At 55.0% G+C, this 180,709-nt stretch carries 190 protein-coding genes, 2 tRNA genes and 1 other annotated feature (1 of these 193 running past the window's edge); of the genes, 79 read left to right on the plus strand and 113 right to left on the minus strand.

The features are described from left to right. Window positions 1–586, plus strand: partial view of a GntP family permease gene (locus FU672_RS10030; RefSeq protein ID WP_148243146.1) — the 3' end only. It extends 806 nt beyond the left edge of the window; the window shows 586 of its 1,392 coding nt (coding positions 807–1,392); its start codon lies beyond the left edge, outside the window; the stop codon is at window positions 584–586. Window positions 587–596: 10 nt separating this feature from the next. Beyond that, window positions 597–1,367, plus strand: coding sequence for a 3-hydroxybutyrate dehydrogenase (locus tag FU672_RS10035; protein ID WP_023335380.1), 771 nt, complete (start codon window positions 597–599; stop codon window positions 1,365–1,367). A gap of 42 nt (window positions 1,368–1,409) precedes the next feature. On the opposite strand, the gene selO is transcribed toward FU672_RS10035, so the two are convergent. The 14 genes from selO to thrS all read right to left on the minus strand — a co-directional run bounded on the left by selO (window position 1,410) and on the right by thrS (window position 14,060). Then, the gene (gene selO / locus FU672_RS10040) at window positions 1,410–2,852 is read right to left on the minus strand and encodes a protein adenylyltransferase SelO (RefSeq protein ID WP_148243147.1); all 1,443 of its coding nucleotides are present in this window, start codon (window positions 2,850–2,852) and stop codon (window positions 1,410–1,412) included. Between the two features lie 61 nt (window positions 2,853–2,913). Further along, window positions 2,914–3,630: an EAL domain-containing protein gene (locus FU672_RS10045; protein ID WP_148243148.1), complete on the minus strand. Its 717-nt coding sequence runs from the start codon at window positions 3,628–3,630 to the stop codon at window positions 2,914–2,916. A gap of 294 nt (window positions 3,631–3,924) precedes the next feature. After that, on the minus strand, window positions 3,925–4,389 hold the full coding sequence (locus FU672_RS10050) for an NlpC/P60 family protein (protein WP_008500650.1): 465 nt from the start codon (window positions 4,387–4,389) through the stop codon (window positions 3,925–3,927). Window positions 4,390–4,462: 73 nt separating this feature from the next. After that, a complete protein-coding gene (btuD, locus tag FU672_RS10055; protein WP_148243149.1) occupies window positions 4,463–5,218 on the minus strand; it encodes a vitamin B12 ABC transporter ATP-binding protein BtuD in 756 nt (251 codons plus the stop codon). Continuing rightward, window positions 5,218–5,769, minus strand: a complete 552-nt coding sequence (locus FU672_RS10060; RefSeq protein ID WP_148243150.1) for a glutathione peroxidase — start codon at window positions 5,767–5,769, stop codon at window positions 5,218–5,220. Before FU672_RS10060 ends, btuD begins: the two co-directional genes overlap by 1 nt. A 34-nt stretch (window positions 5,770–5,803) precedes the next feature. Further along, complete coding sequence (btuC, locus tag FU672_RS10065; protein WP_148243151.1) at window positions 5,804–6,784, minus strand: vitamin B12 ABC transporter permease BtuC; 981 nt, start codon at window positions 6,782–6,784, stop codon at window positions 5,804–5,806. A gap of 103 nt (window positions 6,785–6,887) precedes the next feature. Beyond that, window positions 6,888–7,187: an integration host factor subunit alpha gene (ihfA, locus tag FU672_RS10070; protein ID WP_003857805.1), complete on the minus strand. Its 300-nt coding sequence runs from the start codon at window positions 7,185–7,187 to the stop codon at window positions 6,888–6,890. A gap of 4 nt (window positions 7,188–7,191) precedes the next feature. Next, the gene (gene pheT / locus FU672_RS10075) at window positions 7,192–9,579 is read right to left on the minus strand and encodes a phenylalanine--tRNA ligase subunit beta (RefSeq protein WP_148243152.1); all 2,388 of its coding nucleotides are present in this window, start codon (window positions 9,577–9,579) and stop codon (window positions 7,192–7,194) included. Window positions 9,580–9,594: 15 nt separating this feature from the next. Continuing rightward, entirely contained in the window at window positions 9,595–10,578 is a 984-nt protein-coding gene (pheS, locus tag FU672_RS10080; RefSeq protein WP_010426091.1) for a phenylalanine--tRNA ligase subunit alpha, read from the minus strand. A gap of 62 nt (window positions 10,579–10,640) precedes the next feature. Next, window positions 10,641–10,765 (minus strand) — a sequence feature (Phe leader region). Continuing rightward, a complete protein-coding gene (pheM, locus tag FU672_RS24860; RefSeq protein ID WP_001386830.1) occupies window positions 10,716–10,760 on the minus strand; it encodes a pheST operon leader peptide PheM in 45 nt (14 codons plus the stop codon). Its footprint overlaps the feature before it by 45 nt. Before the next feature lie 117 nt (window positions 10,766–10,882). Beyond that, complete coding sequence (gene rplT / locus FU672_RS10090; RefSeq protein ID WP_000124850.1) at window positions 10,883–11,239, minus strand: 50S ribosomal protein L20; 357 nt, start codon at window positions 11,237–11,239, stop codon at window positions 10,883–10,885. A 51-nt stretch (window positions 11,240–11,290) separates the two neighbouring features. After that, complete coding sequence (gene rpmI / locus FU672_RS10095; RefSeq protein ID WP_003030583.1) at window positions 11,291–11,488, minus strand: 50S ribosomal protein L35; 198 nt, start codon at window positions 11,486–11,488, stop codon at window positions 11,291–11,293. Window positions 11,489–11,585: 97 nt separating this feature from the next. Further along, window positions 11,586–12,128 carry a translation initiation factor IF-3 gene (gene infC, locus FU672_RS10100; RefSeq protein ID WP_014069901.1) on the minus strand — a complete coding sequence of 181 codons (543 nt, stop codon included), beginning with the start codon at window positions 12,126–12,128 and terminating at the stop codon, window positions 11,586–11,588. Window positions 12,129–12,131: 3 nt separating this feature from the next. Next, complete coding sequence (gene thrS / locus FU672_RS10105; protein WP_148243153.1) at window positions 12,132–14,060, minus strand: threonine--tRNA ligase; 1,929 nt, start codon at window positions 14,058–14,060, stop codon at window positions 12,132–12,134. A 324-nt stretch (window positions 14,061–14,384) separates the two neighbouring features. On the opposite strand from thrS, the gene yncL reads away from it, so the two are divergent. Beyond that, window positions 14,385–14,477 (plus strand): stress response membrane protein YncL, encoded by a 93-nt coding sequence (yncL, locus tag FU672_RS10110; RefSeq protein ID WP_021241082.1) that lies wholly within the window; start codon window positions 14,385–14,387, stop codon window positions 14,475–14,477. Window positions 14,478–14,575: 98 nt separating this feature from the next. Next, window positions 14,576–14,683, plus strand: a complete 108-nt coding sequence (gene yniD, locus FU672_RS10115) for a small membrane protein YniD (RefSeq protein ID WP_008500658.1) — start codon at window positions 14,576–14,578, stop codon at window positions 14,681–14,683. Between the two features lie 69 nt (window positions 14,684–14,752). Here yniD and FU672_RS10120 read toward each other — a convergent pair whose 3' ends face one another. After that, window positions 14,753–15,511 (minus strand): DUF481 domain-containing protein, encoded by a 759-nt coding sequence (locus FU672_RS10120; RefSeq protein WP_148243154.1) that lies wholly within the window; start codon window positions 15,509–15,511, stop codon window positions 14,753–14,755. Window positions 15,512–15,806: 295 nt separating this feature from the next. Between FU672_RS10120 and pfkB the strand changes: the two genes are divergently transcribed. From pfkB to FU672_RS10135, 3 genes are all read left to right on the plus strand, one after another. Further along, entirely contained in the window at window positions 15,807–16,739 is a 933-nt protein-coding gene (pfkB, locus tag FU672_RS10125) for a 6-phosphofructokinase II (RefSeq protein WP_148243283.1), read from the plus strand. A 106-nt stretch (window positions 16,740–16,845) separates the two neighbouring features. Beyond that, window positions 16,846–17,136: a type V toxin-antitoxin system endoribonuclease antitoxin GhoS gene (gene ghoS / locus FU672_RS10130; protein ID WP_148243155.1), complete on the plus strand. Its 291-nt coding sequence runs from the start codon at window positions 16,846–16,848 to the stop codon at window positions 17,134–17,136. 105 nt (window positions 17,137–17,241) lie between these two features. After that, window positions 17,242–18,102 (plus strand): fructosamine kinase family protein, encoded by an 861-nt coding sequence (locus FU672_RS10135; protein WP_148243156.1) that lies wholly within the window; start codon window positions 17,242–17,244, stop codon window positions 18,100–18,102. Window positions 18,103–18,138: 36 nt separating this feature from the next. Here FU672_RS10135 and FU672_RS10140 read toward each other — a convergent pair whose 3' ends face one another. Next, window positions 18,139–18,675, minus strand: coding sequence for a YniB family protein (locus tag FU672_RS10140; RefSeq protein ID WP_023311291.1), 537 nt, complete (start codon window positions 18,673–18,675; stop codon window positions 18,139–18,141). 148 nt (window positions 18,676–18,823) lie between these two features. On the opposite strand from FU672_RS10140, the gene hxpB reads away from it, so the two are divergent. The 3 genes from hxpB (at window position 18,824) to FU672_RS10155 (ending at window position 21,706) form a co-directional block, all read left to right on the plus strand. Then, a complete protein-coding gene (gene hxpB, locus FU672_RS10145) occupies window positions 18,824–19,495 on the plus strand; it encodes a hexitol phosphatase HxpB (protein WP_148243157.1) in 672 nt (223 codons plus the stop codon). Window positions 19,496–19,596: 101 nt separating this feature from the next. Further along, a complete protein-coding gene (locus FU672_RS10150) occupies window positions 19,597–20,187 on the plus strand; it encodes a metal-dependent hydrolase (protein ID WP_148243158.1) in 591 nt (196 codons plus the stop codon). Window positions 20,188–20,314: 127 nt separating this feature from the next. Continuing rightward, window positions 20,315–21,706, plus strand: coding sequence for an L-cystine transporter (locus FU672_RS10155; RefSeq protein WP_148243159.1), 1,392 nt, complete (start codon window positions 20,315–20,317; stop codon window positions 21,704–21,706). A gap of 48 nt (window positions 21,707–21,754) precedes the next feature. On the opposite strand, the gene cedA is transcribed toward FU672_RS10155, so the two are convergent. Next, a complete protein-coding gene (gene cedA, locus FU672_RS10160; protein WP_316043722.1) occupies window positions 21,755–22,147 on the minus strand; it encodes a cell division activator CedA in 393 nt (130 codons plus the stop codon). A 50-nt stretch (window positions 22,148–22,197) separates the two neighbouring features. Here cedA and katE point away from each other — a divergent pair, with 50 nt between their 5' ends. Then, on the plus strand, window positions 22,198–24,447 hold the full coding sequence (katE, locus tag FU672_RS10165) for a catalase HPII (protein ID WP_148243160.1): 2,250 nt from the start codon (window positions 22,198–22,200) through the stop codon (window positions 24,445–24,447). A gap of 123 nt (window positions 24,448–24,570) precedes the next feature. Here the strand turns inward: katE and chbG are convergent, their stop codons facing one another. The 7 genes from chbG to osmE all read right to left on the minus strand — a co-directional run bounded on the left by chbG (window position 24,571) and on the right by osmE (window position 30,421). Continuing rightward, window positions 24,571–25,320 carry a chitin disaccharide deacetylase gene (chbG, locus tag FU672_RS10170; RefSeq protein ID WP_148243161.1) on the minus strand — a complete coding sequence of 250 codons (750 nt, stop codon included), beginning with the start codon at window positions 25,318–25,320 and terminating at the stop codon, window positions 24,571–24,573. Between the two features lie 11 nt (window positions 25,321–25,331). Further along, window positions 25,332–26,687: a 6-phospho-beta-glucosidase gene (locus tag FU672_RS10175; RefSeq protein WP_148243162.1), complete on the minus strand. Its 1,356-nt coding sequence runs from the start codon at window positions 26,685–26,687 to the stop codon at window positions 25,332–25,334. Window positions 26,688–26,796: 109 nt separating this feature from the next. Continuing rightward, complete coding sequence (gene chbR / locus FU672_RS10180) at window positions 26,797–27,639, minus strand: transcriptional regulator ChbR (protein ID WP_148243163.1); 843 nt, start codon at window positions 27,637–27,639, stop codon at window positions 26,797–26,799. 5 nt (window positions 27,640–27,644) lie between these two features. Continuing rightward, on the minus strand, window positions 27,645–27,992 hold the full coding sequence (gene chbA, locus FU672_RS10185; protein ID WP_148243164.1) for a PTS N,N'-diacetylchitobiose transporter subunit IIA: 348 nt from the start codon (window positions 27,990–27,992) through the stop codon (window positions 27,645–27,647). Window positions 27,993–28,039: 47 nt separating this feature from the next. Then, window positions 28,040–29,398, minus strand: a complete 1,359-nt coding sequence (chbC, locus tag FU672_RS10190) for a PTS N,N'-diacetylchitobiose transporter subunit IIC (RefSeq protein ID WP_063142894.1) — start codon at window positions 29,396–29,398, stop codon at window positions 28,040–28,042. A gap of 79 nt (window positions 29,399–29,477) precedes the next feature. Then, window positions 29,478–29,795 carry a PTS N,N'-diacetylchitobiose transporter subunit IIB gene (chbB, locus tag FU672_RS10195; protein WP_008500676.1) on the minus strand — a complete coding sequence of 106 codons (318 nt, stop codon included), beginning with the start codon at window positions 29,793–29,795 and terminating at the stop codon, window positions 29,478–29,480. A 281-nt stretch (window positions 29,796–30,076) separates the two neighbouring features. After that, entirely contained in the window at window positions 30,077–30,421 is a 345-nt protein-coding gene (gene osmE / locus FU672_RS10200) for an osmotically-inducible lipoprotein OsmE (RefSeq protein WP_010430142.1), read from the minus strand. A gap of 232 nt (window positions 30,422–30,653) precedes the next feature. Between osmE and nadE the strand changes: the two genes are divergently transcribed. Together nadE and cho are read left to right on the plus strand one after the other, a co-directional pair. Further along, a complete protein-coding gene (nadE, locus tag FU672_RS10205) occupies window positions 30,654–31,481 on the plus strand; it encodes an NAD(+) synthase (protein ID WP_148243165.1) in 828 nt (275 codons plus the stop codon). Window positions 31,482–31,648: 167 nt separating this feature from the next. Then, window positions 31,649–32,539 (plus strand): excinuclease Cho, encoded by an 891-nt coding sequence (gene cho, locus FU672_RS10210; protein WP_187360796.1) that lies wholly within the window; start codon window positions 31,649–31,651, stop codon window positions 32,537–32,539. Here the strand turns inward: cho and ves are convergent. From ves to astC, 7 genes are all read right to left on the minus strand, one after another. Beyond that, window positions 32,517–33,074 (minus strand): environmental stress-induced protein Ves, encoded by a 558-nt coding sequence (gene ves / locus FU672_RS10215; RefSeq protein WP_148243167.1) that lies wholly within the window; start codon window positions 33,072–33,074, stop codon window positions 32,517–32,519. The genes cho and ves overlap by 23 nt on opposite strands. Before the next feature lie 297 nt (window positions 33,075–33,371). Next, entirely contained in the window at window positions 33,372–33,866 is a 495-nt protein-coding gene (gene spy / locus FU672_RS10220; RefSeq protein WP_023311279.1) for an ATP-independent periplasmic protein-refolding chaperone Spy, read from the minus strand. Window positions 33,867–34,204: 338 nt separating this feature from the next. Next, window positions 34,205–35,170, minus strand: a complete 966-nt coding sequence (astE, locus tag FU672_RS10225) for a succinylglutamate desuccinylase (RefSeq protein WP_148243168.1) — start codon at window positions 35,168–35,170, stop codon at window positions 34,205–34,207. A 10-nt stretch (window positions 35,171–35,180) separates the two neighbouring features. After that, window positions 35,181–36,506, minus strand: a complete 1,326-nt coding sequence (gene astB, locus FU672_RS10230; protein ID WP_148243169.1) for an N-succinylarginine dihydrolase — start codon at window positions 36,504–36,506, stop codon at window positions 35,181–35,183. Further along, window positions 36,493–37,980, minus strand: a complete 1,488-nt coding sequence (gene astD, locus FU672_RS10235; RefSeq protein WP_148243170.1) for a succinylglutamate-semialdehyde dehydrogenase — start codon at window positions 37,978–37,980, stop codon at window positions 36,493–36,495. The genes astB and astD overlap by 14 nt, the downstream gene beginning before the upstream one ends. Beyond that, window positions 37,977–39,011, minus strand: coding sequence for an arginine N-succinyltransferase (astA, locus tag FU672_RS10240; protein ID WP_023311275.1), 1,035 nt, complete (start codon window positions 39,009–39,011; stop codon window positions 37,977–37,979). Before astA ends, astD begins: the two co-directional genes overlap by 4 nt. Then, a complete protein-coding gene (astC, locus tag FU672_RS10245; RefSeq protein ID WP_148243171.1) occupies window positions 39,008–40,228 on the minus strand; it encodes a succinylornithine/acetylornithine transaminase in 1,221 nt (406 codons plus the stop codon). The genes astA and astC overlap by 4 nt, the downstream gene beginning before the upstream one ends. Before the next feature lie 433 nt (window positions 40,229–40,661). Between astC and xthA the strand changes: the two genes are divergently transcribed. The 6 genes from xthA to FU672_RS10275 all read left to right on the plus strand — a co-directional run bounded on the left by xthA (window position 40,662) and on the right by FU672_RS10275 (window position 46,837). Then, window positions 40,662–41,468 (plus strand): exodeoxyribonuclease III, encoded by an 807-nt coding sequence (gene xthA, locus FU672_RS10250; protein WP_148243172.1) that lies wholly within the window; start codon window positions 40,662–40,664, stop codon window positions 41,466–41,468. A 6-nt stretch (window positions 41,469–41,474) separates the two neighbouring features. After that, window positions 41,475–42,158 carry a TVP38/TMEM64 family protein gene (locus tag FU672_RS10255; protein ID WP_148243173.1) on the plus strand — a complete coding sequence of 228 codons (684 nt, stop codon included), beginning with the start codon at window positions 41,475–41,477 and terminating at the stop codon, window positions 42,156–42,158. A gap of 15 nt (window positions 42,159–42,173) precedes the next feature. Then, on the plus strand, window positions 42,174–43,334 hold the full coding sequence (locus FU672_RS10260; protein WP_410053329.1) for an ABC transporter substrate-binding protein: 1,161 nt from the start codon (window positions 42,174–42,176) through the stop codon (window positions 43,332–43,334). Further along, a complete protein-coding gene (locus tag FU672_RS10265; RefSeq protein WP_148243175.1) occupies window positions 43,307–44,836 on the plus strand; it encodes an ABC transporter permease family protein in 1,530 nt (509 codons plus the stop codon). Before FU672_RS10260 ends, FU672_RS10265 begins: the two co-directional genes overlap by 28 nt. Further along, window positions 44,836–45,456: an ATP-binding cassette domain-containing protein gene (locus FU672_RS10270; protein ID WP_148243176.1), complete on the plus strand. Its 621-nt coding sequence runs from the start codon at window positions 44,836–44,838 to the stop codon at window positions 45,454–45,456. Before FU672_RS10265 ends, FU672_RS10270 begins: the two co-directional genes overlap by 1 nt. A gap of 73 nt (window positions 45,457–45,529) precedes the next feature. Beyond that, the gene (locus FU672_RS10275; protein WP_148243177.1) at window positions 45,530–46,837 is read left to right on the plus strand and encodes a sulfurtransferase; all 1,308 of its coding nucleotides are present in this window, start codon (window positions 45,530–45,532) and stop codon (window positions 46,835–46,837) included. On the opposite strand, the gene FU672_RS10280 is transcribed toward FU672_RS10275, so the two are convergent. Beyond that, a complete protein-coding gene (locus FU672_RS10280; RefSeq protein WP_148243178.1) occupies window positions 46,834–47,451 on the minus strand; it encodes a CDP-alcohol phosphatidyltransferase family protein in 618 nt (205 codons plus the stop codon). The two genes, FU672_RS10275 and FU672_RS10280, sit on opposite strands and share 4 nt — an antisense overlap. Continuing rightward, entirely contained in the window at window positions 47,444–48,013 is a 570-nt protein-coding gene (locus FU672_RS10285) for a carboxymuconolactone decarboxylase family protein (protein ID WP_148243179.1), read from the minus strand. The genes FU672_RS10280 and FU672_RS10285 overlap by 8 nt, the downstream gene beginning before the upstream one ends. A gap of 75 nt (window positions 48,014–48,088) precedes the next feature. Between FU672_RS10285 and FU672_RS10290 the strand changes: the two genes are divergently transcribed. Continuing rightward, window positions 48,089–48,505, plus strand: a complete 417-nt coding sequence (locus FU672_RS10290) for a pyrimidine (deoxy)nucleoside triphosphate diphosphatase (protein ID WP_148243180.1) — start codon at window positions 48,089–48,091, stop codon at window positions 48,503–48,505. Here FU672_RS10290 and FU672_RS10295 read toward each other — a convergent pair. After that, on the minus strand, window positions 48,465–48,743 hold the full coding sequence (locus FU672_RS10295; protein WP_148243181.1) for a DUF1496 domain-containing protein: 279 nt from the start codon (window positions 48,741–48,743) through the stop codon (window positions 48,465–48,467). The genes FU672_RS10290 and FU672_RS10295 overlap by 41 nt on opposite strands. Window positions 48,744–48,971: 228 nt before the next feature. Between FU672_RS10295 and gdhA the strand changes: the two genes are divergently transcribed. After that, window positions 48,972–50,315: an NADP-specific glutamate dehydrogenase gene (gdhA, locus tag FU672_RS10300; RefSeq protein ID WP_148243182.1), complete on the plus strand. Its 1,344-nt coding sequence runs from the start codon at window positions 48,972–48,974 to the stop codon at window positions 50,313–50,315. Between the two features lie 71 nt (window positions 50,316–50,386). Here the strand turns inward: gdhA and FU672_RS10305 are convergent, their stop codons facing one another. The 3 genes from FU672_RS10305 to FU672_RS10315 all read right to left on the minus strand — a co-directional run bounded on the left by FU672_RS10305 (window position 50,387) and on the right by FU672_RS10315 (window position 54,010). Further along, on the minus strand, window positions 50,387–52,294 hold the full coding sequence (locus FU672_RS10305; RefSeq protein ID WP_148243183.1) for a DNA topoisomerase III: 1,908 nt from the start codon (window positions 52,292–52,294) through the stop codon (window positions 50,387–50,389). Window positions 52,295–52,298: 4 nt separating this feature from the next. Further along, the gene (selD, locus tag FU672_RS10310) at window positions 52,299–53,342 is read right to left on the minus strand and encodes a selenide, water dikinase SelD (protein WP_148243184.1); all 1,044 of its coding nucleotides are present in this window, start codon (window positions 53,340–53,342) and stop codon (window positions 52,299–52,301) included. Window positions 53,343–53,458: 116 nt separating this feature from the next. Next, the gene (locus FU672_RS10315; RefSeq protein WP_148243185.1) at window positions 53,459–54,010 is read right to left on the minus strand and encodes an NAD(P)H nitroreductase; all 552 of its coding nucleotides are present in this window, start codon (window positions 54,008–54,010) and stop codon (window positions 53,459–53,461) included. Window positions 54,011–54,177: 167 nt separating this feature from the next. Here FU672_RS10315 and sppA point away from each other — a divergent pair, with 167 nt between their 5' ends. From sppA to chiD, 4 genes are all read left to right on the plus strand, one after another. Continuing rightward, on the plus strand, window positions 54,178–56,034 hold the full coding sequence (gene sppA / locus FU672_RS10320) for a signal peptide peptidase SppA (RefSeq protein ID WP_148243186.1): 1,857 nt from the start codon (window positions 54,178–54,180) through the stop codon (window positions 56,032–56,034). 63 nt (window positions 56,035–56,097) lie between these two features. Next, entirely contained in the window at window positions 56,098–57,114 is a 1,017-nt protein-coding gene (gene ansA / locus FU672_RS10325) for an asparaginase (RefSeq protein WP_008500705.1), read from the plus strand. Window positions 57,115–57,123: 9 nt separating this feature from the next. After that, window positions 57,124–57,765, plus strand: coding sequence for a bifunctional nicotinamidase/pyrazinamidase (pncA, locus tag FU672_RS10330; RefSeq protein WP_148243187.1), 642 nt, complete (start codon window positions 57,124–57,126; stop codon window positions 57,763–57,765). Window positions 57,766–57,982: 217 nt separating this feature from the next. Next, window positions 57,983–59,239 carry a chitinase ChiD gene (chiD, locus tag FU672_RS10340; protein ID WP_148243188.1) on the plus strand — a complete coding sequence of 419 codons (1,257 nt, stop codon included), beginning with the start codon at window positions 57,983–57,985 and terminating at the stop codon, window positions 59,237–59,239. A 60-nt stretch (window positions 59,240–59,299) separates the two neighbouring features. Here chiD and FU672_RS10345 read toward each other — a convergent pair whose 3' ends face one another. Next, on the minus strand, window positions 59,300–59,563 hold the full coding sequence (locus FU672_RS10345; RefSeq protein ID WP_196239757.1) for a YeaC family protein: 264 nt from the start codon (window positions 59,561–59,563) through the stop codon (window positions 59,300–59,302). A gap of 56 nt (window positions 59,564–59,619) precedes the next feature. Further along, window positions 59,620–60,033, minus strand: coding sequence for a peptide-methionine (R)-S-oxide reductase MsrB (msrB, locus tag FU672_RS10350; RefSeq protein WP_148243189.1), 414 nt, complete (start codon window positions 60,031–60,033; stop codon window positions 59,620–59,622). Window positions 60,034–60,374: 341 nt separating this feature from the next. Between msrB and gapA the strand changes: the two genes are divergently transcribed. Both gapA and FU672_RS10360 read left to right on the plus strand, forming a co-directional pair. Continuing rightward, window positions 60,375–61,370, plus strand: a complete 996-nt coding sequence (gene gapA / locus FU672_RS10355) for a glyceraldehyde-3-phosphate dehydrogenase (protein WP_023311257.1) — start codon at window positions 60,375–60,377, stop codon at window positions 61,368–61,370. Between the two features lie 73 nt (window positions 61,371–61,443). Next, entirely contained in the window at window positions 61,444–62,328 is an 885-nt protein-coding gene (locus tag FU672_RS10360) for a D-hexose-6-phosphate mutarotase (RefSeq protein WP_148243190.1), read from the plus strand. A 96-nt stretch (window positions 62,329–62,424) separates the two neighbouring features. On the opposite strand, the gene FU672_RS10365 is transcribed toward FU672_RS10360, so the two are convergent. After that, window positions 62,425–63,171, minus strand: a complete 747-nt coding sequence (locus FU672_RS10365; protein WP_148243191.1) for a MipA/OmpV family protein — start codon at window positions 63,169–63,171, stop codon at window positions 62,425–62,427. A 431-nt stretch (window positions 63,172–63,602) separates the two neighbouring features. Here FU672_RS10365 and yeaG point away from each other — a divergent pair, with 431 nt between their 5' ends. The 3 genes from yeaG (at window position 63,603) to FU672_RS10380 (ending at window position 67,493) form a co-directional block, all read left to right on the plus strand. Further along, window positions 63,603–65,537, plus strand: coding sequence for a protein kinase YeaG (yeaG, locus tag FU672_RS10370; protein WP_148243192.1), 1,935 nt, complete (start codon window positions 63,603–63,605; stop codon window positions 65,535–65,537). A 73-nt stretch (window positions 65,538–65,610) separates the two neighbouring features. After that, a complete protein-coding gene (locus FU672_RS10375) occupies window positions 65,611–66,894 on the plus strand; it encodes a YeaH/YhbH family protein (RefSeq protein WP_148243193.1) in 1,284 nt (427 codons plus the stop codon). Between the two features lie 98 nt (window positions 66,895–66,992). Then, a complete protein-coding gene (locus FU672_RS10380) occupies window positions 66,993–67,493 on the plus strand; it encodes a YbaK/prolyl-tRNA synthetase associated domain-containing protein (protein WP_047651996.1) in 501 nt (166 codons plus the stop codon). Between the two features lie 21 nt (window positions 67,494–67,514). Here the strand turns inward: FU672_RS10380 and yoaI are convergent, their stop codons facing one another. Further along, window positions 67,515–67,619 (minus strand): small membrane protein YoaI, encoded by a 105-nt coding sequence (gene yoaI / locus FU672_RS10385; protein ID WP_010430055.1) that lies wholly within the window; start codon window positions 67,617–67,619, stop codon window positions 67,515–67,517. Window positions 67,620–67,764: 145 nt separating this feature from the next. Between yoaI and FU672_RS10390 the strand changes: the two genes are divergently transcribed. Next, the gene (locus FU672_RS10390) at window positions 67,765–68,211 is read left to right on the plus strand and encodes a DUF441 domain-containing protein (RefSeq protein ID WP_059346515.1); all 447 of its coding nucleotides are present in this window, start codon (window positions 67,765–67,767) and stop codon (window positions 68,209–68,211) included. Here FU672_RS10390 and FU672_RS10395 read toward each other — a convergent pair. Further along, entirely contained in the window at window positions 68,195–68,986 is a 792-nt protein-coding gene (locus tag FU672_RS10395; RefSeq protein WP_148243194.1) for an AraC family transcriptional regulator, read from the minus strand. The two genes, FU672_RS10390 and FU672_RS10395, sit on opposite strands and share 17 nt — an antisense overlap. A 99-nt stretch (window positions 68,987–69,085) precedes the next feature. Between FU672_RS10395 and FU672_RS10400 the strand changes: the two genes are divergently transcribed. Beyond that, complete coding sequence (locus FU672_RS10400; RefSeq protein ID WP_148243195.1) at window positions 69,086–70,273, plus strand: CynX/NimT family MFS transporter; 1,188 nt, start codon at window positions 69,086–69,088, stop codon at window positions 70,271–70,273. Window positions 70,274–70,394: 121 nt separating this feature from the next. Here FU672_RS10400 and FU672_RS10405 read toward each other — a convergent pair whose 3' ends face one another. Then, complete coding sequence (locus FU672_RS10405) at window positions 70,395–71,105, minus strand: CTP synthase C-terminal region-related (seleno)protein (RefSeq protein ID WP_148243196.1); 711 nt, start codon at window positions 71,103–71,105, stop codon at window positions 70,395–70,397. Window positions 71,106–71,206: 101 nt separating this feature from the next. Here FU672_RS10405 and FU672_RS10410 point away from each other — a divergent pair, with 101 nt between their 5' ends. Further along, a complete protein-coding gene (locus FU672_RS10410) occupies window positions 71,207–71,551 on the plus strand; it encodes a DUF488 domain-containing protein (RefSeq protein ID WP_148243197.1) in 345 nt (114 codons plus the stop codon). Here the strand turns inward: FU672_RS10410 and FU672_RS10415 are convergent, their stop codons facing one another. Beyond that, the gene (locus FU672_RS10415; RefSeq protein WP_063142864.1) at window positions 71,552–71,857 is read right to left on the minus strand and encodes a nuclear transport factor 2 family protein; all 306 of its coding nucleotides are present in this window, start codon (window positions 71,855–71,857) and stop codon (window positions 71,552–71,554) included. It lies immediately after the preceding gene. 80 nt (window positions 71,858–71,937) lie between these two features. Beyond that, entirely contained in the window at window positions 71,938–72,192 is a 255-nt protein-coding gene (locus FU672_RS10420) for a putative hemolysin (RefSeq protein WP_024908585.1), read from the minus strand. Window positions 72,193–72,763: 571 nt separating this feature from the next. Here FU672_RS10420 and FU672_RS10430 point away from each other — a divergent pair. Continuing rightward, window positions 72,764–72,862 (plus strand): YoaK family small membrane protein, encoded by a 99-nt coding sequence (locus FU672_RS10430; protein ID WP_029739841.1) that lies wholly within the window; start codon window positions 72,764–72,766, stop codon window positions 72,860–72,862. A gap of 129 nt (window positions 72,863–72,991) precedes the next feature. Here FU672_RS10430 and FU672_RS10435 read toward each other — a convergent pair whose 3' ends face one another. The 3 genes from FU672_RS10435 to pdeG all read right to left on the minus strand — a co-directional run bounded on the left by FU672_RS10435 (window position 72,992) and on the right by pdeG (window position 76,642). After that, window positions 72,992–73,240, minus strand: coding sequence for a GlsB/YeaQ/YmgE family stress response membrane protein (locus FU672_RS10435; RefSeq protein WP_008500746.1), 249 nt, complete (start codon window positions 73,238–73,240; stop codon window positions 72,992–72,994). 283 nt (window positions 73,241–73,523) lie between these two features. Beyond that, window positions 73,524–75,008: a sensor domain-containing diguanylate cyclase gene (locus tag FU672_RS10440; RefSeq protein WP_410053327.1), complete on the minus strand. Its 1,485-nt coding sequence runs from the start codon at window positions 75,006–75,008 to the stop codon at window positions 73,524–73,526. Window positions 75,009–75,121: 113 nt separating this feature from the next. Continuing rightward, window positions 75,122–76,642, minus strand: a complete 1,521-nt coding sequence (gene pdeG, locus FU672_RS10445; protein WP_148243198.1) for a cyclic di-3',5'-guanosine monophosphate phosphodiesterase PdeG — start codon at window positions 76,640–76,642, stop codon at window positions 75,122–75,124. 235 nt (window positions 76,643–76,877) lie between these two features. Here pdeG and FU672_RS10450 point away from each other — a divergent pair, with 235 nt between their 5' ends. Beyond that, window positions 76,878–78,377 carry an EAL domain-containing protein gene (locus FU672_RS10450; RefSeq protein ID WP_148243199.1) on the plus strand — a complete coding sequence of 500 codons (1,500 nt, stop codon included), beginning with the start codon at window positions 76,878–76,880 and terminating at the stop codon, window positions 78,375–78,377. Window positions 78,378–78,667: 290 nt separating this feature from the next. Here the strand turns inward: FU672_RS10450 and FU672_RS10455 are convergent, their stop codons facing one another. From FU672_RS10455 to icd, 3 genes are all read right to left on the minus strand, one after another. Continuing rightward, entirely contained in the window at window positions 78,668–78,913 is a 246-nt protein-coding gene (locus FU672_RS10455) for a DUF2543 family protein (RefSeq protein ID WP_063440335.1), read from the minus strand. 74 nt (window positions 78,914–78,987) lie between these two features. After that, on the minus strand, window positions 78,988–79,335 hold the full coding sequence (locus FU672_RS10460) for a DUF1304 domain-containing protein (protein WP_032650890.1): 348 nt from the start codon (window positions 79,333–79,335) through the stop codon (window positions 78,988–78,990). 77 nt (window positions 79,336–79,412) lie between these two features. Continuing rightward, window positions 79,413–80,663 carry an NADP-dependent isocitrate dehydrogenase gene (gene icd, locus FU672_RS10465; RefSeq protein ID WP_032657958.1) on the minus strand — a complete coding sequence of 417 codons (1,251 nt, stop codon included), beginning with the start codon at window positions 80,661–80,663 and terminating at the stop codon, window positions 79,413–79,415. Window positions 80,664–80,780: 117 nt separating this feature from the next. On the opposite strand from icd, the gene rluE reads away from it, so the two are divergent. The 8 genes from rluE (at window position 80,781) to FU672_RS10505 (ending at window position 88,589) form a co-directional block, all read left to right on the plus strand. Then, complete coding sequence (gene rluE / locus FU672_RS10470) at window positions 80,781–81,434, plus strand: 23S rRNA pseudouridine(2457) synthase RluE (RefSeq protein WP_148243200.1); 654 nt, start codon at window positions 80,781–80,783, stop codon at window positions 81,432–81,434. A gap of 9 nt (window positions 81,435–81,443) precedes the next feature. Continuing rightward, on the plus strand, window positions 81,444–81,917 hold the full coding sequence (locus tag FU672_RS10475; protein WP_148243201.1) for an NUDIX hydrolase: 474 nt from the start codon (window positions 81,444–81,446) through the stop codon (window positions 81,915–81,917). 40 nt (window positions 81,918–81,957) lie between these two features. Next, window positions 81,958–83,070, plus strand: coding sequence for a tRNA 2-thiouridine(34) synthase MnmA (gene mnmA, locus FU672_RS10480; RefSeq protein WP_032657963.1), 1,113 nt, complete (start codon window positions 81,958–81,960; stop codon window positions 83,068–83,070). A gap of 27 nt (window positions 83,071–83,097) precedes the next feature. Continuing rightward, on the plus strand, window positions 83,098–83,727 hold the full coding sequence (gene hflD, locus FU672_RS10485) for a high frequency lysogenization protein HflD (protein WP_148243202.1): 630 nt from the start codon (window positions 83,098–83,100) through the stop codon (window positions 83,725–83,727). A gap of 19 nt (window positions 83,728–83,746) precedes the next feature. Continuing rightward, window positions 83,747–85,117, plus strand: coding sequence for an adenylosuccinate lyase (gene purB / locus FU672_RS10490; RefSeq protein ID WP_148243203.1), 1,371 nt, complete (start codon window positions 83,747–83,749; stop codon window positions 85,115–85,117). A 123-nt stretch (window positions 85,118–85,240) separates the two neighbouring features. Further along, window positions 85,241–85,912 (plus strand): two-component system response regulator PhoP, encoded by a 672-nt coding sequence (phoP, locus tag FU672_RS10495; RefSeq protein WP_028019015.1) that lies wholly within the window; start codon window positions 85,241–85,243, stop codon window positions 85,910–85,912. Then, window positions 85,913–87,376, plus strand: a complete 1,464-nt coding sequence (gene phoQ / locus FU672_RS10500; protein ID WP_148243204.1) for a two-component system sensor histidine kinase PhoQ — start codon at window positions 85,913–85,915, stop codon at window positions 87,374–87,376. It abuts the gene before it with no gap. Window positions 87,377–87,467: 91 nt separating this feature from the next. Next, window positions 87,468–88,589 (plus strand): ribosomal protein uL16 3-hydroxylase, encoded by a 1,122-nt coding sequence (locus FU672_RS10505; protein WP_148243205.1) that lies wholly within the window; start codon window positions 87,468–87,470, stop codon window positions 88,587–88,589. A 92-nt stretch (window positions 88,590–88,681) separates the two neighbouring features. Here FU672_RS10505 and FU672_RS10510 read toward each other — a convergent pair whose 3' ends face one another. Together FU672_RS10510 and pepT are read right to left on the minus strand one after the other, a co-directional pair. Next, window positions 88,682–89,173: an REP-associated tyrosine transposase gene (locus FU672_RS10510; protein WP_148243206.1), complete on the minus strand. Its 492-nt coding sequence runs from the start codon at window positions 89,171–89,173 to the stop codon at window positions 88,682–88,684. A gap of 98 nt (window positions 89,174–89,271) precedes the next feature. Next, the gene (pepT, locus tag FU672_RS10515) at window positions 89,272–90,495 is read right to left on the minus strand and encodes a peptidase T (RefSeq protein ID WP_148243207.1); all 1,224 of its coding nucleotides are present in this window, start codon (window positions 90,493–90,495) and stop codon (window positions 89,272–89,274) included. Between the two features lie 237 nt (window positions 90,496–90,732). Here pepT and potA point away from each other — a divergent pair, with 237 nt between their 5' ends. The 4 genes from potA to potD are packed head-to-tail and all read left to right on the plus strand — an operon-like array spanning window position 90,733 to window position 94,541. Further along, complete coding sequence (potA, locus tag FU672_RS10520; protein ID WP_187360801.1) at window positions 90,733–91,881, plus strand: spermidine/putrescine ABC transporter ATP-binding protein PotA; 1,149 nt, start codon at window positions 90,733–90,735, stop codon at window positions 91,879–91,881. After that, window positions 91,865–92,722 carry a spermidine/putrescine ABC transporter permease PotB gene (gene potB / locus FU672_RS10525; RefSeq protein ID WP_148243209.1) on the plus strand — a complete coding sequence of 286 codons (858 nt, stop codon included), beginning with the start codon at window positions 91,865–91,867 and terminating at the stop codon, window positions 92,720–92,722. Before potA ends, potB begins: the two co-directional genes overlap by 17 nt. Continuing rightward, a complete protein-coding gene (potC, locus tag FU672_RS10530) occupies window positions 92,719–93,510 on the plus strand; it encodes a spermidine/putrescine ABC transporter permease PotC (protein WP_014169603.1) in 792 nt (263 codons plus the stop codon). The genes potB and potC overlap by 4 nt, the downstream gene beginning before the upstream one ends. Continuing rightward, on the plus strand, window positions 93,507–94,541 hold the full coding sequence (gene potD / locus FU672_RS10535; protein WP_148243210.1) for a spermidine/putrescine ABC transporter substrate-binding protein PotD: 1,035 nt from the start codon (window positions 93,507–93,509) through the stop codon (window positions 94,539–94,541). Before potC ends, potD begins: the two co-directional genes overlap by 4 nt. Window positions 94,542–94,588: 47 nt before the next feature. Here potD and FU672_RS10540 read toward each other — a convergent pair whose 3' ends face one another. After that, window positions 94,589–95,818 (minus strand): EAL and HDOD domain-containing protein, encoded by a 1,230-nt coding sequence (locus FU672_RS10540; protein WP_148243211.1) that lies wholly within the window; start codon window positions 95,816–95,818, stop codon window positions 94,589–94,591. Between the two features lie 237 nt (window positions 95,819–96,055). Between FU672_RS10540 and FU672_RS10545 the strand changes: the two genes are divergently transcribed. Continuing rightward, window positions 96,056–97,987: a methyl-accepting chemotaxis protein gene (locus FU672_RS10545; RefSeq protein ID WP_148243212.1), complete on the plus strand. Its 1,932-nt coding sequence runs from the start codon at window positions 96,056–96,058 to the stop codon at window positions 97,985–97,987. A gap of 45 nt (window positions 97,988–98,032) precedes the next feature. Here the strand turns inward: FU672_RS10545 and cobB are convergent, their stop codons facing one another. From cobB to lolC, 5 genes are read right to left on the minus strand one after another with little or no spacing between them, the layout of a single operon-like run. Next, window positions 98,033–98,854 (minus strand): Sir2 family NAD+-dependent deacetylase, encoded by an 822-nt coding sequence (gene cobB, locus FU672_RS10550; RefSeq protein WP_148243213.1) that lies wholly within the window; start codon window positions 98,852–98,854, stop codon window positions 98,033–98,035. Between the two features lie 14 nt (window positions 98,855–98,868). After that, the gene (gene nagK / locus FU672_RS10555) at window positions 98,869–99,780 is read right to left on the minus strand and encodes an N-acetylglucosamine kinase (RefSeq protein ID WP_148243214.1); all 912 of its coding nucleotides are present in this window, start codon (window positions 99,778–99,780) and stop codon (window positions 98,869–98,871) included. Between the two features lie 53 nt (window positions 99,781–99,833). Beyond that, window positions 99,834–101,078 (minus strand): lipoprotein-releasing ABC transporter permease subunit LolE, encoded by a 1,245-nt coding sequence (gene lolE / locus FU672_RS10560; RefSeq protein WP_148243215.1) that lies wholly within the window; start codon window positions 101,076–101,078, stop codon window positions 99,834–99,836. Further along, the gene (lolD, locus tag FU672_RS10565) at window positions 101,078–101,779 is read right to left on the minus strand and encodes a lipoprotein-releasing ABC transporter ATP-binding protein LolD (RefSeq protein ID WP_010429765.1); all 702 of its coding nucleotides are present in this window, start codon (window positions 101,777–101,779) and stop codon (window positions 101,078–101,080) included. The genes lolE and lolD overlap by 1 nt, the downstream gene beginning before the upstream one ends. After that, complete coding sequence (gene lolC / locus FU672_RS10570) at window positions 101,772–102,971, minus strand: lipoprotein-releasing ABC transporter permease subunit LolC (protein WP_187360797.1); 1,200 nt, start codon at window positions 102,969–102,971, stop codon at window positions 101,772–101,774. Before lolC ends, lolD begins: the two co-directional genes overlap by 8 nt. 256 nt (window positions 102,972–103,227) lie before the next feature. Here lolC and FU672_RS10575 point away from each other — a divergent pair, with 256 nt between their 5' ends. From FU672_RS10575 to ldtC, 3 genes are all read left to right on the plus strand, one after another. Continuing rightward, entirely contained in the window at window positions 103,228–104,301 is a 1,074-nt protein-coding gene (locus FU672_RS10575) for an acyltransferase family protein (RefSeq protein WP_148243217.1), read from the plus strand. A 149-nt stretch (window positions 104,302–104,450) separates the two neighbouring features. Next, entirely contained in the window at window positions 104,451–107,897 is a 3,447-nt protein-coding gene (mfd, locus tag FU672_RS10580; protein WP_148243218.1) for a transcription-repair coupling factor, read from the plus strand. Window positions 107,898–108,045: 148 nt separating this feature from the next. Then, window positions 108,046–109,011 (plus strand): L,D-transpeptidase LdtC, encoded by a 966-nt coding sequence (gene ldtC, locus FU672_RS10585; RefSeq protein WP_148243219.1) that lies wholly within the window; start codon window positions 108,046–108,048, stop codon window positions 109,009–109,011. Window positions 109,012–109,085: 74 nt separating this feature from the next. On the opposite strand, the gene bhsA is transcribed toward ldtC, so the two are convergent. After that, window positions 109,086–109,343, minus strand: coding sequence for a multiple stress resistance protein BhsA (gene bhsA / locus FU672_RS10590; RefSeq protein WP_023616599.1), 258 nt, complete (start codon window positions 109,341–109,343; stop codon window positions 109,086–109,088). Between the two features lie 244 nt (window positions 109,344–109,587). Between bhsA and comR the strand changes: the two genes are divergently transcribed. Then, window positions 109,588–110,223 carry a TetR family copper-responsive transcriptional repressor ComR gene (comR, locus tag FU672_RS10595; RefSeq protein ID WP_148243220.1) on the plus strand — a complete coding sequence of 212 codons (636 nt, stop codon included), beginning with the start codon at window positions 109,588–109,590 and terminating at the stop codon, window positions 110,221–110,223. 59 nt (window positions 110,224–110,282) lie between these two features. On the opposite strand, the gene FU672_RS10600 is transcribed toward comR, so the two are convergent. The 22 genes from FU672_RS10600 to yceD all read right to left on the minus strand — a co-directional run bounded on the left by FU672_RS10600 (window position 110,283) and on the right by yceD (window position 128,943). Next, the gene (locus tag FU672_RS10600) at window positions 110,283–110,822 is read right to left on the minus strand and encodes a glycine zipper 2TM domain-containing protein (RefSeq protein WP_008500779.1); all 540 of its coding nucleotides are present in this window, start codon (window positions 110,820–110,822) and stop codon (window positions 110,283–110,285) included. 193 nt (window positions 110,823–111,015) lie between these two features. Further along, complete coding sequence (locus FU672_RS10605) at window positions 111,016–112,320, minus strand: NAD(P)/FAD-dependent oxidoreductase (protein WP_023335290.1); 1,305 nt, start codon at window positions 112,318–112,320, stop codon at window positions 111,016–111,018. Window positions 112,321–112,557: 237 nt separating this feature from the next. After that, window positions 112,558–113,100, minus strand: coding sequence for an alpha/beta hydrolase YcfP (gene ycfP, locus FU672_RS10610; protein WP_008500781.1), 543 nt, complete (start codon window positions 113,098–113,100; stop codon window positions 112,558–112,560). A 34-nt stretch (window positions 113,101–113,134) separates the two neighbouring features. Further along, window positions 113,135–114,160 carry a beta-N-acetylhexosaminidase gene (gene nagZ / locus FU672_RS10615; protein ID WP_148243285.1) on the minus strand — a complete coding sequence of 342 codons (1,026 nt, stop codon included), beginning with the start codon at window positions 114,158–114,160 and terminating at the stop codon, window positions 113,135–113,137. An 11-nt stretch (window positions 114,161–114,171) separates the two neighbouring features. Next, a complete protein-coding gene (gene thiK, locus FU672_RS10620) occupies window positions 114,172–114,996 on the minus strand; it encodes a thiamine kinase (protein WP_148243221.1) in 825 nt (274 codons plus the stop codon). Then, a complete protein-coding gene (lpoB, locus tag FU672_RS10625; RefSeq protein WP_148243286.1) occupies window positions 114,977–115,621 on the minus strand; it encodes a penicillin-binding protein activator LpoB in 645 nt (214 codons plus the stop codon). Before lpoB ends, thiK begins: the two co-directional genes overlap by 20 nt. A gap of 13 nt (window positions 115,622–115,634) precedes the next feature. After that, the gene (locus tag FU672_RS10630; RefSeq protein ID WP_063144624.1) at window positions 115,635–116,009 is read right to left on the minus strand and encodes a YcfL family putative periplasmic lipoprotein; all 375 of its coding nucleotides are present in this window, start codon (window positions 116,007–116,009) and stop codon (window positions 115,635–115,637) included. A gap of 1 nt (window position 116,010) precedes the next feature. Continuing rightward, window positions 116,011–116,370: a purine nucleoside phosphoramidase gene (gene hinT / locus FU672_RS10635; RefSeq protein WP_006809243.1), complete on the minus strand. Its 360-nt coding sequence runs from the start codon at window positions 116,368–116,370 to the stop codon at window positions 116,011–116,013. Window positions 116,371–116,617: 247 nt separating this feature from the next. Then, on the minus strand, window positions 116,618–118,051 hold the full coding sequence (gene ptsG, locus FU672_RS10640) for a PTS glucose transporter subunit IIBC (RefSeq protein WP_148243222.1): 1,434 nt from the start codon (window positions 118,049–118,051) through the stop codon (window positions 116,618–116,620). 297 nt (window positions 118,052–118,348) lie between these two features. Beyond that, complete coding sequence (locus FU672_RS10645; protein WP_148243223.1) at window positions 118,349–119,143, minus strand: metal-dependent hydrolase; 795 nt, start codon at window positions 119,141–119,143, stop codon at window positions 118,349–118,351. A 10-nt stretch (window positions 119,144–119,153) separates the two neighbouring features. After that, on the minus strand, window positions 119,154–120,158 hold the full coding sequence (gene holB / locus FU672_RS10650) for a DNA polymerase III subunit delta' (protein WP_148243224.1): 1,005 nt from the start codon (window positions 120,156–120,158) through the stop codon (window positions 119,154–119,156). Next, window positions 120,155–120,796: a dTMP kinase gene (tmk, locus tag FU672_RS10655; protein WP_148243225.1), complete on the minus strand. Its 642-nt coding sequence runs from the start codon at window positions 120,794–120,796 to the stop codon at window positions 120,155–120,157. The genes holB and tmk overlap by 4 nt, the downstream gene beginning before the upstream one ends. Continuing rightward, window positions 120,786–121,808, minus strand: coding sequence for a cell division protein YceG (gene yceG, locus FU672_RS10660; protein ID WP_148243226.1), 1,023 nt, complete (start codon window positions 121,806–121,808; stop codon window positions 120,786–120,788). The genes tmk and yceG overlap by 11 nt, the downstream gene beginning before the upstream one ends. A gap of 2 nt (window positions 121,809–121,810) precedes the next feature. Beyond that, on the minus strand, window positions 121,811–122,620 hold the full coding sequence (pabC, locus tag FU672_RS10665; protein WP_148243227.1) for an aminodeoxychorismate lyase: 810 nt from the start codon (window positions 122,618–122,620) through the stop codon (window positions 121,811–121,813). 120 nt (window positions 122,621–122,740) lie between these two features. Continuing rightward, window positions 122,741–123,982 carry a beta-ketoacyl-ACP synthase II gene (fabF, locus tag FU672_RS10670; RefSeq protein WP_148243228.1) on the minus strand — a complete coding sequence of 414 codons (1,242 nt, stop codon included), beginning with the start codon at window positions 123,980–123,982 and terminating at the stop codon, window positions 122,741–122,743. A gap of 91 nt (window positions 123,983–124,073) precedes the next feature. Further along, a complete protein-coding gene (gene acpP / locus FU672_RS10675) occupies window positions 124,074–124,310 on the minus strand; it encodes an acyl carrier protein (RefSeq protein ID WP_003857954.1) in 237 nt (78 codons plus the stop codon). A gap of 154 nt (window positions 124,311–124,464) precedes the next feature. Next, a complete protein-coding gene (gene fabG, locus FU672_RS10680; RefSeq protein ID WP_148243229.1) occupies window positions 124,465–125,199 on the minus strand; it encodes a 3-oxoacyl-ACP reductase FabG in 735 nt (244 codons plus the stop codon). Window positions 125,200–125,211: 12 nt separating this feature from the next. Beyond that, a complete protein-coding gene (gene fabD, locus FU672_RS10685) occupies window positions 125,212–126,141 on the minus strand; it encodes an ACP S-malonyltransferase (RefSeq protein WP_148243230.1) in 930 nt (309 codons plus the stop codon). A 15-nt stretch (window positions 126,142–126,156) separates the two neighbouring features. Continuing rightward, window positions 126,157–127,110, minus strand: coding sequence for a beta-ketoacyl-ACP synthase III (locus FU672_RS10690; RefSeq protein WP_148243231.1), 954 nt, complete (start codon window positions 127,108–127,110; stop codon window positions 126,157–126,159). A 6-nt stretch (window positions 127,111–127,116) separates the two neighbouring features. Next, window positions 127,117–128,151: a phosphate acyltransferase PlsX gene (plsX, locus tag FU672_RS10695; RefSeq protein ID WP_148243232.1), complete on the minus strand. Its 1,035-nt coding sequence runs from the start codon at window positions 128,149–128,151 to the stop codon at window positions 127,117–127,119. A gap of 80 nt (window positions 128,152–128,231) precedes the next feature. Beyond that, a complete protein-coding gene (gene rpmF / locus FU672_RS10700; protein ID WP_003857964.1) occupies window positions 128,232–128,405 on the minus strand; it encodes a 50S ribosomal protein L32 in 174 nt (57 codons plus the stop codon). A 16-nt stretch (window positions 128,406–128,421) separates the two neighbouring features. Beyond that, entirely contained in the window at window positions 128,422–128,943 is a 522-nt protein-coding gene (gene yceD / locus FU672_RS10705; RefSeq protein WP_014883375.1) for a 23S rRNA accumulation protein YceD, read from the minus strand. A 140-nt stretch (window positions 128,944–129,083) separates the two neighbouring features. Here yceD and FU672_RS10710 point away from each other — a divergent pair, with 140 nt between their 5' ends. Next, a complete protein-coding gene (locus FU672_RS10710) occupies window positions 129,084–129,668 on the plus strand; it encodes a Maf family protein (RefSeq protein ID WP_148243233.1) in 585 nt (194 codons plus the stop codon). A gap of 66 nt (window positions 129,669–129,734) precedes the next feature. Here FU672_RS10710 and rluC read toward each other — a convergent pair whose 3' ends face one another. Then, entirely contained in the window at window positions 129,735–130,682 is a 948-nt protein-coding gene (gene rluC, locus FU672_RS10715) for a 23S rRNA pseudouridine(955/2504/2580) synthase RluC (RefSeq protein WP_148243234.1), read from the minus strand. A 572-nt stretch (window positions 130,683–131,254) separates the two neighbouring features. Here rluC and rne point away from each other — a divergent pair. Further along, entirely contained in the window at window positions 131,255–134,377 is a 3,123-nt protein-coding gene (gene rne / locus FU672_RS10720; RefSeq protein WP_148243235.1) for a ribonuclease E, read from the plus strand. A 40-nt stretch (window positions 134,378–134,417) separates the two neighbouring features. On the opposite strand, the gene FU672_RS10725 is transcribed toward rne, so the two are convergent. After that, window positions 134,418–135,320 (minus strand): LysR substrate-binding domain-containing protein, encoded by a 903-nt coding sequence (locus tag FU672_RS10725; protein WP_410053328.1) that lies wholly within the window; start codon window positions 135,318–135,320, stop codon window positions 134,418–134,420. 145 nt (window positions 135,321–135,465) lie between these two features. Here FU672_RS10725 and FU672_RS10730 point away from each other — a divergent pair, with 145 nt between their 5' ends. After that, on the plus strand, window positions 135,466–136,680 hold the full coding sequence (locus FU672_RS10730) for an MFS transporter (RefSeq protein WP_148243237.1): 1,215 nt from the start codon (window positions 135,466–135,468) through the stop codon (window positions 136,678–136,680). A gap of 75 nt (window positions 136,681–136,755) precedes the next feature. Here FU672_RS10730 and flgL read toward each other — a convergent pair whose 3' ends face one another. The 11 genes from flgL to flgB form a co-directional block, all read right to left on the minus strand. Beyond that, window positions 136,756–137,709 (minus strand): flagellar hook-associated protein FlgL, encoded by a 954-nt coding sequence (gene flgL / locus FU672_RS10735; RefSeq protein ID WP_148243238.1) that lies wholly within the window; start codon window positions 137,707–137,709, stop codon window positions 136,756–136,758. 14 nt (window positions 137,710–137,723) lie between these two features. Further along, window positions 137,724–139,364, minus strand: a complete 1,641-nt coding sequence (gene flgK, locus FU672_RS10740; protein ID WP_148243239.1) for a flagellar hook-associated protein FlgK — start codon at window positions 139,362–139,364, stop codon at window positions 137,724–137,726. Between the two features lie 75 nt (window positions 139,365–139,439). Next, window positions 139,440–140,393 (minus strand): flagellar assembly peptidoglycan hydrolase FlgJ, encoded by a 954-nt coding sequence (flgJ, locus tag FU672_RS10745; protein ID WP_148243240.1) that lies wholly within the window; start codon window positions 140,391–140,393, stop codon window positions 139,440–139,442. Further along, window positions 140,393–141,490 carry a flagellar basal body P-ring protein FlgI gene (locus FU672_RS10750; RefSeq protein WP_148243241.1) on the minus strand — a complete coding sequence of 366 codons (1,098 nt, stop codon included), beginning with the start codon at window positions 141,488–141,490 and terminating at the stop codon, window positions 140,393–140,395. The genes flgJ and FU672_RS10750 overlap by 1 nt, the downstream gene beginning before the upstream one ends. A 12-nt stretch (window positions 141,491–141,502) precedes the next feature. Beyond that, window positions 141,503–142,201 carry a flagellar basal body L-ring protein FlgH gene (flgH, locus tag FU672_RS10755; RefSeq protein ID WP_148243242.1) on the minus strand — a complete coding sequence of 233 codons (699 nt, stop codon included), beginning with the start codon at window positions 142,199–142,201 and terminating at the stop codon, window positions 141,503–141,505. Window positions 142,202–142,258: 57 nt separating this feature from the next. Beyond that, the gene (gene flgG / locus FU672_RS10760) at window positions 142,259–143,041 is read right to left on the minus strand and encodes a flagellar basal-body rod protein FlgG (protein WP_008500810.1); all 783 of its coding nucleotides are present in this window, start codon (window positions 143,039–143,041) and stop codon (window positions 142,259–142,261) included. An 11-nt stretch (window positions 143,042–143,052) separates the two neighbouring features. Then, complete coding sequence (locus FU672_RS10765; protein ID WP_029740347.1) at window positions 143,053–143,808, minus strand: flagellar basal body rod protein FlgF; 756 nt, start codon at window positions 143,806–143,808, stop codon at window positions 143,053–143,055. A 20-nt stretch (window positions 143,809–143,828) separates the two neighbouring features. Continuing rightward, window positions 143,829–145,037, minus strand: a complete 1,209-nt coding sequence (flgE, locus tag FU672_RS10770; protein ID WP_148243243.1) for a flagellar hook protein FlgE — start codon at window positions 145,035–145,037, stop codon at window positions 143,829–143,831. A gap of 26 nt (window positions 145,038–145,063) precedes the next feature. After that, window positions 145,064–145,774 carry a flagellar hook assembly protein FlgD gene (gene flgD, locus FU672_RS10775; protein WP_148243244.1) on the minus strand — a complete coding sequence of 237 codons (711 nt, stop codon included), beginning with the start codon at window positions 145,772–145,774 and terminating at the stop codon, window positions 145,064–145,066. Window positions 145,775–145,785: 11 nt separating this feature from the next. Then, entirely contained in the window at window positions 145,786–146,190 is a 405-nt protein-coding gene (gene flgC, locus FU672_RS10780; RefSeq protein ID WP_008500814.1) for a flagellar basal body rod protein FlgC, read from the minus strand. Between the two features lie 3 nt (window positions 146,191–146,193). Continuing rightward, window positions 146,194–146,610 carry a flagellar basal body rod protein FlgB gene (gene flgB / locus FU672_RS10785; RefSeq protein WP_148243245.1) on the minus strand — a complete coding sequence of 139 codons (417 nt, stop codon included), beginning with the start codon at window positions 146,608–146,610 and terminating at the stop codon, window positions 146,194–146,196. A gap of 157 nt (window positions 146,611–146,767) precedes the next feature. Here flgB and flgA point away from each other — a divergent pair, with 157 nt between their 5' ends. The 3 genes from flgA to flgN all read left to right on the plus strand — a co-directional run bounded on the left by flgA (window position 146,768) and on the right by flgN (window position 148,244). Continuing rightward, window positions 146,768–147,427 carry a flagellar basal body P-ring formation chaperone FlgA gene (flgA, locus tag FU672_RS10790; RefSeq protein WP_148243246.1) on the plus strand — a complete coding sequence of 220 codons (660 nt, stop codon included), beginning with the start codon at window positions 146,768–146,770 and terminating at the stop codon, window positions 147,425–147,427. Window positions 147,428–147,520: 93 nt separating this feature from the next. Then, window positions 147,521–147,814 (plus strand): flagellar biosynthesis anti-sigma factor FlgM, encoded by a 294-nt coding sequence (gene flgM, locus FU672_RS10795; RefSeq protein WP_023335261.1) that lies wholly within the window; start codon window positions 147,521–147,523, stop codon window positions 147,812–147,814. 4 nt (window positions 147,815–147,818) lie between these two features. Beyond that, the gene (gene flgN / locus FU672_RS10800; protein WP_008500818.1) at window positions 147,819–148,244 is read left to right on the plus strand and encodes a flagella biosynthesis chaperone FlgN; all 426 of its coding nucleotides are present in this window, start codon (window positions 147,819–147,821) and stop codon (window positions 148,242–148,244) included. Window positions 148,245–148,303: 59 nt separating this feature from the next. Here flgN and murJ read toward each other — a convergent pair whose 3' ends face one another. From murJ to rimJ, 4 genes are all read right to left on the minus strand, one after another. Then, window positions 148,304–149,839, minus strand: a complete 1,536-nt coding sequence (gene murJ, locus FU672_RS10805; protein ID WP_148243247.1) for a murein biosynthesis integral membrane protein MurJ — start codon at window positions 149,837–149,839, stop codon at window positions 148,304–148,306. A 129-nt stretch (window positions 149,840–149,968) separates the two neighbouring features. Further along, window positions 149,969–150,892 (minus strand): Gfo/Idh/MocA family protein, encoded by a 924-nt coding sequence (locus tag FU672_RS10810; RefSeq protein ID WP_148243248.1) that lies wholly within the window; start codon window positions 150,890–150,892, stop codon window positions 149,969–149,971. Window positions 150,893–150,894: 2 nt separating this feature from the next. Continuing rightward, the gene (locus FU672_RS10815) at window positions 150,895–151,545 is read right to left on the minus strand and encodes a YceH family protein (RefSeq protein ID WP_148243249.1); all 651 of its coding nucleotides are present in this window, start codon (window positions 151,543–151,545) and stop codon (window positions 150,895–150,897) included. A gap of 9 nt (window positions 151,546–151,554) precedes the next feature. Further along, window positions 151,555–152,139 (minus strand): ribosomal protein S5-alanine N-acetyltransferase, encoded by a 585-nt coding sequence (gene rimJ / locus FU672_RS10820; RefSeq protein ID WP_008500822.1) that lies wholly within the window; start codon window positions 152,137–152,139, stop codon window positions 151,555–151,557. Between the two features lie 236 nt (window positions 152,140–152,375). On the opposite strand from rimJ, the gene mdtH reads away from it, so the two are divergent. The 9 genes from mdtH (at window position 152,376) to FU672_RS10865 (ending at window position 159,055) form a co-directional block, all read left to right on the plus strand. Further along, window positions 152,376–153,584 carry a multidrug efflux MFS transporter MdtH gene (gene mdtH, locus FU672_RS10825; protein WP_148243250.1) on the plus strand — a complete coding sequence of 403 codons (1,209 nt, stop codon included), beginning with the start codon at window positions 152,376–152,378 and terminating at the stop codon, window positions 153,582–153,584. A 123-nt stretch (window positions 153,585–153,707) separates the two neighbouring features. Beyond that, the gene (locus FU672_RS10830) at window positions 153,708–154,268 is read left to right on the plus strand and encodes a lipoprotein (protein WP_148243251.1); all 561 of its coding nucleotides are present in this window, start codon (window positions 153,708–153,710) and stop codon (window positions 154,266–154,268) included. A gap of 127 nt (window positions 154,269–154,395) precedes the next feature. Further along, window positions 154,396–155,442, plus strand: a complete 1,047-nt coding sequence (pyrC, locus tag FU672_RS10835) for a dihydroorotase (protein WP_033145198.1) — start codon at window positions 154,396–154,398, stop codon at window positions 155,440–155,442. A 74-nt stretch (window positions 155,443–155,516) separates the two neighbouring features. Next, the gene (dinI, locus tag FU672_RS10840; RefSeq protein ID WP_008500826.1) at window positions 155,517–155,762 is read left to right on the plus strand and encodes a DNA damage-inducible protein I; all 246 of its coding nucleotides are present in this window, start codon (window positions 155,517–155,519) and stop codon (window positions 155,760–155,762) included. A gap of 274 nt (window positions 155,763–156,036) precedes the next feature. Further along, window positions 156,037–156,291, plus strand: coding sequence for a biofilm formation regulator BssS (gene bssS, locus FU672_RS10845; protein ID WP_008500827.1), 255 nt, complete (start codon window positions 156,037–156,039; stop codon window positions 156,289–156,291). 116 nt (window positions 156,292–156,407) lie between these two features. Further along, window positions 156,408–157,526 (plus strand): N-methyl-L-tryptophan oxidase, encoded by a 1,119-nt coding sequence (gene solA, locus FU672_RS10850; protein ID WP_148243252.1) that lies wholly within the window; start codon window positions 156,408–156,410, stop codon window positions 157,524–157,526. Between the two features lie 60 nt (window positions 157,527–157,586). Then, the gene (locus FU672_RS10855) at window positions 157,587–157,700 is read left to right on the plus strand and encodes a YceO family protein (protein ID WP_032638658.1); all 114 of its coding nucleotides are present in this window, start codon (window positions 157,587–157,589) and stop codon (window positions 157,698–157,700) included. Window positions 157,701–157,908: 208 nt separating this feature from the next. Next, a complete protein-coding gene (locus FU672_RS10860) occupies window positions 157,909–158,475 on the plus strand; it encodes a cytochrome b (protein ID WP_148243253.1) in 567 nt (188 codons plus the stop codon). A gap of 1 nt (window position 158,476) precedes the next feature. After that, the gene (locus FU672_RS10865; protein WP_148243254.1) at window positions 158,477–159,055 is read left to right on the plus strand and encodes a YceI family protein; all 579 of its coding nucleotides are present in this window, start codon (window positions 158,477–158,479) and stop codon (window positions 159,053–159,055) included. Between the two features lie 41 nt (window positions 159,056–159,096). On the opposite strand, the gene trhO is transcribed toward FU672_RS10865, so the two are convergent. After that, window positions 159,097–160,146: an oxygen-dependent tRNA uridine(34) hydroxylase TrhO gene (gene trhO / locus FU672_RS10870; RefSeq protein ID WP_148243255.1), complete on the minus strand. Its 1,050-nt coding sequence runs from the start codon at window positions 160,144–160,146 to the stop codon at window positions 159,097–159,099. A gap of 221 nt (window positions 160,147–160,367) precedes the next feature. Here trhO and FU672_RS10875 point away from each other — a divergent pair, with 221 nt between their 5' ends. The 3 genes from FU672_RS10875 to FU672_RS10885 all read left to right on the plus strand — a co-directional run bounded on the left by FU672_RS10875 (window position 160,368) and on the right by FU672_RS10885 (window position 163,124). Then, a complete protein-coding gene (locus FU672_RS10875; RefSeq protein WP_148243256.1) occupies window positions 160,368–161,294 on the plus strand; it encodes a Kdo(2)-lipid IV(A) acyltransferase in 927 nt (308 codons plus the stop codon). Window positions 161,295–161,434: 140 nt separating this feature from the next. After that, on the plus strand, window positions 161,435–162,652 hold the full coding sequence (gene mdtG / locus FU672_RS10880) for a multidrug efflux MFS transporter MdtG (protein ID WP_148243257.1): 1,218 nt from the start codon (window positions 161,435–161,437) through the stop codon (window positions 162,650–162,652). A gap of 97 nt (window positions 162,653–162,749) precedes the next feature. Next, window positions 162,750–163,124: a MysB family protein gene (locus FU672_RS10885; RefSeq protein WP_023311118.1), complete on the plus strand. Its 375-nt coding sequence runs from the start codon at window positions 162,750–162,752 to the stop codon at window positions 163,122–163,124. Window positions 163,125–163,130: 6 nt separating this feature from the next. Here FU672_RS10885 and FU672_RS10890 read toward each other — a convergent pair whose 3' ends face one another. From FU672_RS10890 to mdoG, 3 genes are all read right to left on the minus strand, one after another. Next, on the minus strand, window positions 163,131–163,358 hold the full coding sequence (locus FU672_RS10890) for a YceK/YidQ family lipoprotein (protein ID WP_024908995.1): 228 nt from the start codon (window positions 163,356–163,358) through the stop codon (window positions 163,131–163,133). An 84-nt stretch (window positions 163,359–163,442) separates the two neighbouring features. After that, on the minus strand, window positions 163,443–165,971 hold the full coding sequence (gene mdoH / locus FU672_RS10895; protein ID WP_148243258.1) for a glucans biosynthesis glucosyltransferase MdoH: 2,529 nt from the start codon (window positions 165,969–165,971) through the stop codon (window positions 163,443–163,445). Beyond that, window positions 165,964–167,517, minus strand: a complete 1,554-nt coding sequence (gene mdoG / locus FU672_RS10900; protein ID WP_187360798.1) for a glucans biosynthesis protein MdoG — start codon at window positions 167,515–167,517, stop codon at window positions 165,964–165,966. Before mdoG ends, mdoH begins: the two co-directional genes overlap by 8 nt. Before the next feature lie 254 nt (window positions 167,518–167,771). Here mdoG and mdoC point away from each other — a divergent pair, with 254 nt between their 5' ends. Further along, the gene (gene mdoC / locus FU672_RS10905; protein WP_148243259.1) at window positions 167,772–168,911 is read left to right on the plus strand and encodes a glucans biosynthesis protein MdoC; all 1,140 of its coding nucleotides are present in this window, start codon (window positions 167,772–167,774) and stop codon (window positions 168,909–168,911) included. Between the two features lie 33 nt (window positions 168,912–168,944). On the opposite strand, the gene ymdB is transcribed toward mdoC, so the two are convergent. The 5 genes from ymdB to csgB form a co-directional block, all read right to left on the minus strand. Continuing rightward, entirely contained in the window at window positions 168,945–169,487 is a 543-nt protein-coding gene (ymdB, locus tag FU672_RS10910) for an O-acetyl-ADP-ribose deacetylase (RefSeq protein WP_148243260.1), read from the minus strand. A 105-nt stretch (window positions 169,488–169,592) separates the two neighbouring features. Continuing rightward, window positions 169,593–169,913: a YmdA family protein gene (locus tag FU672_RS10915; protein WP_148243261.1), complete on the minus strand. Its 321-nt coding sequence runs from the start codon at window positions 169,911–169,913 to the stop codon at window positions 169,593–169,595. A gap of 164 nt (window positions 169,914–170,077) precedes the next feature. Beyond that, window positions 170,078–170,410 carry a curli assembly chaperone CsgC gene (csgC, locus tag FU672_RS10920; protein WP_148243262.1) on the minus strand — a complete coding sequence of 111 codons (333 nt, stop codon included), beginning with the start codon at window positions 170,408–170,410 and terminating at the stop codon, window positions 170,078–170,080. 61 nt (window positions 170,411–170,471) lie between these two features. Further along, complete coding sequence (csgA, locus tag FU672_RS10925) at window positions 170,472–170,924, minus strand: curli major subunit CsgA (protein WP_148243263.1); 453 nt, start codon at window positions 170,922–170,924, stop codon at window positions 170,472–170,474. A 41-nt stretch (window positions 170,925–170,965) separates the two neighbouring features. Then, window positions 170,966–171,421 (minus strand): curli minor subunit CsgB, encoded by a 456-nt coding sequence (gene csgB / locus FU672_RS10930; RefSeq protein WP_148243264.1) that lies wholly within the window; start codon window positions 171,419–171,421, stop codon window positions 170,966–170,968. A 765-nt stretch (window positions 171,422–172,186) separates the two neighbouring features. On the opposite strand from csgB, the gene csgD reads away from it, so the two are divergent. From csgD to csgG, 4 genes are read left to right on the plus strand one after another with little or no spacing between them, the layout of a single operon-like run. Next, a complete protein-coding gene (gene csgD / locus FU672_RS10935) occupies window positions 172,187–172,837 on the plus strand; it encodes a biofilm master transcriptional regulator CsgD (protein WP_148243265.1) in 651 nt (216 codons plus the stop codon). A 4-nt stretch (window positions 172,838–172,841) separates the two neighbouring features. Continuing rightward, complete coding sequence (gene csgE / locus FU672_RS10940) at window positions 172,842–173,231, plus strand: curli production assembly/transport protein CsgE (RefSeq protein WP_148243266.1); 390 nt, start codon at window positions 172,842–172,844, stop codon at window positions 173,229–173,231. A 23-nt stretch (window positions 173,232–173,254) separates the two neighbouring features. Then, window positions 173,255–173,668, plus strand: coding sequence for a curli production assembly/transport protein CsgF (gene csgF, locus FU672_RS10945; RefSeq protein WP_148243267.1), 414 nt, complete (start codon window positions 173,255–173,257; stop codon window positions 173,666–173,668). A gap of 26 nt (window positions 173,669–173,694) precedes the next feature. Next, entirely contained in the window at window positions 173,695–174,528 is an 834-nt protein-coding gene (csgG, locus tag FU672_RS10950; RefSeq protein WP_148243268.1) for a curli production assembly/transport protein CsgG, read from the plus strand. 43 nt (window positions 174,529–174,571) lie between these two features. Here the strand turns inward: csgG and FU672_RS10955 are convergent, their stop codons facing one another. The 4 genes from FU672_RS10955 to ghrA form a co-directional block, all read right to left on the minus strand. Continuing rightward, on the minus strand, window positions 174,572–175,054 hold the full coding sequence (locus FU672_RS10955) for a DUF1097 domain-containing protein (RefSeq protein WP_148243269.1): 483 nt from the start codon (window positions 175,052–175,054) through the stop codon (window positions 174,572–174,574). A gap of 96 nt (window positions 175,055–175,150) precedes the next feature. After that, entirely contained in the window at window positions 175,151–175,705 is a 555-nt protein-coding gene (locus FU672_RS10960; protein ID WP_033145180.1) for a TorD/DmsD family molecular chaperone, read from the minus strand. Between the two features lie 21 nt (window positions 175,706–175,726). Beyond that, a complete protein-coding gene (locus FU672_RS10965; RefSeq protein WP_148243270.1) occupies window positions 175,727–176,464 on the minus strand; it encodes a phosphatase in 738 nt (245 codons plus the stop codon). Between the two features lie 84 nt (window positions 176,465–176,548). Further along, window positions 176,549–177,487, minus strand: coding sequence for a glyoxylate/hydroxypyruvate reductase GhrA (gene ghrA / locus FU672_RS10970; RefSeq protein ID WP_148243288.1), 939 nt, complete (start codon window positions 177,485–177,487; stop codon window positions 176,549–176,551). Window positions 177,488–177,719: 232 nt separating this feature from the next. On the opposite strand from ghrA, the gene FU672_RS10975 reads away from it, so the two are divergent. Next, a tRNA-Ser gene (locus FU672_RS10975) sits at window positions 177,720–177,807 on the plus strand. Window positions 177,808–177,893: 86 nt separating this feature from the next. Here the strand turns inward: FU672_RS10975 and FU672_RS10980 are convergent. Next, complete coding sequence (locus FU672_RS10980; RefSeq protein WP_148243271.1) at window positions 177,894–178,799, minus strand: LysR family transcriptional regulator; 906 nt, start codon at window positions 178,797–178,799, stop codon at window positions 177,894–177,896. A gap of 109 nt (window positions 178,800–178,908) precedes the next feature. On the opposite strand from FU672_RS10980, the gene FU672_RS10985 reads away from it, so the two are divergent. The 3 genes from FU672_RS10985 to FU672_RS10995 all read left to right on the plus strand — a co-directional run bounded on the left by FU672_RS10985 (window position 178,909) and on the right by FU672_RS10995 (window position 180,702). After that, the gene (locus FU672_RS10985) at window positions 178,909–179,769 is read left to right on the plus strand and encodes a pirin family protein (RefSeq protein WP_148243272.1); all 861 of its coding nucleotides are present in this window, start codon (window positions 178,909–178,911) and stop codon (window positions 179,767–179,769) included. 20 nt (window positions 179,770–179,789) lie between these two features. Next, complete coding sequence (locus FU672_RS10990; RefSeq protein ID WP_032638688.1) at window positions 179,790–180,467, plus strand: isochorismatase family protein; 678 nt, start codon at window positions 179,790–179,792, stop codon at window positions 180,465–180,467. A 147-nt stretch (window positions 180,468–180,614) separates the two neighbouring features. Next, window positions 180,615–180,702: transfer RNA gene (locus FU672_RS10995), tRNA-Ser, on the plus strand. Window positions 180,703–180,709 lie beyond the last annotated feature (7 nt).

A 180,709-nucleotide genomic window follows, 5' to 3' on the forward strand; every position in this document is an offset into this window, starting at 1 on the left:
ACCGATTGTGACCGAGGTGGGCAAGATCACCGCCATCTGGGCCGTGGAAGCGGCGCTGATCTCCGGTATCGTGCTGGTGCTGATTTTTGGCTTTCGCAATATCCGAGGGCGTCTGGCTGAAGGTAGCCGGACCGCGGTAAGCGGTGCCATTCTGGCGGCGATGAATACCGCCTCGGAATACGGTTTCGGCGCGGTTATCGCCGCCCTGCCCGGGTTCCTGGTGTTATCCAACGCGCTGGCGGCCATCCCGAATCCGCTGCTGAATGAGGCCATCAGCGTGACCGTCCTCGCGGGGATCACCGGCTCGGCGTCCGGCGGGATGAGTATTGCGCTCGCCGCCATGGCCGACACGTTTGTCGCCGCCGCCCACGCCGCCAATATCCCGCTTGAGGTGTTGCACCGCGTGGCTTCAATGGCGAGCGGGGGGATGGATACCCTTCCCCATAACGGCGCGGTGATTACCCTGCTGGCTATCACCGGTCTGAGCCATCGTCAGGCCTACGGCGGCATTTTCGCTATCACGATCATTAAAAGTCTGGCAGTGCTTTTTGTCATTGCCGTGTTCTATCTGACCGGCATTGTGTAAGGAGAGAAAGATGAACCTGAACGGTAAGACCGCCCTGGTGACAGGCTCGACCAGCGGCATTGGCCTGGGGATCGCCCGCGTACTGGCGAAGGCCGGAGCACAGTTGATTCTCAACGGTTTCGGCGACAGCGAATCAGCAAGAGAAGAGATTGCGCAACAGGGCAAAAAGCCGGGCTATCACGATGCGGACCTGCGTGACGTGCTGCAAATAGAAGCCATGATGCGCTACGCCGAATCGCAGTTTGGCGGCGTGGACATTCTTGTCAACAACGCCGGGATTCAGCATGTCGCCCCGGTTGACGCGTTTCCGGTGGAGAAATGGAACGACATTATCGCCATTAATCTCTCCTCGGTATTTCACACCAGCCGGCTGGCGCTGCCCGCCATGCGCGAGAAAAACTGGGGGCGCATCATTAATATCGCCTCCGTTCACGGGCTGGTCGCGTCAAAAGAGAAGTCAGCCTACGTGGCCGCCAAGCATGGCGTAGTGGGCTTTACGAAATCGCTGGCGCTGGAAACCGCCCGCACCGGTGTTACCGCCAATACCATCTGCCCAGGCTGGGTACTGACGCCGCTGGTGCAACAGCAAATTGATAAGCGTATCGCTGAGGGCGTGCCGCCGGAGCAGGCTCGCGATCGGCTTCTGGCAGAGAAACAGCCTTCGGGCGAGTTTGTCACCCCGGAGCAACTGGGTGAACTGGCGCTGTTTTTGTGCAGCGACAGCGCCGTGAACGTTCGCGGCGCCGCGTGGAATATGGATGGCGGATGGGTTGCGCAGTGATTTCCAGGCCGGGTAAGGCGAAACCGCCACCCGGCCAAAAGACTAGCTTGAGCAGCTGACCTCCAGCCGCTTGCCCCAGTCAGGTGGGCGGCTGACGTAGTCATCATCCCGGTCGGCAAACGGCGTGCGCAGCGCCACATGCAAACGGTGTAGCTCGTCATATTCACCCTGCTCTGCCTGCTCAATCGCCCGCTGCGCCAGCCAGTTACGCAATACCATCGCGGGATTCGTCGCGTTCATCTGCGTCTGTCGGGTAGCGTCATCCACCTGCTCCTGCTGCAGCCGCGTGCGGTACTGTGCAAACCAGTCGTCAAACGCCTGCCTGTCAATAAACTCGTCGCGCAGCGGGGAGGCCGCGCTGTGCTGCTCCGTCTGGCTCAGCATCCGGAAGGTACGGGTATAATCGCTGCCCTCACGCGCCATCAGGGCAAACAGGCCGTTGAGGATGTCGTTATCGCCCCTCTCCTGCGTCATCAGCCCCAGCTTGTTGCGCATCAGCGTGCCATATTCTCGCAGCAATATGTCCTGATAGCTGTCGAGCGCATCATTGAGGGCATCAACGTCGATAAACGGCGACAGGGTTTGCGCAAGCCGCTGCAGATTCCACAGGCCAACCGCTGGCTGATTGTCAAAGCTGTAACGTCCCTGATAGTCAGAATGGTTGCAGATATAGCCAGGCTGATAATCGTCCAGAAAACCAAACGGACCGTAATCAAAGGTCAGCCCGAGGATCGACATGTTGTCCGTATTCATGACGCCATGCGCAAAGCCCACCGTTTGCCAGCGGGCAATCAGGGTTGCGGTACGGGCAACCACATCCCTGAACCAGAGAACATATTTGTCCGCCTCGTCCTGCAAATGCGCCCAGTGGTGACGAAGGGCAAAGTCAGCCAGCTGGCGAACCTTGTCCGGCTCGCGGCGATAGTAAAAGTGCTCAAAATGACCGAAGCGCAGATGGCTTTGCGCGATGCGCATCAGCATTGCCCCCTTTTCCACCGTTTCGCGCACTATCGGCGTATCGCTGGTGACAATCGACAGCGCGCGGGTGGTGGGGATACCCAGGGCATGCATCGCTTCGGACGCCAGGCTCTCGCGAAGCGTTGAACGCAGTACCGCCCGCCCGTCGCCCATTCGCGAATAGGGAGTAAGGCCTGCGCCTTTCAGGTGCCAGTCAACCGTCTCCCCGTTGGGAAGCTGTTGTTCACCGAGCAGGATCCCTCTGCCGTCGCCCAGTTGCCCCGCCCAGACGCCAAACTGATGTCCGCTATAGACCTGAGCCAGGGGTTGCATACCGGCGAGAAGCGTTTCACCGCCCCAGACGCCAGCGCCCTCTGAACGCTGAAACAGCTCAGGCGGAATGGCCAGCTCTTCTGCCAGCAAATCGTTATGCCAGATAAGGCGTGAATTTTGTAACGGTGTTGGTTTGAGTGCGGTATAAAAGCCAAGCAACTCGTCATGCCAGTGAGCAGTAAAAGACAGGGTCATAAGTCCTCCTGCTTTTAGTGTAGAGGGTTTACCCGGACTTAAACACGGGCGAAAGCAAGGGTTATCGCTGCTGAACCAACGTAGTGACGTGTTCTGCAGTGACGGCTGGCCAGAGTGCCCCCTGCATTGCGCCGAAATTGAAGGACAAAACGCGTTGCAACAGGCCGTGGTCGTCAATGCCCGAGACGATAACTGACTGGCAGTGCGGCGTGATTTGCCAGAGGATAGCGCGCATAAAAGGCTCAAAAGAGAGCTCCGGAGCACGCTGCTGAATGAATCCTTTATCGAGAATGACCCGCTTAAATAATCCATCATAGACCGCTTTGAGCGATGCGGCGCCTGCGCCAAAGTTTGCCAGGACCAACGGGAAATGGATTGCCATTCTCGCCAGTTGCAGATCGTCCTTTCCGTTATTTAAACCTGGATAATTCTCATTAACAGTAAACTCAAGAAACGGATAACGCTCAAGGATTGAAACAGCGTTTCCATTACTTAATAAAAACTCAACTATTGCAGGTGTAATATTGATCCATGCAATTAACTGATGCTGAATAAAAAACAGTTTACAGGTATCAAGCAATTGCAGTTTTTCGTTAAACAGCACTAACTCTTCAGCCGCTGAAAGCCGAGGGATAACAAGCTCAGCGGGGATCCGCACATCGCTGCCGACGCCAGTAAAGTTAACCAGAATTTCTAAACCTTTAAGCTCACCTGCGCTATTACGGGCAGGCAGAAGCAGCAGTTCAGACTGGTAAGCATTATCTAGCGTAATAATCATTGCACTCGCCCCGCATTAAAGATGAGAGAGGACATCCTGGAGCAATTGCCGACACAATTCCACTGTCTTGATTTTAATAAGATTAATTTCATTAGTTCCGTATTAATTTTCAGATTTATCCCTGAATCTAAAATAATTTTATCCTGGTTGCAGAATAATAGCCAGTTTTAGATAAAACAGACACATGCCGGATTCGCTAATTTTCGGTAAATTTAACTTTAAGCATCTTATTTGAGAAAAAACGGCATGATTTATTACTGACCATGCCGTCATAAGAGAAGTATCCGACAAAGACTATATACGTCGTGCCTGCCAGAAATTTTTACGCCAGTAAACATTATCAAGAGAAGAGCGCATCACGCCGCGGCTGGTCGAGGCATGAATGAACTGATTGTCTGTATCATATATGCCCACATGAAGACCGCTTTCACCCGATCCGGTTTTGAAGAAAACCAGGTCCCCGGGCAGAAGATCGTCTTTATCAATTTCAGTACCAATTTCTGCCTGTTTGCGCGTTTCACGCGGAAGCTGTAAATCAAACTTGTCGCGAAACGTCATCAGAACAAAGCCAGAACAATCCACACCGCCGCGGCTCATGCCGCCGTATCGATAAGGCGTGCCGCGCCAGTTGCTCAGCTGATCGTTAAGGCTGGCAATAACGGTGATCGAATCTGAAAGCCGTGGGTTAGGCGGCGGTGCACGATGGCTACTGCATCCCGCAAGAAAGAGTGCGGCCATCAGGAGAAACCAGAATCGCATTTCAGACGAATCCTCTGCTTTTTTTGTTCTTTTCGTAATTTAGCGTGCAATTGTGCTATCAGGCAAGAAACGGTTACGCCTGCCCGGTTGAAATCAGCATCTTATGTCCCTCAATATCCAGCCTGCGGAACGACATGTTGTATGCGCGGGCAAGATGGGGCGGCGTAAGAACCTGATCCCGCGCACCGCTGGCAATCATCTTTCCCTGCGACAGCAGCCACACCCGGTGGGCATGACGCAGGGTGTGGTTGAGGTCATGACTGCTCATCACCACGGCGATGCCTTTTCGGCTCAGGGCGCTTAGCAGCGTATCCAGTGCCGCCTGCTGCGCCACATCCAGACCGCTCATGGGTTCATCGAGAAGCAGCATCCGCCCGTGAGGATTACCTGCCGGGTGGATCTGAAGGATGACAGCCGCCAGGCGCACCCGCTGCCACTCTCCGCCGGAAAGCTGGCTGGCATGCCGGGACAGTTTATCTTCCAGTCCCAGGGCCGCGGCCACCTCCGTCAGCAGTGACGTATGTTGTTTGTCGTGCAGATGCAGCATCAGATAGTGCCAGACCGGCATCGCAAAGGGCGGCACCTGCTGCTGCACGAGGTAACTGCGACGATGCGCCAGCGAGACCGGTGACCAGTCGGCGAGCGTATGCTCCAGTAACGTTATCTGCCCTTCTCCGTCGGTCATGCCTGCCATCCGTGCCAGCAGCGTGCTCTTCCCTGCACCGTTTGGCCCGACAAGATGCAGGATTTCTCCCGCATTGACGGCACCGGTTATCGGCTCCAGACGTCCCTTCTCGGCAACGTCCGTGAGCTGCATCAGCAACGACATTATTTCGCCAGCGCCAGCTTGATCGATTCCATGAGGATCGGATCCTCAGGGGCCATATCCGGCGAAAAACGCTGAACGACCTGACCGTCGCGACCAATCAGGAATTTTTCAAAATTCCACAGGATATCGTCCGGGTAAAGCGGCGCGCGGCCTTTGCTGGCCATGCGTTCATAAAAACCGCTTCCTTCCGGCGCAACGGCCTTCGGCGCGGCAGCGATCAGCTTCGCATACAGCGGATGGCGGTCTTCACCGTTGACATCGATTTTGCTGAACATCGGGAACGTCACGCCATAGGTGGTGCTGCAGAAGGTTTTGATCTCCTCTTCGCTGCCCGGCTCCTGGCCGAGGAACTGGTTGCACGGGAAGCCCAGCACGGTGAAGCCGTCTTTCTCCCAGGCCTTCTGAATGTTTTCCAGCTGCTCGTACTGCGGCGTCAGGCCACATTTGGATGCCACATTGACGATAAGCAACACGTTGCCTTTGTAGCTTTCCAGCGTGGTGTTATCACCATCAATGGTGGTCACTTCGGTATTCAGAATATCAGTCTGCATAGCATTCCCTCAGATTGTCTTACGGCTAGTTGATTTAACGTCCAGCTTTTAATAGTAGCCAGATAAATACCGGCGCGCCCAGCGTGGCGGTCACCACGCCAATCGGCAGCTCTGCAGCCGTCAGGGCAAGCCGGGCGATGATATCGGCCACCAGCAGCGTGACGGCCCCGGCAACCGCCGAGGCCGGAAGCAGGGTTCGATGGTCCGTGAGACCACACAGGCGCAGCATGTGCGGAATAACCAGCCCGATAAAACCGATCGCGCCCGCCAGAGCCACACTGACACCGACCAGCCAGCCAATGACGATCACCAGCACATTACGCCAGAACCCAAGCGGCATGCCGAGCTGGCGGGCAGAGGTTTCACCCAGCGCGAGCATATTCAGCGGCTGCGCCTGCAGGGTGGCCCAGACGATGACCGGTACCAGCAGCGCCATCAGCCAGCCCTGGTGCCAGTCAACGCCCCCAAAGCCGCCCATCATCCAGTACATCAGCTGACGCAAGTCAAAAGATGTTGAGAAGTAGACCGCCCAGGTCATCAACGCGCTACAGATGATCCCCAGTGCCACGCCGGCAAGCAGCAGACGGCTGGTCGATAAGTGTCGTCTGGCGAAGCGAAGAAGGATTGCTGTGATCAGTAATGCGCCGAGAATAGCGCTCAGGCTAATACTCCATCCGGAGAGTTCTCCCCCGCCCAACATCACCGCCGCAATCAGACCCACGCCTGCTCCGTTCGACACGCCGAGCAGCCCGGGCTCCGCCAGAGGGTTATCAAACAACGCCTGCATAATAGTGCCGCACAGCGCCAGCGCGGCACCCACCAGAATTACCGCGACGGTGCGCGGCAGGCGAATTTGCCAGACGAAGAGCTGCCCGTCAGGCCCCCACCAGCTTTCAGGCCCAATCCATCTGTCTCCGGCGCAGAGGCTCACGCCCGCGGCGACAATGAGCAACAGCACCAGCAAAAGCAGGCGACGCTGATCGGAACGGTGCTGGCGATGGGCATAATCAAGCATGTGTACGGTTTTAGTAGCGTGAGATGTAATTGATTTTACGGCGGGTTTGCCGGAGAGCGCAAAGAAAAAAGGCCGCGTGAGCGGCCTTTTTAGTTAGTTCATATTACTCTGCTTTGGGCGTTGCGTTTTCGACACGGCTTTTTAACTTCTGGCCGGGTCTGAAGGTCACCACGCGGCGGGCTGTAATGGGAATATCTTCCCCCGTCTTCGGGTTGCGGCCCGGACGTTGGTTTTTGTCTCGCAAATCAAAATTGCCAAAACCGGAGAGTTTTACCTGCTCACCATTTTCCAGAGCACGACGGATCTCTTCGAAAAACAGCTCTACCAGCTCTTTGGCATCCCGTTTGCTAAGCCCAAGCTTATCAAACAGATATTCTGACATTTCAGCTTTTGTAAGCGCCATAGGTTCAATCCCTCAATGATGCCTGGAATCGCTCTTTTAATGCCTCTACACATTTGGCGACGGTAGCGGCAATCTCCTCTTCTTCGAGTGTACGGCTGGTATCCTGAAGGATAAGGCTAATAGCGAGGCTCTTGAAACCTTCTGCTACGCCCTTGCCGCGGTACACGTCAAACAAGTTTACGCCAACTACCTGATTTACGCCAACTTTCTTACATTCGGCCAAAATATCTGCTGCGGGCACATTTTCAGCGACCACAACCGCGATATCACGGCGGTTTGCCGGGAAGCGGGAGACGTCCTGAGCCTGAGGAATAACGCGGTCAGCCACCGGGTTCCATTCCAGCTCGAACACGATGGTACGGCCGTTCAGGTCCAGCTTGCGCTCCAGCTCAGGGTGAACAACTCCAATAAAACCAACGCGTTTGCCGTCTAAATAGATGGCTGCGCTCTGGCCCGGATGCAGGGCCGGGATGGCTTCTGCGCGGAATTCAATTTCAGATAATTTACCGGTCAGATCCAGAATTGCTTCCAGATCGCCTTTCATATCGTAGAAATCAACCGTGCCTTTTGCCAGGTCCCAGTGCTCTTCATAGCGGTTGCCGCTGATGGCGCCAGCCAGCATGAGATCCTGACGGATGCCTAAATTTGCCTGATTATCCGGTACAAAGCGCAAACCGCTTTCGAAAATTCGCACGCGGTTTTGCTGACGATTCTGGTTATAAACGACAGTGCCCAGCAGGCCCGTCCACAGAGACAGACGCATCGCGGACATTTCGCTGGAGATTGGGCTTGGCAGGATCAGCGCCTCCTGGCCCGGGTGGATCAGTTGCTGCAGCTTTGGATCAACAAAGCTGTAGGTGATCACTTCCTGGTAGCCTTTGTCGTTCAGCATGGTTTTCACACGCTTCAGGGACAGGTCGGCTTCACGGTGGGTGCCCATTACCAGACCTGCCTGGACAGGTTCGTCAGGAATGTTGTTGTAGCCGTAAACGCGGGCCACTTCTTCCACCAGGTCTTCTTCAATTTCCATGTCGAAACGCCATGATGGCGCAACGGCTTTCCACTCGTTCTGGCCTTCGGTCACTTCGCATCCCAGACGCGTCAGAATGTCGGTCACCTGCGCATCGGCAACGTGATGGCCAATCAGGCGATCCAGCTTGCTGCGACGCAGGGTGATGGTCGCACGCTTCGGCAGGGTCGCTTCGTTGGTGACGTCGATAACCGGGCCCGCTTCACCGCCGCAGATGTCGATCAGCAGACGGGTCGCACGTTCCATCGCTTTATACTGCAGCGCCGGGTCAACGCCGCGCTCGTAGCGGTGAGAGGCATCGGTATGCAGGCCGTGACGGCGTGCGCGACCGGTGATAGAAAGCGGGTTGAAGAACGCGCATTCCAGCAGGACGTTTTGCGTCTCGTCGTTCACGCCCGAATGCTCGCCCCCGAAGATACCGCCCATTGCCAGCGCTTTGCTATGGTCAGCAATCACCAGGGTGTCGACGTTCAGTTTCGCTTCGCTGCCGTCCAGCAGAACCAGGGTTTCGCCCTCTTTCGCCATGCGCACAACGATGCCGCCGTCGATACGATCTTTATCGAACGCGTGCATTGGCTGGCCCAGCTCCAGCAGAACGTAGTTGGTCACGTCAACCACGGCGTCGATAGAGCGGATACCGCAGCGGCGCAGCTTCTCTTTCATCCACAGCGGGGTTGGCGCTTTAACGTTGATGCCTTTCACTACGCGACCGAGGTAGCGCGGGCACGCGTCAGCCGCATCAACCTGGATAGGTAGCGTATCGCTGACGGTCGCTTCAACCGGCGCAATTTCAGGTGCGTTCAGCTCAGTCTGGTTCAGCACGGCCACGTCGCGCGCCACGCCGATGATACCTAAGCAGTCGGCGCGGTTTGGCGTGACGCTGATTTCGATGGTGTTGTCATCAAGCTTCAGGTATTCGCGGATATCGGTGCCGATTGGCGCATCCAGCGGCAACTCAATGATGCCGTTGTGATCGTCGGAAATACCCAGCTCGGAGAAGGAGCACAGCATGCCTTCAGACGGCTCGCCGCGCAGCTTAGCCGCTTTAATTTTGAAATCGCCCGGCAGCACTGCACCGACGGTCGCCACGGCCACCTTCAGGCCCTGACGGCAGTTTGGCGCACCGCAGACGATATCCAGCAGACGGTCACCGCCCACGTTCACTTTTGTTACGCGCAGTTTGTCAGCGTTAGGGTGCTGGCCGCACTCTACCACTTCGCCGACGAACACGCCGTTGAAGGCACCGGAAACCGGCTCAACGCCGTCCACTTCCAGACCCGCCATGGTGATCTGGTCAGAAAGCGCGTCGCTGTCCAGCGTGGTGTTCACCCACTCGCGTAACCACAGTTCACTGAATTTCATTGTTCTGTCCTGCCCTTATTTAAACTGTTTGAGGAAACGCAGATCGTTTTCGAAGAATGCACGTAAGTCGGTCACGCCGTAGCGCAGCATAGTCAGACGCTCCATGCCCATGCCGAAGGCAAAGCCGGAGTAAACTTCCGGATCGATACCCACGTTGCGCAGTACGTTTGGATGCACCATGCCGCAGCCCAGCACTTCCAGCCATTTGCCGTTTTTACCCATCACGTCAACTTCCGCGGACGGTTCGGTGAACGGGAAGTAGGACGGACGGAAACGAACCTGCAGATCTTCCTCAAAGAAGTTGTTCAGGAAATCGTGCAGCGTGCCCTTCAGGTTGGTGAAGCTGATGTTTTTATCAACAATCAGACCTTCCATCTGGTGGAACATTGGGGTATGGGTCTGATCGTAGTCGTTACGATAGACGCGGCCCGGCGCGATAATACGGATTGGCGGCTCCTGATCCTTCATGGTACGGATCTGAACGCCGGAGGTCTGAGTACGCAGCAGACGCGTAGCGTCGAACCAGAAAGTGTCGTGGTCAGCGCGTGCCGGATGATGGCCAGGAATGTTCAGGGCGTCGAAGTTGTGGTAATCATCTTCGATTTCCGGGCCAGTCGCCACGGTAAAGCCGAGCTCACCGAAGAAACTTTCAATGCGATCAATGGTGCGGGTAACCGGGTGCAGACCACCGTTTTCGATACGGCGACCCGGCAGAGAAACGTCGATCGTCTCTGCGGCCAGACGCGCATTCAGCACCGCGCTTTCCAGCTCGGCTTTGCGCGCGTTCAGCGCCTGCTGCACCTGCTCTTTGGCTTCGTTAATCACCGCACCCGCTGCCGGGCGTTCTTCTGGCGGCAGCTCACGCAGGGTTGTCATTTGAAGGGTCAGATGCCCTTTCTTCCCAAGATATTCGACGCGGACATTGTCTAACGCGGCAACATCTGAGGCCTGATTGATGGCGGCTGTTGCACTGGCAACCAGCTCTGCGAGATGTGACATGATTTTCCTCATTATGTCGGTGCAGACACCGATTTGGTGGAGTTATTCTCTCAAATTCAGGCACAAAAAAAGCCTCCATCGGGAGGCTTATCTGGCGCTGTTTTTCGTTTCATCTTTCACGCGCTAGCCTCCTGAAATCAGGTGCTAAAGTAAAAGAAGAAGCGGAAAATAGCAGCATTCATGCTTGCGTTACCTTGTCTGGTAAAAACCGTTAAGACCTTATTGAAAAGCCTGGACGGGTAAAAGTCAATGTTCTGATGATGTTAAAACAAAAGAGGGAGCAAAGCTCCCTCTCTCAACTGGCTTATGCCAGTGCTGCTTTCGCTTTTTCGACCAGAGCGGTGAACGCTACTTTGTCGAATACTGCGATGTCAGCCAGGATCTTACGGTCGATTTCAACAGAGGCTTTTTTCAGGCCGTTGATGAATTTGCTGTAAGAAATACCGTTCTGACGTGCTGCTGCGTTGATACGCGCAATCCACAGTTGACGGAACTGACGCTTACGCTGACGACGGTCACGGTAAGCGTACTGACCTGCTTTGATAACAGCCTGGAAGGCAACGCGGTATACGCGTGAACGCGCACCGTAGTAGCCTTTAGCTTGTTTCAAAATTTTCTTGTGACGTGCACGTGCAATTACACCACGTTTTACGCGAGCCATATGTGCTCTCCTGTATCTATATTCTTAGTAAAAAAATTAAACGTTAACGGCTTATGCGTACGGCAGGCACGCGATAACCAGACCCAGATCGCCTTTAGAAACGAGGCCTTTTGGACGCAGGTGACGTTTACGCTTAGTAGATTTTTTGGTCAGAATATGACGCAGGTTTGCGTGCTTACGCTTAAATCCACCACCACCGGTTTTTTTGAAGCGCTTAGCAGCACCGCGTACGGTCTTAATTTTTGGCATCTTAATAACTTCCACTTCGCATTGTTAAATAAACGAAACATAGGCGAACAAAACCTATGAAACCCGAAGGCTCCACAGATTTTGCTGCTTGAAGGCCTTACTGTTTCTTCTTAGGAGCGAGCACCATGATCATCTGGCGGCCTTCGATCTTCGTAGGGAAGGATTCGACTACTGCCAGTTCACTCAGATCGTCACGGACGCGGTTAAGCACTTCCATACCAATCTGTTGGTGGGCCATCTCACGACCGCGGAAACGCAGTGTGATCTTGGCCTTATCGCCATCTTCCAGAAAGCGAATCAGGCTGCGGAGTTTTACCTGATAATCGCCATCGTCGGTACCAGGACGGAATTTGATTTCCTTAACCTGGATAACTTTTTGCTTCTTCTTCTGTTCCTTAGAAGACTTACTCTTTTCATAAAGGAACTTGCCGTAGTCCATGATACGACAAACTGGCGGTTCGGCGTTAGGGCTGATTTCAACTAAATCTACTCCAGCTTCTTCAGCTTTTTCGATCGCTTCTCTCAGACTCACAATCCCCAGTGGTTCACCTTCAAGATCTGTTAAGCGAACTTCCTGGGCGCGAATCTCGCCATTGATACGATTCGGACGTGCCGTTTGAACTCGTTTTCCGCCTTTAATACCTTATTCCTCCAGTTGTTGAAGACTGCGGCTGCGAATCTCTTGTTGCAGCTTCTCAATCACTTCACTTACGTCCAGGCTCCCCAGGTCTTTACCACGGCGGGTGCGAACGGCAACTTTGCCTGATTCCACCTCTTTATCACCACAGACCAACATATACGGGACACGACGTAAAGTGTGCTCGCGGATTTTAAAGCCAATCTTCTCATTTCTCAAGTCTGCTTTTACGCGAATGCCCGCATTTTGCAGTTTCTGCGTCAATTCTTTAACGTAATCCGCCTGAGAATCAGTAATGTTCATCACCACGACCTGCACTGGCGCAAGCCAGGTTGGGAAGAAGCCAGCGAACTCTTCGGTCAGGATGCCGATGAAGCGCTCCAGAGAACCGAGAATTGCACGGTGAATCATTACCGGTACCTGACGCTCGTTGTCTTCGCCAACATAAGAGGCGCTTAAACGCTGCGGCAGGGAGAAGTCCAGCTGTACAGTACCGCACTGCCATGCGCGATCGAGGCAGTCATACAGGGTAAATTCAATTTTCGGACCGTAGAATGCGCCCTCGCCCAGCTGGTATTCAAACGGAATACCGTTCTCTTCCAGCGCCACGGCGAGATCCGCTTCTGCACGATCCCAGGTCTCATCGCTACCGATACGTTTTTCCGGACGCGTTGAGAGTTTGACCACGATCTTCTCGAAGCCAAAGGTGCTGTACATATCGTAGACCATACGAATACAGGCGTTAACTTCGTCACGGACCTGATCTTCAGTACAGAAGATATGCGCATCATCCTGAGTAAAGCCACGAACACGCATCAGACCGTGCAGCGCACCTGATGGCTCGTTACGGTGGCAGCTACCGAACTCCGCCATACGCAGCGGCAGGTCGCGGTAGGATTTCAGACCCTGGTTGAAGATCTGAACGTGGCCCGGACAGTTCATTGGCTTGATGCAGTATTCACGGTTCTCAGACGAGGTGGTGAACATCGCATCTTTGTAGTTGTCCCAGTGGCCGGTTTTTTCCCACAGCACACGGTCCATCATGAACGGGCCTTTCACTTCCTGATACTGGTACTCTTTCAGCTTGGAGCGTACGAAAGTTTCCAGTTCACGGAAGATGGTCCAGCCGTCGTTATGCCAGAACACCATACCCGGCGCTTCTTCCTGCATGTGGTACAGGTCAAGCTGCTTACCGATTTTACGGTGGTCTCGCTTCGCCGCCTCTTCCAGGCGCAGCAGGTATGCGTTCAGGGCTTTTTTATCGGCCCACGCGGTACCATAGATACGCTGCAACATCTTGTTGTTGCTGTCGCCACGCCAGTAGGCGCCTGCGATCTTCATCAGTTTAAAATGATGGCAGAAGCGCATGTTCGGCACGTGCGGGCCACGGCACATGTCGACGTATTCTTCGTGATGGTACAAGCCAGGCTTGTCATCATGCGAAATGTTTTCGTCAAGAATAGAGACTTTGTAGCTCTCGCCGCGCTTCACGAAGGTTTCACGCGCTTCGTGCCAGCTGACTTTCTTCTTGATGACGTCATAGTTCGTTTCGGCGAGCTCGTGCATACGTTTTTCGAGCGCGTCGATATCTTCCTGAGTCAGGGTGTGGTCAAGGTCAACGTCGTAGTAGAAACCATTGTCGATAACCGGACCGATCGCCATTTTGGTGTTTGGCCACAGCTGTTTGATGGCATGGCCTAACAGGTGCGCGCAGGAGTGACGAATGATCTCCAGACCTTCTTCGTCTTTCGCGGTGATGATTGCAAGCGTCGCATCGTTTTCGATCAGATCGGAGGCATCCACCAGCTCACCGTTAACACGGCCAGCGATAGTCGCTTTCGCGAGACCAGGACCAATGTCCAGGGCAACATCCATTGGGCTAACAGCACGGTCGAAATGGCGTTGACTGCCATCAGGAAGAGTAATTACAGGCATTTTATATCCTTATTTGCAGTGATGCCCCACACATAAGAGCATATACAAAGAAAATAATCGTGATTTGACAATAGATTACGACACCATCTGACCAACAATCGTCAAATTGGTTCGCCATCATTCATCTGCCGGAAAATCAGACAACGTCGGATTTACGGTAAGCCCTGCAATGTTAACACTAACAAAAGGGAGATTGCACCCTCTGCTGGCAGATTGATGGGCTGGCACTTTCGCATGAATTTGCAGGTCGCATATTCCCGTCGCTCGCATTCCAGAGATGCTGGGCTACTCTTGAACAGGTCCTTAAACCCAAAGGTGCATACCATGAACGTATCCAGTAGAACGGTTGTGATATTGAACATCCTTTCCGCCACAGGTTTATTGTTGATTCTCGCCGAACGATTCCACTGGTTCTGAGCCGAACCCTACGCTGGCATAACTCAATCGATCCTGAGAAGGGGCATATTTCGGCCCTGTTTGGTAGACTGTGGATATCAACGAACAAGGATTAGGTTATGCCAACAAAACGATTTGCCGTAAAACACTGGAAAATGGTGCTGGTGCTGATTGCCATCTGCGGCGCAATGCTGCTACTCCGTTGGGCGGCAATGATTTGGGGCTAGGGTCATCAGAAGGGACGTCAAAAAGCCACAGACAATAAACGGGCCGACATCATCATCGGCCCGCTTTCATTACATTCTATAACCCAGTGAAACCGTGGTTCTGCGGTCGGTATGATCCGGCGCAGATTCTGGTGGTGAAGAGTTCCAGGTCACGTTGTAGGCGACTTTCAGACCAAAGTGTTCGTTGATAGCCACGTTCAGCGCCGTCTCAGAGTTCAGCGTCGTGTCGTCGGCACCAAATACAGAAACACCCTGGGTAAATTTGGTGTTGTCAGTCATCTGCCAGGCATAGGTACCGGAAGCGTAACCGAGCGGTTGGGTTTTGGTATCGCCATTGGTGTACTCGTCATAACGTACACCCGGACCGAATTCAAAACGGAGGCTGTGTACCGGACCGTTCAGGAACTGGCGACCATAACCGGCGGTGAACACATCGCGCTGGCGATAACCGTTGTAACGGTCGGTTAACCAGCTTGCCTGTCCAAACAGGTAGTCATAGTCGGTCATGTTGTAACGGCTACGTCCGCCTACCGCATACTTCTCGGAAGAACGTTCGTCATTAGCGGAAGTGTTGCTGGCATTACCCCACAGAGACCAGGCGGTGGTGTTGCCGTACCAGGTGAGCGTAGTGTCCGCCGTCAGAGAAGAGCTTTTCGTGTTACCGGATTGTGCCAGGTACCCGGCGTTCAGGTTACCTTCAAACGGCTTTTTCGCGGTGGAAGGATCGTCCATGACAGTAAAAACGGTATCATCAGCGGTCGCGTTCATAGCCGCAAACACGCCACCCGCCAGCATCAGTGCAGCGGGCACTGTCTTTAAAAGCTTCATTTTATTAAGGAGTCCGTACAACAAAAAAAGAGACCACACGGTCCCGGAATCTTTCTTGAGGATCAATGACAAGGCGTCCAGAGAAAGGTAACAAATTATAAAAAGCCGCAAATAACATAGCAATGTTTTCTTATTTCATTTTTTGAATAAGAACGATCTCAAAAAGCGTTTTATTTTATATATCCCCCGCCTCACTTTTTGTCAGTATTCATATTTAAAATCATACTGTTATTTACATTGCCTTCCTGACAAATGGTGCCAGACTAATAAGAACCCATGCTAAAAGGAGGTAATGATGGTTTCTATCTACACCCTGACGCTCTCCCCTTCCCTGGATTCCGCCACCCTGACGCCGCAGATTTACCCGGAAGGTAAATTGCGCTGTAGCGCCCCGGTCTTTGAGCCCGGCGGCGGCGGGATCAACGTGGCGCGCGCCATTACCCACCTCGGCGGCAAAGCCACGGCAATTTTCCCCACGGGCGGTGCCACCGGTGAACACCTGGTCTCTCTGCTGGCAGATGAACAGGTGGCCGTTGAGACCGTCGAGGCCAAAGACTGGACGCGGCAAAACCTGCATGTCCACGTGGAGTCCAGCGGCGAGCAGTACCGTTTTGTCATGCCGGGCGCGAAACTTAGCGATGACGAGTTTCGTCAGCTTGAAGAGAAAGTGCTGACGATAGAAAGCGGCGCGCTGCTGGTGGTCAGCGGCAGCCTGCCGCCCGGCGTAAGCACGGAAAAATTAACGGCGCTGATTCAGGCGGTACAGCAACGCGGTATCCGCTGCATTGTCGACAGCAGCGGCGAGGCCCTGCAGGCGGCCCTGGTGCCGGGCAATCTGGAGCTGGTCAAACCCAACCAGAAAGAGTTAAGCGCGCTGGTCAACCGCGAACTGACGCAGCCTGATGATGTTCGCACCGCCGCGCAGGAGCTGGTACGCAGCGGCAAAGCGCGACGCGTAGTGGTCTCCCTTGGACCTCAGGGGGCGCTGGCAGTCGATGAATCATCGTCCGTTCAGGTTGTCCCACCGCCGATGAAGAGCCAGAGCACGGTTGGCGCTGGCGATAGCATGGTGGGCGCGATGACGCTAAAACTGGCGCAGGGTGCGTCTCTGCTGGAAATGACACGCTACGGCGTGGCGGCGGGTAGCGCCGCAACCATCAACCAGGGCACGCGTCTCTGTTCACTTGCCGATACGCAAAAAATCGTCGATTACCTGTCCCGAAATTAGCGTCTGTTCCCCTTCGTCTTTATGGAGGGGAATGTCCTCTCTGAGTCGCCAAACGCAAACTATCGACTATGCTAAGAAAACTTCCATGATAACAATGAGGTGAATTATGAGCAGTGGTGACATCACACGTTACGTCGTGACCATCAACCTTCATGAAGCATCGCTGACCGAGCTGAATGAGCTCAACAATGCCTTCACCCGGGCTAATTTTCTCCTCACGCTGACGGATGACGAGGGCAATATTCATGATTTAGGCACCCTGTCATTTGGTCTGATCGGCGCCCTGGGCCAGGAAGAGGTTCATGCGCTGGCCGCCAGTCTGGTGGAGAGTGTGACCGACAAGCCTGCCGATATTGACGTGGATACCTGGGAAAGCTGGCGGAAAAAAGAACAATAAGTGCGCTGCATGAATTTAAACCGCTCAGGTGTGCGTTAGTTCGTATTTTTTTACCGCACTTATGCGCTAACTTTATGATCTGGCAGACAACATGGGAGAGACAACATGTGGCAGGCTATCAGTCATCTTTTACGTGAGCAACTGGGTGAAGGTGAAATTGAACTGCGTAACGAACTGCCAGGCGGTGAGATCCACGCCGCGTGGCATTTACGCTACGCAGGGCGCGATCTTTTCGTTAAATGCGATGAGCGGGAACTGCTTCCAATATTTACCGCCGAAGCCGACCAGCTGGAGCTGCTGTCGCGCAGTAAAACGGTGACGGTCCCGCAGGTTCTGGCCGTAGGGAGCGACCGCGACTACAGTTTCCTGGTGATGGAGTATCTCCCTGCCCGACCGCTGGATGCCCATAATGCGTTCATCCTCGGCCAACAGTTAGCGCGCCTGCATCAATGGAGCGACCAGCCGCAGTTTGGTCTCGATTTTGACAACGATCTCTCTACCACGCCACAGCCCAATACCTGGCAACGTCGCTGGTCGACATTTTTTGCCGAGCAGCGCATTGGCTGGCAGCTTGAGCTGGCCGCCGAGAAAGGGCTGGAATTTGGCAATATTGATGCCATCGTCGAGCACGTTCAACAGCGTCTGGCATCCCACCAGCCTCAGGCGTCTCTGCTTCACGGCGATTTGTGGTCTGATAACTGCGCGCTGGGTCCCAACGGCCCCTACATCTTCGACCCGGCCTGCTACTGGGGTGACAGAGAGTGCGATCTTGCCATGCTGCCGCTTCATCCTGAGCAGCCGCCGCAAATATACGACGGATACCAGTCTGTTTCCCCCCTGCCGTCCGGTTTCCTCGACCGCCAGCCGGTGTATCAGCTTTATACGCTGATAAACCGCGCCATTCTCTTTGGCGGAGAACACCTTGTTAACGCGCAGCGGGCACTCGAGCGCATGCTTGCCGCCTGAGAAGAGAACGGGTGGCCTTGCCGCCACCCTTATCGCTTACAGAAAACCGAGCAGTGAGAAGAAGAAGTATCCCGCCACAATGATGATCACGGGAAGGATATAGAGCGGGAAAATTTGCAGGAAAATGGTGTGACGCGGCACAACAATGCGGGATTCAATCTGCTCCCGACTCATTCCTTCCGGGCCTTTGGCCTGCTCCAGAATCAACTGATCCTCAACGCCTTCGCGTAAAAAGCGCGTCTGACGACTCATTCTTGCGCCAGAGGCCTGCAATGCCAGCGCGACAAAGATCAGGGCGTATATCACCCAAAAGCCGATATTCAGCTGTTGATGAAAATCCGGGGTGGGTGAGTTAAACCAGAAGACATTCAAAAATGGCGTATTAAAACGCATCATCTCAATCATGACATGAGCGAAATCAAGCATTACCGCATTGATACCCGGCTGTTTTTCGCTATGATCGTACATAAATTTGAGTACAGAAATCAGCGTAGAAATGACGGCAGGAATAAAAATCACCCAGCCAGCAATACGTTTTAAGACCGCAATGCGTCCAGCTTGTTGATACGTCATCAGTTCCTCTTCATAAAGACGCGTTATTTGTGCCTAAGTCTACCTGCTGGTCATCAATTTCGCCCGCTCTTTAAAAGCAATATGCTAAATTGCAGATTGTGCTTAGCACGTATCGTCTGTCGAACACCCTGGATAAGGAGACGTTGTGATGTCGACACCGCGCCAAATTCTTGCCGCAATTTTTGACATGGATGGATTACTGATCGATTCCGAACCGATGTGGGATCGCGCCGAACTGGATGTTATGGCCAGCCTGGGCGTGGATATCAGCCGCCGTAATGAACTTCCCGATACGCTGGGCCTGCGCATCGATATGGTGGTCGACCTGTGGTTTGCCCAACAGCCGTGGGTGGGTCCCGACCGCGACGAGGTAACCGCACGCATTATCAGCCGCGCCATTTCGCTGGTGGAAGAGAGCAGGCCGCTGCTGCCCGGCGTACGTGAGGCTGTCGCGCTGTGTAAAGCTCAGGGGCTGAAGGTTGGCCTGGCCTCGGCTTCACCGCTGCATATGCTGGAAAAAGTGCTCACGATGTTTGAACTGCGCGACAGTTTCGACGCGCTGGCGTCGGCTGAAAAATTGCCTTACAGCAAGCCGCACCCGCAGGTCTATCTGGACTGTGCCGCAAAGCTGGGCCTTGATCCCCTCAACTGCGTTGCGCTGGAAGATTCCGTTAACGGTATGGTGGCGTCGAAGGCTGCACGGATGCGCTCCATTGTGGTGCCCGCAGAAGAAGGCCGTCACGATCCCCGGTTTGCCCTTGCCGATGTGAAGCTTCATTCACTGGCAGAACTCACGGCGCATCACCTGCAGGGCGGTTAATGTCCTTCGCCGGTTTGTGACAAACAGTTACACCGTCACCTCTTCCGCCTACTGTATAAAAACCCTATACTGTATGAATTGACAGTTTCGTGGGTTTTATCATGACGGCGGAAGGCCACCTGCTTTTTTCTATTGCGTGCGCAGTATTTGCCAAAAACGCTGAACTCACCCCCGTGCTGGCACAGGGGGACTGGTGGCATATTGTTCCTTCCGCCGTATTGACCTGTCTGCTCCCCGACATTGACCATCCCAAATCCTTCCTCGGACAACGCCTGAAGTGGGTGTCGAAACCCATCGCCCGCGCGTTCGGCCACCGGGGGTTTACGCACAGTCTGCTGGCCGTGTTTGGCCTGCTGACGCTTTTCTATTTAAAAGTACCCGAAAGCTGGATAGTCCCCGCCGATGCCATCCAGGGGATGGTGCTGGGCTATTTAAGCCATATTCTCGCCGATATGCTGACGCCCGCGGGCGTGCCGCTGCTTTGGCCCTGCCGCTGGCGTTTCCGTTTTCCCATCCTGGCACCGCAGAAAGGTAACCAGCTTGAGCGCGTATTGTGCATGGCGCTGTTTGCTTACGCCATCTGGATGCCGCAAACATTGCCCGAAAACAGTGCAGTTCGTTGGTCATCCCAGATGATTAATTCGCTGCAATTTCAGTTTAATCGCTTTATTCATCACCAGATTGAACAGTAAACCGACAAAATTATCCCATTTGTCATAACCCATTCCATTTGGATATAAGCGCTACATCACACTTCTGCTAACCTTCCGCCAACAGGATCGGTAAAAACCGACCCAATAATAAATCAGGAGAACGGGGATGAATTTTCCACTCATCGCGAACGTCGTTGTGTTCGTTGTATTGCTATTGCTTCTCGCGCAGGCGCGCCACAAACAGTGGAGCCTGGCGAAAAAAGTGCTGGTTGGTCTGGCCATGGGTGTCGTTTTTGGTCTGGCATTACAGGCAATTTATGGCTCCGATAATCCAGTTCTGAAAGATTCTATTCAGTGGTTCAACATTGTCGGTAACGGCTATGTCCAGCTGCTGCAGATGATCGTTATGCCGCTAGTGTTCGCCTCTATTCTGAGCGCCGTTGCCCGCCTGCATAACGCGACCCAGCTGGGAAAAATCAGTTTCCTGACCATTGGTACGCTGCTGTTCACCACGCTGATTGCCGCACTGGTGGGTGTGCTGGTCACCAACCTGTTTGGCCTGACCGCAGAAGGTCTGGTTCAGGGAACTGCTGAAACGGCGCGTCTCACCGCGATTCAAACCAACTACGTCGGTAAAGTGGCTGACCTGACCGTGCCGCAGATGGTGCTCTCCTTCATTCCGAAGAACCCGTTTGCTGACCTGACCGGTGCGAGCCCAACCTCCATCATCAGCGTGGTTATTTTCGCCGCGTTCCTGGGTGTAGCGGCGCTGAAGCTGCTGAAAGACGACGCGCCAAAAGGCGAACGCGTGCTGACCGCGATTGACACCCTGCAAAGCTGGGTGATGAAGCTGGTTCGCCTGGTCATGCAGCTTACCCCTTACGGCGTTCTGGCGCTGATGACCAAAGTGGTTGCCGGCTCTAACCTGCAGGACATCATTAAGCTGGGCAGCTTCGTTGTCGCCTCTTATCTGGGCCTGGGCATTATGTTTGTGGTGCACGGCCTCCTGCTGGGCGTGAACGGCGTCAGCCCGCTGAAATACTTCCGTAAAGTCTGGCCGGTACTGACCTTTGCTTTCACCAGCCGTTCCAGCGCCGCGTCTATTCCGCTGAACGTTGAAGCGCAAACCCGTCGCCTGGGCGTGCCTGAATCCATCGCCAGCTTCTCTGCCTCCTTTGGTGCCACCATTGGTCAGAACGGCTGTGCAGGTCTGTACCCGGCGATGCTGGCCGTGATGGTCGCCCCCACGGTGGGTATCAACCCGCTGGATCCGGTATGGATCGCCACGCTGGTTGGGATTGTTACCGTAAGCTCCGCAGGCGTTGCGGGTGTTGGCGGTGGCGCAACCTTCGCCGCGCTGATCGTGCTGCCTGCGCTGGGTCTGCCCGTGACGCTGGTCGCACTGCTGATCTCTGTTGAACCGCTGATCGACATGGGTCGTACCGCGCTGAACGTGAGCGGCTCCATGACCGCTGGTACGCTAACCAGCCAGTGGCTGAAGCAGACCGACAAAGCGATTCTGGAAAGTGAAGACGACGCCGAGCTGGCGCACCGTTAATCACGGTAGAAATAAAAAAACCGCCTGATGGCGGTTTTTTTATAGCTGTTATTCTTCAACCTCTTCATCCTGGCGGATCTGCATCGCCCACCGCTGCGCTGACTCCGGTACCGTAAACGTGGGAGAGCGGCGGAAATGTTCGCCGATCAGCACAAAGGCCACGTATTTCCCCCGCAGCTGCCAGACATCGCGAAAACCCTCCACTTTCAGGGCATGGTCAGGCGGCGCGGGCTCAACGCGGGGCACATAGCTAATAACCTGGCGGTTTTGTTGACGAAGAGGTTTCATAAGCGACTGGTTCACTAAAGCAAATTCTTGAAGCAGGAAAATTCTATGATAGCCGATCCTGCTGCCTTCCGTCGCGCTCCGAGTGGGCGAGAAGGCTCCTTTCGTCAATGACGGCATGTGAAAACTCTTAGTTAGCGAGCCATCTCGCGACATTGTTCTATCCTTAATAGGGTTTTTAGCAATGGATAAAGGAGAAACGTGCAATGTCGAACAAAGATAAAACACATCAATCACCGATTCATGGCACTGAAGAATCTCAACCGGGTATGGACTCTCTCGCCCCTGCTGACGGCTCTCACCGCCCCTCACCTGGCCCTTCCGCCCCAGGCGAACAGCCTACCGCACCGGGAAGCATGAAATCTCCGGACACGGGAAACGAGAAGCTGAAAGCTCTTGAGCCACACCGTAAAGGCGGCGAAGGTTTTGCGCTCACCACTAATCAGGGCGTGCGCATTGCTGACGATCAAAACTCCCTTCGCGCAGGCGCGCGCGGGCCAACCCTGCTGGAAGACTTTATCCTGCGGGAAAAAATCACCCATTTCGACCATGAGCGAATTCCGGAACGCATCGTTCACGCGCGCGGTTCCGCTGCGCACGGCTACTTCCAGCCATACAAGAGCCTAAAAGCGATCACCAAAGCGGATTTCCTCTCCGACCCGAATAAAATTACCCCGGTGTTTGTGCGTTTCTCCACCGTGCAGGGCGGCGCCGGTTCGGCAGACACCGTACGAGATATCCGCGGCTTTGCCACCAAGTTTTATACTGAAGAGGGTATTTTCGATCTGGTGGGCAATAACACCCCGGTATTCTTCATTCAGGACGCGCATAAATTTCCTGACTTTGTCCATGCGGTAAAACCGGAGCCCCACTGGGCCATACCGCAGGGACAAAGTGCGCACGACACCTTCTGGGACTATGTCTCCCTGCAGCCTGAAACCTTACACAACGTGATGTGGGCGATGTCAGACCGCGGCATTCCGCGCAGCTATCGCACCATGGAAGGGTTTGGCATCCATACCTTCCGTCTGATCAATGCCGAGGGTAAAGCCACGTTTGTCCGTTTCCACTGGAAGCCGGTGGCGGGCAAAGCCTCGCTGGTGTGGGACGAGGCGCAGAAGCTCACCGGGCGCGATCCGGACTTCCATCGCCGCGAGCTGTGGGAATCTATTGAAGCAGGCGACTTCCCGGAATACGAACTGGGTCTGCAGCTCATTCCGGAAGCGGACGAATTTAAGTTCGATTTCGATCTTCTTGACCCGACGAAGCTGATCCCGGAAGAGCTGGTGCCGGTTCAACTGGTGGGTAAAATGGTGCTTAACCGCAACCCGGATAATTTCTTTGCCGAAAACGAACAGGTCGCGTTCCACCCAGGGCATATCGTGCCGGGGCTGGACTTCACCAACGATCCGCTCCTGCAGGGACGTTTGTTCTCGTATACCGATACGCAGATCAGCCGTCTTGGCGGGCCGAACTTCCACGAAATTCCGATTAACCGCCCAACCTGCCCGTACCACAATTTCCAGCGCGACGGGATGCACCGTCAGGATATTGATACCAACCCGGCTAACTATGAGCCGAACTCCATCAACGATAACTGGCCGCGTGAAACCCCTCCTGGGCCGAAACGCGGTGGATTCGAATCGTACCAGGAGCGTATCGACGGCAACAAAATTCGCGAGCGCAGCCCTTCGTTCGGCGAGTATTACGCCCACCCTCGCCTGTTCTGGAACAGCCAGACGCCGATTGAGCAACAGCACATTATAGGCGGCTTCAGCTTTGAACTGAGTAAAGTGGTGCGTACCTACATCCGCGAGCGGGTGGTCGATCAGCTGGCGCGCATTGATATTCAGCTCGCCCAGAGCGTGGCGGACAATCTGGGTATTACGCTGACCGATGAGCAGCGCAACCTTGCGCCGCCGAAAGAGGTTAACGGCGTGAAGAAAGATCCGTCGCTGAGCCTGTATGCCGTGCCGGGTGGCTCGATTAAAGGCCGCGTGGTCGCCATCCTGCTGAACGACAACACCCGCGCCAGCGACGTGCTGGGGATCATGCAGGCGCTGAAAACCCAGGGCGTGCATGCGAAACTGCTTTATTCCCGCATGGGGGAAGTGACCGCCGATGACGGCTCCGTGCTGCCGGTGGCGGCAACCTTTGCCGGGGCGCCATCGCTGACCGTCGATGCGGTGATTGTGCCGTGCGGGGATATTGACAGCCTGCTGAGCAACGGCGACGCCGTCTATTATCTGCTGGAAGCCTATAAGCACCTTAAACCGATCGCGCTGTCCGGCGACGCGCGACAGTTTAAGGCGCAGCTAAAGGTTGCAGCTCAGGGAGAGGACGGCATTGTCGAGGGCGACAACGTTGACGATGCCTTTATGACGAAGCTGTTTGATTTGCTTTCCGCGCACCGCGTCTGGTCACGCAGTAGTAAGATTGACCAGATCCCAGCGTAAAACCATTCCCGGTTGTGCGGCCTGATGCCCTCACCCCGCCCCTCTCCCACGGGAGAGGGAGAAAACAATAAAAACGGTAACCCAGGTTACCGTTTTGCTTTTACCTCGCCACCGGGCTTTATCTCAAAGATCCCCAAAAGTCCCCAGACGATACCCACGCTCCGCAATCGCGTACTTCAGCGACGCCGACGTCAGCACGTCCAGTTCCGCCAGGCGCGGCCAGCAGTAAGCGCTTTTCCGCACGGTGTTATCGACAAAAGCAGGATGCGCCATGACCTCCAGCGACCGTTCCCCTCGCGCGGCGGAATCATCCAGTACCTTCAGGAACAGCGCTTCGTCGATCTCGTCGCCGTAAAATGCACTGCTGAACCCCTCTGTGGTTTCCACGGCGCAGTCCGGGACTCCACGCACCTCTCGATCCACGCGCATCCCCACGCTTTTGCGCTGTGCAAACTCTGCGACAATCGGGAAAATTGCCGGGATCATATGCACGTGGTGATGGCTGTCGATGTGCGTGGGTGCCTTACCAAACACATCAACAAAGCGGTTGAACTGACACCCCAGCTCGTGGGTAATCTCTTCGAGCGGCAGAGCGCCCTGCTCCGCCAGTTCCCAAATCCATTTTCCCAGTTGGCCGTCGCGCGTCAGACCCGGCATTGGCGAAAGCGGCATCCCGAGCGTCAGCACAAAATGCATGCCAACGCCCAGCTCCGGCACCTCGCGGCTCAGCTGCGCCGCGTGTTCAACCGCCTCACCATTCACCAGTGCCGTGGTAGAGGTCACAACCCCCCGGCGACAGGCTTCAATAATGCCGTAGTTCTGGCCTTTCGAGAGGCCAAAATCATCAGCATTAACGATCAGCAGGTTTTCCATTGTGCGTCCTCTTAGTGATGTTTGAACTTCAGCTTCTCGATCGTGGCGGCAAAGTTCGGCAACCATTTTTCATGTGCCAGGATCATCTCACTGGCCAGCTGCTCCGCATCGCGGTCGGAATGCACCAGCGGGCTGAGGTTCAGCGCCAGAAGCACGTCATTGAGTTCGCCACTCAGCGCCGCATTGCTTGCCGCCACTTCAAAGCCTTTGATGGTGTGGATCAGACCCATGACCTTATCATCGAAGTGGGTGATGCGTGGATGCGGTTTAGCACCCTCGCGTCCCAGGATGCAGGTCATCTCGACGGCCCAGTCCGCCGGGATATTGTCGATATGGCCGTGGTGCGGCACGTTAACATAGTGCTCCGCCTGCTTGTCGTTGTAGATGGCGTTAATCACTTCACACGCCGCATCGGAGTAGTAGGCCCCACCGCGCTGCTCCAGCTCTTTCGGTTTGACGTTCAGGTTCGGATCTTTATACAAATCGAACAGTTGCTTCTCGACTTTCTGAACGATTTGCGCGCGCGCGCCGCCCTTATAGTACTCGCCCATTTCGATGGCCAGCATCTCTTTCTGCTTGAAGTAGTAAAGCAGGTACGAGCACGGCAGCAGGTTCAGCGAGCGGATCAGCCCTTCGCTGAACGGCAGGTCAAAGATGTTTTTCACCGATGCCGCCGTCAGGCGACCGGAGGCCACGCCATCGAGCAGTTCGGCGAAACGCGATTTTCCGTTCACGATAACGTCTTTAATGAACACCATGTGGTTCAGGCCGAACAGGTCGATGGAGAGGTCGTCGCTGTCGGTCAGCGCCAGCACGTCGCGGATAAACATCTTCATACCGATCGGAATATTACAGACGCCAATAAAGCGTTTGAAATCGGTATGACGATAGACCGCCTCGGTCACCATCCCGGCCGGATTGGTGAAGTTAATCACCCACGCGTTCGGGCAAATCTCCTGCACGTCTTTGACGATGTCGAAAATGACCGGGATGGTGCGCAGGCCTTTAAACAGCCCACCCGCACCGTTAGTTTCCTGCCCGAGATAGCCGTGGCTCAGCGGAATACGCTCGTCCAGCTCACGCGCTTTCAGCTGGCCGACGCGCAGCTGAGTGGTCACGAAATCCGCATCTTTCAGCGCCAGACGACGATCGAGGGTTTTATGCACCGTCAGAGGCACGCCCGCTTTCTCCACCATGCGCTTGCACAGGTCGAAAATAATATTCAGCTTTTCCTGACCTTCCTCAACGTCCACCAGCCATAATTCGCTGACCGGTAATTCATGATAACGTTTCAGGAAACCTTCAAGTAATTCCGGGGTATAGCTGCTGCCGCCACCAATGGTTACGACTTTTAATTTCTTCTGCATAATATCTCCCTTAGCGTATCAGGTTAATCGCCTGCAAGGTATAGCGTACTCTTCCCGCTATTTGGGCAAGCCATTAAAGCAATATTTGTGGCGGGTAATCCGCCGAAAGTTAATTCATTACCGTTAAATTCTTCCGGTAACTGTTCGGTGTGAATGAAGTCAATTTCTTAAAGGTCTTAATAAACAGGCTGGGACTGCTGTATCCTGACTCGTACGCAATATCGGTAACGGAGTAGTTGGTAATTTCCAGCTGTTTTTTGGCAAAATTAATGCGGATTTCATTAATAATTTGCACGGGTGTTTTACGATAATAGCGCTGCGTCGCGCGGGTCAGATATTCCTGGGATTTTCCCGACAGAGACACCATATTTTCCAGCGCATTTTCGCTGAACTGGCCTTTATCATGCATCAGCTCAACGGTGCTGCGCAGCCATTGCGGAATATCATCCATCACCTGCTGCTCTTCACGATGATGGCGCAGCCGGTTCATCACGTAGAAGGTCACCGTTTCAATAAACTCATCAAATTCATTGTCGCGGAAGTTAAGCGAGGCGATAACCGTTTCAATCCAGGTCATAAACTCGTTTTTGACCCGATAGACCTGGGAGGCCACAAAGCAGAACGGCACCAGCGGCAGATAGTGTTTCTCAAAGAAGCGTCTGCTGACGCCCACATTCAGAATACGGGTGGCACCAAACTCGTAAAAGCTCTGGTGATAAGAACCCATCGGCAGGAAGACAAAATCCCCTCGCTCAAGCAGGACGCGCTTACCGTTGATCTCCTGGTAGTAGCGACCGGTCAGAACAATCGTGAACTCGTAGTAGTCATGCTGGTGCAGACCACTGGCGCTCTCCGTCTTGTTGTAGATAACCACGTGAAAATTTTTGCCGTTAAACAGCTGCTGTTCAAGTGCGGTTTTAATTTCCATCGTGCTGACCTCCTGCTGCGAAATCCGACTCAGTGCATTTTCTCGTGAAGCTCGATTAGCTCCGCCACCAGCTCACGCGCCAGCATCGAGGTCATCAGGTGATCCTGCGCGTGGACCAGCACCAGGCTGACCTTCATCTTCCCTTCGCCCTGATCGCTTTCAATCAGCTTTGTCTGCACCAGGTGCGCTTCGTTCAGCGCCGTGCGGGACTGGTCCATCATGGTTTTCGCCGCGGCGAAATCTCCCTGCTTGGCCTGCTTCAGTGCGGCATAGGCCAGGCTGCGGGCCTGTCCGGAGTTGATGATAAGCCCCATCACCACTTCTTCGAGATCGTTCTCGACGGCTTCGTCTGCGACAATACTATCCAAATCTAACATTTTTAAGCTCCTTGTGGCTGGCGCGGGTTTCCCCGCGCCGGTCAATCTTAGAATTTCAGTGAGAGGGCAATATCCTCTTCGCTCTCTTCTTCATCAATAATAGTGGCGGCTTTGTTGGCAATCGCCACGAACGGCATGTACAGCAGGGTGGCAATCCCGAGGTTGAATATCGCCAGCAGGAAGGCCGCGACGCTACCATTGGTGTTGAAGAAGGCGCCCAGACCCGCCGGCATGGTCCACGGTGCAATGTTGGTGACCGGTGGAATGATGCCCAGGTAATACGCCGTCAGGGTAATGGCGGCCAGCAGCGGCTGAATCAGGATGAACGGAATGAACATTACCGGGTTCATGATGATTGGCAGACCGAACAGAATCGGTTCGTTAATCTGGAAGATGCCTGATGGCAGCGCCAGCTTCGCCACCTGACGGTAGTCAGCACGACGAGAGACAATAAAGACCGCGATGATCAGACCCAAGGTCGCCCCGGTACCGCCCAGGAAGATATAGGAGTCAAGCATCGGCTTCGCCCACACATGGAAGGTTTTACCCGCTGCCAGCGCCGCGTCAACGGAGCCGTACTGCTGGTAAAGCGCAACGTTTTCCAGTGCCCAGGGGGTCATAATCCCGCTGTCCAGCGCGGCCAGTGCCAGTGAACCATGCACGCCAAAGAACCACAGCAGAGAGGTGAAAATCACATACGCCCAACCGACCACGCCACCCATCGACGCCAGCGGCGTAGAGATAGAGTCCATGATGATCTGGTGGAAGTTTGTGCCCCAGTGGGAGAGCGCCCAGGCGATAATCCCCATGATGGAGAGAATAATGAAGCCTGGAATCAACGCGGAAAATGAACGAGATACGGAAGCAGGTACGCTATCCGGCAGGCGGATAACCCAGTTGCGACGAATAATAAAGGTGAACATTTCTGCCACCACCAGGCCAATCACAATACCGGAGATGATGTTGGCCCCACCCAGCCAGTTGGCACCGACGGCATAGGCTTCACCCACGCTGTATGGCGTTACGGTCATAAAGGCGGCAACGGATAATAACCCGGCAGCCAGCGGATCCACTTTACGCTCTTCTGCCAGTGCCATCCCAATAAAGAAAGGCGCCATCAGCGACATAATCCCCAACGTACCGTTATAGACGTTGCCGCCGATGGCTTTAAAACCATTAAGGGTTTCAATAGTAGAAGCGTCTAACCGAATTCCTAATGAATAAAAGAAAGAACCTTCACCAAAGCTCAGAAAAACGTTGTTAATTAAAACGAACATGGCCCCGGCCAGCGTCAACGGCATTAATTTAATAAAGCCGTTTTTGATGGCATTAACGTGAGGCTGCTTTCCTATTTTAACAGCAAAAGGAAGGAGTACCTTTTCAAGTGAAGCGATGACTTTACTCATAGGAAAATACCCTTAAATGCCGTAACGCATGTTACGGCGTATTGTGTGTGAAATAACTCTTTGACGGGAAAAATAAAAATTAATTAGCAGCTTTTTTAATGGCTGCCACAGCAGCTTTAAGAACACCTAAACCATCAATCTTGCCGTACAGCCCCGAGTCGATCACTTCGACCGGTTTATTCGGTAACAGTCGTTGAATTTCGGGTAACATATAGGCAATTTGCGGCCCCAGTAAAACGACATCGGCTGTCTGGCCTTTTTCGCCCGCCAGCGTCTCTGGAAACGCTTCAATCACCACAGGGACTTCATACTTTTCAGCCTGCGCACGCATCTTTGACACCAGAAGCGACGTAGACATGCCCGCTGAGCAGAACAGGTAGATATGTTTCTTTTCCATCGTGATTTCCCTCTTGTATGACTACCTGCCATCGCGCTATCACTCGACTTGCTGTCCCGGCAGACAGGTAGCTTGCGTACTGTTGTTTATCGTTAGAGTGAGTATACGCAATGGTACAGACAGGGGATAATTCTGGATAGACTCAAATTGTCTCTCATTGACCTGGCTTGTTGACTCCCTTCACATTTCGGGTAAATAATTCGCGCAAATAAATAAGATTTTCTGATACATAAAAAAACCGGCCCATGGGCCGGTTTGTTAACATCCTCAGGCAAGCAGGGTTACTGCGCCTTAGGTGCCTGGGGATCGGTATCGTATTCAGCACAGGTCTGATAGCCGGAGTTGATCACATGACCGGTATCATCCAGAGCGACAAAGTAGGTTTCAGCCTTACCATCACGTTGACCCAGGATATAGGTCTGGCAGGTCCCCTTCGCATGAATCATTGTCACTTCAGAAGAAGGTTTACCGGCAATCGCAGCCACCTGCGAACGGGTCATCCCTTTTTTAACGTCTTTTACTACGGGCTGCGTAAACTGATCCTTAGTGCGATCGTAAGCCGTACACCCTGCCAGCATAGTCAGTACCGCCGCTGCGCTAAGAATTCCTGCTACGTTCTTGTTCATATTCCGTCCTCTTGTTTATCAGCGTGTTATCTAAGCATGGGATAAAAAGTACTATTGTTCAACTTTGTGAGTTACGCCAGACGAATTTCGGAAAATTCTAATAAAACAACGATAACCTGCTAAATCGGCGCAAATTAGCGCACTCAAAACTGTGATCCTTGTCGTTTCTCGCCCAAAGGGTTAATTTTAACAGCTAACACATTCTGTTTATGTACTGCATATGGAGGGCGTGATGGCTCTGCAACAAGAGATTATTCAGGCACTGGGCGCGAAGCCCACGGTAGATGCACATGAAGAGATCCGCCGCAGCGTGGATTTTTTAAAATCGTACTTAAAAACGAACGCTTTCCTGAAATCCCTGGTGCTGGGCATCAGTGGCGGCCAGGACTCTACCCTGACCGGTAAACTCTGCCAGATGGCGATTTCAGAGCTTCGCGAAGAGACGGGCGATGAGACGCTGCAGTTTATCGCGGTGCGTCTTCCTTATGGCCAACAGGCGGACGAGCAGGATTGCCAGGATGCCATTGCATTCATTCAGCCTGACCGCGTGCTGACCGTTAATATTAAGGGCTCAGTGCTGGCAAGCGAGCAGGCGCTTCGCGAAGCGGGCATTGAGCTGAGCGATTTTGTTCGCGGCAACGAGAAAGCCCGCGAACGCATGAAAGCGCAGTACAGCATCGCCGGAATGACCAAAGGCGTCGTCGTCGGTACCGACCATGCGGCAGAAGCGATCACCGGTTTCTTCACCAAATATGGCGACGGCGGCACCGACATTAACCCTATCTTCCGTCTCAACAAGCGTCAGGGTAAGCAGCTACTTGCCGCGCTGGGCTGTCCTGAACATCTGTATAAGAAAGCGCCGACAGCGGATCTGGAGGACGATCGCCCTTCCCTGCCGGATGAAGCGGCCCTTGGCGTCACCTATGACAACATTGATGATTATCTGGAAGGCAAAAAGCTGGATGAAGGTACCGCGAAAATCATCGAAAGCTGGTACCTGAAAACCGAGCACAAGCGCCACACGCCAATTACGGTGTTTGACGACTTCTGGAAGAAATAAAGCAAAACGGTAACCCAGGTTACCGTTTTTTGTGTTTGCTCCCTCTCCCGTGGGAGAGGGTTGGGGTGAGGGCATCAGACCGCACGTCCTGGCCGGGTAAGGCGTAGCCGCCACCCGGCTCTTTTTTAACCGCCACACTCCTGTTACACTGTATACATGAACAGTATATGGAGCAGTATGTGAGCAGGCGTCAATCCGCCCCGCGTCTTGAGTTTGAAGCGGCGGCAATCTACGAATATCCCGAGCACCTTCGCCCCTGGCTTGAGGCGCTGCCTAAACAGCCTGGCGTGTACATCTTTCACGGTGAAAGCGACACCCTGCCGCTGTATATCGGCAAGAGCGTTAACATTCGCAGTCGGGTGTTATCCCATCTGCGTACGCCGGACGAGGCCGCTATGCTGCGCCAGTCGCGACGCATTACCTGGTTCCAGACGGCGGGAGAAATGGGCGCGCTGTTGCTGGAGGCACGGTTGATAAAAGAACAACAGCCGCTGTTCAATAAACGCCTGCGCCGCAACCGTCAGCTCTGCTCCCTGCAGATCAACGATGGCAAGCCGCAGGTCGTCTACGCGCGCGACGTCGATTTTTCTCATGCCCCGAATCTCTACGGGCTGTTCGCCAATAAACGTGCCGCACTCCAGGCGCTGCAGTCGCTGGCGGACGAGCTACAGCTTTGCTACAGCCTTCTGGGTCTGGAGGCGACCACCCGCGGACGCGCCTGTTTTCGATCCGCGCTGAAGCGCTGCGCCGGTGCCTGCTGTGGGAAAGAGAGCGTTGAGGCGCATCACGCCCGGCTCCTCACCGGTCTGGCGGCCATCAGCGTGAACTGCTGGCCGTGGGAAAGCGCCGTTGCGCTAAAAGAAGTGGGAGAGGCAATGACCCAGTATCACATCGTCAACAACTGGCTCTGGCTGGGCGCTGTCGACGACATCAACGACGCGGCAACCCTGCTGCGCACGCCCGCCGGATTTGACCACGATGGCTACAAAATTCTCTGTAAACCGGTCCTGGCCGGAAAGTTTGAGATCATTGTGCTCAATGACCAGGCAGCCACGTGATTTCGCTGAACAATAAGGTGCCCTGAGCCTCCAGCAGACGCAGCGTATGGGTTCCCTCCTCCCAGCTAGCCCCCTGATCGGCCGTCAGCAATTTATCACCCAGCTGCCACGCACCGCTTAGCACAAACACCACGCCCCCGCGTGAGCCAAAGGTGGTAAAGGTACGGTCAGCAACGCGCACCTTCGCCCGGCAGCAGTCGCGCCGGGTCATGATGTTAAAGTCCATTGCCATCCGCCCATCACAAAGCAGCGCTTTCACCGGCAAATCGCCGGCAAAACTGTAGGGCTGATGATGCTTCAGGGTATGGAAGAACGCCTGACCCGCATCCAGCGTCACCTCTCCCCCTTCCAGCAAGGTAATCACCCGATCGACACCGGGAAACGAGGAGAATTCGCCGTTGCTGGCGATAGTCGCGATACTGGCACGCCAGTGAAAATCGCGCGTCGCGGGAGGGAAGCAGCAAATCTCACGCGTTTCGCCAGCACCATTGCGCCAGAGGCTGACCGGCATCTTACGGATATCAAAGAACTCCATCACCACTCCTGAATGGCACAACCCGTGCCAGGGCAAGGATATCGCTATCGTTGCTGTCTTGTTTGTTATCGTTGGGTATTCACAGACACAGTATCGGCAGCAGAGCGGACAGGCCTTAGCGGAACGTTAATAAAAATTCTAACGCCATGACTCTACAAACATTCTCTGAAGCGACTACAGGAGGATACCGCGCTGGCGGCGGCAGGCAAGAGGGCAGGAAAGAAAAACCGCCGGTCCTGTCCACAGCGATTGCGCTTTTGTGGACAGGATCCCGGCGGTCTTAAGAGAGTGAACCGATTATTCGGTTGGTGCTGGCATTTTACCTTCCATCGCCGGACGTTCTGTCAGACGCTTCTCAAAATTCGCATTAAATTGTTTTTTCTGTTCCGGGGTCAGAATGTTGTAGATCTTGTTCTGGGTTTCCATGTGAGCCAGCATGCGGGCTTTGTGCTGCTCGGCCATTTTGTCGATCTGCGCTTCGGCTTTCGCCTTATCGAAGCTGTCGCTGGCGATGATGTCATGCATCGCACGGCGCTCTTCAAGCGGAGGACGTTTCATCTGGTCGCGTTCACCTTTTCTGATGTCGCGGATCTGCTGCTTCTGTGCATCCGTCAGGTTGAGATCCTTAAACATCATCATCTCGTTGTGCATACCCGGACCTTTATGATGCATCATCATTTTGCCTTCAGCAGGCGCGGCAGTCGTAGTGGTCGCAGTATCTGCGGCGAACGCCATGCTGGTAGCGCCCAGAGCCAGGGTAGAAGCAACAAACAGTGCAGTAAACTTACGCATAATTTATTTCCTTTCTTTCAGTTATTCTTCGGCGCTATGCCGTGTTGACGAGATTAACTTTACGGGGTTTATCGTCAATTAGTCAGAGCAACGGTAAAACAATGAAAGTGTAAAAAACAAATTTTCGCCAAATGTGGAGGAAATAAGGATAAAGCGTGGAGAGTTGCAACAAAAAATATTCAATACGATGATTTTAAAGCGATTTAGCGGAAGTATAGCGAAGTGGAGATGAATAATAAAGCAATTCACCAGGAATATTCTGCAAAACAAGTGCAAACGCTTTAATCGTTAAGAAAAGTTTTTTACTTCCCCCTCCCGGATGATGAGAGGGGAAAGGTTCAGGATATTTTTTCCAGCATCAGCCCGGCCCGCAGACCAAACGCGACGGTGGGGTTAGGGAATAAAACATACTCGGTGGTTTTCTGCACCTCGTAACGTTCCTCGCCATCTTCAGCCAGCAGCGCCCCTTTGCGGAACGGTGTGAAGTTCAGGGTGTGCGCGGCCATATGAAGCAGGAAGGCATCGCTGCGGCGCGTGATCTGCTGTACGACCCGATACCGCTCAACGGGCTGATGCGCGTGCTCGGGAGCCGTTCCTCCCAGCAACGCCCGAAGAGCGAGATGCGTAGGCGCAAAGCGGGTCAGATCGTTCTGCCCAAACGGGAGCGCTTTTCCCAGCTCCAGCGTGCAGGCCAGCGCTGCGAAATGTTCACAGGTGAAATGGGTAAACGTTCCGCCCGGCGACTGATGAAATACCAGCGCCTCAAGCCCGGCGTCACCCAGCCAGCTCAGGAACGCTTCATCCCACGGCTGATTACGCTGCGGCAGAACGCCGAAGCGAACATGGTAAGACGCGCGGATTGCCGTATGCAGATCCAGGTGCCAGCGCGCCGGTCCCGCGGCGGTAAAAAACGCGGTCACGACGTTCTCCAGCCACTCTGCCCGCGCCGTTTCATCGCTCTGCGGAAACTGCGACCAGCGGCCGCCGAACATGCGGTTAATGTCACTCACCAGATACCGTTTGTTTTGCGCCAGCGCTGGTGGATTGCCGAGCACCACCAGCACGCGGCACTTCAGGGCAATCTCATTGCGGTACAGCGCACGCAGCAGCAGATCAACGATCTCAACGGGTGCGGTTTCATTCCCGTGGATACCCGTTGAAAGCAGCAGCGACAGATCGCTTTTTACGGTCGGCGTGAGCTCAAGCACCCCGCGCCCCAGCCACCGCCAGCGAAATGAGGGGCCGTCCCCCTCTTTCTGTTCCGGCGTCTCATCGGCCAGGGTCAGCGCCAGTAAATTTTCCATATCCACTCCTTTAGCGCTGGAACGGGTAAACCGATCCCAGCTGCAGGATTGTCGATAACGCGTCCAGCGCCTCGCGCCCTTCACGCAGAAGCTGCGGGTCAACCAGATCCGCCTGCGTTAGCCGATCGCGATAGTAGCGTTCAACCCAGTCATTCAGCCGCGTAAAGAGCGTATCGTTCATCATGACCGCCGGGTTTACCGCCTGCATTTCGTCCTGGGTCAAGACCACGCGCAAACGTAAACAAGCGGGACCACCGCCGTTGGCCATGCTTTCGCGCAGATCAAACACGCGCAGTTCGTCAATCGGGTTATCGGCCTTCACCAGCTCCGTCAGGTAGCGCCACACGCCTTTATGATCCCGGGATTCCTGCGGCAGGACCAGCATCATGCTGCCATCGTCACGGCTTAGCAGTTGGCTATTAAACAGATACGTTTCTACCGCGTCCTGCACGCTCACCGCCTCCGTTGGCACCTGGATTGGCGTAAAGCCGCGCACACGCTCATGCAGCGTGGCGAGCAGCTTATCCTGATGGGCAAACGCCTGCTCGTGGCAGAACAACACCTGGCGGTTAGAGACGGCAATCACGTCGTTATGGAACACGCCCTGGTCAATCACATGCGGGTTTTGCTGGGCAAAAACCACCTGGGAAGGATTGACCTGGTTCAGTCGAGCAACCGCCTGGCTGGCCGCCAGCGTCTGACGAGCAGGATAACGGGTGGGCGCGGCGTGGCCCCCCTCTTCTCGCCCGTAGATAAACAGCTGCAGGCCCGGGTCGCCATAATCGCCCCCCAGGCGGTTATGGTTGGCCGCGCCTTCGTCGCCAAACATCGCCACCTGCGGCAGGGCCTGATATACCTCAAAATGGGCGTCATGGTTGAAAATGGCGCGCAGCACGCGCCCGGTGGTTTCCGCTTCGGTGGCGCGGTGGAATTTATTGTTCAGGTTCGCCACCGTCAGATGAACTTTGCCATCCAGCGTATCGGCTGACGGCGCGACGGTCGCGGCGTTTGCCACCCACATAGAGGAGGCAGAGCTTGCAGCGGAGAGCAGGTGCGGCGTCTGCGTACCCGCTTTTTCGACGACCTGCTCATCAGTACCGCTAAAGCCGAGCTGACGAAGGACTGCCACGTTCGGGCGTTCCTGCGGCGGGATCACCGCCTGCGGGAAACCGGCATCCGCCAACGCCTTCATTTTTAGCAGGCCCTGCTTCGCCGCCAGCTTCGGGTTCGAGACCTGAAAACGGTGCTTCGTCGAGGCTTCATTACCAAAAGAGAGACCGGCATAGTGGTGCGTCAGCCCCACCAGCCCGTCAAAGTTAACTTCACGCGCTTTCATGACGATCCCCTCCGGTAAAATCCAGCCCCGGATTCAGCGTGTCCGGCAGCGTCAGCGCCGGGGTTTCCAGGCTCGCCATCGGCCACGCGCAGTAATCGGCGGCATACCACGCGCTGGCGCGATGGTTGCCCGACGCGCCCACGCCGCCGAACGGCGCGGTGCTCGCGGCGCCGGTCAGCGGTTTATTCCAGTTCACAATCCCGGCGCGCGCTTCCAGCAGCAGTTGATCAAACTTCTCGCGATGCGGTGAAATCAGACCGCTCGACAGGCCATAGCGGGTGTTATTCGCCATCGCAATGGCCGCATCAAAATCGTCATAGCGCCAGACGCACAGCAGCGGGCCGAAGACCTCTTCATCCGGCACGTTGCTCGCGCCGCTCATCTCTACGATGCCAGGCGTCAGCAGCGAGGTACCCGGCTGAATCTGCTTTGGCTCCAGCAGGGTTTTCGCGCCGCGCGTGACGTGGTCCTGCCAGGCCTTCAGCACGTTCAGCGCGGCCTGTTCAGAAATCAGACCGCCGATAAACGGCTGCGGGTCGGCATCCCACGCGGCAGGCACCAGACGCGCACTGACTTCTACCAGACGTTTCAGGAAGGCATCCCCCTGTGCGCCCCGTTTCACCAGCAGACGGCGGGCACAGGTGCAGCGCTGTCCGGCGGTAATAAAGGCGGACTGAATCATCAGGTGCACCGCGGCGTCGATATCATCAGGGTCTTCCACAATCAGCGGGTTGTTGCCGCCCATCTCCAGCGCCAGAATTTTCTCCGGCTGCCCTGCCAGCTGGCGGTGCAGCTGATAGCCCGTTCCGGCGCTGCCGGTAAACAGCAGGCCGTCAATATCGCTCAGCGCGCTCAGCGCCTGACCGGTTTCCCGACCGCCCTGCACCAGGTTCAGCACGCCCGGCGGCAAACCGGCCTGTTCCCACAGCTTAACCACCGCCTCGCCGGTTAATGGTGTGAGCTCGCTCGGTTTGAAGATGACGGTATTGCCCGCCAGCAGCGCAGGCACGATGTGACCATTTGGCAGATGCCCCGGGAAGTTATACGGGCCAAACACCGCCAGTACGCCGTGCGGGCGGTGGCGCAGCGTGGCCGCGCCGTCCGGCATGTCGGCATGCTGTTCGCCAGTGCGGGTATGGTACGCCTTGACCGAAATAGCGATTTTGTTGATCATCGCCGTCACTTCGGTTGTCGCTTCCCAGCGCGGTTTACTGGTTTCAGACGCAATAATGCGCGTCAGTTCGGCTTTGTTCGCCTCCAGCAGCCCGGCAAACTTTTCAACCATCGCCTGACGCACGGCGAAAGGCTGTTTTGCCCACGCCGGAAACGCGCGGCGCGCGGCATGGCAGGCCTCTTCTACCTGCGCGGCGCTGGCGTCATGCCCCTTCCAGAGCACCTCTTTTCCAACCGGATTGGTCTTTACGCGCTCTTCGCCTTCGCCCGTTACCCAGTCACCGTTAATCCATAATGTCATGCTGTTTTCTCCTCAGGGCAGAGACGCACCAGGCGAACCGTATCGCCGGCGTTACATTTCAGGGCATCCAGTTCTGCAGCCGTCAGCACCAGACGTTCACATTTCGGGTTGGTACGCACCAGCATGGCGCGGAAATTGGCGTAATTTTCGTTCGACACCAGACAGGCCGGCCAGTCACCCGGCGCGGGCTGACCTTCAGAGACTTCAACCAGACGGCTTTTACGGATCGCGCGTACGCGGTCGATATCGCACTCAAGCGTAGGTCCGCCGTCAAAGATGTCGACATAGTTACGGTAGCGGAACCCCTCTTTCTCCAGCACCGCGCGGGCGGGCGCGGTCTGCGGATGGACTTCGCCAATCACCGCCTGCGCTTCCGGGCTGAGGAAATGGGTATAGATAGGATGCTTCGGCATCAGTTCGGCAATAAAGGCTTTCTGGCCGGTGCCGCAGAGATAGTCCGCCCGGCTGAACTCCATCGAGAAGAAGCGCTCGCCCAGGCTCTCCCAGAACGGCGAGTAGCCGGTGTCGTCGATAACTCCACGCATCTCAGCGACCACTTTCTCGTTAAAGCGATCGCGGAAGGCGGCCATAAACATAAAGCGCGATTTGGAGAGCAGATAGCCGTTGCCCTCTTTGCGCCACGCCGGGTCGAGGAACAGCGTGCAGAGCTCGCTGGCACCCGTGTGGTCATTGCAGAGAAACAGCGTGGGCAGCGCGTTATAGACGTTCAGCTCTTTCGAGGCGTGAACCATGGTGCCGACGCGATAGTTGTACCACGGGTCGTTAAGCCCGACGGCCACTTCAATGGCGCAGATCCCGGCCACGGTCCCCGTGTCGGTGTCTTCCAGCACGAATACATACCCCTGTTCACTCTTTGGCAACGTCCCCTGCCAGGTTTGCAGGGCGCGCTCAATGCGCGCCGACAGCGTTTTTTCATCGGCAGGAAGCGAGGTCAGCCCGCCTCCCGTCTTACCGGCAAGCTGCATGAGCCCGGCGAGATCGCCGCGCTCAACGGGACGGATGACCATCATGATGACACCCCGGATTTCACCTTTTCACACGCCAGCGCAAAACGGTCCAGACCGGTTTGCACCTCTTCCTCGCTGACAATCAGCGCGGGAGCAAAACGCACCACGTTGGCACCGGCAATCAGCACCATCACGCCCATTTTTGCCGCTTCCTGTGAAATAAGTTTAGCTTTTCCGGCAAACTCAGCGGTGAGTTCGCAGCCAATTAACAGTCCCAGGCCGCGAATTTCTTTAAACATCCCCGTTTTGCTGTTGATGGCATTCAGACGCTCAACAAACCAGTCGTGACGCTGCTTAACGCCTTTCAGCACCTCAGGGGTGTTAATGATGTCGAGAACCTGCCCGGCGACGGCGGTGGCCAGCGGGTTGCCGCCGTAGGTAGTGCCATGGGTGCCCACGGTCATCACGCTGGCGAATTTATCGGTGGTCAGCATCGCCCCAATCGGGAAGCCACCGCCCAGCGCTTTGGCGGTCGAAAGCACGTCCGGCGTCACACCGTAGTGCATATAGGCATACAGTTCGCCGGTGCGGCCCACGCCGGTCTGCACTTCGTCGAAAATCAGGACCGCGTTGTGACGATCGCACAGCTCGCGCAGCCCCTGCAGGAAGGCTTTTTGTGCCGGAAGCACGCCGCCCTCGCCCTGCATCGGCTCGACGATCACCGCGCAGGTGGTGTCGTTAATCAGCTCGCTGGCGGACTGCAGATCGTTATAGATCCCGTGGCGAATATCCGGCGGCAGCGGTGCGAAATCCTGTGAGTATGACGGCTGGCCGCCCGCGCTGACGGTAAAGAGCGTGCGCCCGTGGAAGGCATTTTTAAACGCCACGATACCGCTCTTGTGGGTACCAAATTTATCGTGCGCGTATTTGCGCGCCAGCTTCAGCGCCGCTTCGTTGGCTTCCGCCCCCGAGTTACAGAAAAAGACTTTTTCGGCAAACGTCGCGTCGATCAGTTTTTTGGCCAGGCGCAGCGCAGGCTCGTTGGTAAAGCCGTTGCCGGTATGCCAGAACTTCGCCGCCTGGTCATTCAGCGCCTGACGCAGCGCAGGGTGCGCATGCCCCAGCGCGTTGACCGCAATCCCACCTGCAAAGTCGATATACTCTTTACCCTGCTGATCCCACAGGCGCGAGCCTTCCCCACGAACCGGAATAAAAGCCGCCGGAGCGTAAACCGGCATCATCCATTCATCGAAATTTTCACGCGTAATTGACAGAGACATAGCGACCTCATCCGGTAAATAAAAGGTTATTTGAATGTTAAATAATTGAGTGTTTGCACTGTGAATGTAGATTGCAGCCTTCGTGCCAGCCAGCAATAAAAATGCATAAACGGATTGGAGCATCAGAATATCAATGAGTTACAATATGGAGTTATTCACTGTTACTGCATAAAAAGTGAATATTTTTACGACAAGCGGCGCTTTGCCGCATGAAAATCAGAAAGAGTATGCACGGGCCAAATATAATTCTGGAATTGTGATCGCTCGCGAAATTTATCGGTCATTTACGCCCTGTTTGGGGGCGAAGCGCGTCAGAATGGTGCAAATATTGCACCACCGACATTATCTGTCGCAGTTATTGGTCGAACCCGGTAACAGTTGACGCAAATTCTGCTACCATCCTTGCACTATTCACCTTGCACTGGCAGCGACTATGAAATTTGTCTCTTTTAATATCAACGGCCTGCGCGCCCGCCCTCATCAGCTTGAAGCTATCGTTGAACAACATCAGCCAGATGTGATCGGCCTGCAGGAGACAAAGGTTCACGACGACATGTTCCCCCTCGAAGAGGTGGCGAAACTCGGCTACAACGTTTTTTATCATGGGCAGAAAGGCCATTACGGCGTTGCGCTGTTGACCAAAGAGACGCCAGTTTCCGTGCGCCGTGGGTTTCCCGGCGATGACGAAGAAGCACAACGCCGCATCATCATGGCGGAGCTGCCTTCCCCGCTGGGTAACATCACCGTGATCAATGGTTACTTTCCCCAGGGCGAAAGCCGCGACCATCCGACCAAATTCCCGGCTAAGGCCAAGTTTTATCAGGATCTGCAGGACTATCTGACCACCGAACTCAACAAAGACAATCCGGTGCTGATCATGGGTGATGTGAACATCAGCCCGACGGATCTCGATATTGGCATCGGTGAAGAGAACCGCAAACGCTGGCTGCGTACCGGCAAATGCTCCTTCCTGCCGGAAGAGCGTGAGTGGATGGAGCGCCTGCTGGGCTGGGGCCTGGTGGATACGTTCCGCAATGCCAACCCGGAAACGCAGGACCGCTTCTCCTGGTTTGACTACCGCTCAAAAGGTTTTGACGACAACCGTGGCCTGCGTATCGACCTTCTGCTGGCCAGTTCGCCGCTGGCAGAGCGCTGCATCGAAACCGGGATCGACTATGAGATCCGCAGCATGGATAAACCGTCTGACCACGCGCCGGTGTGGGCTAAATTCAAGCTGTAATGACGCGTGAACATTCGAAAAATCGCTTTCCTGTGCGCCCTTCTGGGCGCATTTATTCTGACGTTTGTCATACTTCCCCCTGGTACACTCTCCCTGGAAGGGATTAAAACTCACCAGCAGGCATTACTCTCCCATGTTGACCACGAACCGCTACGAAGCGCGCTGATCTTTTTTGCGCTCTATGTGGTGGTCTCCGCCCTGTCAATACCCGGCGCGGCGATCCTGACCCTGCTGGGCGGGGCGTTATTTACCCTGTGGGAAGGCACCGTGCTGGTCTCGTTTGCCTCCACGCTCGGGGCCACGCTTGCGATGCTCGCCAGCCGTTATCTGCTGCGTGACTGGGTTCAGCGGCGGTTTGCTCAGCAGATGAAAACGGTGAACGCGGGTATGGCGCATGACGGCGCGGGCTATCTTTTTGCCCTGCGCCTGATGCCGCTGTTCCCGTTTTTCCTGGTGAATTTGCTGATGGGGCTAACCCGCATTGGCGTATATCGCTATTGGTGGGTCAGCCAGGTCGCCATGCTGCCCGCGACGGTTGTGTTTCTGAACGCCGGGCGCGAGCTGGGAAAAGTGGCATCGCTGCGCGATATTTTGTCGCCGGGTATGCTATTCGCCTTTACACTACTGGGGGTATTACCGCTGGTTACGCGCCGGCTGTTTTCCCGTTATCTCCCGTCTGCTAAAAAGTGAGGCATTATGCGCCGTGTGCGTTTTTGCGCGTTTCTGACCGGTCTGCTGCTGGCAGCCCCCCTGTGTGCCGCCGAGGGCTGGCACGCTATCCAACAACAGGCCAAAGGCCAGACCGTGTGGTTTAACGCCTGGGGCGGCGATCCGGCGGTCAACCGCTACCTTGAGTGGGTCAGCGGTGAGATGCAAACGCACTATGCCATTACCCTGAAAATCGTCCCGCTGGCGGATGCCGCCGATGCGGTAAAACGTATTCAGACCGAAGCCGCCGCAGGGCGTAAGACCAACGGCTCCGTTGACCTGCTGTGGGTCAACGGCGAAAACTTCCGCACGTTAAAAGAGGCAAACCTGCTGCAAACCGGATGGGCGCAGTCGTTGCCAGACTGGCGCTATGTCGATACCCGTAAACCCGTCACGGAAGATTTTGCGATTCCCACAGACGGGGCGGAATCGCCGTGGGGAGGCGCGCAGCTGACCTTTATCGCCCGCAAAGCCAGCATGCCGACGCCGCCGGAGGATCCTCAGGCGCTGCTGGCGTACGCGCAGCAGCACCCGGGCAAGGTGAGCTATCCTCGCCCGCCGGATTTTACCGGCACGGCATTTCTTGAGCAGCTGCTTCTGACGCTCACCGATCGCCCTGAGGCTTTACAAAAAGCGCCCGATGAAACGTTTGCCCACGTTACCGCGCCGCTCTGGGCCTACCTCGATAAGCTGCACCCGCTGCTGTGGCGCGAAGGAAAAGACTTCCCTCCCACCCCTGCGCGAATGGATGCCCTGCTTGCCAGCGGCAGTCTGAACCTGTCGCTGACCTTTAACCCGGCGCATGCGCAGCAAAAAGTGGCGAGCGGCGAACTGCCTGCCGACAGCTATAGCTTTGGTTTCCATAGCGGGATGCTCGGCAACGTTCATTTTGTGGCTATCCCGGCCAATGCCAGCGCGAGCGCGGGTGCAAAAGTGGTCGCTAATTTCCTGCTGTCACCGCAGGCGCAAATCCGCAAGGCCGACCCGGCCATCTGGGGTGATCCGAGCGTACTGGATGCGAAAACACTGCCCGAAGGTGAAGCGAAACAGCTGTTGACCCATACGCCTCAGGGGCTGCCGAAGGTGCTTGCAGAGCCGCAGTCCGCCTGGGTGAGCGCGCTGGAGCAGGAATGGCTGCGTCGTTACGGCACCCGCTGAGCGGGCTTGTCTGGCTGGCGATGGCGGTGATTTATCTGCCGATCCTGCCCGCCGGCGTCATGCTGTTCGCACCGGCGTTTTCTGTGACAAACTGGCAGCGGCTGCTGAACGATCCGCAGCTGCCGCAGGCGACCGTCGCCACGCTGGTCTCAACGCTCATCGCCACGCTGGGGGCGTTGTTGATTGCCCTTTTCCTCGTCAGCCTTTTGTGGCCCGGTAAACGCTGGCGCCGTCTCACTACCCGCCTGCCGTGGTTACTGGCGATCCCCCATGTGGCGTTCGCCACCAGCGCGTTACTGCTGTTTGCCGAGGGCGGGCTGTTTTATCAGATCTGCACCGTCTGTTCGCCGCCGTTTGACCGCTACGGTACCGGGCTGGGCCTGACGCTCGCGGTCAAAGAGAGCGCGTTTGTACTGTGGGCCATTTACGCCGTACTGCCGGAAAAACGGCTCGCACAGCAGAAGATCGTCCTGCAAACCTTTGGCTACGGGCGTATTCAGACGCTCAGCTGGCTGATCCTTCCGGCGATCGCGCCTGTCCTCGGCGCGGTGATGCTGGCGGTGCTGGCGTGGTCGCTCTCGGTCGTGGATGTAGCAATCGTTCTCGGGCCCGGCAACCCGCCCACCCTGGCCGTGCTGGCCTGGCAGTGGCTAAGCCAGGGTGACGCGCAGCAGCAGGCAAAAGGAATGCTGCTGTGCCTGCTTCTCCTTCTGCTGCTGGCTGCGCTTGCTGCCCTCGGGTACGGCCTCTGGAAGGTATGGCGTCGCACGCTTCCGGACCTCGCGGGGACGCGTCCCCGGTCTCCGCGCGTCCTGCCTGAGCGGGCAGTCAGCGGGTTACTGCCCGCGTGCGGCGTCCTGTGCACCGCGATACTGCTGATGCTGGCGCAAGGGGACGATGTGGGTCCCGTGGGTACCAGCCTCTCTTTCGGTCTGCTTTCGAGCCTGATCGCCCTGGCTGTTAGCCTTCTCTGGCTGGAATGGGGACCGCAGCGCGGCGCAGTGTGGGTGTGGTCACCGCTCGCCCTTCCGGCGCTGCCGCTCGTCGCCGGGCAATACTTTATTGCTTTGCGTCTGGGATTCGACGGGCACTATGCCGCCGTGCTCTGGAGCCATCTGCTGTGGGTGTTACCGTGGATGCTGCTGGTTCTGCAACCCGCCTGGCGGCGGATCGATCCCCGGCTTATCCTTACCGCCAGAACGCTCGGCTGGCGACGGGCAAAAATATTCTTATTGCTGAAATGCCCCCTGCTGGTGCGCCCTGCGCTGCTGGCTTTTGCCACCGGCTTTTCCGTCAGCATGGCGCAATACATGCCGACGCTCTGGCTTGGCGCGGGGCGTTTCGCCACGCTGACCACCGAAACCGTCGCGCTCAGCAGCGGGGGCAGCATCCCGATTCTCGCTAACCGGGCGCTCGGATTACTGCTGATGACGGGCACGGTGTTCGGTCTTGCCGCACTGTTATCCCGGCTCGTGGGCCGCTACCGTCAAGGATTACGATAATGCTGAAGGTAAACCATCTCACCATCGAACCGCTTTTCCGCGAGGTCAATTTTTGCGTTCCTCGCGGGGAGATCGTTACCCTGATGGGGCCGTCCGGCAGCGGCAAATCGACCCTTTTTGCGTGGATGGTCGGCGCGCTGTCAGACGATTTTCAGGCGCAGGGCGAGCTGTGGCTCGACGCGCGTCGCTGCGACGGCCTTCCCGTCGAATCCCGCGGACTGGGTATTCTCTTTCAGGACGCGCTGCTGTTTGACCCGTTTAGCGTCGGGCAGAATTTGCAGCTGGCCTTGCCTGAGCGGATCGTCGGACGCGCGCGTCGGGAAGCGGTCGAGCAGGCGCTGAATTCCGCCGGGCTGAGCGGTCATTACGCCAGCGATCCGGCCACCCTTTCCGGCGGAGAGCGTGCCCGGGTCAGCCTGCTGCGCGCCCTGCTTGCTGAACCGCAGGCGCTGCTGCTGGACGAACCGTTCAGCCGCCTTGATAAAACGTTACGGGCGTCATTTCGGGCATGGGTATTTGACGCCGTCCGCGCGCGCAATATCCCGGTGGTGCTGGTCACGCACGATGAGGACGATATTCCGCCGGGCGGCGAGCTGATTGAGATTTCTCGCTGGCAATAATGTGCTAACGCAATGTTTTCCGTTTCGGGAGAGACGACAATGCCCCCCTCTTTTACTGACGTCAGGTTATTCGATGAAACGTGTTTCTCAACTGACCGCGCTGGCCCTGCTCTGCGGCCTCGCTTCCTTTTCCTCTCTGGCAGCTGATATGCCCAACGCGATGACGCTGTCTCAGCTTCAGGCACAGCACGGCACGCCTGTCGACACCCGCGCCAGCGCGTTCTATAACGGCTGGCCGCAGACGCTCAGCGGCCCGTCCGGGCATGAACCCGCCGCACTCAACCTTGCTGCCGCCTGGCTGGGCGCAATGAGCGACGAGCAGATTGCGAGCTGGGCAAAACAGCATCAGCTTACGCCTGCAACGGCCATCGCGCTGTACGGCGACGAGAACGATAACCTGGCGGTGAAATCCCGCCTGGAGAAAGCCGGATACCGCCACGTCTCGCTGCTCAGCGACGCACTGCAGACGCCCGACCGCCTTCAGCGCCTGCCGCACTTTGAACAGCTGGTTTATCCGCAGTGGATCCACCAGCTTCAGCAGGGCAAACCGGTCACGGCCGCCCCGACTGGCGACTGGAAAGTGATCGAGGCCGCCTGGGGCGCACCGAAGTTTTACCTGCTGAACCACATTCCCGGTGCGGATTACATCGACACCAACGAGGTGGAAAGCGAGCCGCTGTGGAATAAAGTCTCCGACGACAAGCTAAAAGCGATGCTGGCGAAGCACGGGATCCGTCACGACACCACCGTTATTTTGTATGGCCGTGACGTTTACGCCGCCGCGCGCGTGGCGCAGATCATGCTGTATGCGGGCGTGCAGGATGTGCGTATTCTCGATGGCGGCTGGAAAGCGTGGTCAGATGCAGGCCTGCCGGTTGAACGCGGCACGCCCGGCAAAGTGACGCCAGCCCCCGATTTCGGCGCGCCGATCCCCGGCCAGCCGCAGCTGATGGTCGATATGGAGCAGGCGCGCGGGATGCTGCACCGTCAGGATGCCTCCCTGGTCAGCATTCGTTCGTGGCCGGAGTTCATCGGCGAAACCAGCGGCTACAGCTACATCAAGCCAAAAGGTGAAATAGCTGGTGCCCGCTGGGGTCATGCGGGCAGCGACGCGACCCATATGGAGGACTTCCATAACCCGGATGGCACCATGCGCAGTGCGGACGATATCGCCGCCCAGTGGAAGCGCTGGAATATTCTGCCGGAACAGCGCGTCGCGTTTTACTGCGGCACCGGGTGGCGGGCGTCAGAAACCTTTATGTACGCCCGGGCGATGGGCTGGAAGAATGTCGCCGTCTATGACGGCGGCTGGTACGAATGGAGCAGTCACTCGCAGAACCCGGTCTCCACCGGAGAGCGCGGGCCAGAGAGTGCTCTCTAAGGGTTAAGTGACTTCAGCGTCATATAACCGCTCCAGATGCGCGTTGTGGTGGTCAGCCAGCACAGCGCGCCGAATACCCACGCGAATAGCGTAAAGTGCGCCGGGAACAGGCAGCACAGCACAAACAGCGCAATGGTCTCCGTCCCTTCCGTTAACCCACCGATGTAATAAAACGACTTGTGCGCATAGCCGGGGTTGTCGATGTCGTGCTTCGCGGCCAGCGCCGCAAACGCCAGAAAGCTGCTGCCGGTACCGATAAACGCAAACAGCAGCCAGGCGGCCGCCAGCGCATTCTCTGCGGGAGCAGCAAGCGCAAAGCCAAACGGTACCAGGGCGTAGAACAGAAAATCGAGCGCGATATCAAGAAATCCCCCCGCATCGGTCAGCCCTCTCCGGCGTGCCAGCGCGCCGTCCAGACCATCCAGCAAACGGTTAAGCACGATGGCGACCAGCGCCGCCGGATACCAGCCGAGGGCCAGAAACGGCAGCGCCAGCACGCCGACGGCAAACCCGGTCAGCGTTAATCCGTCGGGCGTGATGCCCGGCTTATCCAGCACGGAAACCAGACGATTCAGAACGGGCTTTACCCGCGGGTGCAGGTGACGGTCAAGCATGGGGAGTCTCGTTAAACGTGGCGCACAGCCCCTGAGCCGGAATGTCCAGGGCGGCGTTAAAGCGGGCCGAGAGATTCTGAAACGCAATGAGCGCCGTCATCTCGGTAATAGCATCATCCGTGAAGTGGCGTTTCAGCGCCGTTCTGATTGCCTCATCTGCCCGGGGCGGCGTGGCGGTTACCGCCTCGGCGTAGGCCAGCGCCGCGCGCTCTTGCTCAGTGAATAAGTCCGAATCATGCCAGCTCCCCACAGCCTGAACTTTATCCAGCGCACCGCAGCGCTCGGCCAGCCGCAGGCTGTTGGCATCAATACAGAAAGCGCAGTGACAGAGCTGGGACACCCGCGTCATGAGCAGCGAACGCAGCACGGGCGTCAGGCGTGCGTGACGGCGCTCCAGAAAACCGACAAACAGCGCCACCAGCCAGAACAGACGCGGCATGCGCCCCCACCAGCGGGTGGGATTCAGCACCGCGCCAAAATGCTTTTTCTGCATGGCGGCAATCGGTTTAAGGCTGGCGGGAAGGGATTCAATGGGGGCAACCCAGGCGGTGGTCTCTTTCACCTGATTCTCCTGTTTACTGGACTCTGAGAAAGGGCACGATAATATGTCTTTTTTCGCTATCAATTATTGACGACCATGCTGAAAACACTCGATGTCGTTGCCGCCATCATCGAAAAAGACGGCAACATTTTACTGGCGCAGCGCCCTGCCCATGCCGACCAGCCGGGAATGTGGGAATTTGCAGGCGGTAAAGTCGAGGCCGGCGAAACCCAGCCAGAAGCGCTTATCCGCGAGCTGCGTGAAGAGTTGGGCATTGACGCCCTGCCGGGGCAATACGTGGCAAGCCACCAGCGGGAAGTCTCGCTGCGGCTGATCAACCTGCATGCCTGGCACGTTCCTGCTTTTCGCGGCGAGCTCACGGCGCACTACCACAGCGCGCTCGCGTGGTGTACGCCGGAAGAGGCGTTTGGCTACGCCTTAGCCCCTGCGGATATTCCGCTGCTGGAAGCGTTTATTGTTTTACGCGACGCCAGACCAGCGGGTTCGTGCTGATGGCGCGCTCGTCGCGCTGGCACTGCAGCAGAATGCCGTCCGCTTTCACAACGGCCCCTTCCGAGTAGTTCTGATTCTGATAGATACAGCACTGATTACAGGGCTGCACCGTTTGATTCTGGCCGCTGGAGCTGAACACTTCCGGCGGCACATTCACTTCCACGTCCGGGAGAATGGGGTTAGCCTGCACGCCTGCGGTAAAGATCACACATAACGCGGTGAGTAGATAACGGTTCATAGATACATCTTCCTGTAGTTCCTTGATAATGACTATAACGGTAAACCAGAGCGGAACCTTTAATTTATCTCTTCATCGCTTTTGGTTATGACGCCCGCGCTCTCATTAATTTCCCTTTCGGCATCCATTTCTGCTTGCCTTGCAAAGCGGTGCGGGTGGTATAGTCAAAAAAACAACACAAATCGCATAAGTAATACACATAAAATACGATAAGAGGTTCTTATATCTATGGATCAGACACGCTCTCTGGAAAGTTTCCTTGCCCATGTTCAGCAACGCGACCCGCACCAAAGCGAGTTCGCGCAGGCCGTACGAGAAGTTATGACCACCCTGTGGCCCTTCCTTGAACAAAACCCGCGTTATCGCCAGATGTCGTTGCTTGAACGCCTTGTCGAGCCAGAGCGCGTGATCCAGTTCCGCGTGACGTGGGTTGACGATCGCAATCAGGTGCAGGTTAACCGCGCGTGGCGCGTACAGTTTAACTCGGCCATTGGCCCGTTTAAGGGCGGCATGCGTTTTCATCCGTCCGTGAACCTGTCGATCCTGAAATTCCTCGGCTTCGAGCAGACCTTTAAAAATGCCCTCACCACGCTACCGATGGGCGGCGGGAAAGGCGGCAGCGATTTCGACCCGAAAGGCAAAAGCGAAGGCGAAGTCATGCGCTTCTGCCAGGCGCTGATGACCGAACTCTATCGCCACCTTGGCCCGGATACCGACGTTCCTGCCGGTGATATCGGCGTGGGTGGACGTGAAGTGGGCTTTATGGCCGGGATGATGAAAAAGCTCTCCAACAACAGCGCCTGCGTCTTTACCGGCAAGGGGCTGTCGTTTGGCGGAAGTCTGATCCGCCCGGAAGCGACCGGATACGGCCTGATTTACTTCACCGAGGCCATGCTCAAGCGTCGCGGTTTAGGCTTTGAAGGCATGCGCGTCGCGGTGTCCGGCTCCGGTAACGTGGCGCAGTATGCTATTGAGAAAGCGATGCAGTTTGGCGCACGCGTGGTGACCGCCTCTGACTCCAGCGGCACGGTGGTGGATGAAGCGGGCTTCACGGCGGAGAAACTGGCGCGCCTGTGTGAAATCAAAGCCAGCCGTGATGGCCGCGTGGCGGATTATGCCCGCGAGTTTGGCCTGACCTACCTGGAAGGTAAACAGCCGTGGGGCGTGCCGCTGGATATCGCCCTGCCGTGTGCGACCCAGAACGAACTGGATGTTGAAGCCGCGCGTACATTGATCAGCAACGGCGTAAAAGCGGTGGCCGAAGGGGCGAATATGCCGACCACAATCGACGCGACGAATCTTTTCCTGGAAGCGGGCGTGCTGTTTGCGCCGGGCAAGGCCGCTAACGCGGGCGGCGTGGCGACCTCCGGCCTCGAGATGGCGCAAAACGCTGCACGTATGGGCTGGAAGGCGGAAAAAGTGGATGCGCGTCTGCACCACATCATGCTGGATATTCACCATGCGTGCGTGGAGTATGGCGGCGAGGCATCGCAAACCCACTACGTACGCGGGGCGAATATCGCCGGGTTCGTGAAGGTGGCGGATGCGATGATTGGGCAGGGTGTGATTTAAGGTTTATATCGTGCGGCCGGATGCCCTCACCCCGGCCCTCTCCCACAGGGAGAGGGAGAAAACCGGGCGTATCAGGCCGCGCTCTTTTTCTTCTTGAACGGTTTCTTCGCGCCGCTACCGGGTGCAACCATCCCTTTGAACGTTTTCACTGGCGTACTGCGCGCCTGATCGATCAGCTGATAAAGCGTTCCGACAAGCGGCTGCATAAAGTCCTGATAGCGGCACTGTTTCTCGCTGATTTGCGTCAGCACCGATTCCCAGTGCGCGGTCATGTCGGGCCTTGCGGCCAGCTCAGGCAGAGAATGAATCAGTGCCCGGCCCGGTTCCGTTGAGTGGATGTAGCGTCCCTTTTTCTCCAGGAAGCCACGCTTAAAGAGCAGCTCAATAATCCCCGCGCGGGTCGCTTCCGTCCCCAGACCGTCGGTGGCGCGCAGGATCTTCTTCAGATCTTTATCCTGCACAAAACGGGCAATCCCGGTCATTGCCGACAGCAGCGTCGCATCGGTGAAATGGCGCGGCGGCTGAGTCTGACGTTCAACCACTTCGCCCTTCTCACACAGTAACTCGTCATCTTTTGCCACCACCGGCAGCGGCGTACCGTCGTTCTCTTCGTCGCGCTCTTTATTCCCCAGCAACGTGCGCCAGCCTGCTTCTGCGAGGAAACGCGCTTTGGCGATAAACTTGCCTTTGGCAATCTCAAGCTCAATAACGCACTTGCGGAATACTGCGTCCGGGCAGAACTGCATCAGATACTGACGGGCGATCAGGTTGTACACCTTCGCTTCGTTCTCGGTCAGATTGACGTTGCTGGCACGCGCCGTCGGGATAATCGCATGGTGGGCGTCCACCTTTTTATCGTCCCAGCAGCGGTTATGGGTGTCCGGGTTAATGACCGACTGCGGCAGGAGATCCGCCGCGTGTACGCCAATCGCGTTCATCACCGAATGGCGTCCGGCAAAGTGTTCTTCCGGCAGATAACGGCTGTCTGAACGCGGATAGGTGATCAGCTTATGGGTTTCATAGAGCTTCTGGCAGATATCCAGCACGTTCTGCGCGCTCAAGCCAAACTTTTTGGCGGCCTCAATCTGCAGTGCTGAAAGGGAGAACGGCAGCGGCGCGGGTTCTGATTCCCGTTTATCGTTATAGCTGGTGACGATAGCGGGCTGGCCGGTAATGCGGTTGACCACATGCTCCGCCAGCGGGCGATGCAGCAAACGCCCCTCTTCATCCTGGTAGGATTCACAGGCGTCGCTCGGCTGCCAGACGGCGGTAAAGCGTTCGTCTTTAGGCGTGACGATATGCGCTTTCACTTCAAAGAAATCTTTAGCGACGAAGTTCTCAATCTCTTCATCACGACGCACCACCAGCCCCAGCACCGGCGTCTGCACGCGCCCCACTGAAAGTACGCCCTGATAGCCCGCATTACGCCCAAGAATGGTGTAGGCGCGGGTCATGTTGATGCCGTACAGCCAGTCCGCACGCGCACGCGCCAACGCGGAGACGCACAGCGGAATAAACTCGCTGTTAGAGCGCAGACGCGAGATCGCGCGCTCAACCGCCTGCGGGTTGAGGTCGTTGATCAGGCAGCGCTGAACCTGCTGGCGCTTTTCCGGCGCCAGCTCCAGGTAGTCCAGCACCTCATCCACCAGCAGCTGACCTTCCCTGTCCGGGTCACCCGCGTGCACAATTTCAGCGGCATCATGCAGGAAGCGCTTGATCACGTTGAGCTGTTTGGTGACCGAAGGCCGGGGCTGCAGGCGCCATTTTTCCGGCACGATGGGCAGATCGTTCAGGTTCCAGCGGGCGTAGCGGCTGTCATAGACATCCGGCTGCGCCTGCTCAAGCAGGTGACCGATACACCAGGTGACCACCTGCCCGTTACCGCATTCGATAAAACCGTCGCCTTTGCGATGCGGCTTAGGCAACACATCAGCGATAGCACGCGCCAGACTCGGCTTTTCGGCAATAAACAACCGCATCGAATTAACGGATCTCAATCATCGGTCGGCCACCGCGCGCGGTGACCAGTTCGCCGATCGCCGTCAGGGTGATACCAAACTCGGCGGCAGTGGCCTGAACCTCGGCTTCGGATTCCGGCGTGACCGCCAGCAGCAGGCCGCCGGAGGTTTGCGGATCGCACAGCAGGTTGCGCCACGCTTCGGGCATTTCGCCCATCAGGTGACCGTAGCTGGCGAAGTTACGCTGGGTACCGCCCGGGACCGCGCCCTGAGCAATATACGCTTCCACGCCCGGCAGCTTCGGCACGTCCTGATACCAGACCTGCGCCTGCACGCCTGCGCCCTGACACACTTCGGACAGGTGCCCCAGCAGACCAAAACCGGTGACGTCGGTCATCGCCTTCACGCCGTCAATATTGGCGAAAGCCGCACCGGCGAGGTTCATCTGGCACATGACTTCCGTTGCCAGACCTTTGTGCTCCGGTTTCAGCAGAGATTTTTTCTCGGCGGTTGTCAGCACGCCAATGCCCAGCGGCTTGGTAAGGAACAGTTTGCAGCCCGCCTGCGCGGTGCTGTTGCGCTTCACGCGTTCGGTCGGCACTACGCCGGTAACGGCCAGGCCAAAGATAGGCTCAGGCGCATCAATAGAGTGACCACCGGCCAGTGCAATCCCCGCCTGCTGGCAGGCAAAACGACCGCCATCAATCACTTCACGGGCAACTTCCGGCGGAATGGTGTTGATCGGCCAGCCCAGAATGGCAATCGCCATGATCGGCTTACCGCCCATGGCGAAGATATCGCTGATGGCGTTAGTGGCCGCAATGCGCCCAAAATCGAACGGGTTGTCGACAATCGGCATAAAGAAGTCGGTGGTACTGATAATGCTGGTGCCGTTACCTAAGTCATAAACTGCCGCATCGTCACGCGTTTCATTGCCGACAAGCAGGTTCGGGTCGACAAACTTCGCCTGTTCACTGTGGAGGATAGTCTCCAGCACTTTCGGGGAAATTTTACAACCGCAACCGGCTCCGTGGCTGTACTGCGTTAAACGAATGGTTTGCTCGCTCATGGACGTCTCCTGTCATCTCAATCGCGCTATGGTAGCGCTCATTCCATAAAGAGGTAAGTATGACTGTCTGAATTCTGCGGCAGATGCTCAGAATCCAGACAGTTTAGCGTGCGTTATCAGAAATGGCTGACGAAAGGCGTGGTGTCCGGCACGCTGATGGTGCTGGAGGCCTTAAGCTGCGGGGTACCGAGATAGAGGAATCCGACAATTTTATCGTGCTCACCACAGCCAAAACCGTCACGCACCGTCGGGCTGTCGGTCAGCGGTCCGGTGCGCCAGATACCGTTGAAACCCTGTGCGACGGCGGCCATTTGCATCGCCATCACCGCGCAGCCCGCAGACATTTCCTGTTCCCAGACCGGCACTTTATGTTCAGCCTGGCATTTGGCCACGACGGCGATGATCATCGGGGCGCGGAACGGGGCATTGCGCGCCTTGTCGATACCTTTCTCATCCTGCCCGGCGGCAACCGCGCCCTGCTCCAGCAGCTGGCTGAAACGATCGCGGCCTTCGCCTTCAATCACAAAGAAGTGCCACGGCTGCAGTGTGCCATGATCGGGGGCACGCATGCCGGCACGCAGAATATTCTCCAGCTGCTCGCCTGCCGGGGCAGGTTCGGCCAGACGGGAAGCGCTACGGCGGTTAACAAGCAGTTCGAGTGCGTCCATTGGTTAACTCCTTTCTTGAAATTTACTCACAAAATTAACACGACGGCAGATTTTGTTACAGCCTGGCAGGCGATTCCTGCTGACAAGTGGCGGTTGGGTCATTACGATAACCCAACATTACCGTCCAGTGGCGACGGAAACAGTCATTTTCTGGTTAGGGAGAATACATGCGAACCCTTTGGCGAATCATTGCCGGTTTCTTTAAATGGACGTGGCGACTGCTCAACTTCGTCCGCAACCTGGTGATGAACATCTTCTTCATCCTCCTGGTTCTGGTTTGCGCGGGCATCTGGATGCATATCAGCAACGCGAATCAGGCGCAGCATTCAACGCGCGGCGCGCTATTACTCGATATCACTGGCGTGATTGTTGATAAGCCGTCCACCAGCAGTCGCCTGAGCGTGATTGGTCGCCAGCTGTTTGGCGCAACCTCAGACCGCCTGCAGGAAAATTCCCTGTTCGATATCGTCGATGCCATCCGTCAGGCCAAAAACGACCGTAACATCACCGGGATCGTGCTGGATCTGAAAGATTTTGCCGGAGGCGATCAGCCTTCAATGCAGTACATCGGTAAAGCGCTGCGCGAATTCCGCGACAGCGGCAAGCCGGTGATTGCCGTGGGCGACAGCTACAGCCAGGGGCAATATTATCTGGCAAGCTTCGCCAATAAAATCTGGCTCTCCCCGCAGGGGACGGTCGATCTGCACGGCTTTGCCACCAACGGCCTGTACTACAAATCTCTGCTCGACAAGCTGAAGGTCACCACTCACGTCTTCCGCGTCGGGACCTATAAGTCTGCGGTTGAGCCGTTTATCCGCGACGACATGTCCCCTGCCGCCCGCGAAGCGGACAGCCGCTGGATTGGCGAGCTGTGGCAGAACTATCTGGGCACCGTTGCCGCTAACCGCCAGATTACGCCTGAGCAGGCATTCCCTGGCGCGCAGGGCGTGCTGGAAGGCCTGCGTAAGGTTGACGGTGATACCGCGAAATATGCGCTTGATAACAAACTGGTTGATGCCCTGGGCACCAGCGCCGAGATTGAAAAATCCCTGAGCAAACAGTTTGGCTGGAGCAAAGAGGATAAAAATTACAGCGCCATCAGCATGTATGATTACTCGACGAAAAAACCGGATGATAGCGGTAACAGCGTCGCGGTGGTGTTTGCCAATGGCGCGATCATGGACGGTCAGGAGACCCCGGGGAACGTGGGCGGTGACACTACCGCGTCACAAATCCGCGATGCTCGCCTGGATCCGAAAGTGAAAGCGATTGTCCTGCGGGTGAACAGCCCTGGCGGCAGCGTCAGCGCCTCCGAGGTGATCCGCGCTGAACTGGCTGCGGCGCGTGCCGCTGGCAAGCCGGTCGTCGTATCAATGGGCGGAATGGCAGCCTCCGGTGGTTACTGGATCTCAACGCCAGCCAACTACATCGTGGCCAACCCAAGCACGCTGACCGGTTCGATTGGCATCTTCGGGGTGATCAACACCGTGGAAAACAGCCTGGATTCTCTGGGCGTGCATACCGATGGCGTTGCCACCTCTCCGCTGGCAGATGTGTCGGTGACCAAATCTCTGCCGCCGGAAGTCTCTGAGATGATGCAGCTCAGCATTGAGAACGGCTATAAACGCTTTATCACCCTGGTCGCGGACTCGCGTCAAAAGACGCCTGAGCAGATCGACCAGATCGCACAGGGCCACGTCTGGACCGGCCAGGACGCGAAGAGCAACGGTCTGGTCGACAGTCTGGGTGACTTCGATGACGCGGTGAAGAAAGCCGCCGAACTGGCGAAACTCAAGCAGTGGCATATCGAGTATTACCAGGACGAGCCGTCGTTCTTCGATATGGTCATGGACAGCATGTCCGGCTCGGTACGCGCCATGTTGCCGGAAGCGATGCAGGCTTACCTGCCTGCGCCGGTCGCCACGGCAGCGAAAGCGATGAAGGCGGAGAGCGATAAGCTCGCGGCCTTTAACGATCCACAGAGTCGTTACGCGTTTTGCCTGACCTGCGCGAACGTCCGTTAAAAACCGTCCCCTCTTCCCGCGAAGAGGGGATTTTTTTCTTTTGAAGAACAAGAACTCACTACCATGCAGAAGAAATCGATTTATGTAGCCTACACTGGCGGTACCATCGGTATGCAGCGCTCTGAAAACGGCTATATCCCTGTCTCCGGCCACCTGCAGCGTCAGCTTGCGCTGATGCCTGAATTCCACCGTCCGGAAATGCCTGACTTCACCATCCACGAATACGAGCCGCTGATGGACTCCTCCGACATGACGCCGGAAGACTGGCAGCACATCGCGGATGACATTAAAGCCCATTACGACCAGTACGACGGCTTCGTGATCCTGCACGGCACCGACACCATGGCGTTTACCGCCTCGGCGCTCTCCTTCATGCTGGAGAACCTGAGCAAGCCGGTTATCGTCACCGGGTCGCAAATCCCGCTGGCGGAGCTGCGCTCAGACGGGCAGATCAACCTGCTTAACTCCCTGTACGTTGCGGCGAATTACCCGATCAACGAAGTGTCGCTGTTCTTTAATAACCGTCTGTATCGCGGCAACCGCACCACCAAAGCCCATGCCGACGGTTTTGACGCCTTCGCCTCCCCTAACCTGCAGCCGCTGCTGGAGGCCGGGATTCATATCCGTCGTCTGGGCACGCCGCCTGCGCCGAACACCGCCGGCGAGCTGATTGTGCATCCGATTACTCCGCAACCGATTGGCGTGGTCACTATCTATCCGGGTATCTCTGCGGACGTGGTGCGTAACTTCCTGCGCCAGCCGGTGAAAGCGCTGATTCTGCGCTCTTATGGCGTAGGCAATGCGCCGCAGAACGGCGAATTCCTGAAAGAGCTTCAGGAAGCCAGCGAGCGCGGAATTGTGGTTGTGAACCTGACCCAGTGTATGTCCGGAAAGGTCAACATGGGCGGCTATGCCACCGGTAACGCGCTGGCGCACGCGGGGGTGATCAGCGGCTTCGATATGACCGTTGAGGCAACGCTGACTAAACTTCACTATTTACTGAGTCAGGATCTGGACATTCAGTCCATTCGCAGCGCGATGATGCAAAACCTGCGCGGCGAGCTGACCCCGGACGAATAAGGAGTGCTCATGAAGCAACGCGCCCTGCTACTGGTCGATTTGCAAAATGATTTCTGCGCGGGCGGTGCGCTGGCCGTCGCCGAAGGTGACAGCACCGTTGACGTGGCAAACACGCTGATTGACTGGTGCAAAGCCCACGGCGAAGCGGTTGTCGCAAGCCAGGACTGGCACCCGGCGAACCACGGCAGCTTTGCCAGCCAGCACGACGTCGAGCCTTTCACTCAAGGGGAACTCGACGGGCTGGCGCAAACCTTCTGGCCCGATCACTGCGTACAGCAGACCGAAGGCGCGGCGCTGCACCCGCTCCTGGATCAGAAATCCATCGACGCGGTGTTCCACAAAGGGGAAAACCCGGCTATCGACAGCTATAGCGCGTTTTTTGATAACGGGCATCGTCAGAAAACCGCTCTCGATGCGTGGTTACGTCATCACGAAATCACGGAGCTGATTGTGCTGGGCCTGGCAACGGATTACTGCGTGAAGTTTACCGTGCTGGACGCGCTCCAGTTAGGTTATACCGTCAGCGTCATTACCGACGGCTGTCGCGGGGTGAACATTCACCCGCAGGACAGCGCTCAGGCGTTTATGGATATGGCTGCGGAAGGCGCGACGCTGTATACGCTCGAAGACTGGCTGGAAACGCAGGCGTAGTCTTTTAAGCCGGGTGGCGGCTGCGCCTTACCCGACCTACTTTCTCTGGTTTTGTAGGCCGGGTAAGCGCAGCGCCACCCGGCATTTCTTCCCCAATCCCCATAAAGTGAACTCCCTCGCATCCTCAGCGAAGCGGCAATGCTATTCTCGTCAGGTTGTTTTTTCGCCACGCTTTTTCTGTGGCGTGGTCGTTTTGTTTAGTCAAAGAGGAACTTGTATGAAACGTTTGCCCTTGCTGGCAGCATTACCCTTGCTTTGCGCGTCAGTTGCCTCCGCCAGTACCCTCATGTCCGTGGGCTACTTTAACGGGGGTGGCGATGTCACCGCCGGACCGGGTGGCGATATCAATAAACTGGACGTCCGCCAAATCACCCACCTGAACTACTCGTTTGGTCTTGTTTATAACGACGAGAAAGACGAAACCAACGCCGCGCTGAAAGATCCGGCCAGGCTGCATCAAATCTGGCTGTCACCAAAAGTGGCGTCCGACCTGGCGTTGATCCCGACCCTGCGTAAACAGAACCCGAACCTCAAAGTATTGCTTTCCGTGGGCGGATGGGGAGCGCGTGGCTTCTCTGGCGCAGCGGCCACCAAGGAGACGCGCGCGGTGTTTATCCGCTCCGCGCAGGAGATTGTCGACAAATACGGCCTGGACGGGATCGATCTCGACTGGGAGTATCCGGTCAACGGTGCCTGGGGGCTGGTCGCAAGCCAGCCTGCCGACCGGGATAACTTCACCGCCCTGCTGAAAGAGATGCGTGCGGCGTTCGGGCATAAAAAGCTGGTTACCATTGCGGTAGGCGCCAATGCGGAAAGTCCGAAAAGCTGGGTGGATGTCAAAGCCGTCGCTCCCCTGCTCGACTACATCAATCTGATGACCTACGACATGGCGTACGGTACGCAATACTTCAACGCCAACCTGTATGACTCCCGCGCATGGCCGACGGTGGCCGCCGCAGACAAATACAGCGTGGATTTTGTGGTGAACAACTATCTGGCCGCCGGGCTGAAGCCGCAGCAGATGAACCTCGGGATTGGTTTCTATGGCCGCGTACCGAAACGCGCTGTAGAGCCTGGCATTGACTGGACCAAACCCGACGCGCAAAAAAATCCGGTCACGCAGCCCTACTTCGGGCCTCAGGAGATCGGGTTGTTCAAGTCACTTGGCTATGACCTGACCAAAGATACCTACGTGAAGTACAACGATATCGTCAAAAAGCTGCTCAACGATCCGCAGAAGCGCTTTACCGAGCACTGGGACGACCAGGCGAAAGTGCCGTGGCTCTCGGTGAAGGGTGCCGATGGCAACGCGCTGTTTGCGATTTCGTATGAGAACCCACGTTCCGTTGCGATCAAAGCGGACTACATCAAAGAGAAAGGTCTCGCCGGGGCGATGTTCTGGGAGTACGGCGCAGACGACAATAACCAGTTAGCCAAACAGCTGGCGGAGTCGCTGGGGATCCCGCATAAGTAGTAAGACAATCAAGCCCTCTCCCCGTGGGAGAGGGTTGGGTGAGGGCATCAACCCGCACGGTTATTGCATTTTCATCGTCGCTATCGGCTTCGGCGTGATACCAAAGTCTTCTTTCAGCTCGCGCTTGCTTTTCATCACCATCTGTCCCTGAGTGTCGATGGTCATGTGCTGCGCATCAGTGTTGTTGCGCGCCTGCCAGAGCATAACCAACTGAAGGCTGTTCTCTTTTTGCTCCGGCGTCAGTGCGACGCCATCGGGCCATTTTCCCAGCTCTACGGCGGTCACCAGACGCTGATAAATCTCCGGCGTCATACCGCTAATCATGTCATCAATATTCACAATCGCGCCCTTTTAAAGGAATAATTTGCTGAATCGTTTTTTCAACCCTTCACCTGGTCGCCGTTTTCGTCGTCAGTGAAGCTCATTGAGGCTGAGTTCACGCAGAAACGCTCGCCCGTGGGCTGAGGGCCATCCGGGAAGACGTGACCAAGGTGCGCATCACAGTTGCCGCAGCGAATTTCCGTGCGCACCATGCCGTGCGACGAGTCGGTCAGGTAGCGGATAGCCTCATCGCTCACCGGCTCGTAGAAACTCGGCCAGCCGCAGCCAGAATCAAATTTCGCTTGTGAATTGAACAGGGGCGCATCACAGACCAGGCAGTGGTAGACGCCGTCTCGCTTGTTGTGCAGTAAACGCCCGGTAAATGGCGGTTCCGTCCCGTGATTCTGCGTCACGTAAAACTGCATTTCTGTGAGGTTTTTTTTCAAATCTTCAGGGTTACGTTGGTTCGACATATGCTTACATCTCGCTGTGGAAACAGACATCTTTTAACCCGGATTCTAACAAAACATTAACACCCTTGCGTGCACTTTTGATCTAAACTTATGTGTCGCGAAAAGGCGGTCAGGCAATTGTGATCATGCTCACATTTTTATCCTGCGAGGACTTTAAAATCCCGGGCGCAGCCCCCATTTGGTTGCAAGCTCAAAGGGAAAGTGAGGCGAGTCAGTCGCACAAACGTTAGTCACAGGATTGATTTGTCGCAATGATTGACACGATTCCGCTTGACGCTGCGTAAGGTTTTTGTAATTTTACAGGCAACCTTTTATTCACTAACAAATAGCTGGTGGAATATATGACTATCAAAGTAGGTATCAACGGTTTTGGCCGTATCGGCCGTATTGTTTTCCGTGCTGCTCAGAAACGTTCTGACATCGAAATCGTTGGTATCAACGATCTCCTGGACGCTGAATACATGGCGTACATGCTGAAGTACGACTCAACTCACGGTCGTTTCGACGGCACCGTTGAAGTGAAAGACGGCCACCTGGTTGTTAATGGCAAAACCATCCGCGTTACTGCTGAAAAAGACCCAGCTAACCTGAAATGGAATGAAATCGGTGTTGACGTTGTTGCTGAAGCAACCGGTATCTTCCTGACCGACGAAACTGCACGTAAACACATCACTGCGGGTGCGAAGAAAGTTGTTCTGACTGGTCCTTCCAAAGACAACACCCCAATGTTCGTTCGTGGTGCAAACTTCGAAACTTACGCTGGCCAGGATATCGTGTCTAACGCATCCTGCACCACCAACTGCCTGGCACCGCTGGCTAAAGTTATCAACGACAACTTCGGCATCATCGAAGGTCTGATGACTACCGTTCACGCAACCACCGCTACTCAGAAAACCGTTGATGGCCCGTCTCACAAAGACTGGCGCGGCGGCCGTGGCGCGGCTCAGAACATCATCCCATCCTCTACCGGTGCTGCTAAAGCTGTAGGTAAAGTACTGCCAGAACTGAATGGCAAACTGACTGGTATGGCGTTCCGCGTTCCAACTCCTAACGTATCCGTTGTTGACCTGACCGTTCGTCTGGAAAAAGCTGCTTCTTATGAAGAAATTAAGAAAGCAATCAAAGCTGCTTCCGAAGGCGCAATGAAAGGCGTTCTGGGCTACACCGAAGACGACGTTGTATCTACCGATTTCAACGGCGAAATCTGCACTTCAGTATTCGATGCTAAAGCAGGTATCGCACTGAACGACAACTTCGTTAAACTGGTATCCTGGTACGACAACGAAACCGGCTACTCTAACAAAGTACTGGACCTGATCGCTCACATCTCCAAATAAGTTGAGATGAGTGCTTGATCCAAAAAGGCGACTTCGGTCGCCTTTTTTTATTTATAAGACAGAGGATTGCTTAATGATTAATAAAATTTTTGCACTTCCGGTAGTCGAACAACTTACCCCTGTGCTCTCCCGCCGTCAGATTGACGGTGCCGACGTTATCGTCGTTGACCATCCGCGCGTCAAAGCGTCCGTGGCGCTGAACGGCGCTCACCTGCTCTCCTGGAAACCAGAAGGCGAAGCCGAAGGTTTGTGGCTGAGCGATGCGACCTCCTTTAAAAAAGGGGCGGCGATCCGCGGTGGTGTACCGATCTGCTGGCCGTGGTTCGGCCCCTCCGCACAGCCGGGTTTACCGTCTCACGGTTTTGCCCGTAACCAGCAGTGGACCCTGAAAGCGCACAACGAAGATGACAACGGCGCAGTGCTGACCTTTGAGCTGCAGGCTAATGATGAAACCCGCGCCCTCTGGCCGCACGATTTCACCCTGTACGCCCGTTTCAAACTGGGTAAGACCTGTGAAATTGAACTGGAAGCCCACGGTGAGTTTGAAACCACCGCAGCCCTGCATACCTACTTCAACGTGGGTGATATCGGCGCAGTGAAGGTGAGCGGTCTTGGCGATACCTTTATCGACAAAGTGGATAACGCCAAAGAAGGTAAACTGAGCGACGGAGTACAAACGTTCCCTGACCGTACCGACCGTGTCTACCTGCACCCGGAAGCGTGCAGCGTGATCCACGACGGCGCGCTGAACCGCGGAATTGAAGTGGTCCATCATCATCACAGCGACGTGGTAGGCTGGAACCCGGGTCCGGCGCTGTCCGTCAGCATGGCCGACATGACGGATGAAGGGTATAAAACGTTTGTCTGCGTGGAAACCGCCTGCGTGAGCAGGCCGCAAAAAGCGAGCGACGAAAAACCATCTCGTTTAGGGCAGACAATTAAGATTGTGAAACGCTAAGGCATTTCACCTCCCCCGCTTCACTGCACCACATTAAAGCAAACGGGGCGCAAGCGCCCCGTTTTAATGCACGAATTGCACAGCATTAGTGCACAATCAGAACTTGTAGCTCACGCCGACAGAGAAAATACCTGCCCAGGATTTGTCGACCATCGGGCTATCCTTCACTTCATCGCTCAGACGCTCATAACGGCCGGTACCGTACACGCTCCAGTCGCCAAGGAAGTTGTAGCTCGCGGTCAGCTCCAGGTAAGGATCCCAGCCGTCATCTGCACTATAACTTTTCAGACCACTGCGGCGGGACTCGTTTTTAGACACGCCGTAGTAGTAGTCGTTGTAGTTCTCGCTGTTGTATTGCACACCAATACCTGGCGTCAGGGTGAGTCCACCGTTGGTATAGCGGTACAACCACGCCAGGTCCCAGATAAAGCCGTTGCTGTTATCCAGCGTATCACCCGCCAGGGCCGTACGCAGGAAGCCATACTCGGTGTTATGTACGTATGAGAGCCCGGCCATCATCGAGCTTCTGCGCTTGTCGAGCTGGCGAAGCGCGTGGCTGTCGCTGTCACCCGGCTTGAAGTGCGTTGGATCGTAGTAGGCCATGATGGAGAGCTTATCGGCCTTATCGTTCCAGAGATAATAGCCGCCACCGAGCCCGCGGAACCAGACGTTATCGCCTTCATAGGTGATAACGGGAACAGGATAAACATCACGGTCATACTGTTTGTACGGGCTGTTAATGACGCCAACACCCGCGCCAACCGTCCACTGACTTTCCGCCTGTGCGGTGTTCACTGCGGTCGCGGCAAGGATGCTCAATGCCAGAAGTTTGAGTTTGGTCACAATCCATTCTTTCCTGTAGTCAAATAATCAGCGGATGAAGTGTAACCGCCATTCCCGTACATCCCAAAATTTTTTGCCTGCTAATCAGTCTGATTAACCCGTTATTTTTAACTTTTCAGATGACACCCCGCTTTCATTTATATGACCGCTGAATGAAAAACGTGCTTTTGTCTTATAACGACAGTGGAAATTTTTGGATGAGTTATTGATATGTCATTGAAAGTAGATTTTATGGGCATGCAAGTTTTGCAAATGCCATCTACGCTTTAATTTAAGAAGAGTTTTCCTGAACACCCTGCGGTTCTAAGCGTCTGACCTGGCACACAGGTTGCTGCTCTGGCAGTGAGGTGCGAGAGATTCTCTTCCGGGAGCCTCCACTACTCATACGAACGGCTCTTATCCTGTGCTAAAAAACGAAAGGACGGCATGCCATGAATATATTCGATCACTATCGCCAGCGCTATGAAGCTGCCAAGGACGAAGAGTTCACACTGCAGGAGTTTCTTACCATCTGTCGGCAAGATCGCAGTGCCTATGCCAATGCGGCAGAACGGCTATTGATGGCTATTGGTGAGCCAAACATGGTTGACACTGCCCTGGAGCCTCGGCTTTCCCGTCTCTTTTCGAATCGGGTGGTCGCCCGATACCCGGCGTTTGAAGAGTTCTATGGTATGGAAGATGCCATCGAACAGATTGTCTCCTATCTGAAGCATGCCGCTCAGGGTCTGGAAGAGAAGAAACAGATCCTCTATTTACTCGGCCCGGTGGGTGGCGGTAAATCCTCGCTGGCTGAACGCCTGAAGTCGCTGATGCAGCGCGTCCCTATCTATGTGCTGAGCGCCAACGGTGAACGCAGCCCGGTGAACGACCATCCGCTGTGCCTGTTCAATCCGCATGAAGATGCGCAGATTCTGGATAAAGAGTATGGCATCCCGCGTCGCTACCTCGGTACCATCATGTCGCCGTGGGCGGCAAAACGCCTGCACGAGTTTGGTGGCGACATCACCAAATTCCGCGTGGTGAAAGTCTGGCCATCTATCCTTGAACAGATCGCCATCGCCAAAACCGAACCCGGTGATGAGAACAACCAGGACATTTCGGCTCTGGTGGGTAAAGTCGACATCCGTAAGCTGGAAAACTTCGCGCAAAACGATCCGGATGCCTACGGTTACTCAGGTGCGCTGTGCCGTGCGAACCAGGGGATTATGGAATTCGTCGAGATGTTTAAAGCCCCCATCAAAGTGCTGCATCCTCTGCTGACGGCTACCCAGGAAGGAAACTACAACGGGACGGAAGGTATCTCCGCCCTGCCGTTTAACGGGATTATTCTCGCCCACTCGAACGAATCTGAATGGGTGACCTTCCGTAATAACAAAAACAATGAGGCCTTCCTTGACCGCGTGTACATCGTCAAGGTGCCTTATTGCCTGCGGATCTCCGAAGAGATCAAAATTTACGAGAAACTGCTTAACCACAGTGAGCTGGTGCATGCTCCCTGCGCGCCGGGCACGCTGGAAACGTTGTCACGCTTCTCCATCCTTTCGCGTCTGAAAGAGCCGGAAAACTCCAGCATCTATTCGAAAATGCGCGTCTATGACGGTGAAAGCCTGAAAGATACCGACCCGAAAGCGAAGTCGTATCAGGAATATCGCGACTATGCCGGGGTTGATGAGGGGATGAACGGTCTGTCCACGCGTTTCGCGTTTAAGATCCTCTCCCGCGTCTTTAACTTCGACCATGCGGAAGTGGCGGCCAACCCGGTTCATCTGTTCTACGTGCTGGAGCAGCAAATCGAACGTGAGCAGTTCCCGCAGGAGCAGGCTGAACGCTACCTTGAGTTCCTGAAAGGCTACCTGATCCCGAAATACGCCGAGTTCATTGGCAAAGAGATCCAGACGGCCTACCTGGAATCCTATTCAGAATACGGGCAGAACATTTTCGACCGTTATGTCACCTATGCTGACTTCTGGATCCAGGATCAGGAGTACCGCGACCCGGATACCGGCCAGCTGTTTGACCGTGAATCCCTGAACGCGGAGCTGGAAAAAATCGAGAAGCCTGCCGGGATCAGCAACCCGAAAGACTTCCGTAACGAGATTGTGAACTTTGTCCTGCGCGCAAGAGCGCATAACAACGGGCGCAATCCGAACTGGACCAGCTACGAGAAACTGCGCACGGTTATTGAGAAGAAAATGTTCTCCAATACCGAAGAGCTGCTGCCGGTGATCTCGTTTAACGCCAAAACCTCAACCGATGAGCAGAAAAAGCACGACGATTTTGTCGACCGTATGATGGAAAAAGGCTACACCCGCAAGCAGGTCCGCCTGCTCTGCGAATGGTATCTGCGCGTGCGTAAATCGTCTTAAAACAAGTGCCCGGTGGCGTTAGCGCTTACCGGGCCTACAAAATGCAAGTTGGCAAATGCAGTACGGGGGGTATATGACCTGGTTTATTGACCGGCGTCTTAACGGCAAAAACAAGAGCACGGTGAACCGCCAGCGCTTCTTGCGTCGTTACAAAGCGCAAATTAAACAGTCTATCTCCGAGGCCATCAACAAACGCTCGGTGACCGACATCGACAGCGGCGAATCTGTCTCCATCCCCACCGATGACATCAGCGAACCGATGTTTCATCAGGGACGAGGCGGACTGCGCCATCGCGTACACCCAGGTAATGACCACTTCGTTCAGAACGACAGAATTGAACGTCCTCAGGGCGGCGGCGGTGGTTCAGGAAGCGGTCAGGGACAGGCCAGCCAGGACGGTGAAGGTCAGGACGAGTTTGTCTTCCAGATTTCGAAAGATGAATATCTCGACCTGTTGTTTGAAGACCTGGCGCTGCCGAATCTCAAAAAGAATCAGCATCGTCAGCTTAATGAATATAAAACCCATCGCGCGGGCTATACCGCCAACGGCGTGCCCGCCAATATTAGCGTCGTGCGTTCGTTGCAGAATTCACTGGCGCGACGCACGGCCATGACGGCAGGCAAACGTCGCGAACTGCGCGAGCTGGAAAGCAGCCTGAAGGTCGTGGAAAACACGGAACCGGCGCAACTGCTGGAAGAGGAGCGCCTGCGTAAAGAGATTGCAGAGCTAAGGGCGAAGATCGAACGGGTACCGTTTATCGACACCTTTGACCTGCGCTACAAGAACTACGAAAAACGCCCTGAGCCCTCCAGCCAGGCGGTGATGTTCTGTCTGATGGACGTGTCCGGCTCGATGGACCAGGCCACCAAGGATATGGCGAAACGTTTTTATATTCTGCTCTACCTGTTCCTCAGCAGAACCTATAAGAACGTGGAGGTGGTCTATATCCGCCACCACACTCAGGCGAAAGAGGTGGATGAACATGAGTTCTTCTACTCGCAGGAGACCGGCGGGACCATCGTATCAAGCGCCCTGAAGCTGATGGATGAAGTGGTGAAAGAGCGTTACGACCCGTCGCAGTGGAATATTTATGCCGCGCAGGCGTCGGATGGTGATAACTGGGCCGACGACTCACCGCTGTGTCACGAGATTCTGGCGAAGAAAATTCTGCCGGTGGTGCGTTACTACAGCTATATCGAAATCACCCGTCGCGCGCACCAGACCCTGTGGCGGGAGTATGAACATCTGCAATCGATGTTCGATAATTTTGCCATGCAGCATATCCGTGACCAGGATGATATTTATCCGGTGTTCAGGGAGCTGTTCCACAAGCAATCTGCTACCAGCAACGCATAATCCAACAGCCAGCGAACCCGCTGGCTGTTTTCTTTCGACCCCGTTCATCCCGTGCTAATGTAGAACGCTGCATACTGGATTATCACCGGGAAATCGTTATGACTGACGACGTTATTGGGGCAGGAACCCACCAGCAACTGATTACCTTACTCACCGAGCAGGGCGCGCGGTTTCGCGTCATGGAGCACGAGGCGGTCGGGAAATGTGAAGCGGTAAGTGAAATTCGCGGGACCGATCTGCGGCAAGGCGCAAAAGCCCTGGTCTGCAAGGTGAAGGGAAACGGCGTAAAAAAACACGTTCTGGCGATCCTGGCCGCCGATCTGCAGGCTGACCTGAGCCAGCTTGCCAGCCATTTTGGCGGGCTGAAAGCCTCCCTCGCCAGCCCGGCCGAGGTCGATACCCTGACCGCCTGCGTTTTCGGCGCTATCCCGCCCTTTAGCTTCCATCCTGATTTGGCACTGGTTGCCGACCCACTGCTGTTCGAGCGTTTTGACGAAATCGCATTTAACGCCGGCCTGCTGGAGAAATCCGTGATTATGGATACCCAGGATTACCTGCGCATCGCTCGTCCTGAGCTTGTGACCTTCCATAAAGCGTAACCGCGGTGGCTGGCGACCCTGTCAGCCTTTTCTTTCCAGGAACAACACGGAGGCGACGAGAATAACGGCAATAGCGAAAAACGATGAGGAGATAATCAGCGTTTCAACAAACATGTGATCGTTCATAATGGCGACCCCTTTTGCGATATCTGCCTTCGTTTTAATCCGTGTAAATGACAAGGTTATGACAACAATAAAATTTTTTTAAAACTGCCCTGCGTCGCGTTTGCGCGTACTGTAAGCAGGATCATTATTTTGGCAAGGATTCCCTATGTTTGACCCTACTCTGCTCATTCTTCTGGCACTCGCCGCGCTCGGCTTTGTCAGCCATAACACCACCGTCGCCATCTCGATTCTGGTGCTTATTATTATTCGCGTGACCCCGTTAAATACCTTTTTCCCGTGGATAGAAAAACAAGGCCTCACCATCGGGATAATCATTTTAACCATCGGGGTAATGGCGCCCATCGCCAGCGGCACGCTTCCCGCATCAACGTTGCTGCACTCGTTTGTAAACTGGAAATCGCTGGTGGCGATCGCGGTGGGGATTTTTGTTTCGTGGCTGGGCGGGCGCGGCGTTACGCTGATGAGCAGCCAACCCTCGCTGGTGGCGGGTTTGCTGGTGGGCACCGTGCTGGGCGTGGCGCTCTTTCGTGGCGTTCCGGTGGGGCCGCTGATTGCGGCAGGCCTTGTCTCTCTGTTTATCGGGAAGTCGTAGTCAGGCTGGCCATATAACGCGCCGGCGTCTGACCCAGTCCCTTCCTGAACATGGTGATAAACGCGGTGGTAGAGTCATATCCCAGTGACTGTGCCACCTGCTGTACCGATTTCCCACTAATCAAATGCTGTAACGCCACTATCAGCTGCAACTGGTGACGCCAGCGGCGAAAGCTTAAACCGGTCTCTTTCACCACCAGCCGCGCCAGGCTGCGTTCGCTCATGGCAAAATGGCTCGCCCACTGCGCCAGCGTCTGCCAGGCGGCAGGCTCTTCCGCCATTTTCTCGCTCATCAGCCGAATTTTAGGATGGGGCGAGACGGGCAGCTGCAGATGCTCCTGACGCTGGAGCGGCAGCTCGTCAAACAGAACGTCCACCAGGCGCGATGTCGCCGCAAGAGGGAGTTGTTCACGCGATTTTTCCGCCAGGGATAAAATCAGCTCCCGCACCAGGGGAGAGATTTTCAGGGTGCAGCAGCGGTCGGGCAAGCTTGCCGCCCCCGGTTCAATGAACAAAAAGCAGAGCTGCGCGCCCGGCGTGGCCCTGTTGCTGTGCGGCATTTGACCGGGGATCCAGACGGCATACTGGGGCGGAACCATCAGCATGGCATTATCCACTTCGCAGGTGATCGCGCCGCCGAGGGCCAGAATCAGCTGCCCCTTACGGTGATGATGTCGGGGAATATATTGTTCCTCCGCCACCACGCGGATGCGAAATGCGACGGCCGCATCGTGCTGGCTATCAGGATCGTAACCGTCCAGTCCCAGACCAATCATCAGTTTGTCCGATATTAGCGATAAACTGTCATTTTAGCCTGATTTCAACCGCTGAGAAAATCGGTATTGTGTGCGCTCGCTTGAACGTATGAGAACATAATGACTACTGCTATTCGCACCTCAGGAAAACACGGCGCGCTGTTGATTGCAGGCATCCTGATGATTGCCACTACGCTTCGCGTCACCTTTACCGGAGCAGCCCCGCTGCTCGATACTATTCGTCTTGATTATGGTTTAAGCACGGCGCAAACCGGTATGCTGACCACCCTGCCCCTGCTGGCTTTCGCCCTGGTCTCGCCGCTCGCCGCAGGCGTTGCCCGACGTATCGGCATGGAGCGCAGCCTGTTTATCGCCCTGCTGCTAATTTGCGCCGGAATTGCACTTCGCTCTCTGCCTTCCGCCGCTCTGCTTTTCATCGGAACGGCGGTCATCGGCTGCGGTATTGCACTCGGGAATGTGCTGTTACCCGGATTAATTAAACGTGACTTCCCGGGCCAGGTAGCCCGACTCACCGGGGCCTATTCCCTGACAATGGGCGTCTCGGCGGCGTTTGGTTCAGCGATGATTGTTCCCCTGGCGCAGGGTAGCGCGGGCTGGCATGGCGCGCTGCTGATGCTGATGGCGTTTCCACTGGTCGCGCTGCTGCTCTGGCTACCCCAGTGGCGTCAGAAACACGTTGCGACGGTAACGGGTGCTGGCGCGTTGCATAATCACGCCATCTGGCGTTCGGCCCTCGCCTGGCAGGTGACGCTCTTTTTGGGGATTAACTCGCTGATTTACTACGTCATCATTGGCTGGCTGCCGGCGATACTGCTTAGCCACGGCTACAGCGAAGCGCAGGCCGGCTCGGTGCACGGGCTGTTGCAGCTGGCCACGGCCGTACCAGGGCTTGCCGTTCCGCTGATCCTCCACCGTCTGAAAGATCAGCGGGCGATCGCCGGCGGGGTGGCGCTGTTATGCGCGGTAAGCGCAGCGGGGCTATGGTTTATGCCTGACATGGCGGTGATGTGGACGCTGGTGTTTGGCTTTGGCACCGGGGCAACGATGATCCTCGGCCTGACGTTCATCGGGCTGCGCGCCAGCTCCGCGCACCAGGCTGCGGCACTGTCCGGCATGGCGCAGTCGATTGGCTATCTGCTCGCCGCCTGCGGTCCTCCACTGATGGGGAAAATTCACGATAGCGCGGGAGACTGGCGGATCCCGCTACTGGGCTGCGCCCTGGCCGCCGTGATAATGGCTATTTGCGGCGTGCTCGCCGGGCGAGACCGGGAGATTGCCCCCCGCTAAACAGTGTGGCAGACCAGAGTTTCGCCCGGCGGCGCTACGCTTGCACGGGCCTACATTGAATTGTGCAATCGGAATGTAGGCCGGGTAAGCGCAGCGCCACCCGGCAAGAAAAGCGACGACGTTATGAATCGCGCGCCGCGCGCAGCATCGCCTGTACCAGCACGACCGGGCGTCCTTCCAGCGCAGAGCGCTCATGCTGGAATAAGGTGATCACGAAGAATGGGTGGGTAACCAGTTCTGCGGCGCGAATCTCCCCCTGTTCGTCCCAGCCCGTAACATGCATATCACCGCTTTCCAGCGCCTCTGCAAACGCCGGCGACACGCCATAGTTACAGTGATACCCCTCTTCAATTTCCGGCTTGCCGTACGCCTTCGCGATCAGCGTATTTTTGCGCAGCTCAATCGCATCGGTTTTTTCCACCAGCGAGCAGGTCAGCGGCGAAATCACCATGGTGCCTTCGGTATCCGTCTCAGCATGTGCCGCATCAGCCCAGCCCAACACATTACGGGCATACTCAATAAGCGCATGCTGGAATCCACCGCAGGTGCCAAGGAACGGAATGCTGTTTTCACGGGCATAGCGCGCGGCGATAAAAGCGGCCTCCGTGTTTTTATAGGGGCTGGCGGGAACCAGCCAGATGGCATCGTAGCCCACCAGATCTTCAGGGCTTGTCAGCTCCGTGGTGGCAAGCCAGTCGTAATCGGCGGTGAGGTCAAGGACTGCGGCGGCGTCGTCAATGGCCAGCGGGATCGCCTGATGCGCAATAACATTGGGATTGTAATCGCCAACCAGCGCAATGCGCAGCGTCGTTTTAACCGGGAGGTGTTCCATGAAAGGTTCCTTATGCCAGAGTATTATCAGATAACATAAGGAACCTCAGACTACCGATCTTCTGCAATTATCACAATACCTTAAATTGGGAGGGTGGAAGCATGATTCAATGCAAACGCGTTTACGAACAGGCAGGTCCGGACGACGGCTATCGGGTGCTGGTGGACAAGCTGTGGCCGCGCGGGGTTAAAAAAACGGACCTCGCATATGATGAATGGTGTAAAGCGCTCACGCCCTCGAATGAATTACGCAAGGCCTTTCATAGCGAAACCATTGATTTCGCCGCCTTCAGCAAAGCCTATCGGGAAGAGCTGGCGCAACATGCTGACGAGGGAAGGCGTCTGGCGACGCTGGCGAACGGGCAGACCGTCACCCTGCTCTTTGCTGCCAAAGACACGAAGCAAAATCACGCCCTGGTATTAGCCGACTGGCTGCGCCATCTCTGATCAGCCGATCGCCATCTCATCGAGGATTTGCGGCGCTTCATCGGGTGTGAGCGGCATCAGATGTTCGGCGCGGACAAACGCAAAGCCGTGCTGATTGTCAAAGGCGTAGACATCACCTGTCACCAGCCAAAGCGCGCGATCGGCGGTTGCGGGTAATTGCGTCATCACACCGTTGACCGGGTTAACGAAACGCAGACCAGGCTGGCACAGGCCAAACAGCTCAACAGATTTACCAATATTGCGACGGCCTGACGCCGTGCGGGCACCCACGATCATCGCCATGCTGCCCGGTTTAAGCTGGAACATACTTCTCTCACGATAACGGTAGCCAGGGACTGACTAAGAATAATCCTAAAGAGAAGTGTATCGCAGGCAATATACGTCTGTCACCTGGTGGGTTGCGGATGATCGCGACGATAGAGCGTCCATTCATCAATCACTTCGCCACCCGGTAGTTTGCACTCCGTGCGTACGCCCTGCGGGCTTTGAACCGGGATCTGTTCCCCGCCTTTTTCCAGGCAGTAGACGGAGGCCGGGTTCGCCATACCGATAACGTGCGGCGGTTTCGGTGCATCGGGTGGGGTCGTTTTTGCGGTGCAGGCCGCCAGGGGAAGCGCCAGCGCCAGAAGCAGAAATCTCATCTCATTGATCCTTGTGACATCATTAGAGTCTAAGGGTAACGGGTCACCGCCGCTTTCTCCATGATTTCTCCATTTTAACTGCACTTTTCAACACTATAGTGAGGCGTGTTCTCGATATGACCAGAGAACATCATTCCGTAATCAAGATGTCTTTGCCCCGGTCTCAACAACGGGGCCTTTTTTTCTCAGCGGCTGCCCTCTCCCTCGCATATATTCAATTTTCTATATTCATGTTTTACTATGCCTGAAGTCTAAAAACTCAGCATAACAAGCAGATGACAATCCCGGAGGGTCTGAACGTCCCGTGGGATGAAACGCTGTGTAAGCGCTCGGCATTACGACCTACATCGCCGGACTGATTGTCCAGTCCATTCAGAAAGAGTCGCAGGTCACCCAGCTCAAAACGCGCCTCAGCGCCTGTATTGCCGGTGAATACTGGCTGGGAAGCGCATTACGCGCCGCGGATGCCGCGATGTATCAGGATAAGAAAGGAAAAAGCAAAACACGCTTTCTCACTCTGGATTAACCCCGTACACTCTACGGCGTTATAGAAACAGAAACAGGTGATGGTATGAGAATAGGAATCCTCTTCCCGGTCGTTATTTTTATTACGGCGGTGATTTTTTTAGCGTGGTTTTTTGTCGGTGGTTACGCGGCACCAGGGGCATAAATGAGAAAAACGACCCTCATTATGCTGATCGTTGCCATCGCGGCGTTTGCCGGCACGCAGCTAGGCTGGTGGTAAACCCGCCACGTAAAAAAGGCCGCCATCTGGCAGCCTTTTTCAATGCGTTTCGAATTAGCTTTTGATTTTTCTGTAGATAAACAGAACAACCAGCGCACCGATCACCGCGACGGCGAAACTGCCGAAGTTAAAACCATCGACTTTGCCAAAACCGAACAGCGTACTGATCCAGCCGCCAACTACCGCGCCGACAATACCCAGTATTACGGTGACGATAAACCCACCGCCATCTTTGCCCGGCATGATCCACTTCGCCAGAATACCCGCAATAAGCCCAAAGATAATCCAGGATAAAATTCCCATAACTTTCCTCTCTGTATGGTTTTTGTCATTAAATCAACGACACAAAAAAGAATAGCACAGGATTTCAGAAAGGAAATTTGTGATTGGCATCACAATGAGAGAGTGCGTAATTATTCATCAACAAAAAGAGTGTGCCACATAAACTGTGGGGTTGCATCTTTTGTTGAGAAAGATTATCTTTCTCAACACTGAATAGTTGAGAGAAACACTCAGGTATTCAGTACGACATTGCTCACATTGCTTCCAGTATTTCTTGCCCACTTCTGAGTGGGCTTTTTTTTGTTCATACCCCAACGAAGGCGTACCGGTTACGCCCTGCGCGTTTTGCCTGGTAGAGCGCCTGGTCAGCGGCAATAATGATATTCTGCTGGCTGCCCGCGATGTCGACGGCACGTGCGGTAGAAATTCCGACGCTTACCGTCACCCGCCCGAAGGGGCTAAAAGCATGCGCGATTTGCAGGGAAAACACATTGCGTATAATCGTCTGCGCCAGTCGAAGCGCCTCCTGGATATCCGTATCAGGCAATATCAGCGCAAACTCCTCTCCGCCGTAGCGCGCCACGATCTGATTATCACGGGTAAGGCTCTCCCTGAGACTGTTTCCCAGCAGCGCCAGACATCGGTCCCCTTCCGGATGGCCGTAGTTATCGTTGTATTTTTTGAAGAAGTCCACGTCCACAATCAGTATCGAAATTGGGGCATCATGTGCGGCACAAAGCGCGATTTCCGAGAGGATTTTTTCATCAAAAATGCGACGGTTGTAAAGCCCGGTCAGCGCATCCTCAGAGGCGATAATCTTCAGCGCCTTGTTATCTCTGGTTTTTCTGGATAAATCGGAATACAAGAAGTATGACGCGACGATGAGTATCGCAGTGAAAACGAAAATGAGTACCGCCAGTTGAATGGCCTGCTTGCGCCACGGTGAGAGGGCTTCATCAATGCTGACGGCCACGGTGGTGACCAGCCCGTAGCGTCTGTTTTTCTCATAGGCATAAATGCGTTCGATTTTATCAAACCGCGAAACGGAGCTGGCTATCCCGGTATTTTGTACCTTGAGGTATTTCCTGAAAAGAGGTGAATCAGAAACAATCGTGCCGATATAGGTATTTTTAAAAGGATAACGGACCAGCAGCACGCCTGACTCAGTTGTTAAGCCAATGACGCCCGCGTGACCAATATTAATCTGCCCGTAGAGCGCGAGAAAATTCTCGATACCCAGCGTCACCACCACCACACCATTAAATGCCCCGGTGTGGGTGTCAAGGCGCCGACTAATGGTGATGACCCATTTACCATTGGTTCTGCTTACTACGGGCTCGCCAATAAAAATCTGCTGATTTTTATTTTCCTTGTGATAGACAAAAAATGACCTGTCCGATCCTTTGCGTGGGCCGGTAAAACTTTCGTGCAAAGCGGTAAAGATATCGCCCCTGGCATCGTAAACAACCACATTATTAATCTGGGTAAGAAGATTATCCTGATTATTTATCATCCGCTGAATATGGGTCGCCTGCTGCGGGGTCATGCCATAAATTTCGATTATGTCGGAAACGGTAGTAATTAACATTTCACTCTGGCGCATGATCCCCTCCGTATAGACATCAAGGGTATGGCTCAGGTTAGCAACGCTGGTATTAATTTGCTGGACTGACTGCTGCCTGGACGTGGCAATTTGGACAGCAAGCGACAGCGAGATGATCAATGAGACAATGATGACGGTAATGGTTGTTGTGTAAAAAGTATTTTTCACATGCACGAGCTTTTCCACCTTATCACGCCTGACATCCCTGGCTGACAACTCTTGTCACTGTAACAAAGCTCAGGATAAGAGGAAAATGAATTGCACTTAAGCATACAACAGAAGCTCGTCTTAATTTCGTTTTATAAACTTACCGTCTCCCGGGGCTTAGATAAAATGACTTTAATAAAATCAGTATAGGAGACAGGCTTACCAAAATAATAACCCTGCAACAGAGTTATCTCATTACGGTTGAGATACTCCAGTTGCGCTTTCGTTTCTACGCCTTCAGCCACAATGCGTAATGAGAGTTTTTTCGCCAGGTCAATGACGCAGTCCAGCAGGAGCGTTGAGTCCTTTTGATCTGAAACCCGGTTCACAAAGCTTTTATCAATTTTAATATAATCAATGGCAAGCGCATTAAGGCAAGACAGCCCTGAATAGCCTGTACCAAAATCATCCAGCGCAATGACAAAGCCAGCGTTATGCAGCATGTTAAGGTTTTCCACCAGGTGAGGATTATCGATCAGCGGTTCACGCTCGGTCACCTCGAGAACCAGTTTGACTTCTTTACCCTGAAATCCCTTTCCGAAGACGCGACAGTCACCGATGAAGGAAGGCGCATTGATGTGTCTGGCGCTGATGTTCACCCCGATATGAAACCCGTCCGGTAGCTTAGGCAAAAGCGGTTTAAGCTGTGTAACGACTTTCGCCATCAGCCCTTTGGTTAGCGGAATAATCAAACCGCTACGTTCGGCAATCGGAATAAAGACATCCGGCGGGATAAAGCCTGATTTTGGATGCTTCCATCTTGCCAGGACTTCAACGCCATACAACCCGCCGGTATCACCGTTCACGATCGGCTGGTAATAAGGCACGATCTCCCCCTGCAAAATGGCCTTACGTAAGTCGTCTTCAAATGAGGTGCTTTTCCCCTTGTAACGGCGGATCAAAATGCCCACAGCCACCGATAGCGCGAGAATAAGCAGTATCAGGCTCCATCCCTGTTGCAGTAGCCGCGTCAGGCTAAAAAAGGCAGGAGGTTGCCATGCCAGGCTAAAGGGAAACAGCGTTGATGCCGTAAGCGCCCCTGCCCACGAGGCAGCTTTCCAGCCTGTCACATCACCGTTGCGAACCAGCATGCTTTCGCCGACAACCAGTCCCAGTTCAACGCTGTTTGCTGCGCTTGCAATGACGTCCTGCAACTGCGCGTCACTGATGCTGACGATGACGCGCCCTCCCGCGATAGGCATCTGGAAGACAAGTACCGGAATGCCATTCACCAGCCGATTGCCGGGTAACAGCATCAATTTTTCGCCGGGTAGCGTCTCCGGATGAATAATCAATACGCCATTCCCGGGAAGGGAAGTACAGATGATTTTATCCTGCTGCTGGATCATGATGGCGCGCAGATGCGGTTTTAGCGCGGCTTCTGTCCCCAGCGCCAGCTGCACACTACTGGTACACCCTTCGGCCGCAACGCGCTTCGCCGTGTTGGCCGCACTGGCCGCTTCAGCAAGAATGTTTTCTATTTTTTGAGTGCTTGCCGTGGCGGCATGGCTATTATTAAGCTTCGCCATCTGCCATAGCTGCCAGTTAATAATCAGAATGCCGCTCAGAAAAAGAAACAAGGCACTAAGAATAGGGATCATCACGTTGCGCACGATGTTTTCCTTAATAGAAAAAACAAGCATGGATGTTCTGGAAGAAGAGCCTGTGCTAACCCGGTATTGCTTATAACAATGAAAATAGCTTAGCTGAGAATTGTCTTAAAAAACTGATACTTTCGTATGAGTTCACCTGCCTGCATTTACTCACATGACGTGACTATCAGGCTTGTTCCTTGCCCTGCCTGTGTTAAGATTTGTGAAATCAGGGAGCGGACTGGATATCTGGAAAATGAAAAAGCTCATTGCCGTTGCTATCGTTTCAACGCTTCTGGTCTTCCTGTCTCTTTATGCGGTCAATGCTGTAATCATAGGTCAGCAGAAGAGCAAACAGCGTGAAATATCCCGCACCCTTTTACATTATTCAGAAGACGTGTCCCAAAGCGTGGCGCTGGGTCTCAAAAGCATCACGACGCAGGGATGTGATAAAACCAGCCTTGATCGCTACAGACAAATCAAGCTTAATAATCTTTATTTCGCCGATATCGGTTTTATTGAGAAGGGAAAAATTGTCTGTACCGCTTTTTGGGGGAAACTCTCGACGCCCGTTGCACTTCCTGCAGAACTGCATAAAACGCCGAGAGGCTTTCTCCTGGCCCAGTTCTCGCGAAAAGACTTTTTCACGGGCAATGCGGCAATTTATAACAATATTATTATCTTCACCTCCCGCTATGCTTACGATAAATTCACCCCGGTTACCGCAAGCTATTCGCTCAGTGCTACCACCAAAGACTTCGGCAGAGTCTTTTTTTCGGCCGCCACGGCGCTAAATCAGCAGAGCTGGCTGCATTCGACGTTGTTTACCCTGACCCTGACACAGTGCAGCGCCTTCTGGGACCTGTGCGTCATCGTGAAGCATCACAACGCCGGGCTGGCCTCGTTACCTCCGTTTATCTTTGCGCTTCTCGCGGTCATTCTCTGTTTTATCTGGGTCGCAATAACGTTATTTATCTTCCGCATCTATGAAGACCGTTTTTCTCTGGAACGTACGCTGATCAAAGCCGTCATCACGAATACCATCAGCGTTAACTATCAGCCCATTATTCGCCTTCACGATCAAAAAATCGTGGGCGTAGAAGTTCTGTCGAGATGGCGCGATCAAAAGCACGGGGACGTCTCTCCGGAGCTGTTTATTCCATTAGTTAAGAAGATCGGTCTGTATAAAAAATATTATAATAATATTATCGGAAAATCCCTTTCAGAAATTGCCCCGCTGGCGATTAAACATCAGCTGATAGTCTCCATTAACGTTGGGCGGACGGAAATTGAAGATGGACAGTTCATAAACATTTTGCGCCGTGAGTGTTTAGCCAATAACCTTCCCCTTTCCCTGATGAAGGTCGAACTTTCTGAGAAAGCCGTTTCCACGGCAGATATCCTCGAGGGGTTCTGTCAGGAACTCAAATCGCTCGGCGTTAAAATATCAATAGATGATTTTGGCGTGCAAAATTCAAACCTCGCCCGCCTGTCGCTGCTTGAATATGATGAGATCAAAATCGATAAGTCGCTGGTGGATGGCATCAGCGAGCATTATAAGCAAAACATCTTTGCTATCTTCAGCGATGCCCTCGCGAGATTGAATAAGACCCTTGTTTTCGAGGGCGTGGAAAATGAAATTCAATATCGCTTTATTGCGAGCAGATATCCCGATGCGCTGATTCAGGGATGGTATTTTTCAAAAGCACTCACCCGCAGCGAGCTGGCGAAGCGACTCACCGGTGTCACACCGTAATCAGAAGCCTTGCGTATCCGTTTTTTTCCAGTCGGGCATTTCCATTTTTTACGCAAAAACATATAGTCGTCACAATCAGGCGGTAGATTACCCTGAAGCACACTCTTATTTTGGTTAAAAACGTGAAATTATCCTTACTATTACCAGTGGTACTCTTTTGTCTGACCGTTATTTTCGCGTTGTTTATCGACGCCCCCGCTTCGCATATTCTGCGGAAAAAATGCATGTGGTCCGATAGCGTGATGCTGAGCTGTATTGCAAAGCATCAGCATAACGGTTTTTGAAGCAGACTATTCATTTCCCCACTGATTGAGGAAATTCGCAATATCATCAATGCGACCCGCACGGATCCCGGCCTCAGTGGCCATCTCCTGCTGAGCCTCCTCGCTGATCTCCTCATTATTCGATAAACGGGTGAGCAGCAGCTGGAAATAATGCGCCAGCGCGTCGCGCTCCGACTCCGCGACTTGCTCTGCGGCTTCCGTCGCATACTCATCGGCAATGTCATAATATTTCAGTGGGATATCGTTGTTCATAACAGTCTCGTCGCTAACCTGTAAAGGTAAAGCCATCAGTATATCGGACGCCTTACCTCAACCAAAGCATTGCTTCAGATGAGTAACGCAAGCAGCGCTGCGAGCGCGGGCACGGCCTGTACATACAGAATTTTTCGGCTGGCGGTGGCTGCGCCAAAGAGCCCGGCGATCAGTACGCAGGCCAGGAAGAAGATAGCCACCTGAATACCCTTTTCGCCGAGCCAGAGGCTCCAGAGCAGACCGGCCGCCAGAAAACCGTTATACAGCCCCTGGTTTGCGGCGAGCACGCGGGTGTCGCGCGCAAAATCAGGACGCAGATTAAAGGCCTTATGCCCTGTTTTGGTATTCCACAGGAACATTTCCAGCACAAGAATGTAGAGATGGATGAGTGCAACGACAGCGATAAGGACAGTGGCTAACATCGTGTTGTCTCCCGCAGGCAGAGGCAAAAAAAACGGGAACCCTCAGGCCCCCGCTCTTGTTTAACCCAGAATCTGGATTACATGTTCGCGATAATCGCGTCGCCAAACTCTGAACATTTCAGCAGCTTAGCGCCTTCCATCAGACGTTCGAAATCGTAAGTTACGGTTTTCGCGTTAATCGCGCCTTCCATACCTTTAACGATCAGGTCTGCGGCTTCGAACCATTCCATATGACGCAGCATCATCTCTGCGGACAGGATGATAGAGCCTGGGTTCACTTTGTCCTGACCTGCGTATTTTGGTGCAGTACCGTGGGTCGCTTCGAACAGGGCGCACTCGTCACCGATGTTCGCGCCAGGGGCGATACCGATACCGCCAACCTGTGCTGCCAGGGCGTCAGAGATGTAGTCACCGTTCAGGTTCATACAGGCAATCACGTCGTATTCTGCAGGACGCAGCAGGATCTGCTGCAGGAACGCATCGGCGATTACATCTTTAATGATGATCTCTTTGCCGGTGTTCGGGTTTTTGATCTTCTGCCATGGGCCGCCGTCGATCAGCTCACCGCCGAACTCTTCTTTCGCCAACTGGTAGCCCCAGTCTTTGAACGCGCCTTCGGTGAACTTCATGATGTTGCCTTTGTGAACCAGGGTCACAGAGTCACGGTCGTTGGTGATTGCATATTCGATGGCTGCACGCACCAGACGTTTGGTTCCGTCTTCGGAGCACGGCTTAATGCCGATACCGCAATGCTCAGGGAAGCGAATTTTCTTCACGCCCATTTCTTCGCGCAGGAATTTAATCACTTTTTCTGCGTCAGCAGAGTCCGCTTTCCATTCGATGCCCGCGTAGATGTCTTCTGAGTTTTCGCGGAAGATAACCATGTCGGTCAGTTCAGGGTGCTTAACCGGGCTTGGGGTGCCCTGATAGTAACGAACCGGACGCAGACACACGTACAGGTCCAGCTCCTGACGCAGTGCCACGTTCAGGGAACGGATACCGCCGCCAACTGGCGTCGTCAGTGGGCCTTTAATAGCAACGCGGTAGTCGCGGATCAGGTCCAGCGTTTCTGCTGGCAGCCAGACGTCCTGGCCATAAACTTGAGTAGATTTCTCACCGGTGTAAATTTCCATCCAGGAAATTTTACGCTCGCCTTTGTAGGCTTTCTCAACAGCGGCATCAACCACTTTCAGCATCGCCGGGGTAACGTCTACACCGATACCGTCACCTTCAATGAACGGGATAATCGGATTGTGAGGAACGTTAATCTTGCCGTTTTGCAGGGTGATCTTTTTACCTTCCGCCGGAACAACTACTTTGCTTTCCATTAACCTCTCCTTCGAGCGCTTCTGGTTGTTACTGATCTTATGTTAATAAATTGTAATGAGCCCTTCGATAGTACCTGATTGTCCTGCGCCATGAAAGGTCTTCGTTATTAGGCTATAATGCGGCAATTGATAACGCCTGAAAATACCATGAAGAAAACTTCTTTTACAAAACACCGGGTTGAGCGATTCAGCTCGCGACAAGCCGCCAGAAGACCGCAGGAAACCCAGCCGAAGCGGGTTATTTTGTTCAATAAACCCTACGATGTTTTGCCGCAGTTTACCGATGAAGCCGGGCGCAGCACGCTGAAGGACTATATTCCTGTTCAGGGCGTCTACGCAGCCGGGCGTCTGGACCGCGACAGCGAAGGCCTTCTGGTCTTAACCAACGACGGCGCTTTACAGGCGAAGCTTACGCAGCCCGGAAAACGCACCGGTAAAATTTACTTCGTACAGGTGGAAGGCGAGCCGGATGAAGCGACGCTGGCAACATTACGCAGCGGCGTGACGTTGAACGACGGTCCAACCCTGCCCGCAGTTATTGAACGCGTGAATGAACCGGAGTGGCTGTGGCCGCGTAACCCGCCGATTCGCGAACGCAAATCCATTCCGACAAGCTGGCTCAAAATTACCCTTTATGAAGGCCGCAACCGCCAGGTTCGCCGCATGACCGCGCACGTCGGCTTCCCTACCCTGCGTCTGATTCGCTATGCCATGGGTAGCTACACCCTGGAAACGCTGGCAAACGGCGAATGGCGCGACGTTACCCCTTAAGGAGTCACTATGTTTAAACCTCATGTCACGGTTGCCTGCGTGGTCCACGCCCGGGGTAAATTCCTTGTTGTCGAAGAGAGCATTAACGGCAAAGCGCTGTGGAACCAGCCTGCCGGACACCTTGAAGCCAATGAGACCCTGCTGCAGGCAGCGAAACGCGAGCTGTGGGAAGAGACCGGCATTCACGCTGAGCCCCAGCACTTCATCCGTCTGCACCAGTGGATCGCACCCGATCACACCCCGTTCCTGCGCTTTTTATTTGCCGTTGAGCTTAGCGAAACGTGCGCCACAGAGCCGCAGGATGACGATATCGACCGCTGTCTGTGGGTCACTGCCGACGAAATCCTGAACGCGCCAAACCTGCGCTCGCCGCTGGTTGCGGAAAGCATTCGCTGCTGGCAGTCTGCTGGCCGCTTACCGCTGGATGTTATCGGCGCATTTAACTGGCCGTTTACAGAGGGTGTCAATGGTGGGGGGGCGTGATAGAATACGCCGCCTTGAAGTTCAATGTCGTGAGTATTCCATGTCAGATAACAGCCAGAAAAAAGTGATCGTCGGCATGTCCGGCGGTGTCGATTCCTCCGTTTCCGCCTACCTGTTACAGCAACAGGGCTATAAGGTGGAGGGCCTGTTCATGAAGAACTGGGAGGAAGATGATGGCGAGGAATACTGCACTGCTGCCGCGGATCTCGCCGATGCGCAGGCCGTATGCGATAAGCTCGGCATTGAACTGCACACCGTTAACTTTGCCGCAGAATACTGGGACAACGTTTTTGAACTCTTCCTCGAAGAGTACAAAGCGGGCCGTACGCCGAACCCGGATATTCTGTGCAACAAAGAGATCAAATTTAAGGCCTTCCTGGAATTCGCCGCAGAAGATTTGGGCGCTGACTACATTGCGACCGGTCACTACGTGCGTCGTGCAGACGTGAATGGCAAAAGCCAGCTGCTGCGCGGTCTGGACGGCAACAAAGATCAAAGTTATTTCCTCTATACGCTGAGCCACGAGCAAATCGCCCAGAGCCTGTTCCCGGTCGGCGAGCTGGAAAAGCCGCAGGTGCGTAAAATCGCCGAAGAGCTGGACCTGATCACCGCGAAGAAAAAAGACTCTACCGGCATCTGCTTCATCGGCGAGCGCAAATTCCGCGATTTCCTGGGCCGTTACCTGCCTGCGCAGCCGGGTAAAATTGTCACCGTCGACGGTGAAGAGATTGGCCAGCATCAGGGGCTCATGTACCACACTCTCGGCCAGCGTAAAGGGCTGGGTATCGGCGGGACCAAAGAAGGTAGCGAAGATCCGTGGTATGTTGTCGACAAAGACGTCGAAAACAATATTCTGGTTGTTGCCCAGGGTCACGATCATCCGCGTCTGATGTCCGTTGGCCTTATCGCGCAGCAGCTGCACTGGGTCGATCGTGAGCCGCTGAAAGGCACGCTGCGCTGCACGGTGAAGACACGCTACCGCCAGACCGATATTCCTTGCACCATTACCGCGCTCGATGACGACCGCATTGACGTGCGTTTCGACGAGCCGGTCGCAGCCGTTACCCCGGGTCAGTCTGCTGTCTTCTACAGCGGTGAGATCTGCCTGGGCGGCGGGATCATTGAACAGCGCCTGCCGCTGCCTGCTGTTTAATACGATTGCACACATAAAGGAGACCGTGTGGCGAAGAACTACTATGACATCACCCTGGCGCTGGCGGGAATTTGCCAGTCAGCCCGTCTGGTGCAACAGCTGGCTCATCAGGGTCATTGCGACGCTGATGCCCTGCACGTTTCACTGAACAGCGTTATCGATCTCAACCCCGGCTCGACCCTGGGTGTGTTCGGCGGCAGTGAAACCAATCTTCGTCTCGGTCTTGAAACCCTGCTTGGCGTGCTTAACGCCAGCAGCCGTCAGGGATTAAACGCAGAGCTGACCCGCTACACGCTGAGCCTGATGGTGCTGGAGCGTAAGCTGAGCGCAGCAAAAGGCGCGCTCAATACCCTGGGCGAACGTATTGCCGGGTTACAGCGTCAGCTCGACCATTTTGACCTGCAGTCCGAAACGCTGCTCAGCGCCATGGCCGGCATTTATGTTGACGTCATCAGCCCGCTGGGTCCGCGTATTCAGGTCACCGGATCCCCTGCCGTGCTGCAAAGCCCGCAGGTACAGGCAAAGGTGCGCGCGTCTCTGCTGGCAGGGATCCGCGCCGCCGTACTGTGGCACCAGGTTGGCGGTGGCCGCCTGCAGTTAATGTTTTCTCGTAATCGCCTGACCACTCAGGCAAAACAAATTCTTGCTCATTGTTAACCTCCCGGAGTTGCGAATTATGGAATTATCCTCACTGACCGCCGTATCCCCTGTCGATGGACGCTACGGCGATAAAGTCAGCGCGCTGCGCGGGATCTTCAGCGAATATGGTTTGCTGAAGTTCCGTGTTCAGGTTGAAGTACGCTGGCTGCAAAAGCTGGCCGCCCAGGCAGCAATCAAGGAAGTTCCTGCTTTTGACGAAAAGGCAAACGATTACCTTGATAAAATCGTTGCTGAGTTTAGCGAACAAGACGCCGCGCGCATTAAAACCATTGAACGCACCACCAACCACGACGTGAAAGCGGTTGAGTACTTCCTGAAAGAGAAAGTGGAAAGCGTCCCTGCGCTGCATGCCGTGTCTGAGTTCATTCACTTCGCCTGTACCTCTGAAGACATCAACAACCTCTCTCATGCGCTGATGCTCTCCACCGCGCGCAAAGAGGTGCTGCTGCCTTACTGGCGTAAAATCATCGACGCGGTAAAAGCGCTGTCCGTGGAATACCGCGACCTTCCGCTGCTCTCCCGTACCCACGGCCAGCCAGCCACCCCATCCACGATGGGTAAAGAGATGGCCAACGTCGCGTACCGTATGGAGCGCCAGTACCGTCAGCTGGAGCAGGTTGAGATCCTCGGCAAAATCAACGGTGCGGTCGGTAACTATAACGCCCACATCGCCGCTTATCCGGAAGTGGACTGGCACCAGTTCAGCGAAGCGTTCGTGACCTCTCTGGGCATTCAGTGGAACCCGTACACCACCCAGATTGAGCCGCACGACTATATCGCCGAACTGTTTGACTGCATCGCCCGCTTCAACACCATCCTGATCGACTTCGATCGTGACGTGTGGGGTTACATCGCCCTGAACCACTTCAAGCAGAAAACCATCGCCGGTGAAATCGGCTCTTCTACCATGCCGCATAAAGTGAACCCAATCGACTTCGAAAACTCCGAAGGCAACCTGGGCCTGGCGAACGCCGTGCTGCAGCATATGGCGAGCAAACTGCCGGTATCCCGCTGGCAGCGCGACCTGACCGACTCCACGGTACTGCGTAACCTGGGCGTGGGTATTGGCTACGCGCTGATCGCGTACCAGTCCACCCTGAAAGGCGTAAGCAAACTGGAAGTGAACCGTGACCGTCTGCTGGACGAGCTGGATCACAACTGGGAAGTGCTGGCGGAGCCAATCCAGACCGTGATGCGCCGTTACGGCATCGAAAAACCGTACGAGAAGCTGAAAGAGCTGACCCGCGGCAAACGCGTTGACGCCGAAGGCATGAAGCAGTTTATCGACAGTCTGGCGCTGCCGGAAGAAGAGAAAACGCGCCTGAAGGCGATGACCCCGGCGAACTACATTGGCCGCGCGATCACCATGGTCGACGAGCTGAAGTAACGCCCCTCTCCCCCTTTTCGCCCGAAAAGGGGGATGCTTTTCCCCGGTTTACTCAATGTTTATCCCCACAACAACATAATCAGCGTTAAACTATTCATACCAATTATTTAGGGAGAAGAGATGATGCGCGTACTGGTTGTTGAGGATAACGCATTGCTACGTCATCACCTGAAGGTGCAGCTTCAGGAGATGGGACATCAGGTGGACGATGCTGAAGATGCAAAAGAAGCCGATTATTATCTCAATGAACACCTGCCGGATATCGCCATTGTCGATTTAGGATTGCCTGACGAAGACGGTCTGTCGTTAATTCGCCGCTGGCGCAGCCACGATGTCTCCCTGCCGGTTCTGGTTCTGACCGCCCGTGAAGGCTGGCAGGATAAGGTTGAAGTGCTCAGCGCGGGTGCAGATGATTACGTCACCAAGCCGTTTCATATTGAAGAGGTGGCGGCGCGCATGCAGGCGCTGTTACGCCGCAACAGTGGGCTGGCTTCACAGGTTATTTCCATCCCGCCTTTCCAGGTCGATCTCTCCCGCCGGGAATTAGCGATCAATGATGAAGTGATCAAGCTCACCGCCTTCGAATACACCATTATGGAAACGCTGATCCGTAACAATGGCAAAGTGGTGAGCAAAGATTCCTTGATGCTCCAGCTCTATCCTGATGCTGAACTGCGCGAGAGCCATACCATTGATGTGCTGATGGGACGTTTGCGTAAGAAAATTCAGGCGCAGTATCCGCAGGATGTGATTACCACCGTCCGTGGCCAGGGCTACCTGTTCGAATTACGCTAAATGAGACGGATTTTACGCCACATTCTGCCCCTCTCGCTGCGGGTTCGTTTCTTACTGGCGACAGCCGCCGTTGTGCTGGTGCTGTCGCTCTCCTACGGCATGGTCGCCCTGGTAGGCTACAGCGTCAGCTTTGATAAAACCACCTTTCGGCTGTTGCGTGGCGAAAGCAATCTGTTTTATACCCTGGCGAAATGGGAAAACAACCAAATCACCGTCGAAATGCCGGAAAACCTCAACCAGCAGAGTCCGACGCTGGCCCTGATTTATAACGAAAAGGGGAAATTACTGTGGGCACAGCGTGACATCCCCTGGCTGGTCAAAAGCATTCGTCCGGACTGGCTCAAAACCAACGGGTTTCATGAAATTGAAGCCGATCTCAACACCACGAGCTCGCTGATCCGTGAAGATCGCTCCCTGCAGCAAAAGCTGAACGAGATCCGTGCCGACAACGCCGAAACGGAGATGACGCACTCCGTCGCGATTAACCTTTACCCGGCGACGCTGAACATGCCGCAGCTGACCATCGTGGTGATAGACACCATTCCGGTCGAGCTGAAGCGTTCTTATATGGTCTGGAACTGGTTCATCTACGTTCTGGCGGCGAATCTCCTGCTGGTGATCCCGCTGCTGTGGGTGGCGGCGTGGTGGAGCTTGCGCCCGATTGAATCACTGGCGAAAGAGGTTCGTGAACTGGAAGAGCATCATCGCGAGAAGCTGAACCCGGAAACGACCCGGGAGCTCACCAGCCTGGTGCGTAACCTCAACCGCCTGTTGAAAAGTGAACGCGAACGCTACGACAAATACCGTACCACCCTTACCGACCTGACCCACAGCCTGAAAACCCCGCTGGCCGTCATGCAAAGTACCCTGCGTTCAATGCGCAGTTCGAAGCTGAGCGTCGATGATGCCGAGCCGGTGATGCTGGAACAGATCAGCCGTATTTCACAGCAAATTGGCTATTACTTACACCGCGCCAGCATGCGTTCAGGCAGCGCGCTCCTGAGCCGTGAACTGCACCCGGTAGCCCCGCTTCTGGATAATCTTACGTCCGCCCTCAACAAAGTGTATCAGCGTAAAGGGGTGAACATCAGCCTCGATATCTCGCCAGAGATCAGCTTTGTGGGTGAAAAAAATGACTTCATGGAAGTGATGGGTAATCTGCTGGATAACGCCTGCAAATACTGCCTGGAGTTCGTGGAAGTATCTGCGCGTCAGACGGAAAACGAACTGCATATTATCGTTGAGGATGATGGCCCGGGGATCCCGCGCAATAAACGTGATGTGGTGTTCGATCGCGGTCAGCGCGCCGATACGCTACGTCCTGGCCAGGGCGTAGGATTAGCCGTCGCCCGTGAGATTGTCGACCAGTACGACGGAAAAATCGAAACCAGCGAAAGCTTGCTGGGCGGCGCCAGAATGGAGGTCATTTTTGGCCGCCAGCAGCCCACATTGAACGATAGTTAACCCGTTATGTGAAAAATGCGAGGATCTCGCAGCCGGGGGCCTGAGCTTCCGTTATAATCCCAGTCAGTAAGAGCCTGCGGAATAAAAAAATATGGATTATCACTTAACGCTTAACTGGCCCGAGTTTATTGAACGTTACTGGCAAAAACGCCCGGTGGTTCTGAAACGCGGGTTCAGCAATTTTGTCGACCCTATCTCGCCTGACGAATTGGCCGGTCTGGCCATGGAAAACGAAGTCGACAGCCGTCTGGTCAGCCACCAGGACGGGAAATGGCAGGTCAGCCACGGTCCTTTCGAAAGCTACGATCACCTCGGTGAAAACAACTGGTCGCTGCTGGTGCAGGCGGTCAACCACTGGCACGAGCCAACTGCCGCCTTAATGAGCCCATTCCGCGCCCTGCCCGACTGGCGCATGGACGATCTGATGATCTCCTTCTCCGTTCCTGGCGGCGGCGTGGGTCCGCATCTGGACCAGTACGACGTGTTTATCATTCAGGGTACGGGCCGCCGCCGCTGGCGCGTGGGCGAAAAAGTGCCAATGAAGCAGCACTGCCCGCATCCGGACCTGCTCCAGGTTGACCCGTTTGAAGGGATTATCGACGAAGAGCTGGAGCCGGGTGATATTCTCTACATTCCGCCGGGATTCCCTCACGAAGGCTACTCCCTGGAAAACTCACTCAACTACTCCGTGGGGTTCCGCGCGCCAAGCGGCCGCGAGATGATCAGCGGATTTGCCGACTATGTTCTGCAACGCGAGCTGGGCAGCTATCGTTACAGCGACCCTGATGTGCCTGCACGCGAGCATCCTGCGGATATTCTGCCAGAAGAACTGGATAAGCTGCGCAGCATGATGCTGGATCTGATTAACGAGCCGGAGCACTTCAAACAGTGGTTTGGTGAGTTTGTTAGCCAGTCACGCCATGAGCTGGACGTTGCGCCACCGGAGCCGCCTTATCAGGCTGACGAGATTTATGATGCGCTTCAGCAGGGCGACAAGCTGACGCGTCTGGGCGGGTTGCGCGTGCTGCGCATTGGTGAGGAGGTGTTCGTCAACGGCGAGAAGCTGGATTCCCCACACCGTCCGGCGCTGGAAGCCATTGCCAGCCATCTGGTGCTGACTGCCGACACCTTTGGCGATGCGCTGGAAGACCCGTCCTTCCTCGCAATGCTGGCCGCGCTGGTCAACAGCGGGTATTGGTTCTTTGAGGACTGAGTCGTGATATTTGCCGGGTGGCGGCTTCGCCTTACCCGGCCTACAAAAGCGCGATCCCGTAGGCCCGGTAAGCGTAGCGCCACCGGGCGTTTTTATCTCCGCTCCCCCGCTGCAAAATCTTCAATTTCCCCCGCCCAATCCTCCGGATACAACCCTTCCCGCACATCGCGATGAAACGTTGAATACGGCCAGTCGATGACTTTGCTGACATAGCCATGCTTCAGCGGATTGATGTAGACGTAATCCATATGCCGCCGGTAGTCTTCTTCGTTACGGATGGTGTGCTCCCAGAAGCGTGGCTGCCATATGTGGCGCATGTCGATGTTGCGGCTAAATGTCTTTTTGATATCCCGCCAGCGAGCCGAAAAGTCACTGTCGCTTTCCGGTAAGGTCCAGATACAGTGCATATGTTCAGGAAGGATTACCCATGCGTTGATGGTGAAGGGCTTCGCACGCTTAACCGTTGAGGTGGCGGAACGCAGGGTATCAATATGACGGGTAAGCAAATCGCTCTGGCGGTTTTGCAGGTTGACGGTGAAGAACCATGTACCGCCTGGGACGTAGTGGCGACGATAGTTTGACATGGGCATTCCTTGCCTTAATGCCGGGTGGCGGCTGCGCCTTACCCGGCCTACATTCTGATCGTAGGCCCGGTAAGGCGCAGCCGCCACCGGGCTTTTTCTTAGCGTTTAGCGGTCAACTCCGCTATCCGCACTATCACCTTCACCGCTTTTTCCATCCCTTCCAGCGTCACAAACTCATGCTTACCATGGTAGTTGTAGCCACCGGTAAACAGGTTCGGGCACGGCAGCCCCATAAACGACAGCTGAGAACCGTCGGTACCGCCGCGAATCGGCTTCAGCTGCGGTTCAATATCGCAGTCGCGCATCGCCTGCTGGGCGATATCGAGAATGTGCGGATGCGCCATCACCTTATCGCGCATGTTGTAATAGCTGTCTTCGATGATCAGCTCGATATAGCAGTCAGGGTGTAACCCTTTGCCCACCTTCTTCGCAATTTCCATCATCTTACGCTTGCGCGCCTCAAAGGCTTTGCGGTCGAAATCACGGATGATGTAGTGCATCTGCGCGCTGTCCACGGTGCCTTTGATGCTGGTCAGGTGATAGAAACCTTCATACCCTTCGGTCTGTTCAGGGCTCTCTTCCGCCGGGACTTCCGCATGAATACGCGACGCCAGCGACAGCGCGTTCACCATGACGCCTTTCGCCGAACCGGGGTGAACGTTGTTGCCGACAATTTTGATCGTGACAGACGCGGCATTGAAGTTTTCATACTCCAGTTCACCGACGCCGCCGCCGTCAACGGTATAGGCCCACTGCGCGTTAAAAGCTTCCACGTCGAAGTGCTTCGCGCCCTTGCCGACCTCTTCGTCCGGCGTGAAGGCCACGCGGATATCCCCGTGCGGGATGTTTTTATCCTTCAGTACCGCCAGCGCCGTCATGATCTCCGCAATGCCCGCCTTGTCATCCGCCCCCAGCAGCGTTTTGCCGTCGGTGGTGATCAGCGTCTGGCCCAGCAACTGGTGCAGCACCGGGAACATCACGGGCGAGAGCACTTCGTCGCCAATGCCCAGCGCAATATCGCCGCCGCGGTAATTTTCCACAATCTGCGGGTTCACATGTTTACCGCTAAAATCCGGAGAGGTGTCGACATGGGAGATAAAGCCAATCGCCGGAATATCACCCTGGACATTCGCCGGCAGCGTTGCCATCACAGTGCCTTTCTCGCTTAACGTGACGTTGACCAGCCCCATGGCGCCAAGCTGCTCTTTAAGCAGGTTTAATAACTTCCACTGGCCTTCGGTGCTCGGCACCTGGCGGACACCCGCTTTAGATTGGGTATCCAGCGAAACGTACTGTAAAAAACGCTCAAGTAATTTATCCATGCAGTCACCCTCACTTTTTGTGACAACATTATCAATAAGCATCAAAACGCAAATATTGCGTCAGGTCACTTTTATCCCGCAAACGAGAATATTTTCCGTTTATATCGTTATGCGCTAATAAATGTAGCTTATGAATCAGTGACAAGGATTGGCGATTGCAGGGGATTGCCGTAGAATGTCCGCCCTCATTACGAGTCACCAAGGTGGTTACACACAAACCCCGCTTCAGTCTGCTGCCTGAGGCGTCTATATGGGACAGCGCAAAAATTGAATACACAATCCCGTTCACGTTCGCCGCTGGTGCAACTGGAACGAATTCGTAAAAGTTTTGATGGTAAAGACGTTATTTCCGACCTCACTCTCACCATCAATGACGGTGAGTTTCTGACGCTGCTTGGCCCCTCTGGCTGCGGCAAAACAACCGTACTGCGCCTTATCGCCGGGCTGGAAAACGTCGATAACGGCCATATCCATCTTGAAAACCAGGACATCACCTGGGTTCCTGCCGAAGATCGCCACGTCAATACCGTCTTTCAGAGCTATGCCCTGTTCCCGCACATGACCGTGTTTGAAAACGTGGCGTTTGGTCTGCGGATGCAAAAAACCCCGGCGAACGAGATCGAACCGCGCGTCACCGAAGCCCTGCGTATGGTGCAGCTTGAGACGTTTGCCCAGCGTAAACCCCATCAGCTTTCCGGCGGCCAGCAGCAGCGCGTGGCCATCGCCCGCGCCGTCGTCAATAAGCCGCGTCTGCTCCTGCTGGATGAATCCCTCTCGGCGCTCGATTACAAGCTGCGCAAGCAGATGCAGAATGAGCTCAAAGCCCTGCAGCGCAAGCTCGGCATTACCTTTGTTTTTGTGACCCACGATCAGGAAGAAGCCCTGACCATGTCCGACCGCATCGTGGTGATGCGTGACGGCAAAATCGAGCAGGACGGCACGCCGCGCGAAATCTACGAAGAGCCGAAGAATCTGTTTGTCGCCAGCTTCATTGGCGAGATCAATATCTTCGACGCTACGGTGATTGAGCGTCTGGATGACCAGCGCGTGCGCGCCAGCGTCGAAGGACGCGAGTGCAATATCACGGTGAATTTCCCCGTCGAAAAGGGACACAAGCTCAACGTTCTGCTGCGTCCGGAAGATCTTCGCGTCGATGAAATTCACGGCAATACCGAGGCCGAAGGGTTAATCGGCTATATCCGCGAGCGCAACTACAAAGGGATGACGCTGGAATCTGTCGTCGAGCTGGAGAACGGCAAAATGGTGATGGTCAGCGAGTTCTTTAACGAAGACGACCCTGACTTCGACCACTCTCTCGATCAGAAAATGGTTATCAACTGGGTAGAAAGCTGGGAGGTTGTGCTGGCTGATGAAGAACACAAGTAAATTCCAGAATGTGGTGATCGCCACGATCGTCGGTTGGCTTGTGCTGTTCGTCTTTTTACCCAACCTGATGATCGTTGCCACCAGCTTCCTGACCCCCGACGACGCTAACTTCGTTTCGCTGGTCTTTACGCTGGATAACTACGCACGCCTGCTCGATCCGCTCTATTTTGACGTGCTGCTGCACTCGCTCAATATGGCGCTGATTGCCACCCTTGCCTGTCTGGTGCTGGGTTATCCTTTCGCATGGTTCCTCGCGGGTCTGCCGCAAAAGGTGCGGCCCCTGCTGCTGTTTTTACTGATTGTTCCCTTCTGGACGAACTCGCTTATCCGTATTTATGGCCTGAAGATTTTCCTCAGCACAAAGGGCTACCTCAATGAGTTTCTGCTGTGGCTCGGGGTGATTGATACGCCGATCCGCATCATGTTCACCCCGAGCGCGGTGATTGTGGGTCTGGTCTATATCCTGCTGCCGTTTATGGTGATGCCGCTCTACTCCAGCATTGAGAAGCTGGATAAACCACTGCTGGAAGCCGCAAAAGATCTGGGTGCCAGTAAGTTGCAGACCTTTATCCGCATTATCATCCCGTTGACGATGCCGGGTATCATTGCGGGCTGTCTGCTGGTGATGCTCCCGGCGATGGGCTTGTTCTATGTGTCGGATCTGATGGGCGGCGCGAAAAACCTGCTGATCGGTAACGTGATCAAAAGCCAGTTCCTGAACATCCGCGACTGGCCGTTCGGGTCCGCGACCAGCATTACGCTGACGGTGGTAATGGGCCTGATGCTGCTGGTCTACTGGCGCGCCTCACGCTTGCTGAATAAAAAGGTGGAACTCGAATGATCGGTCGACTGCTTCGCGGCGGTTTTATGACCGCCATTTATGCCTATCTCTATATCCCGATCATTATTTTGATCGTGAACTCGTTCAACAGCTCGCGGTTCGGGATCAACTGGCAAGGGTTTACGACCAACTGGTACAGCCTGCTGATGAACAATGACAGCCTGCTGCAGGCCGCTCAGCACTCGCTGACGATGGCGATCTTCTCCGCCACCTTCGCCACGCTGATCGGCTCCCTCACCGCCGTGGCGCTGTACCGCTATCGCTTTCGCGGCAAACCGTTCGTCAGCGGCATGCTGTTCGTGGTGATGATGTCACCGGACATCGTGATGGCCATTTCGCTGCTGGTGCTGTTTATGCTGCTGGGCGTACAGCTTGGCTTCTGGTCGCTGCTGTTTTCCCATATCACCTTCTGCCTGCCGTTTGTGGTGGTGACCGTCTTCGCGCGCCTGAAAGGGTTCGACGTGCGCATGCTGGAGGCGGCGAAAGATCTGGGCGCCAGCGAGATGACAATCCTGCGCAAAATCATCCTGCCGCTGGCGATGCCTGCCGTGGCGGCCGGATGGCTACTCAGCTTCACCCTGTCGATGGATGACGTGGTCGTGTCCTCCTTCGTCACCGGTCCGAGCTATGAAATTCTGCCGTTGAAGATCTATTCGATGGTGAAAGTCGGCGTCTCACCTGAGGTGAATGCGCTGGCGACCATTCTGCTGGTGTTTTCGCTGGTTCTGGTGATCGCCAGCCAGGTTATTGCTCGTGATAAAACAAAATCTCAGGGGACAATGAAATGAAAAAAATGCTCGCCGCTGCGGCACTGGTGCTTGGCATGGGTGCCGCGCATGCTGATGACAGCAAAACGCTCTACTTCTACAACTGGACCGAATACGTGCCGCCGGGCCTGCTGGAACAGTTCACAAAGGAGACGGGCATCAAGGTTATCTACTCGACCTACGAGTCGAATGAAACCATGTACGCCAAGCTGAAAACCTACAAAGACGGCGCGTACGATCTGGTCGTTCCTTCCACCTACTTTGTCGACAAAATGCGCAAAGAGGGGATGATTCAGAAGATCGATAAAACAAAGCTAACCAATTTTTCAAACCTCGATCCAGAGATGCTTAACAAGCCGTTCGACCCGAATAATGACTACTCCGTGCCGTATATCTGGGGTGCGACCGCTATTGGCGTGAACAGCGAGGCCATCGATCCGAAAACGGTGACAAGCTGGGCCGATCTGTGGAAACCTGAGTACAAAGGGAGCCTGTTGTTAACCGACGACGCGCGTGAAGTGTTCCAGGTCGCGCTGCGCAAGCTGGGCTACTCAGGCAACACCACGGATCCAAAAGAGATTGAAGCGGCGTATAACGAGCTGAAAAAGCTGATGCCTAACGTGGCGGCATTCAACTCTGATAACCCGGCAAACCCGTATATGGAAGGCGAAGTGAATCTGGGGATGGTGTGGAACGGCTCCGCGTATGTGGCCCGCCAGGCCGGTACGCCGCTTGAGGTGGTCTGGCCGAAAGAAGGTGGGATCTTCTGGATGGATAGCCTGTCGATTCCGGCCAACGCGAAAAACGTGGAAGGGGCGCTTAAGCTGATTAACTTCCTGCTGCGCCCTGACGTGGCGAAACAGGTTGCCGAGACAATTGGCTACCCGACACCAAACCTCGCCGCACGTAAGCTGCTGAAGCCTGAAGTGGCTAACGATAAATCGCTCTACCCGGATGCCGAAACCATCAGCAAAGGTGAATGGCAGAACGATGTCGGTGACGCGAGCCGCCTCTACGAAGAGTATTACCAGAAATTAAAAGCGGGCCGATAAACGGTATCGCGTTCTTCCTCACGCCGTCTGTACGGCGTGAGGAAGGATTAACTGACCGCATTCTCCCCTGCCCAGATCGTCGCCTTTCTCATCGCCTCAACCACATCCTCATCCGACAGACCCAGCGCCTGACGAACTCTGGTCGCCTCGTCCCACTGCTGCTGTTCATAGTAATGGCAAAGGCTCACCATATCGGCTAACCGTCCTTCCTGGTGGCACAGCGCATTGCTCACGCTCTGCGGCACCGCAATTTGCTTCATCAACTCTGTCATCGGCAGCTCAAGGAGAGTATCGAGCAGAGAAAACAGGCCGCACATGAAGGCATTTTCAGCCAGCGCCGGTTCGTTCATCGTCTCTGCGATCAGCTCGCAGAACTTACCGCGCATCATACTCAACGGGTAAAGCTCGCTGACGGTGTCATTGCCCGCACTCGCGAGGACCACGACGGCAACAAACCGTCTCAGCTGGTTTTCCCCGAGGTATCTGAGCACTTCACTCAGGGTTAACTTGCTGAAATTACAGGCGCCAATATGTTTAAATGCGGTGTGCTTCATGTAGCGCATGATTTTCCAGGACAGCGTGAGATCGGTTTTAATCAACGACTCGACGATCCGAAAATCAGGTTTATTGCGTCCGACCTCCATTTGCAGCCGAAAAATCGCCAGCTGATTTTGCGAGAGCCGTTTATATTTAATGACCTCCGGACGGCAGAAAAAATAGCCCTGAAACAGCGAGAATCCCTCTTCCCTGTATTGGTTGAATTCCTCTTTAGTCTCAATTTTTTCAGCGAGATATTTAATATGCCCGGTCAGATGTTTACGCTCTTTCAGATACGCTTTAATTTGCGCTAAGGTGTAATTTCTGACGTCGAATTTCAGTATTGAAATATAGGGTAAAAAAGCATCCCATTCTGGTGCAAGGGTGAAATCATCAAGCGCAAATTGATAACCGTGCGCATTCATCTCCCTGACGGCCTGCAGCAGTTCAGCCCCTGGCACAGCATCTTCAAGGATCTCAATGACCACGCTCTCTTTATCCAGCGCTTCTCCACTGCGGTCAATGACCATTCGTGACGGGAAATTAATAAACGACGTGTGCGCCCCGGCGATGCGCTGGGACGGCACGCATAAAAACTGATCTGATATCATTCTGGAAGTGGCATATTCCGCCGACACATCCGGAAAACGGTTTGTCATCCCATCTCTGAAGAGCAGCTCATAGGCCACCGTCTTCATCTCAGGGTTAAAAATGGGTTGTCGCGCAATAAATCCGTACATATCCCATCCTCCTCTACACCTTTATATTTATTAGCATCCTCTTTCTACACGACGATAACGAGCATTATCGAGCACTATTTTGATTGAATGCACAAAATAAAAGCATCCACACTAATTAACAGGATTTATATGTGCAGGATTTAAATTAAATATACCTGGCGATCTACAGAAAGAGGAAAAAATATCCGATAAGGAATATGTGCCTGCCCGACATGCACAATATTACGGGAGAAGAGAATGAAAGACGCCATGGTCCGAAGACAAAAAATAAGAGTCAAGACGTTGATGCTATTGTCCATTTTCCTCACCGTGACGGTGGGCTTTACGGCAACGATCGGGTTTATGATGTGGCAGTGGATGGCGCAGCAAGAGGTTCTGGCCAAAAAACATATCCGCCAGATTGCCGAGGTGCAATCGTTACAGGTCAGCAAACAACTGGATTCTGCCCTGACTGCCGCACGGGATATGGGCAACAGCGCCCTGGCGCTGCGCGAGGCGGGCGTATCCGATCGCCAGAGCCTGAACCAGCTGCTCATCCACTATCTTTCGGCCCATCCACAGTTTCTCTCTATGTCGATGGCCTTTGAGCCCAACGCGTTCGACGATAAAGATGCCGCCTGGGCCGGTCAGAGCGGTGAAGATCCTGCCGGACGTTACGCCCGCTACGTTGACCGGGACGCCACCGGCAAACCGGCATTACACCTGCTGACGGACATCGAAACCCCCGGCAGCGGTGATTATTATCTGCTGCCGAAACAACGGCATAAAGATGTGATCATCGAGCCCTATATTTATCCCTACAACGGGGTGGACGTGATGCTCACCTCGATTGCCGCCCCCATCATGCGTGACGGTCAGTTTCTGGGCTCGGTCACCTCTGACTTCTCCCTCGCCACGCTGCAATCGACGATCGGCGCAATTAAACCGTGGAACGGCACAGGCTACGCTCTGCTCCTCTCTGCGGGTAATAACGTGGTGTCCAGCCCGGACAAACGCGCGGCAGGCAAACCTTACACAGGTCAGATTGCCGGTCATGATGTCAGCCGGGTAAACGATCCGCTACTGAAGGAGGACGTGTTCATCACCTGGCAGGACATCGCCGTCGGTAATAGCCAGACGCCGTGGAAACTCGCCATAATCACCCCGGTCAGCGAAGTGATGGCCGAAGCGCGCGCATTTTTACTGAAAGCCATCGTCCTGATGGTGTTAAGCATCGTGGCGGTTAGCCTGGTCATGGCACAGATCTTCACCCGCAAAGTTGACCGTCCGGTTGGAGGGGAACCTTCGGAAGCTGCCGGGATCGCCCTGGCCGTTGCCCGGGGGGATCTGAACAACACCATCCCGGTTCGTTCCGGGGATACCCACAGCATCTTTTATGCCCTGCACACCATGCAGATGCAGCTCAAGCGCATCGTCGATAATATCAGCGAAGCCAGCCATTCCGTGCACGGCGGCACCAGCGAAATTTCGGCGGGCAACCTTGACCTCGCCTCGCGAACCGAGGAACAGGCGGCTGCGATTGTTGAAACGGCAGCCAGCATGGAAGAGATTTCGGTCACGGTGAAGAATAATGCCGACAACGCCCATAAGGCGACCACGCTGACCGATCGCGCCGCGAGCCTCGCCGGGCATGGCGAAACGCTGGTAAACGACGTGGTTGTGGTGATCGGGGAGATTGATGAGAGCGCGCGTAAGATCGGTGAGATTAACAGCATTGTCGATGGCATCGCCTTCCAGACCAATATCCTGGCGCTGAATGCTGCCGTTGAAGCAGCACGGGCTGGCGAACAGGGGCGCGGCTTCGCGGTAGTCGCAGGGGAAGTGCGCAATCTTGCCCAGCGAAGCGCTAACGCGGCAAAAGAGATCTCTCAGCTGATAGCCGAGTCCTCAGGACGCGTAAGCAAAGGCGTTGAGCTGGTCAATGAAACCGGTGTGATGATGAAACAGGTGATTGAAGCGGTGTCGCATGTGCATCTGGTCATCAACGATATCGTTCAGGCGCTGGACGAGCAAAATCGGGGGATTAGCCAGGTGAGCACCGCCGTTAACCAGATGGACAGCACGACCCAGCAGAACGCCTCTCTGGTTCAGCAGATCTCTGCGGCAGCACTCTCGCTGGATGAGCAGGCTAAATCGCTGGAGAAGACGCTGGCATTCTTCCATTCATAAATAAACAGGCACCCGCTGGACGGGTGCCTGTTTACTCTCTTACCGTTACAGCCCTTTCAGCAACTTGTCGACAAACTCCGGGACGACCGTGCTTGCCAGACCGTAGTGTTTCTCTTCAAACTCGCTGCCCACCTGGCTTGGCTCAAGATTGAGTTCTACCGTATGCGCACCGTGCAGTCGCGCTTCGTGGACAAACCCCGCCGCCGGGTAAACATGGCCGGATGTGCCGATGGCGATAAACACGTCGGCCATCGCCAGCGCACTGTAGATCTCATCCATTCCCAGCGGCATTTCGCCGAACCAGACCACGTGCGGACGCAGGCGCGACGGAAACTGGCAGCAGTGGCACTTATCCTCTGGCAGTACATCGTCTTTCCAGTCCAGCACCTGGCCGCTCCAGGCGCAGCGAACCTTGAGCAGCTCGCCGTGCATGTGGATGATGTTCTTGTTACCGGCCCGCTCGTGGAGGTTGTCGATATTCTGCGTCACCAGCAGAAAACGATCGCCCAGCGCCTCTTCGAGCTTCGCCAGCGCCAGATGCGCCGCATTCGGCGCGACTTCAGGCTGCTGAAGCTGACGACGGCGGGCGTTGTAAAACGCCTGCACAAGATCCGGATCGCGGGCAAAGCCTTCCGGCGTGGCCACATCCTCCACGCGGTGCTCTTCCCACAACCCGTCCGCCGCGCGGAAGGTTCGAATTCCTGACTCGGCGGAGATCCCCGCCCCGGTCAGCACCACCACTCTGGGTTTATCCATCGCTTCTGGCATCATTCTGTCTCTGAAAAAAATCCGCTGGCGCAAGCGCTCGCGTAAGCGGCGTTTGTTTTTGCGAAAACGGCTGAGTCGACCCTGGCGACGCGACAGCATAGAAACCTCGTAAACTAATCGGTGAGATGAAGGAATGCGGCTCCGCGCATGCCTCCTGCGTCCCCGTGTCGCGCGCGTTCAATACGCGTCACGCGGGCAACCGGCAATAAATGTCGGGGCAAACGCCCGGACAACCGTTCCGTAATTGTTGTAAAGTTTGAAAGCCCTCCCCCGATCACCAGCAGATCCGGGTCGACGATGGTGAGAATATTTCCCAGACACACCGCCAGCAGATCCAGATAGCGCTCGACGTGCTCACGCGCCTGCGCATCCCCTTGCTCCCACAGAGTAATGATTTGAGGGGCCTCAAGTTTCTGATGATAGAAGTGTTCGTAAAGCCATGCAAACCCGCGGCCGGAGAGGTAGTTCTCAATACAGCCGTGCTGGCCGCAACCGCAGCGGGTCAGCGGGAAATCACGCCCCACCACTTCCAGGGCATCCACCGGCAAGCGAATATGGCCAAACTCTCCGGTGATGTAGTTGCGGCCGGTAATCGGCTTACCGTTGATCACAATCCCCCCGCCGACGCCGGTGCCGAGGATCAGCCCCATTACCAGCGGATAGTGACGGAATTCATCATCCCAGGCTTCAGAGAGCGCAAAGCAGTTGGCATCATTGTCTAAACGCACGTCGCGTTCAAGGAGGGCAGAGAGATCGGCGCGGAGCGGTTTACCGCTGGCGGCAGGCACGTTGGCGGCATACAGCGTGCCATCGTCGGTTTCGGGCATCCCGGGAATGCCGATGCCGACGCTGCCTTTCACGCCAAAGCGTTCATCGGCTTGCGCCACCAGCGCGGCAATCGCGGTTAAAAATTCGTCGTAGCTTTCGCGCGGCGTGGGAACGCGAGTTTCCCACTGCAGTTTGAGGTCTTTATCAAACACGCCGAGCGCAATCTTGGTGCCGCCAATATCAAATCCGTAATACATAACGCATTCCTCTTTTAACCTGGCGGCCCGAAAGCCGCTAGATCATGACGTAATTACTGGCCACTTAATACCCTCGCCGGATCAATTCGGCTTGCGCGACGCGCCGGATACCAGCTTGCCAGCAGACTCAGTAAAAGTGCTGTAACCAGCACATAAAAAACATCCAGCCAGTGCAGCTCAGACGGCAGGAAGTCAATAAAATAGATATCACCCGACAGGAACTGATGACCGATAAGCTTTTCAATCCCGTTGATAATTGGGGTCAGCTGCAGGGAAACCACCACGCCAATCACCACGCCGCACAGGCTGCCGAACAGCCCCGCCAGCAAACCGTACCAGACGAAGATGGCGCGAATAAGACCGTCTTTCGCCCCCAGCGTACGCAGCACGGCGATGTCGCCGCTTTTGTCCTTGACCGCCATCACCAGCGTCGAGACGATATTAAAGCACGCCACACCAATCACCAGCACCATCGCCAGATACATGATGGCGCGGATCATCTGGATATCACGGTACATATACCCGTAAGTGCCGATCCAGCTTTTGATGTAGACATAGTTATTGGTCACGCTGCCCGCGTCGCGTACCAGTTTGTTGGCGTTAAAGACGTCGTTCACCTTAATGGCAATACCCGTCACGCTGTCACCCATATCGAGATACTGACGCGCATCTTCCATCGGCACCATGGCGAAGCTGTGATCGAGCTGACCGCTCAGTTGAAGAATACCGGTGACGTGCAGGCGCACGCGTTTAGGCTGCTGCAGTTTGTGGTCGGCGCTGGCGTTGGGGATCATGATTGACACCCAGTCGCCCTGCTTCACCTTCAGGGCATCGGCAACGCCTTTACCCATGATGATCTGCTGCTCGCCAGCCTTAAAGTTGGCCCACGCGTCGTTCTGCACATAGTCTGGCAGCGCGCTGAGACGCGCCTCCTGAGCGGGGTTGACCCCTTTCACCTGAATGGCGCGCAGGTTTACCCCGCTTTCCACCAGCCCGGTAAAGTTGATGTAGGGCGCGGCCGCGGCAATGCCCGGTACTTTTTCGACTTTGATGAGCGCATCGCTCCAGTTCGTCCACGGCTGGTTAACCGGTTCGATCTCCCCGTGCGGCACCACCGCCAGAATGCGGTTATTCAGCTCGCGCTCAAAGCCGTTCATGGCGCTTAAGCCGACAATCAGCACCGCCACGCCCAGCGCAATACCGATGGTCGAGATGACGGAGATCAGCGACACCATGCCGCCGCGACGGCGGCCACGGCTAAAACGTAAACCGATGAGTAACGATAACGGTGACGCCATTACTCTGCTCCCATCAGGGTCAGTTCCGCGTTCAGATGGCCGTCGCGCATCTCAAGCTGACGCCCCATGCGTTTTGCCAGTTGCAGATCGTGGGTTACGACCAAAAATGCGGTCCCCTGCGAGGCGTTCAGCTCGCCCAGAAGCTGGAAAATACTGTCCGCATTGCGCGCGTCGAGGTTACCGGTAGGCTCATCCGCCAGCACCAGACGCGGGTTGTTGACCAGCGCACGGGCAATCGCCACGCGCTGGCGCTCGCCGCCGGAAAGCTCCGACGGACGATGGTTACCGCGATGACCCAGCCCTACCGCTTTCAGCATGTCGCTGGCGCGAGCGTTAATTTCTGCCGGTTTCTTTTTGCCAATCAGCAGCGGCATCGCCACGTTTTCCAGCGCCGTGAAATCCGGCAGCAGGTGGTGGAACTGGTAGATAAAGCCCAGCTCGCGGTTGCGCAGCTCGGCCTTCGCCGCTGAGGACATTTTGCTCATCGGCTGGCCGGAGAAAATCACGTCGCCCTCGGTTGGCGTATCCAGCCCGCCCAGCAGATGCAGCAGCGTACTTTTGCCCGAGCCGGAGCTGCCGACAATCGCCATCATCTCGCCTTCACCTACGCTAAAGCTCACATTGTGCAGCACGTCGGTTTGCACAGTGCCTTCCTGATAGCGTTTGGACAGGTTGTCGCATTGCAACAGGATCTTATTCATAACGTAAAGCCTCAGCGGGTTGAGTGGCGGCAGCGCGCCAGGAAGGATAAAGCGTAGAAAGCAGCGCAATGGCCATCGCGGCCAGCGCAATACCGACCACCTGCAGTGGCTCGATAGCCACCGGCAGCGCCGCGCCATCAAGCAGGGCGCCGATGATCGGCATTAAGTTATTAAGCTGGCTGGCAAGCAATGCCCCCAGCACGGCGCCGAGCAGCGCGCCGATGATACCGGCACTGGCCCCCTGCACCATAAAGACCGCCATGATCTGACGCGGCGTAAGCCCCTGAGTTTGCAGAATGGCGACTTCGCCCTGCTTCTCCATGACCATCAGGCCCAGCGAGGTGATGATGTTAAATGCGGCCACGGCCACGATCAGGCTCAGCAGCAGCCCCATCATGTTTTTTTCCATCCGCACGGCCTGGAACAATTCGCCTTTACGCTCGCGCCAGTCCTGCCATTTGGTGCCGTCCGGCAGTTTTTGCTGGCTGAGGGTATCGACCTTCAGCGGCGCGTCGAGCCACAGACGCCAGCCGGTGATATTCCCTGCCGGGTAGCGCATCAGGCGTGAAGCGTCCTGGATGTTAACCAGCATCTGGTAGCCATCGACTTCGCTGTTGGCGGCAAAGGTACCAATCACGTTGAACAGGCGCTGGCTTGGCAGGCGCCCCATCGGCGTAAACTGGCTGGCTGAAGGTACCATCACGCGCAGCTGGTCACCACGGTTGACGCCAAGCTGGCCGGCAAGCTGCTCACCCAGAATCACGTTGTATTTTCCGGCTTCCAGATCGGTCTGCTTCACGTTAACCAGATACGGCGTCAGCGGATCGTTTTGCGCCGGGTCGATACCCAGCATCACGCCGACCGCCACGCTGCGGGCGCTTTGCAGCACCACGTCGCCGGTCGTCAACGGCGCTACGCGCGTGACACCCTGTAACTTCGCCGCGCTTTCGGGCAGCTGTTGCGGGTTTACCGAACCGTTGGATGATGAGAGAAGGGCCTGCGGCATCAGCCCCAGGATATTGTTTTGCAGCTCGCGTTCAAAGCCATTCATGACGGAAAGCACCGTCACCAGTGCCATCACGCCAAGCGTAATGCCAATAGTCGAAAGCCAGGAGACAAAGCGACCGAAGCGGTCCGCGGCGCGCCCACGCATATAACGTAAGCCTATGAAGAGTGCGACAGGTTGATACATGAAATCCGTCTGTTTGCTGATAGCAGACCCACGAGTATATAAGCGAATCCGTTAAGCGTAAATGACTGAAACAGTAAGCTTTGGTAATCATTTTTCTGAAAAATTCAGATAAATCAGAGTGCTATTGTCTGAATGCTCGCCTCGCAACCTCCACCTTTTCCGAAAAACCTCCTGATACAGACTGTTACCCATTACATCCTGGTTTCGTTTTACAACAATTGCTCGTTCGTTTATGGCAATAAGGTAGTGGCGAACAATGAAGCAAAAAGCATTATGGATTAACCAGATAAAGGGGCTGTGTATCTGCCTGGTGGTTATCTATCATTCGGTTATCACATTTTATCCGCATCTGATCGGGCTGCAACACCCGCTCTCCGGCCTTCTCGCCAAATGCTGGGTCTATTTTAACCTCTATCTCGCACCGTTTCGTATGCCGGTCTTCTTCTTTATCTCCGGTTACCTGATCCGTCGTTATATTGACGAGGTGGACTGGCGAACCAGTCTCGACAAACGGATCTGGAGCATTGTCTGGGTCCTGGCGCTGTGGGGCGTCCTGCAATGGCAGGCGTTGACCCACCTGAACGCCTGGCTGGCGCCCGAGCGTGAGCTTGCCACCTCGTCGAACGCGGCCTACGCCGACTCGTTCTCAGGATTTGTGCTGGGGATGGTCACCGCCAGCACCAGCCTGTGGTATCTGTATGCCCTGGTGGTCTACTTCACGCTGTGTAAACTGCTGAGCCGCTGGAAGCTGCCGGTACTGGGACTGCTGGCGCTAGCAAGCATCGTGATTAACTTCCTGCCGCTGCCGTGGTGGGGGATGAACAGCGTGGTACGCAACATGATCTACTACAGCCTCGGGGCGTGGTATGGCGCTGAGCTGATGGCGTGGATGAAAAGCGTCAACCTGCGCCGCATCTGGCTGGCAAGTGGCGCTTTCGCCGCCGTCTCCGTGGTGCTGTGGTTTGCTAACGTTCCGCTGCTGCTCTCATTGTTGTCGATTGTGTTGATCATGAAACTGTTCTACAGCCTTGAGCTGCGCTATGCCGTTCACCCGAACAATCTGCTGAATGTGATTGGCTCAAATACCATTGCGATTTATACCACCCACCGTATCTTAATTGAGGCTTTTAGCCTGTTCCTGATTGGCGAGATGAATGCCGCCTGGTGGCCGGTCTGGGCAGAGCTGGGCTTGATTCTGGTCTACCCGTTTGCCAGCCTGCTTATCTGTACCCTTGCCGGGCTCGGGGTGCGTAAAATCTCCACCGCGCTGTTTGGGGACGTTTTCTTCTCTCCTCCGTCTACGCTGACCCTGTCACCTTCGACGCGTTAATGCCCTCTCCGCCCCCGTTTCGGGGGCGTATCGTCCCGCCGTGCGGTTACGATTTGCTTATGTAAAACGATCGAGGATAATAAAGACATTGCGTATCAGTGATATGCCCCAATACTGTTGGTATATCCATAAGAGACTCTGACATAGCCATGCCTGAACACTATCGTTATTCCTTGCCTGTCAAAGCGGGCGACCAGCGCCAGCTGGGTGAACTCACGGGCGCGGCGTGCGCCACACTGGTGGCGGAAATCGCCGAGCGTCATCCAGGACCGGTGATTCTGGTTGCCCCGGATATGCAAAACGCTCTGCGCCTGCACGATGAAATCCGCCAGTTTACCGATAGCCTGGTGTTCAGCCTGGCCGACTGGGAAACGCTGCCCTATGACAGCTTCTCTCCGCATCAGGAGATCATCTCCTCGCGCCTGTCGACGCTCTATCAACTCCCGACCATGCAGCGCGGCGTGCTGATTGTGCCGGTGAATACCCTGATGCAGCGCGTCTGTCCGCACAGCTATCTGCATGGTCACGCACTGGTGATGAAAAAAGGCCAGCGCCTGTCCCGTGATGCCCTGCGCGCGCAGCTTGACGGTGCTGGTTATCGCCACGTCGACCAGGTGATGGAGCACGGGGAATACGCGACCCGTGGCGCGCTCCTCGATCTTTACCCAATGGGCAGCGACCAGCCGTATCGTCTGGACTTTTTCGATGATGAAATCGACAGCCTGCGCGTATTCGACGCCGACACGCAGCGCACGCTGGAGGAAGTTGAGTCCATCAATTTACTGCCCGCGCATGAGTTCCCCACGGACAAAACCGCTATCGAACTGTTCCGCAGCCAGTGGCGCGATAAGTTCGAGGTGAAGCGCGACGCGGAACATATTTATCAGCAGGTCAGCAAAGGCACGCTTCCTGCCGGGATCGAATACTGGCAGCCGCTGTTCTTCAACGAGCCGCTGCCAGCCCTGTTCAGCTACTTCCCGGCGAATACGCTAATTGTAAACACCGGGGATATCGACGCCAGCGCCAGCCGCTTTGAAAGCGAAACCCGCGCCCGCTTCGAAAACCGTGGCGTTGATCCGATGCGTCCGCTGCTGCCGCCAGAAGCACTGTGGCTGCGCACCGACGAGCTCAACGCCGAGTTGAAGCGCTGGCCGCGCATCCAGCTTAAAACCGATTCGCTTACCGATAAGGCCGCTAACACCAACCTCGCCTTCCGGACGCTGCCGGACCTGGCCGTTCAGGCGCAGCAGAAATCCCCTCTCGATAATCTGCGCAAGTTCCTGGAATCCTTTACCGGTCCGGTGGTGTTCTCCGTTGAGAGTGAGGGCCGCCGCGAAGCGTTAGGTGAGCTGCTGGGACGCATTAAAGTGGCGCCGAAGCGCATCCTGCGTCTGAGCGAAGCGACCGGAAACGGTCGTTACCTGATGATTGGCGCCGCCGAACACGGGTTCATCGACACGCTTAACAACCTGGCACTGATTTGCGAAAGCGACCTGCTGGGTGAGCGCGTCGCGCGCCGTCGTCAGGACAGCCGTCGGACCATCAACCCGGACACGCTGATCCGTAACCTGGCCGAGCTACACCCGGGCCAGCCGATTGTTCACCTGGAACATGGCGTTGGGCGCTATCAGGGGATGACCACGCTGGAGGCCGGTGGCATCAAAGGTGAATACCTGATGCTGACCTACGCTAACGACGCCAAACTGTATGTTCCGGTGTCGTCCCTGCATCTGATCAGCCGCTATGCGGGGGGCGCTGAAGATAATGCGCCGCTGCACAAGCTGGGCGGCGATGCCTGGGCGCGCGCGCGCCAGAAGGCTGCGGAAAAAGTGCGCGACGTGGCAGCCGAGCTGCTGGATATCTACGCCCAGCGCGCGGCCAAACAGGGCTTCGCCTTTAAGCATGATAAAGAACAGTACCAGCTGTTCTGCGACAGCTTCCCGTTTGAAACCACGCCGGATCAGGCCCAGGCCATCAACGCCGTACTGAGCGACATGTGCCAGCCGCTGGCAATGGACCGCTTAGTCTGCGGCGACGTCGGCTTCGGCAAAACCGAAGTGGCGATGCGCGCCGCCTTCCTTGCGGTGGAAAACAACAAGCAGGTAGCGGTGCTGGTGCCGACCACCCTGCTCGCTCAGCAGCACTTCGACAACTTCCGCGACCGTTTCGCCAACTGGCCGGTACGTATCGAGATGCTCTCGCGTTTTCGCAGTACCAAAGAACAGACCCAGATTCTGGAACAGGCCAGCGAGGGTAAAATCGATATTCTGATCGGCACCCACAAGCTGCTGCAAAGCGATGTGAAGTGGAAAGATCTGGGGCTGTTGATCGTCGACGAAGAGCACCGCTTCGGGGTGCGTCATAAAGAACGCATCAAAGCGATGCGCGCCGACGTCGATATCCTGACCCTGACCGCCACGCCTATCCCGCGAACCCTGAACATGGCGATGAGCGGCATGCGCGATCTGTCGATTATTGCCACGCCACCGGCGCGCCGTCTGGCGGTAAAAACCTTTGTCCGCGAGTACGATAATCTGGTGGTGCGTGAGGCCATTTTGCGTGAGGTTCTGCGCGGTGGCCAGGTCTATTACCTCTACAACGACGTGGAAAACATCCAGAAAGCGGCGGACAGGCTGGCGGAGCTGGTGCCGGAAGCGCGCATAGCTATCGGTCACGGGCAGATGCGCGAGCGCGAGCTGGAACGGGTAATGAACGACTTCCACCACCAGCGCTTTAACGTGCTGGTGTGCACCACCATCATTGAGACCGGGATCGATATTCCGACAGCGAACACCATCATCATTGAACGCGCGGATCACTTTGGTCTGGCGCAGCTTCACCAGCTGCGCGGCCGCGTCGGGCGTTCGCACCATCAGGCCTACGCCTGGCTGCTGACACCGCATCCGAAAGCGATGACCACCGACGCGCAAAAGCGTCTGGAAGCCATCGCCTCGCTGGAAGACCTCGGCGCAGGCTTTGCGCTGGCCACACACGATCTTGAGATCCGCGGTGCCGGCGAGCTGCTGGGTGAAGACCAGAGCGGCTCCATGGAAACCATCGGCTTCTCGCTCTATATGGAGCTGCTGGAAAACGCGGTTGATGCCCTGAAGGCCGGACGCGAGCCGTCGCTGGAAGATCTCACCAGCCAGCAGACCGAGGTTGAGCTGCGTATGCCTTCCCTGCTGCCGGACGATTTCATTCCGGATGTGAATACCCGACTCTCATTCTACAAACGCATCGCCAGCGCGAAGAAGGAGAACGAGCTGGAAGAGATCAAGGTTGAGTTGATCGATCGCTTTGGTCTGCTGCCCGATGCGGCGAGAAATTTGCTGGATATCGCAAGACTGCGCCAGCAGGCGCAAAAGCTGGGGATTCGCAAGCTCGAAGGCAGTGAAAAAGGCGGCGTGATTGAATTCGCCGAGAAGAATCACGTCAACCCAATGTGGCTAATCGGCCTGCTGCAAAAACAGCCGCAGCATTTCCGTCTGGATGGTCCAACCCGTCTGAAATTTACCCAGGAGCTGACGGAGCGCAAAATCCGTATGGAGTGGGTGCGTAACTTTATGCGTCAGCTGGAAGAGAACGCGATCGCATAACCTTCCTTCCCCCTGTTAGCCCTGCGCTACGGGGGGACAATTTACAAACTCTTTGCACTTCCCCCGATCTTCCCGACACATCCATTCGCCATAATTATATTTAACGCCTTATAAAACAATAACCTTATCATTTATATGGATTATAGTGATGATGACTTCTTCGCGTTTTACTCGCTGGATGACCCTGTTTGCGCTGGCAGCCACCGTCGCGGTTGCGCTTCCCGCTCGGGCAAACACCTGGCCCCTTCCCCCTCCCGGCAGCAAGGTGGTGGGAGAAAACCGCTTTCATGTGGTTGAAAATAATGGTGGTTCACTGGAAGCCATTGCCAAAAAATATAACGTCGGTTTTCTGGCCCTGCTGCAGGCGAACCCTGGCGTCGACCCGTATGTCCCGCGCGCGGGCAGCGTACTGACCATCCCGTTACAGACTATCCTGCCGGACGCCCCGCGCGAGGGGATGGTCATAAACCTGGCCGAACTGCGTCTGTACTATTACCCGCCGGGTAAAAACGAAGTGACCGTCTACCCTATCGGTATTGGTCAGCTGGGCGGCGACACCCTGACGCCGACGATGATCACCACCGTCTCGGACAAACGCGCGAATCCAACCTGGACCCCGACGGCCAACATTCGTGCCCGTTATAAGGCCCAGGGCATCGATCTTCCTGCCGTAGTGCCGGCAGGCCCGGATAACCCGATGGGGCACCACGCGATCCGCCTGGCGGCATACGGCGGTGTCTACCTGCTGCACGGCACGAATGCGGACTTTGGCATCGGCATGCGCGTCAGCTCCGGCTGTATTCGTCTGCGCGATGACGATATCAAAACGCTGTTTAACGTCGTTACGCCGGGAACCAAAGTGAATATTATCAATACGCCGATTAAAGTTTCAGAAGAGCCCGGCGGCGTGCGACTGGTTGAGATTCACCAGCCGTTATCAAAAAACATTGGCGATGATCCGCAGACGCTGCCCATTAACCTGAATGCCGCGATGGTAAGCTTCAAAACGAATGCGAATACCAATAGCGTGGTAATGGAGCGGGCGATGGAAGCGCGGTCAGGCATGCCGACCGATGTCACCCGGCATCACGACGTCGTCCAGCAGTCGATGTAAATCAGAAATAAAAAACGCCCTGCTCAGCAGGGCGTTTTTTATTGCAGTGGCATAAATGAGGGTTTATGCCCGGCTTATTTGTAGATGACAGCAGTACCGTGCAGAGTGTTAGGACCGGTCACAGAGGTGATGCGGTAAGATTTTGCACCCATCTCTTGCGCTTTTTGTGCCAGCTGATCTTCCAGGGAACCCAGGTTAGTACCGGCAGACGCCGAGATTGTCCCAACTTTATGCTGGTCAGCAGGAGTGGATTGCACTTGTACAGCAGCAAAGCTTGCGAAAGAGAGTGAACTCAGGACAGCGGCAGCGATGAGGGTTTTTACGTTTTTCATGATGTTTACCTTTAGCAGATGAATTTGGAGGTCGTTAATCATTTAGTTAACGATCGATAGGTAAATCATAAATGTGATCCAGCTCACGCGTCAACATAATTTTATAACGAGCGTTAACTTAATTTTAAATTTGTTATTTTTCATACATATATGATTAATTTATTTTTAAGCATTCTGCACTGGTGGTGGGTTGCGTTTATTTTTATAATGGTCATTCACCAAACCAACTGAGGACCAACGGCAAATGACAACCGACGTCACGAGTTGTGCGAAGAAAAGCCGTGGCCGACCAAAAGTGTTTGACAGGGATGCAGCGCTTGATAAGGCCATGACTCTCTTCTGGCAACATGGGTATGAAGCAACCTCGCTTTCCGATCTGGTAGAAGCCACCGGAGCCAAAGCGCCGACGCTGTATGCCGAATTTACCAATAAAGAGGGGCTGTTCAGGGCGGTGCTGGACAGATACATTTCGCGGTTTGCGGCGAAACACGAAGCCCAGCTGTTCTGTGAAGAAAAAAGCGTTGAACAGGCGCTTCGCGACTATTTCACCGCCGTCGCGACCTGTTTCACCAGTAAAGAGACGCCTGCGGGCTGCTTTATGATTAACACCTCTGCCACCCTTGCGGCGTCCTCTAAAGAGATTGCCAATACGGTGAAATCGCGACATGCCATGCAGGAGGAGACGCTCAGCGCATTTCTGGCGCAGCGCCAGCAGCGCGGTGAAATCCCCGCGCAATGCAACCCTCAGCTGCTGGCGCAATACCTGAACTGTATTTTGCAGGGGATGTCGATCAGCGCCCGTGAAGGGGCCACGCTGGAAAAACTGCAGAACATTAGCGAAACCACGCTGCGGCTGTGGCCTGAGCTACTGAAAATCTGACGCAAAAAAAAGCTCCTCAGCCTGAGCGCATGAGGAGCTAAATTCAGAGAACATCTTTTTTACACTTTGTTATTCAGAACCAGCTGGCCATTTCCATCCAGTGGAATTTGCGTGCCCGGGTCTTTATCCATGCGGATTTTGCCCTGCTGATCGCCAATTTTGTACGTCACGTCATAACCCAGCATTTTTTCCGACTTGTCATAGACGGTTTTGCAGCGTTGCTGAGTCGTGGTGTAGGTATCATTATCCTGCATCGCGCCCTGCACCTGGTTACCGGCATAGCCGCCACCCAGCGCGCCGACCACGGTCGCCACGTCTTTACCCCGGCCGCCGCCAAACTGGTGACCAATCACGCCACCCGCTACCGCACCCAGAACAGAACCGGCAATGCGGTTTTCATCCTGTACCGGACGACGGTGCGTCACGGAGACGTTGCGGCACTCCTGACGAGGGGTTTTCACGGTTTCTTTAATCGGTGTAGCAGAAACCACCTGTGCATACTGCGGGCCGCGATCTAATACGTTGAGACTGGCAACGGCAGCCACACCTAACGCAGCCGCGACGCCAATCCCTATACCCGCCAACATTGATTTATTCACGGGACTTCCTCCTTTGTTGCTATTGGTAACAATTTTGCAATGGAGGCAACGCTTCGCCAATAAGATAAAGGATCAAAAAAGGAGCATTGGGAGGAGATATATTGTATTTAGGAGAACTCTTAAGCACTCAAACTGTGATCTACAGCATGAAATGCTAAAAACTCCCTCCGGAGGGTCCGGAGGGAGTGAAAGATTAGTGAAGCTTCAGACGCGGACGGATCACGCGGTTGATTCTGCCCACCAACATCATCAGCCCGGTTTTGAAGTAGCCGTGCAGTGCAATCTGGTGCATACGGTACAGGGAGATATATACGAAGCGGGCAATGCGCCCTTCTACCATCATTGAGCCACGCATCAGGTTACCCATCAGGCTGCCGACGGTAGAGAAGTTTGACAGCGACACCAGTGAACCGTGGTCTTTGTAGACATAGGCTTTCATTGGCTTGCCTTTGTACTGCGCCAGAATGTTGTGCAGCACCAGGCTTGCCATCTGGTGTGCGGCCTGGGCGCGCGGCGGCACGAATCCACCTTCAGGACGCGCGCAGGAGGCACAGTCACCGATAGCAAAGATTTCAGGGTCACGCGTGGTTTGCAGCGTTGGCTCGGTTACCAGCTGGTTAATGCGGTTCGTTTCCAGACCACCGATCTCTTTCATAAAATCAGGCGCTTTGATACCTGCCGCCCAGACCATCAGATCCGCTTTGATATACTCGCCGTCTTTGGTGTGCAGACCGCCTTCGTCGGCGCTGGTCACCATGGTCTGCGTCAGCACCCGCACGCCCAGTTTAGTGAGCTCATTGTGCGCCGCACCGGAAATACGTGGAGGCAGCGCAGGCAGAATGCGTTCACCGGCTTCAACCAGCGTGACGTTCAGCGCCTCGTTAGTTAACCCTTTATAACCGTAGCTGTGCAGTTGCTTCACCGCATTGTGCAGCTCCGCTGACAGCTCAACGCCCGTCGCACCGCCGCCGACAATGGCGATATTAACCTTACCGTTCGCACCCATATTGCTGGTGTACTTCAGGAACAGGTTCAGCATTTCCTGATGGAAACGACGCGCCTGGTGCGGGTTATCGAGGAAGATACAGTGCTCTTTCACGCCCGGCGTGTTGAAATCGTTGGAGGTACTGCCCAGCGCCATGACCAGCGTGTCATACGCCAGTTTACGCTCAGGAACCAGCAGTTCCCCTTTTTCATCACGCAGCTCTGCCAGGGTGATGGTTTTGCTTTCACGGTTGATGTCCACCACCGATCCCAGCTGGAACTGGAAATGATGGTTGCGCGCGTGCGCCAGATAGCTGAGCGCGTCCACGCCCTCGTCCAGAGAGCCGGTCGCCACTTCGTGCAGCAGCGGTTTCCACAGGTGGCTGTGGTTACGATCCACCAGCGTAATTTTGGCTTTTTTACCGCGACCCAGCTTCTTGCCCAGCTGTGTAGCCAGCTCCAGCCCGCCAGCACCACCGCCTACAATCACTATCTTTTTCAATGGCGTAGTCAACGTGACCCCCTCAAATTATTAACCAATTGTTAATTAAAAGTTATAAAAATAACCCTTAATTAACAACAGGTTACAGCACTGAAACCATTCAGGTGCATTGAGAATACCACGTCAGGCGCATTGGTCATACCAAAATTGATATGCATCAAGTTTTGATGGCTTAAAAGTAGACAATTCTGGTCAAAAAGAAAGCCCGGCACGCTTTCGCGGCCGGGCTTTGATGCCTGCGGGTAAGGATTAACCCAGCGTTTTAAACGCTTTGATACGCTGCAGATGCGGGGAGATGTTTTTGAACTTGTGGGTCTGTTCTTCGTCCCAGACGATCTCATAGTAATGATGCAACAGCTCTGCTGCCCGATGGCTGTTGAGCGCTTCATCATTACGTGAAAGGATCACCAGGCAGCGGTCGCGGTTTTTCTCACGAAAATTGCTGACGCACTTAGTCGCAATATCGACATACTCTTCCGGGCGGTCAATTTTGCCTTCCATGTTCTCGTTCGGGAACAGGTTAGGATTGAACACCACCTGGCGAATGTCGCACAGGAAGCCAATCCGCTCCGCCCAGTAGCCGCCCAGCCCCACGCCGCAGATCAACGGGCGGTCGTCGACGTTGAGCTGCAACATCTTGTCCACCTCTTTGAGCAGATGCTGCATATCATGCTTCGGATGGCGCGTGCTGTAGCTGATCAACCGTACATCCGGATCGATAAACTGCAGCTGCAGCACCTTCTCATGATTACCAGGACTGTTTGAGTCAAAACCGTGTAAATAGATGATCATCGTCTTCTCACCACGCTACGCCTTCCGGGAGGGTTTACAGGCTGGCTTTATGTGCCTGCCAGCGCTCATTCAGGTCTTCAAGCCGGGCGTTGACCGTCTTCCAGCGCGCCGAATCCATCAGCTCCTGACGGCTAAATGAACCTTTATGATACAATTGTGTAACACGCTCTGCATTGATCGGCGACAGGTTATCCAGCACGCTAACGGCACCTTTACGATTATTGCAGACCAGGATCATATCGCAACCTGCATCCAGCGACGCCTGACCGCGCTCAGCGTAGCTGCCCATGATCGCGGCCCCTTCCATCGATAAATCGTCAGAGAAAATCACGCCGTTGAAGCCCAGCTCCTGACGCAGAACGGTTTTGAGCCAGTGCGGAGAGCCGCTGGCCGGACGCGGGTCGACGTCGCTGTAAATGACGTGCGCGGGCATAATGGCATCCAGCTTGTTATCGGTGATAAGCGACTGGAAAACCGACATATCTTTGGCGCGGATCTCCGCTTCCGGGCGCGGATCGCGCGGGGTCTCTTTGTGAGAATCCGCCGTCACCGCCCCGTGCCCCGGGAAGTGTTTCCCGGTGGTTTTCATCCCGGCATCGTGCATGCCGTCGATGAACCGGGTCGCCACTGCCAGCGCAATACGCGGATCTTCATGGTATGAGCGCTCGCCAATGGCAGCGCTGATATGCCCGACATCCAGCACCGGGGCAAAGCTGATGTCGATATCCATGGCAATCATTTCGCTGGCCATCAGCCAGCCGGCCTCCTGCGCCAGTTTGCCCCCCTCTTCCGTGCCTAACAGCGCGGCAAAAGATTGGGCTGCGGGCAGGCGGGTAAAACCGTCGCGAAAACGCTGCACGCGTCCGCCTTCCTGATCGACGGCCACCACCAGATGATTGTGCGACGCGGCGCGGATCTGACGCACCAGTTCACGCAGCTGCGCCGGATCGTGATAGTTGCGGGTAAACAGGATCAGGCCACCCACCAGCGGATGCGCCAGAATTTCGCGCTCCTCCGCATCCAGCTCAAACCCTTCAACATCCAACATGACTGGACCCACATCCACCTCTCTTATCCTTTAGTTTGTAACTGACGCCAGGCATCGTCTGCCAGCGCAATAAATTGTTTGTCTCTGGACTGCCGATAGCGCATTTCAAACCAGCCAGCCATTAACATGACGACCCAGGGTCGCCAGCGTCTGACCTGACGCCTCAGCGCGTCGGGGTCAATATGTGCCACCCGGGCGTAGTCCCTGATGAGCATCTTCCGCGCGGCTTCACTCTCCGTCCAGACTGCCGCCAGCTCCAGCGCCACATCGCCATCTCCGGCATACTCCCAGTCGATAAGCCTGATGCCCGCTGACGTATGAACAATATTCCCGGCATGAACATCCATGTGCAGCGGCGCGAGCCGAATCGGCTGCGGTTCGCCCGTTTTACGCAGCCGCTTGAGATGTGCCAGCCACACTGGAGTACGCCTGTCAGGCAGGGCTTGCTGCCAGTAATGTTCAAGCAGCGGGAATAACGTAATTCGCCATCCCAGACGTGGCTGCCGGTGCAGATGATACAGCATCGCCGCAAGCTCCGGCGTGTCCGGCAGCGCGCTTTTAACGTCACCGTCCAGATAGTCGACGGCCATCCAGCCCTGTCTGAAAAAACGAGGGGCTGGCACGAAATCTGACGGAAGACGTCTCAGGGCACGAAACTGACGACGAAAATGGGAGGCAGGCGCATCGGGGTCGTGATTTTGCCGCAAGACCAGACGTCGTTCGCCCTGCTCTATAATGCAACTCGCGCCGCCAAGCCCGGAGTGGGCCTGCGGCGCGATAAGGCAGTACTGAGGAAAATAGCGCGTCAGAATCTCTTCACGCGTGCTGTCATTGTTGCGTAACCGCACCTTTACCTGACCAGATAATTTCGCCTGTCTGAACCAGCATCAGCTGCATCTGCAGGGCTGGGGTATTCACGTTACCGGTGGCGTTAGAGTAAAGCACATACTGTGCGCCAACGTTACGGGCAATGCCGATCGCCTTGCTGCGTGTGCCAAGGCTATCCTGCGGCGACAGGCCCAGCTGCTGTTTGGCTACCGCGAGCTGCTGAGCCGAGACCAGCGTAAACTTGCCGTTGTTAGCCAGGGCATTGCGCAGGGTTTCCGTCGCTTCACCCGCGTTCAGCGAACCGTTGGTACGGTTGTTCACGCTGTCGACCAGCAACACGCTGCCCGCCGTCACGCCCTGCGCCTGCAGCATTTTGCCTACCATCGGCTGCATTGCCCCATTCCAGTCGTAATGGCGTACGCGCGGCGCGGGCTGTGACGTCTGGTCCGGATGCTCAATCGGGCCTGGCTGCGCCGGAATAGACGGTACAGACGGCACGGTTGGCTGCTGCTGCGTTGGCGGTGCCGGCTGTTCAGTACCCGGTTTAGCCTCTTCCACAGGCGCAGGCTGTTCAGTACGGGTCACACACCCTGCCAGGAACAGAGCGAAAGCTGTCACGAGCGCATAGCGGCTCAAATTTTTAATCAAGGTTCACCCCTCAGAGATAAAGATAAAGTCTCACCTTATGTGCACCCAGATAGTTGGCGCTGCCATAGAGCGTTACCGACGACCTGGCCGGAATGGTGACGCTGCGTGGCGCCTCCAGCGGATGCATTTCAAGACCTCTTACGTCATACCAGAAAAAACGGTAGTGCACCGTCACTGGTTCATGTCTTTCATTAAAGAGCGTAGAGGAGGCAGATGAGTTGATTTCACTGATGGTCAACGCGGGTTGTTGCGCCGTGATGCCCGCGGCGAGCACGGAGGATTCCATTACCAGCGTCTGTTCATCATTCACGGGGATCGCCGGACGCGAACTGCATCCCACAATCATCATCGTCATTACCAGCGCTGCAATACGCCCTTTAAGCATGTCAAAGACCTTTATGTGCCAGCATCGGCCCCAGAGGACGTCCACCCAGCAGATGCATGTGAATATGATAAACTTCCTGGCCACCGTGACGGTTGCAGTTCATGATCAGACGGTAACCGTCTTCTGCAATCCCTTCCTGTTCAGCGATTTTCGCGGCCACCGTCAGCATACGACCTAACGCCACTTCATGCTCGGTTTTTACGTCGTTTACAGTCGGAATCAGAATATTGGGAATGATAAGGATGTGCGTCGGGGCCTGAGGGGAAATGTCCCGGAAAGCCGTCACCAGTTCATCCTGATAGACGATATCCGACGGAATTTCGCGGCGGATAATTTTACTGAAAATCGTTTCTTCAGCCATGACCTTTTCCTTTTTTGTTTAATCTGGCGCAATGCGTCCGCTGTAAACACACTCCCGGGATCGGTGTGTGACACAATTCAAGAGTATGAGCGAGTTTCTCCTGTCCTTTCAACCTCCTCCCTCGATTTCTTTCCTGAATGTTCATCAGCTGAGTGAAGAGTGACCGCTCGCGCGTCTAAGTGGCGTTTTTTAAGACACAAATAAAAAAGGCAGCCATTCGGCTGCCTTAGTCTCCCCAGGTCACAACTTAGTTGCCGCGGATGTACTCATCCATTTCGGTTTTCAGGTTATCGGATTTGGTACCGAAGATTGCCTGTACACCAGAACCTGCAACAACTACGCCCGCTGCGCCCAGTTTTTTCAGACCCGGCTGGTCTACTTTCGCTACGTCGGCAACGCTCACACGCAGACGAGTGATGCATGCGTCCAGGTTAGTGATGTTCTCTTTACCACCAAACGCTGCGACCAGAGCCGGAGCCATTTCGCTGGTAGCGCCTGCTTTGCTGTCTTCTGTCGCATCTTCACGGCCTGGGGTTTTCAGGTCCAGTGCTTTAATCAGCACGCGGAAGATGGTGTAGTACGCAACGGCATAGCATGCACCCACGATTGGGAACAGCCACAGTTTGCTGCTGTTACCGGACAGAACGATGAAGTCGATCAGGCCGTGAGAGAAGGACGTACCATCACGCATACCCAGCAGAATACAGATTGGGAACGCCAGGCCCGCCAGAATCGCGTGGATAACGTACAGGATCGGCGCAACGAACATGAAGGAGAACTCGATCGGCTCGGTGATACCGGTCAGGAACGAGGTCAGCGCTGCGGAGATCATGATACCGCCCACTTTTGCACGGTTCTCTGGCTTAGCAGAGTGCCAGATAGCAATCGCTGCAGCTGGCAGACCGTACATTTTGAACAGGAAGCCACCAGACAGTTTACCTGCAGTTGGGTCACCCGCCATGTAACGTGGGATATCGCCGTGGAATACCTGACCTGCTGCGTTGGTGAATTCACCAATCTGCATCTGGAATGGAACGTTCCAGATGTGGTGCAGACCGAATGGCACCAGGCAACGCTCGATGAAGCCGTAGATACCAAACGCCACAACCGGGTTCTGGTAAGCCGCCCACTGAGAGAAGGTCTGGATAGCAGAGCCGATTGGTGGCCAGATGAAGGACAGGATCACGCCAGTGAAAATCGCTGCCAGACCAGAGATGATCGGAACGAAACGCTTGCCCGCGAAGAAGCCCAGATACTCAGGCAGCTTGATGCGATAGAAGCGGTTAAACATATACGCTGCAATCGCACCGGAGATGATACCGCCCAGAACACCGGTGTCCGCCAGGTGTTTCGCGGCGATCTCTTCTGCCGGTAAGTGCAGAACCAGCGGCGCAACCACAGCCATGGTTTTCACCATGATGCCGTAGGCAACCACTGCAGCCAGCGCAGAAACGCCGTCGTTATTGGTGAAGCCCAGAGCCACACCGATCGCGAAGATCAGTGGCATGTTAGCAAAGACAGAACCGCCTGCTTCGGCCATCACGTGGGACACTACGGCTGGCAGCCAGCTGAAGTTAGCAGAACCGACACCCAGCAGGATACCTGCGATAGGCAGTACGGATACTGGCAGCATCAGCGATTTACCGACCTTTTGCAGGTTAGCAAATGCATTCTTAAACATAATTGAGAGTGCTCCTGAGTATTTGTGCTTTTTTTACGCTTTCACGCATTGGCCCGGGGGGAGTACCGTGCCGTGGACAGGACATCTAAGCGCCCTTTATTTATTACACAGAGTAAAATAATTCCCTCTGAGTTTGTTTGACGGCTATCACGTTTCAGCTTAAGACGGTCGAAAAACTTTCAGTTATTTACAAAAAGCATGTCTGGATGTGTCTAAAAACACCTTCACCGCCCCAAATGAGGCGGTGAACTTTACTCGCTTTACTTATTAATTACGAGCCTAAAAAAAACAGGTGTATCAGACAGATTGCAGGCGGGCGGGGTCGATATGGAACAGCGTGGAGAAGTTTTCCGTCGTCACGCGGGCCAGCTCATCGATGCTGACGCCCTTCAGTACGGCCATGTACTCAGCCACATCTCTCGTCATTGCGGGCTGGTTCTCTTTACCGCGATGCGGCACCGGTGCGAGATATGGAGAATCTGTCTCCACCAGAATGCGATCGAGCGGAACATAACGTGCAGCATCACGCAGCTGCTCAGCGTTACGGAACGTCACGATCCCCGAAAACGAGATATAAAACCCCAAATCAAGCAGCTTACCCGCCGTTTCTCTGTCTTCTGTGAAACAGTGTAGTACGCCACCGCAATCCGTCACGTTTTCTTCCCGGAGGATCGCCAGGGTATCCGCACGCGCGTCGCGGGTGTGGACGATAACCGGCTTGTTCAGTTCCCGGCCTATGCGAATATGGTTGCGGAAGGACTCCTGCTGACGCGGTTTGGTTTCCGGCGTGTAAAAATAGTCCAGCCCGGTCTCTCCCATCGCCACCACGCCCTCTTCTGCTGCCAGTCGGCGCAGATCCTCAACGTCGTACGCCTCGTCCTGATTCAGCGGATGCACGCCGCAGGAGAACACCACGTTATCGCGAACGCCCACCAGCTCACGCATAGTGCGATAACCCGGCAGCGTCGTCGCCACCGCAAGACAGAATTTCACATCGCGGGCAGCGGCCTTTGCCAGCACGTCATCCACGTTTTTATGCAGGGATTGATAATCCAGGCCATCAAGATGGCAGTGTGAGTCGACTAAAAACATAATGTCTCTCTCAGAGATGGGAAACAGGCGGTGTGACGCCGGGTTGCAGGTAATGTTCAATACGCAGTAACTGGTCGGTCAGTAAAAGCTCGCGATTAAGACCCGTCACGGTTAAGAGCTGTTCACGACTCTGGCATATTTCATGGAGCATCACATGAAGAACCGTGCCTGAAAGGCGGTTCGCCAGCGTATTCACCAGTGGCCACGCATCCGGGTTGGTCAGCAGCGTTGCCCCTTGCTGGATTTTGAGCGCATCCAGCAGTAAGGAGGCCAGCCAGTGCAGACGCTCAACGGCCCGATCGCTGTTAAGCGCAGGCAGTAAACTTAGCCAGTCGTGGCTGTTCAGTGAAGCGTCGACGGCCCGGCAGAGCGTTTCTCGCTCAGACCAGACGTCAGGTTGCAGTAATGCCAGCGCCGCAGCTGGCGCACCGCTGCTCAGACGCAAGGCGGACAGCGCACTCTCAGGTGACGTTGTCACCTCTCGTTCAAGCCAGCTTAACGCCCACGATTCCTGAGGCACCGCAAGGTGATGAAGACGACAACGACTGCGCAACGTCGCCAGTAATCGTCCCGGGTCACGGCATGAGAGGAAAAACCACGTTTTTACCGGCGGCTCTTCCAGGGTTTTAAGCAGAGCGTTCGCCGCCGCCTCGGTGAGCAGCGTGGCGTCTTTAAGCCAGACCACTTTAGCGCCGCCCAGCCGCGCGTGTTCATACAATTTTTCACTGACTTCACGCACGGCATCAATGCCGAGCGCACTTTTGCCCTTCTCGGGCTCAAGGGTGTAGTAGTCAGGATGCGTGCCCGCCTGCATCAGCTGACAGCCACGGCATTTACCACAGCTCTTGTGCCCTTCCGGCTGCTGACACATCAGAAAACGGGTGATGGCATAAATCAGCGCATCATCACCCATCCCTGGCAATGCCTGAATCAGTAACGCATGATGCCCCCGACCCGCCTGATAGCTGCCGATCAGCTGTTCAAAGTGTGGGCGCAACCATGGATACCATTTCATGCCTGCTGCTCCTGCACCCACCGCGTAATGGTTTGCTGAATGTCACGCGTGACGTCGTCCAGGGATTGCGTCGCATCGATGGTACAAATTGAGCTGTCCTGCGCGGCCAGTTCAAGATAGCGCGCACGGGTGCGGTTAAAGAAATCAAACGACTCTTGTTCAATGCGGTCCAGCTCACCGCGCGCGCGCGCACGTTTGAGACCTACTTCCGGGGTCACATCCAGATAGAGCGTCAGGTCGGGGCGAAAATCCCCCAATACGGCATTACGCAGCGTGGCCAGCATTGTCTGGTCGATACCGCGTCCTCCGCCCTGATACGCCTGAGTCGACAGATCGTGACGGTCGCCGATCACCCACTTGCCGTCGGCCAGGGCAGGTTTGATAACCGTCTCAACCAGCTGAACGCGCGCCGCGTAGAACATCAGCACTTCGGCTTTGTCAGTGATAACTTCGTCGCCGACGGATTTAATATCCAGCACCAGGCTGCGCAGCTTTTCAGCCAGCTGCGTGCCGCCCGGCTCGCGGGTAAATACCATGTCCGCCACGCCAAGTGCTTTGAGCGTATCCACCACCACGTTGCGGGCGGTGGTTTTACCCGCCCCTTCGAGTCCCTCAATGACAATGTATTTACTGCGCATTTTTTTCCTTAAGTGCCTTCAGATAGTCCTGAACAGAGCGATTGTGGCTGGCAAGGTTGGTGTTAAAGGTATGCCCCCCTTTTCCATCAGCCACAAAATAGAGATACGGTGTTTTAGCCGGATGCGCGGCAGCTTTGAGCGACGCGTCACTCGGCGTGGCAATCGGGCCTGGCGGTAAACCGCTAATCACGTAGGTATTATACGCCGTTGGCGTCTCCAGATCTTTTCTTGAGATCTTGCCGGTATAGCTCTCGCCCATGCCGTAGATAACGGTAGGGTCGGTTTGCAGACGCATGCCGATACGCAGACGGTTGATAAATACCGATGCCACCCGATCGCGCTCAGCAGCGACGGCCGTCTCTTTCTCAATGATCGAGGCCATGGTCACAAACTGGTTTGGATCGCTGTAAGGCAATCCTTCCATTCGCCCTTCCCAGGCGGCATCCACGGCGGCGACCATTTTTTTGTGCGCCCGCTTCAGGATGGACACATCGGTCGTGCCTGCCGTGTACATCCAGGTGTCTGGCCAGAACCAGCCTTCCACCCATTCCGGATGTTCAAGCTTCAGTGCTTCAGCCACCGTCTGATAGCTATCGTCTTTTAACGTATGTTTGATATACGGCGCGTCACGCAGCTGTTTGAGGTAATCGCTCAGGCGCATCCCTTCCACAAACCGTAAGGGGAACTGGGCTTCTTTGCCGCTTTCCAGCAGCTGCAGCATCTCTCTGACGCTCATTCCCGGCGTAAAGCGATAGGTACCGGCTTTGAAATGTGACAGCTCAGGTTCCACGCGCAATAGCCACTGGAATACACGTGGACGATTAATAATCTTGTCGCCATAGAGCTGTTCCCCAAGCGCCTGACGGCCGGTTCCCGCTTTCAGGGTAAAGATCGTTTCATCTTTAACCAGGATCTTACTGTCCGCCAGCTGGCGAACTTTCCATATGCCAGCTCCGCCAGCGACGCCCAGCGCAACGATGAGGATAAGGACAAAGCGCAACATTTTTTTCATGACTATCTGGTTTGCTCACGTATCGGGGCTAAAAACTGAAACAGTTCGCGCGAAGACCAGCGTTGTTGACCATACGCACGAACGGGTACAACTGGCATCAGCGCATTGCAGATGATAACTTCCTCTGCGGTCTGTAATGCAGTTTCTCCTGCGCTAACTTCGACAACGCGAAAGCCAGAGCGTGCCAGCTGTTCCAGACAAAGCTGACGCATTAACCCATTTACGCCAGCGTATTCCAGCGACGGAGTGAACACCTCTTCCCCCTGCCGCCAGAGTAAATTAGCCGCACAGCATTCCGTAATGAACCCTTCGCTGTCAAGAACCAGCGCTTCATCGGCGTCCGTCTGTTCAAGATGAGTACGAATGAGCACCTGCTCCAGGCGATTGAGATGCTTAAGCCCGGCCAGCATCGGGTTTCGTCCCAGTCGTATTGGGCTCAGCGTCAGCGTGACGCCGTCTTCTCGCCAGCGAGAGTAATGCGCAGGATAAGCAGAAACGGAGAGGATACGCGTTGGATTGAGGCACGATGCGGCGCTATAACCCCGGCCACCACTGCCGCGGCTGATGATAACCTTGAGTACGCCGCTGTGCTTCCCGGATGCAAGCTGGCCCATTTCCTGACGCAATGTGTCCCAGTGCGTAAAGGGGATCATTAGCTTTTCACAGCCATGCTGCAGGCGTCGAATGTGCGCCTCCAGCAGGCAAACATCACCGTCCAGAATGCGCGCCGTCGTAAAGCAACCATCACCGAACTGTATCGCCCTGTCGCTGGCAGGCAGCGTGTCCTGCTCAAGGCCATTGATTAAAAACATGGTGGCTCCTTATGCGTGGGCATTTAGTCTGGCAGGATGTTATGCAGCCGACAAGAAGATTAGGCTTAATAAAAAAGGCCCGGCAAGCGGACCTTTTTAATTGCTATCGGGACGTCAGGATCAGATCTTTTTGAAGATCAGAGAACCATTGGTGCCGCCGAAGCCGAAGGAGTTACACAGAGTGTACTCCATACCGCTAACCTGACGCGCTTCGTGAGGAACGAAGTCCAGATCGCAACCTTCATCCGGGTTATCCAGATTGATGGTTGGCGGAACAGCCTGATCGCGCAGCGCAAGGATGGAGTAGATTGACTCTACTGCACCCGCCGCACCCAACAGGTGACCGGTCATGGACTTCGTGGAGCTCACCATTACGCGGCGGGCAGATTCGCCGAAGATAGACTTAACCGCCTGAGCTTCAGCTTTATCGCCTGCAGGCGTAGAGGTGCCGTGCGCGTTCACGTAGCCAATTTGTGCTGGGGTAATACCCGCATCACGAATCGCGTTTTCCATCGCCAGCGCAGCACCCGCGCCGTTCTCCGGAGGAGACGTCATGTGGTAAGCATCGCTGCTCATGCCGAAACCAACGATTTCAGCATAAATTTTCGCACCGCGTTTTTTCGCGTGTTCGTACTCTTCCAGTACGATCATGCCCGCCCCGTCGCCCAGCACGAAGCCGTCACGGTCTTTATCCCACGGACGGCTCGCCGCCTGCGGGTTGTCATTACGGGTAGACAGCGCACGCGCCGCACCAAAACCGCCTACACCCAGTGGGGTACTGGCTTTTTCAGCACCGCCCGCAACCATAGCATCTGCATCGCCGTACGCAATAATGCGCGCGGCCTGGCCGATGTTATGTACGCCAGACGTACAGGCGGTCGCGATAGAAATGCTTGGCCCACGCAGGCCGAACATGATGGTCAGGTGACCCGCCACCATATTAACAATCGTGGACGGAACGAAGAACGGGCTGATCTTACGCGGGCCGCCATTCATCAGAGATGTATGGTTTTCCTCGATCAGGCCAAGACCGCCAATCCCGGAGCCGATAGCGGCGCCGATACGGGTTGCGTTCTCTTCCGTAATCTCAAGGCCAGAATCCTGCATGGCCTGAACGCCAGCGACAATTCCATATTGAATGAAGGCATCCATCTTGCGCTGTTCTTTGCGCGAGATGATCTCTTCACAGTTAAAATCCTTTACTAAGCCAGCAAATTTCGTTGCATAGGCGCTAGTATCGAAATGGTCGATTAGGCTGATGCCGCTCTGACCGGCAAGGAGAGCTTTCCAGGTGGACTCTACGGTATTGCCGACAGGAGACAACATGCCAAGTCCGGTCACAACTACACGACGCTTAGACACGTTTGTCCTCCAGGGAGGGATAAAAAAAGAGATTCGTGGGACTAAAAAAGATAAAACTCAGGCGGTCGAATGACCGCCTGGAGATGTTCACTTACGCCTGGTGACCGTTGATGTAATCAATGGCAGCCTGAACGGTGGTGATCTTCTCAGCTTCTTCGTCCGGAATCTCAGTATCAAACTCTTCTTCCAGAGCCATTACCAGCTCAACGGTGTCAAGAGAATCTGCGCCCAGGTCTTCAACGAAGGAAGCGGAGTTCACAACTTCTTCCTGCTTAACGCCCAGCTGCTCGCCGATAATTTTCTTAACGCGTTCTTCGATAGTGCTCATACTCTTAAATTTCCTATCAAAACTCGCTTTCGCGATGGTTTTCGTAGTGTATAAAATGTTGAAAAATTTGCAACTAAATCCCGGCAGTTCGTACCACGATTTTACGTTATTTTGAGGCCATTCGCCCTAATAACGCAAATATTTTTCATCGTGGTTAAACCATATACATCCCGCCGTTGACGTGGAGGGTCTCACCAGTGATGTAACCCGCTTCGTCAGAGGCTAAAAATGCAACCGCGCTGGCGATTTCTTTAGGGTCGCCAAGACGACCCGCCGGAACTGCCGCCAGCGTACCCGCACGCTGCTCATCCGTCAGCGCACGCGTCATGTCCGTTTCAATAAAGCCCGGAGCAACAACGTTTACTGTAATACCGCGGGACGCAACTTCACGCGCCAGCGACTTACTGAAACCAATCAGACCTGCTTTCGCCGCAGCGTAGTTAGCCTGACCAGCATTTCCCATGGTACCAACCACAGAACCGACAGTGATAATACGTCCATGACGCTTTTTCATCATAGCGCGCATTACCGCTTTTGACAGACGGAATACAGATGACAGGTTGGTTTCGATGATATCGTTCCACTCGTCGTCTTTCATTCGCATTAACAGGTTATCACGCGTGATCCCGGCATTGTTTACCAGAATATCCACTTCGCCAAACTCTGCGCGAATATTTTCCAGAACAGATTCGATAGATGCAGGTTCAGTCACATTCAGTACCAGACCTTTACCGTTTGCACCCAGATACTCGCTGATATTCTTCGCGCCATTCTCGCTGGTTGCTGTACCAATCACCTTCGCGCCGCGCGCAACCAGTGTTTCAGCAATTGCGCGCCCGATACCGCGGCTTGCGCCAGTGACCAGGGCAATTTTTCCTTCAAAACTCATGGTATTCCTCTTTTATTGCGAGAGTGCCGCTGACAGGGCTTCCGGCTCGTTAATCGCCGAGGCTGTCAGGGTGTCAACAATACGTTTTGTCAGGCCGGTGAGGACTTTACCTGGGCCGACTTCATACAGATGCTCAACGCCCTCCGCTGCCATAAACTCAACGGTTTTGGTCCACTGTACCGGGCTGTAGAGCTGGCGAACCAGTGCGTCACGGATAGCTTCCGGCGTGGTTTCGCATTTCACATCGACGTTGTTCACGACCGAAATCGTCGGTGCGTTAAACGTAATTTTTTCCAGCTCAACCGCCAGTTTCTCGGCAGCAGGCTTCATCAGCGCGCAGTGAGACGGCACGCTGACCGGAAGCGGCAGTGCACGCTTAGCACCCGCAGCTTTACAGGCCGCACCCGCACGCTCAACCGCTTCTTTATGACCGGCAATAACCACCTGGCCCGGCGAGTTGAAGTTTACCGGAGAGACAACCTGACCTTCAGCAGATTCTTCACACGCTTTCGCAATCGCAGCATCATCCAGACCAATGATGGCAGACATGCCACCGGTACCCGCTGGCACCGCTTCCTGCATGAATTTACCGCGCAGTTCCACCAGACGTACTGCGTCAGCAAACGCGATCACACCGGCACACACCAGCGCAGAGTATTCACCCAGGCTATGACCCGCGAGCAGCGCTGGCGCTTTACCGCCCTGCTGCTGCCAGACACGCCACAGCGCAACGGACGCGGTCAGCAGCGCTGGCTGGGTCTGCCAGGTTTTGTTCAGTTCTTCGGCCGGACCCTGCTGGGTCAGCGCCCATAAATCATAACCCAGTGCATCAGAAGCTTCACGGAAAGTCTCTTCAATTACCGGATAGTGTGCTGCCATTTCAGACAACATCCCAACGGTTTGAGAGCCCTGGCCCGGAAACACAAAAGCAAATTGCGTCATTTTTTATTCCTTATACTAGAAACGAACCAGCGCGGAACCCCAGGTGAACCCGCCACCGAAGGCTTCAAGCAAGACCAGCTGGCCCCGTTTGATTCGTCCATCGCGTACCGCTTCATCAAATGCGCACGGTACCGACGCCGCAGAGGTGTTGCCGTGACGATCCAGCGTCACCACAACGTTATCCATCGACATGCCCAGCTTTTTCGCGGTCGCGCTGATGATGCGCAGGTTTGCCTGATGCGGCACCAGCCAGTCGAGCGCGGAGCGCTCAAGGTTATTCGCTTCCAGGGTTTCATCAACGATGTGCGCAAGCTCAGTCACCGCCACCTTGAACACCTCGTTCCCTGCCATGGTCAGGTAAATCGAGTTGTCCGGATTAACGCGATCGGCGTTAGGCAGAGTCAACAGTTCGCCATAGCGGCCATCAGCATGAAGATGCGTCGAGATGATACCCGGCTCTTCGGACTGCCCCAGCAGCACCGCACCCGCACCATCACCAAAAATAATGATCGTTCCACGATCGGTTGGATCGCAGGTACGCGCCAGCACGTCAGCACCGATCACCAGCGCATATTTAACGGCACCGGATTTCACGTACTGATCGGCAACGCTCAGCGCATAGGTGAAGCCTGCGCACGCGGCAGCGACGTCAAACGCCGGACAGCCTTTAATGCCGAGCATGTTCTGCACCTGGCACGCCGCGCTTGGGAAAGCATGCGTGGCAGACGTCGTGGCGACCACGATCAAACCAATCTGTTCTTTATCAATGCCCGCCATTTCGATAGCACGCTGTGCGGCTTCGTAACCCATGGTCGACACGGTTTCGTCTGGCGCGGCAATACGACGTTCACGGATACCTGTGCGCGTGACAATCCACTCGTCAGACGTATCTACCATTTTTTCCAGATCGGCGTTGGTACGCACTTGTTTTGGCAGGTAGCTGCCGGTACCTAAAATCTTCGTATACATGTACGCTCAGTCACTTTTAGCTAATACAGATTCCAGGCGAGCGGCAATCCGCTGAGGGACTTGTCGCTGCACCGCCTGCACTGCCTGTTCAATCGCGACAGCAAATGCTCGCTGATTGGCGGCGCCATGACTCTTAATCACGATGCCGCGCAATCCTAACAGACAGGCGCCATTATACTGGTCGGGGTTGAGGTGACTGAATCGCCGCGTCAGGCTCTTTTGTAACCAACGCTTCAATAAAATTAGCCACCAGGCGCTTTTTTTACCTTCTCCCTGAGATTTCAGCAGAGAAAGAAACATGCGCACAACCCCTTCCATGGTCTTCAACGTTACGTTTCCGGTGAAGCCATCGCACACCAGAACATCCGTTTTACCCGTCAACAACTCATTGGCTTCGAGATAACCAATATAGTTGATGGAGGGAACCTGTTTGAGCAATTCAGCCGCTTCGCGAATGCTATCCAGGCCTTTGGTCTCTTCTTCACCAATGTTCAGTAACGCAACACGGGGATTGTTGATCCCGACTACTTCTTCTGCCAGCACCGAACCCATCACGGCAAACTGAGCCAGCATAGTACTATCACAGTCGACGTTAGCGCCCAAATCGAGCACCACCGTTTTGCCCTTCTGCTGATGCGGTAACACCGTCACCAGCGCCGGGCGCTCAATACCTTCGATAGGTTTGAGCAGCAATTTCGACAGCCCCATCAGCGCGCCGGTATTCCCCGCGCTAACGCAAGCCTGGGCTCGTCCTTCTTTCACCAGCTCCAGCGCTATCCGCATAGAGCTGCCACGACTATTGCGAATAGCCTGCGAGGGTCGGGCATCACTGGCAATAACTGACTGCGCAGGAATAATCTGCAGACGCGAACGTTGTTCAAAGTCAGCTTTTGCGAGTAATGGCGTGATTGCGTCGGGATTGCCGACTAAAAGAAGTGTGAGTTGCGAATTAGAATTCAGTGCCTGCAATGCTGCAGGCACTGTCACGGAAGGGCCAAAATCTCCCCCCATGACATCTAACGCCAGGGTTAGACGTGTCAAGGTATCGTCGCAGCCTGGTTCGGTAAATTCCCCGTTTGCACGGGGAAATCCTCACTAAGCCTAATCACGCTTGCGCGTGATTACTTAGTGATAACCTTGCGGCCGCGGTAGAAACCGTCAGCGGTGATGTGGTGACGCAGGTGTTTCTCACCAGAAGTCTTGTCTACAGACAGGCTGGTAACTGCAGTCAGCGCGTCATGGGAACGACGCATGCCACGTTTGGAACGGGTTGGTTTATTCTGTTGTACGGCCATGGACCTTACTCCTCAATTACTTACGCTTTAAGCTGGCTAATACGGCAAATGGGTTTGGTTTTTGCGCTTCATCAGGCAATTCCCCAAAGACCATGTCCGCCTCGGACACTTCACAGTGTTCAGAATCATGCACCGGAACCACTGGCAAGGTGAGGATGATTTCATCTTCAACCAGAGCCAGAAGATCGATTTCACCGAATTCGTTAACCTCAATCGGCTCATACGCTTCCGGGAGTGCTTCAGCCTGTTCGTCAGAACGAACCGGACTGAAACAATACGTTGTGTGAACATGCTGTACAAACGGTTTCCCGCAACGCTGACACTCGAGCGTTACCGTCACCTTTGCATCACCGGTTAAAACGGCGAGACGCTGGTTGTCGATAGCGAACGACATGGAGCATTCTACATCACTGTCCACACTGACTACGGATTCGGCAATACGCTCGGCCTGATCGGAAGTATAGATACCTTCGTAATCGAGGCGTTTTTGAGCCGTACGAACCGGATCAAGAGTCAGGGGTAATTTTACCTTTTGCATAGGGCGCGCATATTAACTTTGTAACGTCATAGAGTCAAAGAAAAAGGCAACCAGAGCTGCCTTTTGCCAATTATTCGCACACATTGCGGCCTGTAGTTTAAAATGGCTGGCATCGATACGCTATATCTGGTGATAAAAATATGCCAAATCTCGTCCTTGCTTCCACGTCTCCCTACCGCCGAATGCTGCTGGAAAAGCTCGGGATCCCGTTTGAATGCGCCGCGCCAGAGGTTGATGAGACGCCACAGCCGGGCGAATCACCGCGTCATCTGGTGACGCGTCTTGCTAAGGAGAAAGCGCAGTCGCTGGCCGCACGCTATCCTTCGCATTTGATTATAGGCTCCGATCAGGTTTGCGTGCTGGACGGCGAAATCACCGGCAAGCCCCATACGGAGGAGAACGCCTGCCAGCAGCTTCTGCGTGCGCGAGGCACTATCGTGACCTTTTATACGGGCCTGGCGCTCTATAACTCCGCCACTGGTCATCTGCAAACCGAATGCGAGCCGTTCGACGTACACTTCCGCCATCTCAGCGAGCAAGAGATTATGGATTATGTGCGTCGGGAACGTCCGCTGAACTGCGCAGGAAGCTTTAAAAGTGAAGGATTGGGGATTGCGCTGTTCGACAAGCTGGACGGTCGCGATCCCAACACGCTGGTGGGGTTACCGCTGATTGCCTTGTGTCAGATGTTAAGGCGAGAAGAGTGTAATCCGCTGACCATGTGACTGGAACATTGCGGCCTGATGCCCTCACCCCGGCCCTCTCCCACAGGGAGAGGGAGGAAGGCAAAATCAGCCGCGCAGAACCTTAAGACAGCGTTTCAACTGCTCATCCAGCGGCGCTTCAATACGGATGACTTCCCCCGTATTAGGATGGGTAAACTTCAGCGCTGCCGCATGCAGGAACAGACGCGACAGTCCCGTTCCCGCCAGTTGCTTATCAAACTCGCGGTCGCCATAGCGGTCATCAAAGGCGATTGGGTGCCCTGCAAACTGGGTATGCACACGGATCTGGTGGGTACGGCCCGTCACCGGGCTGCAGCGTACCAGCGTGGCAAATTCGTAGCGTTCTTCCACTTTAAAGCGCGTCTCAGAGGGTTTCCCTTCCTGGTTCACGCGGACAATGCGCTCGCCGCTCTGCAAAATATTTTTCAGCAGCGGCGCCTGCACCACTTTTACATGAGACTGCCACTGACCGCGAACCAGCGCCAGGTAGTCTTTCTGCATCCCTTTTTCACGCAGCTGTTCATGCAGAGAACGCAGCGCAGAACGCTTTTTCGCCACCAGCAGTACGCCAGAGGTGTCACGGTCAAGACGATGCACCAGTTCAAGAAAACGCGCTTCCGGGCGCAGGGCACGCAGCCCTTCAATCACGCCGAAGCTCAGACCGCTACCGCCATGGACAGCCGTTCCTGAAGGCTTATTCAGCACCAGAATGTGGTCATCTTCGTAAAGGATCACATCGCTCAGGGCCGCCACTTTCTGTAGCTTCGGTGAAACGGTCTCTTCTTCACGTTCCGCAACGCGCACCGGCGGAATACGCACTTCATCACCCGCCTCGAGTTTGTACTCGGGCTTCACGCGTTTTTTGTTAACCCGCACCTCGCCCTTACGCAGGATGCGGTAAATCATGCTCTTTGGCACCCCTTTCAACTGGGTGCGCAAAAAGTTATCGATACGTTGCCCCGCGTCATCTTCGGCGATGGCAACCATTTTTACGGCTGGAGTCTCTGTTTTCATGGTTGGCGATTCTAAATATCGTCAGCCATTAGCGCCACTCATTTTTCTATGCTTATATTTACTTTTACCCGGCCAGCTCCTCGTTTCGCGCAACCGATTTGGTGGTTATTAAGCCAATCGCCATTCTGAAGTGAAGAAACTGTGAGTAACCGGGTGATAATTGGTAAAAGTCATCTTGCTATAACCCGGCGAGCAGTGGAATAATGAGGCTGTTTTCCGTGTTAAATCCTGGTTAAGTAAGGATGTTGACGGAATGACCAATTTTGTCTGACCGATCATCCACGCAGCAATGGCGTAAGACGTATTGATCTTTCAGGCAGTTAGCGGGCTGCGGGTTGCAGTACTTCCCGGTATAAGGATTGTTCTCTGGAGAGTTCTACCCAGGCAATTCCCCTGATAATTGCGCTGTGTTTCCGTATGAAACACAGGCAACCGACACTCTGCGCCTCTTAAGCGAGCGACAACCGTGAGGTTGGCGACGTGAACAGACACGAGGCCATCGGTTCATACCCCGGAAAGCGTCACCTTGCCCGCAGCTTTGTCGTCAATGTAAGAATAACGAGTAAGTTACGATGAAAAGAATGTTAATCAACGCAACTCAGCAAGAAGAGTTGCGTGTCGCCCTTGTGGATGGGCAGCGCCTGTACGATCTGGATATCGAAAGTCCTGGACACGAACAGAAAAAAGCGAACATTTACAAAGGTAAAATCACCCGCATTGAACCAAGCCTTGAAGCTGCATTTGTCGATTACGGTGCTGAGCGTCATGGTTTCCTCCCTCTGAAAGAAATCGCCCGCGAATATTTCCCCGCAAACTACAACGCCCATGGCCGCCCAAACATCAAAGATGTTCTGCGTGAAGGTCAGGAAGTTATTGTTCAGATTGATAAAGAAGAGCGCGGCAACAAAGGTGCCGCACTGACCACCTTTATCAGCCTGGCAGGGAGCTATCTGGTTCTGATGCCTAACAACCCGCGTGCGGGTGGCATCTCTCGCCGTATCGAAGGTGATGACCGTACCGAGCTGAAAGAAGCGCTGGCAAGCCTCGAACTGCCTGATGGCATGGGGCTTATCGTGCGTACCGCAGGCGTAGGCAAATCCGCCGAAGCCCTGCAGTGGGACCTGAGCTTCCGTCTGAAGCACTGGGAAGCCATTCAGAAAGCAGCGGAAAGCCGCCCGGCTCCGTTCCTGATCCACCAGGAAAGCAACGTTATCGTGCGTGCCTTCCGTGATTACCTGCGTCAGGACATCGGTGAGATTCTGATCGACAACCCGAAAGTGCTTGAGCTGGCGCGCCAGCACATCGCCGCGCTGGGTCGTCCGGATTTCACCAGCAAAATTAAACTGTACACCGGTGAAATCCCGCTGTTCAGCCACTATCAGATCGAATCCCAGATTGAGTCCGCCTTCCAGCGTGAAGTGCGTCTGCCATCCGGCGGTTCTATCGTTATCGATACCACTGAAGCGCTGACCGCTATCGACATCAACTCCGCGCGTGCAACACGCGGTGGCGATATCGAAGAGACCGCCTTCAACACTAACCTTGAAGCCGCTGATGAAATCGCCCGCCAGCTCCGCCTGCGCGACCTGGGTGGTCTGATTGTTATCGACTTCATCGACATGACCCCTGTTCGCCACCAGCGTGCGGTTGAAAACCGTCTGCGCGAGGCGGTGCGTCAGGATCGTGCGCGTATCCAGATTAGTCATATCTCACGCTTCGGCCTGCTGGAGATGTCCCGTCAGCGTCTGAGCCCGTCTCTTGGTGAGTCCAGCCATCACGTTTGTCCGCGCTGCTCCGGCACCGGTACCGTGCGTGATAACGAATCGCTGTCCCTCTCTATCCTGCGTCTGATTGAAGAAGAAGCGCTGAAAGAGAATACCAAAGAGGTTCACGCGATTGTTCCTGTGCCAATTGCTTCCTACCTGCTGAACGAAAAACGTGCAGCGGTAAGTGCCATTGAAACGCGTCAGGGTGGCGTTCGCTGCATCATCGTGCCAAACGATCAGATGGAAACCCCGCACTATCACGTGCTGCGTGTCCGTAAAGGCGAAGAGACGTCCACGCTCAGCTACCTGCTGCCGAAGCTGCATGAAGAAGAGATGGCCCTGCCTTCCGATGAAGAGCCAGCCGAGCGTAAACTGCCAGAGCAGCCTGCGTTAGCGACCTTCATCATGCCTGAAGCGCCACCGGAAGCGGCCCTGGAAAAACCTGCGGCCCAACCTGCAGCGCAGAAACCAGAAGCAGCGGTAGCGAAAGCCCAGCCGGCGCAACCGGGTCTGCTGAGCCGCTTCTTTGGCGCGCTGAAGAAGATGTTTGCTGATGAAGAAGTTCAGCCAGAGCAGCCGAAAGAAGAGCCTAAAGCGGCCAAACCAGAGCGTCAGCAGGACCGCCGTAAGCGTCAGAACAACCGCCGCGATCGTAATGACCGTAGCGACCGTAATGACCGCGGTGAGCGTCGTGATAACCGTTCTGAGAATAACGAAGGCCGTGAGCAACGCGAAGACAACCGTCGCAACCGTCGCGAGAAACAACAGCCGAATGTTGAAGATCGTGAAATTCGCCAGCAGGCGGGCGATGAGTCTGAGAAGAGCAAACCGCGTGACGACCAGCAGCCGCGCCGTGAACGCAACCGTCGCCGTAACGACGAGAAGCGTCAGGCACAGCAGGAAGTCAAAAACCTGAACCGCGAAGAGCCTGTTGAACAGCAGGACGGCGAGCAGGAAGAACGTACTCAGGTTATGCCGCGTCGTAAGCCGCGCCAGCTTGCTCAGAAAGTACGCTTCACCTCTGAAGCTACCGAAGAATCAACCGTTGTCGCGGTTGAAACAAGCGAGAGCGCAACCGGTACACAAGTGGCAAAAGTTGACCTGCCAGCGGTCGTTGAAAACAACGTTGAGCAGGATGATAGCGGTGAAAACCGTGATAACGCCGGTATGCCGCGCCGTTCACGTCGTTCTCCACGTCATCTGCGCGTCAGCGGTCAGCGTCGTCGTCGCTATCGTGACGAGCGTTACCCGACTCAGTCACCAATGCCACTGACCATTGCCTGTGCTTCACCAGAAATGGCGTCAGGTAAAGTCTGGATCCGCTACCCGGTTGCTCGCCCGGAGCAGGTTGTTGAAGAACAGCCTGTAACCGAAGAGGTGATTGCACCCGCAGCTGCGGTAGAAGACGTCGTGACTGAAGCAGCAACCGTGGTTGAACCTCAGGTTGTTGAAACTGAAGCACCTCACGCAGTGGAAGTTGAAACCACCCATCCAGAAGTGATTGCCGCGCCGGTTGATGCCGCACCGCAGCTTATTGCCGAAGAAGATGCCGTGGTGGCAGAGGAAGTGGCTGAAGAGGCTGTACCTGTAGCCGCAGTGGAAGACACCGCTGAAGACACCGCTGAAGCCATCGTCGAAACTACCACTGAAGAAGTCGTTCAGGACGTTGAGATTCAGGTTGAACCGGTTGTTGAAGAAACGAAAGCGCCTGAAGTGAAGCCAGCGCCGGTTGTTTCTGCGCCAGCCGCTGCCCACGTGGCGACAGCGCCTATGACGCGCGCTCCGGCGCCGGATTACGTGCCTGAAGCACCACGTCAAAGTGACTGGGTACGCCCGGAGTTCAACTTCGAAGGTAAAGGCGCTGCAGGCGGCCACAGTGCAACGCATCAGGCGACTGCACCGGCAACGCGTCCGCAGTCTGTCGAATAACGACACTGAAAGTAAAAAGCCGACCTTCGGGTCGGCTTTTTTATGGCTGCTGTACGGGCTTTCTCATCCCGGTGACCTCCGGCATTACCTGCCGCATCAACTCCAGAAAACGCCGCAAGCGTGCCGGATAATAACGGGACCAGGGATAAACCAGATGCACCGGTAACGCCGCTGGCTGCCACTCTGGCAGCAAATGTACCAGTCGCCCTTCCCGAATATCATCCTGTACCGTCCAGCTGGATACCACCGCCACGCCAAGGCCAGTGAGCGCCGTATTGCGTGCGACATACAGGCTATCCGTGCTGAGGCGTGGGGTAATTGCCACTCGCGCAGTGGCAGGTGTTGCATCGTGAAAAAGCTCCACATGGCGCTGATAGAAAGAGCTGATAGCTATCCACGGAAACTGTTGCAAATCCTCCGGCGTGGTAACCGTTGGAAAACGGGCCAGCAGTGCCGGGGAAGCCACTACCGAGCGCGGCACTTCAGCCAGCAGCACGGATACGGTCGCCGGATCGACTTCCACTCCCACCCGAATAGCACAGTCAAGGTTGTCGCCGAGGAAGTCCGCCGACCGATCGTTGAGCATCCACTCAATCGAAAGCTGCGGATAGCGTTGCAAAAATTCGGTTACTGGTTTCAGAAGCTGATCCTGACCAAACGCGTGGGGTGCCCGCACCCGCAGCACGCCTACGGGCTCATCTTCCGTCTGCCCCACCTCATCTTCCAGCGCCAGCCAGCTGTCAATCACCCGACGGGCGTGCTGATAGCAGCGTTCGCCGTCATCCGTCAGCCGCGTCGTATGGGTTGTGCGCAATATCAGGCGCACGCCCAGCATGGTCTCCAGCGACTGTAACCGTCTGCTCACCGTGGCCTGGGTTGTGGCCAGCTGCCGTGCCGCTGCGGAGAGGGAACCCGCCTCTACTATCCGGACAAACGTCCGCATTAACTCCACCCTGTCTATACGCTCAGCTCTTTTCATCGTATTTTCACTTATACGTTCAACGTATAAGCGTTTTACCACCGGGCCTGCTACCGTCGCAAGGCGTACTGATAAAAAATAGCCTCACACGACGAATGAGGAACATCTTATGAACACAACAACCGCCGCCCATGCCGTGAGCCGCTGGGTAATCTTAATGCTGGCGATAGGTGCAGGTTTCAGCGTGGCATCTATCTATTATGCTCAGCCTCTGCTGCCGCTGATGGGCGCAGACCTTCATCTGAGTATCGAAGGAATGGGCATGGTCCCGACGCTCACCCAGGCGGGTTATGCCCTGGGGATCCTGTTCCTGTTACCGCTCGGCGATCGCCACGACCGCAGGACGTTAATCCTGATAAAGAGTGCGGCGCTGGCGCTGTTTCTTCTCGGCTGTAGCCTGACCGGGCAGATCCATTCTCTGCTGCTGGCTAGCCTGCTCATCGGCATGGCCGCCACCATGGCACAGGATATCGTCCCTGCCGCAGCCATTCTTGCGCCGGAAGGTAAACAGGGGAAAACCGTGGGCACGGTAATGACCGGGCTGCTGATGGGTATCTTATTATCAAGAACCGTGAGCGGCGTGGTGGGCGAAGCGTTTGGCTGGCGCGTCATGTACCAGCTGGCGGCGGCGAGCATTGCGTTCATCGGGGTAATGATGTGGTTTGTGCTTCCCCGTTTTGCCATTCACTCCACGCTGAGCTACCCCGCGCTGATGCGCTCAATGGAACATCTGTGGCGTCGTTATCCGGCGCTGCGCCGTGCGGCGCTGGCTCAGGGTTTTCTGTCGATTGCCTTTAGCGCCTTCTGGTCTACACTTGCGGTTATGCTGCTGGAACGCTATCACCTCGGGAGTGCCGTCGCGGGTGGTTTTGGTATTGCAGGTGCCGCCGGTGCGTTAGCTGCCCCGCTGGCAGGGGGTCTGGCGGACAAACTGGGCGCAGGAAAAGTCACGCAGCTTGGTGCAGTCCTTGTGACCGTCTCATTCGCCCTGATGTTCCTGATGCCCGCGTTGGGCGTTCATGGACAGCTGATGCTGATCGCCGTCTCTGCCGTCGGGTTCGACCTGGGTCTGCAGTCCAGCCTGGTCGCTCACCAGAACCTGGTATACAGCCTTGAACCGCAGGCGCGTGGTCGCCTCAACGCCCTGCTCTTTACGGTGGTCTTTATCGGGATGGCGCTGGGTTCCGCGTTAGGCAGCAATATCTACTCGCTGGCTGGCTGGACGGGTGTGGTCGCGCTGGCGACAGTCTGTGGTGCCATTGCACTGGCAATCCGTCTGATAGAAAGCGCACGAGTCGCCTCCGTACCGGCGGAAGTTGCATAAAAAAAATGCCCAATCCAGACGGATTGGGCAGTAAAACATGCCCAGTTTCAAGACATGTTCTAAGAGGTCAAGATGTTATTTGTTCAGCTGGAACAGAGACATGCCCTGCATATCGCTAAACGCTTTATAAGACGCCTGCAAGGCCGCCTGCTGCATGGTGTAAGAGGAAATCGCTTCGTTCCAGTCAACATCCACCAGATCACTCATCTGTTTGGTCTGACCCAGCGCGCGGTCATCACCCAGCGTATCGAGTTTTTCCAGCTCGTTCATCTTGGTTCCTACATCCGCAACGACCGTCAGGACATTGTTCTGGGAATTTTTGATGCCGATTTGCGCATTGGTAATCACCAGGTTTTGCGCCGTTGCGGCAGCCGGATCGTTTTCAATCGGTGTCTTCAGCGACGCAATGGCAGAATCCAGGATTTTGAACATGTTGGTCTGGCCATATCCACCACCCGGCAGCTGTTCTGCATTACTGGTAATGCTTTCAAAAATTTGCTGTCCGGTATGGCTAATAGTCATATTTCGCGCCGTATCAACCTGCTGCGTGATGGCCTCTGCGCCGCCGTTATAATCCCCGGTCACGGCATCAAACGGTGCGCTCTCGGTTTTGTATCCCGCAAAGATAAAGCGACCATTACCATCCGTCGTGTTGGCCAGGTTCATAAGCTGATCGCGGATCCCCTGAATATCGGTCGCCAGAGAAAGACGGTCGTCATCGCTTAATGTGCCGTTCGACGCGTAAACTAACTTCTCGCGCACGCTTGAGATTGCGGTGTTCACCTGGGTTAACACGTTATCTTCCAGCGAGACCTTCTGTGTTGCAAAGGTACGCGCGAGTGCAAACTGACTGTTTTGCGACTGAGATTGCGACAGAACGATGGCCTGCGACGCGGCGATAGGATCGTCCGAAGGACGATTGACGCGCTTACCGGTGGACATCTGCTCACCGTAGCTCAGCCATCTGCTCTGGGAATCGGTGATCCCACGCATGTTCTGCTCATACATCATCTGGGTGCTAATACGCATTGTTCACCTCAACCTTAACGAATGTTGATAATTGCATCGAAGAGCGTACTGGCAGTTTGTAGTACCTGGGCATTGGCCAGGTAATACTGCTGATAACGCTGCAAATTGCCATACTCTTCGTCGAGGTTTACCCCAGAGATGGTCTGCTGCTGCTTGATTAACTGCGTTTCCACATTGGCTTTCGTCTGGCTGCTCACCTTCAGTGACGCCGTTGAGCTACCGACGGTACTGACGAGAGAGGCATACGCATCGTTGAAGGTTTTGTTGCCCCCCACCACTTTAGCGTTTTGCAGATCAAGCAGTTTCTGGCCGTTACGGTTATCACTTTCGCCGCCGTTCAGCACCGATGCCATCGCCAGTTTGGACTCGTCGCTGATCGCGAGATCCATGTTCATGATGACGTTGGAAACAGGCTTCACGGTGAAACTGTCTTTGGTATTTGCCGTGCCGCTCACATTGACGTTAAGGCCATCAAACGACAGATTACCGCTGGCATCCGGGCTCATCGTAAAGCTGGTTTTGTCTGATGTGCGGGTGACTGTCCAGTCAGTGCCGTTAAATTGCAGCTTATAGTCTGTCGCCTGGACTTGTTTGCTGTCCGCCACAGAAGCCGTGACAACAGCCGAGCCGCCGTTCTTGCTGCTGGAAAGCACCGCCGGAGAACCAAAGTTGAACAGCTTACCGCCCGCATCACCGTTCGCATCAAAACCGGCTTCATGCTGCGTGTTCATCGCATCGGCAAAGGCAAGCGCCATCTGGTTCAGGCTGTTACGGGCTTTATCCAGATCTTCGGTGCGGAAGGTCAGTAAACCGCCTAAAGAACCGGTGGTGATAAATTTCTCCGGGATCTCAATATTACCCGCCACGTCATCGACGTAGGCGATGGTAGTACGAGCTGGATCGGCGCTGGACTTCACGGCCGCCAGCTGGCTGGCTTTGCTGCCCTGCACCAGGCTGTACCCGTTGCCGAGAGAGATATTAAACGTGCCGCTATCCTGTACGGAGACTTCCACGCCAACGATTTTGTTCAGTTCAGTCACGAGCTGATCGCGCTGGTCAAGCAGATCGTTAGGCGATGCGCCCGCACCGACACCGGTCAGACGAGAAATCTGATCGTTCAGATTCGCAATCTGTGTCGCGTAGTTGTTGATCTGAGACACGCTGCTTGAGATGGCGGTATTAACCTGCGTATCCTGGTCACGGAGATACTGATCGTTGGTTTTAAACTGATTGACCAGACCACCCGCTTTACCCAGCACCGTCTGACGTGCAGCCGGGTCTTCCGCGTTGCTCACCAGGGTTTGCAGGCTTTTGAAGAAGTCCTGCAGGGTGGTGGAGAGCGAGTTGGTCGTATCGGAGAGCACATCGTCGATTTTTGACATCTGCTGATAGCGCGTCGTCAGACCGCTGCTCTGCGTTTGCGCGGCGCGCAGCTGGTTGGTGATGAAGGCGTCATACTCACGCTGGACACCGGAGACATAGACCCCGTTACCCACCCAGCCACCGCCGGTCAGCGTGCTGTTAGATGCGCCCAGCACCGTGGTCTGGCGGGTATAACCTGCCACGTTATAGCTTGAAATATTATTACTGACGGTATTGAGTGCCGACTGCGCAGCACTGAGGCCACTCATGGCGCTGTTAATCAAACTGGACATGGGGGTTCCTTTTATACGTTCAGACACGAGTCCTGATGAAGGTTATCGGCAACCTCCACCGGGACTTGAGAACTTTCAGAACAGATTTTCAATATCTGTGCTATAGGCTTTGCTGACCTTCTCGCCCATGGATTTCAGCTGCTGGATCATGCTGGTGAGCTTACGTGCATAGTTCGGGTCAGTCGCGTAGCCCGCATTTTGCAGCGCCTGAGCACCCTGCTCCGCCGTCGCCGCCTGCGTAACGGCGGTATAACGCGGATTTCGGCTCAGCAGGCCGACATAATCGGACAATGCTTCCAGATAAGAGCTGTAGACGCGGAATTTTGCTTTGACCTTCACCGCCGCACCGTTCTCGTATTCGGTGGTCGTGATCTCCGTTGTCGGCCCCTTCCAGCTGGAGGTGGCCTTCACGCCGAAGATGTTGAAGCTCGGCTCGCCGTTTTCCTTGCGGATCTGGCGCTGACCCCAGCCCGACTCCAGCGCGGCCTGCGCCAGAATCAGGTGATGCGGCACGCCGCTCTGTTCGCTGGCAAGACGCGCAGGCAGAGAAAGCTGCGCCAGGAAGTCTTTGCTGTCACCGGAGAGCGGCTCATCGCCGCTGCCGGTGGCTTTTGGCATCGCTTTACGCACCAGTTGCGTCAGAGCCTGGTTTTGGTAACTGGTCACCGTTTCCAGGTCGAACTTCATCGGCACCTGCTGCGGCTGATCCTGAGGCTGGATGCCCTGCGCGGCTGCGGTCTGTTTCACAATCATGTCAGCCAGACCGAGGCCTTTTCCGGCGGTCATCTGCTGCGCAATCTGCTGGTCATACATGCTGGTGTAGAGACGCGTTGAATCACTGCTGAACATCCCGTCTTTCGGCAGGGTTTCACGCATGCTTTTCAGCATCATCTGAACAAACATCCCTTCCACCTGGCGGGCGACCGGGCGGATGTTCGCCGCCGGGTCTTTTCCTGCTTTGGTTTTCAGTTCGTTGAGCGACTGGGCGTCCCAGGCTGCACTGGTCAACAGTTTGCTATCGGTCAGCATCAGATGATTTCCAGTTTGGCGCGCAGGCAGCCCGCGCTTTGCATGGATTGCAGGATGGACATCAGGTCCATCGGCGTTGCGCCCAGGGCGTTCAGGGCACGCACCACGCTGTTCAGGTTGGCGCTGGAGCGAACGCTCTGCAGTGATCCGCCGCTCTGACGCATATCAATCTGCGTTTGCGGTGTCACCACCGTCTGACCGCCACCGAATGGCGTATTCGGCTGACTCACGTTCGCGGAGCGGTTTACCGTCACAGAGAGGTTCCCCTGCGCCACGGCACAGCTGTCCAGCGACACTTCCCGGTTCATCACCACCGAGCCGGTACGGGAGTTGATGATCACCTTGGCATCCTGTACCGGAACGTTCACTTCCATATTCTGGATATCCGCCAGCATGCGCACCTGGTTGCTGCTGCCGGTAGAGGTACGGATCTGCACGGTGCGCGCATCGAGTGCCGTTGCATTACCGTAGCCACGGCTGCGGTTGATGGTATCGGCAATTTGCTGCGCCATCGTGAAGTCTTCATTATTGAGCTGCAGGTTGATGGTATTGCCCGCACCAAACTGGGTCGGCAGTTCACGCTCAATGATCGCACCGTTGGTGATACGTCCACCGTTCAGCTGGTTCACCTGCACGCTGCTTCCGCCTGCGGATGCACCCGCACCGCCAACCAGAATGTTCCCCTGCGCCAGCGCATAGACCTGGCTGTCAACGCCTTTTAGCGGGGTCATCAGCAGCGTACCGCCGCGCAGGCTTTTGGCGTTACCCATTGAGGAGACCACCACATCGATGGTCTGCCCCTGACGCGCAAACGCCGGGAAGGATGCGGTGACCATTACCGCGGCCACGTTTTTCAACTGCATGTTGGTTCCCGCCGGCACGGTAATGCCGAGCTGGGAAAGCATGTTGTTCAGGCTTTGGGTGGTAAATGGCGTCTGGGTCGTCTGGTCACCGGTACCATCCAGACCGACCACCAGGCCATAGCCAATCAGGGAGTTTTCACGTACGCCCTGAACGCTGGTGAGGTCGCGAATACGGTCAGCCTGGGCAAATGTTGCCACCAGCGCGAGCGCCACGGCGAAGATCGATTTAAACATGGGTCACCTCGCTTACATCGGCGATAAATTAAGGAAGAAGCGCTGCAGCCAACCCATATTTTGCGCTTCATTGATATAGCCGTTACCGACGTACTCAATGCGCGCATCCGCCACCTGGGTGGACGGAACGGTGTTGGTGCCGCTGATAGTGCGAGGGTTAACCACGCCCGAGAAGCGAATGAATTCAGTGCCCTGGTTGATGGCGATCTGTTTTTCACCCACAACGTGTAAGTTGCCGTTAACCAGTACCTGGTCAACCGTGACCGTCAGCGTACCGCTGAAGGTATTGCTGGCGTTCGCGCCGCCTTTACCGTTAAAGGTGTTGCCGCCTGACGCGTTCACATCAGCACGCGCGTTGCCGAACAGCCCTTCGAGATAGCGTGGCACGGTATCGAAGCCAAAATTGGTTTTGCCATCGCGGCTGGCATTCGCCGACGAGCTCTTGCTCGCGCTGACGTTTTCCTGCAGCACAATGGTCAATGTATCGCCGACATTACGCGGGCGGCGATCTTCAAACAGCGGCTGATAGCCGTAATTAATCGGCTGCGCGGTCTGGAAAATGGAGCCGTTTACCACTGGCGAAGGGCCAGGAACGGGTTGGGCAGTCGTCGCACCCTGGACCAATGGTTTAGACGGGATCAAAGCACACCCGCTGAGGGTGACAGCCAGAACAGTCAGTATCGGATAACGAAACGCCGCGTTTTTTTGCATTGCCTTCATCTTCGAAAACAGGGAGCCGGTGCGGCGTTTACCGCACCGGGCTACACCTTAGAGTTGCGTCAGTTTCTGCAGCATCTGGTCGGTCGTCGACACTGCTTTACTGTTAATTTCATACGCGCGCTGGACCTGGATCATATTCACCAGCTCTTCCGCCACGTTCACGTTGGACGTTTCAACATAACCCTGGTACAGCAGACCCGCGCCGTTCAGGCCCGGGGTGCTCTCATTTGGCGTACCGGAGGATTGCGTTTCGGTGTAGAGGTTCTCACCAATGCTTTCCAGACCGGTATCGTTCATGAAGGTGGTCAGGTTGAGCTGCCCAACCTGAACCGGCGCGGCCTGTCCCTGCTGGGTCACGCTGACCACACCGTCACGTCCGATGGTGATGCTCAGGGCGTTCGCCGGGATGGTAATCGCAGGCTGAACCTGGAAACCGCCCGCCGTCACCAGTTGGCCGTTCTGATCAACCTGGAACGAACCGTCGCGGGTATAGGCAGAGGTACCGTCAGGCAGCTGCACCTGAAAGAAGCCCTGGCCTTTGATTGCTACGTCTTTACTGTTGTTGGTCTGAGACAGGTTACCCTGGCTGTGCAGACGCTCGGTGGCCACAGGGCGAACACCGGTACCGATCTGCAGGCCGGAAGGCAGCGTCGTCTGTTCAGAAGACTGCGCGCCCGGCTGGCGGATGGTTTGATAAAGCAAATCTTCGAAAACGGCGCGCTGACGCTTGAAACCATTGGTGCTCACGTTTGCCAGGTTGTTGGCAATCACGTCCATATTGGTTTGCTGGGCATCCAGGCCTGTTTTCGCGATCCATAAAGAACTGATCATAAGGAGTCCTGTTAACTCATAGCCAGAAGTTGGTTAGCCTTGCCCGCGTTTTCATCCACGCTGCTGATGATCTTCATCTGCATTTCAAAACGACGGGCGCTGGCGATCATGTCGGACATGGCTGCAACCGGTTTGACGTTACTGCCTTCCAGCACGCCGGACATCACGCGGATGCTCGGATCGGCCTGTAGCGTGGCACCACGCGTCGCCTGCGCCGCCTGGGTCAGACGGAACATGCCGTCGTCGCCACGCTGCACGTCCTTGCCTTCCGCTTTAACCAGCTTCAGACGTCCGACCGGCGCAACGGTGTTGGCCGGGTCGCCCGGGTTCAGCGCCGAAATGGTGCCGTCCGCAGCGATAGTCAGCTCAGAGCCTTCCGGCACGGTCAGCGGGCCCGCTTCCCCCATCACCGGATGACCCTGAATCGTCAACTGGCCCGTCGCACTCACCTGGATATTGCCGTTACGGGTGTAGCCTTCGCTGCCGTCTGCAGTTTGCACCGCCAGCCAGCCGTCCTGCTGCAGGGCAACGTCCAGCGGGCGTGAGGTGTAGTCCATCTGCCCTGGCGTCATATCTGCACCAGGGGTCGATGCCGTCACCAGCGTACGGGTCGGCAGGGAAAGCCCTTCTACCGGCACCGCGCGCAGCGCATTAAGCTGTGCGCGAAAGCCCGGCGTCGAGGCGTTTGCCAGGTTGCTGGCGGTAACGGCCTGCTGATTGAGCGTCTGACTTGCCGCGCCCATCGCGGTATATATTGCGTGATCCATTGCGCTTTCCTGTTAGCCGCTTAACGCAGGTTAACCAGCGTGTTGAGGATCTGGTCCTGGGTTTTGATGGTCTGCGCGTTCGACTGATAGTTACGCTGCGCGACAATCATGTTCACCAGTTCTTTACTCATATCCACGTTGGAGGCTTCCAGCGCGCCGTTGGTCAGCTTGCCGAAGTTACCGGTGCCTGCGGTACCCAGCAGCGCCACGCCGGAGGACTGAGAGGCAGACCAGACGTTGTCGCCTTCCGATTTCAGACCTTCGTTGTTCGCGAAGTTTGCCAGCACGATCTGACCCAGAACCTGAGTCTGTTCGTTGGAGTAGTTCCCCACAACGGTGCCGTCATCGTTAATCTGATAGCTCACCAGATCGCCAGGTTTGAAACCATTCTGGCTGGTCGCGACGATATTGTTGGCACCCGTGTTCTGTTGCATCGAGTTAGCAAAACTCATTGCGAAGGTCGCAGGCGTCGCACCCGGTATGGTCGCGGTCGTTATGTTGATGTTTCCACCACCGGTCAGCGAACCGTTGTTATCGAAGGTCAGCGTGGTTGCCAGTGTTGCCGCACTACCTGCCACGCTACCGTCCTGGGAATACACTTTCCAGGAGTTAGCGGGTGCAGCATCTTTGACGTAAAACAGGTTCATGTTGTGCGCATTACCCTGGCTGTCAAAGACGGTCACAGTCCCTTTTTTGTTATAGGTATCTGGGTTAGTCGCATCAAATGCTACTGTTGGCGCGGCATCGGTAGAGTTAAGGTTGATCTGCTGGGATGCCGTAGTGGTTGACTTGGCTGCCATCAGCGTTGTTGGGATAGTGATCGCCTGTGGGTTGGCACCGGTTTGGACTTTTGATGGCGTGCCGGCTACCGGATAGCCCGTCAGCTGCATGCCCTGCATGTTAACCAGCGTACGGTTTTCATCCAGTTTGAACTGACCGTTACGGCTGTAGAACACAGAACCGTTAGAATCGACCATACGGAAGAAACCGTTCTGGCTGATGGCGACGTCCAGACCACGACCGGTGTTGGTGGTGGTACCATCGGTAAAGTCCTGAGTGATACCCGCAACTTTCACGCCCAGGCCGACTTTGGAACCGGCAAACATGTCTGCAAATGAAGCAGAACCGGATTTAAAACCATAGGTCGCGGAGTTGGCGATGTTGTTGCCAATGACGTCCAGGTTGGTGGCCGCAGCATTCAGGCCGCTGACCGCTTGAGAAAAGGCCATGACTTACTCCTGATAAGTGTTAAGGCTTAGATAATCTGCCGAACTTCGTCGAGTGTGGTGGAACCAGAGGTTCCCAAATCCAGTTTGTTGCCGTCGCTTCCTTTAATCACGCCCTGGACCAGCGCGAACTGCAGCGGCTGCGCCACCAGCTGGGTCGTGCCGTTGCTGGCGCTGATCGCTACTTTGTAGGAACCGTTTGGTGCTTTAGTGCCGTCGGTCAGGCTGCCATCCCAGGTAAAGGTGTGAACGCCCGCCTTCAGTTCGCCGATGTCGATGGTACGTACCACGGCGCCGGTCGAGTCGGTGATCGTCGCGGTCACTTTGTCCGCTGGCTGCTGCAACTCAACGCCAAACGGCGTGGTGGTGGTAGTGGTGTTGCCTTCGGTGGTGCTGGTGCCCGCCAGAATCGTGGTTCCCGGGATCATCACCCCGTGACCAATCAGGCTTGCCGCCTGCAGAGACTGGGCACTGTTAATCTGCCCAGAGACGGAGCCGAGAGTGGTGTTGAGTTTCTCAATGCCGCTAACGGTGCTGATCTGCGCAAGCTGCGTGGTCAGTTCGTTGTTCTGCATTGGGTTGGTGGGATCCTGGTTCTTAAGCTGCGCCACCAGCAGCGTCAGAAAGCTGCCCTGAAGATCGGAGGCATTGCTCCCGGTGAGGGAGTTAGAACCCGTCGTACTCTTCGTGTTATTAACACCCGAGTTCGTAGGATCATTCACATTTACGGCGATGGACATGCATGTCTCCTTTACTGGCCGAGAGTGAGTGTTTTGAGCATCATGCTCTTCACGGTATTAAGCACTTCGACGTTGGCCTGGTAGCTACGGGAAGCCGACATGGAGTTCACCATCTCACCCACCACATCCACGTTTGGCATTTTCACGTATCCGCTGGCATCCGCGAGCGGGTTACCCGGCTCATACACCAGCCTGTCCGGCGCCTGGCTCTCAACCACATCAGACACCTTCACGCCGCCCGTCGCCGCGCCCGGCGCAGCATCGACCTGAAAGACAACCTGTTTGGCACGATAAGGCTGACCATCTGGTCCGGTTACGCTGTCGGCATTCGCCAGGTTACTGGCAGCCACGTTCAGGCGTTTGGACTGCGCGGTTAACGCCGAACCGGCAATATCAAAAATATTCAACAAGGCCATCTATCAGTTCCCCCCCTGCAGGACGTTCATCATGCCTTTGATTTGTCCGCCGAGTACGGTCAGGCCCGTCTGGTATTTCAGGCTGTTGTCGGCAAACTGGGTACGCTCCCGGTCCATATCCACGGTGTTACCGTCGAGTGAGGGCTGATCGGGAATACGGTAAAGTAAATCGGTCGCTGGCGCGGTCATCGTCTGAGCAGGAATATGGCGAGAGGATGTCATGGCAAGTGCAACACCCGTTCCTTCGGCACGTCCACGCTCCATCACCTTTTTGAGTTCACTGGAAAAATCAATATCGCGCGCCTGAAACCCCGGGGTATCGGCGTTAGCGATGTTGGCGGCTAAAATCTCCTGCCGCTGGGCGCGTAAATTGAGCGCTTCCTGCTGAAAACGTAACGCGGCGTCGAGTTTATCGAGCATGTCTCCTCCGCTGATGGCAAAATTTCAGTTCACAGCTTAAATCTCACCCGGTCTCCCCTATCGACGGAATAAGCGCAAAATGCGTCGCTATTTATTCCGTTGATGCAAAACCACTGCAGGTAGAATTCATTCAACTCTGGAAACGGTGGAACTTGCGATGCAAACGTTAAAACGTGCCCTGATGGCAACTTTCTTGCTGTTTAGCCCTCTGGTGCAGGCTGAAGGCTTACAGGATCAGCTGACGGCTTTTTTTGCTGAAAAGCTGGCCGGCTTTAGCGATGACGTTACCGTGACCGTGCGCACGCCACCGAATCTGTACCCTGGCTGTGACCAACCGTCATTCAGCGTGACGGGGACCACCAGGCTGTGGGGGAACGTGAACGTGCTGGCACGCTGCGCCAACGAAAAACGCTATTTACAGGTTGCAGTTCAGGCGATGGGCAATTATGTTGTCGCCGCCGTGCCCATTGCGCGCGGCAGCGTGCTGCAGACGAACAGCGTGACGTTGAAGCGCGGCCGTCTGGATCAACTGCCTCCACGCACCATGCTGGAAATGAACCAGGCACAGGATGCCGTCAGCCTGCGTGACGTCGCTCCCGGCCAGCCGATACAGCTCTCCATGCTGCGTCAGTCATGGCGGGTAAAAGCAGGTCAACAGGTGATGGTCGTAGCCAATGGAGATGGCTTTAGCATCAACAGTGAAGGGAAAGCGTTAAACAATGCCGCGGTGGCGCAAAACGCCCGCGTCAGAATGTCCTCAGGCCAGGTGGTGAGCGGAACCGTCGACTCTGATGGGAATATTCTGATTAACCTATAATCTTTTTAAAGATTTCGCGGCGCGTGCCGATAAATATTCCACTAATGATGATGTCAGGCGCAAACGCCGCGAACCCTCGATGAGGACAACACTATGAGCATTGATCGTACATCAGCCCTGAAGCCGGTAAGCGCTGTACAACCTCGCGAAACGAATGACGCGACGACGCAGAAAACGCGTCTGGAAAAACCGTCAACGTCCAACAGCACCAGCGTGACCCTGAGCGACGCGCAGGCAAAACTGATGCAGCCAGGCAGCAACGATATCAATATGGAACGTGTTGAAGCGCTGAAAACGGCTATTCGTAACGGCGAGCTGAAAATGGATACCAGCAAGATCGCTGATGCCCTGATTCAGGAAGCACAGAGTTTCTTACAGAGTAACTAACCGTATGAGTCGACTGTCAGAAATACTGGATCAAATGACGGTTGTCCTGAACGACCTGAAAACGGTAATGGACGCTGAGCAACAGCATCTCTCTTCCGGTCACATCAACGGCAGCGCGCTGCAGCGTATTACTGAAGACAAAAGTTCGCTTCTGGCAACGCTGGATTATCTGGAGCAACAGCGCCGCGCTGAGCAAGATCCTAAGCGCAGCGCCAATGACGATATTATTGAGCGCTGGCAGACCATTACCGAAAAAACCCAGCACCTGCGCGACCTTAACCAGCACAACGGCTGGCTACTGGAAGGTCAGATTGAGCGTAATCAGCAGGCGCTTGAGGTGTTGAAACCGCATAAAGAAACCGGATTGTACGGTGCGGATGGTCAGACAGCGACTGCGCGTATTGCGGGAGTTAAAAAGATTTCGATTTGAAGCCTGGGCGACAAATCATGCAGTGGGGAGCACCATAAGGTGAACTCCCCTTTTGGCGTTTATGCCGTACGGCGGGCAAATTCTTTCACTTTGAAGCCCAGCACCGCGAGCGTGGCAAAGTAAGCCACCACCCCAACGCCCACCACGGCCATCAGCCGCATCAGACGGTAGGGCATGGTGCCCTGAGACCACTCCGGCATCACATACATCATGCCGAGTAGCGCGGCAGACATCACCAGTACCGCAACAATCAGACGTACCAGGAAACTCCCCCAGCCCGGCTGCGGCGTAAAAATATCCTGCTTGCGCAGCTGCCAGTACAACAGCCCGGCATTCAGACAGGCCGCCAGACCAATCGATAGTGACAGGCCTGCATGCTTCAGCGGACCAATAAAGGCGAGGTTCATCAACTGCGTCACAATCAGCGTCACAATGGCAATTTTCACCGGTGTTTTGATGTCCTGACGCGAGTAGAACCCTGGCGCCAGCACCTTGACGACGATCAGCCCCATCAATCCGACCGAGTAGGCAATCAGCGCGCGCTGGGTCATGGCGGCATCAAAGGCGGTGAATTTCCCGTACTGGAAAAGCGACACCGTCAGCGGTTTGGCCAGAATACCCAGCGCCACCGCGCTTGGCAGGGCCAGCAGAAAGCAGAGACGTAACCCCCAGTCCATCAGGCGGCAATACTCATCATGATTGCCGCTGGCAAAACTTTTCGACAGCGACGGCAGCAGGATGGTCCCCAGCGCCACACCCAGCACCCCGGACGGGAACTCCATCAGACGGTCAGCGTAGTACATCCAGGAAACCGAGCCGGACACGAGGAAAGAGGCAAAGATGGTATTGATAATAAGCGAGATCTGGCTGACGGAGACGCCAAGAATAGCAGGCCCCATCTGCTTGATCACGCGCATCGCCCCGGCATCTTTGAGATTGATGCGCGGCAGCACCAGCATGCCGATTTTTTTCAGATGCGGCAGCTGGTACGCCAGTTGCAGCACGCCGCCGACGGTGACCGCCCAGGCCAGGGCCAGCACCGGTGGGTTGAAGTGCGGCGCGGCGAACAGGGCAAAACCGATCATGCTGACGTTGAGAAACGTCGGCGCAAACGCCGGAACAGAGAAGCGATTCCAGGTATTCAGGATCGCCCCCACCAGCGAGGCCAGCGAGATAAGCAGAATATAGGGGAAGGTAATGCGCAGCAGCTGCGAGGTCAGCGCAAACTTGTCAGCCGTATTGGCAAAACCGGGCGCGGTCACCATAATCACCCAGGGCGCGGCCAGCATCCCGAGTACGGTCACTACAGCCAAAGCCAGCGTCAGCAACCCGGAGACATACGAAACAAAGACGCGCGTCGCGTCTTCGCCCTGCTTGCTTTTATATTCCGCCAGGATGGGCACGAATGCCTGGGAAAACGCCCCTTCAGCAAAAATACGACGCAGCAGGTTCGGCAATTTGAACGCGACGAAAAAGGCGTCCGTGGCCATCCCGGCACCAAATACCCTTGCCACAATGGCGTCGCGCGCAAAACCCAGCACGCGGGAAAACATGGTCATCGAGCTGACGGCCGCCAGCGATTTTAATAAGTTCATTAACGTGAATTTCCAGAACCATACGGATTTGTAGGCCGGGTAAGCGTAAGCGCCACCCGGCAAAGCCAACAAGCGGCGCTTAGTCTAACCGGATTTCAACGAATTACTATCCGCAGATGTTACAGCGAGTTATTCGCTCATGGCATCGCGCCAGAGCCTTTCTACAATGCGCTGCGCCATAATGGCCTGCTCGCCGGACGTTTCAGGAACCGTCTGATTTTGCACGCAGGTGATAAAGTGGCGGGCACATCCTGCGAAACCGCGCTGCTCCAGGGTGCTCTGCCAGCCTGGCGCCGGGAGCGTCACCACGCCGTTGCCCTTCTCTTCCCGCCACTCACGCATGTCCGTAATGTCATACAACGCACCGTCGGTCACCGCCTGCACGGATTCACGCTGACTCCCCGCCCGACGGTGCATGCTGGTGGTAATCTGAAGATGCTCAACGGCAAAGTGGTGTTCCGCGTAGACCATCTGCCCCTGATCGTTCGTCAACAGGGTACCGCTTTTCAGGTGCGCATTGCCGTTGCTCAGCCACAGCGCCGTATCCACAACGTGCAGATAATCATCCAGAAGGGTGAAACGCAGATCGTTTGGCCCAATGCTGTCGGTACGGTGCTTGTCCATCCGCAGCGAGGCGAGCGTGCCCGACTGCGCCTTCAGCTGCTGATACAGCGGCGCGAAGCGGCGGTTGAAGCCCACCATCAGCGTCAGTTTTTTGCGCGCGGCCAGCTCAATCAACCGTTCGGCATCCTGAACATTTTCAGCCAGCGGTTTATCCACGCAGACGTGAACCCCCAAATTGAGCAGCTCGCTCACCACCTGATAGTGGGTTGCCGTTGAGGTATGCACAAAAACCGCATCACACTCGCGGGCGAGATCCTGCAGGGAGGCGGCATACGGAATGCGCCAGGTTTCGCAGATACGTTCTGCCTTTTCGCGGGTGGGTGACCATGCCCCTTGCAGGGTCCAGTCCGTCGCCGCACCTAAAACAGGCAGCCAGGCTTTTTGCGCGATGCCACCCAGCCCCACCACGCCTACGCGTAATTTTTTCACCGTCAGTCTCCCAAATGTACCAGCAATGCATCCAGACGCTGTTTCAGCCCGGCGACCTCGTCTTCCAGCGCCTCTACGCGCGCGGCAAGACTGTCATTGCTTGCTGAGGATCCCGCGTCGCTCTCCACGGTAGCGACATCGACGTCGCCGCTGAACAGATGCATATAGCGGCTTTCACGTTTGCCCGGCTCGCGCGCCAGACGCACCACATAGGGGCCGTCCTCGCGAGAAGCCAGCCCTTCCAGGGTCTGCTCGACTTCCTGCATATCGCTGAACTCATGCATTCGGGAAGCGCGCGTACGCAGCTCCCCCGGCGTCTGCGCCCCGCGCAGCAACAGCGTGGTGATGACCGCCACTTCCGCACTGCTCAGCTTCAGGTCGCCAAATTCGGAGTTACAAAAGCGCTGTTCGTATTTGGTCACGCGGTTGCCGAAGCCGCTGACGGTGCGCAGATAGTGGCGTTTTACCAGCGCATCCAGCACGTCCTGAACGTCATGCTCGCTGAGGTTCATCACCGGCTCGCGGTTGGTCTTCTGGTTGCAGGCCATGGTCACGGCGTTGACAGAGAGCGGATACTGCTCCGGCGTGGTGACCTGTTTTTCGAGTAAGCACCCAATCACGCGCGCTTCTGTACCGTTTAGCTGATACTTCATCTTTTCTCCTTAACGACCTGCGGTCCAGTCCCGGGTGGTTAACGCCGTCAGAACGTGGTCGCGCCACTCTCCGTCTATCAGCAGATAATCTTTGGCGTACCCCTCTTTCTCGAACCCTAAACGCGCCAGCAAATTGCCGCTGCGCTGATTATGCGGCATATAGTTCGCCATAATGCGATGGATATGCTGCGTGCGTTGCATATAGCGGATCGCCACCGTTAACGCCTCGTACATCAGCCCCTGCCCTTGCCATTTCTGGCCAATGGAGTAGCCAAGGTAGCAGGCGTGAAACGATCCCCGCACCACGTTTGAAAAATTGGCGATCCCGATAATCTCTTTCTCTTCAGGATCCAGCAGCGCGAAATAAAACGCGCTGCCCTGCTTGTGAAATTCCGTAATCATGCTGAGGCGCGCCTGCCAGCCGGAAGGGTAACAATGGCTCTCATCCCGAACGGGTTCCCAGGGTTTTAAAAACTGGCGATTCTCGGCGTAATAATCCGCCAGACGCCAGGCATCACGCTCATGCACCAGACGAACGACCAGCCTGTCCGTTGTCAGACGCACTTTTGGCACATTACTGCGATAGCCAAACATCGATACCACTCCTTCCCGTCACTTCTGCTTACCCATTAGCTTTACTATACCTGCGCCTGCGCCGTCTGTGAAAACAGTGACATACCATTTTGCCCTCTTTTCATTATTTTCGATGAGAACTCTCTATCAAAGCACCCTTTTGATAAAAAAATATTGTCACGCCCGGGGGTGGGAAAAAATGCGGCGACACCGCAGAATGTTAGCGTGCTCACCTTCTTATTTTCCCTGGAGGGAAAATGTCCCGCGTATCACAGGCCAGGAGCCTGGGTAAATATTTCCTGCTCGTCGATAACATGCTGGTCGTGCTCGGCTTTTTTGTCGTTTTTCCGCTGATATCGATCCGCTTTGTCGATCAAATGGGCTGGGCGGCATTAATGGTTGGCATTGCCCTGGGGTTACGCCAGTTTGTCCAGCAGGGTCTGGGCGTCTTTGGCGGGGCCATCGCTGACCGCTTCGGCGCTAAACCGATGATCGTTACCGGGATGCTGCTGCGCGCGGCAGGCTTTGCCACGATGGCGGTCGCCCAGGAGCCCTGGCTGCTCTGGTTCTCCTGTTTCCTCTCCGGTATCGGGGGCACGCTGTTCGATCCGCCACGCACCGCGCTGGTGGTGAAGCTTATTCGCCCTCAGCACCGCGGCCGTTTCTTCTCGATTCTCATGATGCAGGACAGTGCCGGGGCGGTTGTCGGCGCCCTGCTGGGAAGCTGGCTGCTGCAGTATGACTTCCGTCTGGTCTGCGCGGCGGGGGCGATGCTCTTTATTCTGTGCGCGCTGTTTAATGGCCTGTACCTGCCGGCCTGGAAACTGTCGACGGTCAAAGCGCCGGTCCGGGAAGGGCTTGGCCGCGTCCTGCGCGACAAGCGTTTTGTCACCTATGTGTTGACCCTGACGGGATATTACATGCTGGCTGTGCAGGTCATGCTGATGCTGCCGATCATGGTTAACGACATTGCAGGCACGCCTGCTGCCGTTAAATGGATGTACGCCATCGAAGCCTGCCTGTCGTTAACGTTGCTTTATCCGATTGCCCGCTGGAGCGAGCGGCGTTTTCGTCTGGAACATCGCCTGATGGCCGGGCTGTTCCTGATGACGCTTAGCATGATGCCGATCGGTCTGGTGAACTCTCTCCAGCAGCTGTTTACGCTGATTTGCACGTTCTATATCGGCTCCATCATCGCTGAACCTGCCCGTGAAACGCTGAGCGCCTCGCTTGCGGATGCGCGTGCGCGCGGCAGCTATATGGGGTTCAGCCGGCTGGGGCTGGCGCTTGGCGGCGCATTAGGTTACGCCGGTGGCGGCTGGTTGTTTGATGCCGGCAAAGCGTTAAACCAGCCCGAGCTCCCCTGGATGATGCTCGGCGTGGTGGGCTTTATGACGCTCCTAGCCCTGTGGTGGCAGTTCAGCCAGAAACGCAGCGCGAGCGGCATGCTCGAGCCTGGCGCGTAGCCTTTCCCTCGGGCGGGAGTCCCTCCCGCCCCACTTCTCAGTTTTTTCTGCTGGTTTCTGCCAATTCACACTGACATACTGGCGTAACAGGACAGAAGCGCCGATTTTTCGTTGAGGAACACTATGAAGAAAATTGTCTTTGCCGCTGCATTAGTTGTCAGCGGTCTGCTGGTTGGCTGTAACCAGCTAACGCAATATACCGTCAGTGAACAGGAAATTAATCAGGCGCTGGAAAAACATAACAATTTTTCTAAAGACATTGGCGTGCCGGGGCTGGCGGACGCGCATATCGTGCTCACGAATCTGACCAGCCAGATCGGACGTGAAGAGCCAAACAAAGTCACCCTGGCCGGTGATGCGGCTCTCGATATGTCATCCCTCTTTGGCAATCAGAAAGCCAACATCAAGCTCAAGCTGAAGGCACTCCCCGTTTTCAACAAAGAGAAAGGGGCAATTTTCCTGCAGGAGATGGAAGTCGTCGATGCACAGGTTTCGCCCGACAAGATGGCACCGGTTCTGCAAACCCTGATGCCCTATCTGAACCAGTCGCTGCAAAATTACTTTAACCAGCAGCCCGCGTACGTCTTAAGTGAAGATAAAAGCAAGGGTGAAGCTCTGGCAAAAAAATACGCAAAAGGGATAGAGGTGAAACCGGGAGAAATTATCATTCCTTTCACCGATTAACCTGAAGGGCGCTGTGGCGCCCTTTTTTTTTACGGAAAAGTGTGCAAACGAAAACGTTTCCGCTTATGATTTGTGTCCGGCAAAAACAGCCATCCTTATGACTGATTCCTGACAAGCCGGAGCTTCCATGACTGCACAACCCCAGGTTCTTAAAATCCGCCGCCCAGACGACTGGCATATCCATCTGCGTGATGGCGATATGCTGAAAACCGTCGTGCCTTATACCAGCGAAATTTATGGCCGCGCGATTGTCATGCCTAACCTGGTTCCACCAGTCACCACCGTCGATGCCGCGATGGCCTATCGCCAGCGCATCCTGGATGCCGTCCCTGCGGGACACGATTTTACCCCGTTGATGACCTGCTATCTGACCGACTCGCTGGATCCGAACGAAGTGGAGCGTGGGTTTAACGAAGGCGTATTTACGGCGGCGAAACTCTACCCGGCGAATGCCACCACCAACTCCAGTCACGGCGTGACCAGTATTGATGCCATCATGCCGGTTCTGGAACGCATGCAGAAACTGGGCATGCCGCTGCTGGTCCATGGTGAAGTCACGCATGCCGAGATTGACATCTTCGACCGTGAAGCCCGTTTTATCGAGACCGTGATGGAGCCTCTGCGCCAGCGCCTGCCCGCGCTTAAAGTGGTCTTTGAGCATATCACCACTAAAGACGCGGCAGAGTATGTGCGTGACGGCAACGATCTTATCGCCGCCACCATTACGCCGCAGCACCTTATGTTTAACCGTAACCACATGCTGGTGGGCGGGGTGCGCCCTCACCTGTACTGTCTGCCGATTCTCAAGCGCAATATTCACCAGCAGGCGCTGCGTGAGCTGGTTGCCAGCGGCTTCTCCCGCGCATTCCTCGGCACCGATTCCGCACCTCACGCCCGCCACCGTAAAGAGGCGAGCTGCGGATGCGCAGGCTGCTTCAACGCCCCAACGGCACTGGCCAGCTACGCGACCGTATTTGAAGAGATGAATGCGCTGGAACATTTCGAAGCGTTCTGCTCCCTTAACGGTCCGCGCTTTTACGGCCTGCCGGTCAACGACACCTTCATCGAACTGGAGCGTAAAGCCAGCCACGTTGAGGAGTCCATTGCGCTGACGGATGACACGCTGATCCCATTCCTGGCGGGCGAAACCGTAAACTGGACGGTAAAACGTTAAAAAATCAATGCCCCTTGTTGTCAAACCAATAATATACCTGTATAAATAAACAGTATATTACACAGGGGGCATTTATGCGTATTGAAGTCACCATAGCCAAAACGACTGTTCTGCCTGCCGGCGCGCTTGATGCACTGGCAGGCGAATTATCCCGCCGTATTAACAACACCTTTCCCGACAACGCGGGTGCCGTAACGGTGCGTTACGCGGCGGCAAACAACCTCTCCGTCATTGGTGCTGCGAAAGAAGATAAAGATCGCATCAGCGAAATCCTGCAGGAAACATGGGAAAGCGCGGACGACTGGTTTATCACAGATTAACACTGCTCCCTCATTGTGTTTTTTTGCCGGGTCGCCCCGGCTTTTTTTCGTCTGAAAATTCTGGAAGTTCAAATTAATTCGGCATCTTCTTTAAGAATCGTGAACAAGATGGTGTTTTATTGTTCGAACAATCCTAAAAAGCAGAAAAATGTGTTGCCAGCTGTTTATTTTTCCCGTTGGAACCCTTATTACTTGGTATACTGAAGATGCTTTCAGAAAAACATGCATTGAACCTCAGAGCCGTTGTCTTCTAACACGCATTAAGGGGGTTATAATGGAAAAGAATAGTGAAGTGATCCAGACCCATCCGCTTGTTGGCTGGGATATCAGCACCGTAGATAGCTACGATGCGCTGATGCTGCGTTTGCACTACCAGACCCCGAATCAACTCAACCGTGAAGAAGCGGAAGTTGGACAGACGCTGTGGCTTACAACAGACGTCGCCCGTCAGTTTATTTCTATTTTAGAGGCAGGTATTGCAAAAATAGAATCTGGCGACTATCAGGAAAATGAGTATAAACGGCACTAAGCTTATGCCCACTTTTCTCTCTACAGGCACCCTCGCGGTGCCTTATTTATTTCTCCCTTGTCTAACCCCGCGTTGTTAATTACTCTGCTAACAAAACGTCAGTTTACGAGATGCATATGAGATACGACTTAATCATTATTGGTAGCGGCTCCGTGGGTTCCGCTGCCGGTTATTACGCGACACAGGCAGGCCTCAAGGTCCTGATGATCGATGCCCACCGTCCACCTCATTCGGAGGGTAGCCATCATGGCGATACCCGCCTCATGCGCCATGCGTATGGAGAAGGCGAGCGCTATGTACCGCTGGTGCTTCGCGCCCAGACGCTGTGGGATGAACTGGCGAAACAGACCGAAGAACGTATTTTCGAGCGTACCGGCGTCATCAACCTTGGCCCTGCCCATTCTGATTTTCTCGCCAGCGTCGAGCGCAGCGCAAAAGCCTTTAATCTGGATGTTGAGAAGCTGGACGCGACGGGCATTACCGCGCGCTGGCCTGAAATTACCGTCCCCGACGGTTACATTGGCCTCTTTGAAGCCCACTCCGGCGTGCTGCATTGTGAAACGGCGATCAAAACCTGGATCGATCTTGCCGCGAAAGCCGGCTGTGCACAGCTGTTTAACTGTCCGGTGGAGGCCATTACCCATGACGAGAATGGCGTCACGGTAACGACGATTGACGGCGACTATTCAGCGTCCCGCCTGCTCGTCAGCGCAGGAACCTGGGTCACTCGCCTGCTGCCGGAACTGCCGATCCAGCCGGTACGCAAGGTCTTCTCCTGGTTCCAGTCGGATGGTCGCTACAGCGTGCAGAATAAATTCCCGGCCTTCACCGGCGAATTGCCGAATGGCGATCAGTTCTACGGTTTCCCTTCCGAGAAAGACGCGCTGAAAATCGGTAAACACAACGGTGGCCAGGCTATCTCCTCCCCTGAAGAGCGTAAACCTTTCGGCGCCTTTCCACAGGATGGTTCAGAAGCCTTCTCGTTCCTGCGCACTATTCTTCCGGGCGTCGGTGGCTTGCTGTATGGCGCGGCCTGTACCTACGACAACACGCCGGATGAAGACTTCATCATTGATACGCTGCCCGGGCATGACAACACCCTGCTTATCACCGGGCTGAGCGGCCACGGCTTTAAGTTCGCTTCCGTGCTGGGTGAAATCGCCGCGCAGTTTGCCCAGGGTATCGCGCCGCAGTTTGATCTGACGCCCTTCTCACTCTCGCGTTTTAACGGATAATCCGCCACGGGCTCCGGACGTCCCGGGGCCCGTTTCATTCACACTGCATTACGGAGCGTTATGCGCAGGATCGTTAGCTTTCTTATGAATAATATTCGCGAGCACTTTATGCTCTATATCTTATTGTGGGCGCTGCTGGCCATTATTGATTTTGTTTACATTGTATTTTATTGAAAACCCAGACTGACAATAATTGACATTTATTTAGTTTTATTGAAACTCTCAATTTCATCTTGCACGAAGTCATTGAATTACCTTCGTCCTTTCTTATCAAAATTGCTGAAATAAATAAAATAAAAATCAATAGACAATTATTTCAGTTGCAATATCACCTCTTCCCGTTCATTTTTACCCTTCGGTTAATTTGAAAATGGACATTCTGATGCAATTGCGTAACTCCTCCCGGCGCTACGGAATAATATCCATAGGTTTGCACTGGATATTTGCTATTGCCGTCTACGGTATGTTTGGACTTGGACTCTGGATGGTCACGCTCAGCTATTACGATGGCTGGTATCACCAGGCACCGGAATTACATAAAAGCATTGGCGTCGTCCTGATGCTGGGGCTGGTTTTTCGCGTGATCTGGCGGCATGTTTCCCCGCCGCCCGCCGCGCCGAAGACCCACAGCAAAATGACCCGCCTGGGTGCAGTTGCCGCACATATCGCGCTCTATGCGCTGCTCTTCGCCATTCTGATTAGCGGCTACCTTATCTCGACGGCAGACGGTAAGCCGATCAGCGTCTTTGGCCTTTTTGACGTCCCGGCAACGCTCAGCGATGCGGGTGCTCAGGCTGACACCGCAGGGGTCGTTCACCTCTGGCTTGCGTGGAGCGTCGTGATCCTGTCTGTACTGCACGGGCTTGCCGCCCTCAAACACCATTTTATTGATAAAGACGATACGCTAAAGCGCATGCTTGGCCGCTCGTCAGTTGACTCTGGAGCATAAAATGAAAAAACACCTGCTGGGTATCGCACTGGGTTCTCTGTTATTCACCACCGGTTCTGCCGTGGCGGCAGATTATAAAATTGATAAAGAGGGCCAACACGCTTTCGTCAATTTCCGTATTCAGCATCTGGGATACAGCTGGCTGTACGGTACCTTTAAGGATTTTGACGGCACATTCACCTTTGACGAGAAAAATCCTGCCGCCGATAAGGTCAACGTGACCATCAATACTAACAGCGTGGATACCAATCATGCGGAACGTGATAAACATCTGCGCAGTGGGGAATTCCTCAATGTCGCGAAATACCCACAGGCTACCTTCACCTCCACGGAAGTGAAAAAAGACGGTGATAAGCTGAATATTACCGGTAACCTGACGCTTAATGGCGTAACAAAACCGGTCACGCTTGATGCGAAATTAATCGGTCAGGGTGACGATCCGTGGGGCGGTAAACGCGCAGGTTTTGAAGCGGCGGGTAAAATTCACCTGAAAGATTTTAATATCACAACGGATTTAGGCCCGGCATCTCAGGACGTTGAGCTGGTTATTTCCGTTGAAGGTGTACAGCAGAAATCATAATAGATTCGCCCGGCAGGTTTTCACCGTGCCGGGCGTTATTATCATTCCGGGTCAGGGATACCCAGTTTGGTATTCAGACGGCCGCGTGATTTATTGAAAATCTTGTTGCCGTTTTCACGTCCTGCGCGACGACGGCGCTGCTCTTCTTCCGGCAGGATGCTCTCTTCGCTGCACAGCTCGCTACAGCAGCCGTTAAACTTCTCGGCACAGGCCGGGCACTGAATAAACAGCAGATGACACCCGTCATTTTTGCAGTTGGTATGGGTATCGCACGGTGCGCCGCACTGGTGGCACTGGGCAATAACGTCTTCCGAGATACGCTCACCCATACGCTCGTCAAAGACAAAGTTTTTCCCGATAAAGCGCACCGGTAAACCCTGCTCACGGGCGCGGCGGGCGTACTCGATAATGCCGCCTTCAATATGCCAGACCTTATTAAAGCCGTTGTGCTTCATCCACGCGCTGGCTTTCTCACAGCGGATACCGCCGGTGCAGTACATAACGATCTTTTTATCTTTATGTTCCTGCATCATCTCAACCGCTTTGGGCAGTTGCTCGCGGAAGGTATCGGCCGGGATTTCCATCGCGTTCTCGAAATGCCCCACTTCGTACTCATAGTGGTTACGCATATCAATGAACACGGCATCCGGATCGTCCAGCATCGCATTCACTTCCGCAGCCTTCAGATATTCACCGACATCCGCCGCGTTAAACTCAGGATCGTCGATACCGTCCGCCACGATGCGTTCACGCACCTTCATGCGCAGCACCCAGAAGGATTTCCCGTCATCATCCAGGGCAATGTTCAGGCGTAAGCCGTCGAGGGCCGGATCGAAGTGATAAAGCACGTCGCGGAAAGCGCTGACTTTGCTTTCCGGTACGCTAATTTGCGCGTTGATGCCTTCACGGGCAAGGTAGACGCGTCCGAAAACGTTCAGGGCCGTGAACGCCTGATAAAGCGCATCGCGGGTCGCCTGCGGATCGTTGATCGTGAAGTATTTGTAGAAAGAGATGGTTGTGCGCGGTTCGGTTTCAGCCAACATACGCGCTTTTAACATCTCATTCGACACGCGGTTGTGTAACACTGGCATGGTGTACAGTCCTGGAATCGTTAGAGAGAATGAAAAATCGGTCGGCATCATATAGCAAATAAAACCAATTTACATCCATACAATTTACGCTACATTTCACACACCCTGATTAATCAGGCTTAACAATTGCTGTATTCGTGTACGCCTCGAAAGCAGATATTTTGGCTATGTCTCAAAAAATGAGACACTAGCAAAACAGGACGTTTGAACACAGGAAAGACATGACCCAGTTACCAAAATTTACTGCCGCCCTTTTGCATCCCCGCTATTGGTTGACCTGGCTTGGCATCGGCTTTTTATGGCTTCTGGTACAGTTTCCCTACCCTGTTATTTTTCGGTTGGGTAAATTTCTGGGCCGTTTCGCGCAACTGTTTATGAAGCGTCGTGCCAGAATCGCGTACCGCAATCTTGAGTTATGTTTTCCGCAGATGAGCGAGTCAGAGCGTCACGATATGGTCTCGAAGAATTTCGAATCCGTCGGGATGGGGCTCATGGAAACCGGTATGGCGTGGTTCTGGCCGGACAAACGCATGGCCCGCTGGAGCGAGGTGACGGGAACCGGCATGGAACCTGTGCATACGCTTCAGGCCAATCAGACGGGCGTTCTGCTGATCGGCGTCCATTTCCTGACGCTGGAAATCGGGGCGCGCATGTTCGGCATGCAGGCACCCGGCATTGGCGTTTATCGTCCTAACGATAACCCGGTCATCGATTTAATCCAGACCAACGGCCGCATGCGCTCCAACAAGAGCATGATCGACCGTAAGGATCTGAAGGGGATGATCCGCGCGCTGAAATCCGGTGAAGTGGTCTGGTATGCCCCTGACCACGACTATGGCCCACAGGCCAGCGTATTTGTCCCCTTCTTCGCCGTTGAAGAGGCCGCCACAACGACCGGTACCTGGATGCTGGCGCGGATGTCCAAAGCCGCCATCGTGCCTTTTGTTCCCCGCCGTAAGCCGGATGGTTCAGGCTACGAGCTGATGATGCTGGAGCCCGAACTCGCGCCGCCGCTTGACGATGCGGAAACCACCGCACGCTGGATGAACAGCGTTGTGGAGAAGTGCATCATGCTGGCGCCTGAACAGTATATGTGGCTGCACCGCCGTTTTAAAACGCGGCCACAAGGCACCCCGTCCCGCTATTAATCCTCATGCGGTCCTCAGGGCCGCATGCCGTTTTAGCTTTAAAAGCTCCTCCTCATTGCGGCAATCATAACCCAGGCGCATAATTAGCAGGCTTATTACTTTATGCTTCAGGTGCTCTGCACCTCATTATGCGGATAGTTATGTCACCCTCAGATGCCCCCATAAACTGGAAGCGTAACCTCACGGTTGCGTGGCTTGGCTGTTTTCTTACCGGCGCGGCGTTTAGCCTGGTCATGCCCTTCTTACCGCTCTACGTCGAACAGCTTGGCGTGACGGGCCACAGTGCGCTCAATATGTGGTCTGGCCTGGTATTCAGCATCACGTTTCTCTTTTCCGCGATGGCCTCGCCCTTCTGGGGCGGCCTTGCCGATCGCAAAGGCCGTAAAATCATGCTGCTGCGCTCGGCGCTGGGGATGGCCATTATCATGGCGCTAATGGGCGTGGCGCAGAACGTCTGGCAGTTTCTGATCCTGCGCGCGCTGCTGGGCTTGCTGGGAGGATTTATTCCCAACGCGAATGCCCTGATTGCCACGCAAATGCCTCGCCATAAAAGCGGCTGGGCGCTAGGGACACTCTCCACCGGCGGCGTGAGTGGTGCTCTGCTGGGACCACTTGCCGGTGGACTACTGGCGGATAACTACGGCCTGCGCCCGGTCTTTTTCATCACCGCCAGCGTACTTTTCCTGTGCTTTATCGTCACCCTGCTCTGTATTCGTGAAAACTTCACGCCTGTCGCCAAAAAAGAGATGCTCCACGCCAGAGAGGTACTGACCTCGCTTAAAAATCCCAGACTGGTGCTGAGCCTGTTCGTGACGACCATGATTATTCAGGTGGCCACCGGGTCGATTGCCCCTATTCTGACGCTGTACGTTCGCGATCTGGCGGGTAATGTCAGCAATATTGCGTTCATCAGCGGGCTGATTGCGTCCGTGCCAGGCGTCGCGGCGCTGCTTAGCGCCCCGAAGCTGGGAAAACTGGGGGACCGGGTGGGTCCGGAAAAAATCCTGATCTGCGCGCTGGTGATTTCCGTCCTGCTGCTTATCCCGATGTCGATGGTGCAAACGCCATGGCAACTGGGCATCCTGCGCTTTTTGCTGGGTGCCGCCGACGGCGCGTTGCTGCCCGCCGTACAGACCCTGCTGGTCTACAACTCCACGAACCAGATTGCGGGGCGTATTTTCAGCTATAACCAGTCATTCCGGGATATCGGTAACGTCACCGGACCGCTGCTCGGGGCCGGGATCTCCGCCAGCTTCGGTTTTCGCGCCGTCTTTATTGTGACGGCGGGCGTCGTGTTGTTCAATGCCATTTATTCATGGTTCAGTTTATCCCGCGCGTTACGGCCCGTGACGGAATAAGACGAACGCCTGACAGCTTATTTTCGCATTCATACTTGCAGGATCTTATATTCAGCTATTATTTCCCTGAAACCTTCTGGAAAACAGGGAGACACCAATGACCATGTACGCCACGCTGGAAGAAGCTATTGATGCCGCTCGTGAAGAGTTCCTCGCCGATAACCCCGGCGTTGAAGAAGAAGATGCTGACGTGCAACAACTTAATATCCAAAAATACGTTCTGCAGGATGGGGATATTATGTGGCAAGCCGAATTTTTTGCCGATGAAGGTGAAGAAGGGGAATGTTTGCCGATATTAAGTGGTGAAGGTGCGCAGGCCGTCTTTGATGGCGACTATGACGAAATCGAACTTCGGCAGGAATGGCTGGAAGAGAACACCCTGCACGAGTGGGATGAGGGCGAGTTTCAGCTCGAGCCACCTCTGGATACGGAAGAAGGGCAAACCGCAGCCGATGAGTGGGACGAGCGTTAATTTACGCTATTCGTAAGGGCCGTGGCTGGCATCGATCGGCAGCAACAGCGTGTCGAAGATCAGCGAGAACGGCAGATCGAGCACGGTCAGGTAGCGCCATGCGGAATCACGGAGATCCCATTTCACGCCCGGGTAATACTGATTTCCGTGGCCTTGCCCTGGAATGGTGCGGCTGATGATACTCCCGCAGCCGCTGAGCAGGCATGCCATCATGACGACGATGATTATTCTCATCTCTACCCTCTAAAAAAATACCGGCCTCACAGCCGGTATTTTATCTGGCGGGTGGCGCTTCGCTTACCCGCCCTGCTTAACAACTTACTTCGCCTTCAGTGCAAGCGGGTTCAGCTTCACGTCCTTATAGTAGTTCACCCACGAAGAGTATTTCTCCGGAGCGGACCACACGCGGTAGTGAAGACGCGCCATTGTCACCGGGTCGCTCAACAGCACCAAACGACGGTCGCGGTTGAGTTTTTCCGGGGTCTCGTTAAGCGCCTGCTCAACGTGACGATCGCGGGCAATCTCCAGCACATGGCTGGCACGGTGACGCGCCGTCGCCATTGCCGTTGCCAGGGCGTTGAATGCCGGGTTAAACACAGCGTGCATGAAGCCGTCATCCAGCGAGCGATTGCGGTTCTGTTCCAGGTAACGATCGGTATCCACCAGCACCTGCGGCGGGGAATACTCTTCCGGGATCAGGAACAGTTTCCAGCGTTTGGTTCGCAGCCCCACCGTTGAACGGCTGGAGATCACGGACACAAACGGCGACAGGATCAGCGAGAAGACAATCGGTGCCAGCCAGAACAGGAAGCGCAGATCCAGCCAGGCCATCCCGGCCGCCCACACCAGCCCCAGCAGCAGCTGAGAACCGTGACGCATAAAGGCTTCGCTCCACGGCGTGGAGTCGTCATCACGCTGCGGTGAGTTCCAGACCACTTCCCAGCCCAGGAACGCACTGACCACAAACACGGTGTGGAACAGCATACGTACCGGCGCCAGCAGCACGGAGAACAGCACTTCCAGCAGCAGTGAAAGGGTCACGCGGAAGAAACCGCCGTACTCTTTCGAGCCTTTGCACCAGATCAGGATGATACTGAGCAGCTTAGGCAGGAACAGCAGCACCATGGTGGAGGCAAACAGCGCAATCGCCAGCTCCGGACGCCACTGCGGCCACACCGGGAACAGCTGGCGCGGTTGCAGGAAGTATTGCGGCTCCGTCAGGGCATGGACGACCTGCAGCGCAGTGGAGAGCGCGAGGAACATAAACCACAGCGGTGCGGAGAGATAAGACATCACGCCCGTCAGGAACACCGCGCGGTGAACCGGGTGCATCCCTTTAACAAGGAACAGGCGGAAGTTCATCAGGTTACCATGACACCAGCGGCGGTCACGCTTGAGCTCGTCCAGCAGGTTCGGCGGCAGCTCTTCGTACGATCCCGGCAAGTCGTAGGCAATCCAGACGCCCCAGCCAGCACGACGCATCAGCGCCGCTTCCACGAAGTCATGCGACAGAATAGAACCGGCAAACGAACCCTCGCCCGGCAACGGTGCCAGCGCACAGTGTTCGATGAACGGCTTCACGCGGATAATGGCGTTGTGACCCCAGTAGTGCGACTCACCCAACTGCCAGAAGTGCAGACCGGCAGTAAACAGCGGCCCGTAAACACGGGTAGCGAACTGCTGGCAGCGCGCATAAAGGGTGTCCATTCCGGACGCTTTTGGCGAGGACTGAATGATACCCGCGTTAGGGTTGGCTTCCATCAGACGCACCAGACCGCTCAGGCAGTCTCCGCTCATGACGGAGTCAGCATCCAGCACCACCATGTAGCTGTACTGGTTACCCCAGCGACGGCAGAAGTCATCAATGTTGCCGCTTTTACGCTTCACACGACGGCGGCGGCGGCGGTAGAAGATCTGGCCTTCGCCCTGCACTTCTGCAATCAGCTCCATCCACGCTTTTTGTTCTGCAACGCAGATATCCGGGTTGTAACTGTCGCTCAGGATGTAAACGTCGAAATGCTCCGCGTTACCGGTCGCCTTTACGGACTCCCAGGTCGCACGCAGGCCCGCAAATACGCGGTCAACATCTTCGTTACAGATAGGCATAATCAGCGCGGTACGGTGCTCAGGATTGAGGGGTTCATCCCCGACCGTTGACGCTGAAATGCTGTATTTGTCTCGCCCCATCAGCAGCTGCAGGAAGCCCATCAGCGCGGTCCAGAAACCGGCCGAGACCCAGCAGAAGAGAACCGCAAACAGCAGGAGAATGCCGCTCTGCAGGATATACGGCAGCAACTGCATGAAGGAGACCCAGAGATCCTGGCCCATCATGTCCGTCGGGTTGATAAACGCCCAGCCCTGGTAAGGCAGGATGGTTTTCATATACCAGGTCGCGACGACGGTCTGTGCCAGCGTCAGAAGCAGCAGGATATAACGACGGATGGTCCCCACGGTACGCCATTTCTGCTCGGAAGCCTGCTCTTCTTTCGTCAGGCGCGACAGATAGCGCGGCGTCACATCACGCCCACGCAGGCGATCCCAGAAGCGACCCACCGGGTTGGTGCGCCATGGGTCGGGGAACATAGAGGAACGCGTGGCCTTCGGCATCGCCTGAAGCTGATCGCGTCCTTCATCGTCTTTAATCAACTGCCCTTCCGCCAGCGAGTCCGGCCAGGCCTGCTCCAGACGCGCCTTGACTGACCCGAGCGGCGTATCATCATCACGGGAAAACGTATGATGTTCACCATCCAGCGCGGTATGAACCGCGCGGATGTCGCTCTTAGGCAGTGCCGCTTTTTCGATATCCGTCAGCGGCATGGCATCAATATATTCAGATGTATTATTCATTGGCAGGTAGCTGATAGCTCCAGGTTTCACTCAGCGGCTGATCGTTACTGACCAGCGCAGCACGCATTTCAGTGGTCTGTTTCGGATCTTTCACTTTCACGCGCAGGGTCAGACGCCAGCCTTTGGTTACCGGGTTGTAACGCACGGTATTCTCAACGATTTCACCGTTATCACCGATGCTGGCCTGAGCGGCAACGTCGGTGTCCGGTGACAGTTTCTTCATATCCTGGCCTGTGAAGTCCACGACGAACGCCACGGTACCGTCAGGCTGACGGATAAGATTAGACTGCTTCACATCACCCGTTGAGCGGCGAGTCTGCATCACATACGCGTTATCCGGCGCATGCAGCTTATCTTCGTCGCGGCTGAAGGTAATGGTGTACTTGAAGTTCATCTCTTTACCGGCTTCCGGCAGTTGATCCGGTGTCCAGTAAGCGACGATGTTATCGTTGGTTTCGTCGTTGGTTGGAATTTCTACCAGCTCGACCTTACCTTTACCCCAGTCACCGTTTGGCGTGACCCAGGCGCTTGGACGCTGGTCATAGCGATCGTCCAAATCTTCAAAGCGGGAGAACTGACGACCACGCTGCAGCAGGCCGAAACCTTGTGGGTTTTCCATTGCGAAGCTGCTCACCGCCAGATGTTTCGGGTTATTCAGCGGACGCCAGATCCACTCACCGTTACCGGCATGAATAGACAGACCGTTGGAGTCATGCAGTTCCGGGCGGAAGTTGGTTGCCGGAGACGGCTGGTTCGGCCCAAACAGGAACATACTGGTCAGTGGTGCAACGCCCAGTTTGCCTACTTTATCACGCAGGTAAACCTTGGACTGCACGTCAACCACCGTGTCACGACCCGGCATAATCACAAAGCGATAGGCACCGGTTGCACGCGGGGAATCCAGCAGCGCATAAATGGTCAGACGCTTGTCCGTTGGTTTTGGACGTTCAATCCAGAACTCACGGAAACGTGGAAACTCTTCACCTGATGGCAGCGCGGTATCAATAGCCAGACCACGCGCAGAAAGCCCGTACACCTGCCCCGCGCCAATGACGCGGAAATAGCTGGCACCCAGCATGCTGACGATTTCGTCGTTTTTATCTTTGCTGTTGATCGGGTAAAGCACCTTAAAGCCTGCGAAGCCCAGGTCTTTCACCGTATCTTTGTCGTGTTGCACATTGCCAAAATTGAAGTAATCCGGGCTGTACTTAATCTTACGAACCGCTGTCGCCGTCACTTCATTGATGGCAACAGGCGTGTCGAAGTACATACCCTGATGATAAAACTCAAGCTTGAACGGGGTTTTAATATTGCTCCAGTACGCTTTGTCGTGATTGAACTGGATCTGCTGATAGTCCGCATACTTCATGTCGCGGAAAACGGAGGGCAAGTTACTTTTCGGCGCTTCGTAGCTCTTGCCTGCCATCGATTTTGCCTGTTTTGCGACATCGTCGATGTTAAAGGCCAGTGCCGATGAGGTATACAGTGACAACACCACTGCAGCACCCAACCAACGCATTTTCATCATCTGTGGTTTATGTTTCATAATAAGTAAGCACTTCCCCCTTTGTGTGCTTATATCGATCCGATCCATTTTAATGGAAACTCAGGCAATCCGACAACATTATCACTGCTTTGTTCAGCTGCTGGCTCATGGATTAAGCAAATGAAAGAACCCGCTATTCACTTTGCGTGCTTATCCTGGAGACAGGGTGTCGGTCTTGGTGTAGGGTTGGCTTCGAATGTAACCATTATGAGTCTTAGGGATAAGGCGAAAAGTCTGAGAATGCACAACGTTATATGAGCACAACACCAATACAACGGGAATATTTCCTCGACTCGATCCGGGCATGGCTGATGCTATTGGGGATCCCCTTTCACATTTCACTGATTTACTCCAGCCACACCTGGCACGTGAATAGCCAGATGCCCTCCTGGTGGCTGACGCTGTTTAATGACTTTATTCACGCCTTCCGTATGCAGGTGTTCTTCGTCATATCTGGCTATTTTTCTTACATGCTGTTTCTGCGATACCCGCTCAAGCGCTGGTGGAAAGTGCGCGTAGAGCGCGTGGGGATCCCCATGCTGACCGCAATTCCGCTGCTGACGCTGCCTCAATTCATTATGTTGCAATACGTCAAGGGCAAGGCGGAGAACTGGCCGAATCTTACGCTGTATGAAAAGTACAATACGCTGGTCTGGGAGCTGGTGTCTCACCTGTGGTTCCTGCTGGTCCTGGTGGTGCTCACAACGGTGAGTCTGTTGATTTTCAGCCGCCTGCGCCACCATCTGAGTACGAAAGTCGACACCTTTTTCGCCAACGTTACGATGGGCAAACTGTCAGTGCTTTTCTTGCTGTTGGGGATTGCCTATGCCGCCGTGCGACGGACCCTGTTTATCGTCTACCCGCCGATTTTGAGCGACGGGTTATTTAATTTTGTGGTGATGCAGTCCCTGTTCTACATTCCGTTCTTTTTAATCGGCGCGCTGGCCTTTATTCATCCGAAGCTTAAATCGCTGTTTGTCACCCCGTCACCGTGGTGCGCGCTCGGAGCCACCCTCGCGTTCGCGGCCTATCTTCTGAATCAGCGCTACGGCAGCGGCGACGCCTGGATGTATGAAACGGAAAGCGTGATCACCATGCTGTTGGGCCTGTGGATGGTGAACGTGGTATTCGCGTTGGGCCACCGTTTGCTGAACTTTAAGTCCAGCCGCGTGACCTACTTCGTTAATGCTTCACTGTTTATCTATCTGGTGCATCACCCGTTGACGCTTTTCTTCGGGGCTTACATCACACCGCACATCGCCTCCAACACGCTGGGCTTCTTTACCGGGCTGGTGTTTGTTGTGGGGGTGGCGATCGTACTCTACGAAATCCATCTGCGGATCCCGCTCCTGCGTTTCCTCTTTTCAGGAAAACCACAGGCAAAAGCCTCATAAACTACGCGGCGCACCAGATGCGCCGCATTTGCTTCAGCTCTCCAGCTCTTGTCTGCGCTGAGTCAGAAGCCGCTGATAAAGATGCATGGTGTCGTCGTCGAAACAGACAAAAATCACCTTCTCTGGCAGCGGTTTTAAAGACAGATAACGGTAAACGGTTTCTACGGCGATCGTTGCGGCGGCGGCCTTAGGGTAACCATACACGCCGGTGCTGATGGCCGGGAACGCCATCGTTTTATAACCGTTGTCGGCGGCCAGTCGCAAACAGTTCCGGTAAGCCTCTTCCAGAATACTCGCTTCGTGCTGGTCCCCGCCATGCCAGACGGGCCCTACGGCGTGAATAACCGCTCTGGCAGGCAGATTGCCCGCAAGCGTAATCACTGCGTGACCGGGAGGACATTCGCCCTGCTGTTGCCGCACGGTTTTACAGGCTTCCAGCAACTGCGGTCCGGCAGCCCGGTGGATAGCCCCGTCCACACCGCCTCCCCCCATCAGGGATGGATTGGCCGCATTGACGATGACGTCGACGTGCATTGTCGTAATATCGCCATGCATAATTTCAATTTGCGGTTTCATAAAGCCCCTCTGCAACCCGCCTTTTCCTTAAGTGTATCGCAGAGGAGCCTGGGAGAAAAAACTATCAGAAAAAATCCTCTTCCACCGCAGGGCGGGAGAGGCGCATTAGCGATACTGGATTTCGACAACCGCGAGCGTTTTTTCAGGATTAAGGTATTTCATATTGAGCGTCGCCAGGCTTGAGTCGCTGACTTTCCCGTTAAGCGCCTCTTCATAGCTGACCATACGCGTTTGCATACGGTTATTATTTGGACATGACATTGCAAACTGTTGCTTCTGCGGAGTGACTTCGCAGGGGTCTGCGACAATGGCACCGCGAAAATGAATGACACCACCGTCAACAACTGTGGCCGAATAAGCCGGGATACTCAAAGCAGAAACGACCAAACCCAGACCTGCCACGAGTCGAGCAAAATAGTTGTTCATTATAGGTACTCCTCAATGAAAATCGTCCATGAGGGGTAAACGCGCTTCATTTATTATGGCAAACGAAGTTTCACGTTACGGAACATAACGACCTGGTCCCTGATATCAGCATAGCTCAACGGCACAGACCCGCCACATTCGCAACACATTGATTTTAGAAGTGTTTATAGCGAACGTTCTGCTGGCGACCACTGTTGTGATAAATGGAGCGATTTACCGTCTGAAACGGTGACAACGATTTTTACCGTGTCTCCCGCGCTAATATTTAAACTCAAGCGCATTAAATCAATCGTCTGATTAGCGGGTATAAAAAGTGTGTTTTGCTGTCGGGAAGAACTTTGTCCCCCCTGCCCTTCTCGCACAGAAACAATCTGGACCTGACAATCACACGATTGCGCCAGAGTGACCTGCGGAATAATGGTGGTCATATTTTCCTGCTGGGAGGTTTTGAAGGTTATCTGGCTGGAAAGGGCGGCAAGTAGAATTAAGGTATTCATGATGAACTCCCGAAAAAAAACAGGGCTGATGCCCTGTTTTTTTGTAGCACAGATTTCAGTATCAGTACTGATGAGCTGATGCGTGGTTACCAAAACCGATCTGGGTAACGTTGACAGTCGAGTTGGAAGCAGTCTGGTCTACCAGTGCACCGTTAAAGCCGCCGGACTGGCTAACATTCATAACGGATTTTTTACTGTTCCACTGATCAAGTGTCGCACTGTTGCCAAAACCGTTCTGGGTCAGGTTGATTTTACTGTCATCAGAACCCTGGCCAACGTCAGCACCGTTACCGCCACCTGTCTGGCTAATATTCATGACGGAATTTCTGGCGTCTGTCTGCAGGGCAACCGCGGAGTTACCGCCACCGTTCTGATAAATATTCAGGGTTGAATTTGGACCACTGTCTCCACCATGACCATGCCCATGACCCCATCCGCCCTGATTAATAGAACCCGCCATAGCACTACCAGAAACTACGATTGCTGCAAGTGCTGCCACTTTGATAAATTTCATGGTAAACCCCCATCGGATTGATTAAAGTCGTCGCGAAAGCGCTAATGTTGAATAACGTTAATAGCCATTTGCGACTGTTTCTGCACTACAACTGCGTTTTTCTGCGTACCGTATTGCGTAATATTTGCTCTATTACCCGACCCTTGCTGGATAATTTTCGCGCTATTACCGTATCCATCTTGCGTAATGCCTGCATCATTCGCGTTACCGCTCTGATCGATCCAGGCTATATTGTAACTCCCTGATTGATCAACTCTCGCTCTGTTGCCTGCCCCATCCTGGGAAACAATGGATAAGAGTTTTGAACCGTCCTGGCGAACCTGAGCGTCATTGAAAACGCCCCGTTGACCAATAATGGCTGCCTGATTTAGTGATGAAAGACTTAATTCGTTAACCGCAAAGTTATATTCAGCATTTGCCAAGTCTGAATTAGCCGCGGCTACAAATCCAGGCGCACCCAGTAATGTAAACATCATAATTAACGATGCGTTTTTCATGTTGTCACCCTGGACCTGGCTATTTAATCACGCCATAACCGTATAACACTGTTACTTGTTAAAACGACTCGTATTGTGTTAACGCGTCGTTACGGTGAAGAGTATGTCCGCTGAAACATTTTAAATATCTCACCCGCGCGGCTTATTTTTATTTATCGGATCACCACAAAGTCGTAATTTACATCAAAAATCACTTTAATCAGGCCAGCTTATATTTTTTATTAAAAGTGTCTTGCGTTCGGGTTGTACAACGAGATGAAGGCTGTCCACGCGTCCTCCCGGGTTGTTTAAACGTAACGGCAGGAGAACAATTTTTCTCAGTGCGTGACACGGAACCTGTTTTCTTAAGCCAGGCACTCGCTCATTTGTGGACTTAGAAATAATCTGCAACTCATACTTAATTATCGTTTTAAAAAAATAACAAATAACCTTAAAAATCAAATCATTAAAAATATTTGTATGATTTTTAAAATCTGTGCACATCTATTTATGTGTACAACTTTCTCATCAATTCTCGCCATTCATCACAACTTAATTTCACAAATTAATATTGATTTTTACATCCTGTTACACGTTTAACACTTGCTTTAAACTTCGTAAAAGCTAGATTGAAATTAGATGTACGAAATTGGTTTTATATTTACCTCCCTGTGGAGGTTATGGTCTGATTCTACACACAGCAGTGCAACATCTGTCAGTACTTCTGGTGTCCTCTTTTAAACAGGAGGACAGCTGCCAGGTGCCAAAAAAAAGTGGGGTTTCATCATGTATAATGAAGTCCATAGTTTACATGGTCATACATTACTGTTGATCACAAAACCTTCTTTGCAAGCGACAGCGTTATTACAACATTTAAAGCAATCTTTATCACTGAACGGGAAATTGCATAATATTCAACGTTCTTTTGATGATATTGCATCTGGCAGCATCATTCTTTTCGATATGATGGAAGCTGATAAAAAGCTTATCCATTACTGGCAAGATATTTTAAGCAGGAAAAACAATAATATCCGCGTGCTATTGTTGAATACACCTGATGAATATCCTTTCAGAGATATTGAAAGCTGGCCGCATATCAATGGCGTGTTCTACGTCACTGAAGAAGAAGACCGGGTGGTAGAGGGTCTGCAAGGTATATTGCGCGGAGAGTGTTATTTTTCGCAAAAGCTTGCCAGCTATCTCATCACGCACTCCGGAAATTATCGCTATAACAGTTCAGAGTCAGCACTGCTCACGCACCGTGAGAAAGAGATCCTGAACAAGTTACGCATTGGTGCTTCAAATATTGAAATCGCCCGTTCGTTATTTATCAGCGAAAATACGGTAAAGACGCACCTTTATAATCTTTTCAAGAAGATAGCTGTGAAAAACCGAACTCAGGCTGTTTCGTGGGCAAACGATAACCTCAGGCGTTAATCACATGAAGCGCACATTGAGTTGGATCGCCGCAGCGAGTTTTCTGCTCGCTGCTGGGAATCTGAAGGCCGTCGAGGTCGAAGTTCCCGGATTGTTAACAGACCACACTGTCTCATCGGTCGGGCACAGTTTTTACCGCGCCTTCAGTGACAAATGGGACAGTAAATACACGGGTAATATAACAATCAACGAGCGGCCCAGTGCACGATGGGGAAGTTGGATAACAATAACGGCTAATCAGTACGTTATTTATCAAACGTTCTTATTCCCCACCAAAATAGACTTCGATAAAAACGTAGCCTTAGCACTGGCACAATCTGAAGACGCTATTAATCGCCTGCAAATAGATAAAGCCCTATTAAGCACCCGCGATTTAGCAAAAGATGAATTCTAGCGAACCGATATCTGGAGGTTGTCATGCGTATTGCATATGCAGTTGTTTCGATAATGCTGATAACACCCATAAGCTGGGCCGGAAACATGACGTTTCAGTTCCGTAACCCTAACTTTGGTGGTAACCCTAACAACGGCGCTTTCCTGCTGAATGAAGCTCAGGCGCAAAACTCCTACAAAGATCCAAGCTATAAGAATTTTAGCGTTGATACCCCGTCCGCGCTGGACAACTTCACTCAGGCCATCCAGTCGCAGATTTTGGGTGGTTTGCTCACCAACATTAATACCGGTAAACCCGGCCGAATGGTGACCAACGACTTTATCGTTGATATCGCCAATACTGACGGACAGCTTCAGTTGAACGTGACCGATCGTAAAACCGGAAAAATCTCCACCATCCAGGTTTCCGGTCTACAAAGTAATTCAACTGACTTTTAAACAATAGCTAAATAAGGACAACGATCATGCAGCGCTTCCTGATATTTGTTGCAGTGTGCTTATTGAGCGGTTGTTTAACTGCTCCACCTAAAGAAGCTGCAAAACCTACATTAATGCCTCGGGCCCAGAGTTATCGTGATTTAACGCATTTACCTTCCCCTACCGGGAAAATATTTGTCTCCGTATACAACATTCAGGATGAAACCGGGCAATTCAAGCCTTATCCGGCAAGTAACTTCTCCACCGCAGTGCCGCAAAGTGCCACCGCCATGCTGGTTACCGCGCTCAAGGATTCGCACTGGTTTATTCCGCTGGAACGACAGGGGTTACAAAACCTGTTGAATGAGCGGAAAATCATTCGTGCCGCACAGGAGAATGGCACCGTCGCGGACAATAACCGTACGCCTCTTCAGTCGCTGGCGGCAGCGAACGTGATGATTGAAGGATCGATTATTGGCTACGAAAGTAACGTTAAATCGGGTGGTGCAGGAGCACGTTACTTCGGTATCGGTGCGGATACCCAGTACCAGCTCGACCAAATCGCCGTTAACCTGCGTGTGGTCAACGTCAGTACAGGCGAAGTGCTCTCTTCGGTGAACACCAGCAAAACCATACTGTCTTATGAAGTCCAGGCTGGGGTCTTCCGCTTCATCGATTACCAGCGTTTGCTGGAGGGTGAAATTGGCTACACCTCTAACGAGCCGGTCATGATGTGTCTGATGTCAGCCATTGAAACCGGCGTGATCTACTTAATCAATGATGGTATCGACCGCGGGCTGTGGGATCTGCAAAACAAAGCAGACGTGCAGAACCCGATACTGGTGAAATACCGCGATATGTCAGTACCTCCGGAATCCTGACAGGAAGCGCATAAAAAAGGCGAGAGGGTTATCTCGCCTTTTTTTATTCGCTCACTGCCGTGATGTTTTGCGCTTTTTCCCGTCGCGACGCCAGCCATAGACCGCTGTTTTTCATGGCATAGCCAAACAGCAACCCCAGCGCCAGTGAGGGGACCACCAGCTTCCAGTCCCCCTGCCCTGCAAAGGTCGCGCACGCCCCCATAAAGGTTCCCGGTACAAATGAAAGCAGCAGATGCTTAGCCTGGATGCACATTAAAAAAGCGACGACACCCGTCATGACGTACCCCAGCATCTCCAGATGCGGCGCCAGCGCACTGCCTTTCATGATCACCAGCGCCCAGATAACACCGCTCATCAGCGTGCAGCCTGAGATAAAGAGCCCTTTGACGCCCCCCTGCGGACAGGCGAAATAAGCGGTGCAGCCGAGGAACCCGGCCCAGCTCAGCAATCCGAGAGACACGGCCACCCATCCCCAGAGTCCGGAGAGAATACCTGTCGTTATTGCGATACAAAGTAATATGTTCATGGCGCGCATCTTAGCAGAAGCGCACCATAGAAATGAGATCAGCAGCACATTACGTGCAAGTTGGAATGTTGAGTTGCAGAATTTATGTGACCTAAATCACTCTTCGTTCTCTTCTTCCAGCTCATCCCACATTGCCGCAATAGCGTCGCGGGTCAGCGGCGCCAGCGTCCGCCAGAATGGCGAGGTGGCATGCGCTTCAACTTTACCCAGGAATGTCCCGACCCACGGCAGCAGGTACGTTTCGAACAAGGTTTCGATGGCTTCGTTCTCATCATCACCGGCGTTGTCTTCGATCCAGGATGCCGCCAGCAGCAGCGTACCGATATGATCGGCAGGCGTATCGCTCAGCGGCATACCGCGCGTGGAGAGGAAAGCACGGACTTCCGCTTCCGTTGCCCCATCCTGCCAGGCTGAACGGTATGGCGAAACGCGGCACTCATCGCCGACAAACAGCGCATTGTAGTCCGTCGCAATCTGCTGCATGTCGCAGCTTTTTTGCAGACGTTCCAGTAAATCATCCTGTTCCAGCGGCCAGTTCTGCGCCAGTTTACCTTCACGAATTAACGTAAAAAGCGGAACCAACAGCGGGTCTTGCGGCTGGCGATAATAGAGCGTACCCAGCACGCGGCAAAGGATGGAAAACTCGTTCATTTTTATGATTCCATTACACAATTAAAGATCGGCAAATTCGGCAATCGGTTCCATTCCGCGCGACTCGAGGAAATCGAGCATGCGGCGAGGGGTCACGTTCAGGATTTGCGCTTCCGGGAAGTTAACATCATTCAGCACTTTCAGGCACTCGCTGAAATCACCCAGCGTAAACGCGGTATGAGAGTCTGAGCCCAGCGCCACCATGCCACCGGCATCACGCACGGCGGCCGCCACGTCGCGACAGTTGGCTTCACTGCCCTTACGCGAGTGAACAAAGGAGGAGTTATTAATCTCCAGCGCCACGCGGTGCTTCGCTGCCGCCTGCGCGACAGCCTGAATATCAATCGGATACTTCGGGTTACCGGGGTGGCTGATAATGTGCACATTGCCGCTGGCAATGGTGGCAATCATCGCCGCGGTGTTGGTTTCTTTATCCTGAGGAGGGAAAACCGGCTCATGGAAACCGGCGAGGATAAGGTCAAGAGACGTCAGCATCGGGCCGGTGCAGTCGATCTCACCGTCGATATTTTTGATGTTCGCCTCAATGCCGCGCAGTATCCCAATGCCGTCCACCAGACGTGGCCAAATCCGCATATTCACAAAATGCCAGTAGTGCGGCGCATCCGCCATGTCCGGGCCATGATCGGTGATCGCGAACAGCTTAATACCTTTAAGCTTCGCCTGGGCGATATAATCATGGAGGTTGCTATACGCGTGGGTGCTGGCGACGGTGTGCATATGCAGGTCAACGGGATACATCTCTCTCTCCTCTGCGGTTTTTCCAAAGGATAGCAGTTATCAGCGGCGAATATTAGCAAAAACCCGGCGAACGCCGGGTTTCTCTCAGTAGCCGCGCTGTCTGTCGACCTGGCCGGTGACTGCGTTACCCTTTTCCAATTCGCTGATGGTATGGGATATATACGCCACCGCTTCTGCCGGACGCGTTACGGCAGCCACGTGCGGGGTCATCGCCACGCGCGGATGCGCCCAAAGCGGGCTTTCCGCGGGCAATGGCTCACGGCTATAGACATCCAGCATGGCGCCTTTTAGCTTTCCACTGTCCAGCGCCTTGAGCAGATCGGGCTCGACCAGGTGCACCCCGCGTGCCAGGTTCATCAGGTAGCTCTGATCGACGAGCTGATTAAGCAGGGCTTCATTGATGATCCCTACCGTTTCCGCCGTGTTTGGCAGCAGGTTGATAAGCACGCGTGTGCCTTTCAGAAAGGCCGGAAGCTCATCCGTTCCGGCAAAGCTCTCTACACCCGGATAATCCTTGCGGCTACGGCTCCAGCAGCGCAGCGGAAAGCCCCACGGAGCGAGAGCTTCAGCCACTTTTGAGCCCAGCACGCCCGCACCAAGCATGCCGATCGTAAAGTCTTCGCGACGGTAATCCGGCAGCGGTTCCCAGTGGGATTGCTGTTTAAAGGCCTGATAATCGTCGAAGCGGCGGAACCAGTGCAGCACCTGGCTCACGGCATATTCCTGCATTTGCTGGCCCATTCCGGTATCTTCGAGACGGAACAACGGAATATTTTCAGGCAGCATTTCTGGATGCGCTTTCAGTTTACTGAGGATCGAATCAACGCCCGCCCCCAGCGCGAAAACCGCCTTCAGTTTGCGCCCCTGCAGCATCTCAACCGGCGGGTGCCAGACCAGCGCATAATCGGCATGTTCATTATCGCCACGCTTCCACTCGCGTACGCGTGCGTCGGGCAGCGCCGCCGAAAGTGCGTCAATCCAGTAAGCGGTATCAAATGTAGGGTGATAGAAGAGAATATCTATGGTCATTCCTGCCTTTTATTGCGCTGTTTTGTTTTCATTTTCAAGTGGATTGCCAGCATAACAAATTTATCAGGAAACCGCGTTGCTGATAAAAGAGGCGCTTTGTGCACATTTAGGAGTCAGGTTGCTTGAAGTTTGTCTAAACGCGCTAAATTACTGAAAAAGTGAGTTGACGGCAGTTCGGCTTTTCCTTACATTAGCGCCCGTCCCGACAACAACGGGATGACAATATGGTGAGGTGTCCGAGTGGCTGAAGGAGCACGCCTGGAAAGTGTGTATACGGCAACGTATCGGGGGTTCGAATCCCCCCCTCACCGCCATATTTGAGATGAGAGCTCGTACGAAAGTACGGGCTTTTTTCTTTTGCATTGTCGGGTGGCGCTGCGCTTACCCGACCTACAAAAAACTACTCTTCAACCATCCGCGCATACTCTTCGGTCAGAAAATCCACCAGCGTTCTGACAGACGGCAGCAAACCTCGTCTGGAGGGATAAACAGCGTGAATCACTTCCCGCCGGGGTTCCCACGCCTCAAGCACCCGTACCAGTTCCCCTGACGCCAGCTGGTCCTTGACCATCAAAATCGGCAGCTGCACCACGCCGATGCCTGCCATGGCAGCTTCACGAAGCGCCAGCATATCGGTGGTGATCAATCTAGGATGGTAATGGATCTCCGCTTTAGCACCTCCGGGACCGGAGAGCTCCCACTTATGGATATGTTTCCCCTCGTTCATGCTTAACCCGGGCCAGGCACTGAGTTCCGACGGAACGACGGGTTCTCCCATGCGTTGAATCAAGGCCGGACCCGCGACCAGACAATGTCCCCTGTCAGCCAGCACCCTTAACACCAGATCGCTGTCATCAAACGGACGCGGGCGTACGCGGATCGCGATATCCACCCCCTCGCCCACCAGATCTACCCGCCGGTTGGTCGCCTCAAGCTGAAGATTGATCCCGGGGTAGCGCGCCATAAATCTGGCCAGCATCGGACCAACGTGAACATGCAATAAAGTTATCGGGCACGTGATCCTGACGATACCGCGCGGTTCAGCCTGCAGTGCCGCCACGGCTTCCTCCGCGGCCTCGGCCTCCACCATCATCGCTTTACAGTGCTGATAGAAAGTCTGCCCCACTTCCGTCACAGTAAACTGCCGCGTAGTGCGCTGTATCAACCGTACGCCAAGCCGCTCCTCCAGTTGCGCGATCCTGCGGCTCAGTTTGGACTTGGGTTGGTCAAGCGCCCTTCCCGCCGCCGCAAAGCCACCGTAGTCCACCACCTTCACAAACCAGACGAAGTCATTGAGATCCTGCATAAATCCTCATCGTTCTATTTTCGGAACAGTGAATGCCATTTTCACTATCTACCGGGATATTAACTCTAAATATAAGCTAATTACATCAACAGAACATCAGGAGTTAATCATGAAAAACATTACTGGCGTTTATACCGCTCCGCGTCAGCACTGGGTTGGAGACGGTTTCCCGGTCCGTTCAATGTTCTCTTATCAGACGCACGGCGAGCCTCTCAGCCCGTTCCTGCTGCTGGACTACGCGGGCCCGTACACCTTTCCGGCAGATGGTGCGAAACGCGGCGTAGGCCAACACCCTCACCGGGGTTTTGAAACGGTCACCATCGTCTATTCCGGTGAAGTAGAGCATCGCGACTCCACGGGTAAAGGCGGCGTTATTGGCCCCGGCGACGTGCAGTGGATGACGGCAGGTGCAGGCATTTTGCACGAGGAGTTCCACTCCAGCGCGTTCTCGCAGAAAGGCGGAGAACTGAAAATGATGCAGCTTTGGGTCAACCTTCCGGCGAAAGACAAGATGGCATCACCGGGCTACCAGAGCATTACGAAGGATGCGATCCCGGTTGTGACGCTACCGGATAACAGCGGTTCGCTGCGGGTCATTGCCGGTCGCTACGAGACTGTGACCGGCCCGGCGCACACCTTCTCGCCGCTCAACGTCTGGGACATCGCGCTGAACCAGGGAAGCCATTTGACGATCAATCAGCCCGCAGGCTGGAGCACGGCGCTGGTCGTGCTTGAAGGCAGCATTACGGTGAACGGTACAACTCAGGCAGGTGAAGCCCAGCTGGTCGTATTGAGTCAGGAAGGCGACAAACTGCACCTGGAGGCGAACAGCGATGCAAAAGTGCTGCTGATGGCCGGCGAGCCGCTGAATGAACCCATCGTGGGCTATGGCCCGTTTGTGATGAACAGTAAAAGCGAAATCAACGAAGCCATTCGTGATTTCAACTCCGGCCACTTCGGCCAGATCTGAATGTAATAAAGGAGAAGAAAATGTCTACACCTGCGAATTTTAATGGCACCCGTCCAGTTATTGATGTGAACGATGCGGTGATGTTGCTTATCGATCACCAGAGCGGTCTGTTCCAGACCGTTGGGGATATGCCAATGCCGGAACTGCGCGCACGTGCTGCTGCACTGGCAAAAATCGCTACCCTGGCGAAGATCCCGGTGATCACCACCGCGTCCGTCCCGCAAGGACCGAACGGACCGCTTATCCCGGAGATCCACGCCAACGCGCCGCATGCGCAATATGTTGCCCGTAAAGGTGAGATCAACGCCTGGGATAACCCGGAATTCGTGGCGGCGGTAAAAGCCACCGGGCGTAAAACGTTGATTATCGCGGGCACCATTACCAGCGTTTGCATGGCCTTCCCGTCGATCAGCGCGGTGGCGGACGGCTATAAAGTGTTTGCGGTGATTGATGCCTCCGGTACCTACAGCAAAATGGCGCAGGAGATCACCCTGGCGCGGGTTGTGCAGGCCGGTGTGGTCCCGATGGATACGGCGGCAGTGGCCTCTGAGATCCAGAGAACCTGGAACCGTGAGGACGCGGCTGAGTGGGCGGAGGTGTATACCCACATCTTCCCGGCTTACCAGCTGTTGATCGAAAGCTACGGCAAAGCACAGGAAGTGGTTAAAAACAGCGAAGTGCTCGATTCACAGCGTTAATCCCCTGCTCCACGGCGTAAAAACCGTGGAGCTGATTATTGCTTAACCGAACAGGCACTAAAGCTGAAAATCTGCTTGACCGTTTTAGCGCAACTCCCTATAGTAGCGCCCCGTTGCCCCCCAAGCGGTCAGGCAGCAAAACAATATGGTGAGGTGTCCGAGTGGCTGAAGGAGCACGCCTGGAAAGTGTGTATACGGCAACGTATCGGGGGTTCGAATCCCCCCCTCACCGCCATATTTGA

This window comes from Enterobacter asburiae, from assembly GCF_008080435.1.
GTDB lineage: Bacteria > Pseudomonadota > Gammaproteobacteria > Enterobacterales > Enterobacteriaceae > Enterobacter > Enterobacter asburiae_C.

Excerpts from the sequence above, each read along its gene's own strand:
- csgG (WP_148243268.1), top strand. The coding sequence starts at position 173,695 with ATGCAGCGCTTCCTGATATTTGTTGCAGTGTGCTTATTGAGCGGTTGT.
- FU672_RS10305 (WP_148243183.1), bottom strand. The coding sequence starts at position 52,294 with ATGCGGTTGTTTATTGCCGAAAAGCCGAGTCTGGCGCGTGCTATCGCT.
- purB (WP_148243203.1), top strand. The coding sequence starts at position 83,747 with ATGGAATTATCCTCACTGACCGCCGTATCCCCTGTCGATGGACGCTAC.
- icd (WP_032657958.1), bottom strand. The coding sequence starts at position 80,663 with ATGGAAAGCAAAGTAGTTGTTCCGGCGGAAGGTAAAAAGATCACCCTG.
- FU672_RS10875 (WP_148243256.1), top strand. The coding sequence starts at position 160,368 with ATGACCCAGTTACCAAAATTTACTGCCGCCCTTTTGCATCCCCGCTAT.
- FU672_RS10265 (WP_148243175.1), top strand. The coding sequence starts at position 43,307 with ATGGCTGCGTCGTTACGGCACCCGCTGAGCGGGCTTGTCTGGCTGGCG.
- yceD (WP_014883375.1), bottom strand. The coding sequence starts at position 128,943 with ATGCAAAAGGTAAAATTACCCCTGACTCTTGATCCGGTTCGTACGGCT.
- murJ (WP_148243247.1), bottom strand. The coding sequence starts at position 149,839 with ATGAACTTATTAAAATCGCTGGCGGCCGTCAGCTCGATGACCATGTTT.
- astD (WP_148243170.1), bottom strand. The coding sequence starts at position 37,980 with ATGACATTATGGATTAACGGTGACTGGGTAACGGGCGAAGGCGAAGAG.
- flgJ (WP_148243240.1), bottom strand. The coding sequence starts at position 140,393 with ATGCTGACCGATAGCAAACTGTTGACCAGTGCAGCCTGGGACGCCCAG.
- FU672_RS10430 (WP_029739841.1), top strand. The coding sequence starts at position 72,764 with ATGAGAATAGGAATCCTCTTCCCGGTCGTTATTTTTATTACGGCGGTG.
- yniD (WP_008500658.1), top strand. The coding sequence starts at position 14,576 with ATGCCAACAAAACGATTTGCCGTAAAACACTGGAAAATGGTGCTGGTG.
- FU672_RS10990 (WP_032638688.1), top strand. The coding sequence starts at position 179,790 with ATGTCTACACCTGCGAATTTTAATGGCACCCGTCCAGTTATTGATGTG.
- FU672_RS10540 (WP_148243211.1), bottom strand. The coding sequence starts at position 95,818 with ATGTACGGATTTATTGCGCGACAACCCATTTTTAACCCTGAGATGAAG.
- pfkB (WP_148243283.1), top strand. The coding sequence starts at position 15,807 with ATGGTTTCTATCTACACCCTGACGCTCTCCCCTTCCCTGGATTCCGCC.
- lolE (WP_148243215.1), bottom strand. The coding sequence starts at position 101,078 with ATGGCGTCACCGTTATCGTTACTCATCGGTTTACGTTTTAGCCGTGGC.
- FU672_RS10985 (WP_148243272.1), top strand. The coding sequence starts at position 178,909 with ATGAAAAACATTACTGGCGTTTATACCGCTCCGCGTCAGCACTGGGTT.
- mfd (WP_148243218.1), top strand. The coding sequence starts at position 104,451 with ATGCCTGAACACTATCGTTATTCCTTGCCTGTCAAAGCGGGCGACCAG.
- ptsG (WP_148243222.1), bottom strand. The coding sequence starts at position 118,051 with ATGTTTAAGAATGCATTTGCTAACCTGCAAAAGGTCGGTAAATCGCTG.
- phoQ (WP_148243204.1), top strand. The coding sequence starts at position 85,913 with ATGAGACGGATTTTACGCCACATTCTGCCCCTCTCGCTGCGGGTTCGT.
- FU672_RS10865 (WP_148243254.1), top strand. The coding sequence starts at position 158,477 with ATGAAAAAACACCTGCTGGGTATCGCACTGGGTTCTCTGTTATTCACC.
- cho (WP_187360796.1), top strand. The coding sequence starts at position 31,649 with ATGGAGCAGTATGTGAGCAGGCGTCAATCCGCCCCGCGTCTTGAGTTT.
- msrB (WP_148243189.1), bottom strand. The coding sequence starts at position 60,033 with ATGTCGAACCAACGTAACCCTGAAGATTTGAAAAAAAACCTCACAGAA.
- tmk (WP_148243225.1), bottom strand. The coding sequence starts at position 120,796 with ATGCGCAGTAAATACATTGTCATTGAGGGACTCGAAGGGGCGGGTAAA.
- flgD (WP_148243244.1), bottom strand. The coding sequence starts at position 145,774 with ATGTCCATCGCCGTAAATGTGAATGATCCTACGAACTCGGGTGTTAAT.
- FU672_RS10730 (WP_148243237.1), top strand. The coding sequence starts at position 135,466 with ATGAACACAACAACCGCCGCCCATGCCGTGAGCCGCTGGGTAATCTTA.
- katE (WP_148243160.1), top strand. The coding sequence starts at position 22,198 with ATGTCGAACAAAGATAAAACACATCAATCACCGATTCATGGCACTGAA.
- FU672_RS10415 (WP_063142864.1), bottom strand. The coding sequence starts at position 71,857 with ATGTTCCAGCTTAAACCGGGCAGCATGGCGATGATCGTGGGTGCCCGC.
- yeaG (WP_148243192.1), top strand. The coding sequence starts at position 63,603 with ATGAATATATTCGATCACTATCGCCAGCGCTATGAAGCTGCCAAGGAC.
- phoP (WP_028019015.1), top strand. The coding sequence starts at position 85,241 with ATGCGCGTACTGGTTGTTGAGGATAACGCATTGCTACGTCATCACCTG.
- gdhA (WP_148243182.1), top strand. The coding sequence starts at position 48,972 with ATGGATCAGACACGCTCTCTGGAAAGTTTCCTTGCCCATGTTCAGCAA.
- FU672_RS10630 (WP_063144624.1), bottom strand. The coding sequence starts at position 116,009 with ATGCTTAAAGGGCGTATTGCAGCGCTGGTAATGACGATGATGATTGTG.
- potD (WP_148243210.1), top strand. The coding sequence starts at position 93,507 with ATGAAAAAAATGCTCGCCGCTGCGGCACTGGTGCTTGGCATGGGTGCC.
- FU672_RS10150 (WP_148243158.1), top strand. The coding sequence starts at position 19,597 with ATGACGGCGGAAGGCCACCTGCTTTTTTCTATTGCGTGCGCAGTATTT.
- yceG (WP_148243226.1), bottom strand. The coding sequence starts at position 121,808 with ATGAAAAAAATGTTGCGCTTTGTCCTTATCCTCATCGTTGCGCTGGGC.
- rluE (WP_148243200.1), top strand. The coding sequence starts at position 80,781 with ATGCGGCAATTGATAACGCCTGAAAATACCATGAAGAAAACTTCTTTT.
- pncA (WP_148243187.1), top strand. The coding sequence starts at position 57,124 with ATGAAGCAACGCGCCCTGCTACTGGTCGATTTGCAAAATGATTTCTGC.
- osmE (WP_010430142.1), bottom strand. The coding sequence starts at position 30,421 with ATGAACAAGAACGTAGCAGGAATTCTTAGCGCAGCGGCGGTACTGACT.
- flgH (WP_148243242.1), bottom strand. The coding sequence starts at position 142,201 with ATGCAAAAAAACGCGGCGTTTCGTTATCCGATACTGACTGTTCTGGCT.
- FU672_RS10360 (WP_148243190.1), top strand. The coding sequence starts at position 61,444 with ATGATTAATAAAATTTTTGCACTTCCGGTAGTCGAACAACTTACCCCT.
- pepT (WP_148243207.1), bottom strand. The coding sequence starts at position 90,495 with ATGGATAAATTACTTGAGCGTTTTTTACAGTACGTTTCGCTGGATACC.
- FU672_RS10915 (WP_148243261.1), bottom strand. The coding sequence starts at position 169,913 with ATGAACAACTATTTTGCTCGACTCGTGGCAGGTCTGGGTTTGGTCGTT.
- rpmF (WP_003857964.1), bottom strand. The coding sequence starts at position 128,405 with ATGGCCGTACAACAGAATAAACCAACCCGTTCCAAACGTGGCATGCGT.
- solA (WP_148243252.1), top strand. The coding sequence starts at position 156,408 with ATGAGATACGACTTAATCATTATTGGTAGCGGCTCCGTGGGTTCCGCT.
- FU672_RS10280 (WP_148243178.1), bottom strand. The coding sequence starts at position 47,451 with ATGCTTGACCGTCACCTGCACCCGCGGGTAAAGCCCGTTCTGAATCGT.
- trhO (WP_148243255.1), bottom strand. The coding sequence starts at position 160,146 with ATGCCAGTGTTACACAACCGCGTGTCGAATGAGATGTTAAAAGCGCGT.
- FU672_RS10765 (WP_029740347.1), bottom strand. The coding sequence starts at position 143,808 with ATGGATCACGCAATATATACCGCGATGGGCGCGGCAAGTCAGACGCTC.
- ycfP (WP_008500781.1), bottom strand. The coding sequence starts at position 113,100 with ATGATCATCTATTTACACGGTTTTGACTCAAACAGTCCTGGTAATCAT.
- lolD (WP_010429765.1), bottom strand. The coding sequence starts at position 101,779 with ATGAATAAGATCCTGTTGCAATGCGACAACCTGTCCAAACGCTATCAG.
- pyrC (WP_033145198.1), top strand. The coding sequence starts at position 154,396 with ATGACTGCACAACCCCAGGTTCTTAAAATCCGCCGCCCAGACGACTGG.
- FU672_RS10035 (WP_023335380.1), top strand. The coding sequence starts at position 597 with ATGAACCTGAACGGTAAGACCGCCCTGGTGACAGGCTCGACCAGCGGC.
- flgC (WP_008500814.1), bottom strand. The coding sequence starts at position 146,190 with ATGGCCTTGTTGAATATTTTTGATATTGCCGGTTCGGCGTTAACCGCG.
- mdtH (WP_148243250.1), top strand. The coding sequence starts at position 152,376 with ATGTCCCGCGTATCACAGGCCAGGAGCCTGGGTAAATATTTCCTGCTC.
- potB (WP_148243209.1), top strand. The coding sequence starts at position 91,865 with ATGAAGAACACAAGTAAATTCCAGAATGTGGTGATCGCCACGATCGTC.
- lolC (WP_187360797.1), bottom strand. The coding sequence starts at position 102,971 with ATGTATCAACCTGTCGCACTCTTCATAGGCTTACGTTATATGCGTGGG.
- gapA (WP_023311257.1), top strand. The coding sequence starts at position 60,375 with ATGACTATCAAAGTAGGTATCAACGGTTTTGGCCGTATCGGCCGTATT.
- mdoG (WP_187360798.1), bottom strand. The coding sequence starts at position 167,517 with ATGAAACATAAACCACAGATGATGAAAATGCGTTGGTTGGGTGCTGCA.
- FU672_RS10575 (WP_148243217.1), top strand. The coding sequence starts at position 103,228 with ATGAAGCAAAAAGCATTATGGATTAACCAGATAAAGGGGCTGTGTATC.
- FU672_RS10885 (WP_023311118.1), top strand. The coding sequence starts at position 162,750 with ATGACCATGTACGCCACGCTGGAAGAAGCTATTGATGCCGCTCGTGAA.
- FU672_RS10275 (WP_148243177.1), top strand. The coding sequence starts at position 45,530 with ATGAAACGTGTTTCTCAACTGACCGCGCTGGCCCTGCTCTGCGGCCTC.
- rimJ (WP_008500822.1), bottom strand. The coding sequence starts at position 152,139 with ATGTTTGGCTATCGCAGTAATGTGCCAAAAGTGCGTCTGACAACGGAC.
- mdtG (WP_148243257.1), top strand. The coding sequence starts at position 161,435 with ATGTCACCCTCAGATGCCCCCATAAACTGGAAGCGTAACCTCACGGTT.
- mdoC (WP_148243259.1), top strand. The coding sequence starts at position 167,772 with ATGAGCACAACACCAATACAACGGGAATATTTCCTCGACTCGATCCGG.
- btuC (WP_148243151.1), bottom strand. The coding sequence starts at position 6,784 with ATGCTTGATTATGCCCATCGCCAGCACCGTTCCGATCAGCGTCGCCTG.
- FU672_RS10155 (WP_148243159.1), top strand. The coding sequence starts at position 20,315 with ATGAATTTTCCACTCATCGCGAACGTCGTTGTGTTCGTTGTATTGCTA.
- csgC (WP_148243262.1), bottom strand. The coding sequence starts at position 170,410 with ATGAATACCTTAATTCTACTTGCCGCCCTTTCCAGCCAGATAACCTTC.
- FU672_RS10405 (WP_148243196.1), bottom strand. The coding sequence starts at position 71,105 with ATGGAACACCTCCCGGTTAAAACGACGCTGCGCATTGCGCTGGTTGGC.
- chbA (WP_148243164.1), bottom strand. The coding sequence starts at position 27,992 with ATGTTAGATTTGGATAGTATTGTCGCAGACGAAGCCGTCGAGAACGAT.
- xthA (WP_148243172.1), top strand. The coding sequence starts at position 40,662 with ATGAAATTTGTCTCTTTTAATATCAACGGCCTGCGCGCCCGCCCTCAT.
- chbB (WP_008500676.1), bottom strand. The coding sequence starts at position 29,795 with ATGGAAAAGAAACATATCTACCTGTTCTGCTCAGCGGGCATGTCTACG.
- astA (WP_023311275.1), bottom strand. The coding sequence starts at position 39,011 with ATGATGGTCATCCGTCCCGTTGAGCGCGGCGATCTCGCCGGGCTCATG.
- FU672_RS10295 (WP_148243181.1), bottom strand. The coding sequence starts at position 48,743 with ATGAACCGTTATCTACTCACCGCGTTATGTGTGATCTTTACCGCAGGC.
- FU672_RS10815 (WP_148243249.1), bottom strand. The coding sequence starts at position 151,545 with ATGAAGTATCAGCTAAACGGTACAGAAGCGCGCGTGATTGGGTGCTTA.
- FU672_RS10645 (WP_148243223.1), bottom strand. The coding sequence starts at position 119,143 with ATGTTTTTAGTCGACTCACACTGCCATCTTGATGGCCTGGATTATCAA.
- FU672_RS10855 (WP_032638658.1), top strand. The coding sequence starts at position 157,587 with ATGCGCAGGATCGTTAGCTTTCTTATGAATAATATTCGCGAGCACTTT.
- FU672_RS10395 (WP_148243194.1), bottom strand. The coding sequence starts at position 68,986 with ATGATTGGTCTGGGACTGGACGGTTACGATCCTGATAGCCAGCACGAT.
- bssS (WP_008500827.1), top strand. The coding sequence starts at position 156,037 with ATGGAAAAGAATAGTGAAGTGATCCAGACCCATCCGCTTGTTGGCTGG.
- thrS (WP_148243153.1), bottom strand. The coding sequence starts at position 14,060 with ATGCCTGTAATTACTCTTCCTGATGGCAGTCAACGCCATTTCGACCGT.
- FU672_RS10315 (WP_148243185.1), bottom strand. The coding sequence starts at position 54,010 with ATGGACGCACTCGAACTGCTTGTTAACCGCCGTAGCGCTTCCCGTCTG.
- FU672_RS10960 (WP_033145180.1), bottom strand. The coding sequence starts at position 175,705 with ATGAACGAGTTTTCCATCCTTTGCCGCGTGCTGGGTACGCTCTATTAT.
- nagK (WP_148243214.1), bottom strand. The coding sequence starts at position 99,780 with ATGTATTACGGATTTGATATTGGCGGCACCAAGATTGCGCTCGGCGTG.
- FU672_RS10460 (WP_032650890.1), bottom strand. The coding sequence starts at position 79,335 with ATGTTAGCCACTGTCCTTATCGCTGTCGTTGCACTCATCCATCTCTAC.
- csgE (WP_148243266.1), top strand. The coding sequence starts at position 172,842 with ATGAAGCGCACATTGAGTTGGATCGCCGCAGCGAGTTTTCTGCTCGCT.
- pheT (WP_148243152.1), bottom strand. The coding sequence starts at position 9,579 with ATGAAATTCAGTGAACTGTGGTTACGCGAGTGGGTGAACACCACGCTG.
- flgL (WP_148243238.1), bottom strand. The coding sequence starts at position 137,709 with ATGCGTATTAGCACCCAGATGATGTATGAGCAGAACATGCGTGGGATC.
- FU672_RS10710 (WP_148243233.1), top strand. The coding sequence starts at position 129,084 with ATGCCAAATCTCGTCCTTGCTTCCACGTCTCCCTACCGCCGAATGCTG.
- FU672_RS10980 (WP_148243271.1), bottom strand. The coding sequence starts at position 178,799 with ATGCAGGATCTCAATGACTTCGTCTGGTTTGTGAAGGTGGTGGACTAC.
- rpmI (WP_003030583.1), bottom strand. The coding sequence starts at position 11,488 with ATGCCAAAAATTAAGACCGTACGCGGTGCTGCTAAGCGCTTCAAAAAA.
- FU672_RS10120 (WP_148243154.1), bottom strand. The coding sequence starts at position 15,511 with ATGAAGCTTTTAAAGACAGTGCCCGCTGCACTGATGCTGGCGGGTGGC.
- ansA (WP_008500705.1), top strand. The coding sequence starts at position 56,098 with ATGCAGAAGAAATCGATTTATGTAGCCTACACTGGCGGTACCATCGGT.
- acpP (WP_003857954.1), bottom strand. The coding sequence starts at position 124,310 with ATGAGCACTATCGAAGAACGCGTTAAGAAAATTATCGGCGAGCAGCTG.
- FU672_RS10410 (WP_148243197.1), top strand. The coding sequence starts at position 71,207 with ATGATTCAATGCAAACGCGTTTACGAACAGGCAGGTCCGGACGACGGC.
- chbG (WP_148243161.1), bottom strand. The coding sequence starts at position 25,320 with ATGGAAAACCTGCTGATCGTTAATGCTGATGATTTTGGCCTCTCGAAA.
- ymdB (WP_148243260.1), bottom strand. The coding sequence starts at position 169,487 with ATGAAACCGCAAATTGAAATTATGCATGGCGATATTACGACAATGCAC.
- FU672_RS10270 (WP_148243176.1), top strand. The coding sequence starts at position 44,836 with ATGCTGAAGGTAAACCATCTCACCATCGAACCGCTTTTCCGCGAGGTC.
- csgD (WP_148243265.1), top strand. The coding sequence starts at position 172,187 with ATGTATAATGAAGTCCATAGTTTACATGGTCATACATTACTGTTGATC.
- flgB (WP_148243245.1), bottom strand. The coding sequence starts at position 146,610 with ATGCTCGATAAACTCGACGCCGCGTTACGTTTTCAGCAGGAAGCGCTC.
- selO (WP_148243147.1), bottom strand. The coding sequence starts at position 2,852 with ATGACCCTGTCTTTTACTGCTCACTGGCATGACGAGTTGCTTGGCTTT.
- FU672_RS10135 (WP_148243156.1), top strand. The coding sequence starts at position 17,242 with ATGTGGCAGGCTATCAGTCATCTTTTACGTGAGCAACTGGGTGAAGGT.
- FU672_RS10420 (WP_024908585.1), bottom strand. The coding sequence starts at position 72,192 with ATGAGATTTCTGCTTCTGGCGCTGGCGCTTCCCCTGGCGGCCTGCACC.
- fabD (WP_148243230.1), bottom strand. The coding sequence starts at position 126,141 with ATGACGCAATTTGCTTTTGTGTTTCCGGGCCAGGGCTCTCAAACCGTT.
- FU672_RS10380 (WP_047651996.1), top strand. The coding sequence starts at position 66,993 with ATGACTGACGACGTTATTGGGGCAGGAACCCACCAGCAACTGATTACC.
- FU672_RS10545 (WP_148243212.1), top strand. The coding sequence starts at position 96,056 with ATGAAAGACGCCATGGTCCGAAGACAAAAAATAAGAGTCAAGACGTTG.
- FU672_RS10860 (WP_148243253.1), top strand. The coding sequence starts at position 157,909 with ATGCAATTGCGTAACTCCTCCCGGCGCTACGGAATAATATCCATAGGT.
- flgE (WP_148243243.1), bottom strand. The coding sequence starts at position 145,037 with ATGGCCTTTTCTCAAGCGGTCAGCGGCCTGAATGCTGCGGCCACCAAC.
- pheS (WP_010426091.1), bottom strand. The coding sequence starts at position 10,578 with ATGTCACATCTCGCAGAGCTGGTTGCCAGTGCAACAGCCGCCATCAAT.
- rne (WP_148243235.1), top strand. The coding sequence starts at position 131,255 with ATGAAAAGAATGTTAATCAACGCAACTCAGCAAGAAGAGTTGCGTGTC.
- fabG (WP_148243229.1), bottom strand. The coding sequence starts at position 125,199 with ATGAGTTTTGAAGGAAAAATTGCCCTGGTCACTGGCGCAAGCCGCGGT.
- FU672_RS10965 (WP_148243270.1), bottom strand. The coding sequence starts at position 176,464 with ATGTATCCCGTTGACCTGCATATGCACACCGTCGCCAGCACCCACGCG.
- FU672_RS10890 (WP_024908995.1), bottom strand. The coding sequence starts at position 163,358 with ATGAGAATAATCATCGTCGTCATGATGGCATGCCTGCTCAGCGGCTGC.
- FU672_RS10375 (WP_148243193.1), top strand. The coding sequence starts at position 65,611 with ATGACCTGGTTTATTGACCGGCGTCTTAACGGCAAAAACAAGAGCACG.
- astB (WP_148243169.1), bottom strand. The coding sequence starts at position 36,506 with ATGAAAGCGCGTGAAGTTAACTTTGACGGGCTGGTGGGGCTGACGCAC.
- rplT (WP_000124850.1), bottom strand. The coding sequence starts at position 11,239 with ATGGCTCGCGTAAAACGTGGTGTAATTGCACGTGCACGTCACAAGAAA.
- astC (WP_148243171.1), bottom strand. The coding sequence starts at position 40,228 with ATGTCTCTGTCAATTACGCGTGAAAATTTCGATGAATGGATGATGCCG.
- FU672_RS10060 (WP_148243150.1), bottom strand. The coding sequence starts at position 5,769 with ATGCAGACTGATATTCTGAATACCGAAGTGACCACCATTGATGGTGAT.
- hinT (WP_006809243.1), bottom strand. The coding sequence starts at position 116,370 with ATGGCTGAAGAAACGATTTTCAGTAAAATTATCCGCCGCGAAATTCCG.
- ghoS (WP_148243155.1), top strand. The coding sequence starts at position 16,846 with ATGAGCAGTGGTGACATCACACGTTACGTCGTGACCATCAACCTTCAT.
- rluC (WP_148243234.1), bottom strand. The coding sequence starts at position 130,682 with ATGAAAACAGAGACTCCAGCCGTAAAAATGGTTGCCATCGCCGAAGAT.
- FU672_RS10955 (WP_148243269.1), bottom strand. The coding sequence starts at position 175,054 with ATGAACATATTACTTTGTATCGCAATAACGACAGGTATTCTCTCCGGA.
- chiD (WP_148243188.1), top strand. The coding sequence starts at position 57,983 with ATGAAACGTTTGCCCTTGCTGGCAGCATTACCCTTGCTTTGCGCGTCA.
- FU672_RS10690 (WP_148243231.1), bottom strand. The coding sequence starts at position 127,110 with ATGTATACGAAGATTTTAGGTACCGGCAGCTACCTGCCAAAACAAGTG.
- ldtC (WP_148243219.1), top strand. The coding sequence starts at position 108,046 with ATGATGACTTCTTCGCGTTTTACTCGCTGGATGACCCTGTTTGCGCTG.
- yoaI (WP_010430055.1), bottom strand. The coding sequence starts at position 67,619 with ATGAACGATCACATGTTTGTTGAAACGCTGATTATCTCCTCATCGTTT.
- FU672_RS10175 (WP_148243162.1), bottom strand. The coding sequence starts at position 26,687 with ATGCAGAAGAAATTAAAAGTCGTAACCATTGGTGGCGGCAGCAGCTAT.
- ihfA (WP_003857805.1), bottom strand. The coding sequence starts at position 7,187 with ATGGCGCTTACAAAAGCTGAAATGTCAGAATATCTGTTTGATAAGCTT.
- FU672_RS10475 (WP_148243201.1), top strand. The coding sequence starts at position 81,444 with ATGTTTAAACCTCATGTCACGGTTGCCTGCGTGGTCCACGCCCGGGGT.
- cedA (WP_316043722.1), bottom strand. The coding sequence starts at position 22,147 with ATGTCGCGAGATGGCTCGCTAACTAAGAGTTTTCACATGCCGTCATTG.
- dinI (WP_008500826.1), top strand. The coding sequence starts at position 155,517 with ATGCGTATTGAAGTCACCATAGCCAAAACGACTGTTCTGCCTGCCGGC.
- pabC (WP_148243227.1), bottom strand. The coding sequence starts at position 122,620 with ATGTTTTTAATCAATGGCCTTGAGCAGGACACGCTGCCTGCCAGCGAC.
- spy (WP_023311279.1), bottom strand. The coding sequence starts at position 33,866 with ATGCGTAAGTTTACTGCACTGTTTGTTGCTTCTACCCTGGCTCTGGGC.
- flgG (WP_008500810.1), bottom strand. The coding sequence starts at position 143,041 with ATGATCAGTTCTTTATGGATCGCGAAAACAGGCCTGGATGCCCAGCAA.
- selD (WP_148243184.1), bottom strand. The coding sequence starts at position 53,342 with ATGAGCGAGCAAACCATTCGTTTAACGCAGTACAGCCACGGAGCCGGT.
- mdoH (WP_148243258.1), bottom strand. The coding sequence starts at position 165,971 with ATGAATAATACATCTGAATATATTGATGCCATGCCGCTGACGGATATC.
- csgB (WP_148243264.1), bottom strand. The coding sequence starts at position 171,421 with ATGAAAAACGCATCGTTAATTATGATGTTTACATTACTGGGTGCGCCT.
- flgN (WP_008500818.1), top strand. The coding sequence starts at position 147,819 with ATGAGTCGACTGTCAGAAATACTGGATCAAATGACGGTTGTCCTGAAC.
- potC (WP_014169603.1), top strand. The coding sequence starts at position 92,719 with ATGATCGGTCGACTGCTTCGCGGCGGTTTTATGACCGCCATTTATGCC.
- astE (WP_148243168.1), bottom strand. The coding sequence starts at position 35,170 with ATGGAAAATTTACTGGCGCTGACCCTGGCCGATGAGACGCCGGAACAG.
- holB (WP_148243224.1), bottom strand. The coding sequence starts at position 120,158 with ATGAAATGGTATCCATGGTTGCGCCCACACTTTGAACAGCTGATCGGC.
- btuD (WP_148243149.1), bottom strand. The coding sequence starts at position 5,218 with ATGTCGTTGCTGATGCAGCTCACGGACGTTGCCGAGAAGGGACGTCTG.
- FU672_RS10505 (WP_148243205.1), top strand. The coding sequence starts at position 87,468 with ATGGATTATCACTTAACGCTTAACTGGCCCGAGTTTATTGAACGTTAC.
- FU672_RS10050 (WP_008500650.1), bottom strand. The coding sequence starts at position 4,389 with ATGCGATTCTGGTTTCTCCTGATGGCCGCACTCTTTCTTGCGGGATGC.
- FU672_RS10450 (WP_148243199.1), top strand. The coding sequence starts at position 76,878 with ATGAAAAAGCTCATTGCCGTTGCTATCGTTTCAACGCTTCTGGTCTTC.
- csgA (WP_148243263.1), bottom strand. The coding sequence starts at position 170,924 with ATGAAATTTATCAAAGTGGCAGCACTTGCAGCAATCGTAGTTTCTGGT.
- FU672_RS10045 (WP_148243148.1), bottom strand. The coding sequence starts at position 3,630 with ATGATTATTACGCTAGATAATGCTTACCAGTCTGAACTGCTGCTTCTG.
- mnmA (WP_032657963.1), top strand. The coding sequence starts at position 81,958 with ATGTCAGATAACAGCCAGAAAAAAGTGATCGTCGGCATGTCCGGCGGT.
- flgA (WP_148243246.1), top strand. The coding sequence starts at position 146,768 with ATGCAAACGTTAAAACGTGCCCTGATGGCAACTTTCTTGCTGTTTAGC.
- nadE (WP_148243165.1), top strand. The coding sequence starts at position 30,654 with ATGGCTCTGCAACAAGAGATTATTCAGGCACTGGGCGCGAAGCCCACG.
- csgF (WP_148243267.1), top strand. The coding sequence starts at position 173,255 with ATGCGTATTGCATATGCAGTTGTTTCGATAATGCTGATAACACCCATA.
- FU672_RS10345 (WP_196239757.1), bottom strand. The coding sequence starts at position 59,563 with ATGATTAGCGGTATGACGCCGGAGATTTATCAGCGTCTGGTGACCGCC.
- FU672_RS10435 (WP_008500746.1), bottom strand. The coding sequence starts at position 73,240 with ATGGGAATTTTATCCTGGATTATCTTTGGGCTTATTGCGGGTATTCTG.
- hxpB (WP_148243157.1), top strand. The coding sequence starts at position 18,824 with ATGTCGACACCGCGCCAAATTCTTGCCGCAATTTTTGACATGGATGGA.
- FU672_RS10830 (WP_148243251.1), top strand. The coding sequence starts at position 153,708 with ATGAAGAAAATTGTCTTTGCCGCTGCATTAGTTGTCAGCGGTCTGCTG.
- FU672_RS10725 (WP_410053328.1), bottom strand. The coding sequence starts at position 135,320 with ATGCGGACGTTTGTCCGGATAGTAGAGGCGGGTTCCCTCTCCGCAGCG.
- FU672_RS10750 (WP_148243241.1), bottom strand. The coding sequence starts at position 141,490 with ATGTTTAAATCGATCTTCGCCGTGGCGCTCGCGCTGGTGGCAACATTT.
- yncL (WP_021241082.1), top strand. The coding sequence starts at position 14,385 with ATGAACGTATCCAGTAGAACGGTTGTGATATTGAACATCCTTTCCGCC.
- comR (WP_148243220.1), top strand. The coding sequence starts at position 109,588 with ATGACAACCGACGTCACGAGTTGTGCGAAGAAAAGCCGTGGCCGACCA.
- FU672_RS10140 (WP_023311291.1), bottom strand. The coding sequence starts at position 18,675 with ATGACGTATCAACAAGCTGGACGCATTGCGGTCTTAAAACGTATTGCT.
- chbC (WP_063142894.1), bottom strand. The coding sequence starts at position 29,398 with ATGAGTAAAGTCATCGCTTCACTTGAAAAGGTACTCCTTCCTTTTGCT.
- FU672_RS10400 (WP_148243195.1), top strand. The coding sequence starts at position 69,086 with ATGACTACTGCTATTCGCACCTCAGGAAAACACGGCGCGCTGTTGATT.
- FU672_RS10390 (WP_059346515.1), top strand. The coding sequence starts at position 67,765 with ATGTTTGACCCTACTCTGCTCATTCTTCTGGCACTCGCCGCGCTCGGC.
- FU672_RS10510 (WP_148243206.1), bottom strand. The coding sequence starts at position 89,173 with ATGTCAAACTATCGTCGCCACTACGTCCCAGGCGGTACATGGTTCTTC.
- flgK (WP_148243239.1), bottom strand. The coding sequence starts at position 139,364 with ATGTCCAGTTTGATTAACAGCGCCATGAGTGGCCTCAGTGCTGCGCAG.
- FU672_RS10290 (WP_148243180.1), top strand. The coding sequence starts at position 48,089 with ATGCTGAAAACACTCGATGTCGTTGCCGCCATCATCGAAAAAGACGGC.
- bhsA (WP_023616599.1), bottom strand. The coding sequence starts at position 109,343 with ATGAAAAACGTAAAAACCCTCATCGCTGCCGCTGTCCTGAGTTCACTC.
- sppA (WP_148243186.1), top strand. The coding sequence starts at position 54,178 with ATGCGAACCCTTTGGCGAATCATTGCCGGTTTCTTTAAATGGACGTGG.
- FU672_RS10455 (WP_063440335.1), bottom strand. The coding sequence starts at position 78,913 with ATGAACAACGATATCCCACTGAAATATTATGACATTGCCGATGAGTAT.
- ves (WP_148243167.1), bottom strand. The coding sequence starts at position 33,074 with ATGGAGTTCTTTGATATCCGTAAGATGCCGGTCAGCCTCTGGCGCAAT.
- cobB (WP_148243213.1), bottom strand. The coding sequence starts at position 98,854 with ATGCTGTCGCGTCGCCAGGGTCGACTCAGCCGTTTTCGCAAAAACAAA.
- flgM (WP_023335261.1), top strand. The coding sequence starts at position 147,521 with ATGAGCATTGATCGTACATCAGCCCTGAAGCCGGTAAGCGCTGTACAA.